At 52.8% G+C, this 230,686-nt stretch carries 195 protein-coding genes and 3 pseudogenes (1 of these 198 only partly in view); 118 read left to right on the top strand and 80 right to left on the bottom strand.

What is annotated here, in order from left to right; genetic code table 11:
• The 4 genes in view from atpA to KKH3_RS20040 are tightly spaced (at most 52 nt apart) and all read left to right on the top strand, a layout consistent with a single transcriptional unit that may run on beyond the window.
• On the top strand, positions 1–620 hold the 3' end of the coding sequence (gene atpA / locus KKH3_RS20055; protein ID WP_005976551.1) for a F0F1 ATP synthase subunit alpha. It extends 922 nt beyond the left edge of the window; only the last 620 of its 1,542 coding nucleotides appear in the window; the start codon falls outside the window, past its left edge; the stop codon is at positions 618–620.
• Positions 621–672: 52 nt separating this feature from the next.
• Positions 673–1,536, top strand: a complete 864-nt coding sequence (atpG, locus tag KKH3_RS20050; protein WP_010681464.1) for a F0F1 ATP synthase subunit gamma — start codon at positions 673–675, stop codon at positions 1,534–1,536.
• 47 nt (positions 1,537–1,583) lie between these two features.
• A complete protein-coding gene (gene atpD / locus KKH3_RS20045) occupies positions 1,584–2,966 on the top strand; it encodes a F0F1 ATP synthase subunit beta (RefSeq protein WP_039363751.1) in 1,383 nt (460 codons plus the stop codon).
• A 19-nt stretch (positions 2,967–2,985) separates the two neighbouring features.
• Positions 2,986–3,405, top strand: coding sequence for a F0F1 ATP synthase subunit epsilon (locus KKH3_RS20040; protein ID WP_039363748.1), 420 nt, complete (start codon positions 2,986–2,988; stop codon positions 3,403–3,405).
• A gap of 412 nt (positions 3,406–3,817) precedes the next feature.
• Here the strand turns inward: KKH3_RS20040 and pelX are convergent, their stop codons facing one another.
• Complete coding sequence (gene pelX, locus KKH3_RS20035) at positions 3,818–6,052, bottom strand: pectate disaccharide-lyase PelX (RefSeq protein WP_039363745.1); 2,235 nt, start codon at positions 6,050–6,052, stop codon at positions 3,818–3,820.
• Between the two features lie 324 nt (positions 6,053–6,376).
• Between pelX and glmU the strand changes: the two genes are divergently transcribed.
• The 8 genes from glmU (at position 6,377) to phoU (ending at position 16,150) form a co-directional block, all read left to right on the top strand.
• Entirely contained in the window at positions 6,377–7,747 is a 1,371-nt protein-coding gene (gene glmU / locus KKH3_RS20030) for a bifunctional UDP-N-acetylglucosamine diphosphorylase/glucosamine-1-phosphate N-acetyltransferase GlmU (RefSeq protein ID WP_039363742.1), read from the top strand.
• A 183-nt stretch (positions 7,748–7,930) separates the two neighbouring features.
• Entirely contained in the window at positions 7,931–9,763 is a 1,833-nt protein-coding gene (gene glmS / locus KKH3_RS20025; RefSeq protein WP_039363738.1) for a glutamine--fructose-6-phosphate transaminase (isomerizing), read from the top strand.
• A gap of 162 nt (positions 9,764–9,925) precedes the next feature.
• Positions 9,926–11,353 carry a DUF4026 domain-containing protein gene (locus tag KKH3_RS20020; protein WP_039363735.1) on the top strand — a complete coding sequence of 476 codons (1,428 nt, stop codon included), beginning with the start codon at positions 9,926–9,928 and terminating at the stop codon, positions 11,351–11,353.
• Positions 11,354–11,563: 210 nt separating this feature from the next.
• The gene (pstS, locus tag KKH3_RS20015) at positions 11,564–12,604 is read left to right on the top strand and encodes a phosphate ABC transporter substrate-binding protein PstS (protein WP_039363732.1); all 1,041 of its coding nucleotides are present in this window, start codon (positions 11,564–11,566) and stop codon (positions 12,602–12,604) included.
• Positions 12,605–12,701: 97 nt separating this feature from the next.
• Positions 12,702–13,661, top strand: a complete 960-nt coding sequence (gene pstC, locus KKH3_RS20010) for a phosphate ABC transporter permease PstC (protein WP_039363729.1) — start codon at positions 12,702–12,704, stop codon at positions 13,659–13,661.
• Entirely contained in the window at positions 13,661–14,548 is an 888-nt protein-coding gene (gene pstA / locus KKH3_RS20005) for a phosphate ABC transporter permease PstA (protein WP_039363726.1), read from the top strand. Before pstC ends, pstA begins: the two co-directional genes overlap by 1 nt.
• A gap of 86 nt (positions 14,549–14,634) precedes the next feature.
• Positions 14,635–15,408 carry a phosphate ABC transporter ATP-binding protein PstB gene (pstB, locus tag KKH3_RS20000; protein ID WP_010681437.1) on the top strand — a complete coding sequence of 258 codons (774 nt, stop codon included), beginning with the start codon at positions 14,635–14,637 and terminating at the stop codon, positions 15,406–15,408.
• A 13-nt stretch (positions 15,409–15,421) separates the two neighbouring features.
• Entirely contained in the window at positions 15,422–16,150 is a 729-nt protein-coding gene (phoU, locus tag KKH3_RS19995) for a phosphate signaling complex protein PhoU (RefSeq protein ID WP_010681436.1), read from the top strand.
• Positions 16,151–16,185: 35 nt separating this feature from the next.
• Here phoU and KKH3_RS19990 read toward each other — a convergent pair whose 3' ends face one another.
• Positions 16,186–16,752 (bottom strand): helix-turn-helix domain-containing protein, encoded by a 567-nt coding sequence (locus tag KKH3_RS19990; RefSeq protein ID WP_039363724.1) that lies wholly within the window; start codon positions 16,750–16,752, stop codon positions 16,186–16,188.
• 91 nt (positions 16,753–16,843) lie between these two features.
• On the opposite strand from KKH3_RS19990, the gene KKH3_RS19985 reads away from it, so the two are divergent.
• From KKH3_RS19985 to KKH3_RS19970, 4 genes are all read left to right on the top strand, one after another.
• Entirely contained in the window at positions 16,844–18,028 is a 1,185-nt protein-coding gene (locus KKH3_RS19985; protein WP_039363721.1) for a benzoate/H(+) symporter BenE family transporter, read from the top strand.
• A gap of 124 nt (positions 18,029–18,152) precedes the next feature.
• Positions 18,153–18,989: an ABC transporter substrate-binding protein gene (locus tag KKH3_RS19980; RefSeq protein ID WP_039363717.1), complete on the top strand. Its 837-nt coding sequence runs from the start codon at positions 18,153–18,155 to the stop codon at positions 18,987–18,989.
• A gap of 94 nt (positions 18,990–19,083) precedes the next feature.
• A complete protein-coding gene (locus KKH3_RS19975) occupies positions 19,084–19,827 on the top strand; it encodes an amino acid ABC transporter permease (RefSeq protein WP_039363714.1) in 744 nt (247 codons plus the stop codon).
• Between the two features lies 1 nt (position 19,828).
• On the top strand, positions 19,829–20,557 hold the full coding sequence (locus KKH3_RS19970) for an amino acid ABC transporter permease (protein WP_039363712.1): 729 nt from the start codon (positions 19,829–19,831) through the stop codon (positions 20,555–20,557).
• A 133-nt stretch (positions 20,558–20,690) separates the two neighbouring features.
• Here KKH3_RS19970 and yieH read toward each other — a convergent pair whose 3' ends face one another.
• The gene (yieH, locus tag KKH3_RS19965) at positions 20,691–21,356 is read right to left on the bottom strand and encodes a 6-phosphogluconate phosphatase (protein WP_039363708.1); all 666 of its coding nucleotides are present in this window, start codon (positions 21,354–21,356) and stop codon (positions 20,691–20,693) included.
• A gap of 563 nt (positions 21,357–21,919) precedes the next feature.
• Between yieH and KKH3_RS19960 the strand changes: the two genes are divergently transcribed.
• Positions 21,920–23,257 (top strand): NCS2 family permease, encoded by a 1,338-nt coding sequence (locus KKH3_RS19960; RefSeq protein WP_010681427.1) that lies wholly within the window; start codon positions 21,920–21,922, stop codon positions 23,255–23,257.
• A 55-nt stretch (positions 23,258–23,312) separates the two neighbouring features.
• Here the strand turns inward: KKH3_RS19960 and KKH3_RS19955 are convergent, their stop codons facing one another.
• The 3 genes from KKH3_RS19955 to aegA all read right to left on the bottom strand — a co-directional run bounded on the left by KKH3_RS19955 (position 23,313) and on the right by aegA (position 26,790).
• Entirely contained in the window at positions 23,313–24,056 is a 744-nt protein-coding gene (locus KKH3_RS19955; RefSeq protein WP_039363705.1) for a 4'-phosphopantetheinyl transferase family protein, read from the bottom strand.
• A 191-nt stretch (positions 24,057–24,247) separates the two neighbouring features.
• On the bottom strand, positions 24,248–24,769 hold the full coding sequence (locus KKH3_RS19950) for a 4Fe-4S dicluster domain-containing protein (RefSeq protein ID WP_039363701.1): 522 nt from the start codon (positions 24,767–24,769) through the stop codon (positions 24,248–24,250).
• A complete protein-coding gene (gene aegA / locus KKH3_RS19945; protein ID WP_039363698.1) occupies positions 24,766–26,790 on the bottom strand; it encodes a formate-dependent uric acid utilization protein AegA in 2,025 nt (674 codons plus the stop codon). The genes KKH3_RS19950 and aegA overlap by 4 nt, the downstream gene beginning before the upstream one ends.
• Positions 26,791–27,206: 416 nt before the next feature.
• Between aegA and KKH3_RS19940 the strand changes: the two genes are divergently transcribed.
• The 3 genes from KKH3_RS19940 to KKH3_RS19930 are packed head-to-tail and all read left to right on the top strand — an operon-like array spanning position 27,207 to position 28,912.
• Complete coding sequence (locus tag KKH3_RS19940) at positions 27,207–27,878, top strand: CsgG/HfaB family protein (protein WP_039363695.1); 672 nt, start codon at positions 27,207–27,209, stop codon at positions 27,876–27,878.
• A gap of 18 nt (positions 27,879–27,896) precedes the next feature.
• Positions 27,897–28,256, top strand: a complete 360-nt coding sequence (locus KKH3_RS19935; protein WP_039363692.1) for a DUF4810 domain-containing protein — start codon at positions 27,897–27,899, stop codon at positions 28,254–28,256.
• Entirely contained in the window at positions 28,253–28,912 is a 660-nt protein-coding gene (locus KKH3_RS19930) for a DUF799 domain-containing protein (RefSeq protein WP_039363689.1), read from the top strand. Before KKH3_RS19935 ends, KKH3_RS19930 begins: the two co-directional genes overlap by 4 nt.
• A gap of 86 nt (positions 28,913–28,998) precedes the next feature.
• Here the strand turns inward: KKH3_RS19930 and KKH3_RS19925 are convergent, their stop codons facing one another.
• On the bottom strand, positions 28,999–30,501 hold the full coding sequence (locus tag KKH3_RS19925; RefSeq protein ID WP_039363685.1) for an MFS transporter: 1,503 nt from the start codon (positions 30,499–30,501) through the stop codon (positions 28,999–29,001).
• Positions 30,502–30,604: 103 nt separating this feature from the next.
• Here KKH3_RS19925 and KKH3_RS19920 point away from each other — a divergent pair, with 103 nt between their 5' ends.
• Positions 30,605–31,159: a TetR/AcrR family transcriptional regulator gene (locus KKH3_RS19920; RefSeq protein ID WP_039363682.1), complete on the top strand. Its 555-nt coding sequence runs from the start codon at positions 30,605–30,607 to the stop codon at positions 31,157–31,159.
• A 34-nt stretch (positions 31,160–31,193) separates the two neighbouring features.
• Here the strand turns inward: KKH3_RS19920 and KKH3_RS19915 are convergent, their stop codons facing one another.
• Positions 31,194–31,604 carry a winged helix-turn-helix transcriptional regulator gene (locus KKH3_RS19915; RefSeq protein WP_039363679.1) on the bottom strand — a complete coding sequence of 137 codons (411 nt, stop codon included), beginning with the start codon at positions 31,602–31,604 and terminating at the stop codon, positions 31,194–31,196.
• 86 nt (positions 31,605–31,690) lie between these two features.
• Here KKH3_RS19915 and KKH3_RS19910 point away from each other — a divergent pair, with 86 nt between their 5' ends.
• The 7 genes from KKH3_RS19910 to KKH3_RS19885 all read left to right on the top strand — a co-directional run bounded on the left by KKH3_RS19910 (position 31,691) and on the right by KKH3_RS19885 (position 41,390).
• The gene (locus KKH3_RS19910; RefSeq protein WP_039363677.1) at positions 31,691–32,545 is read left to right on the top strand and encodes an SDR family oxidoreductase; all 855 of its coding nucleotides are present in this window, start codon (positions 31,691–31,693) and stop codon (positions 32,543–32,545) included.
• 510 nt (positions 32,546–33,055) lie between these two features.
• Positions 33,056–33,601: a type II toxin-antitoxin system RelB/DinJ family antitoxin gene (locus KKH3_RS19905; protein ID WP_226301596.1), complete on the top strand. Its 546-nt coding sequence runs from the start codon at positions 33,056–33,058 to the stop codon at positions 33,599–33,601.
• Positions 33,602–33,670: 69 nt separating this feature from the next.
• Positions 33,671–35,653 carry a type I restriction-modification system subunit M gene (locus KKH3_RS19900; protein ID WP_039363674.1) on the top strand — a complete coding sequence of 661 codons (1,983 nt, stop codon included), beginning with the start codon at positions 33,671–33,673 and terminating at the stop codon, positions 35,651–35,653.
• On the top strand, positions 35,650–36,957 hold the full coding sequence (locus KKH3_RS19895) for a restriction endonuclease subunit S (protein ID WP_052201398.1): 1,308 nt from the start codon (positions 35,650–35,652) through the stop codon (positions 36,955–36,957). The genes KKH3_RS19900 and KKH3_RS19895 overlap by 4 nt, the downstream gene beginning before the upstream one ends.
• Entirely contained in the window at positions 36,957–40,202 is a 3,246-nt protein-coding gene (locus KKH3_RS19890) for a type I restriction endonuclease subunit R (RefSeq protein ID WP_039363671.1), read from the top strand. Before KKH3_RS19895 ends, KKH3_RS19890 begins: the two co-directional genes overlap by 1 nt.
• A gap of 20 nt (positions 40,203–40,222) precedes the next feature.
• Complete coding sequence (locus KKH3_RS22540; protein WP_268807943.1) at positions 40,223–40,354, top strand: hypothetical protein; 132 nt, start codon at positions 40,223–40,225, stop codon at positions 40,352–40,354.
• A 10-nt stretch (positions 40,355–40,364) separates the two neighbouring features.
• Positions 40,365–41,390 (top strand): virulence RhuM family protein, encoded by a 1,026-nt coding sequence (locus KKH3_RS19885; RefSeq protein WP_039363668.1) that lies wholly within the window; start codon positions 40,365–40,367, stop codon positions 41,388–41,390.
• 210 nt (positions 41,391–41,600) lie between these two features.
• On the opposite strand, the gene mnmE is transcribed toward KKH3_RS19885, so the two are convergent.
• The 5 genes from mnmE to rpmH form a co-directional block, all read right to left on the bottom strand.
• Positions 41,601–42,965, bottom strand: coding sequence for a tRNA uridine-5-carboxymethylaminomethyl(34) synthesis GTPase MnmE (gene mnmE / locus KKH3_RS19880; protein ID WP_039363665.1), 1,365 nt, complete (start codon positions 42,963–42,965; stop codon positions 41,601–41,603).
• A gap of 129 nt (positions 42,966–43,094) precedes the next feature.
• Positions 43,095–44,729, bottom strand: a complete 1,635-nt coding sequence (gene yidC, locus KKH3_RS19875; RefSeq protein WP_039363662.1) for a membrane protein insertase YidC — start codon at positions 44,727–44,729, stop codon at positions 43,095–43,097.
• Positions 44,730–44,731: 2 nt separating this feature from the next.
• On the bottom strand, positions 44,732–44,989 hold the full coding sequence (gene yidD, locus KKH3_RS22010; protein WP_010281237.1) for a membrane protein insertion efficiency factor YidD: 258 nt from the start codon (positions 44,987–44,989) through the stop codon (positions 44,732–44,734).
• Complete coding sequence (gene rnpA, locus KKH3_RS22005) at positions 44,953–45,312, bottom strand: ribonuclease P protein component (protein ID WP_010281235.1); 360 nt, start codon at positions 45,310–45,312, stop codon at positions 44,953–44,955. The genes yidD and rnpA overlap by 37 nt, the downstream gene beginning before the upstream one ends.
• An 18-nt stretch (positions 45,313–45,330) precedes the next feature.
• A complete protein-coding gene (rpmH, locus tag KKH3_RS22000) occupies positions 45,331–45,471 on the bottom strand; it encodes a 50S ribosomal protein L34 (protein WP_005976668.1) in 141 nt (46 codons plus the stop codon).
• Between the two features lie 666 nt (positions 45,472–46,137).
• Between rpmH and dnaA the strand changes: the two genes are divergently transcribed.
• From dnaA to gyrB, 4 genes are read left to right on the top strand one after another with little or no spacing between them, the layout of a single operon-like run.
• Positions 46,138–47,535 carry a chromosomal replication initiator protein DnaA gene (gene dnaA, locus KKH3_RS19865; protein WP_039363659.1) on the top strand — a complete coding sequence of 466 codons (1,398 nt, stop codon included), beginning with the start codon at positions 46,138–46,140 and terminating at the stop codon, positions 47,533–47,535.
• A 4-nt stretch (positions 47,536–47,539) separates the two neighbouring features.
• Positions 47,540–48,640 (top strand): DNA polymerase III subunit beta, encoded by a 1,101-nt coding sequence (dnaN, locus tag KKH3_RS19860; protein ID WP_005976672.1) that lies wholly within the window; start codon positions 47,540–47,542, stop codon positions 48,638–48,640.
• Between the two features lie 49 nt (positions 48,641–48,689).
• On the top strand, positions 48,690–49,775 hold the full coding sequence (gene recF / locus KKH3_RS19855) for a DNA replication/repair protein RecF (protein ID WP_039363656.1): 1,086 nt from the start codon (positions 48,690–48,692) through the stop codon (positions 49,773–49,775).
• Positions 49,776–49,793: 18 nt separating this feature from the next.
• Positions 49,794–52,211: a DNA topoisomerase (ATP-hydrolyzing) subunit B gene (gyrB, locus tag KKH3_RS19850; protein ID WP_039363652.1), complete on the top strand. Its 2,418-nt coding sequence runs from the start codon at positions 49,794–49,796 to the stop codon at positions 52,209–52,211.
• Positions 52,212–52,351: 140 nt separating this feature from the next.
• Here gyrB and KKH3_RS19845 read toward each other — a convergent pair whose 3' ends face one another.
• Positions 52,352–53,542 carry an MFS transporter gene (locus KKH3_RS19845; RefSeq protein ID WP_039363649.1) on the bottom strand — a complete coding sequence of 397 codons (1,191 nt, stop codon included), beginning with the start codon at positions 53,540–53,542 and terminating at the stop codon, positions 52,352–52,354.
• A 162-nt stretch (positions 53,543–53,704) separates the two neighbouring features.
• Between KKH3_RS19845 and KKH3_RS19840 the strand changes: the two genes are divergently transcribed.
• Positions 53,705–54,073 (top strand): GFA family protein, encoded by a 369-nt coding sequence (locus KKH3_RS19840; protein ID WP_039363647.1) that lies wholly within the window; start codon positions 53,705–53,707, stop codon positions 54,071–54,073.
• A gap of 49 nt (positions 54,074–54,122) precedes the next feature.
• Here the strand turns inward: KKH3_RS19840 and KKH3_RS19835 are convergent, their stop codons facing one another.
• Positions 54,123–56,126 carry a methyl-accepting chemotaxis protein gene (locus KKH3_RS19835; RefSeq protein ID WP_039363644.1) on the bottom strand — a complete coding sequence of 668 codons (2,004 nt, stop codon included), beginning with the start codon at positions 56,124–56,126 and terminating at the stop codon, positions 54,123–54,125.
• Positions 56,127–56,375: 249 nt separating this feature from the next.
• Positions 56,376–57,389, bottom strand: a complete 1,014-nt coding sequence (locus KKH3_RS19830; protein ID WP_039363641.1) for a LacI family DNA-binding transcriptional regulator — start codon at positions 57,387–57,389, stop codon at positions 56,376–56,378.
• A 211-nt stretch (positions 57,390–57,600) separates the two neighbouring features.
• Here KKH3_RS19830 and KKH3_RS19825 point away from each other — a divergent pair, with 211 nt between their 5' ends.
• From KKH3_RS19825 to tnpA (KKH3_RS19800), 6 genes are all read left to right on the top strand, one after another.
• Entirely contained in the window at positions 57,601–57,906 is a 306-nt protein-coding gene (locus tag KKH3_RS19825; protein ID WP_039363638.1) for a PTS sugar transporter subunit IIB, read from the top strand.
• 16 nt (positions 57,907–57,922) lie between these two features.
• A complete protein-coding gene (locus KKH3_RS19820; RefSeq protein ID WP_039363635.1) occupies positions 57,923–59,236 on the top strand; it encodes a PTS sugar transporter subunit IIC in 1,314 nt (437 codons plus the stop codon).
• A complete protein-coding gene (locus tag KKH3_RS19815) occupies positions 59,226–59,567 on the top strand; it encodes a PTS lactose/cellobiose transporter subunit IIA (protein ID WP_039363628.1) in 342 nt (113 codons plus the stop codon). Before KKH3_RS19820 ends, KKH3_RS19815 begins: the two co-directional genes overlap by 11 nt.
• Before the next feature lie 26 nt (positions 59,568–59,593).
• Positions 59,594–61,036 carry a 6-phospho-beta-glucosidase gene (locus KKH3_RS19810; protein WP_039363624.1) on the top strand — a complete coding sequence of 481 codons (1,443 nt, stop codon included), beginning with the start codon at positions 59,594–59,596 and terminating at the stop codon, positions 61,034–61,036.
• Between the two features lie 513 nt (positions 61,037–61,549).
• Complete coding sequence (gene yidA / locus KKH3_RS19805; protein ID WP_039363621.1) at positions 61,550–62,365, top strand: sugar-phosphatase; 816 nt, start codon at positions 61,550–61,552, stop codon at positions 62,363–62,365.
• A 167-nt stretch (positions 62,366–62,532) separates the two neighbouring features.
• Positions 62,533–62,970 carry an IS200/IS605 family transposase gene (gene tnpA, locus KKH3_RS19800; RefSeq protein ID WP_039281630.1) on the top strand — a complete coding sequence of 146 codons (438 nt, stop codon included), beginning with the start codon at positions 62,533–62,535 and terminating at the stop codon, positions 62,968–62,970.
• A 163-nt stretch (positions 62,971–63,133) separates the two neighbouring features.
• On the opposite strand, the gene KKH3_RS19795 is transcribed toward tnpA (KKH3_RS19800), so the two are convergent.
• The gene (locus KKH3_RS19795) at positions 63,134–64,030 is read right to left on the bottom strand and encodes a LysR substrate-binding domain-containing protein (protein ID WP_039363618.1); all 897 of its coding nucleotides are present in this window, start codon (positions 64,028–64,030) and stop codon (positions 63,134–63,136) included.
• Between the two features lie 142 nt (positions 64,031–64,172).
• On the opposite strand from KKH3_RS19795, the gene KKH3_RS19790 reads away from it, so the two are divergent.
• The 7 genes from KKH3_RS19790 (at position 64,173) to KKH3_RS19760 (ending at position 72,455) form a co-directional block, all read left to right on the top strand.
• Positions 64,173–65,723 (top strand): ABC transporter substrate-binding protein, encoded by a 1,551-nt coding sequence (locus KKH3_RS19790; protein ID WP_039363615.1) that lies wholly within the window; start codon positions 64,173–64,175, stop codon positions 65,721–65,723.
• A gap of 71 nt (positions 65,724–65,794) precedes the next feature.
• Complete coding sequence (locus KKH3_RS19785) at positions 65,795–66,679, top strand: dihydrodipicolinate synthase family protein (RefSeq protein ID WP_039363611.1); 885 nt, start codon at positions 65,795–65,797, stop codon at positions 66,677–66,679.
• Between the two features lie 101 nt (positions 66,680–66,780).
• On the top strand, positions 66,781–67,734 hold the full coding sequence (locus tag KKH3_RS19780) for a nucleoside hydrolase (protein WP_039363608.1): 954 nt from the start codon (positions 66,781–66,783) through the stop codon (positions 67,732–67,734).
• 1 nt (position 67,735) lies between these two features.
• Complete coding sequence (locus tag KKH3_RS19775) at positions 67,736–68,725, top strand: nucleoside hydrolase (RefSeq protein WP_039363604.1); 990 nt, start codon at positions 67,736–67,738, stop codon at positions 68,723–68,725.
• Positions 68,725–69,702 carry an ABC transporter permease gene (locus KKH3_RS19770; RefSeq protein WP_039363602.1) on the top strand — a complete coding sequence of 326 codons (978 nt, stop codon included), beginning with the start codon at positions 68,725–68,727 and terminating at the stop codon, positions 69,700–69,702. Before KKH3_RS19775 ends, KKH3_RS19770 begins: the two co-directional genes overlap by 1 nt.
• Complete coding sequence (locus tag KKH3_RS19765; RefSeq protein WP_039363600.1) at positions 69,699–70,607, top strand: ABC transporter permease; 909 nt, start codon at positions 69,699–69,701, stop codon at positions 70,605–70,607. The genes KKH3_RS19770 and KKH3_RS19765 overlap by 4 nt, the downstream gene beginning before the upstream one ends.
• A gap of 39 nt (positions 70,608–70,646) precedes the next feature.
• A complete protein-coding gene (locus KKH3_RS19760) occupies positions 70,647–72,455 on the top strand; it encodes an ABC transporter ATP-binding protein (RefSeq protein ID WP_039363598.1) in 1,809 nt (602 codons plus the stop codon).
• A 75-nt stretch (positions 72,456–72,530) separates the two neighbouring features.
• On the opposite strand, the gene bhsA (KKH3_RS19755) is transcribed toward KKH3_RS19760, so the two are convergent.
• Positions 72,531–72,788 carry a multiple stress resistance protein BhsA gene (gene bhsA / locus KKH3_RS19755; RefSeq protein ID WP_039363595.1) on the bottom strand — a complete coding sequence of 86 codons (258 nt, stop codon included), beginning with the start codon at positions 72,786–72,788 and terminating at the stop codon, positions 72,531–72,533.
• Between the two features lie 253 nt (positions 72,789–73,041).
• Positions 73,042–74,031: an AraC-like ligand-binding domain-containing protein gene (locus tag KKH3_RS19750; protein ID WP_234991543.1), complete on the bottom strand. Its 990-nt coding sequence runs from the start codon at positions 74,029–74,031 to the stop codon at positions 73,042–73,044.
• A 107-nt stretch (positions 74,032–74,138) separates the two neighbouring features.
• On the opposite strand from KKH3_RS19750, the gene KKH3_RS19745 reads away from it, so the two are divergent.
• Both KKH3_RS19745 and KKH3_RS19740 read left to right on the top strand, forming a co-directional pair.
• On the top strand, positions 74,139–75,137 hold the full coding sequence (locus KKH3_RS19745; RefSeq protein WP_200802240.1) for a carbon-nitrogen hydrolase family protein: 999 nt from the start codon (positions 74,139–74,141) through the stop codon (positions 75,135–75,137).
• 57 nt (positions 75,138–75,194) lie between these two features.
• Complete coding sequence (locus KKH3_RS19740; RefSeq protein WP_039363592.1) at positions 75,195–76,070, top strand: transporter; 876 nt, start codon at positions 75,195–75,197, stop codon at positions 76,068–76,070.
• A gap of 90 nt (positions 76,071–76,160) precedes the next feature.
• On the opposite strand, the gene ssuB is transcribed toward KKH3_RS19740, so the two are convergent.
• The 4 genes from ssuB to KKH3_RS19720 are packed head-to-tail and all read right to left on the bottom strand — an operon-like array spanning position 76,161 to position 79,983.
• Positions 76,161–76,976 (bottom strand): aliphatic sulfonates ABC transporter ATP-binding protein, encoded by an 816-nt coding sequence (gene ssuB / locus KKH3_RS19735; protein WP_052201397.1) that lies wholly within the window; start codon positions 76,974–76,976, stop codon positions 76,161–76,163.
• The gene (gene ssuC / locus KKH3_RS19730) at positions 76,973–77,767 is read right to left on the bottom strand and encodes an aliphatic sulfonate ABC transporter permease SsuC (RefSeq protein WP_039363590.1); all 795 of its coding nucleotides are present in this window, start codon (positions 77,765–77,767) and stop codon (positions 76,973–76,975) included. Before ssuC ends, ssuB begins: the two co-directional genes overlap by 4 nt.
• A gap of 10 nt (positions 77,768–77,777) precedes the next feature.
• On the bottom strand, positions 77,778–78,920 hold the full coding sequence (ssuD, locus tag KKH3_RS19725) for an FMNH2-dependent alkanesulfonate monooxygenase (protein WP_039363589.1): 1,143 nt from the start codon (positions 78,918–78,920) through the stop codon (positions 77,778–77,780).
• A 40-nt stretch (positions 78,921–78,960) separates the two neighbouring features.
• Positions 78,961–79,983 carry a sulfonate ABC transporter substrate-binding protein gene (locus tag KKH3_RS19720; protein WP_039363588.1) on the bottom strand — a complete coding sequence of 341 codons (1,023 nt, stop codon included), beginning with the start codon at positions 79,981–79,983 and terminating at the stop codon, positions 78,961–78,963.
• Positions 79,984–80,429: 446 nt separating this feature from the next.
• Between KKH3_RS19720 and KKH3_RS19715 the strand changes: the two genes are divergently transcribed.
• The 3 genes from KKH3_RS19715 to KKH3_RS19705 are packed head-to-tail and all read left to right on the top strand — an operon-like array spanning position 80,430 to position 83,495.
• Positions 80,430–80,753: a PTS sugar transporter subunit IIB gene (locus KKH3_RS19715; protein WP_072034577.1), complete on the top strand. Its 324-nt coding sequence runs from the start codon at positions 80,430–80,432 to the stop codon at positions 80,751–80,753.
• Positions 80,750–82,072, top strand: a complete 1,323-nt coding sequence (locus tag KKH3_RS19710) for a PTS sugar transporter subunit IIC (RefSeq protein ID WP_039363586.1) — start codon at positions 80,750–80,752, stop codon at positions 82,070–82,072. The genes KKH3_RS19715 and KKH3_RS19710 overlap by 4 nt, the downstream gene beginning before the upstream one ends.
• Positions 82,073–82,097: 25 nt before the next feature.
• On the top strand, positions 82,098–83,495 hold the full coding sequence (locus tag KKH3_RS19705; protein WP_039363585.1) for a glycoside hydrolase family 1 protein: 1,398 nt from the start codon (positions 82,098–82,100) through the stop codon (positions 83,493–83,495).
• A gap of 143 nt (positions 83,496–83,638) precedes the next feature.
• On the opposite strand, the gene bhsA (KKH3_RS19700) is transcribed toward KKH3_RS19705, so the two are convergent.
• Entirely contained in the window at positions 83,639–83,896 is a 258-nt protein-coding gene (gene bhsA, locus KKH3_RS19700) for a multiple stress resistance protein BhsA (RefSeq protein ID WP_039363584.1), read from the bottom strand.
• A 235-nt stretch (positions 83,897–84,131) separates the two neighbouring features.
• On the opposite strand from bhsA (KKH3_RS19700), the gene KKH3_RS19695 reads away from it, so the two are divergent.
• Complete coding sequence (locus tag KKH3_RS19695) at positions 84,132–85,412, top strand: YidR family protein (protein ID WP_181939674.1); 1,281 nt, start codon at positions 84,132–84,134, stop codon at positions 85,410–85,412.
• A 34-nt stretch (positions 85,413–85,446) separates the two neighbouring features.
• Here KKH3_RS19695 and KKH3_RS19690 read toward each other — a convergent pair whose 3' ends face one another.
• The gene (locus KKH3_RS19690; RefSeq protein WP_039363581.1) at positions 85,447–85,806 is read right to left on the bottom strand and encodes a YceK/YidQ family lipoprotein; all 360 of its coding nucleotides are present in this window, start codon (positions 85,804–85,806) and stop codon (positions 85,447–85,449) included.
• A gap of 386 nt (positions 85,807–86,192) precedes the next feature.
• Here KKH3_RS19690 and ibpA point away from each other — a divergent pair, with 386 nt between their 5' ends.
• The 7 genes from ibpA to KKH3_RS19655 all read left to right on the top strand — a co-directional run bounded on the left by ibpA (position 86,193) and on the right by KKH3_RS19655 (position 94,651).
• Positions 86,193–86,606 carry a small heat shock chaperone IbpA gene (gene ibpA, locus KKH3_RS19685; RefSeq protein WP_005976748.1) on the top strand — a complete coding sequence of 138 codons (414 nt, stop codon included), beginning with the start codon at positions 86,193–86,195 and terminating at the stop codon, positions 86,604–86,606.
• 155 nt (positions 86,607–86,761) lie between these two features.
• Positions 86,762–87,214 (top strand): small heat shock chaperone IbpB, encoded by a 453-nt coding sequence (ibpB, locus tag KKH3_RS19680; protein WP_039363580.1) that lies wholly within the window; start codon positions 86,762–86,764, stop codon positions 87,212–87,214.
• A gap of 264 nt (positions 87,215–87,478) precedes the next feature.
• Complete coding sequence (locus KKH3_RS19675) at positions 87,479–89,137, top strand: putative transporter (RefSeq protein WP_039363578.1); 1,659 nt, start codon at positions 87,479–87,481, stop codon at positions 89,135–89,137.
• 571 nt (positions 89,138–89,708) lie between these two features.
• Entirely contained in the window at positions 89,709–91,121 is a 1,413-nt protein-coding gene (locus tag KKH3_RS19670) for an anion permease (RefSeq protein WP_039363577.1), read from the top strand.
• A 189-nt stretch (positions 91,122–91,310) separates the two neighbouring features.
• Positions 91,311–92,939 carry a sensor histidine kinase gene (locus KKH3_RS19665; RefSeq protein ID WP_039363576.1) on the top strand — a complete coding sequence of 543 codons (1,629 nt, stop codon included), beginning with the start codon at positions 91,311–91,313 and terminating at the stop codon, positions 92,937–92,939.
• On the top strand, positions 92,932–93,654 hold the full coding sequence (dcuR, locus tag KKH3_RS19660) for a two-component system response regulator DcuR (RefSeq protein WP_010281107.1): 723 nt from the start codon (positions 92,932–92,934) through the stop codon (positions 93,652–93,654). Before KKH3_RS19665 ends, dcuR begins: the two co-directional genes overlap by 8 nt.
• Positions 93,655–93,757: 103 nt before the next feature.
• Positions 93,758–94,651, top strand: a complete 894-nt coding sequence (locus KKH3_RS19655) for a hypothetical protein (RefSeq protein WP_039363575.1) — start codon at positions 93,758–93,760, stop codon at positions 94,649–94,651.
• Positions 94,652–95,036: 385 nt separating this feature from the next.
• Here KKH3_RS19655 and KKH3_RS19645 read toward each other — a convergent pair whose 3' ends face one another.
• The gene (locus KKH3_RS19645) at positions 95,037–96,380 is read right to left on the bottom strand and encodes a 2-hydroxycarboxylate transporter family protein (protein ID WP_039363571.1); all 1,344 of its coding nucleotides are present in this window, start codon (positions 96,378–96,380) and stop codon (positions 95,037–95,039) included.
• Positions 96,381–97,816: 1,436 nt separating this feature from the next.
• Between KKH3_RS19645 and dppA the strand changes: the two genes are divergently transcribed.
• The 5 genes from dppA (at position 97,817) to dppF (ending at position 103,594) form a co-directional block, all read left to right on the top strand.
• Complete coding sequence (gene dppA / locus KKH3_RS19640; protein ID WP_039363569.1) at positions 97,817–99,424, top strand: dipeptide ABC transporter periplasmic-binding protein DppA; 1,608 nt, start codon at positions 97,817–97,819, stop codon at positions 99,422–99,424.
• Between the two features lie 233 nt (positions 99,425–99,657).
• Positions 99,658–100,677, top strand: a complete 1,020-nt coding sequence (gene dppB, locus KKH3_RS19635; protein ID WP_039363568.1) for a dipeptide ABC transporter permease DppB — start codon at positions 99,658–99,660, stop codon at positions 100,675–100,677.
• Between the two features lie 13 nt (positions 100,678–100,690).
• Positions 100,691–101,593: a dipeptide ABC transporter permease DppC gene (gene dppC / locus KKH3_RS19630; protein WP_039363567.1), complete on the top strand. Its 903-nt coding sequence runs from the start codon at positions 100,691–100,693 to the stop codon at positions 101,591–101,593.
• Positions 101,594–101,606: 13 nt separating this feature from the next.
• On the top strand, positions 101,607–102,587 hold the full coding sequence (gene dppD / locus KKH3_RS19625; RefSeq protein ID WP_039363566.1) for a dipeptide ABC transporter ATP-binding protein: 981 nt from the start codon (positions 101,607–101,609) through the stop codon (positions 102,585–102,587).
• Positions 102,584–103,594: a dipeptide ABC transporter ATP-binding subunit DppF gene (gene dppF / locus KKH3_RS19620; protein WP_039363565.1), complete on the top strand. Its 1,011-nt coding sequence runs from the start codon at positions 102,584–102,586 to the stop codon at positions 103,592–103,594. Before dppD ends, dppF begins: the two co-directional genes overlap by 4 nt.
• 983 nt (positions 103,595–104,577) lie before the next feature.
• On the opposite strand, the gene KKH3_RS19610 is transcribed toward dppF, so the two are convergent.
• Together KKH3_RS19610 and KKH3_RS22535 are read right to left on the bottom strand one after the other, a co-directional pair.
• Positions 104,578–104,994 (bottom strand): hypothetical protein, encoded by a 417-nt coding sequence (locus KKH3_RS19610; protein WP_039363563.1) that lies wholly within the window; start codon positions 104,992–104,994, stop codon positions 104,578–104,580.
• 17 nt (positions 104,995–105,011) lie between these two features.
• Positions 105,012–105,797, bottom strand: a pseudogene (locus KKH3_RS22535) (RHS repeat-associated core domain-containing protein); the annotation flags it as partial.
• Between KKH3_RS22535 and KKH3_RS19600 the strand changes: the two are divergent.
• Positions 105,762–106,091 (top strand): SymE family type I addiction module toxin, encoded by a 330-nt coding sequence (locus KKH3_RS19600; protein ID WP_052201396.1) that lies wholly within the window; start codon positions 105,762–105,764, stop codon positions 106,089–106,091. The pseudogene KKH3_RS22535 and the gene KKH3_RS19600 overlap by 36 nt on opposite strands.
• A gap of 76 nt (positions 106,092–106,167) precedes the next feature.
• Here KKH3_RS19600 and KKH3_RS19595 read toward each other — a convergent pair whose 3' ends face one another.
• The gene (locus KKH3_RS19595) at positions 106,168–106,461 is read right to left on the bottom strand and encodes a hypothetical protein (protein WP_039363555.1); all 294 of its coding nucleotides are present in this window, start codon (positions 106,459–106,461) and stop codon (positions 106,168–106,170) included.
• 344 nt (positions 106,462–106,805) lie between these two features.
• Positions 106,806–108,130 (bottom strand): annotated as a pseudogene (locus tag KKH3_RS19590) (RHS repeat-associated core domain-containing protein); the annotation flags it as partial.
• 54 nt (positions 108,131–108,184) lie between these two features.
• On the opposite strand from KKH3_RS19590, the pseudogene KKH3_RS22575 reads away from it, so the two are divergent.
• The 3 genes and pseudogenes from KKH3_RS22575 to KKH3_RS19580 form a co-directional block, all read left to right on the top strand.
• Positions 108,185–108,277: pseudogene (locus KKH3_RS22575) on the top strand (SymE family type I addiction module toxin); the annotation flags it as partial.
• Positions 108,260–108,604, top strand: coding sequence for a helix-turn-helix domain-containing protein (locus KKH3_RS19585; RefSeq protein ID WP_039363553.1), 345 nt, complete (start codon positions 108,260–108,262; stop codon positions 108,602–108,604). The pseudogene KKH3_RS22575 and the gene KKH3_RS19585, both read left to right, overlap by 18 nt.
• Positions 108,605–108,677: 73 nt before the next feature.
• The gene (locus KKH3_RS19580) at positions 108,678–108,902 is read left to right on the top strand and encodes a SymE family type I addiction module toxin (protein WP_039364371.1); all 225 of its coding nucleotides are present in this window, start codon (positions 108,678–108,680) and stop codon (positions 108,900–108,902) included.
• Positions 108,903–108,969: 67 nt separating this feature from the next.
• On the opposite strand, the gene KKH3_RS19575 is transcribed toward KKH3_RS19580, so the two are convergent.
• The 6 genes from KKH3_RS19575 to KKH3_RS19550 all read right to left on the bottom strand — a co-directional run bounded on the left by KKH3_RS19575 (position 108,970) and on the right by KKH3_RS19550 (position 118,553).
• Positions 108,970–109,500 (bottom strand): SMI1/KNR4 family protein, encoded by a 531-nt coding sequence (locus tag KKH3_RS19575; RefSeq protein ID WP_039363550.1) that lies wholly within the window; start codon positions 109,498–109,500, stop codon positions 108,970–108,972.
• Between the two features lie 3 nt (positions 109,501–109,503).
• Entirely contained in the window at positions 109,504–113,859 is a 4,356-nt protein-coding gene (locus KKH3_RS19570; protein ID WP_072034574.1) for a DNA/RNA non-specific endonuclease, read from the bottom strand.
• A gap of 11 nt (positions 113,860–113,870) precedes the next feature.
• Entirely contained in the window at positions 113,871–114,278 is a 408-nt protein-coding gene (locus KKH3_RS19565) for a DUF1795 domain-containing protein (RefSeq protein ID WP_039363549.1), read from the bottom strand.
• 8 nt (positions 114,279–114,286) lie between these two features.
• Positions 114,287–116,140, bottom strand: a complete 1,854-nt coding sequence (locus tag KKH3_RS19560) for a type VI secretion system Vgr family protein (protein WP_039363548.1) — start codon at positions 116,138–116,140, stop codon at positions 114,287–114,289.
• Between the two features lie 90 nt (positions 116,141–116,230).
• Positions 116,231–116,749, bottom strand: a complete 519-nt coding sequence (locus KKH3_RS19555) for an Hcp family type VI secretion system effector (RefSeq protein WP_039363547.1) — start codon at positions 116,747–116,749, stop codon at positions 116,231–116,233.
• A gap of 553 nt (positions 116,750–117,302) precedes the next feature.
• Complete coding sequence (locus KKH3_RS19550; RefSeq protein ID WP_039363546.1) at positions 117,303–118,553, bottom strand: valine--pyruvate transaminase; 1,251 nt, start codon at positions 118,551–118,553, stop codon at positions 117,303–117,305.
• Between the two features lie 392 nt (positions 118,554–118,945).
• On the opposite strand from KKH3_RS19550, the gene KKH3_RS19545 reads away from it, so the two are divergent.
• From KKH3_RS19545 to ggt, 3 genes are all read left to right on the top strand, one after another.
• Entirely contained in the window at positions 118,946–120,154 is a 1,209-nt protein-coding gene (locus KKH3_RS19545) for an aldose 1-epimerase family protein (protein ID WP_039363545.1), read from the top strand.
• Between the two features lie 162 nt (positions 120,155–120,316).
• Positions 120,317–121,228 (top strand): EamA family transporter, encoded by a 912-nt coding sequence (locus KKH3_RS19540; protein ID WP_039363544.1) that lies wholly within the window; start codon positions 120,317–120,319, stop codon positions 121,226–121,228.
• A gap of 211 nt (positions 121,229–121,439) precedes the next feature.
• Positions 121,440–123,233 (top strand): gamma-glutamyltransferase, encoded by a 1,794-nt coding sequence (gene ggt / locus KKH3_RS19535; protein WP_052201393.1) that lies wholly within the window; start codon positions 121,440–121,442, stop codon positions 123,231–123,233.
• An 86-nt stretch (positions 123,234–123,319) separates the two neighbouring features.
• Here ggt and KKH3_RS19530 read toward each other — a convergent pair whose 3' ends face one another.
• Both KKH3_RS19530 and eat read right to left on the bottom strand, forming a co-directional pair.
• Complete coding sequence (locus tag KKH3_RS19530; protein ID WP_039363543.1) at positions 123,320–124,663, bottom strand: aspartate aminotransferase family protein; 1,344 nt, start codon at positions 124,661–124,663, stop codon at positions 123,320–123,322.
• A gap of 33 nt (positions 124,664–124,696) precedes the next feature.
• The gene (gene eat, locus KKH3_RS19525; RefSeq protein ID WP_039364365.1) at positions 124,697–126,058 is read right to left on the bottom strand and encodes an ethanolamine permease; all 1,362 of its coding nucleotides are present in this window, start codon (positions 126,056–126,058) and stop codon (positions 124,697–124,699) included.
• A 257-nt stretch (positions 126,059–126,315) separates the two neighbouring features.
• Here eat and KKH3_RS19520 point away from each other — a divergent pair, with 257 nt between their 5' ends.
• Both KKH3_RS19520 and qhpR read left to right on the top strand, forming a co-directional pair.
• A complete protein-coding gene (locus KKH3_RS19520) occupies positions 126,316–127,323 on the top strand; it encodes a phosphotransferase enzyme family protein (RefSeq protein WP_039364363.1) in 1,008 nt (335 codons plus the stop codon).
• A gap of 158 nt (positions 127,324–127,481) precedes the next feature.
• Positions 127,482–128,540, top strand: coding sequence for an AraC-like transcriptional regulator QhpR (gene qhpR / locus KKH3_RS19515; RefSeq protein WP_039363541.1), 1,059 nt, complete (start codon positions 127,482–127,484; stop codon positions 128,538–128,540).
• A 75-nt stretch (positions 128,541–128,615) separates the two neighbouring features.
• On the opposite strand, the gene KKH3_RS19510 is transcribed toward qhpR, so the two are convergent.
• The 7 genes from KKH3_RS19510 to bcsR form a co-directional block, all read right to left on the bottom strand.
• Entirely contained in the window at positions 128,616–130,010 is a 1,395-nt protein-coding gene (locus tag KKH3_RS19510; protein WP_139338659.1) for a beta-propeller fold lactonase family protein, read from the bottom strand.
• 227 nt (positions 130,011–130,237) lie between these two features.
• Positions 130,238–134,833, bottom strand: coding sequence for a cellulose synthase complex outer membrane protein BcsC (bcsC, locus tag KKH3_RS19505; RefSeq protein WP_072034573.1), 4,596 nt, complete (start codon positions 134,831–134,833; stop codon positions 130,238–130,240).
• Positions 134,815–135,930, bottom strand: a complete 1,116-nt coding sequence (gene bcsZ, locus KKH3_RS19500; protein ID WP_039363537.1) for a cellulose synthase complex periplasmic endoglucanase BcsZ — start codon at positions 135,928–135,930, stop codon at positions 134,815–134,817. The genes bcsC and bcsZ overlap by 19 nt, the downstream gene beginning before the upstream one ends.
• Positions 135,931–135,936: 6 nt before the next feature.
• Positions 135,937–138,267 (bottom strand): cellulose biosynthesis cyclic di-GMP-binding regulatory protein BcsB, encoded by a 2,331-nt coding sequence (gene bcsB, locus KKH3_RS19495; RefSeq protein WP_039363535.1) that lies wholly within the window; start codon positions 138,265–138,267, stop codon positions 135,937–135,939.
• Positions 138,268–138,341: 74 nt separating this feature from the next.
• Positions 138,342–141,041: a UDP-forming cellulose synthase catalytic subunit gene (gene bcsA / locus KKH3_RS19490; RefSeq protein ID WP_039363529.1), complete on the bottom strand. Its 2,700-nt coding sequence runs from the start codon at positions 141,039–141,041 to the stop codon at positions 138,342–138,344.
• On the bottom strand, positions 141,038–141,775 hold the full coding sequence (gene bcsQ, locus KKH3_RS19485; RefSeq protein WP_039363527.1) for a cellulose biosynthesis protein BcsQ: 738 nt from the start codon (positions 141,773–141,775) through the stop codon (positions 141,038–141,040). Before bcsQ ends, bcsA begins: the two co-directional genes overlap by 4 nt.
• Before the next feature lie 2 nt (positions 141,776–141,777).
• Positions 141,778–141,987 (bottom strand): cellulose biosynthesis protein BcsR, encoded by a 210-nt coding sequence (gene bcsR / locus KKH3_RS19480; protein ID WP_039363526.1) that lies wholly within the window; start codon positions 141,985–141,987, stop codon positions 141,778–141,780.
• 296 nt (positions 141,988–142,283) lie between these two features.
• On the opposite strand from bcsR, the gene bcsE reads away from it, so the two are divergent.
• From bcsE to KKH3_RS22360, 8 genes are all read left to right on the top strand, one after another.
• Positions 142,284–143,873, top strand: a complete 1,590-nt coding sequence (bcsE, locus tag KKH3_RS19475) for a cellulose biosynthesis protein BcsE (protein WP_039363524.1) — start codon at positions 142,284–142,286, stop codon at positions 143,871–143,873.
• Positions 143,873–144,091 carry a cellulose biosynthesis protein BcsF gene (gene bcsF, locus KKH3_RS19470; RefSeq protein WP_039363522.1) on the top strand — a complete coding sequence of 73 codons (219 nt, stop codon included), beginning with the start codon at positions 143,873–143,875 and terminating at the stop codon, positions 144,089–144,091. Before bcsE ends, bcsF begins: the two co-directional genes overlap by 1 nt.
• 1 nt (position 144,092) lies before the next feature.
• Positions 144,093–145,748 carry a cellulose biosynthesis protein BcsG gene (gene bcsG / locus KKH3_RS19465; RefSeq protein WP_039363520.1) on the top strand — a complete coding sequence of 552 codons (1,656 nt, stop codon included), beginning with the start codon at positions 144,093–144,095 and terminating at the stop codon, positions 145,746–145,748.
• Positions 145,749–146,116: 368 nt separating this feature from the next.
• Positions 146,117–147,268 (top strand): diguanylate cyclase, encoded by a 1,152-nt coding sequence (locus KKH3_RS19460; protein WP_052201392.1) that lies wholly within the window; start codon positions 146,117–146,119, stop codon positions 147,266–147,268.
• 319 nt (positions 147,269–147,587) lie between these two features.
• On the top strand, positions 147,588–148,880 hold the full coding sequence (locus KKH3_RS19455) for a dicarboxylate/amino acid:cation symporter (RefSeq protein ID WP_010301199.1): 1,293 nt from the start codon (positions 147,588–147,590) through the stop codon (positions 148,878–148,880).
• Positions 148,881–149,238: 358 nt separating this feature from the next.
• Complete coding sequence (locus KKH3_RS19450) at positions 149,239–150,729, top strand: M16 family metallopeptidase (protein ID WP_039363510.1); 1,491 nt, start codon at positions 149,239–149,241, stop codon at positions 150,727–150,729.
• A 530-nt stretch (positions 150,730–151,259) separates the two neighbouring features.
• Entirely contained in the window at positions 151,260–152,840 is a 1,581-nt protein-coding gene (locus tag KKH3_RS19445) for a methyl-accepting chemotaxis protein (RefSeq protein ID WP_039363508.1), read from the top strand.
• A gap of 326 nt (positions 152,841–153,166) precedes the next feature.
• Positions 153,167–153,319 carry a hypothetical protein gene (locus tag KKH3_RS22360; RefSeq protein WP_167371731.1) on the top strand — a complete coding sequence of 51 codons (153 nt, stop codon included), beginning with the start codon at positions 153,167–153,169 and terminating at the stop codon, positions 153,317–153,319.
• A gap of 96 nt (positions 153,320–153,415) precedes the next feature.
• Here the strand turns inward: KKH3_RS22360 and kdgK are convergent, their stop codons facing one another.
• A complete protein-coding gene (kdgK, locus tag KKH3_RS19440; RefSeq protein WP_039363505.1) occupies positions 153,416–154,348 on the bottom strand; it encodes a 2-dehydro-3-deoxygluconokinase in 933 nt (310 codons plus the stop codon).
• A 147-nt stretch (positions 154,349–154,495) separates the two neighbouring features.
• Complete coding sequence (yhjD, locus tag KKH3_RS19435; RefSeq protein ID WP_039363503.1) at positions 154,496–155,512, bottom strand: inner membrane protein YhjD; 1,017 nt, start codon at positions 155,510–155,512, stop codon at positions 154,496–154,498.
• Positions 155,513–155,650: 138 nt separating this feature from the next.
• On the opposite strand from yhjD, the gene KKH3_RS19430 reads away from it, so the two are divergent.
• A complete protein-coding gene (locus tag KKH3_RS19430) occupies positions 155,651–156,847 on the top strand; it encodes an MFS transporter (protein ID WP_039363501.1) in 1,197 nt (398 codons plus the stop codon).
• A gap of 217 nt (positions 156,848–157,064) precedes the next feature.
• On the opposite strand, the gene KKH3_RS19425 is transcribed toward KKH3_RS19430, so the two are convergent.
• Both KKH3_RS19425 and KKH3_RS19420 read right to left on the bottom strand, forming a co-directional pair.
• Positions 157,065–157,631 carry a DcrB family lipoprotein gene (locus KKH3_RS19425; RefSeq protein ID WP_039363500.1) on the bottom strand — a complete coding sequence of 189 codons (567 nt, stop codon included), beginning with the start codon at positions 157,629–157,631 and terminating at the stop codon, positions 157,065–157,067.
• Positions 157,632–157,817: 186 nt separating this feature from the next.
• Positions 157,818–158,495, bottom strand: coding sequence for a 7-cyano-7-deazaguanine/7-aminomethyl-7-deazaguanine transporter (locus KKH3_RS19420; protein ID WP_039363497.1), 678 nt, complete (start codon positions 158,493–158,495; stop codon positions 157,818–157,820).
• A 216-nt stretch (positions 158,496–158,711) separates the two neighbouring features.
• On the opposite strand from KKH3_RS19420, the gene tusA reads away from it, so the two are divergent.
• Complete coding sequence (tusA, locus tag KKH3_RS19415) at positions 158,712–158,957, top strand: sulfurtransferase TusA (RefSeq protein ID WP_039363495.1); 246 nt, start codon at positions 158,712–158,714, stop codon at positions 158,955–158,957.
• Between the two features lie 59 nt (positions 158,958–159,016).
• Here the strand turns inward: tusA and KKH3_RS19410 are convergent, their stop codons facing one another.
• Both KKH3_RS19410 and KKH3_RS19405 read right to left on the bottom strand, forming a co-directional pair.
• Complete coding sequence (locus KKH3_RS19410) at positions 159,017–161,374, bottom strand: zinc/cadmium/mercury/lead-transporting ATPase (RefSeq protein WP_039363493.1); 2,358 nt, start codon at positions 161,372–161,374, stop codon at positions 159,017–159,019.
• Positions 161,375–161,465: 91 nt separating this feature from the next.
• On the bottom strand, positions 161,466–162,095 hold the full coding sequence (locus KKH3_RS19405; RefSeq protein WP_039363491.1) for a lysoplasmalogenase: 630 nt from the start codon (positions 162,093–162,095) through the stop codon (positions 161,466–161,468).
• A gap of 193 nt (positions 162,096–162,288) precedes the next feature.
• Between KKH3_RS19405 and KKH3_RS19400 the strand changes: the two genes are divergently transcribed.
• Together KKH3_RS19400 and KKH3_RS19395 are read left to right on the top strand one after the other, a co-directional pair.
• The gene (locus tag KKH3_RS19400) at positions 162,289–162,609 is read left to right on the top strand and encodes a DUF1820 family protein (protein ID WP_010306578.1); all 321 of its coding nucleotides are present in this window, start codon (positions 162,289–162,291) and stop codon (positions 162,607–162,609) included.
• Positions 162,609–162,968: a DUF2500 domain-containing protein gene (locus KKH3_RS19395; protein ID WP_039363488.1), complete on the top strand. Its 360-nt coding sequence runs from the start codon at positions 162,609–162,611 to the stop codon at positions 162,966–162,968. The genes KKH3_RS19400 and KKH3_RS19395 overlap by 1 nt, the downstream gene beginning before the upstream one ends.
• Before the next feature lie 3 nt (positions 162,969–162,971).
• On the opposite strand, the gene KKH3_RS19390 is transcribed toward KKH3_RS19395, so the two are convergent.
• Together KKH3_RS19390 and rsmD are read right to left on the bottom strand one after the other, a co-directional pair.
• On the bottom strand, positions 162,972–163,247 hold the full coding sequence (locus KKH3_RS19390; RefSeq protein ID WP_167371732.1) for a DUF1145 family protein: 276 nt from the start codon (positions 163,245–163,247) through the stop codon (positions 162,972–162,974).
• A gap of 29 nt (positions 163,248–163,276) precedes the next feature.
• A complete protein-coding gene (rsmD, locus tag KKH3_RS19385) occupies positions 163,277–163,852 on the bottom strand; it encodes a 16S rRNA (guanine(966)-N(2))-methyltransferase (protein ID WP_039363484.1) in 576 nt (191 codons plus the stop codon).
• A 349-nt stretch (positions 163,853–164,201) separates the two neighbouring features.
• On the opposite strand from rsmD, the gene ftsY reads away from it, so the two are divergent.
• The 4 genes from ftsY (at position 164,202) to rpoH (ending at position 168,497) form a co-directional block, all read left to right on the top strand.
• On the top strand, positions 164,202–165,683 hold the full coding sequence (gene ftsY, locus KKH3_RS19380; RefSeq protein ID WP_039363481.1) for a signal recognition particle-docking protein FtsY: 1,482 nt from the start codon (positions 164,202–164,204) through the stop codon (positions 165,681–165,683).
• A 5-nt stretch (positions 165,684–165,688) separates the two neighbouring features.
• A complete protein-coding gene (ftsE, locus tag KKH3_RS19375; RefSeq protein WP_012772843.1) occupies positions 165,689–166,360 on the top strand; it encodes a cell division ATP-binding protein FtsE in 672 nt (223 codons plus the stop codon).
• Positions 166,350–167,318 (top strand): permease-like cell division protein FtsX, encoded by a 969-nt coding sequence (ftsX, locus tag KKH3_RS19370; RefSeq protein WP_039363478.1) that lies wholly within the window; start codon positions 166,350–166,352, stop codon positions 167,316–167,318. Before ftsE ends, ftsX begins: the two co-directional genes overlap by 11 nt.
• A 321-nt stretch (positions 167,319–167,639) precedes the next feature.
• Positions 167,640–168,497 carry an RNA polymerase sigma factor RpoH gene (gene rpoH, locus KKH3_RS19365; RefSeq protein ID WP_010306553.1) on the top strand — a complete coding sequence of 286 codons (858 nt, stop codon included), beginning with the start codon at positions 167,640–167,642 and terminating at the stop codon, positions 168,495–168,497.
• Positions 168,498–168,561: 64 nt separating this feature from the next.
• Here the strand turns inward: rpoH and panM are convergent, their stop codons facing one another.
• Positions 168,562–169,008 (bottom strand): aspartate 1-decarboxylase autocleavage activator PanM, encoded by a 447-nt coding sequence (gene panM, locus KKH3_RS19360; RefSeq protein ID WP_039363476.1) that lies wholly within the window; start codon positions 169,006–169,008, stop codon positions 168,562–168,564.
• Positions 169,009–169,412: 404 nt separating this feature from the next.
• Here panM and KKH3_RS19355 point away from each other — a divergent pair, with 404 nt between their 5' ends.
• The 6 genes from KKH3_RS19355 (at position 169,413) to KKH3_RS19330 (ending at position 175,653) form a co-directional block, all read left to right on the top strand.
• Positions 169,413–170,525 carry a branched-chain amino acid ABC transporter substrate-binding protein gene (locus KKH3_RS19355; RefSeq protein ID WP_039363475.1) on the top strand — a complete coding sequence of 371 codons (1,113 nt, stop codon included), beginning with the start codon at positions 169,413–169,415 and terminating at the stop codon, positions 170,523–170,525.
• Positions 170,526–170,672: 147 nt separating this feature from the next.
• Positions 170,673–171,599, top strand: coding sequence for a high-affinity branched-chain amino acid ABC transporter permease LivH (gene livH, locus KKH3_RS19350; RefSeq protein WP_010306541.1), 927 nt, complete (start codon positions 170,673–170,675; stop codon positions 171,597–171,599).
• On the top strand, positions 171,596–172,870 hold the full coding sequence (locus KKH3_RS19345; RefSeq protein ID WP_010306537.1) for a high-affinity branched-chain amino acid ABC transporter permease LivM: 1,275 nt from the start codon (positions 171,596–171,598) through the stop codon (positions 172,868–172,870). Before livH ends, KKH3_RS19345 begins: the two co-directional genes overlap by 4 nt.
• Positions 172,867–173,637 carry a high-affinity branched-chain amino acid ABC transporter ATP-binding protein LivG gene (livG, locus tag KKH3_RS19340; protein ID WP_039363472.1) on the top strand — a complete coding sequence of 257 codons (771 nt, stop codon included), beginning with the start codon at positions 172,867–172,869 and terminating at the stop codon, positions 173,635–173,637. Before KKH3_RS19345 ends, livG begins: the two co-directional genes overlap by 4 nt.
• A gap of 5 nt (positions 173,638–173,642) precedes the next feature.
• Positions 173,643–174,344 (top strand): high-affinity branched-chain amino acid ABC transporter ATP-binding protein LivF, encoded by a 702-nt coding sequence (livF, locus tag KKH3_RS19335; protein WP_039363470.1) that lies wholly within the window; start codon positions 173,643–173,645, stop codon positions 174,342–174,344.
• Between the two features lie 118 nt (positions 174,345–174,462).
• The gene (locus KKH3_RS19330) at positions 174,463–175,653 is read left to right on the top strand and encodes an aminotransferase-like domain-containing protein (RefSeq protein WP_039363468.1); all 1,191 of its coding nucleotides are present in this window, start codon (positions 174,463–174,465) and stop codon (positions 175,651–175,653) included.
• A 90-nt stretch (positions 175,654–175,743) separates the two neighbouring features.
• Here KKH3_RS19330 and KKH3_RS19325 read toward each other — a convergent pair whose 3' ends face one another.
• From KKH3_RS19325 to ltnD, 7 genes are all read right to left on the bottom strand, one after another.
• A complete protein-coding gene (locus KKH3_RS19325; RefSeq protein ID WP_039363466.1) occupies positions 175,744–177,426 on the bottom strand; it encodes a methyl-accepting chemotaxis protein in 1,683 nt (560 codons plus the stop codon).
• Between the two features lie 347 nt (positions 177,427–177,773).
• Complete coding sequence (locus KKH3_RS19320) at positions 177,774–179,438, bottom strand: methyl-accepting chemotaxis protein (RefSeq protein ID WP_039363464.1); 1,665 nt, start codon at positions 179,436–179,438, stop codon at positions 177,774–177,776.
• 365 nt (positions 179,439–179,803) lie between these two features.
• Positions 179,804–181,162 carry a GntP family transporter gene (locus KKH3_RS19315; protein ID WP_039363462.1) on the bottom strand — a complete coding sequence of 453 codons (1,359 nt, stop codon included), beginning with the start codon at positions 181,160–181,162 and terminating at the stop codon, positions 179,804–179,806.
• Between the two features lie 179 nt (positions 181,163–181,341).
• Entirely contained in the window at positions 181,342–182,124 is a 783-nt protein-coding gene (gene otnI / locus KKH3_RS19310; protein ID WP_039363459.1) for a 2-oxo-tetronate isomerase, read from the bottom strand.
• 33 nt (positions 182,125–182,157) lie between these two features.
• Complete coding sequence (otnC, locus tag KKH3_RS19305) at positions 182,158–182,814, bottom strand: 3-oxo-tetronate 4-phosphate decarboxylase (protein WP_039363457.1); 657 nt, start codon at positions 182,812–182,814, stop codon at positions 182,158–182,160.
• A complete protein-coding gene (gene otnK / locus KKH3_RS19300; protein WP_039363452.1) occupies positions 182,811–184,076 on the bottom strand; it encodes a 3-oxo-tetronate kinase in 1,266 nt (421 codons plus the stop codon). Before otnK ends, otnC begins: the two co-directional genes overlap by 4 nt.
• Positions 184,073–184,987, bottom strand: a complete 915-nt coding sequence (gene ltnD, locus KKH3_RS19295) for an L-threonate dehydrogenase (protein ID WP_039363450.1) — start codon at positions 184,985–184,987, stop codon at positions 184,073–184,075. Before ltnD ends, otnK begins: the two co-directional genes overlap by 4 nt.
• 322 nt (positions 184,988–185,309) lie before the next feature.
• Here ltnD and ygbI point away from each other — a divergent pair, with 322 nt between their 5' ends.
• Positions 185,310–186,071, top strand: coding sequence for a DNA-binding transcriptional repressor YgbI (gene ygbI, locus KKH3_RS19290; RefSeq protein WP_039364358.1), 762 nt, complete (start codon positions 185,310–185,312; stop codon positions 186,069–186,071).
• 84 nt (positions 186,072–186,155) lie between these two features.
• On the opposite strand, the gene KKH3_RS19285 is transcribed toward ygbI, so the two are convergent.
• Positions 186,156–187,913, bottom strand: coding sequence for an ABC transporter ATP-binding protein (locus tag KKH3_RS19285; RefSeq protein ID WP_039364357.1), 1,758 nt, complete (start codon positions 187,911–187,913; stop codon positions 186,156–186,158).
• Positions 187,914–188,148: 235 nt separating this feature from the next.
• Positions 188,149–188,940, bottom strand: a complete 792-nt coding sequence (locus KKH3_RS19280; RefSeq protein WP_039363446.1) for a Fic family protein — start codon at positions 188,938–188,940, stop codon at positions 188,149–188,151.
• 318 nt (positions 188,941–189,258) lie between these two features.
• On the opposite strand from KKH3_RS19280, the gene KKH3_RS19275 reads away from it, so the two are divergent.
• Positions 189,259–189,537 (top strand): type II toxin-antitoxin system TacA family antitoxin, encoded by a 279-nt coding sequence (locus tag KKH3_RS19275; protein WP_039363441.1) that lies wholly within the window; start codon positions 189,259–189,261, stop codon positions 189,535–189,537.
• Between the two features lie 75 nt (positions 189,538–189,612).
• On the opposite strand, the gene KKH3_RS19270 is transcribed toward KKH3_RS19275, so the two are convergent.
• Together KKH3_RS19270 and KKH3_RS19265 are read right to left on the bottom strand one after the other, a co-directional pair.
• Positions 189,613–189,906 carry a type II toxin-antitoxin system RelE/ParE family toxin gene (locus tag KKH3_RS19270; RefSeq protein ID WP_039363439.1) on the bottom strand — a complete coding sequence of 98 codons (294 nt, stop codon included), beginning with the start codon at positions 189,904–189,906 and terminating at the stop codon, positions 189,613–189,615.
• Positions 189,899–190,141 carry a type II toxin-antitoxin system ParD family antitoxin gene (locus tag KKH3_RS19265; protein WP_012772867.1) on the bottom strand — a complete coding sequence of 81 codons (243 nt, stop codon included), beginning with the start codon at positions 190,139–190,141 and terminating at the stop codon, positions 189,899–189,901. Before KKH3_RS19265 ends, KKH3_RS19270 begins: the two co-directional genes overlap by 8 nt.
• 196 nt (positions 190,142–190,337) lie before the next feature.
• On the opposite strand from KKH3_RS19265, the gene ugpB reads away from it, so the two are divergent.
• The 6 genes from ugpB (at position 190,338) to KKH3_RS19235 (ending at position 196,486) form a co-directional block, all read left to right on the top strand.
• Complete coding sequence (gene ugpB, locus KKH3_RS19260; RefSeq protein WP_039363437.1) at positions 190,338–191,672, top strand: sn-glycerol-3-phosphate ABC transporter substrate-binding protein UgpB; 1,335 nt, start codon at positions 190,338–190,340, stop codon at positions 191,670–191,672.
• A gap of 72 nt (positions 191,673–191,744) precedes the next feature.
• A complete protein-coding gene (ugpA, locus tag KKH3_RS19255) occupies positions 191,745–192,632 on the top strand; it encodes a sn-glycerol-3-phosphate ABC transporter permease UgpA (protein ID WP_039363434.1) in 888 nt (295 codons plus the stop codon).
• Entirely contained in the window at positions 192,629–193,474 is an 846-nt protein-coding gene (gene ugpE, locus KKH3_RS19250) for a sn-glycerol-3-phosphate ABC transporter permease UgpE (RefSeq protein ID WP_039363431.1), read from the top strand. The genes ugpA and ugpE overlap by 4 nt, the downstream gene beginning before the upstream one ends.
• Before the next feature lie 25 nt (positions 193,475–193,499).
• The gene (locus tag KKH3_RS19245; RefSeq protein ID WP_039363427.1) at positions 193,500–194,573 is read left to right on the top strand and encodes a sn-glycerol-3-phosphate import ATP-binding protein UgpC; all 1,074 of its coding nucleotides are present in this window, start codon (positions 193,500–193,502) and stop codon (positions 194,571–194,573) included.
• Entirely contained in the window at positions 194,573–195,322 is a 750-nt protein-coding gene (ugpQ, locus tag KKH3_RS19240) for a glycerophosphodiester phosphodiesterase (protein WP_039363424.1), read from the top strand. The genes KKH3_RS19245 and ugpQ overlap by 1 nt, the downstream gene beginning before the upstream one ends.
• A 207-nt stretch (positions 195,323–195,529) precedes the next feature.
• Positions 195,530–196,486: an AEC family transporter gene (locus KKH3_RS19235; protein ID WP_039363421.1), complete on the top strand. Its 957-nt coding sequence runs from the start codon at positions 195,530–195,532 to the stop codon at positions 196,484–196,486.
• A 13-nt stretch (positions 196,487–196,499) separates the two neighbouring features.
• Here the strand turns inward: KKH3_RS19235 and KKH3_RS19230 are convergent, their stop codons facing one another.
• The gene (locus KKH3_RS19230) at positions 196,500–196,796 is read right to left on the bottom strand and encodes a hypothetical protein (RefSeq protein WP_039363420.1); all 297 of its coding nucleotides are present in this window, start codon (positions 196,794–196,796) and stop codon (positions 196,500–196,502) included.
• A 205-nt stretch (positions 196,797–197,001) separates the two neighbouring features.
• On the opposite strand from KKH3_RS19230, the gene KKH3_RS19225 reads away from it, so the two are divergent.
• Positions 197,002–197,466: a tRNA (cytidine(34)-2'-O)-methyltransferase gene (locus KKH3_RS19225; protein ID WP_039363418.1), complete on the top strand. Its 465-nt coding sequence runs from the start codon at positions 197,002–197,004 to the stop codon at positions 197,464–197,466.
• Between the two features lie 10 nt (positions 197,467–197,476).
• Here the strand turns inward: KKH3_RS19225 and KKH3_RS19220 are convergent, their stop codons facing one another.
• The 4 genes from KKH3_RS19220 to cpxR form a co-directional block, all read right to left on the bottom strand.
• On the bottom strand, positions 197,477–198,265 hold the full coding sequence (locus KKH3_RS19220) for a DUF3142 domain-containing protein (protein ID WP_039363416.1): 789 nt from the start codon (positions 198,263–198,265) through the stop codon (positions 197,477–197,479).
• The gene (locus tag KKH3_RS19215) at positions 198,235–200,409 is read right to left on the bottom strand and encodes a PA5441 family protein (protein WP_039363414.1); all 2,175 of its coding nucleotides are present in this window, start codon (positions 200,407–200,409) and stop codon (positions 198,235–198,237) included. The genes KKH3_RS19220 and KKH3_RS19215 overlap by 31 nt, the downstream gene beginning before the upstream one ends.
• Positions 200,410–200,597: 188 nt before the next feature.
• On the bottom strand, positions 200,598–201,968 hold the full coding sequence (gene cpxA, locus KKH3_RS19210) for an envelope stress sensor histidine kinase CpxA (RefSeq protein WP_039363412.1): 1,371 nt from the start codon (positions 201,966–201,968) through the stop codon (positions 200,598–200,600).
• The gene (gene cpxR, locus KKH3_RS19205; RefSeq protein WP_010281574.1) at positions 201,965–202,663 is read right to left on the bottom strand and encodes an envelope stress response regulator transcription factor CpxR; all 699 of its coding nucleotides are present in this window, start codon (positions 202,661–202,663) and stop codon (positions 201,965–201,967) included. Before cpxR ends, cpxA begins: the two co-directional genes overlap by 4 nt.
• Before the next feature lie 153 nt (positions 202,664–202,816).
• Between cpxR and cpxP the strand changes: the two genes are divergently transcribed.
• The 5 genes from cpxP (at position 202,817) to KKH3_RS19180 (ending at position 208,642) form a co-directional block, all read left to right on the top strand.
• The gene (cpxP, locus tag KKH3_RS19200) at positions 202,817–203,326 is read left to right on the top strand and encodes a cell-envelope stress modulator CpxP (protein ID WP_039363410.1); all 510 of its coding nucleotides are present in this window, start codon (positions 202,817–202,819) and stop codon (positions 203,324–203,326) included.
• A gap of 390 nt (positions 203,327–203,716) precedes the next feature.
• Complete coding sequence (locus KKH3_RS19195) at positions 203,717–204,904, top strand: sugar transporter (RefSeq protein ID WP_039364355.1); 1,188 nt, start codon at positions 203,717–203,719, stop codon at positions 204,902–204,904.
• Between the two features lie 205 nt (positions 204,905–205,109).
• A complete protein-coding gene (gene fieF, locus KKH3_RS19190) occupies positions 205,110–206,012 on the top strand; it encodes a CDF family cation-efflux transporter FieF (RefSeq protein ID WP_039363408.1) in 903 nt (300 codons plus the stop codon).
• Positions 206,013–206,218: 206 nt separating this feature from the next.
• Positions 206,219–207,181 (top strand): 6-phosphofructokinase, encoded by a 963-nt coding sequence (pfkA, locus tag KKH3_RS19185; protein WP_010306854.1) that lies wholly within the window; start codon positions 206,219–206,221, stop codon positions 207,179–207,181.
• Positions 207,182–207,712: 531 nt separating this feature from the next.
• Positions 207,713–208,642 carry a LysR family transcriptional regulator gene (locus KKH3_RS19180; protein WP_039363405.1) on the top strand — a complete coding sequence of 310 codons (930 nt, stop codon included), beginning with the start codon at positions 207,713–207,715 and terminating at the stop codon, positions 208,640–208,642.
• On the opposite strand, the gene KKH3_RS19175 is transcribed toward KKH3_RS19180, so the two are convergent.
• The 4 genes from KKH3_RS19175 to KKH3_RS19160 form a co-directional block, all read right to left on the bottom strand.
• Positions 208,629–209,357, bottom strand: coding sequence for a DUF6250 domain-containing protein (locus KKH3_RS19175; protein ID WP_039363400.1), 729 nt, complete (start codon positions 209,355–209,357; stop codon positions 208,629–208,631). The genes KKH3_RS19180 and KKH3_RS19175 overlap by 14 nt on opposite strands.
• A complete protein-coding gene (locus KKH3_RS19170; RefSeq protein ID WP_039363397.1) occupies positions 209,357–212,140 on the bottom strand; it encodes an exo-rhamnogalacturonan lyase family protein in 2,784 nt (927 codons plus the stop codon). Before KKH3_RS19170 ends, KKH3_RS19175 begins: the two co-directional genes overlap by 1 nt.
• Before the next feature lie 4 nt (positions 212,141–212,144).
• The gene (locus KKH3_RS19165; protein WP_039363395.1) at positions 212,145–214,415 is read right to left on the bottom strand and encodes a TonB-dependent receptor; all 2,271 of its coding nucleotides are present in this window, start codon (positions 214,413–214,415) and stop codon (positions 212,145–212,147) included.
• Between the two features lie 86 nt (positions 214,416–214,501).
• The gene (locus KKH3_RS19160) at positions 214,502–215,509 is read right to left on the bottom strand and encodes an ABC transporter substrate-binding protein (RefSeq protein ID WP_039363392.1); all 1,008 of its coding nucleotides are present in this window, start codon (positions 215,507–215,509) and stop codon (positions 214,502–214,504) included.
• A gap of 457 nt (positions 215,510–215,966) precedes the next feature.
• On the opposite strand from KKH3_RS19160, the gene KKH3_RS19155 reads away from it, so the two are divergent.
• From KKH3_RS19155 to tnpA (KKH3_RS19120), 8 genes are all read left to right on the top strand, one after another.
• Complete coding sequence (locus KKH3_RS19155; protein WP_039363389.1) at positions 215,967–216,830, top strand: energy transducer TonB; 864 nt, start codon at positions 215,967–215,969, stop codon at positions 216,828–216,830.
• A 10-nt stretch (positions 216,831–216,840) separates the two neighbouring features.
• Complete coding sequence (locus KKH3_RS19150) at positions 216,841–217,557, top strand: MotA/TolQ/ExbB proton channel family protein (RefSeq protein ID WP_039363386.1); 717 nt, start codon at positions 216,841–216,843, stop codon at positions 217,555–217,557.
• A 1-nt stretch (position 217,558) separates the two neighbouring features.
• A complete protein-coding gene (locus KKH3_RS19145) occupies positions 217,559–217,960 on the top strand; it encodes an ExbD/TolR family protein (RefSeq protein WP_039363383.1) in 402 nt (133 codons plus the stop codon).
• A 21-nt stretch (positions 217,961–217,981) separates the two neighbouring features.
• Positions 217,982–219,589, top strand: a complete 1,608-nt coding sequence (locus tag KKH3_RS19140) for an ABC transporter permease (protein WP_039363380.1) — start codon at positions 217,982–217,984, stop codon at positions 219,587–219,589.
• A gap of 17 nt (positions 219,590–219,606) precedes the next feature.
• Positions 219,607–220,365 (top strand): ABC transporter ATP-binding protein, encoded by a 759-nt coding sequence (locus KKH3_RS19135; protein ID WP_039363377.1) that lies wholly within the window; start codon positions 219,607–219,609, stop codon positions 220,363–220,365.
• Between the two features lie 521 nt (positions 220,366–220,886).
• On the top strand, positions 220,887–221,771 hold the full coding sequence (aguB, locus tag KKH3_RS19130; protein WP_039363374.1) for an N-carbamoylputrescine amidase: 885 nt from the start codon (positions 220,887–220,889) through the stop codon (positions 221,769–221,771).
• A gap of 3 nt (positions 221,772–221,774) precedes the next feature.
• Positions 221,775–222,878: an agmatine deiminase gene (gene aguA, locus KKH3_RS19125; protein ID WP_039363371.1), complete on the top strand. Its 1,104-nt coding sequence runs from the start codon at positions 221,775–221,777 to the stop codon at positions 222,876–222,878.
• Positions 222,879–223,097: 219 nt separating this feature from the next.
• Positions 223,098–223,535 carry an IS200/IS605 family transposase gene (tnpA, locus tag KKH3_RS19120; protein ID WP_039281630.1) on the top strand — a complete coding sequence of 146 codons (438 nt, stop codon included), beginning with the start codon at positions 223,098–223,100 and terminating at the stop codon, positions 223,533–223,535.
• A 101-nt stretch (positions 223,536–223,636) separates the two neighbouring features.
• Here tnpA (KKH3_RS19120) and tpiA read toward each other — a convergent pair whose 3' ends face one another.
• Positions 223,637–224,404, bottom strand: coding sequence for a triose-phosphate isomerase (tpiA, locus tag KKH3_RS19115; protein WP_039363369.1), 768 nt, complete (start codon positions 224,402–224,404; stop codon positions 223,637–223,639).
• 165 nt (positions 224,405–224,569) lie between these two features.
• Positions 224,570–225,169 (bottom strand): YiiQ family protein, encoded by a 600-nt coding sequence (locus KKH3_RS19110; RefSeq protein WP_039363366.1) that lies wholly within the window; start codon positions 225,167–225,169, stop codon positions 224,570–224,572.
• 219 nt (positions 225,170–225,388) lie between these two features.
• On the opposite strand from KKH3_RS19110, the gene KKH3_RS19105 reads away from it, so the two are divergent.
• Complete coding sequence (locus KKH3_RS19105; RefSeq protein ID WP_039363363.1) at positions 225,389–225,811, top strand: DUF805 domain-containing protein; 423 nt, start codon at positions 225,389–225,391, stop codon at positions 225,809–225,811.
• 18 nt (positions 225,812–225,829) lie between these two features.
• Here KKH3_RS19105 and fpr read toward each other — a convergent pair whose 3' ends face one another.
• The 4 genes from fpr to KKH3_RS19085 form a co-directional block, all read right to left on the bottom strand.
• The gene (fpr, locus tag KKH3_RS19100) at positions 225,830–226,576 is read right to left on the bottom strand and encodes a ferredoxin--NADP(+) reductase (protein WP_039363360.1); all 747 of its coding nucleotides are present in this window, start codon (positions 226,574–226,576) and stop codon (positions 225,830–225,832) included.
• Positions 226,577–226,694: 118 nt separating this feature from the next.
• A complete protein-coding gene (gene glpX, locus KKH3_RS19095) occupies positions 226,695–227,705 on the bottom strand; it encodes a class II fructose-bisphosphatase (protein WP_039363358.1) in 1,011 nt (336 codons plus the stop codon).
• 135 nt (positions 227,706–227,840) lie between these two features.
• Positions 227,841–229,352 carry a glycerol kinase GlpK gene (gene glpK / locus KKH3_RS19090; RefSeq protein ID WP_039363355.1) on the bottom strand — a complete coding sequence of 504 codons (1,512 nt, stop codon included), beginning with the start codon at positions 229,350–229,352 and terminating at the stop codon, positions 227,841–227,843.
• Positions 229,353–229,405: 53 nt separating this feature from the next.
• The gene (locus tag KKH3_RS19085; protein ID WP_039363351.1) at positions 229,406–230,245 is read right to left on the bottom strand and encodes an MIP/aquaporin family protein; all 840 of its coding nucleotides are present in this window, start codon (positions 230,243–230,245) and stop codon (positions 229,406–229,408) included.
• Positions 230,246–230,686: the final 441 nt, after the last annotated feature.

Genomic DNA, 230,686 nt, shown 5'->3' with positions numbered 1-230,686 from the left:
ACGTTGAAGCATTCACCAAGGGTGAAGTGAAAGGGAAAACCGGTTCGTTGACTGCTCTGCCGATCATCGAAACGCAAGCGGGTGACGTTTCTGCGTTCGTTCCGACCAACGTAATTTCTATTACCGATGGTCAGATCTTCCTGGAATCCAACCTGTTTAACGCCGGTATTCGTCCTGCGGTTAACCCAGGGATCTCCGTATCCCGTGTGGGTGGTGCAGCACAGACCAAGATCATGAAGAAACTGTCTGGTGGTATTCGTACCGCACTGGCACAGTATCGTGAACTGGCAGCGTTCTCTCAGTTCGCTTCCGATCTTGATGATGCAACCCGTAAGCAGTTGAGCCACGGTCAGAAAGTGACCGAGCTGTTGAAGCAGAAACAGTATGCGCCGATGTCTGTCGCACAACAGTCTCTGGTTCTGTTTGCGGCGGAACGTGGTTATCTGGAAGATGTTGAGCTGTCGAAAGTCGGTAGCTTCGAAGCGGCACTGTTGGCTTATGCTGACCGTGAGCATGGCGAACTTCTGCAACAAATCGACCAGACTGGCGCTTATAACGATGAGATCGAGGGCAAGTTTAAAGGCATCCTCGATACTTTTAAGGCAACCCAGTCCTGGTAACGCCCGGTGGCCTGCTGTAAAGCAGGCCGCAAGGCTTTGAGGAGAAGCAAAGATGGCCGGCGCAAAAGAGATACGTAGTAAGATCGCAAGCGTCCAAAATACGCAGAAGATCACCAAAGCAATGGAAATGGTCGCCGCTTCCAAAATGCGTAAATCGCAGGATCGTATGGCGGCCAGCCGTCCTTATGCGGAAACCATACGCAATGTGATTGGTCACCTTGCGTTAGGAAATCTGGAATATAAACACCCGTACCTGGAAGAACGCGATGTTAAGCGTGTTGGGTATTTGGTGGTGTCTACTGACCGTGGCCTGTGTGGTGGTTTGAACATTAACCTGTTCAAGAAACTACTGGCTGATATGAAATCCTGGAGCGACAAAGGCGTTGAAACTGATTTAGCGCTGATTGGTTCCAAAGCGGTTTCTTTCTTCGGTTCGGTAGGCGGAAACATTGTTGCTCAGGTTACCGGTATGGGGGACAACCCTTCCGTATCAGAATTGATCGGACCGGTTAAAGTTATGCTGCAAGCCTACGACGAAGGTCGTCTGGACAAGCTGTATATCGTCAGCAACAAGTTTATCAATACCATGTCTCAGGAACCGCTTGTTGTTCAAGTGTTACCGTTACCGCCTTCGGATGACAGTGAGTTGAAGAAGAAAGCCTGGGATTACCTGTATGAACCCGATCCTAAGTCGCTGCTGGATACCCTGCTGCGCCGTTATGTAGAATCTCAGGTTTATCAGGGCGTCGTAGAAAATCTGGCTAGTGAGCAGGCCGCGCGAATGGTTGCGATGAAAGCCGCGACCGATAACGGCGGTAGCCTGATCAAAGAGCTTCAGTTGGTATACAACAAAGCTCGTCAGGCCAGCATTACTCAGGAACTCACCGAAATCGTCGGGGGAGCCTCCGCGGTTTAAAGCAGGTTTACGAATTACGTATTGTCGAATTACGTAGAGGATTCAAGATGGCTACTGGAAAGATTATCCAGGTAATCGGCGCCGTGGTGGACGTCGAGTTCCCGCAAGATGCCGTACCGAAGGTGTACGATGCGCTTGAGGTAGAGAACGGCGCTGAGAAACTGGTGCTGGAAGTGCAGCAGCAGTTGGGCGGCGGCATTGTTCGTTGTATCGCAATGGGTTCTTCTGACGGCCTGCGTCGCGGGTTGAACGTGAATAACCTGGACCACCCGATCGAAGTGCCGGTAGGTAAAGCAACGCTGGGTCGTATCATGAACGTATTGGGCGATCCAATCGACATGAAAGGCGAAATCGGCGAAGAAGAGCGTTGGGCTATCCACCGTTCAGCTCCTAGCTATGAAGAGCTGTCAAACTCACAGGAACTGCTGGAAACCGGTATCAAGGTTATCGACCTGATGTGTCCGTTTGCCAAGGGCGGTAAAGTGGGTCTGTTCGGTGGTGCGGGCGTAGGTAAAACCGTAAACATGATGGAGCTGATCCGTAACATCGCGATCGAGCACTCCGGTTACTCCGTGTTTGCAGGCGTTGGTGAGCGTACCCGTGAAGGTAACGACTTCTACCACGAAATGACCGACTCCAACGTAATCGATAAAGTATCACTGGTGTATGGCCAGATGAACGAGCCACCGGGTAACCGTCTGCGCGTTGCGTTGACCGGCCTGACCATGGCGGAAAAATTCCGTGATGAAGGCCGTGACGTCCTGCTGTTCGTCGATAACATCTACCGTTATACCCTGGCCGGTACGGAAGTCTCTGCACTGCTGGGTCGTATGCCTTCTGCGGTAGGTTATCAGCCGACGCTGGCGGAAGAGATGGGCGTTCTGCAAGAACGTATCACCTCAACCAAAACCGGTTCTATCACCTCCGTTCAGGCCGTTTACGTTCCTGCGGATGACTTGACTGACCCGTCACCAGCCACCACCTTTGCTCACTTGGATGCAACTGTGGTACTGAGCCGTCAGATTGCTTCTCTGGGTATCTACCCGGCCGTTGACCCGCTGGATTCCACCAGCCGTCAGTTGGATCCGCTGGTTGTTGGTCAGGAACACTATGATGTTGCCCGTGGCGTGCAGTCTATTCTGCAACGTTATCAGGAACTGAAAGACATCATCGCGATTCTGGGTATGGACGAGCTGTCTGAAGAAGACAAGCTGGTCGTATCCCGTGCGCGTAAGATTCAGCGCTTCCTGTCTCAGCCGTTCTTCGTAGCGGAAGTATTTACCGGTTCTCCGGGCAAATACGTTTCTCTGAAAGACACTATCCGTGGCTTTAAAGGGATTATGGAAGGCGAATACGACCACCTGCCAGAGCAGGCGTTCTATATGGTTGGTTCCATTGAAGAAGTCGTGGAAAAAGCCAAGAAACTGTAACGCCTTGTAGGAGGGTGACATGGCTATGACTTACCATCTGGATGTCGTGAGTGCAGAACAGCAAATGTTCTCCGGTCTGGTGCAGAAGATCCAGGTAACGGGGAGCGAAGGCGAACTGGGTATTTATCCGGGACATGCCCCTCTGCTTACTGCCATTAAGCCTGGTATGGTTCGTATCGTTAAGCAGCACGGTGAGGAAGAATATATTTATCTTTCTGGTGGCATCCTTGAGGTGCAGCCAAACATAGTCACCGTACTGTCTGATACCGCTATCCGTGGGCAGGATCTGGATGAAGCACGTGCGCTGGAAGCGAAACGCAAGGCCGAAGATCATATCCGCAATTCGCATGGCGATGTGGATTATGCTCAGGCTTCCGCAGAGCTGACTAAAGCGATTGCGAAGCTGCGTGTTATCGAGCTGACCAGAAAAGCGATGTAACAGATAAGCTTGCAATAATTGAAGGCCAGTCAGTTCACACTGACTGGCCTTTTTGTATTTAAGGTTGTGCCCCTTCCCTGCCTTCACAGATTCGCCTCTTAGTGACATTTTTATGCAGACTAAGAGACGGTTTCGTGCGCGATAATCCCGTTATTTTCATGCTACTCCGTAGCACGCGCCCGACGCAGGGACGCTCAGTCGCCGCCGCCCTGCGAACCCAGGCTTCCGGCTAAATTATGCCGCTACGCGGTGCCATCGGCGTTCATGATCACTCTTCGAGCCGTCAGTGACGCGTTCCCGACGCGGCACTGACTTTCTCGGCATCCATGCCGCTCACTCGGTGCTCATGATCACCGCTGTATAATTTTTTACGCCGGATAACGGCAAAATCTGTGATGCTTTCTGCACAGACTTATTTTTTCTTCAGGAAATCGCCAAGTACCAGATTGCCTTTGGCATCACGCGTAAACGTTTCAGGAACGGTAACGGATACGAAGTTATTTACCGCGATTTCCTTACCTTGTGCGTTCACTGAACGATCACCTTTGATGAAATAGTTGGTGTTATCGATACTGCCGACAACCGCATCATCATATTTACCCGCTTTGGTTTTCAGCGAAATGTTATGCTTGAAGACACCTTGTTTTTCCGCGCCAGAGTAAGGGCTTGGACGGAAAATAAAGTTAAAGCGTTCGTTATCTAACGCGATGTTATCTTCAACGATCAATGCGCCAGGGTTGAAGTTGTCAGTGAAACCATCAAGTTTGTTACCCACAGCAATGCTGTGTTTAACCTGATGCGCCACTGGCTGGCCTTCACCACCCATTTTGAAGCCGTTGCTGGTGTTGTTCATGGCAATTGAATTCTCGATCACCACAACGCCATTTGCGCCGTCTTCAATTTTGTTAAACAGGTCGAAACCGTCATCGATGTTGTTGTGCGAGAACGCACCGCGGATCACGTTGCCTTCACCCACACGCATTTTCACCGCGAAACCGTCGGCGTTAATTTTGCCTGGATCCTGATTGCTGTGAGATTCTGAATTCAGAATCAGGTTATGGCTAGCCCACAGTGGTCTACCTACATCGGCCGTTGAGGTCACCTGAATACCGGTATCGTCAGCGTGGTGCGCCAGAACGCGTTCGATGGTGTTATAGCTTCCCTCGATACGGAACGGTTTCTCTGTGATTTCAATCCCTTTGACATGCCAGTGGCTGGCTTTCAGTTGCAGGCCATGAATGACGGCTTTATTGCCGACGGCAAACAGGTTCTTGACGGTTTTTGGCTGGCCGCTGGCACTGACAGGGATTTCAGCCGCGCTGTAATCGCCATCGTTGAGCCAGATAGTACCACCAGCAGGCAGAGCGGCGACGGCACTGGCTAAATCGATAGGTGCATTTTTACTGCCGTCATTGCTGGCTGTGCCTTGTGGCGAAACATACAGATTTTTGGCGTCTGCGTAAGCCACTCTTTCAACCTTGAATGTGCTCTCTTTTACCGCTTTATCATCCCCTTCTGCGGGCTGGTAAGCTATCTTGAACTCAGCACCGTTACCGGCAATTTTCGCGGGCAGAGATAAGGTTTCTCCCGCTTTAACCGGTTTGGTATCACCCAGTTGCTGACCGTTTTGCGACACCGCGATCGTGCCATCGTAATTGGCTCTGGCCTGAACCACATAGTGTTCGCTGGTGGTTTTAGGTGACGACATCACCTGGAGCAAAGGATCATAAGCCTTGGCTTTAAATTCCGGTGAGGCTTTGGTTTGCGCTGGCGTCGTGGTCAACTGTGCATTGCTGACGGTGATTTTGGCGTTACGGGAGGCAAAGAAACCGACGTAGTAGTGGTCTTTATCCAGCTTGGTGACGACGTCTGCGCCTTTGACTTCTTTTGATACCCAGTTATCTGTGCCTTTCGGCGCGTAAGAGGTAATAAAGCCGTCGTTGGTGCGTTCCAGTTTCAGGCGGAACGTCGGTGTTTGCTCCAGATTAACGTTTTCCTGATAGCTGGTTTTGGTAATTTTCGCGCCCGCATTTCCCCACGGTTGCGTGACGCCATTACGCAAAATCGCCTGTAGTTTGATTTCGGTATGAGACTTTTTATCCTGCGTCATGATGGCGTTCATCACCATGTTGGATGCCGCAGGGAATTCTTCATACCCTTCTTTCAGCGGTTCCTGACGCGGTACGCCGATAATATCGCGTACCAGAATCCCTGCTCCTTCCTGAGCCGCAGGCTTGGCGCCGTTTTCTGGCCCAAACTGCTCTACGGTAATATCAGACTGAAGCGTAAAATTCACATTCGCAGGCAGCTGCGTATAGAAGAACGTCAGACCGTCATGGGTGTTGGCAATCTTTCCGCCACGACTCTCGATCGTGATGGGGGCGGATAAATCAGCGTTATCCCCCGGCGCTAATTTCTTGCCGTTAATGGTGACGTCGTTAACACCAATTTTTTCCGGCAGAACGTTGGATGAAAAGTTTACGTCTGTTGATTGACCAAAGGCGATGCCGTGCCAGACAGGCGTTGATTCTGTCGCAGCGTGTGTACTAAAGCTAAAGAGTAATGCATTCGTCAACGCGACGGCTGCGAGGCGTGAAGAACGGTGTTTCCGTAATGAATCACATTTTTGTGAAGAACAACGTTTCATTGTATCTCCTTCGTTATTGAATTATTTGCCCGCGTATATTGCTATAAATGAAACGCTGTTTCTTTTGGGTGTGTCACAAATGGAAATACTTAAAAACAAAGTCTGTTTTTTATGAAACCACGTGTCATTTCTGTTGAGGTTGATAGCACGATATCCGTTTCTTCTCCTCAAGAACGTTCATCGTTTTGAGCGCGATTTTCAGAAAAAACTCACCAAAAAGTATCCGCGTTATGCATGAGTTTCTGTAAACTCTGGTTATTCATGCCGTAACAGGCTAGCCATTTTATTTTTGCGGAGCTGTGGTTCCGTACTGTCAGGATACTTATGTCAAATAGTGCGATGAGTGTGGTGATCCTTGCTGCGGGTAAAGGAACCCGTATGTATTCCGACCTTCCCAAGGTGTTGCATCAACTGGCGGGTAAGCCAATGGTTCAGCACGTTATTGATGCTGCAATGACGACAGGCGCACAGCACGTTCATCTGGTATACGGCCACGGCGGTGATTTGCTAAAACGTGAATTGGCCGATCCGGCGTTGAACTGGGTATTGCAGGCGGAACAGTTGGGAACCGGGCATGCGATGCAGCAAGCTGCGCCTCATTTTGCTGATGATGAAGATATCTTGATGTTGTATGGCGATGTGCCGCTGATTTCATCGCAAACGCTGGGGCGTTTACGTGAAGCTAAGCCGCAAGACGGTATCGGCCTGTTGACGGTGAAGCTGGACGATCCGACGGGCTATGGGCGAATTGTGCGTGAAAAGGGCGCGGTGGTTGGGATCGTCGAACACAAAGATGCCAGCGAAGAACAGCGCCAGATTAACGAGATCAATACCGGCATTCTGATTGCGAACGGCAAAGATCTGAAGCGTTGGTTAAGCCAGTTGAATAACAACAACGCACAGGGTGAATTTTATATCACCGATATTATTGCGATGGCCGCGGAAGAAGGTCAGCGTGTTGAAGCGGTTCATCCCGATCGCTTGAGTGAGGTTGAAGGCGTCAATAATCGTCTGCAATTATCGGCGCTGGAGCGGGTTTATCAGCGTGAACAGGCGGATAAGCTGCTACTGGCTGGTGTTATGCTGCTCGATCCGGCACGATTTGATCTGCGTGGCGAACTGACTCATGGTCGCGATGTGGTGATTGATATCAATGTGGTCGTGGAAGGCAATGTTAAGCTAGGCAACCGGGTGAAAATCGGTGCTGGCTGCGTAATCAAAAATTGCATCATTGGCGACGACAGCGAGATCAGCCCTTACTCCGTGTTGGAAGACGCCGTGTTAGAAGCAGAGTGTACCGTTGGCCCGTTTGCCCGTTTGCGTCCAGGCGCAGAATTGGCTGAGGGCGTGCATGTCGGCAACTTTGTTGAACTGAAAAAAGTGCGGCTGGGTAAAGGATCAAAAGCGGGTCATCTCAGCTATTTGGGTGATGCGGATATCGGTTCCGGTGTTAATATTGGTGCAGGAACGATCACCTGTAATTATGACGGCGCAAATAAGCACAAAACGATTATTGGTGACGATGTCTTTGTTGGTTCGGATAGTCAGCTGGTAGCGCCCGTTAGCATTGCCAGCGGCGTGACTATCGGTGCGGGAACGACGGTGACGCGCGACGTGGCAGAGAATGAACTGGTGGTCGGTCGCGTCAAACAACGTCATATTTCCGGCTGGCAACGTCCGGTGAAAAAGCAATAATAGCGGTGCCTCCGCATGCGGCGGAGGCCGTTTTGTCCTGTGCTTTGGCTGAATCCAGAGTGCAGAACAAAACATAATAATCCCCAACTCTCTACAAGGCTCGGGGAACCCGGAAAAACCGGAACAATCAGGTCAAAGACATCCCAGGTGACACAATATGTCACTTTTATAGGAATACCATCGATGTGTGGAATTGTAGGCGCTGTTGCGCAACGTGATGTTGCTGAAATTTTGTTGGAAGGTTTACGCCGTCTTGAGTACCGCGGCTATGACTCTGCGGGGCTGGCGGTTGTTGACAGCGAAGGACATGTCGCTCGTTTACGTCGTCTGGGTAAAGTGCAGGTGCTTTCTCAGGCAGCCGAAGAGCATGAACTGCACGGCGGTACGGGTATTGCCCATACTCGCTGGGCAACGCACGGTGAACCTTCTGAAGAGAACGCACACCCGCATGTTTCTGAACATATCACTATCGTCCATAACGGCATTATCGAAAACCACGAGCCGCTGCGTGAACTGATGATCGGTCGTGGCTACCGTTTCGTTTCTGAAACCGATACGGAAGTGGTTGCCCATCTGGTGCATTTTGAACAGCAGCAGAATGGCGGAACGTTGGTTGAAATCGTTAAGCGTGTAATCCCACAGCTGCGCGGTGCGTATGGCATGGTGGTGTTGGATAACCGCGATCCAAGCGTACTGGTCGCCGCGCGTTCTGGTAGCCCGCTGGTGATTGGCCGTGGTGTCGGTGAAAACTTCATTGCCTCCGATCAGCTGGCGCTGCTGCCTGTGACTCGCCGCTTCATGTTCCTGGAAGAAGGCGACATCGCGGAAATCACCCGTCGTGACGTGCGCGTGTTTGATAAATCCGGCCAGCTTGCTACACGCGAAGAAATTGAATCAAAAGTGAATTACGATGCGGGTGATAAAGGCGCGTATCGTCACTACATGCAGAAAGAGATCTACGAACAGCCGATGGCAATTAAGAACACCCTTGAAGGGCGTTTCAGCCACGGTGAGATCAATCTTTCTGAGTTAGGCCCGAAAGCGGATGAACTGCTGGCGAAGGTTGAACACGTTCAGATTATTGCCTGCGGTACGTCCTACAACTCCGGTATGGTTTCCCGTTACTGGTTTGAAGCGTTGGCGGGGATTCCGTGCGACGTGGAGATTGCTTCCGAATTCCGCTACCGCAAGCCTGCGGTGCGTAAGAACAGCCTGATGATTACCCTGTCTCAGTCTGGTGAAACGGCAGATACGCTGGCGGCACTGCGTTTGTCCAAAGAGCTGGGCTATCTGGGTTCGCTGGCCATTTGTAACGTTGCCGGTTCTTCGCTGGTACGTGAATCCGATCTGGCGCTGATGACTAAAGCGGGCGTTGAAATTGGCGTGGCTTCGACCAAAGCTTTCACTACCCAGCTTACCGTTCTGCTGATGCTGGTGGCGCGTGTTGGCCGTCTGCGTGGTATGGATGCGCAAATTGAGCATGATATCGTTCATGGTTTGCAGGCGCTACCCGCGCGTATTGAGCAGATGCTGTCGCAGGACAAGCTTATCGAATCTCTGGCAGAAGGTTTCTCTGACAAGCACCATGCGTTGTTCCTTGGTCGTGGAGATCAGTACCCGATCGCGATGGAAGGGGCGCTGAAGCTGAAAGAGATCTCTTACATCCATGCGGAAGCCTATGCGGCAGGCGAGCTGAAACACGGCCCGCTGGCGCTGATTGATGCGGATATGCCGGTTGTTGTCGTGGCACCTAACAACGAGCTGTTGGAGAAATTGAAATCCAACATCGAAGAAGTTCGGGCCCGCGGCGGCGAGCTGTATGTCTTCGCTGACGAAGATGCCGGTTTCACCAGCAGCGAAAATATGAAGATTATTCCACTGCCGCATATCGAAGAAGTGATTGCGCCAATCTTCTATACGGTGCCGTTGCAGTTGCTGTCTTATCACGTCGCGTTGATTAAAGGTACGGATGTCGATCAGCCACGTAACCTAGCGAAATCCGTCACGGTAGAGTAAGTTTAAAAATGAAGGTAAATAGCGATTGTGTTATTTACCTTCATTTATTTTTTATATTCCAGCTCGTTTTTTATCCGCATTTTTTCATCCCATCGCACTCTCATCATCAAAATTTATTGGGTATATTGGTTTACCCATATTGAATATTGATTCGTTCTTAGTATGAATAACAAACAGCAATACCTCGATATCGCCGAAGGAAAGGGTGAAAAAGCGCCTTCAACGATGGTGGCTTTCTCCTCACGAGAGATGAACTATCCACTGTTGGAAAGCTTGTTAGAGGCGCAGTCATTTTTCACCGATGGCGAAATAAGTTATACCGAGCAGGAACAGGGCGGCTTTTTTTATACCTGCCGTCATCACGATCGCGAGCTGACCTTTTATCTTGAGGTATCGGAGCGCGATCCTGAGAATCAGATCACGCCGATGCATTCAACCGATCCGATCCCCCCTGAACTGCTGGCGCAGGCTAATGCGGCAACGCAGGAGGTGATGGTTGAGTGTTTTTTTGGGCAAAATCCGCTGGAAGATTACGTTCATCAGCTCCGCTTATTAAGCGCCGTGGTGCCGGATTTTCTATTGGGCATTGATATGTCTGCCGCGGGTAACGTGTTTACCCGTGAATGGTTGGATTTTCAACTGGGAGATGATGTCCTGCCGGAAATCGAATCGCTGTATACCATTCATGCCGTGTACGACACCGAGAACGATCCGCCAACCACATTCTGGTTTCACTCGCATGGTCTGGCGCGATGCGGCCTGACGGAAGCGGAATTGGTCATTCCTGAGACGCTGAATTCGTATTATGGCATCCCGGATTTATTCAGAAGCTTTGTTAATAATGCCATTCAGAATCAGCGTATTACCTTTAATGAGCCGATTCTGTGCGGGCAAACGGACAGCGGTTATGAATATCTGGTGGCACTGCCGTTTGAAGAAGGGTTGCGCCATGTGAACCACTCCACGCCGATTGACCAACTGCGGCCTCTGGAAGAGATGCGTTACGATCTGGAAGGAACACCGGAAGGGGTGTTTCTGGGCGATCGCGCCGACAGAGATGACGTGCATCAGTCGCCTTCCTGTATGCTGTTTCGTACCAACGAAGAAAATCCGGTACTGCAAACGTTCTTTAAAGGGTTTGATGAGCAGAACGCCATCATGTTCTGGCGTACCAGTACGGAAACGGCAGAAATGTCGCGTAAGGCACAACTGCGCTGGCGTTATTTCGTCAACATGTTCAAAAACTACCATGTGAGTGACGAACCGGCTAAGTCAGGTTTTCTAGCCAGGCTTCTCAAGAAAGCCCCTAAGCCTGTCGAAAGTGAATGGCGCTTTATGGTGAAGTTTGGCATCCCTCATGGCCAAGACGGGGAAGAGCGTGAGCACATGTGGTTTATACCCGAAAAAATCAACGATACGACCGTTACGGGAGTATTAATCAATCATCCGTTCTGTGTTGAGGATATGCAGGAAGGCGGCGTGTATTCTATTGATATATCGTGGGTAACCGACTGGGCGATTTATTATCAGGGCGACAGTTATAAGCCTGATACGATTTACAAACTGCTGAGTCATAGCCAGACTCATTGAGTCTTCCTTTTTGCCAGTCAGAACCTGCGTTCTGGCTGGTTCTCCCTGAATTTCCTCGCTTATCGCGCCTTGTCATAAAACTGTCATATTACGTACATTTTACTGTCACCAAATTGTCCTATTTTTCCTCCTGCGAACTACACTCTGATTTGATAACTCTGATTGATAACGACTCTACGTCGACACGTCGAGTATCCCACAGGAGGGATTATGAAACTGATGCGTACCACTCTTGCCAGTGTTGTTGCGGCAACCTTTTCTCTGACGGCGTTTTCTGCTTTTGCTGCTACTAACCTCACCGGTGCCGGTGCGACATTCCCAGCGCCTGTTTATGCTAAATGGGCTGACTCCTATCAAAAAGAAACCGGCAATAAAGTTAACTATCAAGGCATCGGTTCTTCTGGCGGTGTAAAACAGATTATCGCGAAAACGGTAGATTTCGGTGCGTCTGACGCGCCTCTGGCTGACGACAAATTAGCACAGGATGGTTTATTCCAGTTCCCAACCGTTATCGGTGGCGTGGTACTGGCGGTGAACGTTCCTGGTATCAAGTCTGGCGAACTGACGCTGGATGGTAAAACTCTGGGTGATATCTACCTGGGTAAAATCAAAAAATGGAACGACCCAGCAATCACTAAACTGAACCCGAATGCCAAACTGCCGGATCAGGATATCGCTGTAGTTCGTCGTGCTGACGGTTCTGGTACGTCTTTCGTGTTCACCAGCTACTTGGCAAAAGTGAACCCAGAATGGAAAGAGAAGATTGGTGCAGGTTCTACTGTGAACTGGCCAACCGGTCTGGGCGGTAAAGGTAACGATGGTATCGCGGCGTTCGTACAACGTCTGCCAGGTTCTATCGGTTACGTAGAATACGCGTATGCCAAGCAAAACAACCTGGCTTACACCAAACTGATTTCTGCCGACGGCAAAGCGGTTAGCCCGACTGGCGCAAGTTTCAGCAACGCGGCTAAAGAGATCGACTGGAGCAAATCCTTCGCTCAGGATCTGACTAACCAGAAAGGCGCTGATGCATGGCCGATCACCTCAACCACGTTCATCCTGGTTCAAACCAAACAGGAAAAACCTGAGCAGGGCGCTGAAGTGTTGAAATTCTTTGACTGGGCGTTCAATAAAGGCGGCGAGCAAGCTGAAGCGCTGGATTACGCTACGCTGCCAAAAGAAGTGGTTGAGCAAATCCGTGCTGCCTGGAAAACCCAGGTAAAAGACAGCAGCGGTAAAGCACTGTACTAATTATTGTATCGACACGTCGTATCGGGGCGGAGAGGTGATAGCAACCTCTCTGCCTTCAATAGCTTATCAAATGTAGTTAAAACGAGAAGAGAGACGTATGGCGGAGTACAAGCCAACTATCAAAGCCCCGGGAAAATATGGCGATATCCTCTTCAGCACGCTGGTAAAACTGGCGGCGCTGGTCACGTTACTGCTCTTGGGCGGCATCATTGTTTCCCTGATTTTGGCGTCCTGGCCTAGCATCGAGAAGTTCGGTTTTGCCTTCTTGTGGACGAAAGAGTGGGATGCGCCCGCAGAGCAGTTTGGTGCACTGGTTCCGATTTACGGCACCATCGTTACCTCGCTGATTGCACTGATTATTGCGATTCCGATTAGCTTCGGGATTGCGTTGTTTCTGACAGAACTGGCACCCGCCTGGTTGAAGCGTCCGCTTGGCGTGGCGATTGAATTGCTGGCGGCCATTCCGAGTATTGTTTACGGCATGTGGGGGTTGTTCATTTTCGCTCCGCTGTTTGCCAAATACTTCCAACAACCGGTAGGCAACGTCCTGTCCGGTATTCCTATTGTTGGCTCACTGTTCTCCGGTCCGGCGTTCGGGATCGGTATTCTGGCGGCTGGCGTCATTCTGGCCATCATGATTATCCCGTACATTGCGGCGGTGATGCGTGACGTCTTCGAGCAAACGCCGGTGATGATGAAAGAGTCTGCCTACGGTATTGGCTGTACGACGTGGGAAGTCATCTGGCGCATTGTGTTGCCTTACACCAAAAATGGCGTGATCGGCGGGGTGATGTTGGGATTGGGGCGCGCGTTGGGTGAAACCATGGCGGTCACCTTTATCATCGGTAACACCTACCAGCTCGACAGCGCGTCGCTGTATATGCCAGGCAACAGTATTACCTCTGCGCTGGCAAACGAATTTGCCGAAGCGGAATCCGGCCTGCACACGGCGGCGCTGATGGAGCTGGGGCTGATTCTGTTTGTGATTACCTTTATTGTTCTGGCATGTTCAAAGCTGATGGTGATGCGTCTGGCTAAAAATGAGGGGGCGCGCTAATGGCTACATTAGGCATAGAGCAAGAAGCCGAACTGGCACGCTCGCGGCGTAAAATGCAGGCCTGGCGTCGCCAGAAAAACCGCATTGCGCTGTTCTTATCCATGTCCACGATGGCATTTGGCCTGTTCTGGCTGATCTGGATCCTGTTTTCGACCGTGACTCGCGGCGTGGATGGCATGTCGCTGGCGTTGTTTACGGAGATGACGCCGCCACCGAATACGGAAGGTGGTGGGTTGGCGAATGCCATCGTCGGGAGCGGATTGTTGATCCTGTGGGCGACGCTGCTGGGTACGCCGCTGGGGATTATGGCGGGCATCTATCTGGCGGAATACGGTCGTAAATCCTGGATCGCCGAAGTGATTCGTTTCATCAACGACATTCTGCTGTCAGCACCGTCGATTGTCGTGGGGCTGTTTGTCTACACGCTGGTGGTGGCAAAGATGCAGCACTTCTCCGGCTGGGCGGGGGTGATTGCGCTGGCGCTGTTGCAGGTGCCGATTGTGATTCGTACCACCGAGAACATGCTAAAACTGGTGCCGGATAGCCTGCGTGAAGCGGCCTATGCGCTCGGTACGCCGAAATGGAAAATGATTTCTGCGATTACGCTGAAGGCATCGGTATCGGGCATCATCACCGGGGTACTGCTGGCTATTGCACGTATCGCCGGGGAAACGGCGCCGCTTTTGTTTACGTCACTGTCGAATCAGTTCTGGAGCACGGATCTGATGCATCCGATTGCTAACCTGCCGGTCACCATCTTTAAGTTTGCCATGAGCCCGTTTGTGGAGTGGCAACAGCTGGCCTGGGCGGGTGTACTGCTGATTACGATGTGCGTACTGCTGCTGAATATTCTGGCGCGCGTTATTTTCTCTGCTAAGAAGCACTAATTCGCTAAGAAAGCGTCGTTTTCTGAGAAACATTAAATAAATTCAAGGCGCTGCCAGGCAGTGCCAGGAAAAAGAGAGAAGTCTTGATGAGTATGGCTACTGAGACATCCAACAAAATCCAGGTACGCGATCTGAATTTCTATTACGGAAAATTCCATGCGTTGAAAAACATTACGCTGGATATTGCCGCGAATCAGGTTACCGCGTTTATCGGTCCGTCCGGCTGTGGTAAATCCACGCTGCTGCGTACGCTAAATAAAATGTATCAGCTCTACCCTGAGCAGCGTGCCGAAGGCGATATCCTGCTGGATGGCAATAACATCCTGACAGATAAGCAAGATATTGCGCTGCTACGCGCCAAGGTCGGCATGGTGTTCCAGAAGCCGACGCCGTTCCCAATGTCGATTTACGACAACATTGCGTTTGGTGTGCGTCTGTTTGAAAAGCTGTCTCGTGCCGATATGGATGAACGCGTTCAGTGGGCGCTGACCAAAGCCGCGCTGTGGCAAGAGACGAAAGATAAGCTGCATCAGAGTGGCTATAGCCTGTCCGGTGGTCAACAGCAGCGTTTATGTATTGCGCGTGGCATCGCGATTCGCCCAGATGTCTTGCTGCTGGATGAGCCCTGTTCTGCGCTTGATCCGATTTCTACCGGCCGCATTGAAGAACTGATCTCCGAGCTGAAAAAAGACTACACCGTGGTCATCGTGACGCACAATATGCAGCAGGCAGCACGTTGTTCAGATCATACGGCGTTTATGTATTTGGGTGAGCTGATTGAGTTCAGCGATACTGATACCCTGTTTACTGCTCCACGGCAGAAACAGACTGAAGATTACATCACCGGCCGTTACGGTTGATTAGGAAAGCATCATGGATAATCTGAATCTGAACAAACACATTTCCGGTCAGTTTAACGCCGAACTGGAACACATCCGCACGCAGGTCCTGACCATGGGCGGGCTGGTGGAGCAACAGCTGAGTGACGCGATTACCGCGATGCATAATCAGGATGCGGAGCTGGCTCAGCAGGTTATTGAAGGCGACGCCAAAGTTAACCTGATGGAAGTGGCGATTGATGAGGCCTGCGTACGTATTATTGCGAAGCGTCAGCCTACCGCCAGCGATTTGCGTCTGGTGATGGCGATCATCAAAACTATCTCCGAACTGGAACGCATCGGTGACGTAGCGGATAAAATCTGTCGCACCGCGCTGGAGAAGTTCTCCCATCAGCATCAGCCGCTGCTGGTGAGTCTGGAGTCATTAGGGCGCCACACCGTGCAGATGCTGCATGACGTGCTGGATGCGTTTGCCCGTATGGATCTGGATGAGGCGATTCGTATTTATCGCGAAGACAAAAAAGTGGATAAAGAGTACGAAGGGATTGTGCGTCAACTGATGACCCACATGATGGAAGATCCTCGCACTATCCCAAGCGTACTGACGGCGTTGTTCTGTGCTCGTTCTATCGAGCGTATCGGTGACCGTTGCCAGAACATCTGCGAATTTATCTTCTATTTCGTCAAAGGTCAGGATTTCCGTCATCTGGGTGGCGATGCGCTCGAAAAGCTGCTGGCGCAGAAAGATAAAGCGGAAGAGTAAGCTCGTTCTAACGCTGACGCCCTGCTTGCAGGGCGTTATTTTTTATCAGGATAGTGAATCAGATCGTGGAAGCGCGCTGTGGTATCGGTAGGGTTGTGGTAGCGGTGTTCCCTGTCGGCGGCAAAGCGCAAAGCGTCACCAGCGGACAACACATGCGTCTGTCCATCAACGGTGATTTCCAGTTGTCCTTCCAGCACAATAATATGCTCGATCACCCCGTTTTCATGCGCCGATGAGGTGCTGCTGGCACCTGATGCCAGCTCAATAACCAACATATCAAAACGTAGTTTTTCGTCGAAGGGAAAGAGTGGTGCAACGTGCATTCCTGCTTCGTTTTCCCTGAATGACGATCCCGCCCCTGAGCGATAAGTCACGTCTTCATCCGCGAGCGTCGGTTCAATAAAGCTTGAGAACGCGACATTCATGCCGGTCGCAATTTTCCACAGCGTGGCAACTGTCGGGCTGGATTCGCCCCGCTCGATCTGGCCTAGCATCGCTTTGCTCACAGCCGTCTCTTCTGCCGCGCGCGTGAGGCTCCAGCCTTTCTCTTGTCTTAACGTTTTCAACGTATTGCCAATACGGCGGGTTAGCTCATCAGACATCAGTACTGGCTCCTGCTTGTGCGTTATAGCGCACACTGCTATGTTAACGCTTTCTGTGCGTTATAACGCACGATAAGAGTGAAGGTATACCATGCCTGCGTCATTTGCGCTAAAAGATGTCACTTTTTCGACCCTCATCGCTGGCTTCGTTGCGGTGCTGGTGGGCTACACCAGCTCGGCCGCCATCATTTTTCAGGCAGCGGAAGCGGCGGGTGCCAGTGCGGTGCAGATCGGCGGCTGGTTAAGCATGCTGGGGATTGCCCAAGGGCTGGCGTCTATTAGCCTGTCGCTGTATTACCGTGCGCCGATACTGGCGGCCTGGTCAACGCCGGGGGCGGCGCTGCTGGTCACCAGCCTGCCGGGCACCTCGATCAATGAGGCGATCGGCGTGTTCCTGTTCGCCTCTGCGCTTATCTTTATCTGTGGGATCACCGGCCTCTTTGCCCGCCTGATGAATGTGATACCACAGGCTATTTCTGCTGCGATGCTGGCGGGGATTTTGCTGCGCTTTGGGGCGGATGCTTTTCTTTCCCTGCAACAGGATTTCTGGCTGGCTTTTGCGATGTGCGTAACCTATTTGCTCAGCCGTCGGCTGTTACCGCGCTTTGCGATTGTACTGACGCTGCTGGCTGGCCTGCTGCTCGCCTTATTTCGCGGACAAATTGTGGTTTCTGATTCTCCGCTGGTGTTCACCGTACCGGAATTTATTACGCCGCATTTTTCATGGGCGTCTCTGCTGGGCGTCGGCGTTCCGTTTTTCATTGTCACGATGGCGTCGCAGAACGCACCGGGTGTTGCCACGCTGAAAGCCGCGGGCTATCAGGTTCCTATATCACCGCTGATTGCCATTACCGCATTAATTGCGCTGGTTTTGACGCCGTTCGGAGGTTTCTCCGTCTGTATCGCCGCGATTACCGCCGCGATCTGTATGGGGCCGGATGTGCACCCCGATCCGAAGAAACGCTATCTTGCCGCCGTCGCAGCCGGTGGATTTTATCTGCTGGCAGGCGTTTTTGGCGGATCGATCGGGCAGCTTTTCACGGCGCTACCGCAGCCGCTGATCCACGCTATCGCCGGTTTAGCGCTGCTCAGCACCATTTCAGGCAGCCTGTACCGCGCTTTGCTGGATGAAAAACAGCGTGATGCTGCGGTGGTCACCTTCCTGATTACCGCCTCTGGGCTGACACTGTGGGGAATCGGCGCAGCGTTTTGGGGACTGATTGGGGGGATGATGACCTGGTTTATTCTGTCAGCATACGCTGACAAGGCGCGTTGAATCAGGATAATCTGCCAGAATACCGAAGTAACATAAGGTTATATTATAGCTATTTATGTTATTTCCCGCGTTTTCGCCCTGCTGATAGCCTGCTGTTAATACACCAATAATTAAGGGGCAGGGAATGAAAAAGCAGATTTTGACAGTGACTTTATTGGCCGGGTTGGCTTCCGTTTCTGGTGCTGCACAGGCAGATAAATTAGATGATATTCAGAAGGCGGGTGTGGTGAAAATTGCCGTCTTCGACAGTAATCCGCCGTTTGGCTATGTCGATCCGCAAAGCAAAAAGCTAGTGGGTTATGACGTGGATATCGCTGAGGCAATTGGTAAGGCGCTGGGCGTAAAGGTTGAGCTGCGGGCGACTAACCCCGCTAACCGTATTCCGTTGTTAAGTTCGCAGAAAGTCGATCTGATCGCTGCGAACTTCACCATTACCGATGAGCGCGCCAAGCAGGTTAACTTTAGTATTCCTTATTTCGCTACCGGACAAAAATTCATCGCCCGTAAAGGTGTGCTGAAAACGCCGGAAGACATCAAAACGCTGCGCATCGGCGCGGATAAAGGCACCGTGCAGGAAATTACCCTGCGCGAGCATTACCCGACAGCCAAAGTGATTTCCTACGACGACACGCCGCTGGCCTTTGCTGCGCTGCGTAACGGCAACGTTCAGGCCATCACGCAGGATGATGCCAAACTGGTCGGCCTGCTGGCTAACGTGCCTGATGCACAGAAGGCTGAGTTTGAAATCTCTCCGTTCAGCATTACCAAAGAGTATCAGGGCGTTGGGATTCCGAAGGGCGAAGAGCGTCTGACGGCGAAAATTAACGACACGCTGATTAGCCTGGAAAAACAGGGTGAAGCGAAGACCATCTACGATCGCTGGTTCGGGCCGAGCACGAAATCATCCCAGCCGCGCGGCGATTTCACCTTTGCCCCATTGGATCAACAACCTAAATCCTGATAGCTGACGCTTTTAGTGCGATGATTTCAGCCCTCTGCATGCAGAGGGCATTTCTATTTGTATCTCGTAATAATGACAAAGAGAGATAAAACGCATGGATACGGCGCTGCAATCGCTTGAGTCGTGGCTGTTGGCTCCTCAATACCTCATCTGGCTGTGGCACGGTTTCCTGATCACGCTAGGTCTTTCCCTGAGTACGATCGTTCTGTCTACGGTGCTGGGTTTTCTGCTGGCCGCCGCCAGAGATAGCCCGATTCGTGTGCTGAGCGGCGTCGTTGTCGCTTACAGCTCATTATTTCGTAATACGCCGCTGCTGGTGCAGCTGTTTTTCTGGTATTTCGGTGCCGGGCAGCTTTTTCCCTCAGAGATGATGCAATGGCTGAACACCCCGCATGCTATTTCGCTGCTGGGGACGACGTTAGCGTGGCCTTCTTTTGAGTTTTTGGCGGGATTGGCAGGGTTGACGCTCTACTCCAGCGCGTTTATTGCGGAGGAGATCCGCTCCGGTATTCGCGGCGTAGCGCGTGGGCAGAAGTACGCCGCGCATGCTCTGGGGTTAACCGGTTGGCAATCCATGCGCTATGTGGTGCTGCCGCAGGCGCTAAAAATCGCCCTGCCGCCATTACTTGGGCAGTACATGAATATCGTTAAGAACTCGTCGCTGACGATGGCGATTGGCGTCGCTGAACTGTCTTACGCGTCGCGTCAGGTGGAGACGGAAACCTTGCGCACGTTTCAGGCGTTTGGCGTAGCGACGGTGTTGTACATCGTGATTATTGCGGTGATGGAAGGTTGGGGCATGTGGCGTCAGCAGCGTAGTCTGGCGGAGAGGCACTAAGATGGATTTTACCGTTATCACCGATAACATCGACTATTTGATGTGGGGTACGTTCCCGGATGGTCCGCTGGGTGGCGCGGCGCTGACGCTGGTGATGAGCCTGCTGGCAGGTGTCGCATCTGCCATATTGGGTACGATTTTAGGCGTGGCGCTGGCGATGTCCCGAGGCGTGTGGAGCGCACTGTTGGCGATGGTGCTAGGGTTCTTCCGTGCGATTCCTGTCATCATGCTGATTTTCTGGACGTACTTTCTGTTGCCGATCGTTTTTGGCGTCGATATCCCTGAAATTACTACCGTGGTTTGTGCGCTGGCGCTGATCGCCTCGGCGTATCTGGCGCATGGCGTGAAGGCCGGTATTGTCGCCATCGGGCGCGGCCAGTGGCAGGCTGGACTCTCGTTGGGATTAAGCCGCTGGCAGGTGTTATGGCAGATAGTGCTGCCGCAGGCATTGCGGATGATGGTGCCTTCCTTCATTAACCAATGGATTTCCCTGATTAAAGATACCTCACTGGCCTACATTGTTGGCGTCGGCGAGCTGACGTTTCTTGCTACGCAGGTCAATAACCGCAGCATGGTCTATCCGATGGAAGTTTTCCTGTTTGTCGCGCTGGTCTACTTTGTGTTTTGTCTGTCGCTGGAGCTGCTGGCGAACGGGGTTAATGCTCGTTTTAGCCAGCAGGAAAAACAGCCGAAACGCCGTTTGCTGTGGTGGTGGAATAAGCCAGCCTGAGACAAATACGGGTCACTTAAGCCCATTATTAGGGGAAACACAGGGGGAGGTTCCCGTAGGGAGGCCTCACCCCTGTGGTCGCCCTGTGTATCTCGATGCTAAAACGATCGGCATTAAGTCTGAAAGTCTGCTACTACGCAGTGATATTCCAGCCTTTTTCGCGCCAGATTTGCGGCAGTTCGCGCATATCGTCGAACATCGTGACCAGCGGGTGATGGATCGGCTGGTTATGGGGATCGGCACAGTAATAGAACACAGGAATACCTGCCGCAATACCGGCCTGTACGCCAGCGGCGGAATCTTCAACCAGAATGCAGTGTTCGATGGGAAGCTGTAACTGCTCGGCAGCGTGATACAGCACCGCGGGGTCGGGTTTCCATTTTTTTAGATCGTAGCCGCTGTAGAGATGGTCGCCAAACAGATCGAGCATCTGCGTCAGGCCGAGCGAATGGTGCATCTTGCTGACCGGACCGTTGGACACCACGGCCATCGGGACAGTAATAGACTGCACTAACTCACGTGCGCCCTCGATAGGTTGCAGGGATTCATCGAACAGACGTTTCACCTCTTGCCGGAAATGACGCTCCGCATCTTCTACCGACACGGTTAAGCCATGCTGCTGGCTGATGCGGGCAATAATCTCGTACAGCTTCACGCCCTTGTAGGTTTTTATCACCTCCTCCAGCGATAAGTTCACCCCATACGGGATGAAGATATTCACATAAGCCTGGCAACACAGCACTTCGCTATCAACCAGCGTGCCATCACAGTCGAAGAAGACGCATTCAATACGGGGCATGACCAATCCTTATCGATGAAATAAAAGCAGATACACTAATGCTGGCTGTTTAAGAACCGAGATACACGGAGCGACCACGGTGCGAGGCTTCCCTGCGGGACCCTCATCCCCGTGTTTCTCCTAATAATGGGCTTAAGTGAGCAGCATTAAGCGGATAACCCTACTTTAACCAATTGGCCCGATATTGCGACCTATACTCGTCATACTTCAAGTTGCATGTGCGTTGGCTGCGTTCATTCACCCGAATCACTTACCTAAGTAAGCTCATCGGGATTCTTTCTCTTGCCGCGTTACGATGCTCATTTCTGAGCATCGCCCTAAAGGGCTAACGCTTCGCGTTGTTCAAAACGTTAACGTTTTGTCCTGAAACTCGAATTATTTAGAGTATATAAATCATTTTTAGCGCTATCTTGCGTAAAATCAGGGGGATTTAACCGAGAGAAAACGATGTCGTTAATAGGTTCTTCTTATTCGATGAAAAAAAACGTGGGATCAACGTAAAAACTCAGAGTTTTGTTATAGGATACCCGACGACAGTTATTCCCTTCTTTGGATTGTTACTCATGAATAAATCACAACCCGGTCTTGCTACCGAGCAGGGCTTGCTGGAGCGCGTGTTTAAACTTAAACAACACGGCACGACAGCACGTACGGAAACGATTGCCGGTTTCACGACGTTTTTGACGATGGTCTACATCGTTTTTGTTAACCCGCAGATTCTGGGTGTGGCGGGGATGGATACCAAAGCGGTCTTTGTGACCACCTGCCTGATTGCCGCATTCGGCAGTATTTTAATGGGGCTGCTGGCTAACCTGCCTGTGGCGCTGGCTCCGGCAATGGGGCTGAATGCGTTTTTCGCTTTTGTCGTCGTCGGCGCGATGGGGCTGCCATGGCAGGTTGCGATGGGGGCTATTTTCTGGGGCGCAATCGGTTTCCTGTTGCTGACCATCTTCCAGATTCGTTATTGGATGATCGCCAATATCCCGCTCAGCCTGCGTTTGGGTATCGCTAGCGGTATCGGCCTGTTCATTGCCATGATGGGGCTGAAAAACGCCGGTATTATCGTTCCTAACCCTGAAACGCTAGTGACGATTGGTAACCTGACGTCACACAGCGTGCTGCTGGGGGCTCTGGGCTTTTTCATTATTGTGGCGCTGGCTTCACGTAATATCCACGCCGCGGTACTGATCTCCATCGTGGTGACCACCTCAATTGGCCTGTTGCTGGGCGATGTGACGTATTCTGGCGTGTTCTCGATGCCGCCGAGCGTCATGTCGGTGGTGGGTCAGGTTGATCTGGCTGGGGCGTTGAACCTCGGGATGTCCGGCATTATTTTCTCCTTCATGCTGGTTAACCTGTTTGACTCCTCCGGTACGCTGATTGGCGTGACGGATAAAGCCGGTCTGGTGGATGCTCGCGGTAAGTTCCCGCGTATGAAGCAGGCGCTGTATGTTGATAGCGTTAGCTCTGTGGCCGGTTCATTTATCGGGACATCCTCCGTTACTGCGTATATTGAAAGCTCCTCTGGCGTATCCGTAGGTGGACGTACCGGCCTGACCGCCGTCATCGTGGGTCTGTTGTTCCTGTTGGTGATCTTCCTGTCGCCGCTGGCGGGGATGGTGCCTGCCTATGCGGCCGCGGGCGCACTGATTTACGTCGGCGTATTGATGACATCCAGCCTGGCGCGCGTGAAGTGGGATGATCTGACGGAAGCCGTACCTGCCTTTATTACCGCGGTGATGATGCCGTTCAGCTTCTCGATTACTGAAGGGATCGCGCTGGGCTTCATTTCTTACTGTGTGATGAAGCTGGCGACGGGGCGCTGGCGTGAAATCAGCCCTTGTGTGGTCGTGGTTGCGCTGCTGTTCCTGCTGAAAATTGTGTTTATCGACGGGCATTAATGTATCCGTGGCTCCGGGGTTTTCCCGGAGCCTCAGCCTGTGACAAGGCGGCTGGCTACTGTGAGGCGGTAGTGGTGGCTTTTTCTATCGTATGGCTGGTTAATTTCATATAGCGTAAAGACTGGCGCTGCTGTTGTAATATTTCCCCCGACTTTCTCATGCCTGATGCTGATGTGTATTTCCACATGATCAATCGGTTAAGTGTGGGGATATGGGCGCAGGCCCAGGCAAGATAATCATCAACATCACTCATCACTTCTACGGCGGGGGTGCAGGTTGAACGCAGCCTGCCAGAGGCGGGGTGGAGTTTCAGGTTATTGGGAGGGTGACTGTTCATGCCAGGGATCTTCATCAATGACTGGCGGATGGTGCATAGCTGTGTTGCTGCTTCCAGCGGATCGCGTTGCGCGTCGATCCACGCCTGTTCGGCCTGTGTCTGCGCCTGCATCTGTGGGACAACCTGATTCGTTGGCCTGACATGAACGATTTCGATATCCATACCGACGCTGCCTTCTTCGCTCAGGAGGATGGCGATAGTATTGCCTGCATAGCCGATGCTGAAGTCGGGCATATTGGGATCGGCAAAGTAAGGGCGCCCTTCAGGGGACACCAGTAGCGTGGGCAACAGCGGATAGCCGAAAAAATAGAACATCATCTCAGCTAGCAACGCTCGACTTTTCAGATAGCGCTCGCGGCGTTTGGCTGAAAAACCCTGTGTTGATGAGATGAGCCTATCGGGCAGTCTTTGTAAGTCAGGAAGCGCTTCCGTGCTTGTCCACCTGACAAAATGGCAGGTCATTGTTCACTCCGTGATCGTGATAAAAGATGGGAACCTATCAGGCATTACCAATGCATATTATCAGACTAATATGTGATCTAAAGAAAAATCGATGGATAAATCGGCGATAATTATCAATTAGGCACAACGAATTTCCTGCGTCGTGTATTTTGTGGCGATCCTTCCCTGTCCGCCATCTTTCAGTCTCTGTTTTAATGGCTCTGCCACCCCAGAGCGGAACGCCGCTGTTTTTCCAACGTCTGCTTGCGCAACTCATCTGCTGTCACTAATCGCAGTGCCGATGTCGGGCACACGCTGACGCAAGAAGGGCTCTGTGCGACATCCACGCACAAATCGCATTTGTGAACTTCGCTTTGCGTGACGTGGACTTCTCCCTCGTCATTCGATGCTTTCGTCACCACATTGATAGCCCCGAAGGGACAGGCGACGACGCAGCTTTTGCAGCCGATGCAGCGAGACTGAATAACCTGAATGCTGTCCCGATCGCGCACCAGCGCATCATTCGGGCACACGCTGGAACAGGGCGCATTCTCACATTGGCGGCACAGAACGGGGACGCTGACGCTAGCGCTTTTGACGACCTTCAGGCGGGGAAAGAAGTGAGAAGGCCGCAGTTGTGCACTTTGGCCACCGCTATGGGCTACGGCGCAGGCGATCTCACAGGTCCTACAGCCGATACATTTTTCTGCTTCAGCGATAACAAACTGATTCATGAGCGGAGCTCCTCGCGGGTTGCGTGCATTTCGGGGCGCTGCGGGTGTGCGGGAATGGCACCCGTGACGGCGGTCAGCCCCATCGTCGCAATCATTCCCAATGCGGCTTTGCGCCCGTCGGCAATCGCGGTCACGACCAGATCGGCACCGCGTACGGCATCGCCACCAGCAAAAATACGCGGATGATTCGTCTGGCAAGGTATCTGGTTCTCAAGCGGGGCGGTGATGTACCCCCAGTTATCCAGAGCAACGTCGGCGTCTTCCAGCCACGGCATGTTGTGTGACTGAAAACCAAAGGCGGTTATCACGGCTTCCGCGGGCTGCACGAATTCTGAACCAGGAATAGGGCGTGGGCGACGACGGCCACTGGCGTCTGGTTCGCCCAGTTCAGTGCGAACCAGGCTAATACCGCATACTTCGCCCTGCGCATTCAGGCAGATTTTCTGTGGCTGAACGTTAAACATGAACTCTACGCCTTCTTCGCGGGAGTTTTTCACCTCTTTTTTCGAGCCTGGCATGTTGGCTTCATCACGACGATAGGCGCAGGTGACAGAGACCGCACCCTGCCGAACGGACGTACGCAGGCAGTCCATTGCGGTATCCCCACCGCCGAGCACCACGACGCGTTTGCCTGCCATTGAGATATATGGCTCATCGTCTAATTCGGGTAACCCCATGACGTGTTTGGTATTGGCGATCAGGAACGGAAGTGCATCGAAGACGCCGGGAGCCTCTTCATTATCAATGTTGGCCTTCATGGAGCGGTAGGTGCCCACACCGAGGAAAACGGTGTCATAGTCGTCCAGCAGTTGGGCCAGAGAAACATCTTTCCCCACTTCGGTATTCAGCCGGAATTCGATTCCCATGGCGCTGAACACGTCGCGACGATGGATTAGGACGTCTTTATCCAGCTTGAACGACGGAATCCCGAACGTGAGCAGCCCACCAATTTCCGGGTGACGGTCGAACACCACGGCCTGCACACCGTTGCGAGCCAGCACATCGGCACAGGCTAATCCTGCTGGGCCCGCCCCGACGATTGCCGCGCGTTTTCCGCTGGGAACGACGCGCGTCATATCGGGCGACCAGCCCATCGCCATCGCGGTGTCGGTAATGTAGCGCTCAACGTTACCGATGGTAATGGCACCGTATTCCTTGCCCAGCGTACAGGCTCCTTCGCATAACCGATCCTGCGGGCACACTCGACCACAGATTTCCGGCAGACTGCTGGTTTGGTGCGACAGCTCGACGGCTTCAATAATCCGCCCTTGTTTCGCCAGACTCAGGAGTTCGGGAATATTGTTATGCAGCGGGCAGGTCCACTCGCAGATCGCGCGTTTGCCGCAAGAGAGACAGCGGTCGGCCTGATCTTCCGTCTGCTGCGCAGAGAAGCCATGATAGATTTCATCAAACGTGGCGGTTCTCTGGGTCAACGGTTTTTTCTCAGCATCTCGGCGCGGCCAGTTTTTTCTTTTGCTGAGCGGATTGGTCGACAGCGCTTTCAGTACGGGGGGTTCACGTTGCCAGTGGGCGGATGAACGCAGCGCCATTTCCTGCTGTTTCTCCTGACGGCGAGCTGCTAACGTTTGCTCGCTAACGAGCTGCAAGGCTTGAGTCGGACAGGCTTCTACGCACGCTTGCCCTTCTGGACGGTCGGCGCAGAGATCGCATTTATGGGCGATAGTGCTGTTGTCTACAGGGCTTGTCACCATGGACATCGCGCCGAACGGGCAAGCCAGTACACAGCTTTTGCAGCCGATGCACTTTTCCTGAACGAGCTGAATACTATTCTCTTTTCTGATCAAGGCCTGCGTTGGGCACACGCTGGCGCAGGGGGCATCTTCACAGTGACGGCAGGTTACGGCAGCCCGCAGCGTTGGCGTATTGAATGCCTTGATTCTGGGCTGAAACACCGTTGCACTATCTGGATAGCGCTCGTCATTGTGTGAAATGACACAGGCGATTTCACATGCATGGCACCCCATACAATCTTGAGTACTGGCAATAACAAATCGGTTCATGACCTTTTCCCACTCTGGATCCCTCGATCGTGGCCTTTATCCTAATAGCTGGATAACACTCTGACCTTGATATAGAGCAGGTAAAAAGTCGGTTAATGTTAAATATCTTGTAGGTTGCTAATGAAATTATTTAATCGTTTCAGTGGGTTGTAATGTTATACGAAAGTAATGGTCTGGTTGTCTATAACCTTGTTTTTTGTCTGGTTTACAGTGGTTTATCTCGCGTAAAAACTCTGGTTTTCGTTATTTTTGATGAAATAACTCGTTACTTTTCCTTACGCGCCTCATAATGTCGATCGCTATTTACATGCAGCAAAACAGTGTTGCTGCTAAATAACGTGTTTATGGCATTTTCATTATGAATCAATAACAGGGCTTTGCTCCGGGTTAATGGATTGTCACTAAGGGATAGTGTTATGAATAAAAAAGTCGTTCTTTGTTCTGTCTTCATGTCTGCTGCGTTATTGAGCGGATGTGCCACAGAGTCTTCTCGTACCGTAGAAGCTCAGAAAGTCACTTCTTACAGTACGCCTTATCAGGGTGTTCGCAGCCCGATTTCCGTCGGAAAATTTGAAAACCGCTCTAACTATATGAACGGTATTTTTTCTGATGGCGTTGACCGCTTAGGTAATCAATCCAAGACCATTCTTGTTAGCCATCTTCAGCAGAGTGGGCGCTTTAACGTGTTGGATCGCACCAACATGGAAGAGCTGAAAGCAGAAGCGGGTATCAAAGGACAAACGCAGACGCTGAAAGGCGCTAGCTATGTTGTTACCGGCGATGTGACCGAGTTTGGCCGCAAAGAAGTGGGTGACCATCAGCTGTGGGGCATCCTGGGTCGCGGCAAAACACAGGTTGCTTACGCAAAAACCACGTTGAATGTGGTTAACGTGCAAACGTCTGAAGTGGTGTATTCCGTACAGGGTGCGGGCGAGTACACGTTGTCCAACCGTGAAATTATCGGTTTCGGCGGTACGGCCAGCTATGACTCTACGCTGAACGGTAAAGTGCTGGATTTGGCTATTCGTGAGGCCGTCAATAATCTGGTTGCGGGAATTGAAAGCGGTGCCTGGCGCCCAGCTAACTAAGGGAATAGGAATATAACTATGTTATCTCATAAGAAAATTGTCCTGCTTCTCGCAGCGGCAGTGTTGGCTGGCTGTGCGTCCCAGCCAAAAACGATTTACAGCTGGGACAAGTATCAGCCGGCTCTTTACGATTACTATCAACAAGATAAAGTCGGTCCAGAGCAGCAGATTCTTGCTCTGAATGAATCGATAGAGAAAGCGAAAGCTGCAAACAAACCTGTCCCGCCGGGACTCTATGCTCAACTTGGGTTGCTGTACGCCAACACTGGCCGTGATAGTGAAGCTCGCCAACAGTTTGAAACTGAAAAAGCGAAATTCCCGGAATCAGCACCTTTCATGGACTTCCTGTTGAGTAAAAATAAAGGGAGCATTAAATGAATCGTTTCTTAGGATTATGTGGTCTGGTTTTTGCGCTGGTGCTGACTGGTTGTGCTAAACCCGTTCCTTATGATTACACGGCATTTAAGCAGAGCAAGCCTAAGTCCATTTTGGTATTGCCACCGGTTAACCATTCTCCAGATGTGAAAGCGAGCTATAGCCTGCTTTCTCAGGTCACGTATCCGCTGGCGGAATCGGGTTATTACGTCTTGCCTGTCGCTGTAGTGGACGAAACGTTCAAACAGAATGGTCTGTCGACCGCAGCGGATATTCATGCGCTGAGTACAGCGAAGCTGCACCAAATCTTTGGTGCTGATGCCGCACTGTATTTGGACGTAAAAGAATACGGCACGTCATACATCGTGATTAGCAGCGAAACCCGCGTTTCTGCGGATGCACGTCTGGTTGATCTGCGTACCGGAAAACTGCTGTGGAGCGGAAGTGCAACAGCGTCCAGCAACGAGCAGCAATCAAATTCTAACGGCGGCATCATCGGTGCTTTGGTGCAGGCTGCGGTGAGCCAGATTGCGGACACGATCTCTGACAAAGGCCACGATATTGCTGGTGTGACTAGCGCGCGCCTGCTGGCGGCGGGTCATCCACGCGGTATGCTGTACGGGCCTCGTTCGCTGCAATACGGTAAAGAAACCTACTGAGTTGCGCTGTAGTAGGTCGCTAAATCATCAACGCCGTTCGTTATTGAACGGCGTTTTTTATCGTTTTAACCGATGAGCTTGCGGCGCTATGCATCAGTGGCCTGATCGCGGTGTTGTTTATTATGGCGCGTTGTCCAGACGAAGGCCGAGGTCAACATCAGGATTAGCGTTGCGGCCGCCAGCACAATGGAAAACCCAGAATCAAAGGCGGAATGGGCTTGTGTGATAAGAATGCGCTGCATGTTTTCCGGTAAGGATTCGGCAAAAATTAACGCTTCATCCAGGCTGTCATACGCGGTGTCCGGTGCGGCAAACCCGGCGGGCAGCATAAACGTTGCAGAATAAGCGAAAGACAGCAAACTGCCCATCAGCGTTACGCCCGTCGCGCCCCCTAATTCATAAGACACTTCTTCGATTGACGCAGCCATACCCGCTTTTGACGCTGGAGCAACCTGCATAATAGTGCTGGATGCGGCCGTCATGGTGGAGCCCACGCCTGCGCCAATCACCATCAGGCTGATGACTTGTATGATGATGGGGGCATTGTGCAGCAGCAGATAGCTTCCCATTCCGAGCCCCGAAACCAACAGGCCAGCGGCTAGCATTGTTCCGCTATTCACGCGCGGCAGTATCTTTCCGGTTAATGGGCCTGAGATAAAGGACGCTAGCGATAGCGGTAAAATGAACAAGCCGGCTTGTAGCGGAGACAGCCCGACGACTAACTGCAATCGCTGAGTGAAAGCCAGCTCCATTCCGATCAAGGCGGCGGCGGCTACGATAGCGGCGGCAACGGCCGCACTGAAAGGCCGCAGGCGGAAGAGAGAGAAATCGACCAGGGGATGCTTGCTGTTACGCTGACGCCGAACGAACAGAGTTATGAACGCTACGCCGACAAGCAGAGCGATTAGTGCATCTTCATAAGACGGAACCCGCTTGCCCAGCTCTTTTATCGCATAGGTTACACCAATCAAACCCACCATAATTAATAGAGAACCGATGAGGTCCCAGCGGTGAGAAGCGTTGCCCGGCCGGTGTGGAATCACGGTGATTCCCATGATGAGCGCGAGCAAAACGACTGGTACGTTAATGAGGAAAACCGATCCCCACCAGAAGTACTCAAGCAGTATCCCGCCCATCACAGGGCCAAACGCTGCACCGCCGGATGCCACCGCAGCCCAGATACCGATCGCCAGTGAGCGTTCCCGTTCATCAGTAAATGTCAGACGAATAATCGACAGTGTGGCGGGCATCATCATAGCCGCACCGACCGCCAGCAACGCGCGAGCGGCGATAAGCATATTGGGTGTGGGCGAATAAGCAGCAAACAATGACGCCGCACCAAAGACCAGTAGCCCGGAAATAAATAGAGGTTTATGGCCCAATTTATCACCTAGCGTGCCCATCCCGAGCAGCAAACCGGAAGCAACCAACGCGTAGATATTAACGATCCACAGCTTGTCTGATGCCGAGGCGTGCAGGTCGTGAGTCAGTGTTGGGAGTGCGGTGTACAGCACCGTCATGTCGATCACAATCAGGAACAGGGCGCTGGAAACAATGGCCAGGATCAGCCACTTCTTTGGTGATTGCATAGCAAGATCTCTACCTTGAGCTTCTATTTTTCATCTGTTGGATAGCGTTCTGATGATATAGAATTGATTTTTAAATACAAACGTATTTTAAATTGGAGGAAATATGGGGCGTCATAAGAGCGTTAATCGTGCATGCGTATTGGATGCGGCGGAGCAGATTGTCCGTACGCAGGGAACGGCTGCGCTGACGATCGATGCCGTCGCTAAAGCTGCGGGCGTGACAAAAGGCGGTATTCAGTCGAGCTTCGGTACGAAAGACGAGCTGATTCACGCGATGTATCAGCGTTGGGAAGATGAGTTTGATGAGATGGCCGCCGTGTGCATCGGTAAGGATGATAGTCGGGAAGCCAGAGTGCGTGCGCATGTCGACATCACTTATCGGACTGATGTGGCAGAAGGCGATCGAGCTGCGGGCATGATGGCCTCGCTGTTGAATATGCCTGAGCACCTTGCTAGATCACAGGCGTGGTATGACAGTCAGTTGGCCGGTCTTGATCTGAATTCCCAAGAAGGGCGAGATGCTCGGCTAGCGTTTCTGGCATCCGAAGGGGCATTCCTGCTGCGCTATTTTGGCTTTATGGCGGTCGATGACGAGACCTGGAAAGCCATTTTCTCTGATATTTCCCGCCTGCTACCTGAGCGCACGGTTTCTTCCTGAGTAAGCCCGTCTGTCCATGAAGCACATTAGTTGATTATGGTTTGATGGATGATTGAGCGCTGGACTGCTGCGCTGCCAGAATGTCGTCCAGATTCCCTTCGACCCATATCGCCAGCTCTTTTACCCGCTCACCAACCTCTTTGCCTAATGGCGTCAGGCTGTATTCAACATGTGGTGGAACAACCGGATAGGCTGTTCGCAGGACAAAACCGTCACTTTCCAGCCATTGCAGGGTTTGCGCCAGCATGCGCTCGCTCACGCCACCAATCCGTCGACGCAACTGGCTGAAGCGATGCGTATCATCAAGTAATGCGATCAAAATCAGCACCCCCCAGCGACTGGTAACGTGGTTAAGTATCTGGCGAGAAGGGCATTTCTCAGCAAATACATCACCAGTTGGCAGAATAGGTGGTAATAAATTTGCGGGTGTTTTGGATTGACTCACTATACTTACCTTTATGTATGTACTTACTTAAAATTAGCTTTGCCGATATTATGCCAGCCACTACCCATTAATAAAAGGAGCTTGAGATGATTGCGATTACTGGTGCATCTGGCCAACTGGGCCGTTTGGTTATCAAACAACTGTTAGAGAAGGTTCCGGCGAACAATATCGTGGCGCTGGTGCGTGATGTGAATAAAGTTACCGATCTGTCGGCGCTTGGCGTGCAGGTGAAAGCGGCGGATTACAATCAACCTGAGGCGCTGGCTTCTGCTCTGCAAGGTGTGGATAAAGTACTGCTGATCTCTTCTAGCGAGGTCGGTCAGCGTGCCGCGCAACACCGCAATGTCATAGAGGCGGCGGTGAAAGCCGGAGTTAAGCTGGTCGCGTACACCAGCCTGTTACACGCGGATAAATCGCCTCTGGCGCTGGCGGCAGAGCATCAGGAGACAGAAGCGCTTCTGAAAGCCTCTGGCTTACCGCATGTCCTGCTGCGCAACGGTTGGTATACCGAAAACTACGCGGCTAGCATCCCTGCGGCGCTGGAACACGGTGTATTTATCGGTAGCGCAGGCGAGGGGAAAATTACCTCAGCAACGCGCGAAGATTTCGCTGCCGCTGCGGTTGCGGTGCTGACGCAGGAAGGACAGGCTGGCAAGGTTTACGAACTGGCTGGTGATGAGCCTTATACGCTGACAGAACTGGCGGCAGAGATTAGTAAGCAGTCTGGTAAAAATATCGGCTATCAAAACCTGTCTGAAGCGGAGTTCACCGCCGCGCTGGTTTCTGCCGGGCTACCCGATGTCTTTGCGCAGATTATTGCGGATTCAGACACTGGCGCATCCAAAGGCGGTCTGTTTGATGATGGCAAGCAACTGAGCCGCCTGATTGGTCGCCCAACCACGCCGTTGTCAGTCGTCGTGAAAGCGACGCTGAAAAAGTAACAAGAATAAAATGTAACGTGTTAACAATCGGTCCGGAGATCATTCTGGGCCGATTGCTTTTTGTGCGGCGGATGGAACCGTGAGGATGTCGGTAGAGGCTAAAATCTAGATGGCCTCTGCATTGGTGCAATAACAGAAATGGCGCAATAACTGAAAATGGGCGTTTCGTCGCACGGAAACTCCCATTTTATACCGTCAGGAATCGTAATCCCGAAACCGGGCAACCATCGCAAGTAAATTACTAAGGTCTTAATACCGCATTAAATAAGGATGCTTGCCAGATTTACAGAGAAAAAGCTGCGGCGGTAATGGCAGGCATCATACGTCACATCGATCCCCGTAAGCGGGGTTATACTGAAGCACTTTTGTTTTGCGGTAGGCTTGGTCAGGATGATTGACCACTTATGGATAGAGATAATCGATTAAGTCTTCTTTCTCTCTGATTTAATTTAAATGATTGTATTTTTAAGTTATATATTTTCGTGCTAGCCGTTAAAAAGCAAACCCTATATGATACAAAAATTACAATTTGTAGGTTTTGTAAATCATATGCAAGCAACCAAGATAGACTCTCAACTACTTGAAAAAGCTACGAGCATCTTCGCTGAATTGGGCTTACCGATTGAGCAGGCCATCAACGTATTTTTAGCAAAGTCCGTTCAGGCCAAAGGCTTTCCATTTTCTGTTGCCCTTGAAAATGAAGCACAGGCACGGGAAGCTGCACAAACGCAACACAATATCAGCAACACCGAGATCACTGAAGCGATCCAATACTTGGTTGAACATGCTCTGCCACTAAGTGAAATAGAAAACCTCACGCAGCTAACCTATTGTCGCAACACCTTTGGGTTGTCATTCCCCGTGCTCAAACTCGCTAAATCACCACGGCCAGAAGACATTCGTAGTGCGGCCAAAGATGCCAAAGAACGAAACCGCTATTCCACCACCCGAGTGGCCCAGCGAGACCAAAAAACCTACGTTATTTGCACCCAATGGACCGACAGACACCGTAGCGCATTTTGCCGTTGGCAAGCCATTTTTAGCCGTGACATCTAGCTAACTCGCAAGATGAACATCAAACAATAAACTGATTTTTAACGATTTAACTTTATTTAGGCAGTATCAATGAACTTACAAGACAAAGAACAAAGCGCCAAACTCTCCAGTGCCATTTGGCGTATAGCAGACGACCTATGGGGTGATTTCAAACACACCGACTTTGCACGCATTATCCTGCCATTTTTACTCCTACGTCGTATTGAATGCGTGTTGGAGCCAACCCGCGGAGAAGTGCGCAAATTCTATTTGGCTGAGAAGCAATCCGGTATTGATCTAGGCTTGGTTTTGCCAGAGGTGGCGGGGTTCGCTTTTTATAACACCAGTGAGTACAGCCTCGAATCCTTAGGTGCATCAGACACCGGCGACAACCTAGACCACTACATCAGCCAGTTCAGCAAAAACGTACGTACCATCTTTGATGAGTTCAAATTTGGGCAAACCATTGAAGACTTAGAAAAAGCGAAGTTGCTCTATCGTATGGTGAGCCACTTTGCCAATCTCGATCTGTATCCTGATGTGGTGTCAGATCGCGTATTGTCGGATGCCTATGAAGAGTTGATTTTCAAATTTGCAAGCTCGGTCAATGAAAAGGCGGGGGAATTTATGACCCCGCGCGATGCCGTTCGCCTTGCCACCAAACTGGTGCTGGCGGCGGATGAAGATATCTTTAGTGAAAAGGGTATGATCCGTACCATCTACGATCCGACCTGCGGCACCGGCGGTTTCCTTTCCGATGCTATCAGCCAAATAGAAGAGATGGGCAGCAGCGCCAAAGTTGTGCCTTTTGGTCAAGAGCTCGATCCTGCTACGCATGCCATGGCGCTGACCAACATGATGATCCGAGGCTTTGATGCCAACAACATCAAACAAGGCAACACACTATCCGATGATCAGTTACGTGCCGATAAATTCCACTATGGCCTTGCCAACCCGCCATTTGGTATTAAGTGGGAAAAAGCCAAAAAAGAAGTTGAGCGTGAGCACAAGCAGCTCAAATACGCAGGGCGTTTTGGCCCAGGCTTGCCAAGCATCTCTGATGGCTCCATGCTGTTTTTGCTGCACTTGGTATCAAAAATGGAAACGCCTGAAAACGGTGGTGGCCGCGTCGGTATCGTGCTCTCGGGCTCGCCGCTGTTTAACGGTGATGCAGGCTCAGGCCCATCAGAAATACGCCGCTGGCTGTTACAAGAAGACTTGGTAGAAGCGATTGTTGCGCTGCCAACCGATATGTTCTTCAACACTGGCATTGGCACCTACATCTGGATTTTGTCTAACCACAAAGAACCAAGACGCAAGAATCAGGTGCAACTGATTAACTTGGCAGACATCTGGACACCCATGCGTAAATCGCAAGGAAGTAAGCGTAAATATCTGAGTGACGAACAAATTGACGATATTGTCCGTGCATATGATGACTTTGAAGCCAGTGATAACTGTAAGATCTTCCACGCTACCGATTTTGCCTATCGTAAAGTCACCATTCAGCGCCCACTACGCGCTAAGTTAGACATCACCGCTGCGGGGATTGCGGCGTTTCAGCAACAAGATATGTTTAAAAAACTCAAACCAGAGCAACAAGCGGCGTGGGTACAATGCCTCACCGGTAACCTTGGCTTACAGTCTTATGAGTGGGCGCGTTTGGCGGTTAAGAAGAATAACAATAAGGGTGATTTTGGTAAGTGCCCAAAAGCACTGGCTATGGCTTTAACCACGCACTTTGTAAAAGTGGATCCACAATTTGAGCCAGCGTTGGATGAAAAAGGCCAAGTGATTGCCGATCCGCAACTAAAAGACACTGAAAGCGTACCTTTTGATCGTGATGTTGAGGACTACTTTGCGCAAGAAGTGTTGCCACATGTACCAGATGCCTTTATTGATCACTCGGTGCGTGATGAAAAAGACGGCGAAGTGGGCATTGTCGGCTATGAGATTAACTTTAACCGCTATTTCTACCAGTATGTGCCGCCGCGTGAGCTGGGTGTGATTGATGCAGAACTTAAGTCATGTGAAGCGCGTATTCAGGCATTGCTTAATGAGGTGGCGGAATGATGCATCCGTACACGGAGTATCAGCAAAGTGATATTAGTTGGTTAGGCAAGGTTCCTAAGCATTGGACTAAGAAAAAATTCAAGTACCTACTCAACGAAAAAACGAAGATACAAAATCTAGAACTGCCTTGTGGTTCTATTAGTTTTGGGCACGTCGTGTTCAAAGATTCAGAACGTTTAAGCGAGGATACAAAGGCTGCATACCAAGAGGTATTGTCTGGAGAGTTTCTCATCAACCCTCTGAATCTGAACTATGACTTGAAGAGTTTGCGAACAGCGTTGGCAGATATCGACGTTATCGTTAGCTCAGGTTATATCGTCCTCAAATCGTTAGATGTTGTTGATAAAGCCTACCTCAGATGGTTGCTTTATCTGTTTGATGTGCGCCATATGAAAACATTGGGCGCAGGGATCAGACAAACCATTTCTTTCAAGGATATCGCAGATTGTGCTGTTTACATCCCAAGCGATTCGGAACAAAAAGCCATAGCCACATTCCTCAATCGTGAAACCCAGCGAATCGACAGTCTGATCGAAGAAAAGCTGAACTTTATCAAGCTGCTTAAAGAAAAACGCAAAGCACTGATTAGCCATGTGGTGACTAAAGGGCTTAACCCCAATGTGGAGATGCAGGATTCTGGCATCGAGTGGATTGGGCAAGTGCCGAATCATTGGGTAGTGAAAAAAATTAAATATGACGTACTTGGAATAGAACAAGGCTGGAGCCCTCAATGTGAAAGCACACCAGTACCGGACGATCAAACTTGGGGAGTAGTTAAAGTTGGCTGTGTAAATCGTGGCATTTTTAATCCGGAACAGAACAAAAAACTGCCAGAAGAACTGGAGCCAAAAAAAGAGCACACCATCAAAAAAGGTGATTTACTCGTTTCAAGAGCAAATGCTAAAGAGTGGGTAGGGAGTGCTGCTGTTCCTGATCGTGATTACAATAATCTGCTGCTATGCGACAAAATTTATCGAATCAAATTAGACCTAGAGAAAGCTGACCCAGAATTTTTTGCCTACTATCTAGCTTCTGATCAAGCACGAGAACAAATAGAAATTGACGCTACTGGCACCAGTAGTTCTATGTTAAATATCGGACAAGGCACCATTTTAAACATGCCTATACCTGTTCCAGAGCTTCCGGAACAACAATCTATAGTGCAAGGTTTAAAGAATAAAACCAGTCAAATCGATCGTTTGGTGCTTGAGGTTTTAGGTTCTATAGAACTACTCAAAGAACACCGAACATCACTGATCAGCGCAGCAGTCACAGGGAAAATCGACGTCAGGGAGGCGGTGTAATGGCAGCACATCATGAAGTGCATTTTGAACAATATATTACCGAGCAGTTGGTTAACAATGGTTGGAAAGAGGGCCATTCCAGCCATTATGACCAGCAGCGCGCTATTTATCCGGAAGATGTCATTACCTGGGTGCAAGCCACCCAGCCCGATGCATGGCATAAGCTGAATAAACTGCATGGTTTGAATGCCAAGCAGGTGCTGTTGGAGCGTTTGGAAAAAGCCCTCTCTTCTCACAAAGCAGGCAGTAAAACAGGTGGCACCATTAATGTGTTGCGTAAAGGCTTTACCATTGCCGGTTGCGGCACTATTGCCATGGGCCAACGCAAACCCGAAGATGCGCGTAATGAAGAGCGTATTGCTCGTTATGAACACAATATTTTGCGCGTGGTGCGCCAACTGAAATACTGCCCAACCCGCGAGTGGGAAATTGACTTAGTATTCTTTATCAACGGCCTACCCGTCGCCACCGCAGAGTTGAAAACCGACTTCACCCAGTCGATTGAATCGGCTATTGCGCAATACAAAGAGGATCGTCTGCCCGTCGACCCCAAGACCAAACGCAAAGAACCACTGTTAACCTTTAAGCGCGGCGCAGTCGTGCACTTTGCCATGTCTGACACAGAAATTGCCATGGCGACCAAACTGGCGGGCGAAAACACCTATTTCCTGCCCTTTAACAAAGGTCATGACGGCTCTACCTCTGATTTACCCGTGCATATCAATTTGCCTGGTAAAGATGGCGAATACCCAGTCAGCTATTTCTGGCAAGAGGTCGCCCAAAAAGATAACTGGCTGCGTATTTTCTACAGCTTTGTCTATGTCGAAACCAAAGACGTTGCCGACAGCAATGGCAAAGTTGAGCGCAAAGAAACGCAGATTTTCCCGCGTTACCATCAGTTAGCCGCAGTCAACAAGATGATTAACGATGCCCGCCAGAACGGCGCGGGCATGCAGTATTTGTGTGAACACAGTGCCGGTTCAGGCAAAACCTCTACCATCGCCTGGACTGCCCATGATTTGATTTGCTTGCGTAGCCCAGAGGGTAAAGCGATCTTCAAGTCAGTGATCATTGTGACCGACCGCACCGTGCTTGATGCGCAGTTGCAAGATGCCGTGCAGCAGCTCGATCATCAATATGGGGTGATCAAGGCAATTGACCGTGAAAAGAGCAGCGAGTCGAAATCAAAGCAGCTCACTGAAGCGCTGCTAACAGGTACGCCGATCATTGTGGTGACGATTCAAACCTTCCCGTATGCGTTAGAGGCGATTCTGACCAATCAATCTTTGGCGCAAAGTAACTTCGCGGTGATCATTGATGAGGCGCACACCTCACAAACTGGCTCTACCGCCAAAGGTTTACGCGCTGCGCTTACGCTAAACCTTAGCCCTCAAGAGTTGGAGCAAATGAGTATTGAGGAGCTCCTAACTAAGGTGCAAGAAGCCCGTGCCATGCCCAAGAACGTCTCACACTTTGCTTTCACAGCTACACCAAAGCACAGTACCAAGATGTTGTTTGGTCGCCCGAAAGATCCTAGTCAGCCAGTGTCAGATGATAATCTTCCAGATTCCTTTGTCCTTTATTCTCAGCGTCAGGCGATTGATGAGGGCTTTATTCTCGATGTACTGGAGAATTACACCCACTACGATACGGCCTACAAAATTGGTGAGAATAATCTGGATGAGAAGCGGGTAGACAGCAAGCAAGCCCGTCGCGCACTGGCGCGTTGGATGTCACTGCATCCAACCACGGTCAGCCAAAAAGTTGAATTCATTATTGAACACTTCAAAGCCAATATCGCCCACCTGCTGGAAGGTGAAGCTAAAGCTATGGTGGTCACATCAGGCAGACCGCAGGCGGTGAAATACAAGCTCGCCTTTGATAAGTACATTAAAAAGCGTGGTATCGAGGGTATTCAAGCCTTGGTTGCCTTCTCGGGCAAAGTACCCGGTAAAGATTTGGGTGATGAAGACAGCCAAGACCTGCTAGGCATTGATTTCGATAAAGAGTACACCGAATACAACTTAAACCCAGACACGCACGGGGCTGACCTGCGCCATGAGTTTGAGAAAACCGAATATCGCGTCATGTTGGTCGCTAACAAATTCCAAACGGGCTTTAACCAACCAAAACTGGTTGCGATGTATTTGGATAAGAAAATATCAGATGTGGACGCGGTACAAACGCTGTCTCGCCTAAACCGCACGTACCCAGGCAAAGACACAACCTACGTGATTGATTTTGCAAATGATCCACAAACCATTCTCGACGCGTTTAAAAAGTACGACAAAGGTGCGCAGCTCAACGAAGTGCAAGATGTGAACGTCATCTATGACATCAAAGAAATTCTTGATGAGCAAGGCATCTATAACAGCCATGATTTAGAGCTATTTAAGCAAGCGCGGGGTAAGTCGATTCTCGGACAAGCACCAGACAAAAAGTCACACGCCCACAAGAAGCTACTTGCCGCAACGCAACGCCCTACCGATATATTTAACGTTAAGCTAAAAGAGCTGGTTGATGCCGCAAATCACTGGGATCAGCAGTACAACAAAGCACACTTGGCTGGTGATGAAAAAGCGGCGAATTATGCAGAATCACAGCGAAGCGAGTTCACTAAGCAGCGCGAAGCACTGATGCGTTTTAAGTCGGATTTAGCTCGATTTGTGAAGCATTACAGCTACATGGCGCAGTTGATTGAGTTTGGCGATCCAGAACTGGAAAACTTTGCCGCGTTTGCCCATTTGCTTTCACGTCGATTGAAAGGCGTGACACCAGAAAACATTGATCTCAGCGCACTGGTGTTAGAGAAGTTCAAAATCAAGTACAGCAAAGATCCGTTGCCTGAAGCGGTTAGTCAGGCACTTGAACCTATTCGGCCCAATTACAACGACCCAACAGATCGTGAACAGGCATTTCTTGCCGATATTATTCGCCGCCTCAATGAATTGTTTGGCGATATCGGTGACGAACCTGGTCGTCGTAACTTCGCTAATGGCACCATTACGCGTGTTACCCAAAATCCAATTGTGGTTGAGCAGGTGGAAAAGCATGAGAAGTCGATAGCCCTCAAAGGTGACTTACCGCAAGCCGTGAAGCAAGCGGTTGTGCAGGCTCTGCTGAAAGAAGGTGATATCGCTCGAACGCTGCTCAAAGACCAACAAGTTATGGCGAGTTATGTTGAGCTGATTTTTGACATGATGAAGCAGAGTGCGGCTGATCCACTGAATAACCAACATGGCTAAAGATTTAACAGAGTCTTTGAATGACAGACCAAAAAGCGGAGCAACACCTCGTATTGAGTGGTGTTCAGTTTAATGGCGATGCGGTGTTCACTAAGCAACAAGGCATGATTGGCTCTGTAACAGCTATGGGGCAAAAATGGCAAACGCAATAAGGTTAATTGAATGACAGATAACATCCCACTAGCCCCTCAAGGTGAGTTTGTTCTTTTCACCAGTGCTGATGGGCAAACCCGTGTTGAGTGTCGCTTTGAGTCCGATACGTTATGGCTTTCTCAGGCCATGATCGGTGAGTTATATGGAAAAGCGAAAGCGACCATTAGCGAACATATAAAAAATATTTTTGCTGAAGGTGAATTGGACGAAAATTCAGTTGTTCGGTTATACCGAACAACTGCGACAGATGGGAAATCATACAATGTCCAATACTTTAGCCTGCCATTGGTATTAGCGGTGGGGTATCGCGTCCGTTCAAGCCGCGGTACTCAGTTCCGCCAGTGGGCAACGCAAACCTTACAAGAGTACCTGATTAAAGGATTCGTTATGGATGACGAGCGCCTGAAAAATCCGCCCGTTGGTCATTCTGCGGTGCCAGATTATTTTGATGACTTGCTGGAGCGGATCCGCGATATCCGCGCCAGTGAGCGTCGCGTTTATCTGAGAGTCAAAGAAATCTTTACCATGGCTGCCGATTACGAGCCATCCAACCAAGAAACCAACCGCTTCTTTCAAACTATCCAGAATAAGCTGCATTATGCCTGTACGCATATGACCGCGGCTGAGCTTATCGCCAGCCGTGTAGATGCCAGCAAACCGGATATGGGCCTGACCAGCTATAAAGGCGATGAAGTCCGCAAAACCGACGTCACTGTTGCCAAGAACTATCTGCGTGAAGATGAAATCAAAGAGCTCAACCGCATCGTCAATATGTGGCTCGATTTTGCTGAAGACCAAGCCTTACGTCGCAAGCAGGTGTTCTTACAGGACTGGAACGATAAACTTGACCAGTTCTTAAGTTTTAATGATCGGGACGTTTTAAATGGAGCAGGGAAAATCTCCAAAAAAGAGGCAGATGACAAAGCGAAATTGGCGTTTGATCGCTTTGCAGCACAGCGCCGTCGTTTAAAAGAAGCCGAAGGCGCACGGGCCAATATTGCAGCACTCAAGGCCATTCTCAAAAAAGACAAATAGCCGCTACATCAACGCGAGTGTTCCAGGATATGGATGGCCAGGTTGTTTATCTTGAATAGCATTCTCATACTCGATCTTACCCATGTCACGTGGACACAAAAATCTCTGGTTCTCAGTAGGAGCTCATTGCTGTCAATGGAACAAAAAATCTCGCATAACAATCAGCTATGCGAGATCAGCGGAAGTGAATGGACGCTTACGAACTCAGCGTCACTTCCCAATACAAAAACTCGAAAAAATACGCCCCAGCAGGTCGTCAGAGGTGAATTCCCCCGTGATTTCACTCAAAGCTTGCTGTGCCAGTCGCAGTTCTTCCGCCAGTAGTTCCCCCGCATAGGCGCTGACCAGCTGTTCTTTACCCTGAATCAGATGTTGTGCTGCCAGTTCCAATGCTTGCAGGTGGCGACGTCGAGCCAGAAAACCGCCTTCGGTATTGCTGGTGAATCCCATGCTTTGCTTGAGATGGTCGCGTAGAGTATCGATACCTTCACCTGTACGGGCGGACAGTCGAATAAGTGAGTGAGTATTCACATCTTCGATGCCGAGCGTTTCGCCAGTCACGTCAGCCTTGTTGCGTACTACGGTAATCGGTAGCGTTTTTGGCAGGCGCGCCATAAATTCAGGCCAGATTTGCTCAGGCTCAGTCGCCTGCGTGGTGGTGCCGTCTACCATGAACAGCACGCGATCGGCCTGCTCGATCTCCTGCCAGGCGCGCTCAATACCAATACGCTCGACTTCGTCGCTGGCATCGCGCAGCCCGGCGGTGTCGATGATATGCAGCGGCATGCCGTCGATATGGATGTGCTCACGTAATACGTCGCGTGTCGTTCCCGCGATATCCGTCACAATGGCGGCTTCGCGACCGGCTAACGCATTGAGTAAGCTGGATTTACCGGCATTAGGACGACCCGCAATCACAACCTTCATCCCTTCACGCAGCAGGCTACCCTGATGCGCTTCGGCTCTGACGGCGTCCAGATCGGCCATCACGCTATTGAGCTGCGCTTCAATTTTGCCATCGGAGAGAAAGTCGATCTCTTCGTCTGGGAAGTCGATAGCAGCCTCGACGTAGATTCGCAGGTGAGTAAGTGCTTCCACTAACTGATTTATACGGGTGGAGAATACGCCTTGCAGAGAGTTCAGCGCTGAGCGAGCAGCCTGTTCCGAGCTGGCATCAATCAGATCGGCGATGGCCTCTGCTTGCGCGAGATCGAGTTTGTCGTTCAGAAAGGCGCGTTCAGAGAATTCACCGGGACGTGCAATCCGCACATTTGATAGCGTCAGGATACGTTGCAGGAGCAAATCAAGAATAACCGGACCGCCGTGACCCTGAAGCTCCAGCACGTCTTCACCGGTAAAGGAGTTCGGGCCGGGAAACCAGAGGGCGATACCTTGATCGAGCGTGGTGCCGTTGGCATCACGGAACGGCAGATAATCGGCGTGGCGAGGCTTTGGGAGTTTACCCAGAACGACATGCGCGACTTCGGCGGCCGCCTGTCCTGAAATGCGTAAAATACCTACGCCTCCGCGTCCCGGTGGCGTGGCTTGGGCGACGATGGTGTCGGTATTACTCATGATGTTCTCTCTGCATTGAGGCCTGTCTGGCAGGCTATTTTACGTATCGTTGGCTGATAAAACAGCCATTAAAAAAATAAGGCGGTCAATGACCGCCTTACGCTTTCTATCGGTTAGCCATCAACCAGATTATTTTTTCTCGCGGCTATGCAAGCCACGTTTTTCCAGACCGCGGTAGATCAACTGCTGCTGGAGAATGGTAACCAGGTTGCTGACGATGTAGTACATCACCAGACCTGACGGGAACCACAGGAAGAAGACCGTAAAGATGACCGGCATGTAGGTCATGATCTTCTGCTGCATTGGGTCGGTCACGGTGGTTGGTGACATCTTCTGGATGAAGAACATCGTCACGCCCATCAGGATCGGCAGAATGTAGTACGGGTCTTGTGCGGACAGATCATGAATCCACAGCGCGAACGGCGCGTGACGCAGTTCAACGGAGCCCATCAGCATGTAATACAGCGCCAGGAAGATTGGCATCTGAATCAGCAGCGGGAAGCAGCCGCCCAGCGGGTTCACTTTCTCTGACTTGTACAGCGCCATCATTTCCTGACTCATGCGCTGTTTGTCATCACCAATACGCTCGCGCATAGCCTGCAATTTAGGTTGCAGTAAGCGCATTTTCGCCATTGAGGTGTATTGCGCTTTCGTCAGCGGATACATGATACCGCGCACGATAAAGGTAATGGCAATGATGGAGAAGCCCCAGTTGCCGATGAAGCTATGCAGGAATTTCAGCAGCTTAAACAGTGGCTGAGAAATGAACCACAGCCAGCCGTAATCTACGGTCAGATCCAGATGCGGTGCGACAGCAGCCATCTTGTCCTGAATTTCCGGGCCGACCCACAGGGTGGTTTTCAGATCCTGTTGGCTACCTGCGGCAACCACAACCGGAGCAGATTTGAAACCAATCGCGGCCTGACCGTTACCCAGCTTGCTGGTATAGAAGGTGTTAGCACCTGCTGTCGTCGGAATCCACGCGGTTGCGAAGTACTGTTGCAGCATCGCCACCCAGCCGCCGTTGGTGGTGATGTTCAGGTTTTCGTCCATGTCGCTGAAGCTGTACTTTTTGTACTTGTCTTCACTGGAAGAGAACGCCGCGCCACGATAAGTGTGCAGCGCAAAATTGCTGCTGCCGGTATCGCGGTGCTTAGGTAATTCGATAGATTGCTTTAACTGACCGAACAACGTGAGTTCCAGAGGCTGAGCGCTGGTGTTGTTGACGCTATAGTCAACGTTCAGTGCATAGTCGCCACGTTTCAGAACAAACGTTTTGGTGTAGGTCACACCGTCAGCCGCGGTGTAGGTCATCGGGATACGCAGTTCGCTCTGACCTTCCGCCAGCTCGAAGCTATCTTGCGTGGTGGTAAACAGTGGACGCGAGCCGTTAGCCGGGTTGTCTGGGCCGTTTTTGCCGGTCAAACCGCTCTGAGCCTGATAGACAAACTCGGATGTAGTTTCCAGCAGGTGAAAAGGTTTATCTGAACCCAATGTATCCGGGTAAGCCAGCAGATGCGCTTGCTCGATGTCGCCGCCACGCGTGTTGATTGTCAGCGACAGCACATCAGTTTTCACTGTGATCAGTTTGCCTTGACCGCTGGCTGGTACGCCCTGGTTGGTTGCATCACCGGTCACTGCGTTCGTCGCCTGCTGTATGGCCTGCGTGGTTGCTGGCGGATTTTTATCCGTCTCCCAAGCCTGCCAAAGCATAAAGGTTACGAATAGCAGAGCGATGAGAAGAAGATTGCGTTGCGAATCCATCGTTAATGTTCTCTGTTATTGTCGGTTTTTGGCGGTACGGGATCATCACCACCAGGGTTCAAAGGATGGCATTTTAATACGCGTTTAAGCGTCAACCAACAGCCTTTTATCATGCCGAACCTGCGTATTGCTTCAATACCGTATTGCGAGCACGTTGGCCGGAACCGACAATGCGGTCCGAGCAACGGGCTAATAACGAGTTGATAACCGCGTATCAACCCGATCAGGAGTCGGGAGCCAAACGACAATGCCGACGCCATAGTTTTTCCAATGCTTCCGTCAGGGTACGGTTATCCAGTTCAGACACCCCTTTTTTCACGAGCACCACAAAGTCCATTGAAGGCAATGAGTGTTGGTGCAGGCGAAAGCTTTCGCGCGTCAGGCGTTTAATCCGATTGCGTTCATGAGCACGTTTTACATGCTTTTTGGCGACGGTAAGACCGATGCGGGGATGCCCCAGCGAGTTCAGGCGGCCGAGAATGGTGATGTGCGGCGTGCCAGCCCGTTGCGGTTGCTGGAAGACGAAAGTGAAATGACTGGGAGTTAACAAACGTAACTCCCTGGGAAATGCTAGCTTAACCACTCGGTGGGTTAGCTTTTATTACTTAGAAACAGACAGACGAGTACGGCCTTTCGCACGACGGCGGGCCAGAACTTGACGACCATTTTTGGTGGCCATACGAGCACGGAAACCATGGCTACGGTTACGCTTCAATACGGACGGTTGGAAAGTGCGTTTCATGGCGATTTCTACCTAAACTTGGAAAATTATAACTTCACAGTAAACGCGTTTGGCTGTTCGGCGTGAAAATGACCGACGCCTCAATCGCATATCACAGCTATATAACGGAAAGAGGCAGGATTGTAATAATTGTACAGTCCTGAGTCAATTAACATCACACTTAACACGCCAGCCATTCCGATTATTTTTGGAATTTCTGCCTGCCAGAGCACAGAAAAGGCGTAGACGCGCGGGCAGGGAATTATACGGACTCTATTATAAAGCGCAAGGATCCTCCAACGATCTGTCCCGCAAGATCATGATCGATGTCACCGTAACGATCGTGCCCCCGAGGGTATGCTTGGGAGCGCTTCGCATCAGGAGGATAAAATGTGTGCTAGCCGCCCCTCTGCCGTGTTGCGGGGTGTTGCGATAAGAATAGCCTGTGGATAAAAAGGATCGAAACTGTGCAGAAGGGGAAGATCTCTTCGGCGGATTAGGTTATGATCCGCGGTTCCGTTAGCGATCCTTTTGACGGGATCGTCGGAGTAAACCGCCACGCTATGTGGTGTGTCTGAATTGTGAATGAAACAATCGTGGATGACGCAGGCGCCAAAAAATCATGAGTTACATAAATAACGTCTTATTCTTTTCTTTTTGATCGTTCTTGTTCGAGTGGAGTCCGCCGTGTCACTTTCGCTTTGGCAGCAGTGTCTTGCCCGTTTGCAGGATGAGTTACCTGCCACAGAATTCAGTATGTGGATACGCCCGTTGCAGGCGGAGCTGAGTGATAACACTCTGGCGCTCTATGCCCCCAATCGCTTTGTGCTGGATTGGGTTCGCGATAAATACTTAAACAATATCAATGTCCTGCTGAATGATTTTTGCGGGATGGATGCTCCTTTACTGCGTTTTGAAGTGGGGAGCAAACCGTTGGTTCAGACGGTAAGCCAGCCTGCGCAATCGCACCACAATCCTGTCAGCGTTGCGCGGCAACAGCCGGTGCGTACGGCACCGGTACGGCCAAGCTGGGATAACTCGCCTGTACAGGCAGAACATACCTATCGTTCGAATGTGAATCCCAAGCATACGTTTGATAACTTCGTTGAGGGTAAATCGAACCAGCTCGCTCGTGCCGCGGCGCGTCAGGTGGCCGACAACCCCGGCGGTGCCTATAACCCATTGTTTCTTTATGGCGGCACCGGCCTGGGTAAAACGCACTTATTGCACGCGGTGGGGAATGGCATTATTGCCCGCAAGCCCAATGCGAAAGTGGTTTACATGCACTCCGAGCGTTTCGTGCAGGATATGGTTAAAGCGTTGCAGAACAATGCGATTGAAGAATTCAAACGCTACTACCGTTCTGTTGATGCGTTGCTGATCGATGATATCCAGTTCTTTGCTAATAAAGAGCGTTCGCAGGAAGAGTTCTTTCATACCTTCAATGCGTTGCTGGAAGGCAACCAGCAAATCATCCTGACATCTGACCGCTACCCGAAAGAGATCAACGGCGTAGAAGATCGCCTGAAATCCCGCTTCGGCTGGGGATTAACTGTCGCGATTGAACCGCCAGAGCTGGAAACCCGCGTGGCGATTCTCATGAAGAAAGCGGATGAAAACGACATTCGTCTACCGGGCGAAGTGGCGTTCTTTATTGCTAAACGCCTGCGTTCTAACGTGCGCGAGCTGGAAGGCGCACTGAACCGCGTTATCGCGAATGCCAATTTTACTGGCCGCTCGATCACTATTGATTTTGTGCGTGAGGCGTTGCGCGATCTGCTGGCGTTGCAGGAAAAACTGGTTACTATCGACAATATTCAAAAGACGGTGGCGGAATACTATAAAATCAAGGTAGCCGACCTGCTGTCTAAACGTCGTTCCCGCTCGGTGGCGCGTCCGCGCCAGATGGCGATGGCGTTGGCGAAAGAACTGACGAATCACAGCCTGCCGGAAATTGGCGATGCCTTTGGCGGGCGTGACCATACGACGGTGTTGCATGCCTGCCGCAAGATTGAGCAGTTGCGTGAAGAAAGCCACGACATCAAAGAAGATTTTTCCAATTTAATCAGAACTCTATCGTCATAACACTATGAAATTTATTGTTGAACGCGAACGTCTGTTAAAGCCATTACAACAGGTCAGCAGCCCGCTGGGCGGCCGACCGACTTTACCGATTCTGGGCAACCTGCTGATTCAGGTGACGGAAGGTGCGCTGTCGCTGACCGGTACGGATCTGGAAATGGAGATGGTGGCGAAGGTTGCACTGACGCAGCCGCATGAGCCGGGTGCCACGACCGTCCCTGCCCGCAAACTGTTTGATATTTGCCGGGGTCTGCCGGAAGGCGCGGAAATCACGATTATGCTGGATGGCGATCGCATGCTGGTGCGCTCTGGCCGCAGTCGTTTCTCGCTGTCCACGCTGCCCGCAGCGGATTTCCCTAATCTGGACGACTGGCAGAGCGAGGTTGAGTTCTCTCTGCCGCAGGCGACGATGAAGCGTTTGATTGAAGCGACACAGTTTTCGATGGCGCATCAGGATGTCCGCTACTACCTCAACGGCATGTTGTTTGAAACCGAAGGCGAAGAGCTGCGTACGGTCGCGACCGATGGTCACCGTTTGGCGGTGTGCTCCATGCCGGTTGGGCAATCCTTACCCTCACATTCGGTGATCGTACCGCGTAAAGGTGTGATGGAGTTGGTGCGTCTGCTGGATGGTGGTGATACCCCGCTGCAACTGCAAATCGGCAGCAACAACATTCGCGCGCATGTCGGCGACTTCATTTTCACGTCGAAGCTGGTCGATGGTCGTTTCCCTGATTATCGCCGCGTATTACCGAAGAACCCGGATAAAACGCTGGAAGCCAGCTGCGATCTGCTCAAGCAGGCTTTCTCCCGTGCGGCGATCTTATCAAATGAAAAATTCCGCGGTGTTCGTCTACATCTGATTCAGAATCAGCTCAAAATTACGGCTAACAACCCGGAGCAGGAAGAAGCTGAAGAGATTTTGGATGTGCAATATGACGGCACCGAGATGGAAATCGGCTTCAACGTTAGCTACGTACTGGATGTGCTAAACGCGCTGAAGTGCGAAGGGGTACGTTTACTGCTGACTGATTCCGTTTCCAGCGTGCAGATCGAAGATAGCGCCAGCCGAGCGGCGGCCTATGTCGTTATGCCAATGCGGTTGTAGAATTATTGGGCAAGTTTACTTGCCCTTTCATTATTAAGATAACTGCAACATGGCTCTCACTCGTCTTCTCATCAAAGATTTCCGTAACATCGAGGCGGCCGATTTGGCGCTGGTTCCCGGCTTTAATTTTTTGGTCGGTGCCAACGGCAGCGGTAAAACCAGCGTGCTGGAAGCGATTTATACGCTGGGGCACGGGCGGGCGTTTCGTAGCATCCAGGCGGGGCGCGTCATTCGTCACGATCAGCCGGAATTTGTACTGCATGGCCGTATTGACGGTACTGAAACGGAGCGATCCGTTGGTTTAAGCAAAAACCGTCAGGGCGACAGCAAGGTACGGATTGACGGCAGCGACGGTCATAAAGTCGCTGAGCTGGCGCAACTGCTACCGATACAGCTGATTACCCCGGAAGGGTTCACCCTGCTCAACGGCGGTCCGAAATTTCGCCGTGCCTTTCTCGACTGGGGCTGCTTCCATAATGAGCCCGGCTTTTTCGCGGCCTGGAGCAATATGAAGCGTTTGTTGCGCCAGCGTAATGCGGCACTGCGTCAGGTGAGTCACTATGGGCAGCTCAGAGCCTGGGATCAGGAGCTGGTGCCGCTGGCGGAACGCCTCAGCGAATGGCGTGCGCAATACGCTGAGGCGATTGCCAATGATATCGCCACGACCTGTACGCAATTTTTGCCTGAATTTTCTCTCAGTTTCTCTTTCCAGCGCGGCTGGGATAAAGAAAGTGAGTATGCTGAACTGCTGGAACGGCAGTTCGACCGCGACCGTATGTTGGGTTATACGGCGCTGGGGCCGCATAAAGCCGATTTCCGCATCCGCGCCAGCGGCGTGGCAGTCGAGGATATGCTGTCCCGTGGCCAGCTCAAGCTGCTGATGTGTGCGCTGAGGCTGGCTCAGGGTGAATTTCTCACCCGTCAGAACGGACTGCGCTGTCTGTATCTGATCGATGATTTTGCTTCCGAACTGGATAGTACCCGCCGCCGTTTGCTGGCTGAACGGTTAAAAGCCACCCATGCACAGGTTTTTGTCAGCGCAGTCAGCGCTGAACAGATAGAGGACATGGTTGGTGAAAAGGGCAAGATGTTCCGCGTAGAACAGGGTAAAATAACGGTTCAATCACAGGACTAAAATGAGCGAGAAACGTTGATGTCGAATTCTTATGACTCCTCAAGTATCAAGGTATTGAAAGGGCTGGATGCGGTACGTAAACGCCCAGGTATGTATATCGGCGATACGGATGACGGTACCGGCCTGCATCACATGGTATTCGAGGTTGTGGACAACGCTATCGACGAAGCACTCGCTGGCTATTGTAAAGACATTATCATCACTATCCATGCTGATAACTCGGTATCGGTGCAGGATGATGGCCGTGGTATTCCGACCGGCATTCATGAAGAAGAAGGGATCTCCGCGGCTGAAGTGATCATGACCGTGCTGCACGCGGGCGGAAAGTTTGATGATAACTCGTATAAAGTCTCCGGCGGCCTGCACGGCGTAGGGGTTTCCGTGGTTAACGCCCTGTCAGAAAAACTGACGCTGGTTATTCACCGCGATGGGAAACTTCACGAGCAGACCTATAAACACGGTGTGGCGCAAGCACCGCTGGCGGTGACGGGTGACACCAACAGAACCGGTACGACGGTGCGCTTCTGGCCGAGCCACGAGACGTTCACCAACGTGGTGGAATTCGAGTATGAGATTCTGGCCAAGCGCCTGCGCGAGCTGTCGTTCCTGAACTCCGGTGTCTCTATTCGCCTGATTGACGAGCGTGAGAAAGATAAAGCGGATCATTACCATTATGACGGCGGTATCAAGGCGTTCGTTGATTACCTGAACCGTAACAAGACGCCAATTCACCCGAACGTGTTTTACTTTTCGACGGTGAAAGACGACATCGGCGTGGAAATCGCGTTGCAGTGGAACGATGGTTTCCAGGAAAACATTTACTGCTTTACCAACAACATTCCACAGCGCGACGGTGGTACGCACCTGGCCGGTTTCCGTGCTGCGATGACCCGTACGCTAAATACTTACATGGATAAAGAAGGCTACAGCAAGAAAGCCAAAGTCAGCGCGACCGGTGACGATGCGCGTGAAGGGCTGATTGCTGTGGTTTCTGTGAAAGTGCCGGATCCGAAGTTCTCCTCGCAGACTAAAGACAAGCTGGTTTCTTCCGAAGTGAAAACCGCTGTTGAATCCCTGATGAACGAGAAGCTGGTGGATTACCTGATGGAAAACCCGTCAGACGCCAAAATCGTGGTCGGTAAGATTATTGATGCCGCCCGTGCCCGTGAAGCGGCACGTAAAGCGCGTGATATGACGCGTCGTAAAGGTGCGCTCGATCTGGCTGGCTTGCCGGGCAAACTGGCGGACTGTCAGGAACGCGACCCGGCGCTGTCTGAACTGTACTTAGTGGAAGGGGACTCTGCGGGCGGCTCTGCTAAACAGGGGCGTAACCGTAAGAATCAGGCGATTCTGCCGCTGAAGGGTAAAATCCTGAACGTTGAGAAAGCCCGTTTTGACAAGATGCTTTCCTCGCAGGAAGTCGCGACGCTGATCACCGCGCTGGGCTGCGGCATTGGCCGTGATGAATACAACCCGGACAAGCTGCGCTATCACAACATCATCATCATGACCGATGCTGACGTGGATGGTTCGCACATCCGTACCCTGCTGTTGACCTTCTTCTATCGTCAACTGCCTGAAATTGTTGAGCGTGGCCACGTGTATATTGCACAGCCGCCGCTCTACAAGGTGAAAAAAGGCAAGCAGGAACAGTACATCAAAGATGATGAAGCGATGGATCAGTACCAGATCGCACTGGCGCTGGATGGCGCGACGCTGCACACCAATGCACAGGCTCCTGCGCTGGCGGGTGAACCGCTGGAGAAGCTGGTTTCTGAACATTACGCCGTACAGAAGATGATTGGCCGTATGGAACGTCGTTTCCCGCGTGCGTTGTTGAACCGTCTGATTTATCAATCGACGCTGTCCGAAGCCGATTTGGGCGAGCGTGAAAACGTGCAGGCGTGGGCGGAATCGCTGGTTAGCAACCTGAACGAAAATGAATTGCATGGCAGCACATACAGCTTTGTCATTCACCACGATGAAGAACGTGGCGTATTTGAGCCAGCGCTGCGCGTGCGTACGCACGGTGTGGATACCGATTATCCGCTGGGTGCAGGCTTCGTGGCGGGTAGTGAGTACCGCAAATTGAATCAGCTGGGTGAAAAACTGCGTGGCCTGATCGAAGAAGATGCGTACATCGAGCGTGGTGAACGCCGTCAGCCGGTTGCCAGCTTCGAGCAGGCGCTGGAGTGGTTGGTGAAAGAGTCCCGCCGTGGTTTGACCGTACAGCGTTATAAAGGTCTGGGTGAAATGAACCCGGATCAGCTGTGGGAAACCACGATGGATCCGACCAGCCGCCGCATGCTGCGCGTGACGGTGAAAGACGCCATTGCTGCCGATGAGCTGTTCACAACGCTGATGGGCGATGCCGTTGAACCGCGTCGTGCGTTTATTGAAGAGAACGCCCTGAAAGCGATGAATATCGATATCTGATTCGTTCTACGTAGTTATCGTTATCTAAGCCAGCTCCCTACGGAGCTGGCTTTTTTTATGGCGAACTTCCTGTCCGCCACCCTTTGGGCCGTCGCAAGCGACGTTGAAAAACGTTCCCTACGTTTTTTTATATCTTTTTATCAGGCTAATGCACGTCGTTTGGCGCTGCGCATTTCCTGTAGCAGGGTGATGAAAGACGTGATCAGCATGAAGATAACGGCAGACCAGAAAATAGCGTGAGGGTGACCGTGATCCAGCAGCCAGCCGAACAGCACCGGCCCGGCGGCACCACCAATGTTGAAGCCGGTAGAGACAATCCCAAACACTCGTCCTTCCGCTCCCGGCGGTGAGGCGGCGCGCACCAGCATATCCCGTGAAGGGGCAATCATGCCGGAGAGAAAACCAGCGGCGGCCAGCAACGGCACGAGCACAATGGTGGGTAAAGAATACAGAGCAACGATACTGACCAGCACGGCGGTGACGGCCAGCGCCGCTGTTGCCACCAGCCCGTGTCGCTTGGTTTTATCCGCCAGTGAACCGCCAGCCAGTACGCCGAAGGCGCTGGCGAACAGGAATGCGGTAAGCGCCACGTTAGCCTGTGAAAGCGACAGATCGTAGCCTGTGACTAACGCGGTAACCGAGAAGTTCTGGATCGAGCCCGTACTTAAATTTAGCAGCAAGAATAGAATCAGCAGTGACAGAATCGGCAGCGTGAAAACGGGGGCGCGCGATTTGCCCGGCTGAGTGCCTGTTGCCGCCGCGGGTTTCACCCGACTGGGTTCATCGCGATCCGTCAAAAGCAGCGGTATCGTCAGTAAGCCGAGGGCGCCAGAGACGATGAATGCGCTACTGATGCCGGAAAAGGCAGCGACAGACAGCAAAATACCGGGCGCAATCGCGGTGCCCAGAAAGCCGGAAAACGTGTGCACCGAGAACGCGCGTCCCATACGTTTCTCATCAATTCCGCGCGACAGTAAGGCGTAATCCGCCGGATGGTAAACCGCGTTTGCTACCCCAGCGAGCCCCATCGCGGCGACCAGCCAAACGTAGCTGCCTGAGAAACCGAGCGAGAGAAAACAGAGGCTCCCGAGTGTGATCCCTGCGGTTAACGTACGGCGCGCACCGATGCGATCCACCATAAAACCAATCGGCGTCTGCACGCAGGCGGAGACAATGTTGAATACGCTGAGTGCAAACCCCAGTTCGACAAAGCTGATATCACGCTGGGCTGACAGCAGCGGAATGAGCGCAGGCAGCACCATCATATGGAAATGACTCACCAGATGCGCTGATGAGATTTGCGCCAGTAGCGGTAATTTTATGAATTTCATATATATTTGCAGCTTACAGGTCTGTCGGTTTTATTATTGGGAGAGCTGGCGCGGGAACAGGGCGTCACTCTCTGGTAAAGGGATCATAAGGTTAGCATATTACTTACATCATCTATGGCGAATATTGATACCAGCCTTTTCGGCAGGATAGGAGAGAACAACATGACGACCAAATCGTATTTGGGTGGATGTTTATGTGGTCAGATTCGGTTCAGGGCAACGGGCGAACCGGGCAATCCGCATGCCTGCTCATGTATCTATTGTCAGCAGCATTCTGGTGCACCAACGCTGCTGTGGGTTGAGTTTCCCCGAGCAGCCGTTGAGTGGATTGGCGAAGGTGGAGAGCCCGCGCGCTACCGTTCGTCTGATTATTCCAGCCGGGCTTTTTGCCCACACTGTGGCAGCACGCTAGGGGCGATTGATGATGACCCCACCATTGCACTAACGATTGGAAATTTTGATGAGAAAAATAGCCCAGAGTTGAAGCCAGCGTCACATTCGTTCGAGGATTGCTGTCCACGCTGGGAATAACGCACGGGCCGTTTCCGGCCCGTGCGGGAGAGTTGGTGAAGAGTGGTGATTACGAGAGCTTAAATACCAGCACCGTTTGCGCGAGTTGTCTGGCTTGTTCTTCCAGCGACGCGGCTGCCGCCGTGGCTTCCTGTACCAGCGCGGCGTTCTGCTGGGTAACGCCGTCCATCTCGTGAACCGCCTGCGTTACTTGGCTGATCCCGCGCGATTGTTCATCCGATGCTGAGACAATCTCGTCCATGATGTCTTTTACCGACGTGACGGCACTCAGCATTTCCTGCATGGTCTCACCGGCGTTCTGAACCAGCGTAACGCCGCTATCGACACGGCTGGCGGACTCCGTAATCAGCGCGGTGATGTCTTTTACGGCACTGGCGCTACGCTGCGCGAGGTTACGCACCTCGTTGGCAACAACGGCAAAACCGCGCCCTTGTTCGCCCGCTCTGGCGGCTTCCACCGCCGCGTTGAGTGCCAGAATATTGGTCTGGAACGCGATGCCGTTGATGATGCTGGTAATGTCGGCAATCTTCTTCGAACTGTCGTCGATTTCACTCATAATGTGGACAACCTGACCGACTATCTTGTCACCTTTCTGAGCGATCTGCGCGGCATTCTGCGCCAGCGTTGTGGCGTTATGGGCATTATCCGCATTCTGTTTCACCGTTGCTGTAATCTGTTCCATGCTGGCAGCGGTTTCTTCCAGAGCAGCCGCCTGTTGCTCGGTGCGGGAAGCCAGATCGGTGTTGCCTGCTGCAATTTCCGTCGCACCGTGGCTGACAGATTCGCTGGTGCTAATTAGCTGCTCGGCGATATCTCTCAACTGCGTCTGCATGGCGTTCATGGCGTAAAAAATACTGCTGTCGTCCTTCGGTTGCACGGGGATGGTCTGTGTTAAATCCCCTTGTGCCACGGACAGAGCGATCTGTGCGGCCTGAGCGGGCTCACCACCGATAGGGCGCACGACCTTGCGGTTAAAGATGATGCCCAGCACACCGGAAACCACCACGATGCTCAGTATCATAAGCAGCAGGCTCACGTTGCGCTGCTGCACCGTTTCCGCCATCACCACATTGACGGGGGCGGACAGGCCGAGCATCCAGGGCGTACCGGTATTGCCGATGGTGACTGGCACATACACGTTAAACGCCGGCGTGTTCAGCACGGCATTGTCACGTTCGATCTGATAAGACTGACCTGTGGTCACATGCTCAAGCAGCGTTGGGTCGTTTTCAATTTTCTTAGTTATCCGAGCTTTGTCAGGATGAGAAATGTAGGAACCGGTGTGGGACAGCAACTGGGCGTAGCCCGTGCCTTCATAGGGTTTTATATTGTTGGTAAGCTGTTGCAGCGTATCCAACGAAAAGTCCGCGGTGACGGAGCCGTAAAATTTGTTGTTGATAATGATGGGCACGGCAATGGACGTCAGCAGGACATCGACACCGTTGTAAGGGTAGCTATACGGTTCCAGAATCACCTCTTTCTGGAGTTTCTTCGGCAGCAGATAGTAGTCGCCGCTGCCGGGCGTTTCATAATCCAACAGAGTATGCAGAGCAACGTTGCCTGCGGTATCGCGGTCGACATAACGGACGAAGCGACCTTGCGGATCCTGATCAGGTTGACCGATGTACTCTCTATCTTTGCCGTCAAACGCATCGGGCTCCCACGCCAGCGACATCGAAAGGAAATCGGGATGGCTCTTCAGCGCGTTTTTCAGCAGCGTCTCAGCGGTTTTTCGGTCGGCGTTACCTGCTTCTTGCAGGCTGACAACGCTCTGCACCAGATTACGTGCCGCATGGAGTGCGACATCCAGCTTTTGCTGAATCAGATAGCTGTTGGTATATGCCGTTTGCTCAAGATACTGCTGTGCAATGGTTTTTTGCTGCTGGCTAGATTGCCAGATCAGCAGACCGATAGTGAGAATAAAACCGAGTGCGATGGTGGTGACGCCTGCCAGGAGCATCAGCATCCGTGTGCTGAGCTTTCTTTTTAACGTGGTTGGTGAGGCGTGGATGGATGGGTTGCTGTGGTTAACCGGTAACAGTGTTGTAGACATATGCGTAATATCCCCTGGGATATAAGCGCCCGTAGGCACCTTTTTTTCATAAAATAATCAATCGATTGTCTTCCTTTCTGTTTTGGGTCATTCCCTTGCGCGACTCGTCATTATTTGTGATGTAAGTCACAAATAAATTATCGGCGAGAAACAATATCTCTTTAGGCTGTTCACGAAAATGTCACAAATCAGCGTGGTACGTAAATCGAGTTAGCAGTGAGGCATGACACCTCACCGTGTGAGCGAGGATTAGGCTGCGGGGCCTTTGCTGACGGAATCGCGGATAATTAATTCGCCCTTGAAGGCGGGGGCAGGCACGACGGTTTCACCCTCCAGCCAGCACAGCAGTTTCTCAAGGGTATAGTTGATCATCTCGGCGACGGGTACATGCACGGTAGTGAGCGGCGGGTAGAACCATGATGCCATCGGTAAATCATCGAACCCCAGTAGCGAGACATCCTGTGGAATGGCGAGGCCGTGTTCGCGCAGCGCTTTGGCCGCGCCAATCGCCATATCGTCATTGCTGGCGACCAATGCGCTGAAGGTGACGGTTCGTTGAAGCAGGGTTTTTGCTGCCGTATAACCGCTGTCATGGGTCCAGTCGCCTGGTACAACCAGCCTGTCATTATAGGGAACCCCGTTTTCTTCCAGCGCTAGCCGGTAGCCCGCCAGTCGGCTTGTACCTGTGGGGGAGTTCGCCGATCCGCAGACAAATGCGATATCACGGTGTCCCTGTGCAATCAGGTAATTGACGGCATCATGGCAGTGCTGCTGGTGATCGGCGCAGATGCCGTTATCACCGTGCTGATGCAGTGTGCGGTTCACGACCATAATCGGCTGATCATGTTGTTCAATAATCTCTTCCAATTCATCCGTGGAGAGAAAACGCGGATAGATAATGACGGCATCGCAGCGTAAATCGAGCAGAAACTGGATCGCTTCTCGCTCTTCTTCGGCACTGTGCTTGCCATCCGCCATGATGAGCTGCCGCCCATATTTTTCCGTCATGGTCGCCGTTTGGAACAGCAGTTCGCTGAAATAGGGGCCGCTGTACAGCGTATTGGTCACAACCAAACCAATAATCTGCGATTTGCTCGTGGCGAGCTGGCGCGCCAGCAGGTTGGGCCGGTAGCCAATCTCTTCAATCGCCCGGAATACCCGATCCCGCGTGGTTTTACTGACATAGTTATTCCCTGTCAGCACGCGTGATACGGTGGCTTTGGACACACCGGCTTTTTTCGCTACATCGAGCATGGTTACCATTGTACTTTCCCGTTTTCCTGTACTGCCTTATGTCGTCATTATAGGGAAAAACCCTCCTTTTTTATCACCAATAACGAGTGTAGGGATAAAAATATTCCCCGATTGCGCTATTTATGATCGCCTTCAAAAAACAGTAAAAACAATATGAAACCGGTTGCATATTATTTTTCGTCTTGCTTGAATAATAAAAAAACGGACGGTGAGGTGCAGTATGAATAAGATTTTACTCTGTTGCGCAGCAGGAATGTCTACCAGCATGCTGGTACAGCGGATGGAAAAGGTCGCCGAGCAAAAAGCGATCGCTGTTGAGATAAAAGCCGTGGGTTTTGAAGAGTTTAATGAGCTAATTGATGAATATGATTGCTGCCTCCTGGGGCCTCAAATCAAGTATAAATTGCCTGAATTCAAAGCAATAGCCGATGAAAAGGAGAAGCCGATCGCGGTCATTAATATGGTTGATTACGGCATGATGAATGGGGAAAAAGTTCTCTCCGATGCTCTGGCGATGATTGCGTAATATAACGGAGAGAATAATGAGTAAATTAACCGAGTCATTATTCAGCCTTATCGAAAATCGTATTAGCCCAATTGCGGCAAAACTTTCCAGCCAGCGTCATGTTGTGGCAATTAAAGATGGCTTCATTGCCTCTATGCCCTTTTTAATTGTCGGCTCTTTTATGATGTTATTCGCCCATCCGCCTTTTAGCCCGAAGAGTGAATGGGCTTTTGCGCAGTGGTGGTTGGGGATGGTTGAACGCCACGGCGAACAAATCATGATGCCCTACAATATGACGATGGGCATTATGGCGGTGTATATCACCAGCGCCATCGCTTATAACCTGGCGCTGAGCTATAAAATGAACGGCTTTATGGCTGCCAGTCTGGCACTGATGTCGTTTATGGTGGTAGCCGCGCCACAAATCGATAAAAGCCTGCCGGTCGGGTCGTTGGGCGGCGAGGGGATTTTCACCGCGATTATGGTGGCAATCTATTCGACGGAGCTGATGCATTTTTTGCAAAAGCGCAATATTGGTATCCGCCTGCCGGAACAGGTGCCGCCGAAAATCCGCCAGTCTTTCGATCTGCTGATCCCGATTCTTGCCATCTTTCTTACGCTTTTCCCGCTTAGCCTGTTTATGCAAAGCCATTTCGGCATGCTGTTACCGCAGGCGATTATGGCCGTCTTCGCGCCGATTATCTCGGCATCTGACTCGCTCCCTGCCATTCTGATTGCGGTGCTGCTCTGCCACCTGCTGTGGTTTGCCGGGATTCACGGCGCCGTTATCGTCGGCGGCATTTTGCAGGCATTCTGGCTGACCAATTTAGGAATCAATCAGGAAGCGTTTAACGCGGGAGCACCGATCACCAAAATCTTTATTGAACCCTTCTGGCAGTTCTTCATTACGGTGGGCGGCTCGGGAGCGACTATGGGACTGGTCTTTCTCTATCTGCGTAGCCGTTCTGCTCACCTGCGCTCCATCGGCAAGCTGGCTGTGGTGCCGAGTATGTTCAACATCAACGAACCGGTGATTTTTGGTTCACCCGTGGTGATGAACCCGCTGCTGTTTATTCCGTTTATTACCGCGCCGTTGGTGAACGCCATCCTCGCTTATATCGCGTTAAAAACTGATTTGGTGCATCGCGTGATTTCCCTTGCGCCCTGGACAACGCCGGGCCCGATTGGCGCCGCCTGGTCTACGGGATGGGACTGGCGGGCGGTGGTGCTGGTGGGGGTATTGATTGTTGTCTCATCCTTAATCTATTACCCCTTCTTCAAAATGTATGAACGTCAGCTGCTCGCACAAGAAGTGGGTACAGCGGAGGAGGCAGTGAGTGATGCTCGATGAAACCACAGTAATGGAACTGATTATCTACGCGGGAGAGGCGCGCTCAAGCTCGATGGAGGCGCTGAGTGCCGCCAGAAAATACGACTGGGACAAGGCTGAGGAACTGCTGAACACGGCTTCCGTTGCGGCGCGCAAAGCCCATCAAATCCAGACGGCCTTGATTGGCGCCGATGAGGGCAGCGGAAAAATCCCGGTCAACCTGATTCTGGTTCACGCGCAAGATCACCTGATGAACGCGATGCTATGCCGTGAATTGGTTGAGGAACTGATTCAACTGCATCGGGAAATCTCTGCCCTGAAACAATCAGTCAACGACATCGTTTGTAAATGAACAATCTGAAATGAGAAGGAAATAAAATGTCTGTTCAACAATTACCGAAAGACTTTCTGTGGGGCGGCGCGGTAGCGGCGCATCAAGTTGAAGGTGGTTGGGATCAAGGCGGCAAAGGCATTAGCATTTGTGATGTCCTGTCCGGCGGTGCCCACGGCGTTGACCGTGTGATTACCGATGGCGTACAACCTGGTGTCAGTTATCCAAACCATCAGGCGGTGGAATTCTATTCCCACTATAAACAGGATATCGCCCTGTTCGCTGAAATGGGCTTCAAATGCTTTCGCACCTCGATTGCCTGGACGCGTATTTTCCCTAATGGGGATGAGCTGGAGCCGAATGAAGCCGGTCTGCAATTCTATGACGACCTGTTCGATGAGCTACTGAAATACAACATTGAACCCGTGATTACGCTGTCTCACTTCGAGATGCCACATCATCTGGTTAAGCAGTACGGCGGCTGGTTGAACCGTAAAGTGGTGGATTTTTTTGTTCGCTACAGCGAAGTGGTCATGAAGCGTTATCAGTCCAAAGTGAAATACTGGATGACCTTCAATGAGATCAACAACCAGCGTAACTGGCAGTATCCGCTGTTTGGCTACTGCTGTTCCGGCGTGATTTTTACCGATCACGATAAGCCAGAGCAGGCGATGTACCAAACGCTGCACCACCAGTTTGTCGCCAGTGCGAAAGTGGTGAAGCTGGGTCATGACATTAACCCGAACTTCAAAATTGGCTGCATGCTGGCGCTGGTGCCGATCTATCCGTGGTCATGCCATCCAGATGACGTGATGTTTGCCCAGGAAGCGATGCGCGAACGCCACCTGTTCGGTGATGTGCAACTGCGTGGTTACTATCCGTCCTACATCCTGAAAGAGTGGGCGCGCAAAGGCTATCAGATTGCTATGCAGCCGGAAGATGAACAGACGCTGCGCGAAGGCTGCACGGATTATCTGGGCTTCAGCTACTACATGAGCAGTGCGGTGCAACTGGCGGCGAAAGGCCAGAAAAAGGAAGATGCGATTACGGGCTTTGACGGCGGCGTGAAGAACCCGCATGTGAAGGCATCGGAATGGGGCTGGCAGATCGACCCGGTTGGACTGCGTTATACGCTGAACAGCTTCTACGAGCGTTATCAGAAACCAATGTTCATCGTTGAAAACGGCTTTGGCGCGGTAGACAAGGCGGAAGCTGATGGCAGCATTAACGACGATTACCGCATCGAATACCTCAAAGCGCATATCGATCAGATGAAGAAAGCTGTCGTGGAAGACGGCGTGGAACTGATGGGCTATACCCCGTGGGGCTGCATCGACTGTGTGTCGTTTACGACTGGTCAGTACAACAAGCGCTATGGTTTTATCTACGTGGATAAACACGATGATGGCACTGGCACCTTCAAGCGCTCGAAGAAAAAGAGCTTTGATTGGTACAAGAAAGTGATCGCCAGCAACGGCGCCGAGCTATAACGGTGTCGAACGTAGACCATAGAGCCGTGCTTAACCGCACGGCTTTTTCTTGTCCGTGTTAATCTCTTCCCCAAGATGAGCGCTTAGACACAAATCATGTAGTGTGCAAGCGGGGTTGCTGTCATCCCCAGCGTAAGAAATTATGCTGAGGAGATAGCAGGCTTAGGATGAGCCGCATGGACGCGGCTCAAGCTTGCGCCACGTCTGGAGCGTGTCGCAAGCGGTCCGTTAAGCCTGATGCCGACGAAGGTATCGCGTAGCGACATAATTTAGCGGGTAGCCGGGTTCATAGGGGGCTGGCGCTTGAGCCCCCTATGTCGGGCGCGTGCTATAAAGTGGCATGAGAAGGATGGCATTGTGGCGCACGAAATAGCTCCGCGTTTGCAGAGGTAGCCTTCTGGAAGAGGGGGCGTTTTGTACTGTCATACGCCTGTCACCCTGCCGTATTTCACTAACGACTTCATCGCTGAATCGCGTTAGCATGAAAACAGATAACTTGATGCTGGAAAAACTATGTCTGTAAAACTGATCGCTATTGATATGGACGGGACGCTGCTGACGCCCCAAAATCAAATTTCACCTGCGGTAAAAGCCGCGATTGCCGCCGCCAGAGAGAAAGGTGTGCAGGTTGTGCTGGCTACCGGTCGCCCTTACATTGGTGTCGAGCGCTACCTGATGGAGCTGGATTTGCAGCAGGAAGGCTGTTACTGCATCACCAATAACGGTGCGTTGGTGCAGCGTACTGTCAACGGTGACTGTGTGGCGCAAACGGCGCTGAGCTTCGACGACTATCTCTATTTCGAAGCAATGGCCTGCAAATTGGGTGTCCATTTCCACGCGCTGGACTTCAATTTTGTCTATACCGCCAATAAAGACATCAGCCCCTACACCATTCATGAATCCCACCTGACCGGGATGCCGTTGAAGTATCGCGCGGTTGAGGAAATGGATCGTAGCCTGACGTTCCCGAAAGTGATGATGATTGATGAACCCGAGATATTGGATCGCGCCATCAGCCAGTTGCCACCGGAAGCCTTTGAACGCTATACCATCATGAAAAGCGCTGAATACTATCTGGAAATTCTGGATAAGCGCGTTAACAAAGGTGAAGGCGTGAAGATGTTGGCGGAGCACCTCGGCATTCCACGCGAAAGCGTCATGACGCTGGGCGATCAGCAGAACGATCTGGCGATGATTCGCTATGCGGGTATCGGCGTCGCGATGGGCAATGCCATCGACGAAGTGAAAGAAGCCAGCCAGTTCGTCACCAAAACCAACATGGAAGACGGCGTCGCCTACGCGATTGAGAAATTTGTGCTGAATGCCTGATTAGAGAAATATAAATCGGAATAGCCATCAACGATGGCTATTTTTATTGTCAGCCTTAAACCACCTCCTCGGGAGGTGGTGATTGTCCCTGTGAGGCTATAGCCTGAAGGAAGCCCATGCCAGAAAATTCCAGCTTACTCACCACAAGTAAGAAGGAAATCACTGACATGAGCAGTTATAGAAGTTCAGCACATGTGTTTTGGCGTTGCAAATACCACTTGGTTTGGACCCCAAAATATCGCTACAAGATTTTAACGGGCACAGTAGGGAAAGAGCTTTACCGTTCGATTTACATACTTTGCAATATGAAAGATTGCGAGATATTGGAACTAAATGTTCAACCAGACCATGTTCATCTTGTCGTGATGGTTCCACCGAAACTCTCAATTTCAACGCTAATGGGCGTCCTGAAAGGGCGCACGGCAATTCGTCTCTACAATAAATTCCCGCATATAAGAAAGAAACTGTGGGGCAATCACTTTTGGGCTAGAGGATACTTTGCGGACACGGTGGGAGTGAACGAAGAAATTATCAGACGTTACGTGAGGCATCAGGATAAGAAAGACCAAGAATACGAACAGCAAATGGAGTTATTGCAGGATTAAAACGGACAAGGCCCCCTTCTAGGGGGCCCCACTTAAAGCCACCTCTTCAAGAGGTGGATTTTTACTTAAAATAATAACCGTGCTATTTATTTTAAATAAATCAATTCCCCAATCGTCATTATTCAATAAATACATTAATAAAAATAACGACTTTGGCTAAAAATTATTTCAACGCCAGACTATCAGTTATTTTTTCTTTCATAACCTGAGTGATGTGATTAACCACCTGGCTGCGGGGAATTTGGGGAGGATAAACCGCGCAATACGCCATTTTTATATTGGGATTAAAAGGCTTAACGATAACCGGAGAAGGGCTGTTCAGGGCAGTAATAAAATCGACCACGCCGATGCCGACGTTTCTTGAAGCCAGTACGCAGCAGTTAGCCATCGAGGTTTCGATGGGGTTATGCAGATAGATTTGCTCTTTTCTGGTGGCGATATCGAGCTGCGCCCGCAGTGGCGTGGTTCTTCCCGGCAAAATAGCGCGCGTTCCAGCCAGATCGGCAAGCGTAACTTCATCCGCCGTGGCAAGGGGGTGACCCACCGCTAACACCGCGACAGCACTGGCGTCAGCCAGCGGTTCGGCTTCGAGCCCTTTGATGCCCGGCTGGCCAAAAATAAAGCCGACGTCGTAGTGGTTTTCAGAAATGGCCTTCGTAATATGGCTGCTGCTTTCGATGTCTAGAAACAGGGAAAGATCGGGGTATTTCTTGAGTAAGGTTGGGAGAACCTGATCTGAACAAAGAAACGAAAGTGCCTGCACGGCGGCGATGCGCAGCACGCTGCCCTTGGCGTGGCGAATTTCATCCGCAATCATCCCGATGTGATCCAACCCCAGATAAAGACGCTCAACTTCCCGATACAGCTTCATCGCCTCTGCGCGGGGAATCAGGCCGCGCCCGTCTCTATCGAACAACTTAAGATTCAGTGCGTCTTCAAAGTCCTTAATCAGTCGGCTGACGGCTGGCTGGGTGATGTACATCATGTTGGCGGCAGCGGTGATGCCTCCGGTGAGGATGACTTTATGAAAGGCTTCAACCTGGCGGGGATTGATACGCATGTTCGTCACCTTAAAACATAACATTTGGTTATCAATTTAACACAAAATGCAATTTTTCATTATCCAATCTAGCGCATAGACTCACAATCATAAGATTTAATACACTTCATCAGTACTCAATCATGGAATAGAGGATTAGTGAATGAAGAAATCGACTCTGGCGTTATTGTTTACCGTTTTATTTTCATCTTCACCTTTGGTTTATAGCGCCGACTTGAATATCGGTTTGGCTTCCTCCACCACTTCAATGGATCCGCAGTTTTATGTGAGTGGGGCGAATAGCGCAATGGCGCGCAATATTTTTGACGGTTTGGTTGTACAGGATGAAAAACAGCAGATTGCACCTGCCCTGGCAACCAGTTGGAAAGTGATTGACGACAAGACGTGGGAGTTTGTATTGCGTCCTGGCGTTAAGTTTCACGACGGCAGTGATTTTACGGCTAAAGATGTGATTGCCAGCATTAAACGTATTGCGCTGGCATCGAAAAACAGCCCTAGCTCTTACGCACCTTACGTCAGCGACATTGCTGAAGTAATAGAAGTTAATCCACTAACGGTGCGGATTAAGACAAAAGAGGCTTCGCCGCTGCTGCTGAATAATTTAAGTCGGATTTCCATTTTACCGGCCCGACTTGAAAACGTCCCGACGGAAACGTTGAATTCAGGAAAAGATGTGATTGGTACAGGGCCATTCAAATTTGTTTCCTGGGTGCCGGACGACCGGGTAGTCCTTAGTCGTAATGATGATTACTGGGGAGGAAAAGCAGAGTGGGACAACGTAACTGTCCGTGTATTTAAAAACAGTAGTGCACGAGTAGCAGCCGTATTATCCGGTGATGTGGACATGATTGAAAACGTTCCAACAGCCGACAGCAGTAATATTAAAAAAAATCAGCAGTTAAAAACGATTTCAACACCAGGGAATCGTGTTATTTACCTTCACATGGACCAGCAGCGAGAGGAATCACCGTTCGCCAAAGGTCCTGATGGTAAAAACCCATTACTAAAAAAAGAAGTACGCCAGGCGATGTCTTTAGCTATTAATCGTCAGGCAATCGTCGACCGTGTGATGGAGGGGCAGGCTGTTGTTGCCTCTCAGCTTGTACCGAAGGGGTATCCTGGGTATTCCGCTTCCATTCCTGCGCCGGTTTATAATCCGGAGAAAGCCAAACAGGAGCTGGCGGCGGCGGGTTACCCCGACGGCTTCACGCTGACCTTCCACGCGTCGAACGATCGTTATCCTAATGATTCTAAAATTGCTCAGGCCATTGGCCAAATGTTCACACGTGCCGGTATCAAAACCGAGGTTGTTACGATGCCCGGCAGTGTGTACTTCTCACGTGCGTCCCGTCTCGAATTCAGTTTGATTATGGGCGGGGCCGCGATTGAAACCGGGGAAGCTTCTGGAGTATTGGGGCCATTGCTAGAAACCTTTGGCCCCAATGCAGGACAGGGGAATCGTGGTCGCTATTCCAATACTGTCTTTGATAAAACGCTGAACGAAGCGCGTGTCACGCTGGATGAACCCAAACGTGATGCACTGCTGGCTGAGGCGATGAACATTGGCATGAACGAACTGGGGGTGATTCCGGTGATGTTCCTGTCCAATACCTGGGCGATGAAAAAGCAGTATACCTATGTGGGTCGTTCCGATGCCTACACGCTGCCATACTTCGTCCGTTCCGCGAAATAGTCACCTGTCATTTATGATTCAATTAAGGGGTGAGTATTCACCCCTTATCTATCCGTAACAAGGAGAACGGAGTGAATACATTTAGCGGTGTTTTTCCCTATCTGGTGTCACCCGTCAGGCCTGATGGCCAGGTTGATAAGCCTGTTCTGGCACAGCTCACTGAACATCTGATTCAATGCGGTGTACATGGCGTCGTGCCGTTAGGCAGCACCGGCGAGTTTGCCTACCTCTCTGCGGCTCAGCGTCTGGATGTTGTCAAAACGGTGATCGACACGACGGCGGGCCGTGTACCGGTTATCGCGGGTGTCGCGTCGACAACGATTCAGGATGCTGTTGAGCAAACGAAACGCTACGTCGAGCTGGGTGCGGATGGCATTCTTGCGGTGCTGGAAGCGTATTTCCCGCTGAAAGACGAGGGCGTCGAACAGTATTTCCGCGCCATTGCCGAAGCCGCACAGGGCAAACCTGTGGTGCTCTACACCAACCCTCAGTTCCAGCGTTCCGATTTGAGTCTGCCCGTCATCGAACGCCTCAGTCATGTCAGTAATATTAACTATATCAAAGACGCCTCAACCAATACCGGGCGCTTACTTTCCATTATCGAACGTACCCGTGGCCGGATGGAGGTTTTCTCTGCGTCTGCGCATATTCCCGCCTGCGTCATGCTGATTGGCGGCGTGGGCTGGATGGCTGGCCCGGCGTGTATCGTTCCCAAACAGAGTATTGCTTTGTACGAAGCCGCCCGTGCGGGTGACTGGCACAGAGCCATGGAACTTCAGCGCCCGCTGTGGCGCATCAATGAAATCTTTGCCCGTTATTCTATTGCTGGCTGTATTAAAACGGCGCTGCAATTGCAGGGGTTTGCGGTAGGCGACCCGTTGCCACCTCAGCAACCGTTGGATGAAAAGGCGCGTAAGGAGATCGCTGACGTTTTGGCGTCTGTCGATTCCCTCTGATAAACACACATGTATTATTTTTCACGCTGTAAAGGTGTGGGGTTTTCTGCACCTTGATGTTTTGCAGTACCTATTAAAAAGAGAAAAGGAATCATCGAAGGATGAGCGCGTTACCTATTATTATTGATTGTGATCCGGGGATAGATGACGCGATTGCGTTATTAAGTGCATTTGTGGCACCAGAGTTGGATATTCGCGGTATTTGTACCGTGTGCGGTAACCAGCCGTTGGAAAAGACGGTACGTAATGCGTTGCAAATTGTTGAACTAGGTCAGCGAACGGATATCCCTGTCTTCGCCGGTTGTCATCGGCCGCTGCTGCGTGACCCTATTCATGGTCAGTTTCACGGCGAAAGTGGGTTGGGTCAGACGGTGTTGCCTGCGCCGCAAAAACAGGCCGAAGCACAGCATGCGGTGAATTTTATTATCGAACAGTGTCGGCAGGCGAGCGCTGACGGCACGCCGATCACGCTGTGTACGTTAGGGCCGTTAACCAACGTGGCAACGGCGCTGCGTATGGCGCCTGAGATTGCTGACGGGATTGCGCGCATTGTGATGATGGGGGGCGCATACCGCGAAGCGGGCAACCGCAGCCTGACATCTGAATTCAATATGATTGCCGATCCGCAGGCCGCCAAGGTGGTGTTTGATTCATCGATTGCCCTCGTTGCTCTCCCGCTGGATGTGACGCATCAGGTGATTTTGACGCCAGAATTAGTGGCACGTTTTATTGCATTATCTGGACGCATTTCTGCGCCGTTAGGTGAAATGATGGCGTTTTGGGATCGCAATGACATCCGTCGCTATGGCTCACGCGGCGGCCCGCTACACGATCCGTTGGTCATCGCCTGGGTTCTGGCTCCGCACTGTTTCACAACGGAAAAAGCCAGTGTTTATATCGAGCAAGAAAGCGAACTGTGCATGGGGCAGACCGTTGCCGACTGGTACGGAAAAACCGAACGTGAGCCGAATGTGGATGTGGTGACGGGGGTGGATGCCAAACAGGTTGTCGAACTGTTTGCTGACCTATTGAGCCGCTACAGAGAGGATGTCTGACATGGTTCGAGAACGCATTATTATTGATACCGATCCCGGCGTTGACGATGCCATAGCCATCTGGCTGGCATTGGCTTCGCCTGAACTGGACGTACTCGGGATCACTGTTGTGGCCGGTAATGTACCGCTTGCCGCCACGCTGCCGAATGCGTGCAACGTGGTGGGTGTGACGGGCAGAACCGACGTGCCGATTTTTGCTGGTGCTTCACGCCCGCTCATCCGCGATCAGGTTTTCGGTAAATACGCGCAGATAGGTAAGTTTTCCTCTGAATGGGTGCCAGAAGGCACGCTGTCGCCGGAAGAGGAACACGCCGTCGATTTTCTGGTGCGGATGACGCGTCAGGCGGCGGCGGACAATAACCCGATCACCATTTGTTCACTCGGTCCGATGACCAATCTGGCGTTGGCGCTATGCTTTCATCCTGATGTCGCTCGCGGTATTAAACAGATTGTCTCCATGAGCTGTGCCTTTACCGCGATGGGGAATCGCGTACCGTGGGCAGATTTTAACGTCTATGCCGATCCACATGCCGCGGAAATCGTTTTTTCTTCCGGCGTTCCCATTGTCATCATGCCGCTGGATATGACCTTCCAGGCTTTGATTCAGACAGAACAGATTGATGATATCGCACGCAGCGGCGGTGCGCCGGGTAAGGCGATGGCAGCGCTGCTGCGTATGTTTGACCGTAGCGAGGTGGAACGCTTTGGCCGTGAAGGTGGACCGATTCATGATGCAACCGTCATTGCGTGGCTGTTGCAGCCAGCGTTGTTCAAATCAAAACGTGCTCGCGTCGGGGTAGAGGTTTCTGGTAAGACCGCGGGTTACGCATTCGCCGATTTTTATCACAAACTGGGTGAGCCAGAGAATGCGCTGGTCATGCGGGACATCGACGAACAAGGCTTTCTTGAGCTGATTGCCGAGCGCCTGCGCCACTATTCTTCAGAAGACCTCAATGGTTCTGAAGAACCAAACGGTTCCGGGGGGCGTTAATGATAGCCTACCTGCTGAGCCGAATCGGACAAACGCTGCTGACGCTGGCTGTTATGTCGGTGCTGGTGTTTGTGGGTGTGTACATGGTCGGTAATCCGGTCGATATGTTGTTGAGTGCGACCGCCACGCCAGCAGAGCGGCTGGCGGTGATTCAGTCCTTTGGCCTGGATAAGCCCGTCTGGGAACAGTATGGGCTATTTGTCTGGAACGCCTTGCAGGGCGACATGGGCAACTCTTTTATCTTTAACCAACCCGCGCTGACGCTCATTTTTCAGCGCATGCCCGCCACGCTCGAACTGGCGATGGTGGCGTTCGTGATGGCGCTGGTTATCGGTATTCCGCTGGGGATTTATGCTGGCCTGAAGCCAGACAGCGCGGTATCCAAATCCATCATGACCTTTTCCATCCTCGGCTTTAGCCTGCCCACGTTCTGGATCGGGCTGGTGATGATCATGCTGTTCAGCGTGAAGCTCGGCTGGCTGCCGTCCTCTGGCCGGGGCGATACTCACGATCTCTTCGGTATTCCATTCAGTTTTCTGACCCGCGATGGTCTCGAACACCTGCTTTTACCCGCGTTTAACCTTGCGCTGTTTAAAATCTCGCTGGTTATCCGCCTAATGCGTGCGGGCGTGATGGAGTGTCTGCAACAGGATTATGTGCAGTTTGCCCGCGCGAAAGGGCTGTCAGAAACCCGTATCGTACTGGTTCATGTGCTGCGCAACACGCTGATTCCACTGATTACCGTGCTGGGGCTGGAGCTAGGGTCGCTGATCGCGTTCGCCGTGGTCACGGAAACCATTTATGCCTGGCCGGGCATGGGCAAGCTGATTATCGATTCGATCGCTGTGCTCGACCGTCCGGTTATCCTGGCTTATCTGATGATTACCGTCGTGATGTTCAGCGTGATTAACCTGCTGGTCGATTTGCTGTATGTGCTGGTCGATCCGCGCGTGCGGTTGGGAGGGGACAAGGGATGACAGGGAATACGATACACCAGCCCACTGCCGTGCAAAAAACCGCCCATCCGGTGATGCGCGTTATGATGGCGCTGTTCAACGATCGGCTGGCGTTGTGCGGGATGATCATGCTGGCGATTTTTGTGCTGCTGGCGTTGCTTGCTCCTCTTTTGTCACCGCAGAATCCCTACGATCTGATGCAGCTCGACATCATGGATGGCCGACTCGCTCCGGGGGCGCAGAGCATGGCGGGCATGACCTATTGGCTGGGGACGGACGATCAGGGGCGCGATCTGTTTAGCGCGATTTTATACGGTACCCGCATCAGCCTGATGGTGGGCTTCTCCAGCGCGGTGTTTGCGCTGCTGATTGGTGCCTCGCTGGGGCTGATTAGCGCCTACGTCGGTGGAAAAACGGATGCCACGATCATGCGTATCGTCGATATCCAGCTTAGCTTCCCGCCGATCCTGATTGCGTTGATCCTGCTGGCGGTGTTGGGGCAAGGGGTCGATAAGATCATTATGGCGTTGGTGGTGACGCAGTGGGCTTACTACGCGCGCACGATTCGCGGTTCAGCGCTGGTGGAACGTCGCCGTAGCTACGTGGATGCGGCGCGCAGCATGGCGCTATCCAACCGCCGTATTCTGTTTCGCCATATTTTACCGAACTGTCTGGCACCGCTGATCGTCGTGGCGACGATGCGTATTGCCTACGCCATCATGTTGGAGGCGACGCTCTCGTTTCTGGGGATCGGCCTGCCTGTAACGGAACCGTCGCTGGGGCTGCTGATCGCTAACGGTTTTGAGTACCTGATGTCGGGCGACTACTGGATCAGCTTCTTTCCGGGGCTGACGCTGTTGCTGCTGATTGTAGCGATCAATCTGGTGGGGGATGCGCTACGCGACATCCTCAATCCACGGAATTAATCTGTGGGAACGCCCATAGGAATAAGGGGTAACGAACACATGACAGCGCCGATTATGTCCGTTTCGCATCTGACCACCGCCTTTCAGGTGAACGGCGAGTGGATGAACGTGGTGCGGGATTTGTCCTTCACGATTGGTGAGAAAGAGACGGTCGCCGTAGTGGGGGAATCCGGTTCAGGAAAAAGTGTGATGGCGAAATCCATTATGCGCTTGCTGCCACCCGGTCAAAGCCGGATTGAGGGGCAAATTCAGTTCGGCGATACCGAACTGCTGTCGCTCCCCAATAAAGCGATGCAGGATGTGCGTGGCAACCGCATTGGCATGATTTTTCAGGAGCCGATGACCAGCCTGAATCCGGTTTTGCCGATTGGCTACCAGATTACGGAAGTACTGCGTCGCCATCGCGGCATGGGGAAAGCTGAAGCGCGTGCTGAAGCGGTGCGCCTGCTGGAAAAAGTCCGCATTCCGGCGGCGAAATCACGGTTGAATGAGTACCCGCAAAGTTTCTCCGGCGGGATGCGCCAGCGCGTGGTGATCGCGATTGCGCTGGCCTGCCACCCGAAACTGTTGATTGCCGACGAACCGACGACGGCGCTGGACGTCACCATTCAGGCGCAAATTCTGACGCTGATAAAAACCCTTCAGGAAGAAGAAGGGATGTCGGTGCTGTTTATCACCCACGACATGGGCGTGGTGGCGGAAGTCTCCGATCGCACGCTGGTGATGTATCAGGGCGAAATGGTGGAAAACGCCGTCACGCGGGAAATCTTCCACCATCCGCAACAGCCCTATACCCGCATGCTGCTGTCCGCCGTGCCCAAGCTCGGCTCGATGTCCGGCAGCGCATGGCCGCAGCGCTTCCCGCTGATCGATCTCAAGACGGGCGAGCGCCAACCTGTGCCGGAGGCGGTGAATACCGTGTCGGGTGAAGAACCCGTGCTGACGGTCAAAAATCTGGTCACCCGATTTGATATCCGATCAGGGTTTTTCCGTCGGTTGTCCGGGCGAGTTCACGCGGTGGAGAATGTTTCGTTCGATCTCTGGCCGGGAGAAACGCTCGCGCTGGTTGGGGAGTCGGGCTGTGGGAAATCCACTACCGGTCGGTCGATTATCCGCCTCAACGACGCCGTCAGCGGCGACATTCAACTGCTGGGGAAAAATATCCTCACGGCGGATAAGCGTGAGCTGACGGATTCGCGGCGGCAGATTCAGATGGTGTTTCAGGATCCGTATGAAAGCCTGAATCCGCGCATGCGGATAGGGGAAGCTATCGCCGAACCGATGCTGCTGCACGGTCTGGCGACCCGACAGAATGTGAATGCAAGAGTGAGCGCGTTGCTGGAACAGGTGGGGTTATCCGGCGATATGGCCTCGCGTTTCCCGCATCAGTTCTCCGGCGGGCAACGTCAGCGCGTGTGTATTGCGCGTGCGCTGGCGCTGGAGCCGAAAGTGATTATTGCCGATGAATCGGTGTCGGCGCTGGATGTGTCCGTCAAGGCGCAGGTGATCAACCTGATGCTGGATCTCCAGCAGAAGCTGGGGCTGTCATTCCTGTTTATCTCGCACGATATGGCGGTGGTCGAGCGCATCAGCCACCGCGTAGCGGTGATGTATCTCGGCGAAATCGTGGAGATAGGGCCACGTTCGGCGATCTTCGACAATCCGCAGCATGATTACACCCGACGTCTGATTTCAGCCGTGCCCGTGCCTGACCCAGACACCCGTCCGGTGCGTAATATCACCAATGATGAATTGCGCAGCCCGATGCGCGCACCTGATTTCCATCCTCCTGCACGTCGCTATAAGCAGGTTGGCGAAGGGCATTTTGTCTTAGAGCAGTCAGCGTAACACGGAATATAAAAACGGACTTTCCTCTTGAGTGAGGAAAGTCCGTTTAATTTTTTGATTGTCTATCAGCAGCCATTATTTGTAGATAACGGCGCTGCCGCGCAGTTGGTTATCACCGGTAGCAGAGGTGATAGTGAAGGCGCTGGCACCGGCTTTTTCTGCTTTCTGAGCCAACTGCGCTTGCAGTGAATCCAGGTTACGAGCGGTTGCGCTGACGACACCCACTTTTTCCAGCCCTTGAGCCTGTTGTGAAGACACCAGGTCCGCGGCGAAAGCACCAAAAGACAGGGTAGAAAGTACGACAGCAGCGGCGAAGAATTTTACGTTTTTCATGTGATGTATCCTATTCAATGTTGTTTGGAGTGAAAGGTCATTTCCTTTCGATGAAGAGGATATTACGCCGATGCTTCGAGAAGGGAAAACGGAGTGTTTTGAGAATATCTGTCAATATTTTTGATGGTAAATTGGTGCGCCGTTAGGGTGTTGAGCACATCAACAATCTGGCCGTAGCAGGTGGTCATTTTCCTGACGAGCAGGCCTATATTCAACGCTGGCCTGGGCCAGCACTCAGCCGCTGCACTGCCGGTTAAGCATCACCAGATTGGTGTCGATATTCCGTTGGTGAGCAACCGAATTTCTTTTTGAATGCGCGGGAAAAATACGGCATGTCGGTGAATCCAGAATGCCAGGCTATCTGGCCGATGGGAGCCGCTGAATGAAGCGGTGACCGCAGCGCTTCCGCCGATTTCTCCAGTCGTTGGTCAAGCACATATCTTCCAAAAGACGTGCCATCATGGTGTAACAGCATGTTCAGATAGCGCGCTGAGATACCAAATGATTCAGCAATAGTGGCCGCTGATAGCGTGGTATCCGAAAGGTGCTGGTCGATCATGATTTTAATCTGGAACAGTAAACCCTGATGTGTCCTGCCAGATCTTTTGGCGCCGGATTCGTCGGAGATAATGACGGCCAGGAGTTCAAGGAACTGACCGTATAAGACGGAAGCATGCTGGCATGTCATATCCTCTGGCTGCGTCATCAGATTGTTCAATAGCATCTGAAGAAAAGGCATCAATGCATGCTGCTTACCAAACGCATGTGCAACAAGATGCTCTGTTTTTCCCAGCCTTAGCCCCAAATGCTCAGTGGGGATTTGCACCACATGTTGCCGCGTTTCACTATGAAGGTGCAATTCGTAAGGGAAGCGAGTGTCGTAAAGTCCGAACTCCCCTTGCCCGAGACAAGCATGATTCCCCGCCTGAAGTACGGATGTTTTTCCGTGGCTGATAAAGCTCAACAACACCAGATTGTCAGCATGGTTACTAGCCCCTTTGCGGCATCTGATGACGTCCTGAGCACTGCAACTGACTTCTGATAGCCTCAAGTCTCCCCATAGCCCAGATCTGATCAATCCACGCCGTTCACTGCCGGAAAACGTACTTTCCAGCGGAACGAATGTGCGGCTGATGGCATGACGCCAGTAATCTCCACGTTCGGCATACGAAATATCAGCGGTGTTATAAGTATCCATGTCAGCATCCTCAGGACTGATTAAGTCGTTCGATGCAAATTTCAAACCAGTTCCTTCCCAGACAAGCATCCCTTCCTTCTTGTCATAACGTCGCCCGTGCCGGAGACGGTATATCTGTTACCCGCAGTGTTATTTCACCAGGAGACAGAAACATGATGAATAAACCTATTACCGTGGCCTGCGTACAGGCAGCACCGGTCTTTATGGATCTCGACGGCACAGTAGATAAAACCATTAAGCTGATTGGTGAGGCCGCACAGAAAGGCGCAGACCTGATTGCTTTTCCAGAAACCTGGATACCCGGCTACCCGTGGTTTCTGTGGTTAAATTCACCCGCCGCGAATATGCCTCTGGTTTATGCGTACCATCAGCACTCTTTGGTCTTGGACAGTATCCAAGCCCGACGTATTGCGGATGCAGCGAAGCAAAATAATATCGTTGTGGCGCTGGGTTTTAGTGAGCGTGACCATGGCAGCCTCTATATTTCACAGTGGATTATCGGCAGTGACGGGGAAACCATTGGTACCCGTCGGAAACTCAAAGCCACACACGTGGAGCGTACGCTATTCGGAGAAAGTGATGGTTCGTCGCTGACAACCTGGGAGACTCCGCTGGGCAACATCGGGGCGCTGTGCTGCTGGGAACACCTTCAGCCGCTTTCTCGTTATGCCATGTATTCGCAGCATGAAGAGATCCACATCGCCGCCTGGCCAAGCTTTAGCCTCTACACCAGCGCAACGGCAGCATTGGGTCCAGAGGTCAATACCGCTGCTTCGCGCCTGTATGCCGCAGAAGGGCAGTGTTTCGTGATTGCGCCTTGCGCGGTGGTCTCTGCCGAGATGGTGGCGTTCCTTTGCCCGGACGAGGAGCGCAAAGCACTACTTAGCGCTGGAGGCGGACACGCCCGCATTTATGGTCCAGATGGACGAGATCTCGTCGCTCCGCTCGGTGAGGATGAAGAGGGGTTGCTCATTGCTGAACTGGATCCTGCTGCCATTACCTTTGCCAAATTAGCCGCCGATCCGGTAGGCCACTATTCACGTCCAGACGTCACTCGGCTTCTTTTCAATCCTTCGGCTAATACGCCTGTAGTGAAAAAGGAGTCATTCCCAGAGACACTCAGTGAACCGCTTACCGAAGAGGAAGAATAGACATGGAATCTGCCATCCAGAAACGGGGCTTTTGCGGCAGAACAACGGGGAATCTTCATGAAAAAAATATATGGTAGTACCGGATTTCTTTTCGCCGCGTCTCTCTGCGTGCCGGCCCACGCGCTTGAGTTCTCACCCGGGGACTATGAAATGTTGCCGGCAGATAAAAACCTGGCGTTGGCTTATTTTCAGTATGCTCACAGCGATGCGTTTTTCTCGCAGGATAAAAAAGTCGCTGGCGATTATCGATTACGGACAGAAGCCACGCTGCTGCGCTTTATTCATGGATTTCGCCCAACGGAAGATATCAGTATCGAGCCGCAAATGATTATTCCGTTTGCCAAGGCGGATGCGATGGGGGATGCGAGTTCACTCGGAAACGCTTCCGGTATGGGAGATATTGTTCTGGGGGTGCCTTTCAAGTTCAGGGTGAATAACTCAGGCGCGGATATTCTTGCTCTGGCACCGTTTATTTATGCTCCAACCGGAGCCTACGATAATGAACAAGCGATAAATATTGGCGAAAATCGCTGGCGTTATTTATTGCAGGGGGTGTGGATCCATCATTTCTCCGATTCCTGGGCTTTTGATACCGGAGTGGATGTCTCCTGGACGACGGCAAATGGTGAATTCGGAGCAAATAAAACCACGCTCAAGCAAAGTCCACGCTATGAATATCAGGCGTATCTTCGCTATAACCTGACACCAGCCACCCAGTTTGGGGTCGGCGGCGGATGGATAACGGGAGCGGAGAGCCGTATTAATGGCGTGAGTCAGGATGACCGGCTCGACAGTACTTATGTCCGTCTCTCTGCGTCTCATTTCATTACGCCTGGCGTTCAGCTTCAGCTATCAGGTGGTCGGGATCTTTCCGTCGAACAGGGATTCAAACAGGATACCAACCTCAGTCTGAGGCTTGGCTTTCTTTTCTGACATTAACCCAATGAGATACATAGCGATTCAGCCGCTGGGTATCTCATATTATTGAATCATGCTGACTTATTTTCACGAGAGCGCCCAGCGCTAGGATGACCTCGCTATCGCTGGCGGAGTGACAGAAAGTGATGTGGTTGGCGGGGTGAGAACGCGTTCCAGGACATTCGCTTCCAGTTCCGCCAGCTTTGCCGAACCGCGACGCCGTGGTCGGGGTAAATCGACCGTGATATCCAACCCTACGCGACCTTCTTCGATCAGAATCACGCGGTCGGCCAGCGCAATGGCTTCGGAGACATCGTGTGTGACCAGCAACACGGTGAACCCATGTTGGAGCCACAGATTTTCGATCAGGCTTTGCATCTCGATACGGGTCAAGGCATCCAGCGCCCCTAGCGGTTCATCCAGCAGCAGTAAGCGTGGATGATGAATGAGCGCACGCGCCAGCGCGACGCGCTGTTTCTGACCACCGGACAGTGCCGCCGGCCAGTCGCTCGCGCGATCCGCCAGCCCGACAGCAGCCAGCGCGTCCTGCGCTTTCTCCCGCCAGTTGCCGCGCAGCCCCAATCCGACATTATCGATTACCTTTTTCCACGGCAGCAGGCGCGCTTCCTGAAACATCAGCCGCGTGTCGTCTTTCGCGCTGCTGAGCGGCGCGGTGCCGGTCAGCAGTTCGCCGCTGCTGGCGGCTTCCAGCCCGGCAAGCAGGCGCAGCAGGGTGCTTTTGCCGCAGCCGCTGCGGCCGACGATGGCCACAAACTGCCCGGAAGGAATGCGCAACTGCACGTCATTCAGCACGGTGCGGTGGCCGTAGTGCTTGGTGATGGCGTCGAGCGTCAGCGGCGTCCCTTTGGTGAGCGGCGACGGTGAATGAGAGTGCGTTGCAGAATCGGTAACAGCGGTCATGATGCGTCCCCCGATGAGGTTTGATAAGCCGGATTCCAGCGCAGCCAAATGCGCTCCAGCCCCTGCGCGCTGATATCGGCCAGCTTGCCGAGCAGGGCGTAAAGGATGATGGCGACCACCACCACGTCTGTTTGCAGAAATTCGCGGGCGTTCATGGCGAGGTAGCCGATGCCGGAGTTGGCAGAAATGGTTTCCGCGACGATGAGCGTTAGCCACATAAAGCCCAGCGCAAAACGAATACCGACCATGATAGATGGCAGCGCACCGGGCAGCACCACCTGAGAGAACAGGCTAATACCGGAAAGGCCATAACTACGCGCCATTTCCAGCAGACCGCGATCGATGTTTTTAATGCCGTGATAGGTGTTGAGATAAACCGGGAACAGCGTACCCAGCGCGACCAGAAAGATCTTGGCCGCCTCATCAATGCCGAACCACAGGATCACCAGCGGAATGAGTGCCAGATGAGGCACGTTGCGGATCATCTGCACCGAACTGTCCAGCAGGCGCTCGCCCCAGCGTGACAGCCCGGTGATAAAACCAAGCACCAATCCGATACTGCCGCCGATAGCAAACCCGATCAGGGCGCGCCAACCGCTGATAGCCAGATGCTGCCAGAGCTCGCCGTTAGCGATGAGCGACCACCCTGCGGTGATCACTGAACTGGGCGCAGGCAGAATTCGGTTAGATAGCCAGCCGAACTCGACGGAGACCTGCCACGCGACCAGTAGCGTCACGGGGAGCAGGAAAGGCGCAAACCGCTGTGCCAGTGAAGAGAGCGTTCTTGCCATGATCGGTTCCTCAGCTTTGCGAAACGTTGCGCGGCACATAACGATTTGCCACCACTTCTCCCGCATTGCTCACCGCATGCAGAGGCGTGGGCTGCTGTGCCAGATCGAGGTGCGGGAACAGCAGTTCGCCCACGCGATACGCCTCTTCCAGATGTGGATAGCCGGACAGAATAAAGGTATCAATCCCGAGATCGGCGTATTCCTGAATGCGTTCGGCCACCGTCGGGCCATCGCCAACCAGCGCGGTACCCGCGCCGCCGCGCACCAGACCGATGCCTGCCCACAGATTCGGGCTGATCTCCAGCTTGTCCTTTTTGCCGCCGTGCAGGGCGGCCATGCGCTGCTGACCGACAGAATCGAAACGCGCGAGCGCCGCCTGTGCGTCGGCGATGGTTTTTTCATCCAGATGGGAAATCAGCCGATCGGCAGCTTGCCAGGCCTCTTCAGTGGTTTCCCGCACGATGACGTGCAGGCGAATACCGAAGCGAACCTCACGACCTTGCGCCGCCGCTTTGGCGCGGACTTCCGCCAACTTTTCTTTAACTTGCTCAGGCGGTTCACCCCATGTCAGGTAGAGATCGACCTGCTCTGCCGCCAGATTCTGCGCGGCCTCAGAGGAACCACCAAAGTAGAGCGGTGGACGCGGCTGCTGAACGGGCGGATAAAGCAGTTTGGCGTCTTTGACCTGAATATGTTTGCCTGCGAAATCGACGGTTTCACCTTCCAGTAGTCTGCGCCAGATATGAGTGAATTCCGCCGAGGCTTCGTAGCGTTCTTCATGGCTGAGGAACAGCCCTTCGGCGGCCAACTCTTCCGGGTCGCCGCCAGTCACCAGATTGAACAGCGCCCGACCGTTCGACAGCCTGTCCAGCGTCGCGGCCTGACGTGCGGCGATGGTGGGGGAAATCACACCGGGGCGCAGGGCGACGAGAAATTTTAGCCGCTGCGTCACTGGAATGAGCGAGGCTGCAACGAGCCAGGAATCCTCGCAGGAGCGACCTGTCGGCAGCAGTACGCCGCCGAATCCTTGCCGCTCAGCGGCCTGTGCCACCTGTTGCAGGTAGCTGTAGTCAACATGACGTGCGCCCTCAGTGCTACCAAGATAGCGACCGTCTCCGTGGGTGGGCAGAAACCAGAATACGTTAAGACTCATGGTGTTAACTCCTTGAACAATCTTGTTTGGGATAAGCGGGTTAGTTCGCTTTGGGACGCCAGACGCGCTCTGCGATATTGACCTTCACTGGCACCAGCCGATTTTCATAAAACAGGTCGGCGGTGGATTGCTGTGCCTGTATCGTGGCGGCATCCAGCGGTTCGACAGTGGTCGGTGGGCGATGATCGAGCGCCGTTTCAATCACTTTTTCCGGCAGTCCTACCGCGTTTGCCAGCAGTGTGACGCTTTGCGCCCGGTCGCTGATCGTTAAGGCATCCGCCTTGGTCAGCACGTCCAGCACCTGACGAATAAAGGTGCCGTGCGCCTCGGTGTAAGGACGGCCAGCCAGATAGAAGGAACCGGTTTTGCCCAGCCCGCTGCTGTCAACCAGTACGCGGACGCCGCCTTCCAACAGCGCGGCGGAATAGTAGGGATCCCAAATTGCCCATGCATCGACGTTGCCTTGCTGGAAGGCGGCGCGGGCGTCAGCAGGGGTCAGGTAGGTCGGTTTGATATCGGTAAATTTCAGCCCGTCGCGTTGCAGCGCTCGCAGCAGCGTGTTGTGCGCACTGGAGCCTTTCTGGAAGGCGACCTTACGACCTTTTAGGTCGGAAACAGTTTTCACCGGGCTGTCTTCCCGCACCAGAATCACTTCGGCTTCGGGCTTCGGCGGTTCCACGCCGACATACAGCAGGTCAGCGCCGGCGGCCTGCGCAAAAATAGGCGGGATATCGCCGGTACCGCCCAGATCGATGCTGCCAACATTAAGCGCTTCCAGCATCTGCGGCCCGGCAGGGAATTCAATCCAGCTGATTTTGGTGTTGGGGAACTGCTTTTCCAGCAGTTGGTGCGATTTTGCCAGCACCAGACTGACCGAGCCTTTCTGGTAGCCGACGCGTAATTGCGTCGGGACGCTGTCCTGCGCATGAGCGGCGGACATGAGCAGCACGGCACCGGTGGCCAGAATGGTGGGGAGCTGGCGCAGCCGCGCCGTCACGTTGTTCCATAATGACGCGCTTTCTCCACGCCCTTCCGTGACCGATTGTTTCATCATCAATGACATGCTTGTGGTCTCTCCCTTATAACTAAAAATTAAAATACACCGAGAAAATGAAACATCAGGTGATAAACATAACAGGTGGAGGGCGGGCTTTTTAAATCTCAATTTGTCGTTTTTATAGCCAAAAGTAGAAAATGCCTGAAATCAGCACACTTAGCGTTATAAGCACAGCAATAGTGGGTTTTATCTGTCCTTCACGTCTGAAATACGTTTTCCATGACCTGCCTCACATTGTTTCCGGCAATGTCTACTATTTCGTGAACCTATTCTCATATCTTGTTTTTTTTCATGGAAAACGGTTTCCATTGTGTTTCCATGAAAGGGTTTCTAATGCATATATCCAATGGCCGTGTTGATTCACGATGCTTTATTGATGACGTTTTTTTATTCATAACGCTTTTTATTCGTAACGCTTTTTATTCATAACGTAATGCGACGGGGTATTGAAAATGAAAAGGATCATGCTTTGTTGTTCCGCTGGGATGTCTACCAGCCTTTTAATGAGAAAGATGAAGGAGGCGGCCAGCTCACGTGGTCTGGACGTTGAGATTGCCGCCTACGCCGCCCATGAATTTGATGAACAGGTCGGGAAGTATGACATTGTGCTGCTGGGGCCACAGGTGAAATATATGCTGGCGTCCTTTCAGGAGAAAGCCGCGGGAAAAGGCGTGCCCGTAGCAGCGATAGACATGATGGATTACGGTATGCAGCGCGGTGACAACGTGCTGGATTTCGCCTTTTCACTGATCGAAAAATCAGGACAACCGCTATGAGTGGCCTCTATCAGTCGATGGTGAATATCATCGAGCAAAAAATTACCCCGCTGGCGGGTGTGGTGGGACAACAGCGTCACATCATCGCGATTCGTGATGGTTTTATCGCCGCGCTGCCTTTCATGATCATCGGTTCGTTTATGCTGGTGTTCATTTTCCCGCCGTTTGCGCCGGATACCACGCTGGGATTTGCCCGCGCGTGGCTCGATTTTTCCGTTGCCTACCGTGAACAGCTGATGCTGCCGTACTACCTCAGTATGGGGGTCATGACCTTCTTTATCTCGGTGGGGATTGGGGCCAGCCTCGGCAAGCATTACAAGCTGGATCCGATCATGACCGGCCTGCTGGCGCTGATGGCATTCTTGCTGGTGGCGGCGCCTTATCACGAGAAGCAAATTTCCACCCAGTACTTCTCTGGGGAAGGGATTTTTACCGCGATTCTGACCGCGATTTATGCGGGTGAGGTGTATGCCTGGCTGAAGAAACGTAACATCACAATTCGCCTGCCGAAAGAGGTGCCGACTGGCGTGGCGCGTTCGTTTGAAATCCTCATTCCGGTGCTGGTCATCGTCGCGACGCTGCATCCGTTTAATCTGTTCATCCAGTCTGCGACCGGCATGATTATCCCGGAAGCCATCATGCACCTGCTGGCACCGCTGATTTCGGCGTCGGATTCGCTGCCTGCGATTCTGATTTCGGTATTTATTTGCCAGATTTTGTGGTTTGCCGGGATTCACGGCGCGCTGATCGTTACCGGGATTATGAACCCGTTCTGGATGACCAACCTGGCACTGAATCAGGCTGCGCTTTCGGCGGGAGCGCCGCTGCCGCATATTTATTTGCAGGGCTTCTGGGATCACTACCTGCTGATCGGCGGGGTCGGTTCCACGCTGCCGCTGGCCTTTTTGCTGCTGCGTAGTCGCGCCGTTCATCTGCGTACGATTGGCCGTATGGGCGTAGTGCCGAGCTTTTTCAACATCAACGAACCGATTCTGTTTGGCGCGCCGATCATCATGAATCCGCTGCTGTTCCTGCCGTTTATTTTCGTGCCGATGGTCAATGCTGTCATTGCCTATACGGCGACGAAGCTCGGCTGGATCGCGCAGGTGGTTTCCCTGACTCCGTGGACGACGCCTGCACCGATTGGCGCATCATGGGCGGCGAACTGGGCGTTTAGCCCAGTGATCATGTGTTTGCTCTGCATGGTGATGTCGGCCGCGATGTATTACCCGTTCCTGAAAGTCTATGAGCGCACGTTGCTCAAACAGGAGCAGGAGAAACAACAGCAGGCCGCAGGCGAAGCCAGCGCCAGCGTATAAACACGAGTGAAGCAGAGAGGAACGTATGCACGATCATCTTCAGAACGATTTTCGCTTTCCCGCGAATTTTTGGTGGGGCAGCGCCAGTTCGGCACCGCAAACGGAAGGCGAAAGCCTCAACGATGGTAAAAGCGCCACCGTGTGGGACGAATGGTTTGCCACGCAGCCCGGCCGTTTTCACCAGCAGGTTGGGCCGGCGGATACTTCCACGTTTTATCAGCACTGGCGTGAAGATATCGCGTTGCTGAAGACGCTGAATCACAACACGTTCCGAACGTCGATCTCCTGGGCGCGGCTGATTCCTGATGGCGTCGGTGAGCCGAATCCGCAGGCGGTCGCGTTTTATAATCAGATCATTGATGAAATGCTGGCGCAGGGCATCACGCCGTTTATCAATCTGTTCCATTTTGATATGCCGATGGTGATGCAACGGATGGGCGGCTGGGAAAACCGGGCGGTGGCGGCGGCCTATGCAGGCTATGCAGCGACCTGCTTCCGCCTGTTTGGTGACAGAGTAAAGCACTGGTTTACGTTCAATGAACCCGTGGTGCCGGTCGAAGGCGGGTATCTGTATGATTTCCACTACCCGAACGTGGTGGATTTCAAACGAGCTGCCACGGTGGCGTACCACACCATGCTGGCGCACGCGCTGGCGGTGAGGGCGTATCGCGAGCAGTCTCAGGGCGGGGAAATTGGCATTATCCTCAACCTGACGCCTTCCTACCCGCGATCGCAGCATCCGGCGGATGTCAAAGCCGCCAACATTGCCGATCTGATGTTTAACCGCAGTTTCCTTGATCCTGCGCTGAGGGGCGAATATCCGCAGGAACTGGTCGATCTGCTACATCAATACGGCCAACTGCCGAGCTGTCAGCCTAACGATCGGGCGCTGCTGGCCGATGGGATTGTCGATCTGCTGGGCATTAACTATTACCAGCCGCGCCGTATTCAGTGCCGCGACAGTCTGGTCAACCCTGATAGCCCGTTTATGCCCGAGTGGTTCTTCTCCAGCTATGACATGCCGGGACGCAAAATGAATCCCTATCGCGGTTGGGAAATTTATGAACCGGGCATCTATGACATCCTGACCAACCTGCGGGTGAATTACGGCAATCCGCGCTGCTTTATTTCGGAAAACGGCATGGGGGTGGAGAATGAACAACGTTTCGATGCCAACGGCCAGATTCAGGATGATTACCGCATCGATTTTGTCCGCGATCACCTGAAATTTGTACACAAAGGTATCGCGGAAGGCAGTAACTGCCTCGGCTACCATATGTGGACGTTTATCGATAACTGGTCGTGGTCGAATGCCTATAAAAACCGCTATGGTTTCGTGCAACTGGATTTGGCGACGCAAAAACGCACGGTGAAGAAAAGCGGGGAATGGTTCGCGGCGATAGCGGCCGAAAATGGTTTCTGAGGACAAGGTTTTTTGAAGACAAGCGCGCATAAAAAAACCGGCTTGCCCTGATGAGGAGGCAAGCCGGAAAGAGGGTAATACGTGATGTCTTGCAGGTGTTTCTATGATGACTTATCGGGATAAAAACTCTGGGTAAACAACGATTAGTTGAAGATTACCGCAGAGCCACGCAGCTGATCGTTACCGGTCGCAGACGTGATGGTATAAGCTTTAGCGCCTGCTTTTTCTGCTTTCGCCGCGAGCTTAGCCTGTAGTGAGCTAAGGTCTTTAGCCGTAGCGGTAACGACGCCTGCTTTTTCCAGGTTCTGAGCCTGTGAAGGTGACACATATTCAGCAGCAGAAGCACCGAAAGTCATGGTAGCGAGAACAACAGCAGCAGCGATGGTTTTTACGTTTTTCATGATGTCTTATCCTTTTCTGTTTGATAGGTGAAAGGGGGCTGCCCTTTCGATATGAAGAATGTTACGCCGATGCTAATGAATTAAAAAACGGATGTTATTGAGGTATTCTTTCTATTTTTTTGAATGACAATTATGATTGTTTTTTGTTTTTTTTAAATAAAAAACAATATGTTATACATAAAACTGAGTTTTATTTACAAAACACTGACTGATATTGAATAAGTGGGGTGATGGCTTGTCTGATGAGGTTCAACTAACATTTAATGCTGTAGGTCATCAACTTACTAACATTAATTGCTGGTCATGCGATGGAATGTGGCTGGTTTATGATGTAAGACCTTATGGATCTTCATTCACAGGACTGACCATTGAACGAATACACCTGAAAAGTCTGAAGACCGAGGTGATTTACCGTGCGACGGCGGGGGCGCATGTGGGCGTGGTGACCTGTAGCCCGCAGGAGCCGCTGCGCTATGTCTTTATCCACGGGCCGGAAAATCCAGACGGCGAGTGGCAGTATGACTTTCACCATCGTCGCGGAACGATAGTGGCGGATCGCCAGCGCGATGAGGCCATCACGCTCGATGCCTTCTCTATTACGCCGCCTTATCAGGCCGGCGCGCTGCGTGGTGGTACGCATGTCCACGTCTTCAGCCCGGATGCCAGCCGCCTGAGCTTTACCTATAACGACCACGTACTGCATGAGTGCGATCCGGCACTGAACTTGCGCAACGTGGGTGTCGCCGTGCCGCTACAGGGCGTTGTGGTTGAGAAAAGCCATCCTCGTGAATATGACGGCAGCCACTATTGTGTGCTGGTCAGCAAAACGACGCCGCAGCCGCAGCCCGGTAGTGATGAAATCAATCGCGCCTATGAAGAAGGCTGGGTGGGGGCTTCGGGCTATATCCGGCAAGATGGCTCGCGCCAACGCTGGGCGCTAGCGTTTATCGGCGATACGCGTGCGGCGGACGGGACAACGGTGCCAGAGATCTTTATCGTCGATTTGCCGGACGCGCTGGAAGAGTACGCCACAACAGGCGATGCGCCACTGATGGGCACGGCAACGTCAATGCCTGCACCACCTGCGAGTGTGCAGCAGCGACGTTTAACCTTTACGCACTCGCGCCGTTATCCTGGTTTGGTCAATCAGCCGCGCCACTGGCTACGTGCCTCGCCCGACGGCAGTGAGATTGCGTTTCTGATGCGGGATGAGGCAGGTGTGGTGCAGCTGTGGACGCTTTCCCCGAATGGCGGTGAACCAAGACAGGTAACGCGCACGGAACACGGCGTACAGTCTGCCTTTAACTGGCACCCGGACGGACATTCTCTGGCATTTGTGTGTGATAACAGCATCATGCTGTGTGATGCGGAAAGTGGTGAGCTTATTCGGCTGACGGCGCGGACGGACAGTGCACCGAGTGCGGATGCCGTGGTCTTTTCCCCTGATGGGGAGCACATTGCGTATATGCGGGAGATTGACGGTTTTAATCAGCTTTTCGTCGTCGCAACGGCGTAGCGGGTTTCGCTGGTTTATGGCGAGAGTGGTGCTATCACAGCTGATTATGCGGTGTGGTGGCGAGCTGTGAACTGGCGGTCTGGCTTTGTTCTTCGCTGTGCGAAATACGTTCGCGTGTCGACAATTTGTTCTTATCGCTGCTGCCCGCGCGGTAGTAGTCGTAGGGTAGCAATAGCGTGTCAGCGACCGCCGAGAACGGCAGGTCGATCGCGACCAGCGGCATCATGGCCCAACTGGTCTCGTCGTCACGCAGCATATCCACATTGGCGCGCGTGCCGGAATAGTATCCCTGATCGCTTCCGGTATGCGTCATCACGCTGGAGCAACCGCTGGTTGCCACCGCACCGCTACCAGTAATGATGAAAGAGAACAACGCACTTTTCAGTAAGGTCATATTCCTGTCCATTAAGAACCGCTGCCAGAGCGGGTCAAAGCTTAATACTGGTCACTTAAGTCCGTTTTTAGGGGAAACACAGGGGGAGGTTCCCGCAGGACGCCTCACTTCTGTGGTCGCCCCGTGTATCTCAATGCTTAAACGATCGGTATGAGGTCAAAGCCTGCCTATCTTGAGTGTATGTGATAACGCCCACTGTGTGAGTGAATATTGCATGAAACCCAGAGATTTTTCTTTTTTGCCTCTTGAAAGTCTGAAGGGGGTCACCATATTGATGGTAAGCCGGAAGGAAAATGATATGCCGTCAGGGTATCTGTTCCGGCTGTGAGCCTGTCCTTAGGGAAGGTAAAAAATAAATCCTCGCTGCATGTTTAGGAGGCTGTTTTATGCGTAACCCCGATTTTTCCCCACTGTATCGTTCTGCTATTGGTTTTGATCGCCTGTTCAACCTATTAGAAACCGGCCAGACCCAGAGTAACGGCGGCTACCCTCCCTACAACGTCGAGCTGGTTGACGAGAACCAATACCGCATCGCGATTGCCGTAGCCGGCTTTGCCGAGCAGGAACTGGACATCACCGCACACGACAACTTATTGATTGTAAAAGGTGCCCACGCCGGTGAGCAGGTTGCCCGCAACTACCTGTATCAGGGGATTGCCGAGCGCAACTTTGAACGTAAATTCCAACTGGCCGAACATATTCAGGTAAAAGGCGCCAATCTGGAAAATGGGCTGCTGTATATCGATCTCGAACGTATCGTGCCGGAAGCGATGAAGCCGCGCCGGATTGAAATTAAGTAAATCACTATCAAATCGATTGCGCATTGCCTGAAACGGCAATGCCGTAAATGAACGCCTCGTCTGCCGAATGGGGACGACGCCAGCTATTGAACGTGGCTGGCATAAGGTACGCCCGCATGGGCATCTTAATCTCGCTTCTTAGAAGGAGTTATATTATGCGTAACTACGACTTATCACCTTTACTGCGTCAGTGGATCGGTTTCGACAAATTAGCCAGCTCAATGCAAGGCAGTCAGGAACCGGTTGATTTTCCTCCGTATAACATCGAGAAGAAAGACGACAACCACTACCGCATCACGCTGGCGCTGGCAGGGTTCCGACAGAGCGATCTGGATATCGAAGTAGAAGGCCCGCGCCTGACTGTGAAAGGTTCTCCGGCACCGACTCAGAAAGCCGTGGAATATCTGCATCAGGGGTTGGTGTTTAAACCTTTCACGCTGAGCTTTACGCTGGCAGAACACCTGCATGTGTCCGATGCACATTTTGAAAATGGCCTACTGCATATCGATCTGGTGCGTGACGTGCCGGAAGCCTTGCAGCCTCAGCGTATCGCCATCGGCGGTGGTCGTCCGGCCTTGAACCAGCAGTCTGCTGACGACGCGTCATAACGCGACATCCGCATCATTCGTTTGATGATTTCCCCGCGCTCGTATCATTACGGGCGCGGTTTTGTGTTGCCCACCACGTTTCCTACCCCGGCATTCTGCCAGAATTAAAATATACTCGTCATACTTCAAGTTGCATGTGCGTTGGCTGGTCAAATTCGTTCCAGATGAATGTGTCCGTCTCTTACCGCCTGCACGCCACTCGAGTTATTTAGGGTATAGCGGCAGTGGCATTTCCCAATAAAAACGTCCGCAAAGGATAGGGGTATGAGTGATATCGCACTTACCGTGAGTATGCTGGCGCTGGTGGCGGTTCTGGGGTTATGGATCGGTAACTGGCGGATTTACGGCGTTGGTTTAGGGATTGGCGGGGTTCTGTTCGGTGGGATCATCGTCGGTCATGTTGCCCATCAGTACCAGATTCAATTGAATGATGACATGTTGCACGTCATTCAGGAGTTCGGTCTGATCCTGTTTGTCTATACCATTGGTATTCAGGTCGGGCCGGGTTTCTTTTCCTCCCTGCGGGTATCTGGCCTGCGCCTCAATGCGTTTGCTCTGCTGACGGTGTTTCTCGGCAGTGTGGTGACCGTCCTGCTGCACAAACTGCTCAATATTCCTTTGCCTATTATTCTCGGTATTTTTTCCGGCGCGGTGACCAACACGCCTTCGCTCGGTGCGGGTCAGCAGATTTTGACCGATCTCGGTTCAAGTTCAGCATTGGTGAACCAGATGGGAACGGGCTACGCGATGGCGTATCCGCTGGGGATTTGCGGCATTTTACTAGTGATGTGGCTGATGCGCGTCCTGTTTCGCGTGGCGGTAGAGAACGAAGCAAAGCAGTTTGAGGTCAGCAACGGTCTGCATCACGAGCAGCTTCACACGATAAATGTGTCGGTGACGAATACCAATCTGCAAGGGTTGGCGATTCAGGATGTGCCGATTCTGAACCGCGACACCATCGTCTGCTCCCGCCTGAAACGCGGCGATGAGCTGATGGTGCCATCACCGCAGACGCTGATCCAACTGGGCGACTACCTGCATCTGGTTGGTGCGAAAAGCGATCTGGAGCAAGCGAGGTTGGTCATCGGTAATGAAGTGGAAACGTCGCTTTCGACGCGGGGCACCGATCTCCACGTGGAACGTGTCGTGGTGACAAATGAGAAAGTGCTGGGACGCAAGATTCGCGAACTCAATCTGAAGCAAAACTACGACGTCGTAATTTCGCGCTTGAATCGCGCGGGTGTCGAGCTGGTCGCCAGTAATCAGGCCAGCCTGCAATTTGGCGATATTCTGAATCTGGTGGGGCGGAAAACGGCGATTGATGCCGTTGCGGATATCGTGGGGAATGCGCAGCAAAAGCTTCAGCAGGTACAGATGCTGCCCGTCTTTATCGGCATCGGGCTAGGCGTACTGCTGGGTTCAGTGCCGCTGATGATTCCCGGCTTTCCCGTTGCGCTGCGGCTCGGACTGGCTGGCGGGCCGCTGGTGGTGGCGCTGGTGCTGGGACGCATCGGCGGGATCGGTAAACTTCACTGGTTTATGCCGCCCAGTGCTAACCTGGCGCTGCGTGAACTCGGCATTGTGTTGTTCTTATCGGTTGTGGGGCTGAAATCTGGCGGCGACTTCGTCGATACGTTATTAAACGGCGATGGAATGTGGTGGATTGGCTATGGCGCGCTGATTACCATTGTGCCGCTGCTGCTGGTTGGCATACTGGCGCGAACGCTGGGTAAGATGAACTATCTGACGCTGTGCGGCATGCTGGCGGGTTCCATGACCGATCCACCTGCGTTGGCATTTGCCAATGGGCTTCACCCGACCAGCGGTGCGGCGGCGCTGTCTTATGCAACGGTTTATCCGCTGGCGATGTTTATGCGAATTATGTCGCCGCAGCTGTTAGCTGTACTGTTCCTCACGCTCTAAATGTTATCAGCTGGATAAAAAATACTATTTTCTCGCCGAATAATGGCGACTTATTTCTTTATTTTTGAATAAAGGAATACCTGAGTAAATAAATAAGGAATGGATAACTGACTGTCTGGAAAAGGATTATATTACCACTATTAGGTATAAGGTTTTTTTATCACTGCTTTGTCGTTAACTTCGTTAATTTTATGTTCTTTAAATGTCAATTATTATTGAATATTAAGGGTTTTTTATAGGGAAATAAAAACCGTGGTAGTTTCTTAAATAAATTAATGAACCCCTTTAGTAACTAAAGTTACGCTATTTTATAGGCGCATTATAATACTATCTCTTCATTAATCACTTGATTTGATTAGACGAGAGAAGCAACTTCGAACCCTTGTTTTCTCGTCTTTTTTTCCGCAGATGATTCCTGTTGCGTTGTTTTCAGCAGGGTGACGAAGGAAGAATAACGAAATACCCACTCCTCCGCACGGGACATCCGTCGTGAATATCTCCTGAATCATTCGAGCACGGCTCGAAGTATGAGGGGAATACAGAATCCGTTTTAATGAAGAGTGGTGTTCTTATGTCTGCGAATAACAGCAGGTTGATAAAGCTTCTAGTTATCCTTTGTATCGCCGGTGGATTATGGTTATTGCCGGTTCCTGATGGGGTTAAACCCGATGCCTGGCATCTGATGGCGATTTTCATTGCCACCGTTGTCGGTCTGATTCTCTCTCCTTACCCGCTTGGCGCAATGGCGATGTTCAGCCTGACCACGGTCGCCATATTGGGATTATTATCCATTAAAGAGGTACTGGCGGGTTTTAGCGATCCCACTATCTGGATGATCGCCTGTGCCTTCTTTATCTCTCGCGGTTTTATCAAAACCGGCTTTGGCCGACGCATTGGTCTGCTGTTCATCAGTAAGCTGGGGAATAGCTCTCTCGGTCTGGCGTATGGTCTGGTGTTTACCGACCTGCTATTTGCTCCGGCCATGCCTTCTACGTCTGCACGCTGCGGTGGGATCATCACGCCGCTGTTCCGTTCTATTGCCGAAGCCTACGACTCCACGCCGGAAAAAGGCACGCAGCGTCGCATTGGTGCGTTCCTGGTACAGTCCATTTTCCAGTGTAACGCCGTGACTTCTGCGATGTTTATGACCTCCATGGCGGGTAACCCAATGGTGGCGAAACTGGCTTCCCAGTTCGGTATTCACATCAGTTGGACGGATTGGGCGCTGGCGACACTGCTGCCGGGCTTCCTGTCTTTGGCGCTGATTCCTTACCTGATCTACCGTTTCTACCCGCCTGAACTGAAGAAAACCTCAGAAATGCGTGCGATCGCCGTCGAAAGACTGCGTGAAATGGGCAAAATGACCCGCGATGAGTGGGTGGTGCTGGGCGTGTTCCTGGGTCTGGTGACCTTCTGGGTGCTGGGTTCCACGCTGAATATCGACGCGACGCTGACCGCACTGGCGGGCCTGAGCGTGCTGTTGCTTAGCCGTGCGCTGACCTGGGACGACGTGGTCAGTGAGAAAGAAGCCTGGCACACCGTGGTATGGTTTGCCGTATTGATGACACTGGCGGGTCAGCTCAACAAAATGGGCCTGATTGCCTGGCTGGGCGGATTGGCCGGTAATGCGGTAAGCGGGATGCACTGGCTGCCGATGTTGGGTCTGCTGCTGCTGGTGTACTACTACAGCCACTACCTGATGGCGAGCGCGATTGCTCACATCAGTGCCATGTATGCGATTTTCGTCTCTATCGCACTGGCTGCCGGTGCACCGCCGATGCTGACCGTACTGGTGTTCGGTATCTTCAGTAACCTGTTTATGTCCACGACCCACTACTCAAGTGGCCCGGCTCCGATTTTGTTCGGCACAGGCTATATGCCGCTGGGGACCTGGTGGAAAATCGGTTTCCTGGTCAGTCTGGTCATCATCCCTATCTGGTTGGGTGTTGGCGGAATGTGGTGGAAACTGCTCGGTTTCTGGTAAAAGTGCAGATACGCACTGGCTTTCCTGATGCGGTACATTCCTGACGCGAATATACCGCAACGTTAAGTCTGATCTCCCTTCTTTAAGCCTACGCCCTGTCCTTGTGACGGGGCGTATGCATCACGGCACGCGAAACGCGACGAAACAGTATAAGATAACGGTGTGATGATGGTGGTTTCGGAGAGTGACATGGGCAAGAAAAAGGCACCGCTAAAGCTGGGAACATCGGTGTTTCTGATGGTGTCAGTTGTGCTTGGCGCGGTGTTGCTGGTGGTCTATTCCTTGCTGTTTTTTCGCATTAATCAGCTTTCAGAAGATCATCTGCGAGAAAAAGCCTTTGCGATTGCTCGCACATTTGCCGCTTCTCCCGTGGTTATTGATGAACTGAAAGGGATTGGCCGACCTGAGGAAGTGCAGATTGCTGCGGAGACGATTCGTCAGCGTAATCAGTTGCTCTTCGTCACCGTTACGGACATGGATACGGTGCGCCATAGCCACCCGGAACCGGAAAGGATTGGTGAGCATTTTGCCGGTCGGGATATCTACCCGGCGCTGTTGGGCATGGAAAATACCTCCATCAATCGAGGTACGCTCGATCCCGCGCTACGGGTCTTTACGCCGGTTTTCGACAGTAATCATAAGCAGGTTGGCGTTGTTGCGCTCGGGATTGCTTTAACCAGCGTGCAGAAGGTGATCAGCGATAACCGCTGGATGATTCCCTGGACGCTATTGGCGGGGGCGCTGGTCGGCTGGCTGGGCACGTTGATTCTGGTGAAAGTGCTCAAGCGCATTATGCTGGGATTCGAGCCGTTTGAGATCTCGAACCTGTTTGAACAGCGTAACGCGATGCTCAAACACATCAAAGAAGGCGTTATCGCGGTCGATCAGCATGGTCGGATTACCGTCATCAATGATGAGGCGCGACGGCTTTTCCGGCAAAATAATCCACAGGGCGGTGAAACACCGGTTTTGAAGCCAGCCGAACGCGTCAGCGACCAGTGGCTTGAACATCTACACCTGAAACAGGTACTGGAGAGCGGTACGCCACGACGCGATGAAGAGATTAACTTTAACGGTCATCTGCTGCTGACTAACACCGTTCCGGTTTTCGTGAAGGGCGATATTATCGGCGCGATTGCGACGTTCCGTGATAAAACGGAGATTAGCCAGCTGCTGCAACGGTTGAGTGGCATGTCCTACTATGCGGATGCGCTGCGTGCGCAGTCGCACGAGTTTATGAATAAGCTGCACGTCATCCTGGGGATGCTGCACTTAAAATATTACTCGCAGCTGGAAGATTATATCCTGAAGACCGCCAATAATTATCAGGCGGAAATTGGTTCGATTATTCGTAAAGTGAAATCGCCAGTGATTGCCGGCTTCCTGTTGGGTAAAATCAACCGCGCACGCGATCTCGGCATTACGCTCTCCATCAGCGAGGAGAGCCTGCTGCCGGATACCGATGATGTCGATGCTACGAATGAGTTGATTACCGTATTGGGTAATCTGATTGAGAATGCGATGGACGCGATTGATAGTCAGGAAAATTGCGAAATCAGCGTGAGCTTCCATCATCAGAATGGCCGCCTTCACTGTACCGTGGGGGATGACGGCCCCGGTATTTCGCCGGAGAGTCAGGCGCGCATTTATGAACAGGGATTCTCTACCAAAGGCAGCGGGCGCGGTATTGGCCTGTACCTGACCAAACAGAGTCTGGAGAAGATTGGCGGCACCATCGAGTTTGAATCAGAACCTGAGGTGTACACCCAGTTTTTCGTTACTATTCCTTATCAAGCAAGGCTGTTTGACCATGATTAATGTACTGATTGTTGATGACGATGCCATGGTTGCAGAGCTTAACAAATCTTATCTGAACCAGGTTTCTGGATTTAGCTGCTATGCGACGGTTCCCACGTTGCAGCAGGCGCGAAACCTGCTGATGCAACCTGACTCGGAAATCGATTTGGTACTGCTGGATATTTATATGCAGCAGGATAATGGACTGGATCTGCTGCCGACTATCCGTGAGTTCAGTGAAAAAACGGACGTCATTATCATCTCGTCTGCCAGCGATGTGTATACCATCAAAAAAGCGCTGCACTACGGCGTTGTGGATTACCTGATTAAGCCTTTCCAGTTTTCGCGTTTCGAACAGGCGCTGACCGCCTATCGCGAAGAGGCGAACTTGTTCAAGCACCGTGATTTTGTTGGGCAGTCGGATATCGATAACCTGATTCGCCGTACCAGCAGCAGCACGGTCAGTGAACGTAAGAAATTGCCGAAAGGGCTGACCAGCCTGACGTTGCGTACCGTCTGTGAGTGGATTGAAGGCAATCAGGGCATCGAGTTCTCTACTGAGATGCTGGCGAATGCGATTGGTATCTCCCGCGTCTCCTGCCGTAAATACCTGATCTATCTGTCCGATACCGGTATCCTGACCACCAACATCCTGTACGGCTCTACCGGCCGACCGGTTTATCTGTATCGCCTGTTGCCGGAAAAACAGGACTCGTTGCGCCAATACTGCGAATAAAACGCGGCGAATAAGGTAAATAAAAACAGAAACAAGGCGGGAGCGATCCCGCCTTGTGCTTATACACCATTCAGTGACGATGAAACCAAATGGAGTTGGTTGAGTGGAACACAATAAATTTATGCAGTACGGCCGCGGGTTAGGGCTGTGGCGGAATCCACGGGAAAATATTAAGCCCGAACCAACAAATTACTTTAGGGATGACCCTATTTACCTCACGCCCTCAAAAGGGGAGTGGGTTAATCAAATTCAAGAGTGCAAAAAAGAAAATAACCCGTTAGAGAACGGTGTATTTATCTGGACAGAAATTAAGGGGACAGGCCACACCTTTGTTTCAGTGCATGAGGGTAATACTGCTTTTGTGTTCACTTATGGTCGATTCGGTAGACGGTCTGGTGTTGCCGGGGCTGTGGGTGATGGCATCTTAAATTTTTTGCGATTTGACGATGCCAGGACATATTACCGAGAAGAGCTGTACAAGATGGAAGCGAAGGCATTCGTCATTACAGATGCAGATCCTACGATTGCCCGATTGTACTTTGAAAAGCTATGGCGCTCAGGTGGCAAGGTGAAAGAAACCATCAAGATGGGGGAAGGCACTAAAAGAAACGGTCGAACAATCGATCAATATGATGTTACAGGCGTGAACTGTACAACCCATGCAACAAAAGGCGTGAAGATTGCGGGATCACAGGTATTTGAGGGAGGATATACGATTAACTCTCAGATACAGATTAATTACGAAGAAGATTTCGCCGTTCCGGTATCGCTACAGCGATATTTAGAGCGAAAAAGCACTGAGTCATCGATGCTTGTTGTTGATATGACCAGTGAATTTAGAAAGCAGTACCCGAATACCGATAACTACACATCGATAAGCGAAGATACTGCGTTAAGAGTCGTCTCCGAGGTTGTTTCTGGTATAGGTAAAATTTCACCTTATTCTGGTGGTACTATCGGTGGGTTATTGGATGGGGCACACGATGTTAACAAGTAAATGCAAGACGTTTATTCGATGGTTGAGTATTTGCCTTGTCTCTTTTTGTTATTTGATAAGCATTGCTCTTTTTTCTTTTGGACATGTTCAAGACAAGGAAAGAATGGCTTTTTTATCTGATAAAACAGTGTCAGTTGAATACCATTTTGCGATACTGGCTGATATGAGAGAGTCTATGGATTCCATGTATTCAGCCACACTAATTGGTTTCCCAATTAGTGTGATCCTTATTCTGATCATTTTCAAAAAGGTTAGGTAGTTGCGGTAAGCTAAACCGTTACCAATGGCTGCTGCTGGAAAAGCAGGACTCTCTGCGCCAATACTGTGAATAAAAACGCCACGGCAATCACCGTGGCGTTTTTATTAGTGGGGAAGCGTGGTCGGATTAGACAACCCAGCCCAGCAGCAGCGTGGCGGCGATGACGGTAGACGCGCCGCCGATACGGGTAGCGATCTGTGCGAATGGCATCAGAGACATACGGTTAGAAGCAGACAAAATCGCGACGTCACCTGTTCCGCCCAGCCCGCTGTGGCACGTGGTCACGATGGAAGCCTCAATCGGGTACATGTTCAGGTAAGGCGCGATCAGGAAGCTCACCAGCGCCATGGACAGTACCACAGAGCCACACACGATGACGTAACCTACAGAGAATACCGCGACGACGCTCTCCAGTGGGATATACAACATGCCCAGCCCGATCATCAGTGGCCATACCAGAGAACTGGATACGAACTTGTAAACGCTGTGCGCACCGGTTTCCATGACGGCAGGAATCACGCGACCATATTTGCAGAACACGGCGATCAGAATCATCAACACCGGGCCAGGGATGTGTACCAGTTTTTCAAACAGACCGCCGACGATGAAGAAGGCGCAAATCATCAACAATCCGCCGCCCATCAGGTGAAAATCGACCGGTTTTGGTGCTTCGTTTACGGCAAACATCGCGTTGTCTTCATCGCTGCGAACCAGACGGCCTTCACCGTTCAGATCTTTGCGGCGCATACCCAGACGGGACAGCACGCCAGCACACAGAATTGCAAAGATGTTGCCGACGACGGCTGCGGGTGCTAACTGAGCCACATAAACGTCCGGGCTTTGTCCCAGAATGGCAGAATAGGCGAGGGATAATGGCAGGATGCCTTCGCCAATACCGCCACCGATGATTGGCACGATAATGAAGAAGAAGGTGTGATAGAAACTGTAGCCGCACAGTTTACCGACCAGAAGACCAGTCGCCAGCGCCGTTGCGGTACCGATGACCAGTGGGACGAACATACGAACCATCCCCTGAATCAGGATCTTACGGTTCATACCCAGGATACTGCCGACCACCAGACAGGCGATGACGAAATATAGGAAATTAGCCTCTTTCATCAACAGGTGGACTGTTTTCATGGTGTTGTCATTGAATAAATTAAAATACACCATCACAGAAGGCACCATCAGGCATAGAATCGCCGGGCCGCCGATATCTTTGAACACGGGAATGTTGCTGCCAATATGTGCCAGTAAAAAACCCATTGTCATGATGACGGCGAAACCGCCAATCATATTTTTCGGCAAATATCCTTCGTAGGCAGCGATAGCGACAATGGCGGCAATCGCTATAAAAAGTGCAATGGGAACGGAGCCGATTTTCTTTTTAAAAAACCCTCCGATAAACGATGTCTGTGTTTCCAGAGCGAGATCGTTCTCACATAAAATATCAGTTTCAATTTTTTTCATTATATTCACCCTGCTAGGACAGTTGGTACAGAAAGAAATTACATCCCCGCTGCGTAATGTCGTTGCGATATTGATAGTGCATCGTTATCGACGAATCTTATTGGCTTTTTTCTCGCCGACATCAGTGCGATTATCGAGCGTTGCTAATGCCAATGACAGCGGGATGTTTATTATCAAAAGGCAGAAAAATACGTTTTTTGTTTTTTTATCAGTTAGTAACAAAAAGATAAGGAATAGTTGATGTTATTTAACAATGAATCACGTTGGAGAGTAATCTAGCATGAGGGAATGTTAAAAATAATACGTTAATTACGTATTTGTGAACTTATCAGCAACTCCATTTTAAATAACTTATATCGTTTTTTTGTAATTAAAATAATTCATTGGGGAGTGCGGGGAATAAAAAATCTCGGCGAGATAAGCAACAAAGTGAAAAATACCACGTTGTTGGAATAAGTAAATAGCGTGTTTTCATTTTAGTGAAAATATTTATTTAACTAAAATAGCCGATTTATTATTGAGCAATATCACAGTTCCTTGGGCTAGTGCCTTAGCGCCGATGCTGTGAACGGAATGTGATCTTTATCTCGTTTTATTCCCCTTTATCTATCTGGCAGGCGTTACCCAATGTATGGGGTACGCAAATCTCGTCTTTCACAACACGGCGATGTGTGTTTTCGACCAGCCTAAGAGAGGAACGCCGTGTTTTTGTGCCGCATAGAGTTTTTTTATGTAGCGTAGATAGTCGTTAATCTACTTATGGCTAAAGGGTAAATATCAGAATTTCTTATTATCCGTCAGGATTTTCACCTGCCGTTAACGTTTTTAACAAAAAATAGTGCTCAAATCTTGGACATGTAAGACCAGATGACTATAGTTTTTTTAATGGTGATAATTTCTTTATGTCCGCAATGTATCAGTTTCTATTGCTGTTTTTTCGTCAAAAAACAGAGAATATGCCTTCCTTGAAGTGAGGAATTTGTATTTTCTCTTTTAAGAAAATGTAAGGAAATTTTGTAAATCCTTACAGCTTATATTGACGTCACCGCCATCTGTTGAGAAATTGAGGGCGTCATAGGGATATAAGGAGGAAAGCAGCGGCTTGTCTGAATGATTCTACGTCTTCATCCAGCATCCGTGAGCGGGTTGTGGCGCGTCAAAGTATACGTTGTAGTTATTATGACTCTATCCAACAGCGTGACGGCCATCGGTTTCGGTAACCACCTTTCTTCTCCCTCATTATTTTAATTTTGCCTTCGGGCGACAGGGTACAGACCACAGTTCGTAAAAATACAGGTCTGGCCAACCATACCCAATTGATTTCGAGATGCAGGACGGAATACCAGCGTTGTTAATTTCCGTGTTTTAGCGACGCATATGCAGCTTGGAGTATGGCGGGTATAGCACACAACATCATCCACAATGGAGCACAAGTAATGGAAAAATCCCTCGTTAGATCAAGGGTGTTGAAGTTCGGCCTTGGCTTGCTCGCCATGTCCGTCGCCGCAGGCGTTCAGGCAAAAACGCTGGTTTACTGCTCAGAAGGCTCCCCGGAAGGTTTTAACCCACAGCTGTTCACCTCCGGCACAACGTTTGATGCCAGCTCTATTCCTATTTATAACCGTTTGGTGGAGTTTAAAGACGGCACCACGGACACTAGCCCGGGTCTGGCTGAAAAATGGGATATTAGCGAAGACGGTAAAACCTATACTTTCCATCTACGCAAAGGCGTGAAATGGCAAGACAGCAAGGATTTCAAACCGTCTCGTGAATTCAATGCCGATGACGTGATTTTCTCCTTCATGCGTCAGCAGGATGCCAACCATCCGTACCATAAAGTGTCTGGCGGCAGCTATGAATACTATCAAGGTATGGGTATGCCGGAGCTGGTCAGCAAAATCGAAAAAGTCGACGATTACACCGTCCGCTTTGTGCTGAACCGCCCTGAAGCGCCGTTCCTGGCAAACCTGGCGATGGACTTCGCTTCTATCATGTCAGCGGAATACGCGGATAAGATGCTGAAAGCGGGTACGCCAGAGAAGATTGACCTGAATCCAATCGGTACAGGCCCGTTCCAGCTCCAGCAGTACCAGAAAGATTCCCGCATTCTGTACAAAGCCTTTGAAGGTTTCTGGGGTACCAAGCCGGGCGTTGACCGTCTGGTCTTCTCCATCACGCCAGATGCTTCCGTACGTTACGCCAAGCTGCAAAAAGACGAATGCCAGATCATGCCGTATCCAAATCCGGCCGATCTCGCCCGCATGAAAGAAGACAAAAACATCACGTTGATGGAACAGCCTGGTCTGAACGTCGGCTACCTGTCTTACAACGTTGAGAAAAAACCGCTGGATAACGTCAAGATTCGCCAGGCGCTGAACTATGCGGTGAACAAGTCTGCCATCATCGATGCGGTCTATCAGGGTGCTGGCCAAGCTGCAACCAACCTGATCCCGCCGACCATGTGGGGCTACAACAAAGACGTTAAAGACTACAGCTACGATCCTGAGAAAGCGAAAGCCCTGCTGAAAGAAGCAGGCATGGCTGACGGCTTCGCTATCGACCTGTGGGCAATGCCAGTACAGCGTCCGTACAACCCGAACGCCCGTCGTATGGCGGAAATGATTCAGTCCGACTGGGCGAAAGTGGGTGTGAAAGCCAAGATCGTCACCTACGAGTGGGGCGAGTATCTGAAGCGTGCGAAAGACGGCGAGCACCAGACCGTGCTGATGGGCTGGACGGGCGACAATGGGGATCCAGATAACTTCTTCGCGACCTTGTTCAGCTGCGACGCAGCTAAAAATGGCTCCAACTATTCCAAGTGGTGCTACAAGCCGTTTGAAGATTTGATCCAACCGGCGCGTGCCATTTCCGATCACGAAAAACGTATTGAGCTGTACAAACAAGCACAGGTTGTGATGCACGATCAGGCTCCGGCACTGATTGTCGCGCACTCCACCGTGTATGAGCCAGTGCGTAAAAACGTGAAAGGCTATGTAGTTCAGCCGCGTGGCGTGCATAGCTTCAACAACGTGACGTTGGATTAAGTCAGCCACTCAATTTTCACGGACATTAAAAACCCCGACCTTGCGGTTTCTCATTAGAGGAGCCGTGGAGGCGGGGTTTCTTGCCCGTTACGTTTTTATGGCAGACTTCCTGCCCGTCATCCGGCGGGCCGTCGCACACGACGTTTAAAATCGTTCCTGACGATTTTTTAGCTGTGAGCAATGATAAGCCTGATGGCCAATGAGCCAACGGGCATAAATAGAGAGTTCGGGATATGTTGCAGTTCATACTCCGGCGTTTGGGGCTCGTTATCCCAACGTTTATTGGTATCACCCTATTGACCTTCGCATTCGTGCACATGATTCCGGGCGACCCGGTGATGATCATGGCGGGGGAGCGGGGGATTTCCGCCGAGCGCCATGCGCAATTGCTGGCAGAAATGGGGCTGGACAAGCCCCTTTGGCAGCAATACATCCACTATATTGGCGGTGTGTTGCAGGGCGATCTGGGGATCTCCCTCAAAAGCCGCATCCCCGTGTGGGAAGAGTTCGTACCTCGCTTCAAAGCGACGTTGGAACTGGGTATCTGCGCGATGCTGTTTGCTATCGCGGTTGGGATCCCGGTTGGCGTGTTGGCTGCGGTCAAACGTGGTTCTATTTTCGATCATACCTCTGTTGGCCTGGCGCTGACGGGCTACTCCATGCCTATCTTCTGGTGGGGCATGATGCTGATTATGCTCGTTTCCGTTCAGCTCAATCTGACGCCCGTTTCGGGACGTATCAGCGACACGATTTTCCTCGATGACAGTATGCCGCTGACCGGCTTTATGCTGATCGATACCCTGTTCTGGGGCGAGGAAGGCGATTTTATCGACGCGGTTGAACATATGATCCTGCCTGCCATCGTGCTGGGCACCATTCCACTGGCGGTGATAGTGCGTATGACGCGCTCTGCGATGTTGGAAGTGCTGGGTGAGGACTATATCCGCACCGCCCGTGCTAAAGGGCTGAGCCGTCTGCGTGTGATTATCGTGCACGCGTTGCGTAATGCGATGCTGCCGGTGGTAACAGTGATTGGTTTGCAGGTCGGCACCATGCTGGCTGGGGCGATCCTGACGGAAACCATTTTCTCCTGGCCGGGGCTGGGACGGTGGTTGATCGATGCGTTGCAGCGTCGTGACTATCCGGTGGTTCAGGGCGGCGTACTGCTGGTGGCAACCATGATTATTCTGGTGAACCTGCTGGTCGATGTGCTCTACGGTGTGGTTAACCCACGCATCCGTCACAAGAAATAAGGGGAAGGCTAAGATGACACACGTCACTGAACCTGTTGTAAACAGCGCACCGAAGCCGATGACCCCGCTACAGGAATTCTGGCACTATTTTAAACGTAACAAAGGGGCGGTCGTTGGCATGGTGTATGTCGTGCTGATGCTGATTATCGCCATTGGTGCCAACGTACTGGCACCGCATGCGCCTGCGGAGCAGTTCCGCGATGCGCTGCTTCGTCCGCCGGTCTGGCAAGAGGGCGGAAGCTGGCAGTTTATTCTGGGAACGGACGATGTCGGACGTGATGTCCTGTCCCGTCTGATGTACGGCGCACGCCTGTCGCTGCTGGTTGGCTGTCTGGTCGTCGCACTGTCGCTGGTGCTGGGGGTGATCTTCGGTCTGTTGGCCGGATATTTCGGCGGCGTGGTCGATGCGCTCATCATGCGTATCGTCGATATCATGCTGGCACTGCCGAGCCTGCTGCTGGCGCTGGTGCTGGTCGCCGTCTTCGGGCCTTCGATTGTGAACGCCTCGCTGGCGCTGACCTTCGTGGCATTGCCGCACTATGTCCGTTTGACCCGTGCGGCGGTACTGGTGGAAGTCAATCGCGATTACGTCACCGCTTCACGCGTGGCGGGAGCGAGTTCGGCACGCCAAATGTTCGTCAACATTCTTCCGAACTGCCTGGCTCCGCTGATTGTGCAGGCTTCTCTCGGCTTTTCTAACGCCATTCTCGATATGGCTGCTTTGGGTTTCCTCGGTATGGGCGCACAGCCGCCAACGCCAGAGTGGGGCACCATGCTGTCGGACGTTTTGCAATTTGCGCAAAGCGCCTGGTGGGTGGTGACGTTCCCCGGTCTGGCAATCTTACTGACGGTATTGGCGTTTAACCTGATGGGGGACGGCTTGCGTGATGCTCTCGACCCCAAACTCAAGCAGTAGTCGAGGTAGAGAGATGGCGTTGCTCAATGTAGATAAATTGTCGGTTCACTTTGGTGATGAGGATCTGCCGTTCCGTGCAGTCGATCGTATCAGCTACCAGGTTGAACAAGGTCAGGTCGTCGGTATCGTCGGGGAATCCGGCTCCGGTAAATCCGTCAGCTCGCTGGCGATTATGGGACTGATTGATTACCCCGGCAAAGTGATGGCCGACAAGCTGGAATTTAACCAGCGTGATTTAACAAAAATTTCTGAGAAAGAACGGCGTAATCTGGTGGGCTCTGAAGTCGCGATGATTTTTCAGGATCCGATGACCAGCCTGAACCCGTGCTACACCGTGGGCTACCAGATTATGGAAGCCATCAAGGTGCATCAGGGCGGTAACCGCAAAACCCGTCGTCAGCGTGCGGTTGACCTGCTGACGCTGGTTGGGATTCCCGATCCGGGTTCGCGTCTTGACGTGTATCCGCACCAGCTTTCCGGCGGGATGAGCCAGCGCGTGATGATCGCGATGGCGATTGCCTGTCGGCCGAAGCTGCTGATTGCCGATGAACCAACCACGGCGCTGGACGTGACCATTCAGGCGCAGATCATCGAGCTGCTGCTCGAATTGCAGCAGCGTGAAAACATGGCGCTGATCCTGATTACGCACGATTTGGCGCTGGTGGCTGAAGCGGCACACCACATCATTGTGATGTATGCCGGACAGGTCGTGGAATCAGGCAAAGCGGCGGATATTTTCCGCGCACCGCGTCATCCGTATACCCAGGCGCTGCTACGCGCGTTACCGGAGTTTGCGGCGGATAAATCCCGACTGGCATCGTTGCCGGGTGTGGTACCGGGTAAATATGACCGCCCGAACGGCTGTCTACTCAACCCGCGTTGCCCCTATGCACAGGGCCGCTGCCGTCAGGAAGAACCTGCACTGCGCGATATTCCTGGTCGTCAGGTGAAATGTCATACACCGCTGGATGATGCGGGGAGGCCAACCCTATGAGTGAACTGAACGCAACATCGCAGTCGTATTTGCTGCATGCGATTGATTTGAAAAAACACTACCCGGTGAAAAAGGGCTTTTTCGCGCCAGAGCGGATGGTGAAAGCGTTGGACGGCGTTTCCTTTACGCTGGAGCGTGGTAAGACGCTAGCGGTGGTAGGAGAATCTGGCTGTGGAAAGTCCACGCTGGGTCGCCTGCTGACGATGATTGAAACCCCATCGGATGGTGAACTGTACTATCAGGGGCAGGATCTGCTGAAGCACGATCCGCAAGCGCAGAAACTGCGTCGGCAGAAGATCCAGATCGTTTTCCAGAATCCTTATGGATCGCTCAATCCACGTAAGAAAGTCGGCCAGATCCTGGAGGAACCGCTCCAGATCAACACTGAGCTGTCAAAAGCTGAGCGTCGTGAAAAAGCGCTGGCGATGATGGCGAAAGTGGGGTTGAAAACGGAGCATTATGATCGCTACCCGCATATGTTCTCCGGCGGCCAACGCCAGCGTATCGCTATCGCTCGTGGGTTGATGCTGGACCCTGACGTGGTGATTGCCGACGAACCTGTTTCGGCGCTAGACGTGTCGGTTCGCGCACAGGTGCTGAATCTGATGATGGACTTGCAGCAGGATCTGGGGCTGTCTTACGTCTTCATCTCGCACGATCTGTCCGTTGTCGAACATATCGCTGATGAAGTGATGGTGATGTATCTGGGGCGCTGTGTGGAGAAGGGCAGTAAAGACGCCATTTTCAATAATCCGCGCCACCCGTATACGCAGGCGTTACTTTCCGCGACGCCGCGCCTGAATCCGGATTTACGCCGCGAGCGCATCAAGCTGACAGGTGAGCTACCTAGCCCACTGAATCCACCACCGGGCTGTGCGTTCAATGCCCGCTGTCAGCGCTGCTTCAGCACCTGCACCCAGTTCCAGCCACAGCTGAAAACCTACGGTGAGCAGCAGGTCGCCTGCTTCGCTGTCGATCAGGATGAACAGGGCACCGCTGTCGCCTAGTTTGTCTTTAATGCCCCACGCCGCTTTACCGGGGCGTGGGGGCTTTGGATTTTTTGCCCAACCCGTTGAGCGCGGGAGACTGGTGATTGAGACGGAGATGAATCTCTGACGTCGCACATCACGGAATAACAGCAGATAAAATAAATCCGGAAGCATCGTTAGGATCGCTTCCGGATTTTTTATTTATAAATTATTATCAATAGACATCAAGTATATTTTCGCTTTTACTGAAAAAAGTAAATTATTTCCAATGAAAAAATATCCTACTAACTCATTATTCTGATTAATCTCTCCATAGACACCAAGATGAAGTTCAGTGCCATTAAGATAATTAGATAAACCAGAGTTTTGCCAGTGCAATAAAAGAAGTATAAAATTTTAAAGTAAAAGTTAGCTATTCTATACCCAGCATTATTATAAACTTCATCAGGCATGTCTGACTCGTTGCATTTTAGGTGACTGTTAATTTCTTTTTCTCGGCTATCGATACCTAAAAAATGTACACTCAAATAGTTTCCTAAATAAAATGCTGGTTCAGCTACACTTTCTATAACTTATGGAAATTCAATATTTTTTAGTGAAAAATTCATTTAACCAACCTTCTCGCGCAGATATTACCGCGAGATTCTTATTGATCTCAACTATTCTTTGGCCTGTTTTAGGATGAATAAAATAGCTAGCAGGTAATTGATATTTATGCAAAAATATACTTATCAAATCACCAGAAACGTCATAGACACTTCGTCCTCGAATATAGTCAGGCGCATCAAGATAATAATCTTCGATGATTTTATCGAGGAATGAATTGATAGCGTAACTTTACTGCATATTTTAGTGGCTAGGAATCATTGCAAGAAAATTTAGTGTACATGATGGGTTTCTTCAATGCACTAATCTCATCTTGTGTGGCAGTTATACTTTTTACATTTTCTGACACCGAAAATTTGGAAGATCCAAAGAGGATCTTCCTGCTATGAATACTCTTACATATCGCTCAGTATTTCGTCAAGCCAACTACTATTTGGCCGCTCACAAGTTACATGGCCGCCGAAGCGAAGTGTATCATTAGATTTTACTTTACCTTTATATTCAAAATCAGGCAAAGCAAAAAGATAGCTTATCTTATCAACATTTTTCTTCTCCAAAAGGAGAGATACTTTTGATGTTATAAAATCAAATCCCTCTTCAAGATTTATATTTTTTTTTCTAGATAAGTTACCTAGTTCTCCTTGTTCTTTTCCATACCATATAATAATTGCATGGTCGTAGTCTATGAGTCTGTTTTTTAAATGAAAATCTCTTTCAAATTTACATTCATTATCATTGATAGAAAAGTTATCCATGATAGCTTCATAATTCGTCGAAACAGAATACCAAATAGCGTATTTTTCCTTACTCATTATCTTAACACCTATAATTAAAATGGAAGATCAAATAGACCAAATGGAAGCCGTTTACTAGACCATTTTCTCACAGCATTTAGATAACTATTTATATCCGTGGCTTTACCAGCAATTTTAATAAGTTCACTGTGGGCTAATGACGACTGGGTCGTAACACCACCGCTATGTGGCAGAGTATGCGTCCCCATAACACCAAGATCGTCCAAGAACTTAACCTGGCCAGTCGGTGTTCTCCACTTCATATAGTCGTTAAACGAAACACCCATTTGTTTAAATTTGTCAGCTTGAGAGACAGGTAACCATTCATGAAACCCCCCGCCTTTTGAACCACCGGCTTTACGAAGTCGATCCATGATATTTTCTTTAAACTTTGGATTACTCCATGCTTTCATGAATTGCTTCTGTGTCGAGTTATTCCAGAAGTTCTCAAATCCTGCTTTTCCTCTTCCCCATCCTTTTAGGTACTTACTGCATCCCGCTAACCCTAATGGATCTATTAATTCATTGGGATTCTGTACATACCCGTAGTTACTCTCTCCCCCCAACACCCCTATCGGGTCAGGCGAGACATAACATCCACCGGCTGGGTCGTAGTACCGAAAACGGTTATAACATAGCCCGCTTTCGGTGTCACGGTACTGTCCGGCAAAGGCAAGGCCCGGGTCGGCAGGGTCTTCCGCGGAGCTTGGCCACTGCCCCCAGAGGGTGCTTTTCGGTGCCTGCCAGCACAGGGTGCCGTCGGGCTGGTACAGGGCCTGAGGTTCATCGTTCTGGCTGCTGGTGACAAAATCGGTTTCCCATTTAAAATCTCTCAGGCCGAACGCTTTACCCGTGTGGGCTATCGACCCATCAAGGGCAACCACGACACCCCGGCTATCAACATCGCTGGGCAATGGCTGAAGGAAGCCGGGTTCAGTACCGGGCAACCGCTCAGGCTTCGCATCATGCCCGGCTGCATTGTGATTACTACACAGGATATCCGCGCACTCTGGCAAGACCTGCAAGCCCTCAGCATTGCGCCGTTCGATGAATACGCCGTTACCTGCTGGCTTAAGCGCTTTCCCGGTAGGCTGGATGTGGTGGGGGATAATTAGTCAGTAAACAACCGCAACTGAGCAGCAGATAATAAAAAGCCGGAAGGATCGTTGAGATCGCTTCCGGCTTGTTTCATTAGTCACCACTAACTCTGATATAGATTATTTTTTTACTTAGCAACGATTTTATTTTTTCTATTTTTATTTCTTCCAATGAATTATTTTCACAGACTTCAATAAATTCATTTATAAACAAAATAGCATCGTCACCCTTAAATAAACAGTCGGTGCGATAATAATCTTTTATTTTCCTTAGTTGTTTAAAACTACTCCATCTTGTTGAATTAGAAAATATTGAAGAATGTAAAGATTCACTAATGTCAAGATTAAATATCTCATCGTCAAATTTTATTTGAAAATCCAAAGACATACCTTCCCTTACAATATTAAGTCAGTTATTTTTACATCCCTGAATACACTTTGTGGGAATGCAGTAACCAAATCACCATTAGATTCAACAACAACCCTAACCTTTGTCAAAGCCTCGCCTTCAGGTGTTCGCCCGACAGTTCTTGGCAATGTTTTTTCATAAACAAGCCTAGACCCATCCCGCGTAATTCGGTCAGGATTACGGAATACATTTCTTACCGTTGATTTCCATTCAGCATTTCCTATCGTCCATTTACTTTTATGGTCCCAGCCAATTTTATTACCCACATGTCGATCCTTAACGTGCTGTACTCCATCACGCGTTAAATTGACTTTAGATGGCAATGGACATTTAGCGAGACCTAGCGGGTCGATCCAACTAATAGGATTAGGTGCGTAAGCGTAATTATTTTCCCCCCCCAACACCCCTATCGGGTCCGGCGAGACATAACATCCACCGGCTGGGTCGTAGTACCGAAAACGGTTATAACATAGCCCGCTTTCGGTGTCACGGTACTGTCCGGCAAAGGCAAGGCCCGGGTCGGCAGGGTCTTCCGCGGAGCCTGGGCGCTGCCCCCAGAGGGTGCTTTTCGGTGCCTGCCAGCGCAGGGTGCCGTCGGGCCGGTACAGGGCCTGAGGTTCACCGTTCTGGCTGCTGGTGACAAAATCGATTTCCCAGCGTCCGTCAGTATTCTGCCGCTGCTGAACCAGCAACTCCCAGCCGTTGTGTACCCAGTGGCGGCGGGCAACGCGTTCACCGTTGCGATAATGCCGCACCTCGGCTATCTGGTCGCCGTCCCACAGGTAGCGGATATCATCCTGCGTCTGCTCACAGCGTTTGCCGGTACGTCGTCCGAACGGGTCGTAGCGGTAGAACCAGCGTTCGCCCGTCGGGGTGTCAACGACTCTGAGCTGGTTACGGCTGTCCCAGCGGTAGTGCCAGACTTGAGGACGGTAGCCCGGCTGAACCACCTGCTTGCGTATCAGCCGTCCGGCTTTGTCGTACTGATAGTGAGTATTGTCGTGCTGAGTCAGCCTGCCCGCCTGCCATTCGGTGAGTCGGGCGGTATCCTGCGGCAGGCCGTTGCGGGTATAGCGATAGGCTTCGTCAGTTTCGACCGCGCGGCCTGCGCCACCGCTCAGGACGGACAGCACGCGCCCGGTGGCGTCCAGACGATAGCCTCGGGTTTCACGGTTATGGCGAACGCCAGCCAGATTGCCCACGCCGTCGTACAGGTATTCTCTTGTCTGTGTGGCATGCAGGCGACCATCCTGCTGCTGACCGCTCATCTCGCGCGTCAGCCAGCCCATCACGTCATATTCGCGGTGCTGGGCGAACGCCCCGCCTGAACGGGAAGATTCCCGTCCGGTGCGGTTTCTTTGATGAGCAGCCCGCGTCCGTCATACAGGAAGTGGCGGATTTCGCCTTCGGCATTGCGGATGGCGATGCAGTTGCCGTCTTCGTCATAGCTGTAGTGGGTGTCGGTGCCCGCCATATCCCGTTCGCGGATAACCCGCGCGTCGGCATCCAGCCACCATTGCCAGCGGCTACCATCCGGGGCGATAACGGCGACCAACTGCTGGCTCTCTTTGTCGTACTCGTAACGCCAAGTGCGATCTTGTGCATCCGTCCGCGAGGTGAGCAGGTCAAAGGAGCCGTAGCTCTGGCGCGACTTAAGTGTAAATAAAACAACTAAAATATAACGTTAATACACGGTGAGATACTCCCGCAGAATGGCAGACCAAACTCGCCGTCAGCGATTAACCTTAAAGGCCGCTGGCTGGAGGTGTTGGGCTTTATGACCGGGATGCAGATCACGGGTTTGACACAACAAAGCCTCTCTGACGCCACCGGTATCCATGTACAACAGATTAAACGCTACGAAGCCGGTAGCTTACAGCCTACCGCCGAGGCCTTAAAGAAGCTCACCATTGTGCTGCATGTTTCATCTGATTTTCTGCTGTTTGAACCCGGTGAATGTGAGCCGGAAGATGATTTGAAGCTGAGGTTTGAAGCCGTCGCTGCCATGCCTGCTGAAGAGCAGGAAGTGGCTAAAGCCGTGCTGGATGCGATGATTGTGAAGAATCAGGTTTCCCAGACTATGGCACGAGTGACGAAGCCGATGGGCAAAGAGAAGGATTAAAACGAACGCGACGCGGATGTGTTACGAGCACACCCACGCCGCTCACCACAAGCAACTAAACGAGGTAGTTACTATGGCTAAGGCACATTCTAAGTCAGACGTCACCGTTAATAAAGCAACCAAAACAGCACGTTACTACACGGTGGGATACGCCCCGCAAAACGGCAGGCCCAACCCGCCGTCAGCGATTAACCTTAAAGGCCGCTGGCTGGAAGAATCAGGGTTTATGACCGGGATGCCGATAATGGTGACTGTGGAGCGGGGAAGGATACTGATTGAGACGGAGATTAATCTCTGACCCCGCACGGAATAAACAACAGGTAAAATAAAGCCGGAAGGATCGTGGGATCGCTTCCGGCTTATTTCTAATATTTCTCAAAAATGATATTATCAGGAGGGAAGTTATTAGGTAACGAATCTGGTTTTATTTTTTTTAATAACACACCAGACAATAAAGATGTTATGTTTTCATCAAAATATTCTATATCAGGTGATCTAGACGCAACTATTGCCGTTCCCCATGCATCACTATTTTTTAGATCGGAAACAACCCAAAAAATATAATCACCATTATCCGTTACACCTATTGGTAAAAGTCCGTTTTTTTCCGGATAAAGGTTATATTTAAAATAGTCTGGATCTTCATTATTAAGGTAATCAAAGTCTTCAATAATTAATTTTTTTTGCTCAAAAAAATTAAGATCATTATTTTGAGTAAATGGACTAAATATCGCAATAAAATTAGCAATTCGTCCCGTACCATAGCTACTGATAAACTCAACATAGTCATTAGGAAATGTAATGCCTTCATCTATAGAAGGCCAAGCATCACCGCTACCAGACTCATTGGGAGAAACCGGTGGGACTAAAATACTATCTAATTTAGGCATGGTCATGATTTACATTCCTGGAGGATTAAGAAGAGTAACGCTTTCAAAGAAGCCGCCACTACCTTGAGCATTCATTGTTATACCCGCTGGTATTCTAGAAGGACCTTTATAGATAGGCGTTACCGATACATCAACTATTTCCCCTCGTTCTAACGCTTTTCTTATACGTCCTTCGATACTGCTCATATCTGGGGTATTCACTGGACGATGTTGAATAGTAACCAAATTACGCACATCATCGCCCGAACCGCCCAATTGCCGCCCCAACAAATGTCCACGAGCACGATTAGAACCTGCTCCTGTAATAAATCCAGGTGGCTGGATAGCAGGATTAGCGTGCGTACCTGTATTTATATAGCTTGAATCTAAGCGAGCTTTTACACCAGTTGGGCGACCTAGGTGATCTAGTTCACCGTATCGTATATTACAGCCAGCCAACCCAAACGGATCGATCCATGTAAGCGGATTCTGTACATACCCGTAATTGTTATCACCCCCCAACACCCCTATCGGGTCAGGCGAGACATAACATCCACCGGCAGGGTCGTAGTACCGAAAACGGTTATAACATAGCCCGCTTTCTGTGTCACGGTACTGTCCGGCAAAGGCAAGGCCCGGGTCGGCAGGGTCTTCAGCAGAGCCTGGTCGCTGCCCCCAGAGGGTGCTTTTCGGTGCCTGCCAGCGTAGGGTGCCGTCGGGTCGGTACAGGGCCTGAGGTTCACCGTTCTGGCTGCTGGTGACAAAATCGGTTTCCCAGCGTCCGTGGTTATTCTGCCGCTGCTGAACCAGCAACTCCCAGCCGTTGTGTACCCAGTGGCGGCGGGCAACGCGTTCACCGTTGCGATAATGCCGCACCTCGGCTATCTGGTCGCCGTCCCACAGGTAGCGGATATCATCCAGCGTCTGCTCACAGCGTTTGCTGGTGCGCCGCCCGAACGGGTCGTAGCGGTAGAACCAGCGTTCGCCCGCCGGGGTGTCGACAACCCGGAGCTGGTTACGGCTGTCCCAGCGGTAGTGCCAGACCTGGGGGCGATAGCCTGGCTGCACCACCTGCTTGCGTATCAGCCGTCCGGCTTTGTCGTACTGATAGTGAGTATCGTCGTGCTGAGTCAGCCTGCCCGCCTGCCATTCGGTGAGTCGGGAGGTATCCTGCGGCAGGCCGTTGCGGGTATAGCGATAGGCTTCGTCAGTTTCGACTGCGCGGCCTGCGCCACCGCTCAGGACGGACAGCACGCGCCCGGTGGCGTCCAGACGATAGCCTCGGGTTTCACGGTTATGGCGAACGCCAGCCAGATTGCCCACGCCGTCGTACAGGTATTCCCTTGTCTGTGTGGCATGCAGACGACCATCCTGCTGCTGACCGCTCATCTCGCGCGTCAGCCAGCCCATCACGTCATATTCCCGGTGCTGGGCGAACGCCCCGCCTGAACGGGAAGATTCCCGTCCGGCGGCATCATGGGCAAGGGTGAGCTCCGCGCCGTCCGGCAACTGCACCTGTTGCAGTTCACCCGCGGCGCTGTAAGCAAAGGTGCTGATCAGGGCATCATCGCTCTGGTCTTCCCAGGCCAGCGTGCGTGCCACAGTGCGTGCGGTATCATCAAACTGCCGGGTAAGCAGGGTGCCGTTCAGCCACTCCCGCACCACCCGGTCACGGAGGTCATACTCCAGTTGGATATGACTGGTTGCGGAGGTGACTTCGACTAGCCTGCCTGCGGCGTCATAGCGATAATGAAGGGTATCGTCCGGTGCGGTTTCTTTGATGAGCAGCCCGCGTCCGTCATACAGGAAGTGGCGGATTTCGCCTTCGGCATTGCGGATGGCGATGCAGTTGCCGTCTTCGTCATAGCTGTAGTGGGTGTCGGTGCCCGCCATATCCCGTTCGCGGATAACCCGCGCGTCGGCATCCAGCCACCATTGCCAGCGACTGCCGTCCGGGGCGATAACGGCGACCAACTGCTGGCTCTCTTTGTCGTACTCGTAACGCCAGGTGCGATCTTGTGCATCCGTCCGCGAGGTGAGCAGGTCAAAGGAGCCGTAGCTCTGGCGCCACAGTGCCCCGTTGCCGTCCACATAGCTCAGCAGATTGTTATGCTTGTCGTACTGACGCTTTTCCTCTTTCTCATCGGGGCGTATCAGTTGCTCCGGCAGTTTCCAGCTCGCACGGCGATAGCCCAGCCGGTATTGCGCGCCGTCCGGCCGCTGCCACTGCACGACTCTGTCCTGCTGGTCATAGCGCAACTGCTGGGTACGCCCCAGCGCATCGCTGGCACTTAGCAACCGTTGGCGGTGATCGTAACGCAGCCGTGCCTGAACCTCGCCCGCCTGATCGCTCACCTGCGTCAGAAGGCCGTGGCGGTTCCAGGTAAATCGTACTTCGCGGGTATCCGGCCCCGTGAGTTTCTCCGGATTGCCAGCCTCATCGAACGCCCATTGCCAGATGCGCCCCAGCGGATCGGTGATACCGCATAACCGCTGCGCGTCGTCGTAGTCATAGGCCCAGGCATGACCGCTGCCGTCGGTGAATGCGCTCACCAGTCCACTGTCGTCCAGATAGGTGAACTCAATCACCCGGCCTGCTGGGGAAATCTCACGCAGCAGGTTGCCGTGGTCGTCGTAATCGTAGCGGGTGACGTGCCCTAACGGGGATTTTTCCCAGCTCATCAGGTGCAGGTGATTGAAGCCAAATTCGCTGCGCTGACCTAATCCGTCGGTCATGACTACGCGATCGTCGAGATACTCAAAATGCGCGGTCAGATAGCCGTCGGCACAGGTGGTGTAGATGCAACGACCCTGATGATCATAGTCGTAACTCGCCCAGGTCTGGTCGTTGTCATGCCAGCGCGTGAGTCGGTTTTCTTTGTCGTAGTCGTAGAGCAGATGATAGGCATGGGCAGCATCGGCCTCGACCAGTCGGCCCTGTTCATCCTGCCGGTATTCAGCCAGCAGGGTTTTCTGCCCGGTATCAATACTCTGTATCTGGTGCAGATACTCGCCTCGCCACACCAGCAGCAGTTCGATACCATCACTGTGGCGTACCTTGCGCAGATAGCCTTTTGGATCGCGGATCAGGGTAATGCGGTTGTCGTGCGGGTCATGTATCGAAGACAGAAGTAGCCGATCGCCCTGAGGCACATCGAATTCACGCCAGGTGAGGCTGTCACGATCCCATAGGCTAAAGCCCTTTGCCCGCCGGTACAGAGTAAAAGCGGGATAGAGCGGACAAAATACCGACTGCACATCCTGATGGAAGGTGAAATCGATGTCGTATCCCTGCGCCAGTGTGATGACGACGTGGGTATTCAGGCCATCGCGGCTGACCTGTGCCGTTTCGCTCCAGGTGTCATACCAGCCGTGTCCCAGCAGGCCGTCATGGGTAGCGGTGGAGCGGTAAGTGCGTTCAAAGAGCAGAGGGAGAGTTTGCCCAAGCTCAATATCCTGACGCATCTCGATCACATCCCCGCTGGGAATGTAGACCGGATCTTTTAGAAAACCCCGGGTCGCTTCCTTAAAGCGTGCCAAACCTTTGTTATTTTTAAATCCTTTGCTGGCACATCGAACCGCTCTCCGTAGCCCTACTGCTGTTCTCAACGCACCCATGCGGATGCCTTTGAGCACCGCGGTGGGACCACGTGTAAACAGCTTGCCGAGTCCTTTGAACATGCCCCGGCTGGGCGGAACCAGAAACTCTACCGCGATCAGTAGCGCTTTTTCCCACCAACTGAATTCGTCACTAATCTCCAGACAGGTTTGCTGACCGGATCCAAAAAAGACGGTGGATGCTCCTTCCTTGATGGTGGCGCCACAGACGGTTTTATCGTCGATACGTGCGGCCGGTGATCCATTGACGTAGACAGTTTCACTTCCTTGCGCAATCAACTGAGGCGAGTTGTGTTTGGTACAGGCGACCGTGTCAACTTCAGCGCGGGAAATCTTCTGCTTCTCCGCAAACACCGTATCTGAGCCTGAAGAAACCGGCCCAAACGGCGGGGATCCGCTGTCTACCATGGCGGAAACTTTGCTGGAGACGCTACTAATTAACCCCCCCAGCAGGCTGACGGCACCAAATCCCACCGCCAGTTTGACTGCCCCGACAACCAGTGCCGCCCCCATGCCACCCGTTCCGACAACGGCGACGGCAATGGCTCCTGCGACTGCCGCAGCGGCGGCAAAGGCTACCGCTGCCACAACCGCTCCTGCGATCGCTCCAGCCAGCGCGCCGAGAAAGCTTTTGTGCTTGATGGTTTTGCCCGGTGATGTCGGGGGTTTTCCCTGGCCCGGTTGAGGACGACCAGCAGGCGGCGTCGGGCCTTTGCCTGCGTGCATGGCACCGACGCGGGCAACACGGTTCAGAATGTCACTCAGCATGATGACTCCTTTCAGGTGGCAGCTTTAAATGTCTCGACCACCGCCAGCATTGCTGTCTTCTGCTCCGCACTGAGCTCGCCTGCTACGGTTACGGTAAACGTCATCAATAACTCACCGCGCACCTGCATCACGACAACCTGATGCATCGGCCCTTCCGGCGACCGCCAGGTATATTCCAGGCCGTGTGCGGGTTGCCCATCCAGCGTCAATGTCCAAATGCCGCGCTCTTCATACCCTTTCAGGTGTGCTGCAAACTGGCCTAACGTCTGCTGATAAACCGTCTCTGCTGTCAGACCGAAGTCAATTGGGGTACGGTTGACAACCAAATTGATGGCATCTCCCGGCAGAACAAAAACATGGAGTGATTCATCACGCCAATCAGCGGGGATAGCCAGCGTCCCTTCATTCATCTGATACATAGTCATCCTTAATTCAAATCGATACGGGTGCCGTTCAGCGTCAGGTTATTCCCGACGATCTCAATATCCCCGCTGTGCTTGATTGAGATATAGCCCGCACCCGTACCAATCTGAATGCTGCCATCTTCGGCGTGGATAAAGATATCGTTGGTTACCCTTAGCGTTTCGTTGTCTTCCACGACGGTGCTCCGGTTTTTCTTCACCACCACCGTTTGCTCCCCCTGGATCTCGGTAATCTGATCGGCAATGACGGAAACCGTTTGGTTCTGCTGCACGACGACCGTCTGATCGCGGCCAATGTTTTCGTTGTGATCCACATTCACCGATGTACTGCGGTTATTCAGCACCACGGTGTTCATGTCTTTCTGAGCATGGATAAACACTTCTTCCTGACCGGCCTGATCCTCAAAGCGCAGTTCGTTGAACCCTGCGCCTTTGTGGGTTGATGTGCGGATTGAGGTGCGCGTCTTGTTAGCAGGAAGCGGGTAGGGCGATGGATTGGTGGCGTGAAAGGTTCTGCCCGTCACGATCGGTTGGTCTGGGTCGCCTTCGAGGAAACTCACAATGACTTCATGGCCTATGCGTGGGATGGCGATCAGGCCGTATTGACCACCGGCCCAACCTTGGCTGACGCGAACCCAGCAGGAGCTCTGGTCATCGCTCGCGCCGTAGCGGTCCCACGGGAATTGTAATTTTACCCGGCCGTATTGGTCGCAGTAGATCTCTTCACCCGCCGGGCCGACGACGGTGGCGATTTGTGGACCGTCTACCATCGGCTTGTACGGCAGATCAGCACGCCAGGTGGTGCTGGCCTTCACGACCTCGAAGCTGTTGCTGTAGGTGGTCGGTTCGCCGCCGCTTTCTTCTTCCAGCGCCTGCGGCTGCTGCCCGCTGTGGGTGATGGCAACCAGTTGCCAGGCGATATTGAGTGCCAGATTGGGGTGTTCGGTTAAGGTAAAACTGCTGCCCGGCATCAGTTCAGCAGCATTGGATTCGCCCGATCCGGTCATCGCCCCCGCTCGCAGCGCGTCCAGTCGATAGCCGGTAAATGCCTTGCCGCTTGGATCTTGTTTAAAACGGCCGGGGTAGTCGAAGTGCTGATAGCTTTCGCGCTGGTGTTCCAGTTCACCGCTTATCTTCTGGTGCAGCAGGCCATAAGCTGGCGTCTTGAAGCTGTAATCCTTTAGCGCCACCTCGGCAGTACTCACCGCCTCGGCATAGCGGAAACGGTGGACGTATGCGCCTTCACTCAGCCCCTGTGTCGCCAGGTTGAAAAACAGCTCAGGTCCTTTTGCCAACGCGCCTGCATCGTCGGCAAAGACGACACGGTGTTTGCCTTCCTCAAACTCATGGAAGAAGAATAGGCCTTCTTCGGCGGCCAGTCGGGTAATAAAGGCTAAATCGCTTTCACGGTACTGCACGCAGTATTCTCGCACCGCGTGTTCGTTACGCAGCGCAAAGGCATAGTCGGTGATTCCTGCTTCTTCTAGCAGTGCGCCGATAATTGCCTCTGGCTTCTGTGCCTGAAAGATGCGGGCGTTGGTGCGTAGCCCCAAACGCCACAGCGCCGGACGGATTTCCGCCTGATAACGCGTGCGGCGAAAGCCGGTGTCACCCTGTGCGAACGCGCTGACAATACCGCTCACTCGTCTTTGGAGTTCGCCTTCGTACCACACCAGGAGTTCGCAGGGCTGGTCGAGAACAGCACCAAAATCGATCCCCGGTAAGGGGCTGGCCAGATTCAGCGACAGGGCAAACGGCTGGTTAAGCGCCTCGCTGAGCTGAAAATCCACTACGGAAAAGGTTGATGCAGGCAATGCGCCGACCTTAACGGTGAACTGTAATCCTGTACTGTTTGCCATCCGTCCTCCTGATGCTGTCATCCACACTCAGGCATGGCGTGGGCCATGGCTCAATGCAGAAAACCCGGGCATGCCCGGGTTAAATAGCTATTACGCTTCGACCGGCGCACGCCAGTCATCGGAACCAGAAGTCCCGGCAACGGTGTGTTCCCAGTCGATTTTGCGGTAGGCCAGTGACACTTCAATCAGTTGGGTGTAGTCCAGCTTCGCGGGATCCTGGCAGTGTGGCATCTGGCAGTTAACGTCAACGATGGTGGCATCGGTCAGGATGGTAGAGAAGAAGTGCTCTTGCTTACCTTCAACCGACGTGCGGTACCATTTCAAGGTCACGGTCGGCAGCATTTCACCAGACGCCAGGGCGTTGTACATCAGCGGAACGGCTTTGTTCAGCGCGACGGTGAATTTGAACGGTTTGTGCACACGTTGGCCGGACGGCTGACCAGACTGTGGGTCAGTTGGTACGGTGACGATGTGTTTGAATTCCTGTACCAGCATTTCGTCTTCGTGGCCTTCCACATAGATGTTGCCGACAGAATCAGAAGTGAAAGCACCCGCGGTAATGTTGCCCTGAGTTTTACCTTCGATGCTGATATAGCATGGAGTTGGCATAGTCTTGCTCCTTGTTGTTGAACGAAATGAATTGTTAAACGGGGTTAGTACTTCGCCGTTCACATAGCAATTCATGTGCCATATTTTATGTATTTGTTTTATAGGGTAATTTTACTAATTCAAATTTTTACTAAGCAAAATCTGAGCAAGAAGTTGCGCAGACTTCGCGAATCGTTTGCAAAAATTGCGCAAAAAGTGATTTACACCAGAAAGTGAGCAAAAAGTTGCGCAGAATGCGCAGTTATTCTGAAAGTTTTAGTTAGTGTTAAGAGATTGCCGTCTTATTGGAATGAATTAACGATTAATTAGGAGTAAATGACTGTTATTACCGATTAAAAATGCAAAAAATAATTTTGATTATTATCGTTAGTCGCCTGATGTTGTGGAGGCGATGAGATGACAAAAAGTAGGTAAATAAGAGATAGGATCTGGCGCTGGCTTGGTATTGCCACCGCGCGTTGTGGGAAGCGGACGGCAAAATAAAAACGGTGGGGCAAGTGTGCCTGTACCCCAACCGTATTTCGTTTAATGACGCGTCTATTTTTGTGGCGAATTAGCCTTCCTGCATCGCTTTTTCCACTTCTTCCGCCAGAATCGCAATACCGCGTTCGATTTTTTCCGGCTCCGGCACATAATTCATGCGCATGCACTGGTGAGCGTGCGGCCAGTTCTGATCTAAGCCGGGGAAGAAATAGTGACCCGGCACCATGAGGACGCCGCGTTTTTTCAGGCGCTGGTACAGAATTTCTGTCGTGATAGGCAGATCCTTAAACCACAGCCACAGGAAGATCGCACCTTCCGGCTTATGAATCAGGCACTGTTCGGGTGATAGATAGCGGCGAATGATCGCGATGGTTTCCGTTACACGCTGCTGGTAGAACGGGCGGACGACGTCGTTAGATAAGCGCAGCAGATCGCCACGCTGAATCATCTCATGTGCCAGTGCCGGGCCGATTGCCCCCGGAGACAGGCTAATGATGCCGTTCATGTTGCCGATGGCGGAAATCACCTTTTCATCTGCAATGACGATACCGCAGCGTGAGCCAGGTAGACCTAGCTTGGACAGGCTCATACACAGGATGATGTTCGGGTTCCACAGCGGCGTCGCATCGCTGAAGATGATGCCGGGGAAAGGCACACCATAGGCGTTATCAATCAGCAGGGGAATGTTGTGCTGCTGCGCCAGAATATCCAGACGCATCAGCTCATCGTCGGTCAGCACGTTACCGGTTGGATTGGTCGGGCGAGATACGCAAACCAGCCCGATATCCTCAGTAATCGACAAGTTATCGAAATCGACGTGATATTTAAATTGCCCTTCGGGCAACAGCTCGATCTGAGGGCGAACGGAGACGAACATGTTGTCATCCAGCCCGGAATCCGAATAGCCGATATATTCTGGTGCCAGCGGGAACAGCACCTTTTTCAGGCTGCCATCGCTGTGGCGACCGGCAAACAGATTAAATAAGTAGAAAAACGCACTCTGGCTGCCATTTGTTAGTGCAATGTTCTGTGGTCCAATCTGCCAGCCTAATTCATTACTCAGCAGTTCGGCCAATGCATTAAGCAGTGTGTCCTTACCTTGCGGGCCGTCGTAGTTGCATAGCGCTTCCGTTAATTTCCCTTGTTCCAGCATATCCTGACACAGCTGTTTGAAGTAGCTATCCATCTCTGGGATGTGTGCCGGATTGCCGCCCCCCAGCATGATTGCGCCTGGCGTACGCAGCCCTTCGTTCAGATCGTCCATTAACTGAGTGATGCCAGCGTGGCGCGTGAATTTCTTGCCGAAAAGAGAAAAGTTCATAGTTTATTTATCAGTGGTCGTACACAGGTTAGCGGCAACCATAGCGCTTGCGCTGATAGGGTGCAATGTGGTGAAAAAACAGTCCGGTAATTTTTTATCTCGTTAAATTTGTATAATTTGGCATAAATTGCTGATGAACTCGTTGTCGGGAAAAAGGGGGTAGACAGCATGATTTATTTTGCTGAAACGATGTCAGCTTTTACCGATCAACATCTCAATAATTCTGTAAATATAGATGCCATTCATAATGAATTAGTGATGCTAATCGAATAAATAACGCAACAATGCCGAATTTTTTCATCTGGTGATAGTTATCACATTCTGACCATCCGCTGATTTGTAGTCTTTAGCTCGCATTAGCTAAAACAATTCAGCAAAAAGGGATGGTTAACATGAAAAAATTACTGGCTATAGGCATTACACTGGCGCTGACATCATGGCAACTCTCGGCGCAGACGTTTGTGCTGACAGATGCTGAAGGCAGTGTCGAAAAGGGAAACTGGCAAATTGGCAGTGATGCCCTGAAGATCAAAAATCAGCCTTTCAGCATTGAGCAAAAAGTCCTGCACGGCGGCCGTCAGGAAGGCAGTAAAGTGATCACGATTACCAGTCAGAACGGCCTGAAAATTGCCCTTAGCCCGACGCGAGGGATGAACTTGCTGCATGTAACAGGCAAAAACATCCGTCTAGGGTGGGATTCGCCGGTTGATGAGGTCGTAAACCCGAATACCATCAATCTGGAAAGCCGTAATGGATTGGGCTGGCTGGAAGGTTTCAATGAGATGATGGTGCGCTGCGGCTTCGAATGGACGGGTCACCCGGTCGTCAGCGATGGCATGATCTATACCTTGCATGGCCGTGCGGGCAACACACCTGCTTCAAAAGTGGTGGTGGAGGTCAGCGATACAGCGCCGCATACCATTACGGTACGGGGACTGCTCAAGGAAAACAGCTTCAAGAAGTCGAATCTGGAAACCTGGACTGAGCTGCGTTACGTCCCCGGCAGCGAGTCGTTTACCGTGCACGATGTGCTGACGAACAAAGCCGACTACCCGCGAGACTATCAAATTATCTACCACAGCAATTTCGGCACGCCGATTCTGGAAGAGGGTGCGCGTTTCATCGCACCAGTAAAAGAGATTTCTCCGTTCAATGACCACGCCAAAGCCGGTCTGGCAACCTGGCAAACCTATAAAGGGCCAACCAAAGACTTTGATGAAATGGTGTTTAACATTACGCCGTATACGGATGCACAGGGCAAAACGCTGGCGGCGCTGGTGAACAAGGCGGGAGATAAAGGCGTGTCGATCGCCTTTGATACCCATCAACTGCCGCTGCTGACGCTGTGGAAAAACACAGATACGGAGAAACAGGGTTACGTGACGGGCATCGAACCCGGTACTAACTACGCCTACCCGGTGACGATAGAGCGTGAACAAGGGCGGGTTAAAAAACTCCAACCCGGCCAGAGCACCACGTTTGAGCTGACGTACAGTCTGCTGAGTAGCGCTGACGCGGTACAGAAAACAGAACAGAAAGTGAAAGCCATTCAGGGCGATAATAAAATCACGCTGACGGAAAAACCCATCGCCGTCGAGTAATCGCTATCTTGCCGACTACGAATTCGGGTGGTCGGCTACCCCACATTATGGTCACGCTTAATCACTGTCACGTAACGTCATAATTATCTTTTCTTATCCGTTTTTTCATTTTGCGCGTACCTTGGGAAAGGTATTTGTTACGAATGTGATCAGGGGATAAGAATGTCGTTGAAAGATGCGCTGCTCGCGCTTTGTGTTGTGGTGTTATGGGGTGTGAACTTTGTGGTGATTAAAGTCGGGCTGAACGATATGCCGCCTTTTTTACTGGCGGGGCTACGTTTTTCGCTGGTGGCGCTCCCGGCTATTTTCTTTGTTCCTTTTCCGCGTATTCCCCTGAAATGGTTGCTCGCCTATGGCATGACAATCAGCTTCGGTCAGTTTGGCTTTCTGTTTCTCGCTATCAAGCTGGGCATGCCCGCGGGGATTGCTTCGCTGGTGTTGCAGGCTCAGGCTTTTTTTACGCTGCTGGTTGGCGCGGTTTTGCTGTCGGAAAAGCTGCGCTGGAATCACGTTGTCGGGATTCTGGTGGCGGCGCTAGGGATGGTGGTGCTGGCAGAAGGTCGTACGTCGTTGCAACTGTCATCGGGTATGACCGCCACCACGCTGCTGCTGACGCTGGCCGCGGCACTGTCATGGGCGTTGGGTAACATCACCAATAAAATCATCATGAGTAAAAACAGCGATGTACGCATCATGTCGCTAGTGGTGTGGGGTGCATTGGTGCCTGTCGTGCCATTTTTCATCAGTTCCTGGCTGTTCGAAGGTGTGGACGTGATTGTCCATAGTTTAACGACCATCCAACTGCCGACGATCTTGTCGTTGGTTTATCTGGCATTTGCGGCAACCATCATCGGTTATGGGATTTGGGGCAGCCTGCTGGCGCGTTATGAAACCTGGCGTGTGGCGCCCTTGTCACTGCTGGTGCCGGTGGTTGGATTGGTCAGTGCCGCCGTCTTTCTTGGGGAATCCCTCTCGCTATTACAGATTGTGGGTGCGGTACTGATTATGGTCGGCCTGCTGGTGAATGTGTTTGGTGCGCGGCTGCGTTTATGGCGACCCGTGCGGCAGCTGTGAGCCTTATGTTCCACAATGGGGCGTATTTATCGTGCAGTGTCGCAAAGATAAGCGGCTATTTTCGCAATTTCTCATGCCTTTTCTACGCTTCTTACTGCTGCTGGTGAATCCGCTAAGCTGTTGCCGTTTATTGGCGCGGACTTTGCAAGTTGGCTTCGCAAGAGAGTAGAGATACAGCAGCCAGTGAAATCAATGGGATAAAGGGGTCTTCATGAGGATAAGAAATACAATATTGGGAAGTACGGCATCGGGGAAATGGCTGTTGTCACTGAGTGTGGCGACGCTGCTGGTGAGTGGAACGGTACAGGCAGCGTCGGCTCCTGCGGTGGAAGCGAAAAACGGCATGGTGGTCAGCTCGCAGTATCTGGCTTCACAGATTGGCGTCGATATCATGAAGATGGGCGGGAATGCGATTGATGCTGCCGTGGCCGTGGGCTATGCACAGGCGGTGGTGAACCCCTGTTGTGGCAATATCGGCGGCGGTGGGTTTATGACGCTGCATCTGGCCGATGGAAAAGACACCTTTATCAATTTCCGTGAAACCGCACCAGCGGCGGCCAGCGCCGACATGTATCTGAACGCTGATGGGAGCGTGAAAAAAGACGCGAGCCTGTACGGCTATCTGGCCGCTGGCGTACCGGGAACGGTGCTGGGGCTGGATACCGCACTGCAAAAATACGGCAAATTGACGCGCGAGCAGGTGATGGCACCGGCGATTAAACTGGCGCGTGAAGGCTTTGAGCTTACGCGGGCAGACACCGATATTCTGGACACCACCGTCAAGCGCTTCAAAGCCGATCCTGAGGCGGCGCGCATTTTCCTGCGTCCTGACGGTAGTGCGTTACAGCCCGGCGATAAGCTGGTGCAAACCGATCTGGCGAATACGCTGGCGGCGATCGCCGCTAAAGGACCGGATGCCTTCTATAAGGGTACGATCCCACAGACGGTGGAGAAAGCGGCGAAGCAGGGCGGCGGAATGCTGACAGCGGCTGATTTTGCCAATTACCGCATTACCGAAACGGCACCGATAACCTGTAACTATCGCGGTTATCAATTTGTCTCTTCGCCACCGCCCAGCTCCGGTGGCGTCACGATGTGTGAAATCCTCAATATTGTCGAAGGTTACGACATTAAATCGACAGGCTTTAACTCGGCGGCCACCGTGCATGTGCTGACGGAAGCGATGCGTCACGCTTACATGGATCGCAATACCTACCTCGGCGACCCGGCGTTTGTGAGCAACCCCGTCGAGCGCCTGTTGAGCAAGGATTACGCTGCTGAAATTCGCAAACAAATCGAACCGGAGAACGCGACGCCGTCCAAAAACGTACAGCCGGGGATCGGTCCGCACGAGCGACCAGAAACGACGCACTACTCCATCGTGGATAATCAGGGCAATGCGGTGTCCACCACGTATACCGTCAACGGACGTTTTGGTTCGGTGGTGATTGCGCCGGGTACGGGCTTTTTCCTCAACAACGAAATGGATGATTTTACCGTTAAAGTGGGCGAGAAAAACTTGTACGGTTTGGTGCAAGGGGAGCGTAATTCGATCGCCCCCGGTAAGCGCCCACTTTCGTCCATGAGCCCGTCGCTGGTGACGAAAGACGGTAAAGTGTTCATGGTGCTCGGTTCACCCGGTGGTTCGCGCATTATCACCATCACGCTGCAAACGGCGCTGAATATTATTGACCACGGCATGGCGCCGCAGGAAGCGGTGGACGCACCACGTATCCATCATCAGTGGCTACCGGATGAGGTGTATTATGAACAGCGTGGGCTATCTGCCGATACGCTGAACCTGCTGAAGCAGCGCGGCTACAAGATGGTGGAACAGACGCCTTGGGGCGCAGCGGAGCTGATTCTGGTCGGTTTACCGGGCGCAGCGGGCGTCACGCCAGCGGATTCAGGCAATGACTCGGCAGTATCCGGCAAAGTGCGTGAAGGTTACCTGTACGGTGCAAATGATATCCGCCGCCCGGCCGGGGCAGCGATAGGGTATTAATGTAAATGAGCTTCAGGAGCCTGCTTCGGTAGGCTCCTGAGTTTTTCAGTTCATGCCATTACCTGTTAAATAGCTCGGATGCGAAATCAAGTGTGCGTCAGCGCCCCCAGGCAGTCATCCAGCGCGCCGACCAGCCAGTCGATATCTTGCGTCTGGAATGCCAGCGGCGGACGCAGTTTAAGCACGTTGCCATAAGGACCCGCCACGGACGTCAGTACACCACAGTCGCGTAGCGCTTCTGTCAGATTCAGTGCCAGCGTTTTATCCGGTGTTTTGTTCTCTCTGTCACTCACCAGCTCAAACCCGATGAATAACCCCGCACCGCGTACGTTGCCTACACAGGCGTATTTGTCTTGTAAGGTAGTCAGCTCCGCCAGGAGTTGTGCGCCTACGATGCGGCTGTGTTCCTGAAGCTGTTCATCATGGATCACTTTCAGTACCGCCTGTGCGGCGGCCATTGCGACTGGATTCCCGCCAAACGTGTTGAAGTAGGGGATTTGATCGCTAAAAGCGGCGAGCACCTCGCTCTTCGCTAGCAGACCGGAAACCGGAATACCATTGCCCATGGGTTTGCCGGTGGTGATGATGTCTGGCACCACGTCATGCCGCGCGAAGCCCCAGAAGCTATCACCGGTGCGTGCAAAACCGGGCTGCACTTCATCGGCGATGAAAATGCCGCCGTTGCGGTGGACGACATCAATAACGGGACGCAAAAAACCGCGTGGATTTGGGTGAACGCCATCGGAAGAAAAAATGGAATCAGCAAGAAACGCGGCAAATGTGATGCCGTGCGCCGCCATATCGTCGATCTGTCTCTGGATTTCATTCGCGAACCATATGCCCAGATCCGGTGTATTGACCCGATAGGTATCCGGTGGAGGGACCAGCCGCGTGGTCGCCGCCAGCGGCTGACCACTGCCCAATGCGGGTGACACACCTGAGGTCAGATCGCTGGTGCCGTGGTAGGCTTCACGAGTGACGATAACCCCAGTGCCGCCGCTCCAGGCGCGCGCCACGCGGATCGCCAGGTCGTTGGCTTCCGAACCGGTGCACATATACATGGCTCGGTTGATGGCGACGGGTGCGGTAGCAAGGAGTTGCTCCGAATAGTCCAGAATACGTTCATGCAGATAGCGGGTATGGGTGTTCAGCATCGTCATTTGTTGATGAACGGCATCGATCACTGCCGGGTGGCAGTGGCCGATGCTGGCGACGTTGTTATACACGTCGAGGTATTTTTTGCCGTCAGCGTCCCAGAGATATTGCCCTTCGCCGCGCACCAGATGAACCGGTTTACGGTAGAACAGCCGATAGGACTCGCCCAAGACCCGACTGCGTTTGTCGGTTAGCGTACGGATATCTGCGTTGAGTGCATCGGCATGCTCGGCGCGAAAACTGTTGGTATCCATGATGGTAGAACGCGTTGCCATAATCACTCCCGTTATAAAATGTGTTTTTCAGTGCTATTTGGCATCGGCGATAAGCGGTTCGAGTAGCGTTTCCCGACGGGTTTTAGTGGTCAGGAAATAGAGGTAGCCGAGTAGCATAAAGGTACAAAATATTGCGCCGATCATCGGGTTGAACCAGAGCATGGCTATCAGGCAGATGATGGCACAGACGAGGGCGAATGCAGGAACAATCGGGTAGCCGGGCGCGCGATAGCTGCGTGCCATATCGGGTGCGCTACGGCGCAGGCGGAACAGGCTGAGCATGCTCATGATGTACATGACGATGGCACCAAAAACCGCCATGGTTATCATGGCCGCCGTCAGGTTCATGCCCTGTAGGTTAATCCCGTCACAGAAAATAGCGGTAATCCCGATTGCGCCGCCAGCCAGAATGGCGCGGTGCGGTGTGTGAAAGCGGGACAGTTTGGCAAGCCCCGGTGGCAGATAGCCGGCACGCGCCAATGCGAAGAACTGGCGTGAGTAACCCAGAATAATGCCGTGGAAGCTGGCGATCAGGCCGAACAGGCCAATCCATACCAGCATGTGCATCCAGTTGGAGTTTTCGCCGACGATTATTTTCATCGCCTGTGGCAAGGGATCGTTGAGATCGGAGAGCTGACGCCAGTCGCCTACGCCACCGGCCATGAGCATCACACCAATCGCCAGCACTACCAGCGTCAGAATACCGCTCACATAGGCACGCGGGATGGTACGTTTGGGATCTTTAGCCTCTTCCGCCGCCATTGCTGCGCCTTCGATAGCGAGGAAAAACCAGATAGCGAACGGTATTGCCGCGAACATACCGGAAATCGCGCCGGGTGAAAATTCATTCTGTCCTGCCCAGCCGTGTGCCACGAAGTTGCTCAGGCTGAAGCCCGGTGCGACCACGCCCATGAATACCAGGAGTTCTATCACCGCCAGCAGCGTCACCACCAGCTCAAACATGGCTGCCAGCTTCACGCCAAGGATGTTCAGGCTCATGAAGATCAGGTACGCACCAACGGCCGCGAATTTGGGATTTAGTTCGGGATATTGCACGTTCAGATATGCGCCAATCGCCATCGAAATAGCCGGTGGGGCGAAAACAAATTCAATCAGCGTGGCCATGCCAGCAATCAACCCGCCCAGATCGCCAAACGCGAGTCGGCTGTAGGCAAAAGGGCCGCCCGCATGCGGGATCGCCGTGGTGAGTTCGGTAAAGCTAAAAATGAAACAGGTGTACATGGCGGCGATGAACAGTGTGGTGATCAAAAAACCCAACGTACCCGCAACGCCCCAACCATAGCTCCAGCCAAAATATTCACCAGAAATTACCAGTCCTACCGCAATGCCCCACAAATGCAGGGTGCCCAGTGTGGGCTTTAATTTGCTCGTCATCACATTATCCCCGTCAGTCTGCTCATGATTATTGGGGGCCGATACGGCAACCCCATTGGCTTGTGCAGCGATAATGCCCACGCTTTTCGCTTGAAAACTTGACGCTGGCGTACTGAATGCTGCGCGCTGAAGTCAACTTTTGTTGGTGACATCGCTCATGTGCTTTCTGGAGTCAAACAGGGGTTCTGGTGCGTCAAGTTTCTATGGGCGGCACACGCCATGCTGAGCGCTCATTGACTCGCGTCGGAGTGGTAACCATGAGTGCTAAACAATACGACACCTTAAGTAACGCAGAAATTACGGCGCTGGCGCATCGGGCGCTTGGCTATTATCCGGCAGCGTTGCAAGGGGATGTGCGGCTACTGTGCCGCTCGGAAAATGCGACGTTTCTTGTCTCGTCGGCAGGTAAGCGTTATGCCCTGCGGTTACACCGCAGCCATTATCATCAGAAAGCGGAGATTGAAAGCGAGTTACTGTGGCTGGACGCACTGCGTGAGACGGGGATTGTCGTTCCGGAAGCGCTACGCGATGCGACTGGGGAGCGCGTGCAGTCGCTAAGTCTTTCTGATGGTTCCTGTCGCTATGCCGTGCTGTTCCACTGGATTGACGGCGATATGCCGACCACCAGCGTCGATCCGCGTGCGTTTCGGCAACTGGGCGAAATCACCGCCCGTCTGCACCAGCACAGCCGTCACTGGCAAAAACCTGACGGTTTCCGGCGTATTGTCTGGGATCATCATACGATGGTGAGTGCGCAGAGCCACTGGGGGAACTGGCGCGATGCGCCAAATTTGTCGGTTGGCGAACACGATATTGTCGAAGAGGCGATTGCGCGTATGGGGGCAGAGATGGCGGCCTTTGGCAAAGCGCCGCATCGCTATGGGCTGATTCATGCTGACCTGCGCCTGACCAATCTGCTTTTGCATCGCGGCGAAACGCGAGTGATCGATTTTGACGACTGCGGTATGGGGTGGTATCTGCACGATTTGGCCGCAGCGATTAGTTTTGTGGAGCACCATCCGCGTGCGGCGGAGTGGGTTGAAAACTGGCTATGTGGCTACGAACGTGTGGCTCACGTCAGCGATGAGGAGCTGGCGTTGTTGCCGACGCTGCTGATCCAACGGCGTATCCAGCTTACCGCGTGGGTGGGATCACATGCAGAAACGGAAATGGCGCAAAGCCTCGGCTCTGACTGGGCAAAGCACAGTGTACGTCTGTGTCATCGTTATCTGGAAACCAGTGATTTGCCGATTGGTGTGGTCTGAATGCACCACGGACGGGCAGCTTGTGCCACTTTAATGCCCGTCCGCTTTAATGGGATCTTTATAACTCTTTGATTTCACGGTAGTACGGACTGGTATGAAACTTGCTGATCGTTTTATTGCCCGTTGGCGGGCAGAGTGATACGGCGAGGTGACAGGCAATGGAAAACGTGACGTACTCTTCGGCGCTGAATGCGGCGTTCTCCTGCAACCGCGGTGTTTTGGCGGCGGCGGCAACCGGGCTCGGCGACTTTATTCACGATAACGGCGGTGATGCCGATCGTATCTTCGGCATCAGCGGTGTCGATCCCGAGCAACTCGCCAGTCCGACGCTCAGTTTGGGGCTGGTGAACTACTGTCGAGTGATGGAGGAAGCCGCGCGTAACTCGGGTGTTGATAATTTCGGTTTACACTACGGTAAGCAGTTTAAACCGCAGTCATTAGGCCTGATCGGTTATATCGGTTTATGTTCGGACACGCTGGAGCAGGCGCTGCACAACGTGGTGAAGGCATTTCCCTGCCATCAACACGATACGCTGACGCGCATGGTGGATAAAGGCGACTGCTGGCGGCTGGACTATCAGGTGCGGCACGGCGCCATTTTACATCGCCGTCAGGATGCCGAACTGACGCTCGGCATGTTTCTGAACCTGATTCGCCACGTTCTGGGCAGGCATTGGGCGCCACGCGAAGTACATTTTGAGCATCCGCGTCCTGAAATGTGGCATGAGCACTGTAAGGTGTTCGACGCACCGGTTTATTTCGATCAACCCTACAATTCCCTGCTGATTCCCAAACATCAGTTGGTTCGTACCATGCCGGAACGTGATATGACGCTGCTGTTGGTGATGCAAGATGCCATTCGCCGCCTGAACGAGACATCGCCACAGCAAAGTATTGTCGATCAGGTACGTACGCAGGTTCATCTGTTATTGATGCAGAAAGAGCCGACGCTGGAAGAGGTGGCAGAAAAAGTGGGGTTATCTAGTTGGTCGCTTCAGCGCCGCCTGCGGGAGGAAGGGCTGAGTTTTTCACTGTTGGTAGACAAGCTGCGTTGTGAAATGGCGACGCACTATCTCCAACAGAAACAACTGCCGATTTCGGAAATGGCGCTGTTGCTCGGTTATTCCGAAGTGAGCGCCTTTTCCCGGGCATTCCGTCGCTGGTTTGGCATCAGCCCTCGTCAGTGGCGTAAAGGCGGGAGCGTTAAGTTATCCTGAGCTCGTTATTTACGTATCATATTCGTCACCCTTTCCTGTTAAGTCATACGGCTTCAGGACATTGATTGCTTAGCGCTATTCAGATATTGGGGCGATAGAGATTTCCTGAAAGGTAAAAGAACGCCAGTTTGCGACGAATACTGATTGATCATTAGGATTTCGGGAAATATCTCTGGGAAACTCTCCGCTGGTGATTTTTTTAAGCAATTCAGGTTGTTCTCTTTTACTCACGTCAAAAATAGAAATATTCGGTATTGCCGGGTTGCCATTTTCATCTACGCCATCGAATCGATTAGAGTTAGAAACAGCTAGATAACGATCTTCGGAAAAGGAAGATATACCAACGGGAGCCGTTCCGCCGGAGGACGCCGAATAAAGATAAGCGTTATTAGGATCATTGCGCAAACGTGTGGCATCAAAGGCATGAATTTTATTATCTGTACGAGCGGTAGACCATATGGTCTTACTATCATTGCTGACTGCAATACGAACAACGCCGCAACCCGCAGCTACTTTAGCTTGAATAACGTTATTAAGAACTCTGTTCCCATTACCAGGGTTAGTCTCGGCCTTCTGTAAAAGAGTTTCTACGTCTACAATCGAAATCGAACCACTAAAGCTGTTTCCGCACTGCTTTGCGACTTCAAGATGATCCAGGCCTGCAAAATCTCTATATTGATATTCAGGTGAGACTTGGCTTGGTATATAGAGAGTTTTTCCATCAGGTGAAATATTAAGTCCAGCAATCGCATTCTGTTCCGGTCTTATATATCCTAGCCTTTGGGCAGAAATTCTGCCATCAGGCTCTCTTTGGTAAGAAACGATCGCCACGTCGCCCAATCCGTAATAACCGGGAAACTCACCATATTCATCGGCAATAAAAAAGTGCCTATTGTCATTTCCTGAAACGACGGCGATAGACCCTGGTCTATCGCGCCGGTTCGTATATCCAGTATTAAGATCGACATAATATGACGTTATCTGTCCCTGTATCATACTGGATACATCCAGTAATACGACACCTTCCCGTACTGCAACAGACAAAACAGATTCATCTTTAGATAGCGCCATACCGAACGCTTTCGTGAGTGCCGTGTCAGCTGAATTTATTGCAAGATAATGTTCAACTTTCCACTCACCTTGTCTCTTTTTTAAAACAGCGATTGCAGCAGATGGCGATGAGGTTATGCCTTCTATGACTGCATCAGAAATCGATGCAAAGGCGTAGCTTTGGTCGCTAAGTGTGACGACGTTAAATACGTTGGAAAGAAATATTTCTGATGTTTTAGAAATGAATTCAGGGGTGTTTTCTTCACTTTCTGATGATATAGGTAGTGAGCTAATTATGTTTTCCATACTCGTTTTTTCTTTTTCGAATGCATAAGTAGCCGTTATAGAAAAAGCAAGTGCGAGTAAAAAACCGTAAGTCATGGTTATAGGCATTTTTTTTATCTCAATAGTGTATGTCATATTGAATAATAGATTATGAAATAGGGAAATAAATTGTTAATAATTTTTATATAAAGAGAGTGATAAAAATAAATATGTCTTCATCATGTTGTGTATCTTTAATCCGTCATGCAGAAATAAATGGCTAAAAATATTGATGTTGTTCCCGTAACTAAAATTATGTTGTGTTTAGGCGATTCAAGTGTGTTTTAAGAGTATCGACATCTCATTGCTTGTTAATGCCTATGCTACTTAAAGTCCGCGTACGGTGTAAGCGGCTGCGGTGGGCTGTCGAGATCGCCCTGCCAGCCGGAGGCGGAGTAGCGCACATAGATCAGGCCGTGGCTGGGGGTGTAGTCCTTCGCTTGCTGAATGTCGATACCGACACCCAGCGTCCAGTGTGAGCTGAGGCGGCGTTCGACGACGGCACGCGCCGTGTAACCGAAGCCGGAACTGCTGCTGCCTGTTTCGATAGCGTCTCTGTCGGTTAATGCGGCGCTGCCAAGCAGGCCGACTAGCGGATAGCGCCGCTGATCTTTCGTGGAGGAACGTGACCACGACAGCGATCCGCCGAGTTCCCACGACCAGTTTTCCGTCCGCTGCCGATAGTTCACCGGTACACCCAGCGAGAGGTATTGCTGTGGGCTGTAGTAGCCGCCTTGACCGAGCGAGTAACCGCTTAAATCCTTCTGATAACGCCACCACATGCTGTTGAGGCCGACCGTGACGCGTCGGTTATCCTCGTTAATCAGCTTGTAGTAATAACCTGCCATGGCGCGGGCGCGGTCATTATCGGCCACGTTCTTACCGGTGATCTGGTGGACGCTGAAATCACTCCAAACGCCGTGCGCTTCGCCCCGATCGTAGCTCAGCCCGAGGCTGACGCCTGTGGCACGCACGCCGCCCCAGGTCATGCCCGTTCCCGGATCTTTGGTGCCGCCGAAGGCGAGTAATGAGCTGGATATTGGGCGGCGCGATGCCGTCGCCGTCCAGCCGATTTGCCGCCAGTCACCGCTGTAGCTTGCGCCGCCGACGATGTCGACGACATCAAAGCCAAGCGGCGTGGTACCGATATCCGCTGACCAGCGATCGTTCTTCCAGCCTGCGGCGACGCTGGTGCCGGTGGCTTTCTGCGATTTGCCGTCGAAGCAGTCCTGCGTGGCACAGGTGCCGAAGGTTTCCCGATAGGCACCGTTGCTGTCCGCTGAGAAGGTGCCGGCATTCATCTGTACGGTATCGGTGCGGAAGAAGGCGCGGCCGTCATACAGCGGCATGTCTATCTGCAACAGGGTATTGTGGGCGCTCAGATCGGAAATCCCGCCTGTCCCGCTCGAACCCGAGTAATCGTGGTCAAGGGTGACGGTAATATCCTGCTTGCGGTACAGGTCTGCGGCATCGGCACGGATGCCGCGTTGCAGCCAGTCGTCCCCTGCCTGATTGCGCGTTAGCCGGGTGTAATCATCGTCGCTTTGTGGCAGCGTGGGGGTAATGCCGCTGGCAACCATTGCCTGTTTGTAGTCCTGCTGCGCTTGCTCAGGTTGGGACTGCTGCTGTTCAACGCGTGCCGCATCGCGGTAAACCAGCGCTGTCGTTTGATTGATAGTAGTCTGGCCGACAGGCTCTTTCTGCGCCTCGATTTTTAGCTGACGGAAAAGAGCCGCCGATTTTTGCGGATCCCCGACCGCTTGCCAGGCGTTGGCGACGCGCCGCTGCGTGTTGAGGGTATCCGCGGCCTGTACTGGGAGCTGGTTCAGACGTTGACGCGCGTCATCTTGCTGACCCTGTGCGATAAACGCCTCGATTTCCCCCAGTTGTGCATCGGGGTTCTGTGGTTCCCGCGAGCGGATGCGCTGATAATCCGCCAGCGCGGTAGCGTATTCACCTCGCGCCAGCGCCCAGTCTGCCAGCAGGAGATCGATGCGGGTGTCAGCCGGTTGCTGACGGAGGAAAGCGATAGCGGCGGATTCGTCACCCGCGTCGCGTATCGCTTCCGCTTTAGCTAACGTGGTTTGCATCGTCAAACGTTGGGATAAGTCGCGCATATCGTCGCTCCACTGTGCTGTGGGAAGCGTGTTCAGGTGAGCGAGTGCTTGCTCATCGCGATTGGTGGACGACAGATAAAGTGAATAAACGTAATTTTTTTCCGCGTTGGTTAGGGGAATAGACGTCGCACGCTGTACCACACTGTCCGCCTGCTGCGTTTGTCCCAACTGGCGCAGCGTCTGAGCATAGCGATAGGCCAGCCACACATCGTTCGGATCCTGCTGGTTCGCCTGACGATACTTCTCCTCCGCCTGCGCCCACTGCTGTTGTTCTGAAAGTCTGTCCGCCTGCTGTTTCAGGATATCGAGCCGCAGTGCGGCAAGCGGCTCTCGCATCGCATTCTGCTGGCTGGGTGACAGGCTGTTGAGGTAAGCGAGTGCTTTCTCCGGCGACTGCCGCTGATAAATGCCGACCAGGCCGCGCAAGGCGTTGTCATTGCCGGGTTCAAGGCGCAAGGCCTGCTGATAGAACGGCTGGGCGGCGGCATCATTCTTACTGGCAACGGCGACATCACCCAGACCAATTAGCGCATAGGCGTTGGTGTTATCCATCTGGCGCGCCTGCTGATATTTCTGCCGCGCCAGCGGTAGGTTGTTCGCTTTTAGCGCGTTGTCGCCTTCCGCAATCGTGTTCCAATATTGCGTGCTTTGGATGAGCCCTTCCCATTTACCGCTGTTGAGGCGATCAGTATCCGCCTGCAATGCTTTCTGAAACTGTGTCAGCGCTTTTGCGCGATCGCCTGCGCGCAGGTAAACCAGACCCACTGCGCCGATCAGCTCAGGATCGTTTGGCGTGGCGGTCAGCGCTTTATTCAGTTCATTGATCGTGGCGCTATTGCCGCCGCCGCTGTCCACCTGTGCGAGACTGTGGAGCCGCGCCTGATAGGTCGGATCGGCCATCATTCCCTGCTGGCGGTTGAGCTCTTTGCGTGCAGTTTCTGCCTGTTCACCGTCTTTGAATACGGTCAGGAAGCGGTTGAGTTCCGCTACACTCTGCGACGTGACGGGCATTCGGCCAATGATTTCCAGCCATAGCGATGCGGCCTGACTGCGTCCGACAGGATCATTAGAAAGTTGTTCCAATAAAGGGTAAGCCCGCTCATTGAGGTTTTGGCTAAAGTACAAGCGTGATAACACCATGCGCAGCGGAACGTTATCCGGGTAAATCTGATCCAGCGCTTCCAGTTGCTTAATCGCGACCGTTTCCTGATTCGGCAAGCGAGAGACCAGACGCCAATACTCAACGGCGAGATCGAGCGTTGGCGGCTCACCGTGAAAGAGCGCATCGTACTGTGCTTTGGATTCTGGGTAACGTCCGGCGGTAGACAGTAAACGCGCCTGTTGTAACTGTTGACGCGCGGTTTCCTGCGTCAGCGCCAGTGTCATTTCTGCCTGACGATAGAAAGCCGAGTCGGGCGCCACAGTCTTCAGCCTTTCCAACTGCTGGCGCGCCTGCGCCTGATCGCCTTGACGCAGTACCAGCCGTAATTTGGCGGCAATAACCTCGGGGTTATCTGGGTCGATAAGTTCCAGACGATAGAGCGACTGGCGGACAAGATCGTCTTTGTTACTGGCTTCTCCCAGGCGCACCTGTTCCATCAGAAACTGCTCTGGCGATGCGGTTTCTGCGCTGTATGCCTGCGGCGCAGTCACCAGCAATAACGGGAGAAGGCGCAGCCAGTTCAGCGCCAGATTGTTGGCTTTCAATGCATTGTCACCTTTCGCAATGGTGGTCCAGTCTTGCGTATTTTGGATGAGTCCTTCCCATCTGCCGCTGTGCAGACGGCTCATATCCACCTGTAATGCCTTCTGAAACTGTTCCAGCGCTTTTTTTCGATCGCCTTCGCGCAGATAAACCAGAGCCACCGCGCCGATCAGTTCCGGTGTATTGGGCGTGGCAGACAGCGCTTTATTCAGTTCATTGAGTATGGTGCTGTCGCCACCGCCGCTTCCAACCTGTGCCAGACTACGGAGGCGTGCCTGATAGGTCGCGTCAGCTAACATTTTTTGCTGGCGGTTGAGCGCTTTGCGCGCGGTTTCTGCCTGTTTTCCTTCATTAAATAGGGTCAGAAAGCGATTTAACTCTGCCACGCTCTGCGGCGTGACGGGCATTCGCTGAATGATTGCCAGCCATAGCGACGCAGCCTGACTGCGTCCAACGGGAGCGTTAGCCAGCTGTTTCAGCAAAGGATAGGTCTGCTCATTACTATCCTGAGTAAAGAGCAAGTATGATAACGCCAGGCGCAGCGGAACGTTGTCAGGGTAAACCTGATCCAGCGCGCTCAGTTGCTTAATTGCGGTCGATGCCTGATTTGGTAAATAGGAAACCATGCGCCAATACTCCACGGCGAGATCGAGCGTTGGCGGCTCGCCGTGAAAGAGTGCGTCGTATTCCACTTTGGCTTCCGCGTAGCGTCCGGCGGTAGATAGCGAGCGTGCCTTCTGTAGCTGCTGGCGCATCTCTTCCTGCGTCAGTGCCAGTATCATGCTTGCATGGCGATAGGCAGTGGAATCGGGTGCCAGCGTTTTCAGTTTCTCCAACAGCTGACGAGCCTGCGTCTGATCGCCCTGACGCATCGACAGCCGTAATTTGGCGGCTATCACTTCAGGGTTATTTGGAGCGATAAGTTCCAGTCGAAAGAGCGACTGACGCACGAGTTCGTCTTTGTTGCTGGCTTCTCCCAGACGTACCTGTTCCATCAGAAATTGCTCTGGTGGCGCGGTATCCTCGCTGTATGCCTGCGGTGCAGCAACCAGCAATAACGGGAGGACACGCAGCCAGTTTAAGGTGTTGTTGTGCATTGGCTGCCCCGGGACGGTAAAAGTTGGCCTTGTGACGTGAAGCGGTAGCGCTTTTGATCCCATCCCTGACCAAAGAGCGTCAGAGAGGCAGAGAAATAGGCATCGTCACCCGGTGGATTGTCGGCGAGCCGCTGGCGCTGGACGGCCAGCGCATTCGATTGACGGGATAGCATCGGAAGCAGTGAAGCGGAAAAGCCTACCGATCCCTGTCCGGTAACAGTGCCTGTCGCGGTATCCGCTTTTTCAGGCGGTCGCCCTTGCTGGATCGTCTGCTGAATCATCGGCTGAAACTGTTTGAGCAAGTCGGTTTTCCCTTTGCTGCTGTTGGCCATCATCCCCGCCCACAGATAGACGCGGATGGCGTCATAGCTGCCGACATTGGGTTTGGTGGTATCGGGCTGCCAGCCTTTGCCTTTTTGCCAGATGACCCAGTCAGGCGAGAACCCTTTTGGCGCGGTTTCTAACAGCAGGCGCTGTGTGGTGCGCTGCATCGCTTTCCACTTCTCATCCAGCGGAGCAAATCGAGCCAGCAGCTGTGGTGGAAGATAGCTGGGGTTCAAGCGCCAGCTGTCTTTCTCTACGAAACCCACTTTGCCGGGTAACAGCATCACGCCCAGCCCCGGAATGTTAACCACCTCTTCCTTGGCGATGCGTGCGAGCAATGCGGTGCCCAGCGTTTGATAGCGTGCTTCTTTCCACAGCCGACCGGCTTCAAGCAGGCTATAGGCAATCCACAGGTCGGCATCGGAAGCGGAATTCGGATCCAGCACTGTCCAGTGTTTATCGGGGCTTTCTCCCCATAACCAGGCGGGCAGGTTAGTGCGTAAATCGCCCGCGGACAGGTTGTTTTCCGTCCATTGCAGCAGCCGATCAAACATCACGCGATCGTTGGCGACCAGCGCAAAGAACATGGCGTAGCTTTGCCCTTCGGACGTGGTGATTTTATTGGGTGTTGAGGTATCAATCACCCGTCCTTCCGCGCTGATGTAATGCTGCTTGTACTGCTCCCAGGCTGGCCAATCGCAGCTCGCGGCGGTGGCCAGGGAAGCCCATAGCCACAGCAGCGTGGGGATCAGGTAGCGCAGCCCGTGCGGCATGGTGCGTTAGTCCCTTTCATCCGGCGATAGGCGGCGGCGACTGAAGAATTTCAGACTACGCCATAGCAGCCAGGCGACAATAATGACGGTGACGGTGGACATAATAGCCAGCCAGACGGGATGCTGCGCCAAGGCGTGCCAGATACGTTCCCACCACGGCAGGTGGCCGACGTAGTAAACGTCACCGACGCGCAGATTATTGATGCCCGATTCACGGATGACGGAAACGGAACCGAACAGTGAGGCTCTTTTTTCGCTGTCGATCAGCGTGTTATTGAGTAGCGTATAGCCCTGCGGGCTATCGGCGAGTAGCGCGACGACGCTACGCTGGTCGTGATACGGGGACTGGAAGCCGATAATCGCCGACATTGGGCCGTCACCGCTGACGGTGGCCTTGCTGTCTGGCGTCGCGTCAGATTCGGGCGCATCCATGTCCAGAACAGCAGTCTGGCGTATCGGCTGCTTAATCCAGCTTTGCGTTTGCTCGACCAGCAGGTTGATTTTGCTGCTGTCGTGCAGCTCCGGCGGGATAGCGCCGATCATCAAAATATCGCTGTCCTGCTTATCTATCTGCGTCCAGTCATCGCTGAGTTGTACCGCCAGCGCCGGGTAGCCGGTTTGCGCCCCAATGTTGCCGATGGCATTCAGCAGCGCGCTGACCTGAGCCGGTTGTGGTTGTTTGTTCACCAGCACCAGCGTTTGTGACAGGTCAGCCAGTCGGCTGAACGGGTAGCCGGCATTGGCGAAGGCGCGCAGATCCGGCATCGCCATAAAGTGGCGATAGCCAGAGAAATTAATGGTCGAATTGCTGTCGATGACGGCGTGATTGACGACCGGCGTATAGGTTTCACAGCGGTCGGCGGTGCCGCTGGAAAGCAGCGTGGTGTAATTGAAATCAAAGCGCAACTGGTTGGTGGTACCCAGTTTCAGCGCCGGAATGGACAGACTCTTGTCGGAATCCCATAGCCCCTGCGTGAGCGGTAGGCGCATCAACAGGGAATTCTGGTCCTGTTCTGGTACCAGCGAGAAGGCCTGTACGAACTGGTTGTTCAGGTTGATGCTCAGGCGCGATCCGTCCTGAATTTGCGGCGCCGTGTAACGATATTTCAGGCGCATATCGATGCCCTGACTGCGAACCATAAACAGATCAGGCGGCAGGTTCATGGTCAGTGAAATCGGTCGAGGCACGATACCGTCGGTTTGCAGCTGTTCATTATATTGCTGTAGTTCGGCGAAGGTCATCGGGCGATCGGTGCGCACCCAGTTTGGTGCATCATACGGCTGCCGTGGGGCGAGTTGTTCGACCTTATCGATCGTGACGCTTTGCCCACGGAATAGCGCGTTCCCCTGTGCGATGCCCTGCACGGCGGTAAGCAGTTCATTATCATCACGCCCCTGCACCAGCAGTAGTTTAATGTGAGGATCGTTGGGGTGGCTGATGATAGACACCGTTGGTCCGTTCACGGCGGGGGAGTCACGCAGGAAATCCGGCCGCTTATCGTTGGTGGCGAACACAATACCGTGACTCGTTGGCAACTGGTTGAAGAGGGCAGGGAAAGACTGCCCACGCCATTGTGCTTTGCTGCCAAACCAGGAGGCGAGCACCGCGGCGGCACGCTGCTGCACCAGATCCGGCTGGCCGGCAAAGACGATGGGTAGCGTTAGCGGGCGGGTATCGCGGCTGTCAAAAAACGGCGCAGGGAACGGCGACAGATCGTTTTTCAGCGTCAGCTTCTGGAATTGCAGATTGAGCGCGCTGGCTTTGCTGACATCCAGCCACAGGCTGGTGCTGGCCGGGTTTTCACAGATGTTCTGATAATGGCCGACGAACACCAACTGCATGCGGTTAAAGTCCGTGATGTAGCGCGGATCGATAGGAATGCGCACGCGGTTGGATTTCCCCATCTGCTCTTTGCTAATCGTGGTGACGCCCATGAGCTCATTGTTCAGGTAAACCTTGATATGCGACTCGGTGGGGATCAGCGCCGGTGACGGGGTAAATTCGAGGTCGAGTGAAGCCTGTGTGACGACTTCGTCGCTGCGAACGCCAAACTCAATCTGTCCGTCGGGATTAATGCCGCGTAGCGCAAAGGTGCCCGGCGCAGGCGCAATTTGCGCAAATGGCATCACCACATTGCGTACGGCGGCGTTGGCCGGCGGCTGCACCAGCGGGATCGCAGGCATGCTCGTCGTCGCGGGTGTTGCGTTGGCAGCATTGGCAGGCGGCTGGGCCACGCCCCCTTCGGCGGGTGTTTGTGCGTTCGGCGTGGTGACAGCCTGAGATAATGAGCTGACGCCTAAAGCCAATGCGGTGAACCAGATTATTTTTTTCGTCATCGTGTCATCATCAATGTTAAGGGGCTTTCTCGTTGTCGGGAGAAAGACCGTTGATCACGGCCTGTGAATGGCAATTAAGCCACTGTCTTTTCTGTAAACAGGTTCTCTTGTGCAAATCGCGTTTCATGGGCAGACGGTGTCTTGCCCTGATGTCTGATGTTTTCCGGCAGCGCAGCGCCTGACTGGCCTGTTAGGGTGCGTTTCCCCACATAGCGCGGGATGAATGACACAACCCACACCACGATGTTGAGGAAGGCCAGAATAATGTTGCGTATGACGGGCGGCGCGTAATCGGCCAGACGTAAGTAGCCGCGAAAGCCGAGAGCCAGCACATCAACCAGACTTTCGACCGGTTTATCCTGCGGGAAGCTGTCTTGCCAGAGCGCCCAGGTGTCGGCGCGGGCAAACGTACATTGAATGAAATCAATATGCTGGCGAATGGTCAGGTTGGTCATGCGCAGGCCAATTTTGTTGTCGAACGCGCGGGTGACGCTGAACGGGAAGGCGTATTCCTGCTGGCCGCGTTTTAACAACAGCGAGACGCTGTCCCCGACCTGAACAATGCCAGATTCACGCGCTTCAACGCCGACACCGCCATCGGAATAGTCACGCAGCACGCAGGGGAACAGATGACCGTCGGGGCGCAGAATCGCGGCGGACATCGACATTTCCACCCGGTGTGCCTGACGCACCTGCTTCGCTTCTACGGCAACCGCGACGGCTCCGCCTAAAATGGTCATGTTGTACATGACCCAGAGCAGGCTGATGAGCACCGTCATGATCTCTTCCGGCGGCCCGTAAATCAGTCGCCAGCCTGCATATACCACTCCGGCGATGTTCAGCAGCACCAGCACCAGGTAAGGCCGCGTAATGACCCAGTCGACATGCTGTTCTTCAACCAGCCCACCTTTGGCCGTCACGTTGAATTTGCCTTTGTGGGGGTTAAACAGCGCTACGGTGGTGGGTCGAGCGATGTACCACGCCAGCACAGTTTCATAAATCTCACTCCAGAAAGAGTGACGGTAGCGACCCTGAATGCGTGAGTTGGTCAGGCTAGCGTGCACCATATGCGGCAACACGTAGAGCGCGATGGCCAGCGCTGGGGCGAAAATGATATAGGCGTGTAGCAGCAGAAAGGCCAGCGGCGCGGTCAGGAAGATCAGTCGGGGAATACCAGACAGAAAGTGCATCATGGCATTGGCATAACACAGTCGCTGCCCGAGCTTCAGCCCTTTGCCGAACAGGGGATTATCCAACCGGAAGATTTGCACCATCCCGCGCGCCCAGCGAATACGCTGCCCAATGTGGGCTGAGAGGCTCTCTGTCGCTAATCCTGCGGCCTGCGGAATGCGGATATATGCCGAGCTGTAACCACGACGATGCAGGCGCAGCGAGGTGTGGGCATCCTCCGTTACCGTTTCGACCGCAATGCCGCCGATCTCATCCAGTGGTTTACGTCGCAGGATGGCGCAGGAACCGCAGAAGAACGTGGCGTCCCACATGTCGTTGCCGTCCTGAACCAGACCATAAAACAGCGTGCCTTCATTGGGGGTGCGGCGGAAGCGCCCCAGATTGCGTTCGAACGGGTCGGGCGAGAAGAAATGGTGCGGCGTTTGTAGCATCGCCAGCTTTTTGTCTTTGAAGAACCAGCCCATAGTTAATTGCAGGAAGGAACGGGTAGGGACGTGGTCGCAGTCAAAAATGGCGACGAACTCGCCTTGCGCCTGTTTCAGGGCGTTGTTGATGTTCCCGGCTTTGGCATGTTCGTGCGTGACGCGGGCGATGTAATGGACGCCGACTTCTTTTGCGAAGGCTTTAAATTCGGCGCGCCCGCCGTCATCCAGAATATAGATGTTGAGCTTATCTTTAGGCCAGTCGATGCCCAGCGCGGCATACACCGTCGGTTTCACAACGCTCAGTGGTTCATTGTAGGTTGGGATCATGAGATCGACGGTCGGCCAGGTTTTGCTGTCTTCCGGCAGTGAAACCGGGTGGCGGTTCAACGGCCAGATCGTCTGGAAATAGCCAAGAACCAATACGACCCAGGCATAGGTTTCCGCCGCCAGCAACAGCAGGCCACAGATCAGGCTCAGCGGATCGTCCCAGTTCAGCGTTTCGGTATAGCGCCACCACAGATAACGGCAGGAGACAGTGAAAGAAAGGGCAATCATCATGAGCGTCGGCATGCGTCCCGGCATGTTGCGAACGAGCATGGCGATCCCCCACAGCAGGGTCATAAAAATAAACTGAGACAGCAAATCAAACGGCTGCGTGATGCACAGCAACGCCAGCGCTGCGCACAGCAGGCTCAGCGCTACCGTCACCAGCGTCTGGAGGCGGCTCATCTTGGCAGGACTAGACTCACTGTCATCGCGATCGTCAGTATTGGCGTGGCTAAAGCGGGTAAACAGCCCTTGCAGCGCGTTCATGTAGCGTTGCCGCCAGCGCGGTAGCGCGGAGAAGACATTGCGGCGGGATGTCGGCAACTGGCCGTTTTTGATGGTTAGCAGCCAAATACCCTGCGTCAGATAGCGAAGAATATCGGCCGGGCGCGGGCGTTGAGGCGAAATGTGTGGGAACCAGTAGGTTCGCTGCGCGCGAATCTGTTGCCAGCCCTCAGACTCCAGCCGCAGGAAGATCCAGCCGAGTATCGCAAACAGCGTGGCGAGAAATGCCGCCAAGGCGGAGGCACCCTGCTGGCGATAGCTGCGGTAGCGCTGCTGTATCGCCTGTCTGGCGGGCGGAACGAGGAATATGCGCAGGATTCTACTCATACGCCACTTTCCTTAACGTGAATCAGGCACCAGTTTGCCAGCGTCATGATCTCTTCCGCTGCCACACTGTCCGGGCGGCATTCGCCCAGCGGTTGTTTCAGCATCAGCGATTCTGCCAAGGCTTCGTCACGGTGTACTACCAGCGGCAGCAGGTGTGACAGCGTGTGCAGCCAGAGCTGGTGTAAATCCTGCTGGAGTGTGCTGAGCGTAGAAAATTGATTAACCAGAAAATGGCACTGACGTGGCAACGCCTGCTGATGTAAGCGTGAATGGCAATTGGCATCTGCCACAACCACCTGAAACACGGTATTCGCGGTGGCTAACGCCTGCCGCGTGAGCGGGCTGTTGTCCGCCGGTACATCGATCAGTATCCAGCGATGACGACCCGCCGCGTTGAGCTGCGCGAGATTGTTTTGCCAGGTCGCGGGGCGCTGCTGGTAATGTTGTTGAAGCGTCGCGACTTCCTGCGCATTCAGGCGACCAAACGGCAGAAAATCCAGTCCGGGGAGATACCGCATGGCACCGGTTTGCCACGGCGCACCGTCGGCTTCCGCCCGCGCCCAGCCGCGGCGTTGTTCAAACGGCATAGTAAAGTTAATGCGCAGTAAATTGTCCGGCGAGAAATCAATCACCAGTACGGACTCGCCCAACTGTTGGAAAGCCCATCCCAGTGCGGCGGCGATCGAAGTGGTGCCTACGCCTCCGCGAATTCCCTGCAATGCAATAACAGGCATCGTCAGTCGCTCCCGGCTGGTTCTTTTAATTCATCCAGTAGCGGCCAGCGAGCCATCATTTGGCTCAGACGCGCTTGGCGGGCGATATCGATATAGTTTATTTCAGGTAAAGAGAAAGCCTGGCTGAGAACCCGTAGGTCATCATCAGTTCTTGCATCCTCCGTTAAATCGGTGCGTGCGCTGGCATTTATACGATTCGGTTCGTTATTCATTCCATGCCTCTGAAATAGGCTATCCAGTATCATTGACATCGATAAAGGGAAACATCTGAATGGCAGATGAAGGTTTACGCCTTTGCTGTCTTTTATATGTACTCAGGTGTGCTAATTAACTATAGCAATGAATTCACTATTGCAATGTGAATAGCCAAAAATAGTAATGAGGTGATTTATCAAAGGAGAGGAATAATTCATAGCGGACAGTTGTGATCCCGTAAGGGGCTGCTAGAGTTTATTTTGACTGTATATTTAAGGTGGAATGCCGCCATTAACGGAAAAGAAATCAGTCTATGAAGCAGAACTTTTCATTAGGTATTCATCACTTATGGGGTGAGTTGGATACGCTCCAGCAGGCTGGCTTTTATTGGGTGAATATTGACCGACAGGTTGATGCCACATTATTTTGCCAACAAATCATGCACAGCCAAAATAACGACGCGAGAGTGGCGTTAATAGGCTGTGGGGAAAGATCTGATCCTCTTCTGACGGCATTGTTTACGACAGAAAGTAATACTGCCAAAACAAAGCAATTGTCTTGCTACGTATTGCCGGAAAATAAAGCCGCATTGCTGAATTTAACCGATGATTTAATGCGTGCATTGCGCCCCAAAAACCGTCTGTTGGTGCTTTATGCCCCGGCCAGCCTATGGCGGGATATTTCGCCGGAAAGGCTCCAGCGTTGGGTGGATGACACGGCGGTATGGCTGCATCAACGCCAGTGTACGCTGGTCGTTATCAGCCACAGCAGCGGCGTAACCCGCTTGAGGAATATGCTGATTTCTCAACATCGTGGGCTCTACGGTTTGGCTAGCCTGCAATGGCAACAGGATCGCGCGCAGTATCTGGTGTCATGGTGGGCAACGGAAAGAGGCGTGCGGGCGAATAGGGTGCAGATGCTGCAATCCGACAGTGACGGGTGGCACATGCTGAAGGAAGAGGAGCCCATCCTCACGCCGTCTCTGGATGATGATGGACTGTTCCTGATGGAAAAGAGCGTGATGGAAGGTGCCCCTGCGCTGTCAGAAAACTGGCAGCTACTGGACGATAACGCCATTTTGGTACAAACCGGTATGCTGACGCATGCGGCTACCCTCGTTTTTGCGCTCAATCAAACCAGTCAGGTAGATACGCTGGTCAAACAGGTTCATAGCCTGCGTCGGCAGCGCGGTGAACTACTGAAGATTGTGGTGCGAGAAATGAAGCCTTGTCTGCGCGCCAGCGACGAGCGTCTGCTATTGGCCTGTGGCGCGAATATTATTGTCTCGCATTCAGAACCGCTATCCCGTTTCCTGACGCGGGTTGAAAGCGTGCAGGGGCAGCGCTTTACCAAGCATGTTCCTGTCGATGTCGACGTCTTGCTGACTACCATGCGGCCGTTGCAGATTAAGGGCTACCAGCCTCCTGAGACATTTCGGCAGTCTGTGCAGATGTTGATTGATAGCACGCTGATGCCAGAAGGCAGCAAGGGCGTGCTGGTCGCATTGCGCCCGGTGCCGGGCGTGCGGGCGGCGCAGGCGTTGACGCTGTGCACGCTGCGACGCTTTGGTGATGTCGTCACGATCGCACAGGGGCGCCTGTTTTTGTTCCTGTCCAACTGCCGTCTGAATGAGCTCGATATCGCGCTGAAATCTATTTTCCGTCTGCCGGTGGATGAAGCGTTTAGCAATCGGATTGTCTGGTCACAAGACCTACAGATTCTGGCAGAAGTTAAATCGATGATGAAGGACGATACGCTGGAGCAAGAGCAGCAGATTAACGATTATGTCCACTTGCAGCAGGCCGAGCGGACACCGCGTAGCCAGACGCCACGACGTGAACCTATTGCTATTAATTTACTAGAACCCGATTTACTGGCTCGTGCACCGGGAGAAACGTCGTGATGAACCTGATTGATATCGTTCAACTGGTGTTATTAAGCGCAGTCATCTTCTTTACGCTTGGTTATCTGGCGCACCGTGTGATTCCCCACTGGCTTCAGTACTGGAAAAACAGGCTATTGTCGCCGCGCTACCTGAAGCCTGCGAGTGTCTGGATACGCAGTGCTTCTTCAACAAAGACGGTCTCAACCCAGCCGACTTCAGCAGAGACTAAAAAATAAAATGGACGACAAATCACGTAAGCAGCAACCGCATACGCAACAACAGCAGAATATCTGGCGCTACTGGCGTGGGCTCGGTGCCTGGAATGTGTATTTCTTGCTGAAATTTGCCCTGTTGTGGTTTGGCTACCTGAATTTTCACCCGCTGCTTAATCTGGTCTTTCTGGCGTTTTTGCTGTTCCCGATCCCCAACGTTACACTGCACCGCTGGCGGCATATTATTGCGATTCCGCTCGGTATCGGGCTTTTTTACCACGATACCTGGCTGCCCGGCATCAACAGTATCCTCAGTCAGGGATCGCAGGTTGCCGGCTTTAGCACAGGCTACTTGTTGGAGCTGTTCAATCGCTTTATTAACTGGCAAATGGTCGGTGCGGCGGCGGTCATTATCGTGGCCTATCTGTTCTTCGCGCAGTGGATTCGTATTACGGTGTTTACTGTGGCGGCGCTGGCGTGGTTAAACATCGTCAATCTGGCGGGGCCTGCTGTGTCGCTGATGCCTGCGGCATCGACGGCTTCCTCCGCAGCAGCGTCTCCAGCGGGGGGAGATGCCGCGTTGCCCGAAGCGACATTACCCCCAACGAACGCGAACCTGACGGCTTATCTGAACCAGTTTTATACGCGAGAAAAAGCGCGAACCACGACGTTCCCTACCGCGTTACCGCAGGATGCACAGCCTTTTGACCTGCTGATTATCAATATCTGTTCGCTGTCGTGGTCGGATCTGGAAGCGGTGCAGTTGGAAAACCATCCGCTGTGGAAGAAGTTCGATATCCTGTTCCGTGAGTTTAACTCTGCCACTGCGTATAGCGGGCCTGCATCCATTCGCTTGCTGCGCGCAAGCTGCGGCCAGCAGTCCCACACCGATTTGTATCAGCCAGTGAACCAGCAATGTTACCTGTTCAGTAATCTGGTGAAGCTGGGCTTTGAAGAGCAACTGATGCTCGACCATTCCGGCGTCTTTGGGAACTACCTGCGTGAGGTGCGTGAAGAGGGAGATATTCAGATCCCGATGCTGTCGCAGGAGGGCATCAGTCACCAGATTACGTCGTTCGACGGCGAGCCAATTTATAACGATCTGGAGCTGTTAAATCGCTGGTTGGGCGAACGGGGTAAAGCGACGACGACGCGTAACGCGACCTTCTTTAACCTGATTCCGCTCCATGACGGTAACCGTTTTGTGGGAAGCAATCAGTCGGCAGACTATGCACCACGCGCGAAAACTCTGTTTGACCAACTGGATGCGTTTTTTGACGAGTTGCAAAAATCCGGCCGTAAAGTCATGGTCATTGTGGTGCCGGAGCACGGCGCGGCGCTGGCTGGGGATAAAATGCAAATGTCCGGGCTGCGCGATATTCCTAGCCCGAGCATCACGCATATTCCTGTCGGTGTGAAACTGTTTGGCCTACAGGCGCCGCATCAGGGTGACGCGCTGGAGATTACGTCTCCGAGCAGCTATCTGGCGATTTCAGAACTGGTGGCTCGACTGGTCGACGGCAAAGTGTTCACCGCGCCTGCTGTCGACTGGCAAACGCTGACGAACGCACTGCCGCAAACGGAAGCGATCTCGGAAAATGAGAACGCTATCGTGATGCAATATCAGGGAAAACCATACATTCGCCTGAACGGCGGAGACTGGGTACCTTATCCGCAATAACGTTATCCCATCATTTTATCGGGCAGGTGAGAATCCTGCCCGATTTCCCTGTCTGCTCTACGCATAGCCGTGCTGGCTTATGCAGCGGATATCCCCTATTCTGAGGCCGCGTTATCGCTGCTGCCGAGGGTAGCCTAGGATTAAGATGAAATCCCCGAAACACCAGCAGAAAACAGCGTTAAGGCGGCGATAAGCTGCCTTATACTATTTGCCTCGTGTAAATCGTGTCGCCGTGTGTAACGCGTGCGCGTTTTTCGCGTTTTGTATTGCTCACCTGTTTGTGGTTTGGTGGGCCAGGTATTCAGGTCTGCATAAAAGGTTGACGGAGAAAGCGCTTGCGGCTCAGACGTTCATTAACGATTAAACAGATGACAGCCGTGTCAGCCGTGGCACTGGTGACGATCAGCCTGTTCATCGTCATACAGCTCTTTCACTTCGTTCATCAGCGCCGTGAAGATTATGCCAAGCAGTTGGAGAGCATCGCGTATTCCGTGCGTCAACCGCTGACAGATGCGGTGTTACAAGGGGAAGTGCAGCGGGCGGGCAATATTCTGGATAGCCTGTTGCCAGTTGCTTTTCTGAGCCGGGCAGATGTGCTGCTGCCGGATGATTTCCAGACGCTACACGCGAATTTCCCGAAAGAGCGTCCCGTGCCAGACTGGATCGCTCGGGTTTTTAAGCTGCCGATCCGCATCTCTATTCCGCTCTATTCGCCGCCGCAGACGCAGTATTCGGCTCCGCTGGCGCATCTGGTGTTGCAGGCGGATTCCTACCGGATGTATCAATTTATCGTCAGTACCTTTTCAACCATGCTGGCGACGTACCTGCTGCTGGCGTTGATTATGTCGATCGCCATTACCTGGTGCATTAACCGCCTGCTGATACATCCGCTGCGGGGGATTATTGTCGAGTTACAGCATCTACCGCCGGACGACATGCTCCACCGTCAACTTACGCTGCCGCCCTGGCATCAGGACGATGAGCTGGGCGCGCTGGTGCGCAGCTATAACCGCAATCAACAACTGCTGGCGCAGTCGCTTTCTGCCGGAACGGAAGGGGCGGGGTTGCCGGATAACGCGCACTTCATGCGACGTCTTGAACAGCGTCTGGCTGACGCAACACCGTTCAGTCTGCTGGTTTTCGGGCTTGATTCGTCCGCCAGCAAGCAGGGCAAGGTAGACACGCTGGCAAAGCAGCTCTGCGCGGCGATTGAAGAACAAAACGAGTCAGGGCTAGTCTATCTGGCGCGTCTCGACTGTGATGAGTTCGCTATCATCGGGAAGCCGCTGCAATCCGCCGGACAGGCGCAAGATTGGGCGCAAAACGTGATGCTGGCGATTAATTCACCCTTTTTACCTGCGGATTCAGAGCCTGCGCGGGCTGTCAGCGTCGGTATCCTCACCATGACCGATCCTCGACCCGAGGAGGCGGCGCTGCTTTTATCCCAGGCACGTTTTGCTATGCAGTTGGCACGACGCGATAAAAAATGCGGAATTCACCATCTCACGGTGCCTTCCTGAACATTCACAGGTAACGCAAATGTTACTTTTTATAGGTGGGTTTCCTGAAAGGTGAATTCCCCGTATGGCGGGGGTTTGAGGGCTTTCCAAAGCAATCGCTCTGCCGGAAAAACGTGCATCTGTTACAAGTAAATTGCACGAATGTTTCTTTATAATTCCTGCTGACGTGATTCAGCTCTTGTTTTTAACCTGTCGTTCACAAACTAAACTTATAAAACATTCTCAGCTTGTTATTGCAATGTTACTTTTCGGCGCAATCACAGGCGGCATTTTCGTACCCTATTCCCCTCCTGTGTTTTCCCCACCATAGGACGTATGTATGAAAACATCAATTTTTAAAAGTCTTTATTTTCAAGTTCTTGCCGCCATTACAATAGGGATACTGTTGGGGCATTTCTACCCCCAGCTTGGTGAGCAAATGAAGCCGCTGGGCGATGGGTTTGTTAAATTAATTAAAATGATTATTGCGCCGGTTATCTTCTGTACGGTAGTCACCGGTATCGCAGGCATGGAAAGTATGAAGTCGGTCGGTCGTACTGGTGCGGTCGCCCTGCTGTATTTTGAAATAGTCAGTACAATTGCGCTGATTATCGGCCTGGTCGTGGTCAACGTGGTGCAACCTGGCGTGGGCATGAACATCGATCCAAGTACGCTTGATGCGTCTGCGGTGGCGGTTTATACCCAACAGGCTTCGCAACAGGGTCTGATTCCGTTCCTGATGGATGTGATTCCAGCGAGCGTGGTCGGTGCGTTTGCCAGCGGTAATATCTTGCAGGTTCTGCTGTTTGCTGTGATGTTTGGCTTTGCGTTGCACCGCTTAGGGCCAAAAGGCAAAGTGATTTTTGACGTGATCGACAGCTTCTCCAAGGTCATTTTCGGCGTCATTAACATGATCATGAAACTGGCTCCGCTGGGTGCGTTCGGTGCTATGGCCTTCACCATCGGTAAATATGGTGTCGGTACGCTGATACAGCTGGGACAGCTGATCGCTTGCTTCTACATCACCTGTGTGCTGTTCGTGTTCCTAGTTCTGGGCAGTATTGCCAGAGCGACAGGCTTCAGCATCTTCAAATTCATTCGCTATATCCGTGAAGAACTGCTGATCGTACTGGGCACATCTTCTTCTGAATCCGTGCTGCCACGTATGCTGGAGAAAATGGAGAAGGTCGGTTGTAAAAAATCTGTCGTGGGTCTGGTGATCCCTACCGGTTACTCGTTCAACCTTGATGGCACCTCCATCTATCTGACGATGGCGGCGGTATTTATCGCTCAGGCGACCAACAGCCACATGGATATCTGGCATCAGATTACGCTGCTGGTGGTACTGCTGCTGTCCTCTAAAGGCGCAGCGGGCGTGACGGGAAGTGGTTTCATCGTGCTGGCGGCAACGCTGTCTGCCGTAGGCCACCTGCCAGTTGCTGGTCTGGCGCTGATTCTGGGTATTGACCGCTTCATGTCAGAAGCCCGCGCGCTGACCAACCTGATTGGTAACGGTGTGGCGACCATCGTGGTAGCGAAATACTGCCGCGAGCTGGACGAGAAGAAACTGGATGCTGAACTGTCTGGCACCAACAAGAACGATAACGCAGCCACACCAACTGCGCAGTCATAATTCCGGTTGTAGTTATCATTTCAACATAGTTTTTTAAATCAGTTCCCCACGGCGTTAACGCTCCGTGGGGAATTTTTTTGTCTACCACATGTTTAACCAAACCGTTGCTCCCTCCTTTCTTACCCGGCATGAAAAGTAAAAATATTGTTAAATATGACTATTTTTACCTTTTTTGCAGATTATTTCGTCTTCTGGAGTGACATAGACAAAAGCGCGCGGTCTAAGGGAATGGTACACTTCGCGTCTTTAATTTTTTCCGTGATATATCCACGAGAGTGTGCGGTGGCAGACGCAAGGCCACCATAATGATCAACAATAACCACATTATTATGTTGGATAGCTATGAGTAGGGGTTCACATGCAGGGCACCAAAAAGGCGCTTTTCGTTGGTGGTTTGTTGCTGGCCGCAGTCAGCAGCAGCGTGCAGGCTGAAGCACTACAGCCCGATCCTGCCTGGCAGCAGGGTAAGCTTGATAATGGTTTTACCTGGCAGTTATTGACCACACCACAGCGCCCCGGCGATCGGGTTGAGCTGCGTCTGGTTGTTAATGCCGGGTCACTTCTGGAAAACGCTCAGCAGGTAGGTTTTGCCCATTTTCTTCCCCGTCTGGCCTTAGCGCCTGGCGATAAGCTGTCCGCCGCTCAGCGACCTTCCATGTGGATGCGGGACGCTAACAGCTCACGCGTTCTACCTCCGGTCATTGTCTCGTACGACTACACGTCATATAACCTGAGTTTGCCGAATAATCGCCCCGAATTGCTGAAAGAAGCGCTTACGTGGCTGGCGGAAAGTGCAGGGCAGATGACGTTCGACGAAAAAAACCTACAGGCTGCGTTGAAGGTACCCGATCAGGTGGAAACCTTTCCGGTTAACCCACAAGATCCGAGCTGGCGCTATCGCCTGAAAGGCTCACCCCTGCTGGCGCACGATCCTGCTCAGGACGTCAAACCGCCGTTGAATGGCGAGCAGCTCCAGCAGTTTTATAAAACCTGGTACACGCCAGATGCGATGACGCTCTACATCGTCGGTCATGTGGATAACCGCAGCGTGAGCGAGCAGATCGGGAAAGTCTTCTCCCCGTTGGCAGGAAAACGTGAAGCGCCAGCGCCGTTGCCGACATTAAGCCCGCTACCGCAGCAGGCGATCAGCCTGATGAATAACAACGTCCAGCAGGATACGTTGTCGCTCATGTGGGATGCCCCGTGGCATCCGATTCGTGAATCGCAGGCGCTGGTTCGCTACTGGCTGGGTGATATGACGCGGGAGGCGATGTTCTGGCACCTGCAACAGGCGCTGGAGAAGAGCTCACTGAAGAGCAACAACCTCCGCTTCGACTGCAATGTGTTTTATACCCGTTCTCAATGCGCGATTCATATGGATGTACCGAATAGCGAGGGCGTTGAGCCGGGCGTGACGTTTATGGCGCGTGAGTTGGCGACGCTGCGTGAAAAAGGGCTGACACAGCAAGAGTTTGATGCGCTGATTGCGCGTAAGACGGATGAGCTGAACAAGCTGTTTGCCACCTATGCGCGTACCAGCACGGACATCCTGATGGATCAGCGCCTGCGCTCCCAGCAGAATGGCGTTGTGGATATTGCTCCCGAGCAGTATCAGAAGCTGCGCCAGACCTACCTGTCTGCGTTGACGCTTGATATGTTGAATCAGGAGCTGCACCAGCAGCTGGCACAGGATACGACGCTGATGTTGATCCAACAGCCAGGTGAACCGGAAGCGAATATGAAGGCGTTGCAGGAAATCTACGACCAGATTATGACGCCAACTGCCGAACCGGCTGCCAGCGCTGCGACAGTGGCACCTGAAGCTGAAAAATCGCCTGTCGGGCAGTAAGGCTGTCGCTTTTTGGCATCAGGTGATCGCGTTAAGCCGCAAACTCATCGGTAAGGCAGTCCTGTGCCACACCTTATGAGCCATCATCTTAAGGCCGCGATGCTTATGGATTTGTCCGCAATTTAACGCCAGCGTAATAACGAATGTAGGATTGAGATTCCGGGGGAGATCGCTGTATGGGGTTTCCTTCGGAAGCTCAGATCGTGCTTCCCTCTACGTTCACGTTTAAGTGAACAGTATGCAGCGCAAGATTCGCTTTTTTACCTTCCCGTTCCATTTATGCCTCATTGATCAAATTACTTTCATTGCTATTAATATACGACATTGATAATTTAATTTAGATGTTAATGTTTGGTTACAATTCCTGCATAATATTTTTACTATCATTATACCTTTCGCATTCAAGCGCGCTCAGTTAATGGTCGATATTCTTCATGAACGAAAATGGGACTAATTTCGTCATATTGCAGACCATGCCGTAAGGCCGTCTGTGTTTACAACGTCAGGCGATGACAATCTGAGAGCAATCTATGAATAGGTGGAGTGTTAAGAAAAAATTAGCAACAATGATAGCGGCAATTATTATCTCTTTTATGATACTGGCTGCGTTTTTGCTTTCCCGTCAGGCTGATACCACAACAGAATTACAAAGCTTGTATGAAAAAGACTATCAGGCGGCATCGATCATCGGCCAGATTGACGGCCTTCTCACCCGTGTCGACATCAATATCCTCCGTATGATCGCGATTGGCGATCCAGCCTCGATCGCTACCTGGAAAAGCCAAAACACTGAGAATTTCACCAAGGTCGAAACTCTGCTCAATACGCTTAAACCCATTATTGATAGCAGTATGACGTCATCTTTTGATGGGTTACTGTCATCGTATACGTTGATGCGTAAAGGGATGGAACATCAGGTACAAGCTGTTGAATCTGGCGATATGAAAAATGCCAGCGAAATTAATAAAAATGAAGTTAAAGCCAATGCGGATCAAACATTTGGCGCATTGTTCACCCTGAAAAAAGCACAGGATGAATTAGCCAACGCCAAGGTAACGGAACAGCAGAATATTGATATGACCACGCGTATCATCTCGTTACTCGCGGTTATTGTGGTTGCTCTGGCATCGATTTTACTGGGTGCAGTGATTCTGCGCAGCCTGCTTCGTCAGTTGGGCGGAGAACCGCTGGTGGCCTCACAGGTGGTCAACCTGATGGCGCAGGGCGATCTTTCTCGTCCGATTTCCGTCAAGGATAACGACCAGGTAAGCCTACTTGCACAATTGAAAGAGATGCAAGCGTCTCTATCAGGGATCGTCACCAGTGTACGCAGTAATGCTGAAAGTCTGGCGACGGCCAGTATCCAAATCTCTCAGGGCAATCAGGATCTGAGTCAACGCACAGAAGAACAAGCCAGCGCACTGCAACAAACCTCCGCCACAATGGAGCAGTTAGGCTCCACGGTCAGCAATAACGCCGAAAATGCCCGTCAGGCCAACCAGTTGGCATCTGGTGCATCAACATTGGCAGCGGAAGGCGGGCAGATGGTCGAACGCGTGATAGAAACCATGAAAGGTATCAACAGCAGTTCGAAAAAGATCTCGGACATCATCAATGTCATTGACAGCATTGCCTTCCAGACCAATATCCTGGCGCTGAACGCTGCGGTAGAAGCCGCACGTGCAGGTGAGCAAGGGCGTGGCTTTGCCGTTGTCGCCTCCGAAGTGCGTAATTTGGCGCAACGTAGCGCTAATGCGGCGAAAGAGATCAGCGAACTTATCACCAACAGCGTCGGGCAGGTTGAGCAAGGTAGCCAACTGGTGGATGAGGCAGGCGAAACCATGACACGAATTATGACCGCGATTAATCAAGTGACGGATATCGTGTCCGAAATCAGTGCCTCCAGCCAGGAGCAAAGCTCAGGAGTGAAACAGGTTGGGCAGGCCATAACCCAGATCGATAGTGTGACTCAGCAAAACGCTGCCTTGGTGGAAGAAAGTGCCGCCGCTGCGGAAAATCTGAAAGAACAAGCTCAGCAACTCGTACAGGCCGTCGCCGTATTTCAGGTCACACCAATGGTGAATCAACCCCACTTATATCTGGGGAGATAATCGCCGCCGAATAGGGTGAGGAAGACATTGTTTCAGCACGCTAACGGCTTATCAGTTAAAGAGTGAGATTTCGGGGGAGATAACGGTGTGAGATCTCCCTACGGAACCTTATCTCCGTGTTTCCCCTTGAGCTTGTGCTTGAATGAATGGAGTTATTCCGGTGAGCGGAAAGACTTGTGTAGGGGAAAATACGGGATATCGTCAGGAGAGCGTTAGATAGTGTAACTCTTTATTTATAAATGGATTTTAAGGAAAAATCTCGTTGTTACTGCTTTGCACCGCTTCTATTATCCTTCGTGTTTCATCAATGCACCGAGGGATAAAATATGAGTCGTACTCTTAAAGCGGCGGGGGTGATCGCGCTGATCACTATGTTGAGTGGTTGTCTGTTCCCTCCTCCGGGCGGCGGCGGCGGCGGTGGTGGCGGTCCACGCGGCGGTTTCCAGGAACAACCGATGAACCCGCCGGGAGCGCGTTAAGTCGCAAACTCATCGGTAAGGCAGATTTCTACCATACCGATGAGCCATCATCTAAGGCCGCAGTAGCGGCCTTTCCATTGATCTGATGCACGGCGTTCATGCTGGCATCGCGCCAAGCGGGATAATCGCGCCACGGTATTGAATGACCGTGCTGGCCGTCAGGTGACCACGCTGTGCTGCTTCCTGCGTGCTACCGCCATTCAGACGTACTGCCAGATAACCTGCGCTGAAAGAGTCGCCTGCGGCGGTGGTATCGACCACTTTCTCTTTTGATAATTTGATTGCGGGAACATCAACCAGTTCTTGCCCACGTTCTGACACGATGCAGGAATCGGCACCGCGTTTGATGACCACTTCGCTAACGCCCAAACCGTGCGTCCGATCCAGCACGACTTCCAGCGGCTTCGTACCCCAGAGCATGTCTTCGTCATCCAGTGTCAGGAATGCGATATCGGTACAGGACAGGATGTCGGTGTAGGCCTGCTGCGTTTCTTCCTTGCTCTGCCATAGACGTGGGCGATAGTTGTTATCAAAAATCACCTTACCGCCGTTGGCACGGCAGGCGCGCAGCAGGGCGAGGAGGCGCTGACGGCTTTCGGCGTTCAGAATCGCCAGACTGATGCCGCTCAGATAAAGATAGTCAAAGTGTGCCAGTGATTGACCGATTTTTTCTGCTTCCGGGCTGTCCAGCCAGTAGCGGGCAGCGGCATCATTACGCCAATAGTAGAACGTACGCTCACCGCTATCGTCGGTTTCAATGAAGTATAAACCGGGCAGTTTGTTGTCCAGTCGCTGAATCAGGTCGGTTTTTACCTTTTCTTTTTGCCAGGCGGCAACCATCTCGGTACTGAAGCTATCGGTGCCTAGCGCCGTCACGTAATGCACGCCCAGCTTATCGGCATTTACCTGACGGGCAATATAAACGGCCGTGTTCAGCGTATCGCCGCCAAATCCACGGTTAAGATCCGTGCCCTTCTGCGACAGTTCGATCATGCACTCGCCGATTACGGCAATGTTAGTAGTTGTCATCACTCTTGGCCTGTTTGAAAAAGCTGGGTATAAAAACGCGGAAATTAACGTCAGTCTCAACATTACGTGAGACTGAGTCAATAGTCTTGAAACGATGTTTTATTTTTTCATGACGCAGATCGGAAAACCAGGGCTTTCACGCTGCTTTTAGCGATCGGAGGACGGTTCTTTCTCCTGCTCATTCTGATCTGCCGAGGTGTCGCCTTTATAGTTCGCCGTTGCGATCCAGGCGGCGCAGAAGAGCGTCAGACGAGCGAAGAAATAGAAGAACGCCATCAGGCCAATGACCGAACCGAACGCGGCACCGGAAGGCGAGCTGGCCAGTTTAGGCAGTGCGACGGTCATCGCGAATTTGATGATTTCAAAGCCCACAGCGGCGATCAGCGTGCCGCGAAAGAGCGCTTTGCGTTTGGGCTTATGGCGCGGTAAAACGAAAAATATCCATAGAAATAACAGATAGTTGGCGAAGATGGAGATTGATAGAGCAATCAGCGTCAACGGGGGACGCAGCCATTCGATGCCATCTAGCCCCAGCGCGGTCACAATCATGTTTTGCGCGGTGCCGGCAACGGAGGTCAGGAAAAGTGTAATAATGAGCGCAATGACCAGACCGGTCAGAGACAGGAAATCCCGCGTGTACTGAAAGTAAATCTTCTCTTCATCTTTCGGGTTGCGTTCCCACACGTCGCGCGACTGGGCGCGAATCGCCTCACGCAGGTTTCCCATCCAACTGACGCCGGAATAGAGTGCGATCAGCAAACCGGTAATCCCGACGGTAGTACGCTGCTGAACGGCGGTGTTGACGGTACTTTTCAGCGTATTAGCCAGATTAGGATCGCTGATACTGTTGACGATGCGGTTAATCAGCCCTGTTAGCAGATCGGGGTTGGAGGCCAGCACGAACCCCACGGCGGCAAAAGACACCATGAGAATTGGGATCAGCGACAGAAAGGAAAAGTAGGTAATCGCCGCGCCAAACTGGTTCCCCATGCGATCGTTGAAACGTTCGCCCGCGCGGATCAGGTGCGCGATGCTGGGAATCGCCTGAATCCGTGCGGCCAGACGTTTGCTTTTGCCCAGAAATGAGAGGGATCTCTGCGGTGATTTGTCCCCTTCTGGGGTTGACGATGTTGACTGACGATCCGGGTCTACCGGTACAGGCATTGCGTTTCTCCTGTGTTCAGGATTAGTTTATAGAAAGACAGGGTATTAGTTTGATTATAACCAACAATATAAGAATGTGACTTTTCGATGTTTTTTTGTACGTATGTCATACACGGGCGCTAAGCGAGCGAATTTTCCATGCCAACACCTTCCCCATCCGAACCGGCGCTGAGCGGTCTGCGCCTTAACCTGCGCATCGTTTCGATTGTGGCGTTCAACTTCGCCAGCTATCTGAATATTGGCCTGCCGTTGGCGGTGCTGCCGGGATATGTGCACGATCATCTTGGCTATAGCGCATTCTGGGCTGGTCTGGTGATTAGCCTGCAATACTTCTCCACGTTAGTGAGCCGCCCGCATGCAGGTCGCAGCGCTGATGAAAAAGGGCCGAAGAAAATCGTCGTCTGGGGGCTGGCTGGCGTGATGCTGAGCGGGGTGTGTTATCTGCTGGCCGCCTTTAGCGACGCCTCGCCTGCGATTACACTGCTGTTACTGTGTCTCGGACGTATTGTGCTCGGCGCGGGACAGAGCTTTGCCGGTACTGGCGCAACGCTATGGGGCGTCGGCGTGGTCGGTTCCCGACATATTGGGCGTGTGATTTCATGGAACGGCATTGCGACTTACGGCGCGATGGCGATTGGCGCACCGCTCGGCGTCTGGCTCAACCATATCGGTGGGCTAAAACTGCTTTCCGTGTGCATTATCCTCATTGCGGCTGTGGCGATAGTTCTCGCGCTGCCGCGCCCCGCGGTGCAGGTCGCACCGGGGAAAAAGATTCCCTTCCGCGAAGTGCTGGGGAAAGTCTGGGTTTACGGCATTATTTTGGCGATCGCCTCTGCGGGTTTTGGTGTGATCGCCACCTTCATTACGCTGTTTTATGCCGATCGGAATTGGGAAGGTGCGGCACTGACGCTGACCATTTTCAGTTGTGCCTTTGTCGGCGCACGGCTGGTGTTTCCTAACAGTATTCAGCGATTTGGCGGATTGCGCGTGGCGATCGCGTGCTTTGTGGTTGAGATCGTGGGGTTGCTGCTGGTCTGGGGGGCGACGCAGCCGCTGATGGCGGAAGTCGGTGCGTTCCTTGCGGGAGCGGGTTTCTCTCTGGTGTTCCCGGCATTAGGTGTTGTCGCCGTCAAAGCGGTATCACCGCAGAATCAGGGCAGTGCGCTGGCAACCTATACGATATTTCTCGACTTGTCGCTGGGCATCGTCGGGCCGGTGGCGGGCGTGCTGATGGCCTATACTGGCATCGCCTCTATTTATCTGGCGGCGGCGCTGTTAGGGCTATGCGGTCTGGCACTGACATGGCGATTGGCTCAGCGGATCGCGAGCGTCTAGAGAATAGCAATGCGGGCCGTAGACAACCCTAATACACGAAATGAATACGGTGATAATGGAATAGAAGAGTAAAGCGTCCGCGCCAGGGATGGCGCGGCTCGGGCGTACACGGATGTATTTACCGCGTCTTTACGATCTATCCATTATCACCGCTCTGCGTACTTTGCTATATCCTTTGAATAGCCACCTCGGTGGCTACTTCCGACGATAACGCCGATTATTTCAGCTTCAGGGTGTGGATAATGCCTTCTGCTTCGCTCTGCGCCTGTTGCTGATTGCTGGCTGGCAGTGTGATCTGCAAGGTCAGCAGTTGGTTTTCCACTTTACCCAGCACGACAGAGGAATAAGCCTGCTGTCCGCTGCTGGTGATAATGCTGTCGAGCTGTTGCAGTTTCTTGCCGTCAACGTCGATGGTTTTGTTGGTGACGACCTGAAGATTGGCGTCACGCGTGCGTTGCTGGTCTTCCAGACGCTGTGCCAGCACGGTCAACTCTTCTGTGGTGTTGTCGCCCAGAATCACGATGACCGCTTTCTGCCCATTATCATTGGCGTAAACGTGCATGTTGTTCGCCTGTGTACCGACTTTACCGCTTTGATCGCGCATATCGGCTGGCAGGGTAAACGCCACCTTGCCCTCCATTAACTCAATATTCTGGCTCGCGGTAGCTTCTGCGGCAGGTTTATCTTGTGCCCCCGCTTTTGCAGCGTCATCCGTTTTGCCATCACAGGCAGCAAGCAGGCCGACAAGCAAGCCGACACCGAGGTATTTGATTACATTCGACATGGGATCCCTTTCTCTCGTTTTTGAAACCGATAATCGTTTTAAACAGGTAATAACAGTATGGCACCCTATTCAGATAGCAAAAACAAGCATTTTGTTGTTGCAATCCGTTGTTGTTGCCTGCGTTATTTTTACAAAACGATAAGTGACTTCAGGAGAAAGGCGGCGTAAATAGCCGCCCGATTGGCATTAATGGTGGCTGCTGATAGAACGGTAGTCGGCCGAGTCTTTCTGCTCGCTTAGACGTTTAAGCACCATGTTCAGCATGACACCGTACATCGGCAGAAAGAACGCCAGGCTGATCAGCAGTTTGAAGGCATAATCCACCATCGCGATTTCAACCCAGTTTGCCGCCATAAAGGCATCAGTGCTGTGGTAAAACGCAATGAAGAAAAAGGCCAGCGTATCGCTGAAATTACCAAACACGGTTGATACGGCCGGAGCGACCCACCACGCACGTTTTTGGCGCAGACGGTTGAAAACGTGAACATCCAGAATCTGACCGAGAACATAAGCCATGAAGCTGGCGCAGGCGATACGTGCCACGACGATATTCACCTGGCTTAACGCCTCGAATGATTGCCACGATCCCTGATAAAACAGGCAGGAAACCAGATAGGAAATCACCAGAGCTGGCACCATCACGGTTAGAATGATACGACGCGCCAGCGGCGCACCGAAAATCCGTACCGTTAGGTCAGTGGCCAGAAAAATAAAGGGAAAGGTAAATGCCCCCCAGGTGGTATGAAAACCGAAAATCAATACCGGGAGCTGGACCAGATAATTACTCGACGTAATGATCAGGACATGGAACAACGATAGCCAGATCAGCGCCGTAAGCCGCTGCTGGGGAGTAAAACGATACATAATGTGACCTTTTTGGTTATTGGGGTTAGGGAACCCAAGAGATAACGTGCAGATTTATGCTGCAACGCGGCGGCATAATACGCAATTGCTTTGCTAATGCAATGTGTTTTGCCAGGAAAGTATGGTTGTTTTATGCGCAAACGTTGTCGTCGCTTGCGTCGAGAAATCCTCAGCGTAAACTAAGGCGGTTTTTTGATTCCTGCACTGAGAACGTTGATGACCGATCCTTTTACCAACCCGGATAAAACCCTTGATGCGCAGGGGCTGCGTTGCCCTGAGCCTGTGATGATGGTGCGTAAGACGGTACGCCAGATGGAAACCGGGCAAACGCTGCTGATTATTGCCGACGATCCAGCCACCACCCGCGACATTCCCGGTTTTTGCGTGTTCATGGATCATGAGCTTCTGGCGCAAGAGACTGAGCAAGTTCCCTATCGGTATCTGCTGCGTAAAGGCCAATAATACTCGTCATACTTCAAGCCGCAGGTGCGCGGCGTTGCGCCGCGCACCGTAGACCTCGTTTAGTCCTGTTTTCTCAATAGCCGTAGCGCGTTGGCGGTGACCAACGCGGTTGCGCCGGAATCCGCCAGCACGGCGAGCCACAGTCCGGTAATACCCAGAATACTGGTGACCAGAAAGACCGCTTTCAGCCCCAGCGCGATGGCAATGTTCTGACGAATATTATGCTGCGTTGCCCGCGACAGGCTAATCATGGCAGCCAGCCCGGTTAGACGACTGTGCGTTAAGGCTGCATCGGCCGTTTCCAGCGCCACATCGGTACCGCTTCCCATCGCAATCCCGATGGTTGCGGCTTTCATTGCCGGTGCGTCGTTGATGCCATCACCCACCATCGCGACAGGATGCTGCTTGCTCAATTCGCTGACTGCCGTAATCTTATCGGCAGGGAGCAGGCTGGCGCGATAATCGATGCCTAATGTTGCCGCAATGGCTGCTGCCGCGCGGGGATTATCGCCCGTGAGCATGACGCCACGAATCCCTAACTGCTGCAAAGCATCCAGCGCTTCACGCGCATCGTGGCGTAGCGTGTCGCTCAGCGCCAGCACGCCGAGCAGGTTATCGTCCTCTTGCACCACCACGACGGTTTTCCCTTCGTTCTCCAGCGCATCAATCCGTTGCAACCATCTGGCATCAAGCAAGCCGGGCGCGACGCGAGTCGGTGCGCTGACCTGAATCCGCTTGCCGCCAATCGTGCCTTCCACGCCGACACCCGCCAGCGCTTTGCGATTTTCCGCCATTGGCAGAAACGTGCTGCTGGATCGCGCATGCTGGACGATCGCTTTGGCAAGCGGATGGTGCGAACCGGACTCCACGGCGGCGGTGCGCGTCAGCAGTGCCGTTGCGCTCACGCCCTCGGCGGGCAATACGTCCGTCACCTGCGGTTTGCCTTCCGTCAGCGTGCCTGTTTTATCGAACGCGATAGTCTTGATGCTGCCCAGCGATTCCAGCGCCGCGCCGCCTTTAATCAGCGCCCCACGGCGCGTTGCAGCGGCCAGCCCGGACGTAATCGCCGCAGGCGTTGAGATCACCAGCGCACACGGACAGCCGATTAACAACAGCGTCAGGCCGCGATAAATCCACTCTTGCCACGGTTGAGCCAGCAGTAGCGGCGGCACCAGAATCACCAGCAGCGACAGCAGCATGATGGCTGGCGTGTAGTAGCGGCTGAACTTATCGAGGAAGCGCTCTATCGGCGCACGGCGCTCTTCCGCTTCTTCTATCAGTTGCAGAATGCGGTCAATCGCGCTGTTGCCCGGTTGCGACACCACGCGTAGCTGCACGACCCGATCGACACACAGGCTGCCGGCGGCAATTTTTTCACCCGGCGTACGCTCAACGGGAACCGATTCACCGGTCAGCGCGCTTTCATCAAAGCTGGCGTCGCTATTCAAAAGCTCCGCATCGGCGGGGAGCCGCCCACCGGGCGCGACTTCAATCACATCGCCGGGAACCAGACTGGCGACAGGAACGAGGCGTCGCTGCCCATTGCTGACGACCGTGGCATCTTCGGGAAGCAGCGCCATCAGTGCCGTTACGCCTCGTCGTGCGCGGTTTGCCGCGTAAGACTCCAGATATTCACCCAGCATAAACAGCAGCAGGATGACGGTGGCTTCGGTGGTGGCACCAATCAAGAGCGCCCCAATGGAAGCCACGCTCATCAGCGTTTCAATCGCGAAAGGGGTACCCGTGCGAATGAGCTGCGCCGTTTTTTTGAGGATCGGGATCAGCCCGACAATTGTGGTCGCGATAAACGCGATCTGCCCGCCGCGCTCGCTGAGCAGGGAAAGTCCCCAGCTTGCAGCAGCCAGCAAAGTGAAAAGTATTAAGAAACCATATTCATGCACGAAACGACGTACGGTCGACGTATCGGATGGTGTGAGGGGGAGTGCAGTGTCCTGCAAGGTGAAGCCCGCTTGCTGAACGGCATGTTGAACCTGAAGTCGAATATCGGTGTTGGCATCAACAACCAGTTTTTCGGTGGCGAACAGCACTTTGGCCTGTTCAATTCCGGTGAGATTCTTTACGGCATTTTCGATTTTACGTGCGCAGCTGGGACAATCCATCCCGCTGATTTTCCAGCTAAAACGCTGGTCGGATCGGGGCCTGTCGCTGTCTCCGCCGTCGGGGTCATCTGAATCCGCGCTACCGCCGCTGTCCGACGAATGCTGCTCTGTGCCACAGGCGCTCTGTACTACGGCGTCAGACGTGTGTTTGGTTGAACAGCAACTGTGATCGGCGTGGTTTGAATGTGGCGTGTGCTCGTTGCAGCAGCTTTTGGTGTTACGGTGCGGCGCGTGATGAACGCCGCTATTGCAGCAGGCTGATTTCTCAGCGCTGTGGTTATGCTGATGAGAGTGCATCTCTTCCTCCTGTGTTAGTGATAGCGATTCTCATAAAGAACTGTACAACGCCGCATAATACGGCGCCAGCATTTCAGTTATGTCATCAACCTTAAAAATAGAGGGAGCGAACAATCAGGAAATGGCCGCCAAAATAGCCCGCTGCCACAATCGCCTGGTGGGCGCGGAACGGAAAACGGTAATGGTGAATCAGCCAGGCCGCATGGGCGATAAACAGTAGTACGGTGCCCGTCAGCAGGGAGAAATTCGCGTTTGTCCCCAGCGCAAAATAGCGCTCGCCAGCAATCCAGACCATCAGCGTCGTCATGATGATAAATGCGCAGGCAGGCCAGCGCTGTGTGTCCAATCGCCCCCAGATAGTGGCGATCAGGATCGCAGCCAGAATAACGAGCGTTAATGCCAGCGGCCAGAAGAACGTGAGCGCCATTTGCCCAGTAAAAAGGCTAATGGTGTACAGCAGGTGGGAGAGAAAATAGGCACCAAATGCGTAAAGCAGGCGCTGAGTCGGCAGCAACAGCAGGGTGTCTGCGACCAGCGTTGCCAGCAGCCCCAGCACAATCAGATAGCCCGGTACACCAAGTAGCGGCGTCTGCCAGGCCAGCGCCAGCAGCAATAGCATTGTGACCGGTTTGAATAACCAACGCTGCCACGTTGGACCACGGTAGCTGGCGTCTACATACAACCAACCAGAAAAAAGCACAGCAATAAATGACCAAAGCATAGCGTGTCCTTTTTGTGTTTTTGTTTGTGTCAGGATAAAAATAAACGGTTCTTTATTCAGTGTAGGGGATTGTGAGGAAGTTAAACAACATAGGGGCGAGACGGATGCGCCTTCTGTGAGCTTCATGTTATGTTGTCGCCTGTTTTTATTGTAGATGGGCGCCGTGAAGTCTCTGAAGGGAGCATTGTGTTGAATGAGTAATGAATCCGCACTTTATCGTATTCAATTTATAAATAACGGTAAGAATTATCAGCTTTACGTGCGTGAGTTGGTGCAGAGCAGCCTGTTCGGTTTTATTGAAATTGCCGACTTCGTGTTTGATAGCCAGTCTACGGTGTTGGTTGACCCGTCAACCGAGAAACTGAAAACGGAATTCTCCGGTGTTAGCCGCAGTTTCATCCCTCTACAGGCGATCATTCGCATTGATGCCGTGACGGAAAAAGGCAGCGCACGCATTTCTGATTTAGGCGATAACGTTGCCGCGTTCCCTTATCTTCCCGGCAAGAAACCCTGATGAATGATTTCCCCTGGCTTTTGGTTCTGGCCGTTGGCGCTATTTTGCTGCTGGCGACGCGGCAGTATCGACGCCAGCGCCAGCGGGAAGCGCAGAATGACGCGGCTCCGCTGCGTATTGTGGCCGCTGAGGTGAAACACAAACGCGAATTTCCCCGCAGTCGTCGGCGTGCGCGTGAGTATCAGGGGATGGCCGTCGAGGACATGCTTTATGAGGCCACGTTCAGGCCGATGACTGGTGGCGCGCCTATCACGCTGCGCCTTAAATATGCGGATTATCACCAGCTTGATACCGGTATGCAGGGGTCGTTGCAGCTAAAGGGCACGCGCTTTATGCGCTTTGTGCCCCAGCAGAGGTAGCGGTTACGGCTTCGGTGGCTTAGGCTGCTTTTTCTGCCACGCCAGCAGTTCGAACACGCCAAAAAGGAAAATGCGTGCCTGAAGTCCACGGCTCAGTGCGGGACTGTCTTTCGGCTGGCTGGATTTTAACAGCAGCAGTTGGAAACCATGCATCAGGATCATGAACACCATCGCCACGGTCATGAAGATATTCAACGGCTTGGGAAACGGCTGAATGAGGTTAAGCAACAGAAATCCCCACACGCCCAGCATCAATAATCTGCCAAGGTTAATCAAAATCATCTCTTACCCTTACGTCGCTGCGAAGATCACTGACGGATGTATAAACGGTAGGCGACCTGGCCCGCAATTTTCTCACGGTGCAGTTGCCAATTCTCCGGGATGGTCAGTTGCGCATTTTCCGCCTCTGTTTCCACGTAAATCCACGCGTCTGGTGCCAGCCACCCTTGTTGTTCCATCAGGGCAAGCGTGCTGTTCAGCAGTTCCTTACGAAACGGCGGATCGAGAAACACAACGTCAAACGGCGTACCCGGCTTCGCCAGCCAGCTCAGGGCATCAGTATTGACCACCTCGGCGTTTTCCGCCCGAAGCAGTGCCAGATTCTGCGTTAATTGCTGGGCGACTGCACGCTCCATCTCCAATAATGTGGCGTGCGCAGCATAACGAGATAAGGCTTCCAGACCGAGCGCGCCGCTGCCAGCAAAACAGTCCAGACAGCGAGCCTGTTGAATGACGGGAGCCAGCCAGTTAAACAGCGTTTCCCGCACGCGATCGGTAGTGGGACGTAAACCGGGGCTATCAGGAACCGGAAGTTTTCTGCCGCGCCATTGACCACCGATGATTCGGATTTGTCCGGCGGCTGACGATGCATTTTTTTTAGCCATAGCTCACAGGGTTATTGTTGTGCCGCATCATCATGGTATGGATGCGGGCAGGAAATTTCTGGCGCTATTCTAGCGGCGGTTACGTGTAGAGGGAATGTTAAGATGGACGTTAAAGTGCTTAAGCCAAAACTTTGTGCTGTCCGCGGGCTTTCGATAACGCGCGGTGTTTGACACACTTCGTTACGGACAGTGCCTTTCGTTACGAAGATTGTCGGCAGCGTGGAGAATTGTCTGCCATTGCTCCCGTTGGCTGCGTGTTGCTGTCGGCAGGAAAGTGTTAAACTTGTTGTTTAAATATGATTTTCATTGATTGATTCGCTGCGGTGAGCAGCGTGGAGCGCGATCGCACATGTCAAAAGAAAAGAAGCGCGGTTTTTTTTCCTGGCTGGGATTAGGGAAACAGGAAGAAAAACAACAAGAGCAACCGCAAGAGCAGCCGGTCGTTGAAGAACAGCCGTCAGCGGCGGAGTCAGATACTGCAACATCGACTCAGCAGACCGTTGAACACGCGCCGGAATCGGAACTGACGGAAGCGCCTGTTGTTCTGGAAACGCCTGTCGTTGAAGAACAGATAAAGGTTGAAGCGGAAGCATTGACCCAACCGGTCGCCGAGCGTGAGGCTACCGCAGCGGCAGAGGCGTCAACCCTTGTCGTCCCAGAAGCCAGCGCTTCTGAATCTATTGTTTCTGAACCAACAGTATCGGGCCCCATTATTTCTGAAACAGACGATCGTGACACGATCGATCATGACACTCTCGATCACGATGTTGTCGATCCGATCGCACAGGCTGAGATCGCCGAAAGCTCGACGGTAGCCGAGGCAGAACCGGATGTCGCGGTGCCAGAAGAACAGGAAAATGAGCAGCCGGATGAAATTCCAGTCGCTGCGCAAGAGCAAGAACGCCCAACGAAAGAAGGTTTCTTTGCTCGCCTGAAGCGTAGTCTGGTAAAAACGCGCCAGAATCTCGGTTCCGGATTTATCGGATTGTTTCGCGGTAAGAAAATCGATGACGATCTGTTTGATGAACTGGAAGAACAACTGCTGATTGCCGATGTCGGGGTTGAGACGACCCGTAAGATCATCACCAGCCTGACAGAGCACGCTAGCCGCCGCCAACTGAAAGATGCTGATACGCTTTTTGTTAAGCTGAAAGAAGAAATGGCGGAGATTCTTGCTAAGGTGGACGCTCCGCTGAATATCGAAGGCAAAACGCCGTATGTCATTCTGATGGTTGGCGTTAATGGTGTGGGTAAAACCACTACCATCGGGAAAATGGCACGTCAGTTCCAGGCACAGGGCAAGTCCGTAATGCTGGCGGCGGGGGATACCTTCCGTGCGGCGGCGGTCGAACAGCTTCAGGTCTGGGGACAGCGTAATAACGTGGCCGTCGTGGCGCAGCATACGGGTGCGGATTCAGCATCGGTGATTTTCGATGCGATTCAGGCAGCGAAAGCGCGTGGCGTTGATGTCCTGATCGCGGATACCGCCGGGCGCTTGCAGAATAAAGCGCACCTGATGGAAGAGCTGAAAAAGATTGTGCGCGTGATGAAGAAGCTGGACGAAGACGCGCCGCATGAAGTGATGCTGACGTTGGATGCGAGTACCGGGCAGAACGCGGTGAGCCAGGCCAAACTGTTTAATGAAGCGGTTGGGCTGACGGGGATTACCTTAACTAAGCTGGACGGTACCGCGAAAGGCGGGGTGATTTTTGCCATTGCCGACCAGTTCGCTATTCCTATCCGCTATATTGGGGTAGGTGAAGGTATTGAAGATTTACGGCCATTCAAGGCCGACGATTTTATTGAGGCACTTTTTGCCCGAGAGGATTAAAACGGATGATTCGTTTTGAACAGGTCAGTAAAGCTTACCTCGGTGGGCGTCAGGCATTGCAAGGGGTGGATTTCCATCTGCGCCCCGCGGAAATGGCGTTCCTGACTGGCCATTCCGGCGCAGGGAAAAGTACTCTGCTGAAGCTGATTTGTGGCATTGAACGTCCCAGCGCAGGTCAGATTTTGTTTGGCGGCCACAATATCAGCCGCCTGAAAAAACGCGAAGTCCCGTTCCTTCGACGCCAGATCGGCATGATCTTCCAGGATCACCATCTGCTGATGGAGCGCACGGTCTATGACAACGTTGCGATGCCGCTCATTATCGCGGGCGCCAGTAGTGAGGATATCCGTCGTCGGGTATCCGCCGCGCTGGACAAGGTCGGCCTGCTGGATAAAGCGAAAAATTATCCTATCCAGCTGTCCGGCGGTGAGCAGCAGCGCGTGGGTATTGCGCGTGCGGTGGTGAACAAACCCGCCGTGTTGCTGGCAGATGAACCGACCGGCAACCTTGACGAGGCGCTGTCAGAAGGCATTTTGCGCCTGTTTGAAGAATTCAATCGCGTCGGCGTCACCGTCCTGATGGCGACGCATGATACCGGGCTTATCGCCCGCCGTAATTACCGTGTGCTGACGCTGTCGGATGGCCGCATGGTGGGAGGAAACCACGATGGCGAATAACGTCCGTAATGCGAAAAAGCCTGTCGCAAAAGCGAAAGCGCTGCGCGGCGGCTGGCAGGAACAGTGGCGTTATGCCTGGACCAATACGCTGGCGGATATGCTGCGCCAGCCACTGGCGACATTTCTGACCGTGATGGTCATTGCTATCTCGCTGGCGTTGCCCAGCATCTGCTATCTGGTCTGGAAGAATGTCAGTCAGGCTGCCACGCAGTGGTACCCTTCGCCGCAACTGACGGTATATCTGGATAAATCGCTGGATGACAACGCGGCGCAGGCGGTTATCACGCAGCTTCAATCTGAAGACGGCGTCGATAAAGTCAATTATCTGTCGCGTAATGAAGCGATGGGAGAGTTCCGCAACTGGTCCGGTTTTGGCGGCGCGCTGGATATGTTGGAAGAGAACCCGTTGCCGGCGGTGGCAATTATTACGCCGAAAATGAGCTTTCAGGATTCCAATACGCTAACAACGCTGCGTGACCGTGTGGCCGCGACGCAGGGCGTCGATGAAGTACGGATGGACGATAGCTGGTTTGCTCGGCTGGTGGCGTTGACCAATCTGGTTGGGCAAATTTCCGCGACGATTGGTGTCCTGATGGTGATTGCCGTCTTTTTGGTGATCGGCAACAGCGTGCGCCTGAGTATTTTCAGCCGCCGTGAAACCATCAACGTGATGAAGCTGATTGGTGCGACGGACGGCTTTATTCTGCGCCCGTTCCTGAATGGCGGGGCGGCGATGGGGCTGGGTGGCGCGGTACTGTCGCTGATTTTATCGCAAGCGCTGGTCTGGAAGCTGGATGCGGTGGTGGCACAGGTTGCCGCTGTGTTTGGTACCACGTTTGCCGTCAAAGGATTGAGCTGGGATGAATCCCTGCTGCTGTTGCTCATTGCCGGCATGATTGGCTGGTTGGCGGCCTGGCTGGCAACCGTGCAACATTTACGTCGTTTTACACCACAGTAAGCGTTTTCTGGTATAATTATCCCCTGTAATTCAGTCCGTATTGCAGGGGAAATTTCCTCAGCGACATCTCTTTTTTGTTCTTCCCGCTGTGTTTTCCCCTCGGTGTAGCGTGTGTGAGTGACTCGTTTTTCTCTAGCTTGATCTCTGGCATGAGGTGAATAAAATGATAGGAACTTGCGAGCAAAATCACAGTCTGAATAGACAGATTTTAGGATTCAAATAAATCAGCCGCGTTTTGCCATTTTCGCGCAAAACGCGGCGGCGAAGCAGTGCTAAGATAGTCGACTGCAATATGACGAGTAGAGCAACTGAGAGGGTTGAATGACCAAAGATATGCAAACTTTCACCTTAGTTCCCCAGGGCAGTCTGGAAGGGTATATTCGTGCCGCCAATGCCTATCCAATGCTGACGGCGGAGGAAGAGCGGGCGCTGGCTGAACGGCTGCATTATCAGGGCGATCTGGATGCGGCTAAGCACCTGATTCTGTCACACCTGCGTTTTGTTATTCACGTTGCCCGTAACTATTCCGGCTACGGCCTGCCGCAGGCGGACCTGATTCAGGAAGGGAATATCGGCCTGATGAAGGCGGTACGTCGCTTTAACCCTGAAGTTGGCGTGCGTCTGGTTTCTTTTGCTGTGCATTGGATCAAAGCCGAAATTCATGAGTACGTGCTGCGTAACTGGCGTATTGTGAAAGTCGCGACCACCAAAGCACAGCGTAAGTTGTTCTTTAACCTGCGTAAGTCGAAAACGCGCCTCGGTTGGTTTAATCAGGACGAGGTCGAACTGGTGGCGCGTGAACTGGGCGTGACCAGCAAAGACGTGCGCGAGATGGAATCCCGCATGGCGGCGCAGGACATGACGTTCGATCCGACGCCGGAAGAAGATTCTCACGACGGCAAGGCGATGTCGCCGATGCTTTACCTACAGGATAAATCGTCTGATTTTGCCGATGGCATTGAAGAAGATAACTGGGAAACGCATGCGGCCGATAAGCTCACCTACGCGTTGGAAGGGTTGGATGAACGTAGCCAGCATATCATTCGCGCGCGCTGGCTGGATGATGACAACAAATCCACCTTGCAGGAGCTGGCCGATAAGTACGGCGTTTCTGCAGAACGCGTGCGTCAGTTAGAAAAGAATGCGATGAAAAAACTGCGAGCGGCGATAGAAGCCTAATCGCTTTTATCATCTCTTTCTGTCGCGACCGGGTAATGCCCGGTCGTTTTGTTTTTGTCTGCTGTCAGGCCGGCTTATCTGAATTGATTTGGTCAAGGATCAGCGGTTCTTTTCTGCGAATATAGCGCCAGCCGCCGGATACTGGTGAGAAGCCGCAGGACACCATAAACCGCGCCAGCACTTCCTCTTTGATCGCTGCATGATTAGCCGTAGCCAGCCACCACTCGTTGACCTCAGGAAGCTGACGACTCGCTTCATCAATCAAGAGTTTCCCGACGCCCCGCCGCCGCGTGACTTCTCGCACCATCAAATCGCTCAGTTCCGCATAATCCCCTGCAATTTCGACCAGCATTCCTCCAAGTAACCGATCGTTAAAACGGGCGGCAAAGAGTCGTCGAGTTGGTTTGAGTCCTGCTTCTAATAAATCAATGTTTTGATGTGGCCAGATTTTTGCCAGATCAATTTTATCCTGAGGGCTGAATTGGGTGAGGCATTCAACGGTGAGTTTCATTTTTATCGGCACTCCATCATATGAGTGAAGAATAATGTAGGTGTTTTGTAGTGGATCAGTTGTGTAATTTGATCGTTATGGTTAATAGGGCAAATGTTTTTATCATTCTTTGTTTTTCGAGTAATCCATCAACAATTAATGCACAAAGTAGAATATCTGACTATATATAAATTGAATGCTGGTTTTTGCATCTGGCATTTTGTGCTGTTTGCTCCGCTTGTTTCTGACAGTGTGAGTTGATTTGCAGCATAATATTCCTGTTTAATAATATGAAAAATAAAGCCTTATTAGAAATCATTACTAATAATAACCTAAGCCTTTCTTACTTATAAGGAAATAGCGGGTTATGGCAGACAGCGGTCAGGTTTTCGGCAATATCCATAATGACAGATGGGGTAAAAAGAATGAAATTCAGTAAAGGTAAAGTATTGCTGATGGGTTGTATGGCTGCGGCGTTGAGTCACGCGGTCAGCGCTGCCGATATTAAGGTTGCCGTTGTTGGCGCGATGTCTGGCCCTGTCGCACAGTATGGCGATATGGAATTCATTGGCGCACGTCAGGCTATTGAAGACATTAACGCAAAAGGCGGCGTAAACGGTAACAAGTTGGTTGGCGTTGAATATGATGACGCGTGCGACCCTAAGCAGGCGGTTGCCGTCGCGAACAAAGTCATCAATGACGGTATCCGTTATGTGATTGGCCATCTGTGTTCCTCCTCAACGCAGCCTGCGTCTGATATCTATGAAGAAGAAGGCGTGATCATGATTACGCCTGCGGCAACCAACGCCGACTTAACCACGCGCGGCTACAAAATGGTGCTGCGCACAACGGGGCTGGATTCCGATCAGGGGCCAACCTCAGCGAAATATATTGTCGAAACCCTCAAACCGCAGCGTATCGCCGTGGTTCATGACAAGCAGCAATATGGTGAAGGCCTGGCCCGCTCTGTTCAGGATAGCCTGAAAAAAGCGGGTGCGAATGTTGTGCTGTTTGAAGGTGTGACGGCGGGTGATAAAGATTTCTCCACGCTGGTTGCGCGTCTGAAGAAAGAGAACGTCGATTTCGTGTATTTCGGTGGCTACTACCCGGAAATGGGGCAGATTCTGCGCCAATCGCGTCAGGCTGGTATGACGACCAAGTTTATGGGGCCGGAAGGCGTGGGTAACTCGTCGCTGTCCAACATCGCAGGCGATGCCTCTGAAGGCATGCTGGTGACGCTGCCGAAGCGTTACGATCAGGTTCCTGCTAACCAACCGATTGTCGATGCACTGAAAGCCAAGAAACTGGATCCAACCGGTCCATTTGTCTGGACGACCTACGCCGCACTACAATCGCTGACCACGGCGATGACGCGTACGGGTAGCGATGAGCCGGAAAAACTGGTCGCGGATCTGAAAGCGAACCCCGTGGATACAGTAATGGGACCATTAAGCTGGGATGCAAAAGGCGACCTGAAAGGGTTTGAATTTGGCGTATTTGAGTGGCACAAAGATGGTACGTCCAGCGCAGTGAAATAATCACTATGCCATAGGCGGATAACGGATGAATTCGCCGTTGTCTGCCTTTTCGGCGTGGCGAGCATTCTCCGCCGTACCAATAATAATCCCTCAATACCGAAGCCCCCGTTGCCGCAAGGCGCGGGGGCAGCATTTAAGGTTTAAGGTATGTCCGAGCAGTTCCTTTACTTTTTTCAGCAGATGTTCAACGGTCTGACGTTGGGCAGCACCTATGCGCTGATCGCCATTGGCTACACCATGGTTTACGGCATTATCGGCATGATTAACTTCGCGCACGGCGAAGTGTATATGATCGGTAGCTATGTCTCCTTTATTGTGATTGCGGCCCTGATGATGATGGGCATTGATGCTGGCTGGCTCCTCATAGGTGTCGCCTTTATTGCCGCCGTGGTCATTTCCAGCGCCTACGGCTGGAGTATCGAACGGGTGGCCTACCGACCTGTTCGAACGTCAAAGCGCCTGATTGCGCTGATTTCTGCCATCGGGATGTCAATTTTCCTGCAAAACTACGTCAGCCTGAATCAGGGCTCGCGTGATGTTGCGCTGCCGAGTCTGGTGACTGGCCAATGGGTGCTGGGCGAAAGCAATGGCTTTGCCGCGACGATTAGCACCATGCAGTTGACCATCTGGATTGTTACGTTCCTCGCTATGCTGGCGCTGACGTTGTTCATTCGCTATTCCCGTATGGGGCGCGCCTGTCGCGCTTGCGCGGAAGACCTGAAAATGGCTAGCCTGTTAGGTATCAGCACCGATCGCGTGATCTCCCTGACCTTTGTCATCGGCGCACTCATGGCCGCCGTTGCCGGCGTGCTGTTGGGGCAATTCTACGGCGTCATCAACCCCTATATCGGCTTTATGGCCGGGATGAAAGCCTTTACGGCGGCGGTACTGGGCGGAATCGGCAGTATTCCTGGCGCCATGATTGGTGGGCTGATTTTAGGGGTAGCCGAAGCGCTGACGTCCGCTTACCTGAGCACGGAATACAAAGATGCGGTGTCGTTTGCGCTGCTGATTGTGGTGCTGTTGGTGATGCCAACCGGTATTCTGGGTCGCCCGGAGGTTGAGAAAGTATGAAACAGCTCAACCTGTTTAATGCGTTGGTTTCTGCGTTCATGTTGCTGGTGCTGGCCTCGTTCTTAATGGGCATGCAACTGGCGCTGGATGGCACTAAGTTGGTGGTGCGCGGTGCCGATGAAGTGCGCTGGTACTGGATTGGTGCGGGCTGCATCGTGGTGTTCTTCTTCCAGTTGATCCGCCCGTTCTTCCAGCAAAGCATCAAGAAATTTTCCGCCCCGTCACTGGTGCTGCCGAGCTTTGATGGCAGTACGCCGCGGCAGAAGGTATTGGCTGCGGCATTGATTATCGCCGCTATCGCCTGGCCGTTTCTGGTATCGCGCGGTACGGTGGATATTGCTACGCTCACGCTGATTTACGTGATGCTGGGTCTGGGTTTGAACGTGGTGGTTGGTCTGTCCGGTCTGCTGGTATTGGGCTACGGCGGGTTTTACGCCATTGGCGCGTACACTTATGCGCTGCTGAATCACTATTACGGCTTGGGTTTTTGGGAAAGTTTACCGTTGGCAGGTATGGTGGCGGCGTTGTCCGGCTTCCTGCTGGGGTTCCCAGTGCTGCGTTTGCGCGGCGACTATCTGGCGATTGTGACGCTCGGGTTCGGCGAAATTGTCCGTATCCTGCTGCTGAATAATACCGAAATTACCGGTGGCCCGAACGGCATCAGTCAGATCCCTAAACCGACCTTCTTTGGTCTGGAATTTGGCCGTAGTGCGCGCGATGGCGGTTGGGATACGTTCCATAACTTCTTCGGTCTGCAATATGACCCCAGCGATCGCGTCATCTTCCTATATCTGGTCGCGCTGTTGTTGGTGGTGTTAACCCTGTTTGTGATTAACCGTCTGCTGCGTATGCCGTTAGGACGTGCCTGGGAAGCGCTGCGCGATGATGAAATCGCCTGCCGTTCTCTGGGGCTGAGCCCAACGCGCATCAAGCTGACCGCGTTTACCATCAGCGCCGCGTTCGCGGGTTTTGCCGGTACGCTGTTTGCCGCGCGTCAGGGCTTCGTCAGCCCGGAATCGTTCACGTTTGCTGAATCTGCCTTTGTGCTGGCTATCGTTGTGCTGGGTGGCATGGGCTCGCAGTTTGCTGTCATTCTTGCTGCAATCTTGCTGGTGGTGTCTCGTGAACTGATGCGCGATCTGAATGAATACAGCATGCTGTTGCTGGGTGCGTTGATGGTTCTGATGATGATTTGGCGTCCGCAAGGCCTGCTGCCGATGAAGCGTCCTGAGATGAAGTTGAAAGTCGCGAAGAAGGAAGAGCAAGCATGAGCACGCAGCCACTATTATCAGTCAGAGGTCTGATGATGCGTTTTGGCGGCCTGCTGGCGGTCAACAATGTTGAAATGGACATTCATGCGGGCGAAATCGTCTCGCTGATCGGCCCGAACGGGGCGGGGAAAACCACGGTCTTTAACTGCCTGACCGGTTTTTATCGCCCGAGCGGCGGCACCATCATGCTGCGCGATCGTCATCTGGAAGGGTTGCCTGGACAGGCCATTGCCCGCATGGGCGTGGTGCGTACATTCCAGCACGTTCGCCTGTTCCGTGAAATGACAGTGGTGGAGAACCTGCTGGTAGCGCAGCATCAGCACCTGAAAAGCGGCGTGTTTGCCGGGCTGTTGAAAACGCCGGGCTTTCGTCGGGCGGAAGCGGATGCACAGGAGCGCGCCGCGGTGTGGCTGGAACGTATCGGTCTGTTGGATTTAGCGAACCGTCAGGCGGGGAATCTGGCTTACGGGCAGCAGCGCCGTCTGGAGATCGCCCGCTGCATGGTGACGCGGCCTGAATTGCTGATGCTGGATGAGCCTGCGGCCGGTCTGAACCCGAAAGAAACTGACGAGTTAAATCAGCTGATTGCGGAACTGCGCGATAGCCATCAGGTGTCCATTTTGTTGATTGAACATGATATGAAACTGGTGATGGGAATTTCCGACCGGATTTATGTCGTCAATCAGGGAACGCCGCTGGCACAAGGCACCCCAGCTGAAATTCGTAACAACCCAGATGTCATTCGTGCCTATCTGGGTGAAGGATAACGTTTATGCTGTCATTACATCAGGTTTCGACCCACTACGGAAAAATTCAGGCGCTGCATCAGGTGAGCCTGCATATTAATCAGGGCGAGATTGTTACGCTGATCGGCGCGAACGGTGCCGGTAAAACCACGCTGCTGGGCACACTGTGCGGCGATCCGCGCGCGACGGAAGGCACTATCACGTTTGACGGCAAAGACATCACGAACTGGCAGACTGCGCAGATTATGCGTGAGGCTATCGCGATTGTGCCGGAAGGGCGTCGCGTCTTTTCCCGCATGACGGTAGAAGAAAATCTGGCGATGGGTGGTTTTTTTGCCGAACGCGATCAGTATCAGGAACGCATTGCACGCGTCTACGATCTGTTTCCGCGTCTGTATGAGCGACGCGCCCAGCGTTCTGGCACGATGTCCGGCGGTGAGCAGCAGATGCTGGCGATTGGCCGTGCGCTGATGAGTCAGCCGCGTTTACTGCTGCTGGACGAGCCGTCACTGGGTCTGGCACCGATCATCATCCTGCAAATCTTCGACACGATCCAGCAACTGCGTGAAGAGGGCATGACCATCTTCCTGGTAGAGCAAAACGCCAATCAGGCGTTGAAACTGGCAGACCGGGGTTATGTACTTGAAAACGGCCATGTCGTGTTGGAAGATACCGGAGCAGCATTGTTAGCTAATGAAGCGGTACGTTCGGCCTATCTGGGCGGATAATTAGTAGAGTCGATCTACCCGAAGTCATTCGAGTTGTGGAAAGCGTAGCTTGATGAATGACGGGAGAATCGCTATCGGGCTGGTTTACCAGCCTGTTTCGTAGAAGGGTTAAGAAGATATGGCCATTGAAGGGTTGTTAGCGCACCGCATCGCTCAGTTAAAAAGTTCTGCCATCCGTGAACTGCTGAAACACAGCAAGATGGAAAATATTATCTCGCTAGCTGGCGGGATTCCGTCAGATGCATTATTTGATTTCGAAGGGTTAAGCCAGGCCACGCAGTTAGCGATTACCGAACAGCCGAAAACGGCATTCCAGTATGGTTTAACCGAAGGCAGCAGCGTGTTGCGCGATCGCATTGCCGAGCTGTGTGCCGTACGCGGTGTAAAAACACGCGGTGACGATATCGTCGTGACGGCGGGTTCGCAGCAGGCGTTGGATCTGATCATGCGTTCAATGGTCGATCCGGGCGACGTGTTTGTCGTTGAACGCCCGACTTATCTGGCGGCGCTGCAAACGCTGGAACTGGCGCAGGCGCAGGTGATGTCGGTGTCATCTGATGCTGACGGCATGGTTGTTGATGAGCTGGAAGAGCTGTTGAAGAAACAGCGCATCAAAGGCGTTTATATCGTTCCGAACTTCGGTAACCCGAGCGGCGTTACGCTGAACTATGAACGTCGCCTGAAATTGATTCAACTGGCGGAGCGCTACGGTTTTGTCATTATCGAAGACGATCCCTATGGTGAGTTACGCTTCACCGAAGAGCGCAACCCGACGCTGTTCCAACTGGCGCAGGAGCAACTGGGTAGCACGGAATACGTGCTGTATACCTCTACGTTCTCGAAGGTGCTGGCACCGGGATTACGTCTCGGCTGGGCGATTCTGCCGGATTGGCTGTTGCACAAAGTGGCGATTATCAAACAGGCTGCTGACCTGCATGCCAGCGCGCTGTCGCAGACCGTCGCGGAATGCTATCTGGGGCTGGGACGTCTGGATACGCAGATCGAGAAAATCCGCCACGCCTATAAGCACAAAGGTGAACTGCTGGCACAACTGGTCGAGAAGGAACTGGGTGATGTGATCACCTTCAACCAGCCGAAGGGCGGGATGTTCCTGTGGGCCAAGTTCCGTCAGGACGATTTCAACACGACGGAATGGCTGAAGAAGACGCTGGATCAGGGCGTGGTCTTCGTGCCGGGCGAGTTCTTCTTCCCAGACAATATCGATTACTCAACGCTGCGTCTGTCTTTTGCGACGGCAACGGATGAGCAAATGCATGAAGCGGTGGCACGCCTGCGTCGGGCGCTGTAATCGCCGATAATGAACTGCCCGTTAATGTAAAAAAACCGCTGAAATATCAGCGGTTTTTCTTTATGAGCTTCGTATTACCAGGCTGAGCCTTTAAAACGTTTCCCAGTTCCGGTTATCGCTACCGGTGTTGTTTTTAGGGGTGGCGAGAGAGAGTTTTGCGCTGTCGGGTCTTTTCAACGCTGGGGCAAGGCGCTGTGACGATTCACCTTCAACGATGAAGACTTTCATCAGCTCGACCAAATGGGCAGCCTGATCGCTCAGGCTGTCGGCGGCAGATGCGGATTGCTCGACGAGTGCGGCGTTCTGCTGCGTAACCTGATCGAGTTGATTCACGGCATCATGAATCTGTGACACGCCGGATTCCTGTTCCTGTGTGGTGACACCAATTTCGTTAATCAGATCGGCAACGTGGCGCGCCTGACGAACCAACTCTTCAATCGTCGTTCCCGCATCGCTGACCAGCGCGGAGCCCGTCTCCACTTTCTCGACGCTGTGGCCGATCAGCTCTTTAATTTCTTTGGCTGCGGTGGCGGAGCGCTGTGCCAGTGAGCGAACTTCACCCGCTACGACGGCAAAGCCACGGCCTTGCTCACCGGCTCGGGCGGCTTCTACCGCCGCATTGAGCGCCAGAATGTTGGTTTGGAAGGCGATGCCGTCAATAACGCTGATGATGTCGCCAATTTTATGCGAACTGTCGGTAATTTCTTTCATGGTGACAACGATATTACCAACGGCTTCACCGCCTTTAGCCGCTGTATTGCTGGCGGCCTGCGCCAGCTGAGCGGCATTGCGCACGGTGTCTGAGTTCTGGCGTACGGTTTGGCTCATCTCTTCCATTGAAGCGGCGGTTTGTTGCAGGTTAGCGGCCTGTTCTTCCGTACGCTGGCTGAGGTCGGTACTGCCTGCGGCAATCTGGCTGGCACCGGTGGCGATAGATTCACTGCTCTCACGTACCTGTTCAACAATGCCGCTCAGGCTTTTACGCATGACGTTCATCGCGGCCAGCATGCTGTGGTTATCGCCGGGACGCAGAGCGATCGTGACAGCCAGATTTCCCTGCGCAATGGCCTGTGCAATCTGAGCGGCATAAACCACTTCTCCACCCAATAGCCCTTTAATCGTGCGAGTAATCAGCACGGAAACCAGAATACCGACCAGCACCGCAATCGTGGCGAAGATGATCAGCGTGTTACCGTCCGCGCGCGCTTCCTGCATGGCGCTTGTCGTCATGTCCTGCGTCCGCTTTTTCTGGAATTGCGCCATGCTATCCAACGCGGCGAAAACCGGTGCCTGCGTCACCTGCATTTCATTGACCATGATCTGCACGGCACGCGCTCTTTCTTCTGCGTTTTCGGACAAGCCGAGTTCAACCGCTTTATTCACGGCATTCCGATATGCTGGGCGAGCCTGCGTCAGACTTTCCAGCGAGTCGCGGGTTTCTGGTTCGGATAGGTGCTCATACAGTTTGGCCAGCGTTTCAGTATTGCGGGCAATTTGCTGATCGATCAGGCGCTTTTCTTCCTGAATACGATTCCTGTCATCGGTCAGGCCAATATTACGCACGGAACGTGCCACGGCATCAAAGCCGCTCTTGGCATCCTGTATCAGGATGAGGCTGGCCAGATTTTTTTCGGACAGCGATTCAATATCTTCACCCAGATCGACCAAATGGAAGCGCCCCAGAACGGCGACCATGAGACCGATGATGATGACAGAGGCGAAGCCGGTACCTAACATGGTGCCGAGCTTCATGTTTTTCAGCAGATTCTGCATATTCCTCAAATCCTTTTTTCTTTATTGGTAATACGTTGTTTGAAATAGGTCGGTCGAACTATTTCTATGGTGGTAGCGGAATTCAGGTTGCTAGAGAGATCCGCAGCGGGCAGAGATATTATTTAGTTAACTATTGTATAAGATTTTTTGTTTCAGCCAGTTAGAAAACACCGTGGTAAATGCGTGGTATTTGTTGGCATTAAAGGGAATGGCATTGAAAGGCATCAATATACGAAAGAAGGATAGTGGGCTAATTTTTCAGTTTACTTTAACAGTTACCGCGCGAAACCTATTTCGCTTTTCCCGCACCATTGTGATGCGGGAAAAGGATTCATCCATGACGGTAATTAAAACGATTCCCAATCCTGAGAATTATTTTTTACGCCGGGTTTGGCCGCCAACGCCAACGCCTGTGGCGCTCGAGGTGTGGCTTTTCGAACCGTTTGTGCCGGAGTGTTAGCCAGACGGAAAACACTCATCAGTTCGACCAGACGGCGTGCTTGTTCGCTCAGGCTATCGGCTGCTGTCGCCGATTCTTCAACGAGCGCCGCATTCTGCTGTGTCACCTCGTCTAACTGATTTACAGCGTCATTAACCTGAGAAATGCCCTGCGACTGTTCTCGGGTCGTTACACCGATCTCACTGAGTAATTCTGCGACACGGCGCACTTGTTCAACGATTTCGCTCATCGTTGTACCTGCTTCGTTGACAAGCAGTGAGCCCGTTTCGACTTTCTCTACGCTTTCTTCGATCAGCTCTTTGATCTCTTTCGCAGCGGAAGCGGAACGCTGCGCCAGTGAACGGACTTCCCCTGCGACAACGGCAAAGCCTCGCCCCTGTTCTCCTGCTCGCGCGGCTTCTACCGCCGCATTGAGTGCCAGAATATTGGTCTGGAAGGCAATGCCGTCGATAACACCGATGATATCGCCGATTTTATGTGAGCTTGAAGTGATGTCTTCCATTGTGGTGACGACATTATTGACGACATCACCACCTTTACTCGCTGTGACGCTTGCCGACTGCGCCAGCTCGGACGCCATATTTACCGTATCGGTGTTTTGTTTGATCGTGGTATTCATCTGTTCCATCGACGCTGCGGTCTGTTGCAGATTCGACGCTTGTTCTTCCGTGCGTTGGCTCAGATCGGTATTGCCGCTTGAGATTTGGGTCGCGCCGGTCGCGATGGATTCGCTGCTTTGTCGCACCTGATCGACCGTCTGGCTGAGGCTATCGCGCATGAGCGCCATTGCAGCCAATACGCTGCGGTTATCTCCGGGAACCAGAACGATGTCTAACGCCAGATTGCCTTGTGCGACCTGTTGTGCAATTTCAACGGCATAGGCGGGTTCACCGCCCAACTGATTCTTGATGCGGCGTGTAATCATCCAGGCAATAAGCGCTCCTAACAGTGCTGCCAATCCGGCAATAACCAACATCAGCGTGCCCGAATTGGTTGCCTGGCGATCGGACGTGTCTGCCGTTTCCACGGTTAAGTTTTTTTGAACGGCGATCATGTCGTCGAGTGCTTTAAATACCGCACCCTGCGTGTCGCGCATTTCGGTAAAAATCATTTTTCGCGCTTCTTCAGTTTGTCCCGAAAGACCCAAGGTAATGGCTTTATTCAGCGCTTCACGATAGGGGGGGCTGAGCGCCATCAAATTCTGAATGCGTTCACGCGCTTCGGGAGAAACGGCGCGAGTGTGTAGTGCTTCCAGCATTTTCAGGTTCTGCTGTAGCAATCCTTCGATGCGCTGCTGCTCTTGTTCCATCTCCTGACGGTTGTCCATTAGCGCAATGTTGCGTACTGAACGCGAGACAGTATTGACGTTGTCTTTGACATCCTGCATTTGCAGCAGATTGGTGATACGAACTTGTGACAACAATTGGATGTTGCTGCCGAGCTCAGACAACTGCATACGGCCAAATAGCGCCACAAGGCAGCCAATAATAATGACAAAGGTGAAACCCGTACCGAGCATCGTTCCCAGTTTCATATTTTTTAACATATTCATCGTATTCCTTGGTGGGTAAGTCTGTTTACAGAAAGAAATCTATTTTTTTCCACGAAAGCGTGTTGTGAAAATGTCTGTAAGGGTAGTTCGAAAAGAAGCAACCGGTGACTTTATCTCTGACTTAATTCTTCTGGCTGAGCATTTGATGTGCTAATGCAGAGCTGATCTATCACTATAAGGTGGTGAGGAAAAAAAAGAGGGTTGGATAAGCGGATAAAATGCTCACTAATCGCTAGATTGATAGTTGTTATTTATTGTATGTGATTTTTTGAGCGGAAATTGCTATTGATTGGTGGTTTTCAGGATGATCATGTTTTACCCCTGAGGGGAACCGCCAGCGATGATACGCGCTGGCGGTATTATGCTTAAAATGCCAGCCACAGTGCCCAGGTGAAGAGGAAGCCGGACAGCCCTAGGATAGTCGTCAGCACTGTCCAGGTGCGCAGGCCATCGGCGACGGACAGCCCCAGATACTTGGTGACGATCCAGAAACCGGAGTCATTGACGTGCGACAGACCCAGCCCGCCAAAGCAGGCAGAGAGCGTCACCAGCACGAGTTGCATCTGATTCAGACCGCTGACGGCTTCGCTCAGCAGGCCGCAGGTGGTGAGAATCGCAACGGTGGCCGACCCCTGCGAGGCGCGTAGCGCCAGCGACAGAATAAACGCGGCAGGCACCAGCGGCAGGTGAATGCTGGTCAGCGTATCCGCCAGCGCTTTACCAATGCCCGACTCCACCAGCACTTTACCGAACACGCCACCCGCACCGGTCACCATAATGACCATCGCGGCGGCAGGCATGGCATCGCCCATCACTCCACTGGCTTTCTCCAGCGACCAGCCGCGACGCAGGGCAATCAGCCAGAATGCTAATCCTAGCGCAATCAGCAGCGCCACGGCGGGAGAACCGACCAGCGACATCACGTTACGCACCGGATGTCCGGCAGGCAGAATGGTCGCGGACACGGTGCCGAGCATAATGATGGCGATAGGAATCGCAATGAGTGCGGCGATCAGCCCGGCAGAAGGGGCTGACACGGGAGCGGTGTTCGGCGTGGTGTCCTCCGGCTTTGCCAACTGCAACTGCTCTAGCACTTCGACGGAAAGTGCGTACTTGCGGCGGTTCATGGCTTTGGCAGCCCAGTAGCTGATGATGCCGACAGGAATCGACACCAGCAGACCAATGATGGTCAACCAGCCGATATCCGCATTCAACAGGCCAGCGGCAGCAACCGGGCCGGGGTGAGGCGGCAGCGCAACGTGCACTGTCAGCATGACGCCTGCGACGGGCAAACCGAATTTAATCGGGGAGACTTTCGCGACTTTTGCAAAGCCGTAAATAATCGGGGCGAGAATAATAAAGCCAACATCGAAAAAGACCGGAATACCCAGAATAAAGGCTGCGATGGTTAATGCCGCCACCATTAATCCCGGCCCCATTAATTGGGCAAAGCGGTGCGCTAAGGATTCCGCGCCGCCGGACACTTCGATCATTCTACCCAGCATGGCACCGAGGCCGATAATAATCGCCACCGAACCGAGAATACCGCCCATGCCGGAAGTAATCACTTTCATTACGTCGCCAGTGGGAATACCCGTAGCCAATGCAACGAGCAAGCTGACGACCAGCAGCGCGACAAAGGGCTGAATTTTAAATTTAATGACCATCAGTAGCAGGAGTAATACCCCGGCGATAGCGATGCAGAGTAAGAGCGAGGTGGCCATGTTCTTATCCTCATTGATCCCGTCTTTTCAATTCAGAGGCTGAAAAGGTAGTGGGTTATTGTTTTATTTGAAGAAAAGGGTGACCTGACTCCCGCACTGAAATAATGCGGGAATCTGACCTTTTCTCGTATTTTATAAATATTTCTCTGGTGTTTATTTGTTATAAAAAGAGCAATGATTTATTTATTCAGATAGGGTTTAGCCCATCCCAACCCGTCTTCGGTTTTACCGCGTGGGTTATATTCACAGCCAACCCAGCCGGAATAATTCACGCGATCCAACTCGGCAAAGATGAAAGGATAATTAATTTCTCCTTCATCGGGTTCATGACGGGCGGGCACCGAAGCAATTTGGATATGTCCGATGCGGCCGGCCAAATCGTGAATAATTTGCGTCAGGTTGCCATCGACAATTTGTGCGTGGAAGAAATCCAGCTGGATATAAACGTTCGGCCTGTCGATCAGATTGGCTAATTCCAGCGCCTGATACTGACTGGCGAACAGGTAATTCGGTTTCACCTTCGCGCTCAGCGCCTCAATCATGATGTTGATGCCGTGCGGCGCAAACGTATCGGCGGCATAGCGCAGGTTATCGATGAAGGTTTGCTGATAGGCCGCACGGTCTTCACCGGGGGGCACGACGCCGCCCATCACCAGCACCGAAGGGCAATTCAGCGCCAGCGCATATTCCAAGGCGTTATCGATATCCCGGCGGGCATCTTCAATACGGTCGGGCAGGGCAGACACGCCCCATTCGCCAGCGGCAATATTACCGGGTGCGGTATTGAACAACACTTGCTTCAGGCCATTCTCCCGCAGCTTTTCTGCCAGCAGCGGTGCCGGATATTCATAAGGAAATAGATACTCGACTGAGGTGAAACCCGCATCGGCAGCGGCTTTAAAGCGGTCGAGAAACGGGATGTCGGTAAACAGCATAGAAAGATTGGCAGCAAACTTAGGCATGGTTAACTCCATAGCGCAGTAAAACGTCGCTCATCAAGAGAGCTCGGTAATTTCGTCAGCGGTGAGGTAGCGAATTTTTCGATCACCGAGAATAAAAATCAGCTTGGCGGTTTCTTCCAGCTCTTCCATGTTGTCCGCCGCCGCACGCAGATCCTTACCGGTGACGACGGGGCCGTGGTTAGCCAACAAGAATGCTTTATAGCGTGAGGCCAGCTTCGCCAGATCCTCACCAAGCCGCGCATCGCCGGGACGGTAATAAGGGACGACGGGCACTTTACCGACCCGCATCACCACGTAAGGCGTGAACGGCTTGATGGCATCCTGCGTATCCAGCTCCTCCAGACACGAGAGCGCTGTCAGATAGGTGCTGTGCAGGTGAACGATTGCTTTGCATTCGGGATCGTTACGGTAAATCGACAGGTGAAAGCTCACCTCTTTCGACGGTTTATCCCCCGAGATCCACTCGCCACTCATGCTGACTTTGGACAGCCGCTCGGCATCCAGCTCGCCGAGGCAGGAGCCCGTCGGCGTTGCCAGCAGCGTGCCGTCATCCAGTAATAGTGAGAGATTGCCCGCGGAACCGGTGGCGTAGCCGCGTTGGAAAAAGGATGCACCCAGCTTGACCATTTCCGCACGCGCGCGCTGCTCGCTGTTCAGCGTCGCCTCTGCGCTTTGATGTTTTTCACTCATGCGGCACACTCCTTCTGGGCGCGGGCAAAGAAGTCTTCATCGCCGAAATTACCGGATTTCAACGCCAGCGAGAGCGGATGATTGGTAGAGCGCACCCACGGCACACCAGGGGAAATAGACGGCCCGATATGGAACGCCTGAATGCCCAGCGTCTGCACCACGATGCTGGAGGTTTCACCGCCCGCGATGATGAAGCGCTGGAAGCCATCTTGCTGAAGCTGGCGGGCAACGGCGGCAAACAGTTTCTCTACCGCCTGACTGCTGGCCTCTGCCCCCCAACGCTGCTGAATTTGCGCCAGTTCATCGGGTGATGAGGTGGCGTACAGCAACGGGGCGAGCACGTCGTCACGGTGTGCTTTCACCCAATCAACCAGTTCCTGCACGTAGGATTCATCGCCTTGCAGGCTACGGGCAACATCGATCGCGCGGCCTGCCGCTTGCTTCAGGTACTGAGCGACCTGCTTGTTGGTCATCACCGAACAAGAACCTGATAGCACGACGCCAGCGCCGGGCTGCGGTTTGCCAGCGTCGGTTGCAGAACCCGTTTGTGCCGCAGACTCTGCCCATTGGCGTGCCAGTCCAATGGCAAGGCCGGATCCACCGGTGACCAGCTTCATATCGCGTAGCGCTTCGCCCTGCGTGAGGAGATGCTGTTCGTTCAGCGTATCCAGCACCACATAGCGCACACCTTCTTCTTTCAACTGCGCCAGCCGTTGTTTGACGGCCTCCGCTCCCAGATCCATCACGGCATACGGCACTAATCCGCAACGCCCGGCAGCCTGCTGCTCCATCACGCGCATCAGGTTGCTGTCCGTCATCGGCGTGACCGGATGGTGGCGCATCCCGGATTCGGACAACAGCTGATCCATCACGAATAAATGCCCTTGATAGACAGTTCGGCCGTTTACCGGCAGTGCCGGAGAGATGATGGTCTGCGTTTCGCCAAGCTGTTCCAACAGCGCATCGGTCACTGGACCGATGTTGCCTTTCGCGGTGCTGTCGAAGGTGGAGCAATATTTAAAGTAGAACTGCTGGCAACCCTGCTGTTGCAGCCACGCCAGCGCCTTGAGGGAATCCGCCACCGCCTGCTCCGCCGGGCAAGAACGCGATTTCAGGCTAATGACCACAGCCTGCGTCTCAACCTTAAAATCGGACGGCGGCACACCGTTGAGCTGTACGGTCGGCAGCCCGTTGTTCACCAGAAAGCTGGCGATATCCGTGGCACCGGTAAAATCGTCTGCAATCACACCTAGCTTGATCATGGCGCCTCCTTCTTTTCCGGCAGCGTAATGCCGTTGAAAATCTTGATGACCGCGCTGTCGTCTTCTTTACCGAATCCGGCATTGCTAGCGGCAGTGAACATGTTGAACGCCGTAGAGGCCAACGGCAGCGGGAAATGGAGTGATTTGGCGGTGTCGGTAACCAATCCCAAATCTTTCACGAAGATATCAACGGCGGATTTTGGCGTGTAGTCGCCGTCTACCACGTGGCGCATACGGTTCTCAAACATCCAGGAATTTCCGGCGGCGTTGGTCACCACGTCGTACATGATATCCAGCGGAATGTCAGCGCGGGCAGCCAGTGCCATTGCTTCTGCCCCGGCGGCGATGTGTACGCCGGCCAATAGCTGATGGATAATTTTAACCGTCGCACCCAGTCCAATTTCTTCACCAATGCGGTAAACCTTGCCCGCTACGGCGTCGAGCACTGGCTTCAGTGTCTCAAACGCCAGATCGGAGCCGGATGCCATCACCGTCATGTCGCCTGCGGCGGCTTTCGCGGCACCGCCGGACACGGGCGCATCCAGCATGATGAGCTGATGCTCGGCCAGACGCTGTTCAATGTTTTTGGCATCCTGCGCGGAGATCGTGGAGGACACCATCACTACGGTGCCGGGCTTGAGCTTCGCCGCGACCTGCGGTTCACCAAACAAAATCCCGTTGACCTGTGCGGCGTTCACGACTAACAACACGACGGCATCCAGCTTGTCAGCGAAGGCATCAATACGCGTGTCAGCCTGCGCCGCACCCGCCTGACGTAATCTTTCCAGTGCCTGCGGGTTGATATCGACACCGTATGTCGTCAGGCCCGCGTTGATGCAGGATGCCGCAGCGCCAAAACCCATGGAACCCAGACCGATAACGGCGACAGCATAATCAGAAGTCTTTTTCATCGTAGTTACCTTGTTAAAATTAGTGATTTTTTGTTCTCTGGTGTTAAATATAAGGACTATCAGAACAAATTATGGTGATTTTTATCACATAAATTAACATTGAGATCGTGATGCTTCAGTGTGACGGAACCGAGCCAGGAAAATGATTTCCTCAATTGTCTTTATTTATCATGTGATTATTTCTTTTTTGACATTGAGCGATGATAAAGGTTGTCACGTCTGGCGTGGTTTATGACGTGAATTTATGATAATTATCGTCATCAAGCAGGGTGTTTCTCACAATATTTATCAAACCAGCGTAATCAAACAGGGAACGGACAGCGTGATTCCAGTAGAACGTCATCAACAGATTCTGGCGCTCATCGCCGAGCGCGGCGCAGTCAGTATTAACGAACTGACCGAACGGCTGGGCGTGTCGCACATGACGGTGCGGCGCGATGTGCAAAAGCTGGAGCAGGACGGCCTGTTGCTGAGCGTCTCCGGTGGCGTGCGCTCGCCTGAACGGCTGGCGATTGAGCCGTCGCATCAGGATAAATCGGTGATGTTCAGCCAGCAGAAAGAGGCGATTGGCAAGCTGGCGGCGCAGCATATCCCGTTCAATAGCTGCGTTTATCTGGATGCGGGCACCACGACGCTATCGCTGGCGCGCGAGCTGGCCGAACGTGACGATCTCCTGATTGTCACTAATGATTTTGCGATTGCCGCTTTTCTCATTGAGTCCAGCCAGTGCCGCATGATCCATACTGGCGGCACGTTGTGTCGGGAAAATCGTTCCTGTATCGGTGAGGCGGTGGCTCAGTCTCTGCGCAACCTGTTTATTGATATTGCATTTATCTCCGCCTCCTCATGGAGCCTGCGTGGACTGTCCACGCCGAATGAAGACAAAGTTGTGGTGAAACGCGCGGCGGTGGAAGCCAGCAGAAAACGCGTCCTGCTGTGCGACACCTCAAAATACGGCCGCATCGCCACCCACCTTGCCACGCCGCTCAATGTATTCGACAGCATCATCACCGACGACGGCCTTCCTGCCGCAGCCAAAGAAGCGCTAAGCAAAATGGGTGTTGAGGTGCTGGTGGCGGGATGAGGGGGAGGGGCTCGGGATTATGTTGTTCTGACAATGTCCCCGCCAGAATAGCACGCCGCCACGGGTCAGAATCGCCATATACCCTTATACCGCAGCGGCTTCTGCATCGGCAGCATTCTGCATCACAGAACGGATATAAGGGCACCGCTCCCGTAACACGGTTAGCCTCCCGCGGTCAGCCAGGCCTTCGCGGGAGAGAACAAGGATTTCATCGGAAAAATGGAATGTTGTATAGCGGTGGCTGATGCTGAGAATAATGGCTGTTGGAAAACGGCTTTTGATATTTTCTATCACCTTGATTTCATTTATCACATCCAGCGCTGAGGTGACCTCATCCAGAATAATAATATTCGGCTCGCGTAGGAAGAGTCGGGCGAGGGATAAGCGTTGCCGCTGCCCTCCTGACAGGGTTAATCCGCCGTCGCCGATAACCATATCGAGAATATCGGTTCCTTCATCATATTGAAGATCGTCCAGTCTCGCTAAGTTTAAAGCATCGATGAGCTGTGGATCGGACGCGCCGGGACAGGCGATTTGCAGATTAAATCGCAGGGTATCCATGAATATTCCGTCATTCTGCGAAACGTGGTAAAGCGTGCCGGCCAGATCTTCTGCTGTCATATTCCTGAGATCCCGGCCGTTGAGCCGTATACTTCCGGCTGTCGGGTTGATTTCACCGGCGATTAATTTGGCCAGTGTACTTTTCCCTGAGCCGCTGGTTCCCGTCAGCGTAATAAAACCAGGACCGGAGATGTTCAGGCTAAAATGCTCAACGGCGGGTGAGGTGGCACCCTGATAGTGAAATGTCACGTCGGAGAGCGTAAGCGCGACGGATTCTCCGGCCTGAGAACGTTCAGAAAAGATATGTTCCCGTGGCAGCCTGATGTCCTTAATGAAACCGTTAAGCGACTCTGTGGATTTCATGAGTGCTGTGTACATTGCCCCAATACTTTCCAGCGGTCCGGACAAAAGAATAATATAGGAGGATATCATTACAAAATGCCCCAGTGAAATTTGCTGATGGAGCGCCTGATAAAGTGAAAATAAAAAGGCCGCTCCAAAGAAAAGTACGTTCAGGCAGGATTCGGCAACCAGGAATTTCACATCCTCCCGTAGCAGGCTGGCGTGTTTGCCTTCAATGGTGTTTAATAATGCTTCATAGCGAGCAAACAGAAAAGGATAGGAATTACATGCTCTGGCGGCGCCGATGTTTTTAACACTATCGGTAATAACGCTATATTTTTTTACCGATGTGCCGTAAAAATCGTTATACAGCATAACGATCTGGCTATTAAATTTACCCTTGACTAAAAAATAGAGACCGAAGTAAATGCAGAATAATATTGCCACTACATAACTCTCGTGAAAAATAATAACGATAATACTGAAAGTTAATTGCAGCAACGGTGGGAGAAAATTATGTACGGTATTACGTAAAACCGTTGATAACTCATCAGATGCCTGATTCAGGCGCTGAGTGATATCGCCTGTGTTTTCATTCTCTTTTATTTTGTATCCGTGAAAAATATTTTTCAGATAGTGGTCGCTCAACATGATGACCAGTTTGTTTCTCAGTGAGATCATCATGATAATAATTATTGCGGAGGATAGCTTTCTTAGACACATCAGGACGATATAGCTGAGCGCCAGAGCCGACAGCGCGACGGAAAGATCTGAGCCAGGTTGTTCGATTACGCTGACCAGTTTGGCCATAATAACCGGCTGGAATGAAATGATGATGGTGGATAAGAATGAGGTTAACGCAATAAAAACAAACTGCCTCTTGATACTTTGTGATGCGATACCTCCGAAGTAGGAAACGATAAACGCAAATTTTTTCATGTTATTAACCCAATGATAAATTATGACGCGGGCCCACGTCATAGATATTTTATTTCATCAGAATACTGTGGATGAAACCCAATCTGAACTAAAATTAGTTTAATCCAAATATAGGATCAATTTTATCATCCTGAGTATCGGTCATTGTGGTGCTTTTAATTAGGATTAGATCTTTTTCGCTTAACATAATTATTCCTTTTCACTGAAAGTAAACTATAAAGTATGTAATGATATATCACATACTACTTAGTTCACTCCATCCAATGGCTAGGGAGAGGCAAGCACAATAAAAATGCACCGCGCTATCCCATTCAGAGAAAAGCATAGCTTCTCGCATGCTCAACACATATCCACTACGGGCTGCATGACATAGCTCCGTAAGAGGAATATAATTATTACTAGAACGCTCTAGAATAAGATTGAAAATGAACCGTGATAATCTTCCGTTACCATCAGCCAAAGGATGGATGCAAAGAATACTGACAGACGCGACAATAGCACAGAATAATGGATTTACCGTTTGATATGTTTTTATGAATTGACGTAGTTTACTTAATTCATTTATGACCATTGTTGCATTAATATACTCTGTGTAACTACCATCTGGTTCAGGTACTGTCCTGATGTTTTTTGTTCTAATTTTATTCCCCTGTGTTCTGAAATACCCACCAATAGACTCAATAAAGGATAAAAAACTTTCATCATTATATAAGAACGATCTGAGTTCACAGTTCTGATATTTATAAATATTGACTTCATCTATGCTATATTTTCTATCACTAGAAATAATTTTTTTATCTATATAGGAACTCAGGCGGTGCTGTAGAACATCCAGTTGATTATTATCAATGTGTTTATTAACATTCTCCAAGAATATCTCATAGCATCCATTTTTATTTTTTCCTAAGCGAAGTTTGAACATACCTTCTTGTATTTTTTGATGAGATTCTTCGCTAATATTATGAAGGGATGGATACAGGCACTGATGAACACGAATGATATTACCGTCGACAATATAATTTTCCATAGAAAATCCTTTTCTCTTTATTCATGACTCCTCATGTTCGTAATTTCTCATTATTGTATTTATTTTTCATGACTAAATAATGTATCTTTTGTGACCTCACTGCTTCTATATGATAATTCGTGATGATTGGGGGAACGATGTCAGAGACGTGTAGCATAGGAATCATCAACGATCCTAAAACCGTTATCGTTGATGTCATACGAAAATAGCCCTGATCTGAGCATTCAGTGCGTTTGAATGTATGGGTGATGTTCCGGTGTGTGGCATTTTGTACACTTCATGTAGGGTTGTAGAGAGATTCACTACACAGGCATGATGATGAAACCGGTAACTAAAGAGGCGCGAATCACTATTCGGGCCAAAGCCTCCCAGCGGGACTTGATCGATATGGCTGCAAACCTTGTGTCAAAATCACGTACCGATTTTATGCTTGAAGCCGCCTGTCGCGAGGCGCAGTACATTTTGTTTGATCAACGTTTGTTTATTCTGGACAACGAACAGTTTGACGAATTTTTGGCCGAGTTGGATGCACCTATCACCGCAGAGCGCCAGGCTCGCATTAACGAGCTGATGAGCCGCAAATCTCCATGGGAATAACAGCACCGGAGCCATTACTGATAATTGTTCTTGGTGGTATGCTATTGATTGAATACATCCTTATTTAGCCACTTTTTAAATATCAAAAAAGTGGCACATAGGTTCCATTTGCTGATGCAGGATTCGGATGATAAGAAGATCTTCTTCTCGTATGCGGTAGAAAATAGCGTGTTGCCTATGATCGAATCGGCGCACACCCTGGCTAATTTCAGGGTACTCTTGGCCTATATAAGGGGATTCTGTTAGCAGAATCAGCGTATTCTCTAGCGACTCTGTATAATTGTCAGCCTGACTGATGCCGTAGTTGATCAATGTGTACTCAAAGATGCCTGCGAAATCTTCTGCTGCAAGATTAGAGAGTTTATACATTCCGTTCGCGCTTCTTTTTTGCTGCAATTTCACGCAGCGTCAACGAACTTTCTCCACTTTGCTCCCCTGCATAAATCGCTTTTTTCAGAGCCTCTGTTTTGGATTCTTGTTGTTCAAGAAGACGAAGTGCTGACCTGATGACTTCACTGGTAGAACTATAGCGACCGCTATCTATTAATTTGGAGACAAAATCATCCAGTTGTTCGCCGATCGTAATACTTGTCGTTCTAGGCATAAAAACCTCCTGTGTTATCTATTAACACAAATGGTAGCACAGAACAGCCTACTTAGTAGCCAATAAGAAGACCTTCTCCCTCTGTCACTTTCCCGTCATCTTCCAGTTATTTTTCTGTCATACGCTCATGTCATGTTTACCTTCGCATAAAAAACGCCGTGATGATGGCGCATTTAATTGATTGCAGGAGACAGGCATGTTCAACAACACAATTCGTAAAACACATGCTATTCGCACCGCTGCGGCGTGTGTGGCATTCGCGCTGATGAGCGCCAGTGCGCAGGCCGCGACAGAAATTCCTTTCTGGCACTCCATGGAAGGCGAGTTAGGGAAAGAAGTGAATGCTCTGGCTGACCGTTTTAATCAAGCACACAGCGATGTAAAAATTGTGCCGGTCTACAAAGGCAATTACGAACAGAATCTGGCTGCGGGCATTGCGGCTTACCGCGCGGGGAATGCGCCTGCCATTTTGCAGGTTTATGAAGTGGGTACGGCTACCATGATGGCAAGTAAAGCCATCAAGCCCGTCTATGAAGTCTTCAAAGAGTCAGGCATTACTTTCGATGAGTCGGTGTTTGTGCCGACCGTCTCCGGTTATTACACCGATGCGAAGAGCGGCCACTTGCTGTCGCAGCCGTTTAATAGCTCCACGCCGGTGCTGTACTACAACAAAGATGCTTTCAAGAAGGCGGGTTTAGACCCTGAACAACCGCCGAAAACCTGGCAGCAGATGGCTGAGTACACCGCCAAACTGCGTGCGGCTGGGATGAAGTGCGGCTACGCCAGCGGCTGGCAGGGCTGGATTCAGATTGAAAACTTTAGCGCCTGGCACGGTCTGCCTGTTGCGACCAAGAACAATGGCTTTGACGGCACCGATGCGGTACTGGAATTCAACAAGCCAACGCAGGTCAAACACATCCAGCTGTTGCAGGACATGAACAAAAAGGGTGACTTTACCTATTTCGGGCGCAAGGATGAGCCGACTGAGAAGTTCTACAACGGCGATTGCGCCATCACCACGGCCTCTTCCGGTTCGCTGGCGAATATTCGCGAACACGCCAAGTTCAACTACGGCGTTGGCATGATGCCGTATGACGCCGATGCGAAAGGCGCACCGCAGAACGCCATTATCGGCGGAGCCAGCCTGTGGGTGATGGGCGGCAAAGATGCCGCGACCTACAAAGGCGTTGCTGAGTTTATGAAGTTCCTGGCTGAGCCGGAAAATGCTGCCGAATGGCACCAGAAAACCGGTTACCTGCCGATCACCACCGCGGCGTATGAGTTGACGCAGAAGCAGGGCTTCTACGAGAAAAACCCAGGTGCGGATATCGCCACGCGTCAGATGTTGAACAAGCCGCCGTTGCCGTTCACCAAAGGTCTGCGTTTGGGCAACATGCCGCAAATTCGTACCGTTGTGGATGAAGAATTAGAAAGCGTATGGACAGGTAAGAAGACGCCACAGCAGGCGTTGGATAGCGCGGTAGAACGCGGTAACGCGCTGCTGCGTCGCTTTGAGCAGTCGACGAAGTAATACGCTTCTGTTGAGTAATATCGGGCCGAAGGGAATCGGCCTGCTTCTTTTCTGTTTGCAATGAGTTACCGCATGACATCATCCCGCCCCGTTTTTCGTAGCAGCTGGTTGCCCTATGTGCTGGTGTTGCCCCAACTGCTGATTACCGTGATTTTCTTTATCTGGCCTGCTGGTCAGGCGCTGTGGTATTCGGTGCAGAATCTGGATCCGTTTGGGCTATCCAGCGAATTTGTCGGCATGGAAAACTTCAGACAGCTGTTCAATAACCCTTACTACCTCGATTCGTTTTACACCACGCTGATATTCAGCTTTCTGGTAGCCGGGTTTGGTATGTTGATCTCACTTTTTCTGGCTGCGCTGGTGGACTACGTGATCCGCGCCAGCCGCCTGTATCAGACATTGATCATCCTGCCCTATGCCGTGGCACCTGCCGTCGCTGCCGTACTGTGGATGTTTCTGTTTAACCCCGGACTGGGGCTGATTACCCATTTTCTCGGGCTGCTGGGCTACACGTGGAACCACGCGCAGCACAGCGGTCAGGCGATGTTTTTAGTCGTACTGGCGTCGGTCTGGAAGCAGATTAGCTATAACTTCCTGTTCTTCCTCGCGGCGCTGCAATCCATTCCCCGCTCACTGATGGAAGCGGGCGCGATCGATGGCGCAGGACCCGTGCGGCGCTTCTTCAATCTGGTGCTACCGATGATCTCGCCGGTGAGCTTCTTCCTGCTGGTCGTCAATCTGGTATACGCCTTTTTCGATACCTTCCCGATTATCGATGCCGCGACGGCCGGGGGGCCAGTGCAGTCGACGACCACGCTGATCTACAAAATTTATCGCGAGGGCTTCGCAGGGCTGGATCTGTCCAGTTCGGCGGCGCAGTCAGTGATTCTGATGCTGCTGGTTATCGGGCTGACTGTGATTCAGTTCCGTTTTGTTGAACGGAAGGTGAACTATCAATGATTGAGAATCGTCGTGGGTTAACTATTTTCAGCCACGCCATGCTGATCGTCGGCATTCTCGCCGTCTTGTTTCCGCTGTACGTAGGGTTTGTGGCTGCCACGCTGGATAATCAGGACGTCTTTCAGGCTCCGATGACGCTCATCCCCGGTTCCCACCTGTGGGAAAACCTGCGTTATATCTGGCTGCACGGTGCGGGCAACAACACTACGCCGTTCGGGCTGATGCTGCTTAACAGCTTCGTGATGGCGCTGGCGATCACGGTGGGCAAAATTACCGTATCGATCCTGTCCGCTTACGCCATCGTCTATTTCCGTTTTCCGCTGCGCAACCTGTTCTTCTGGATGATTTTCCTGACGCTGATGTTGCCGGTGGAAGTGCGTATTTTCCCCACGGTGGAAGTGATCGCGCGGCTGGACATGATGGACAGCTACACCGGTTTGACGTTGCCGCTGATGGCCTCGGCGACCGCCACTTTCCTGTTCCGCCAGTTCTTTATGACGCTGCCGGATGAATTGATGGAAGCGGCACGTATCGACGGTGCTAGCCCGATGCGCTTCTTCTTCGACATGGTGTTACCGCTGTCGAAGACCAATCTGGCCGCGCTGTTTGTGATCACGTTCATCTACGGCTGGAACCAGTACCTGTGGCCGCTGCTGATTGTCAGCGATGCCAACCTGGGCACTGCGGTCGCTGGGATTAAAAGCATGATCGCTTCCGGCGATGGCGCGACCCAGTGGAATCAGGTCATGGCGGCAATGCTGCTGACCATGCTGCCGCCGCTGCTGGTGGTGCTACTGATGCAGCGCTGGTTCGTTCGCGGTCTGGTCGACAGCGAAAAATAAATCAAGACGAATTTCGGAAACGCTTATGGCATGTTTAAAACTTCAGGCCGTCACCAAGTCGTACGATGGCAAAACACAGATTATCCAACCCATCGATCTGGACGTCGCGGACGGCGAGTTCGTGGTGATGGTGGGGCCATCGGGCTGCGGAAAATCGACGCTGCTGCGCATGGTAGCTGGCCTCGAACGCACCACCAGCGGCGATATCTACATTGATAACCAGCGGGTCACCGATCTGGAACCGAAAGATCGCGGCATTGCGATGGTGTTCCAGAACTATGCGCTTTATCCCCATATGAACGTGTTCGACAATATGGCGTACGGTCTGAAAATCCGTGGCTTCGGCAAGACGCAGATTCGTGAGCGCGTAGAAGATGCCGCGCGTATTCTGGAGTTGATGCCGCTGCTGCAACGTAAACCGCGTGAGCTATCGGGCGGCCAGCGTCAGCGTGTGGCGATGGGACGGGCGATTGTGCGCGAACCGGAGGTGTTCCTGTTCGACGAACCGTTGTCGAATCTGGACGCCAAACTGCGCGTACAAATGCGGCTGGAGTTACAGCAGTTGCATCAGCGCCTGAAAACCACCAGCTTGTACGTCACGCACGATCAGGTTGAGGCCATGACGCTGGCACAGCGCGTTATCGTTATGAACAAAGGTATCGCTGAGCAAATCGGCGCGCCGGCGGAGATTTATCGCCGTCCGGCATCGCTATTTGTGGCCAGCTTTATTGGCTCACCCGCTATGAACCTGTGGTCGGGTCGCATTAGTGATGACGGCTGTCGTTTTGAAATCGGTGAAAATATCGCGCTAGCATTGCCCGAACCGAAGCCACAGTGGCGCGGTAAAGCATTGACGCTGGGGGTTCGACCAGAGCATATTCAGCTGGCGACGCGTGAAAGCGGCGGAATTCCGTTGCAGATTTCAACACTCGAACTGTTGGGCGCGGACAATTTAGCGCATGGCAAGTGGGGCGGGCAGAACGTGATCGCGCGGCTCTCTTATGAGCATTGCCCCGCGATTGGCTCGACGCTCTGGCTGCATTTACCCACGTCATCATGGCACCTGTTTGATTCGCAAAGCGGATTACGGATGGAATAATGGAAACACTCTGGCCTTACCCGAGCATTGTCGCCCATCGCGGCGGCGGTTCACTGGCACCGGAAAACACGCTGGCGGCGATTGATGTCGGTGCCAGCCTCGGCCACAAGATGATCGAGTTTGACGCCAAGCTGTCGCAGGACGGCCAGGTTTTCCTCTTACACGACGATACGCTTGAGCGCACCAGCAATGGCTGGGGTATTGCCGGAGAACTACCGTGGGACAAGCTGGTCGGGCTGGATGTCGGCGGCTGGTACGGTCATCAATTTGTCGGTGAACGTCTGCCTTTGCTGTCGGAAGTGGCAAAACGCTGCGCGCAGTACGGTATGGCGGCCAATATCGAGATTAAACCGACCACCGGATATGAAACAGAAACCGGGCGGGTGATTGCGCTGGCGGCGCGCCAGCTGTGGGTCGATCATCCGGTTGCACCGCTGCTGTCATCGTTCTCTATCGATGCGCTGGAAGCGGCGCAGCAGGCTGTACCAGAACTGCCGCGTGGGCTGCTGCTGGACGAGTGGGAAGAGGGCTGGCTGGCGTTAACGCAGCGTCTGGGGTGTGTGTCCATTCATCTGAATCACAAGCTGCTGACGGCAGAACGCGTCGCGGCGCTGAAAGCTGCGGGTTTGCGCATTCTGGTTTATACCGTTAATCAACCCGATCGCGCGCAAACTTTGCTGGATTGGGGCGTTGACTGTATCTGTACTGACCGGATAGATTTAATTGGGGCTAACTTCGCGACCGGCTGAGGTCTGCTCATCGTCGAATGTCGATCGTTTAAGGATCGAGATACCGGGGCGACCACGGTGTGAGGCATCCCTGCGGGAACCTCATCACCGTGTTTCCCCTAAATCCATACTCATGATTAAGTGACCAGCATTCGCCTATTGCCGCATGATCTTTGCTTGCGGGGATTATCTTTCTGACTTGGTGCCGGTAATTAAGGAAGTGGCTTCATGCCTGCATTTATTGTTTCGCTTTGGCACCAGATCTTTCTGTCGTTACCCCTGTTTGTTCTTATCGCACTCGGTTATAGCCTGATTCGCTACGGTAAATGGCCGACCACCGTGACCGATGGCATGACGCGCTTTGTCTTCTCCGTCGCGATGCCCGCTATGCTGTTCCGCCTGATGTCGGATTTCTCCAAACGTCCGGTGGTGGATGCCCGGCTGCTGATCGCCTTTTTCGGCGGCTGCCTGCTGGTGTTTGTCTTAGGTCGTATCGTGGCGCGCAAAATCTTTCACCTTGATGGTGTTTCCGGCTCGCTGTTTGCGCTGAGTGGCATCTTCTCCAACAATGTGATGCTGGGGTTGCCGATTGCCACGCTGATGCTGGGCGAGGAGGCGATCCCGTCGGTCGCGCTGGTGGTCGTGTTTAACGGTCTTATTCTGTGGACGCTGGTGACGGTGTCGGTGGAATGGGCGCGTAACGGGGCGCTGTCGCTACAGGGCTTTACCAAAACGGCGCTGGGTGTGCTGAAGAACCCGCTGATCATCGGCATCCTGTCCGGGACGCTATTCAGCCTGACGGGATTGCCGCTGCCGTCGTATATCGATCAGCCTCTTGCCATGCTGGGACAGATTGCCGCGCCGCTGTCGCTGGTGGCGCTGGGGATGGGGCTGGCGGAATACCGCGTGCGTGATGGTTGGCAGATCAGCACAGCGATTTGCACAATTAAGTTGCTGGTACAGCCGCTGGTGATCTGGGGAATTGCTATCGCGCTCGGTCTGCCAGAAATGGAAACGCGTGCGGTCGTGCTGCTTGGGTCGATGGCGGTGGGCGTCAACGTCTATCTGATGTCGCGCCAGTTCGATGTGCTGGGCGGCCCGGTGGCATCAAGCCTACTGCTATCAACGGCGATGGCGGCCTTAACCACGCCGTTGATTCTGACGCTAATGGGTGTGCGGCTATAAGACCGCCGCAGCATCACGGATTTTGCTTAATTGGCGGTGGTGGCGTGGTTCTTTGTGACCGCTGTAAATCCTTCTGTAGCTGCTGCTGGCGCTGTTGCTGCAACTGCTGGTTGCGCTGCTGGAGCTGATTATTCAACTGCTGTTGCTGTAATTTCTGGCTTTGCTGCATATTCTGCTGCAATTGTTTTTGGCTGCTGATGCCGTTCTCAAACTGCTGTTGAGGCGTGGGCGCTTGCGTCGTATTGGCACTCGCCAGAAGCGGCAGGCCGAGCAGGGCAGCACAGGCCAATAATGTCTTTGGGTGTTTCATTTAACCTCCACACAAGCCTTCGGCCTGTCGATAAACTATTTGTGAAACGCAAATGGAATGCCTTTATCTGTAAGATCAAGTGTAATCGCTGCGGATGAAAACGTCGCGCAGAGTAATCCGTAATCCTGCGTGCACAGGTTTTGGGCTGCCCCGTGGTAATGCGTTATACTGCGGCGGAATTTTTCTTCGTGGTTGACGCTATCTCATGTTCCATATCGCGCTCTATGAGCCTCAAATTGCACCAAACACCGGCAATATTATCCGACTGGCTGCCAACAACGGCTGTACGCTTCATTTGATTGAACCACTGGGGTTTGATTTTGAAGAGAAAAAGCTGCGCCGTGCGGGACTGGATTATCACGATCTGGCGAACGTCAGCCGTCATAAGAACTATCAGGATTTTCTGGCGGCGGTTCCGGGTAAACGCATCTTCGCCTGTACCACCAAAGGCAGCCGCCCGTATGACCAACCGAGCTACCAGCCAGGTGATGTATTGCTGTTTGGATCGGAAACGTCCGGTCTGCCGGATGAGATTCGTAACGGCTTTGAGTCGGATTTCCGTATCCGCATCCCCATGCAGTCCAACAACCGTAGCTTGAATCTGTCGAATGCAGTGGCGATCATCAGCTATGAAGCCTGGCGGCAAAATGGCTTCGGCGGCTGCCTGTAGCGATTGCTTGCTACAGTCTGCCGGTGGCGGATTTTTTCAGGGGCGGATTCACCAGAAACACCACTTCCCCGCGATAATAGGGTGAAGTGGCAAGGCGCTGCTGCCACTGCGGTTCCCACTTGCCGTGTTGTACCAGCCCTACCCGGAAAGGCAGGGCTAGCTTCATCAGCGCGGGCAGGTAATCGGCGTAGTTGGTAATGGTGCTGCGCCCCTGATAGGTCTGCACCACCACTTCATCCAGCTTGCCCTGTAAGCGGTTCAACGCCGACACATCACCGGTTTTCGACCAGTCGAGCAGCCCGGTAATACTGAGCTGACAATCGTCGGGTAAACGCGTTCGCAATTGCGTCAGAAACGCGACATAGCCTGCCAACTGATAGCTTTTCGCGTCAAAGTCGATCTGAATCCCAACCACCTGATTACCGTGTCGTTGCCACTTTTCCCGTAATTTTAGTATCCGGTTCAGGTGGCGATCGGAAAGCTCCAGCGTGGTCATGCGGAAAGCCAGCCAGACGCGGTTAACGCGCAGCTGGCTGGGGGGAATTCCCTGACGCAGGAAAACGACCTTGCCCTGACGGCGCGCCACTTCTCCCTGATGCAGGTAAAGCGTTTGTGCCTGATGCAGAATCGTCTGGGGTCGCACCGCCGCCCACAGCCAGAAATCCTGATAGCGCGCCGCGTCGACGATGGATTGCGCTGACGGTGCAGGGTTAACGGAAGCGGCCTGCGTACAGAACGAGAGCAGGCTGGCCAATACGATTAACGGTGTTACCAGTAATACTCGAGCTTGTCTGCCCACTCGCTGCCTTTGTACTTGGTTTTCAATTGGGTAAACCAGGCTTTGCGCGTCGCTTTGCTGATGTCCTGTGGGCCACAGTCGTTATAGCCACTCGGCGCATAGCAATAGACCGCGCGATACAGGGAATATGTCTTGTCTTCCGGCGGGGCTTTCGGATCGGCAATCACCCGCATATAACCATCCAGACGGTTATATTCGGTACCGACGAACTGCGTTGGTGCGTTGGTGAGCCCGCTCAACATGTTGCCTTCGCCCCAGTCGAAGCCCACGCTGTTATTGGTGCGCAGGAAAAATTCGCCGAGGCAGTTAATCGCACGGGCGTCATTCGGGCGTTGATTCAGCGTCGTGACCACGTCATTCAGCGCTGGACATTGGTAGCCTTCTTCGGTGTCGCTGCCATCCCAGTCAAATGCCGTCAGATCTTCCTGATTCCAGCTTTGGTTTTCGCTGCTGACCAGCGGCGCGATGTCTTTTCGCAACTGAACATCTTTGAGATAGCTGGCGTAATCACCGTGGGTCAGCGACTTGGTTAACAGCGTATGCAGCGCGATAGCCCGTTCTTCATGGGTTTGCTGTGGTCCGGTTTGCTGGCGTAACAGCTCGGCGTTGGCGCTAACTTTCAGCACGGCAGAACGAAAACGCAGGTTTTTCACCGGACTATCGGCGGCAAAGATCCGCTCTGGATGACCCGCCTTGACCAGCGTTTCCGCCAGCGCCAGTTGCAGGAACTGATTTTGCGTGTATCCCGTATTGCGCATTAGCAATTGACGCCAGTGCGCTTCCGCCTCATCCCAGCGCTCCAGGCGCACCAGCGCCCGACCGCGTAAGACTTGCAGGCTGAAACGCACGGTATCGGTCAAATCGTTCGACTGTGTTGCAGGAACGCTGTTAACCACGGCGGCGTAATCTTTTTGATCATAAAACAGCTGTGCGGCCTGAAGGTAGCTAAACGCTTCCTGCATGTTGTCGTGCTCAAACAATGGTTTCTGCGCGGCCAACTCGTCAACGGATAAGGCGGGCAGTGCCAGCCAACCTTCATCGGAACGCAGGCGCTTGAGATCTTGCACCATCGTCAACGGCGCGCTTTCCGGTGCGCTGGTAAATTGTCGATTTTCCAGCAGTTTGTTGTCGATCTCATCGCTCAATTCAAGGAGGTCTTCAATGTCGGCGGTGTTGTTCAGCTCGTGTTGGTACGTTTTCGCCAGAGCATTCGTATCATTCATGATCCAGTATGCACGGCGGTACAGCCCGTTAGCGGACTCAATGTATTGCCCTTCGGGATACTGCTTCAGGTAATCATCAATATGCTGAACGGCCAACTGAGCGGCAGCCTTATCGGCTTTACTGGCATCAAACATGTTGTACTCATCTAGCGCGTTTTCCATGGCTTTATTGATCGCGACGCGAATCAACATATAGCGCGAAGTTTCCGCCACCCACGGCTGTGGTGAGGATACCAACGCCTGAAAACTGCTTTCCGCCTCATCAAAGTGACCCTGATAAAACGCCAGACTCGCGAACAGATAGTGCATCAGTACGCCGGCATGTCCCTCGTCCGGCAGACTGGCAAGACCTTCGTTCAGCGCCTCTTTGGTATACAGCGGGTTGAGGAGATTCACCCGCTGATGTGCCAGCAGTGTGCGTTGCTCATTGGTGAGCTGTTTGTCTGCCAACAGAACGTCAAAAAACGCTTCCAGCGTGGAGAGCGCGTTGGAAATATGCCGTCCTTCGTTGTCGTCAGGCGAAAACGTGGAGAGGGTGCCTTGAACGGACAAAGGAAGATTCAGTTGCTTCGCTTTGTTGAGCGTCGAGAGGTAAGGTGCATCAGCCGTGACATCTTCTCCCGCCTCTGACGTCTGAGGTGTTTCCGTAGCCGCAATCCCCATGACCCGATAGGCAGTGAAAGGATCGATACGTGAACGCGTTTGATCGGGTAAAGGATGGGGTAACGGAAGCGACATGTTGTGAAGACGGCTTTGCAGCAACATCAGGTTAGCACGCGTGTCATTGCCCGGCTGCAAATAGGGCAGCGCGGACACGCCACATTCCGAGTCGGAAAAGCCGCACACTCCATCGCTGGAACTGAATGCCTGACTGCTCATTAACGCGGTCAGTACGCCAGCCAGCAGCGTTACTCCTTTCATGGTTGGTATCCTTCATTCAACACGGATCTTGCCTGTTTCGGCATGAGTGGCGATTACTCTACGCAATTGCCTAAAAAACTCAATCCAGTATAACCGTGAGAAGATAAACAGAAAGTGACAGGTGCCCATGTCGGGCACCTGAGAGCGTTATAGAGGGAAACGTCGGCGGTGGGAAACTCTCGTCCGACTTAGCGTTGATGCAACGGCAGCCAGATGATCAGGCGTAATCCACCCAGCGGGCTGTCTTCTGCTTTTACCCAGCCTTTGTGCTGTGTAATGGCGGTTTCCACGATGGCGAGCCCTAAACCGCTGCCGCCGGATTCGCGGTCACGCGCTTCATCCGTACGGTAGAACGGGCGGAAAATCTGTTCGCGATCTTCCGGGCTTACGCCGGGGCCATCGTCATCCACTTTGATGGTGATGCCCTGATTATCCACTGAGAAGGCCACTTCGATGTGGTTGTGAGAATAACGCAGCGCGTTGCGCACGATATTTTCCAGCGCACTATCGAGCGAGGCTGGGTTGCCAAAAAGTGTCCACGGGCCCGGAGGATAGGGCACTTCCAGCGTTTTTCCCATTTGCTCGGCTTCAAAGGCGGCATCATCCAGCACGTTGCCCCACAGTTCATCGGCACGCAGGAACTCACGGGTCAGTTCGTTCTTGTGCTGATTGCGTGAGAGCACCAGCAGATCGTTAATCATGCTGTCGAGCCGCTGGGTTTCCGTCGCGATGCGGTTCAGCTCATTGCCTTCACCCTGACGCCGACGCAGCAGCGCTGTCGCCAACTGCAAGCGTGTCAGCGGTGTGCGCAGCTCATGGGAAATATCGGATAGCAGACGTTGCTGTGCGGTGACCATCCGCTCCAACGCGCTGACCATCTGATTAAAGCTGACGCCCGTTGCCTGAAACTCCTGTGGACCCGACTCCAGCTCAGGGTGCTGGCGTAAATTGCCTTTAGCGACTTCGTCGGCAGCATGTTTGAGCTTACGGGCGGGTTTTGCCAGACTCCAGGCGAGCCAGAGCAGCAGCGGTGAACTGATCAGCATGGTGAAGATGAGCAGTAGCAAAGGGCGGTCAAACAGCAGGCTGATGAAATCTGACTGCGGGCTGCTGGCGGGACGAATCAGGTAAAGCTGGTAGTTGTCGTCACCATCGCGGATCGCAAAGGGGCCAAGAAGCTCAATGCGGCCGTAATTTTTCTTTTGCGGATGATCGGCGTTATCCGACAGCCCGATAAAATTACGCACAATCGGGGTTTCATGCTTTTCTACGCCGAAGATCCGGCCTTCACTGGTGACCAGAAAAAGGCGCTGCCCTGGTGGAGCCCACTTTTCCAGCACCCAGAACAGCCGTAACCACCAACGCAGATCGTTGGCGGGCGTGTTGGCGAGGTCTGCTTCAATGTGCTGTTCCAACATGATGCCCTGCCGCTGCTCGTTTTCCAGCAAGGCGGTAAGCTGGCGCGAGTCCAGCTTGGGCACCATCAGAACCAGCATGAGTACCAGCGCCAGTGTTAACCAAAAAATGGCAAAAATACGAGCGGTCAAACTATTGATCATGCAGCCGATACCATCAGGTAGCCTCGCCCACGCAGCGTTTTAAACCAGGGCAGACCGTCCTTGCGCTCTGGCAACTTACGTCGCAGGTTCGAGATATGCATATCGATCGCGCGGTCAAACGGGGTTAGCCGTTTCCCCAGTACTTCCTGACTTAGATGCTCGCGGGAAACTACCTGTCCCAGCCGCTGTGCCAGCAGATAGAGCAGCGTAAACTCGGTGCCCGTCAGATCCAGCACGATATCGTCAAAGCTAGCTTCCTGTCGTCCGGGGTTCAGACGCAGGCCATCGACTTCCAGCGTTGGCGCGCTATTATCGCCTGCCTGCTGTTGATCGGTCCAATTGGAGCGGCGGAGAATCGCGCGGATCCGCGCCACCAGTTCTCGGTCGTTAAAGGGCTTCGGCAGGTAATCATCGGCACCCAGTTCCAGACCAAGAACGCGGTCCAGTTCGCTGCCGCGGGCGGTCAACATGATGACCGGTGTTTGGTGCTGCTGTCGTAGTTCTTTTAATGTATCGATACCGTTTTTCTTCGGCATCATCACGTCCAGTAATAACAGGTCAATCGTGTTATCTAATACCTGTAGCGCCTGCTCGCCGTCGTAGGCGACGACGACGTTAAAACCTTCCATTTCGAGCAATTCTTTTAGTAAAGCTGTCAGCTCTCTATCGTCATCAACCAGCAGAATTTTATTCATGTTTTCTCTACCTCCAAGGGCAAAATACGACATAGATTAGCGCTATTCCATGACTTTACGTAGTTTTACATCCTCTGACGCATGTTTGCAGCAAGATGCGTAGACTCCTGCTCATTGATTCACAAAATGACGTACCGCTCTGGAGAGTTATTGATGCAACAGTTCGCAACCTTATCTCTTGCTTCACTGCTTATGTTAGGCACGTTTACCGCCTTTGCAGCAGAAAATGGAGACATCCCGGCGAGCGGCTGGCATATCGATGATTCCGCCATAAAAGGCGCACCAGGCCAGCAAGGTATGTTCGATGGCGTTAGGCTGACTGAGCAACAGCGTCAGCAAATGCGTGATTTGATGCACCAGAGTCGTCAGGACAAACCGGCGTTTAATGCTGAAGATGTTAAAGCCATGCATAAGCTGGTGACGGCAGAAACGTTTGATGAAGCGGCGGTGCGAGCGCAGATAACCCGAATGATGAGCGTGCAGCTTGAGCGTCAGATTCAGATGACCCGAGTACGCAACCAAATGTATAACCTGCTGACGCCAGCGCAGAAAGAGATATTAGAGCTGAAGCATAAGCAACGCATGAAAGAGATGCAGCAGCAGATATCCATGTTTAACCAGATGGCCGCGCCGGCACCAGGTATGACAAGCAATCCCGAGTAGTAGCGCTAGTGTAGTAAGTAGTAAACGTAGTGCAGTCCGAGTAGTAATGTGTAGTAGGTACACACCCTGTTTTTCCTTGCCATAGACACCATCCCTGTCTTTTTGCCCTCCATGATGGAGGGTTTTTTTTGTCTAAAATTCGGCACGAAAAAGACAGCGTAAGGGAGTAGTAAAGAGTAGAATGTGAGCACCAAAAATGATGCTCATGAATGTTCCCTTACCTGTCTTCAGGCTTTTGGCTGACATTCTCATAAAAGCACGCTGAAATACCCTTGGCCGCTCGCCGATTACACGGCGATGTCATACTTTCCCTGTACCATTGCTTCATCGCGTTAGCCTCTGCCACGACAGGTGACGCATTCTTTTATTTTAACTTTTGATATCAATACCATGACCCGTTCTCCCCGTTCGACCGCCTGGTTACGCGTCGTCAGCCTTTCTCTGGCGGCCTTCATTTTTAACACCGCCGAATTTGCCCCTGTCGCGCTGTTGTCAGATATCGCTGCCAGCTTTTCCATGAGTGCGGCGCAGGTCGGGCTGATCATCACGATTTACGCCTGGGTGGTGGGGCTGATGTCGCTGCCCTGCATGCTGCTGTCCAGCGATATGGAGCGACGCAGCCTGCTGATCAAAATCTTTATCCTGTTCGCCGTCAGCAATGTGTTGTCCGGGCTGGCCTGGAATTATTGGGTGCTGGTGATCGCCCGTATCGGCGTAGCGCTGGCTCACGCGGTGTTTTGGTCGATTACGGCATCGCTGGTAGTGCGTTTGGCACCTGCGGACAAAAAAGCGCAGGCGCTGAGCCTGCTGGCGACCGGCACGGCGCTGGCGCTGGTACTAGGGTTACCGCTGGGACGCGTGGTCGGGCAGTATCTGGGCTGGCGTGTGACGTTTGTCCTGATTGGTCTGATCGCCGCGGCGATTATGCTGGGCCTGATGAGGCTGTTACCTGTGCTGCCGAGCAGCAATTCCGGTTCGTTGAAGAGCTTGCCTCTCCTGCTTAAACGCCCGGCGTTACTGTGCGTGTACGGCCTGACGGTGATGATCGTGACGGCGCATTTTACCGCCTACAGTTATATTGAGCCGTTTATCCAGAAAGTGGCGTTGTTAAGTGAGAATTTCACCACCATCCTGCTGCTGATTTTTGGTGGTGCCGGCATCATTGGCAGCATGTTGTTCAGCCGCTACAGCAGCAAATATCCGGCGGGCTTCCTGATTGTGTCGTTCGCGTTTCTGGCGGTGTGTTTGCTGTTATTGCTGCCGCTGTCATTCAGCGGCTGGAGCCTGTCGACGCTGTGTATCGTCTGGGGGATCGCGATTATGGCGTTGAGCCTGGGTATGCAGGTCAAGGTCTTGACGCTGGCATCAGATGCGACCGACGTGGCGATGGCGCTCTATTCTGGGATTTATAATATTGGGATCGGCGGCGGTGCGCTGCTGGGCAATCAGGTGATTGTCCATTTGGGGCTGCCCGACATCGGCTTCATCGGTGCGGCGATGGCGATACTGGCAACAGTGTGCTGTATTTTTACGTTTGTCCGCTATTCCCGTGTGTTAAAAACGTCATTAACGAGCTGAGTGCAGGCCATTATCAGGCTAATGCCGATCGTTTAAGCATTGAGATACACGGGGCGACCACAGGGGTGAGGCCTCCTGCGGGAACCTCGCCCTGTATTTCCCCTAATATCGGGCTTAAGTGACCAATATTAGGCCATTATCAGGCGGCTTTTTGTCTGTAAAGGTATCCGTTTCCTGTAAGGACATCATCTTACGTGAGGGCATCATGAATCCACACTATGCGCGTTTGGTGACACTGGCTGCCGTGAGCGCAACGGCCGTGGCGCTGGTGCTGTTCATAATAAAGGTGTTTGCCTGGTGGCACACTGGTTCGGTGAGTCTGCTGGCGTCGTTGGTTGATTCGCTGGTGGATATCGCTGCGTCGCTGGTGAACCTGCTGGTGGTGCGCTATTCGCTGCAACCGGCGGATACTGAGCATGCGTTCGGCCACGGTAAGGCAGAATCGCTGGCTGCGCTGGCGCAGAGTATGTTTATCTCCGGCTCCGCGCTGTTCCTGATCCTGACGGGGCTGCAACACTCGCTGGAACCGCAGGCGCTACGTGCGCCGGAAGTGGGCATGTGGGTGACGCTCATTGCGCTGGTGGCCACGCTGCTGCTGGTATCGTTCCAGCGCTGGGTGGTGAAGCGTACGCACAGTCAGGCGGTGCGTGCGGACATGCTACATTATCAGTCCGACCTGTTGATGAACGGTGCGATTCTGGTGGCGCTGGCGCTCAGTTGGAAAGGCATTATGCGCGCCGACTCCCTGTTTGCATTGGGTATTGGCGGCTATATTTTATATAGCGCGTTACGCATGGGGTATGACGCCGTGCAGTCGCTGTTGGATCGCGCACTGCCGGAGGACGAGCATCGCGCTATTGCTGAGGTGATTGTGAACTGGCCGGGTATTCGTGGCGCACATGCGTTGCGTACCCGACGTTCTGGTCCAACGCGCTTTATTCAACTGCATCTGGAAATGGATGACACCCTGCCGCTGGTTCAGGCACATCAAATCGCAGACGATCTGGAGCAGGCATTACGTGAACAGTTTCCGGGTGCTGATATTATTATCCATCAGGATCCAGTTTCTGCCGTGCCAGAAAATCAGCGTGGCAGATTGACGGCGTAGCCAGCCATGTTTCAGCATTTTATGTTAAAAACGTGATACGCCATGAAAATTTATGCACAATTTAGCCTGACCTGAATCAATTCAGCTTCGGGTGTTTGTTATAATATGCTAATAAAAGAACAAGGCGTTGCCGCCTGTTGCACGGCGGCGGTGAATTTACGATAGAAGAATCCTGCAAAATTACATCTACAAGTCCAGAGGTTGTCATGATTAGAAGAATCGGAGTGTTGACGAGCGGTGGCGATGCGCCAGGTATGAATGCGGCAATTCGTGGTGTGGTTCGTGCTGCGCTAACGGAAGGGCTGGAAGTTTACGGCATTTATGATGGTTATCAGGGCTTGTACGAAGATCGCATGGAGCAGTTGGATCGCTACAGCGTATCGGATGTGATTAACCGTGGCGGCACGTTTCTGGGTTCCGCGCGTTTCCCGCAGTTCCGTGATGAAGCGGTGCGTCAGGTTTGCGTAGAAAACATGAAGAAACGCGGTCTGGATGCGCTGGTTGTTATCGGCGGTGACGGTTCCTATATGGGTGCCAAGCGTCTGACCGAAATGGGTTTCCCTTGTATCGGCTTGCCCGGCACCATCGATAACGATGTTGCGGGTACGGACTACACCATCGGTTACTTTACCGCGCTGGAAACCGTGCTGGAAGCGATTGACCGCCTGCGCGACACCTCTTCTTCACACCAGCGTATTTCCATTGTTGAAGTCATGGGACGCCACTGTGGTGACCTGACGCTGGCGGCTGCGATTGCTGGCGGCTGTGAGTTCATTGTTCTGCCGGAAGTGCCATTCAGTCCGGAAGATCTGGTCTGCGAAATCAAAGCGGGCATTGAGAAAGGCAAGAAGCACGCGATTGTGGCTATCACCGAACTGGTGTGCGACGTCGATGAACTCGCGAAATACATTGAGAAAGAAACGGGACGCGAAACCCGTGCGACCGTACTCGGCCACATTCAGCGCGGCGGCTCGCCGGTTGCCTACGACCGTATTCTGGCCTCGCGCATGGGCGCCTACTCTATTGAGCTGCTACAGCAGGGCTACGGCGGCCGCTGTGTTGGTATCCAGAATGAGAAAATGGTGCACCACGACATCGTTGATGCCATTGAGAACATGAAGCGTCCTTTCAAAGGCGACTGGCTGGATACAGCGAAAAAATTATTCTAAGAAATCTGATCCTCCGTCTCTTCGTCCATTTTATGCGGACGCCGAGGCGGTTTCGTGCGCGGTAATGTCGTTATTTTCATGCTACCTCGTAGCACGCGCCCGACACGGGGCGGCTTAAGCGCCGCTCGCCCCGTGACCCCTTGGCTTTTGGCGCGAATTATGCCGCTACGCGGTGCCTTCGTCGGTATCTGGCTTAACGGACCGCTTGCGACACGTTTACTCGCCCCATAAATGAGGCTCGCCCTTCGGGCCAGCACGAGTGCTGTTCAAAAACGTCTCTGACGTTTTTGTCCGACGTGGCGCAAGCTTGAGCCGCGTCCCTGCGGCTCATCCTAAGCCCGCTATCTCCTCAGCATAATTTTTTACGCCGGATAACGGCAAAACTCGCGATGCCTCTGGATTGGCGTATAAGAGACCGCGCTGCATATATAACCGGTAAGAATATAAAAAGCGGTTTTATTATTTTTTCTGTACGATCAGACCTGCTAGCCTGCAAATTCTTTCCGTCCTGATGACACGCCGACTGCCGCTATGAATATCGATCTTCGCCAACTGCGCCACTTTATTGCCCTGATTGAGCATCGCAATTTTACGTCGGCGGCACAGGCGATGAAGCTTTCCCAATCTGCCTTCAGCCGCAGCATTCAGTCGCTGGAGCAGACCATCGGCACCCGCCTGATTGATCGCATGAACCAACTGGAGCCGACGCCGAAAGGGTTGGTGGTGCTGGAACACGCGCGTCGCCTGATTAATCAGACGCACGATCTGTTTAACGATATCCAGCAGTTTAATGAGAAAGAGGCGGGCGAAGTGAATTTTGGCTGTGGCCCGGCCCCCGCCGCCTGGCTTATGCCGCAGGTGATCGGGACGTTCTCCCGACATTACCCAAAGGTGCGGATGGTTTTTCGCGTCGATAATTGGCAGGCGCTAGGCCATCGGTTGATGGCCGAAGAGCTGGATTTCATTGTGGCGGATATGCGCAACTTTGAATTCGATACCCGCTATCGGGTTCAGCCGCTGAGCCAGCACCGCTGGGGATTTTGCTGCCGTAGCGGGCATCCATTGGCGGCGCAGGAAGAAATAACCGTCGAGCAATTTTTTTCCTACCCGCTGGCGGCAACGATACGCCCTCCCAACCTCCACCGTGCGCTGGTACAGCTGAGCGGCAAACTGGATATTCGCACCAGCATTGAGTGTGAAAATGGCTACAGTCTGCTGGACGTGGTACGCCATTCGGATGCCATCGGGACGACCAATCATTTCAACGAGCCCGATCGGCACGGTATTCACATGTTGAAGATTGCTGGTCTGGACGATAATACCGACGAATTTTATACCCATTACGGCATTATTTATCTGGCAGACGCCCGCCTATCGCTGCTGGCACGCAAGCTGATTGAAACTTTTGTGCAGGTCGACAGCGACCTGCACGGTACACCAGTGGCGCTTACAGCGGAGTGATGCTGAATTCGCTGATTTCCTGACGCGAAAATACCGTCCGAAAGCCGAAATACCCCGGAGCGGGCGTGCTCGGATAGCTGGCATGAAAATAGAGCACATCGTCGACCCAAAAACGGGTTTCCCGCCGATCCACTTCAATCACGATGCGATAGCGATGATTCGGTCGCAGCAGATGTGCGGCATCGGTGTACTCACCGAGCAGCAGACGCTCGCCGTGACCGTCGTAATAACGAAAGCGCGTAGTGCTGTTCCAGTTGCCGCCCATACCGACATAGTACAGATTCAGGCTGTCATATTCGTTGAGCTTGCCGTACCGGGTAAAAAGGTTCGAATGATGCAGGTCACGCGCGGCCCAGAACTGGTTGAGGTCGGACACGCGGTCGTAGGGACGATCGGCGACCAGAATCTCACGCGTGAAGGCGATGCGATAAGTGCCTGAGAGCGGCGCATCCAGCCAGAGCGTTAGCCCGGCGGCGCTTTCCAACGTCAGGCGCTCAGGCGTGGTCTGGATCGCCGTGCGGTCAGGGTCCTCCTGCTCCACCTGCCAGCGTAGCGGCTGACCCGTTGAATCCGTGGACCAGATAAACGTTGAACGGTGTGGCGAATCGATAATCTCATGCGTGCTGCCTGCCTGCGGTGACAGGAGGAGCGTGTTTTCAGTACAGCTTGGGTCAGTCATGGTGATGTCCTGTAGCGTGCCGCCGGGTGGCGGCATTAAGAAGAGGGAATGTCGTCCAGCAAGGCCAGCAGGGCGATGGCTGTTAATCCCCATTGGGCGACGGCGTTGGTCGCCAGATTGGCGGCTGTGGTGCTGCCGGAATGTTTATCGATGGTGGAATCAATCAGCGCCTCATTGATAGGGTAAAGCACGGTGGGGGGCGTTAAGCGCCGCTGTTCGAGCGTCGGATGGGCGATACCACCGCTGCCCGCGGTAAATTCTGCCCAGGCGCGCTGCGCTAGCGTGCGATCGTTTAAGCGTCGTGCGGCAAAGGCGGTCAGTCGGGCATGTCCCTGAGCCAGATTGAGCTTTTTCACCGTCTTACCCACGACTGCGCTTAACGCGGCGGGGTCGTTATACAGCCGACAGTAGTCAAGCCATGCACGAGTAAAGGCAGGGTCGGGCAGCGCTTCAATCAGCTCACTACAGATTTCTGTCAGGCCAAAAACCGCACTCAAATGTGAAATTTCCACCTGATCCGGAGGTGCCAGTTCGATACGGCCCGTATCGGGGTCGATAGCCGATCCGCCGGTGAAAAAGCCGTGCGGCTGGGCGGCAATGGTTTGCATACTGGTCAGCAGGCGTTCACGTATTGCTGGATCGCCGTGCCGCTCCCAGGCGGTTAGCCAGGCTGCGGCTACCGCGCCCCAGTCTGTCCCGAAACTCAAGCTGACATGATGCGGATCGGCGGGCGATGTCTGCCCAATCTTGCGGCCGGGCAGCACGGTGCCGAGCGTACGCAGTGCCTCGATCTGTTCGTCCATCAGGTCACCGATACGTTCATCAGCGGTGAGATAGTAGAGAAAGCGGCGGTTGGCGACGGTAGAAATGCGCAATTGCTTGGCGCTGTCGCCCCAGTGGCGGACATTGTGCCGCGACCCCAGCGGACTAAATTGCCCTAAGTGGTGTACGTCAACTTCGCCCGTGTGGCGCGTCATGGCTTCTGCCATACGAAATGCCTCGGCGCGTCCGCTGTGCAGGAAGTAATACCAGAGCCACAGATCGGTGCTGAGTTCCGAGTTGTCCCACGCATAGCCGCCCACATCGTAGCGCCAGACGTGACGGTCGCTGTCATAGGTATGCATGACATCGCCGAAATCCCAGAAGCCGTACCATTTACGCTGTTCGACTTCCTGCTGGTAGATATCGAAATACGCATCTAGCTGTTTCTCCAGCCTGATGCGGCCGGGCGTGGTGGCAGAGGAAGAGGCGGGTGCCCACAGCGGACCAAACGCCTGTGCGCGGTGTAGATCCTGTGCGTCCGCGACCAGCAGTGGCGGTTGCTGCATGCGCCGCGCTCGATTCACCAGATTTTCCGCATCAGGCGTCGCGGGCAGTACATCGATAAACAGTTCGCTGGTGCGTGCCACGCCGACCGCCGAACCGAAGCCCGGCTCGTAATCTTCATAGGTGATCGCCAGCCCTTCACGCTGTTTTTCATGGGTATCCTGGCCTAAGCCGTCATGATAAAAGCGCATATCCATCGGTTCTGCCCACGGCGACCATAGCCAGAGCGTGACGGTCGCTACGTCGGTGTGAGCATTGTCGATTTCCAGACTAGCCGGATAGCTCTGCCAGAAATTTCGCAGGCCGAATGCCACGCCGCCAGTTGGCGTGCCCAGATAGCCAACGCCTGCCGCCCGGTCGCCCGTTGCAGAAAGCAGCCAGCCCTGTCCGGTAGCGGTGCGTTTGTGTATCTGGAAGCCGTCGGGATGGTGCTGCGTCAGGCGGTAGCTGCCAAACGCGGGAATGTAATCCAGCCGTTTCCCGACCTCCGGCGAAAAATCCGCGATCGGTGGTGTAGCTTGCCCGGCCAGTTGTGCCGCGATCACCGCCGTGCCGGGATCGCGACGTAGCCCACTCAGACCACGTACCGCTTCACGAAAGAGTCCACCCTGATCCGAAACGAAGCGTACGTGGCGATCGTGCAGTTCCCCCTGTAGCGGAACGTCAAACGCTAGCCCAAGTCCTTTCAGGCTGATAAGGTCGTCGTCATTGTCATAGATCAGGGTATGTATGACGCGCAGCGAGTCGGTGTTCGCATAGCTATACAGCCGGATAATAAAGGGGATGTGTGCCACCCCCTGTTGTTGCGCGTGGTGCGTACCGCGTATCGCAATCACCGCCCGCTGTGGCCCGCTTTGTTCCACCGTGACGGTGTCGATCACGCCCTGATAGGCATCCTGCGTCAGCGTGCTATCCACCTCCGCACCGCGCTGCATGCGCAACACCAGCCTGCCGTTGGTTAACGCCAGCCGATTATCCCGCCAGATTTCTTCGATCAGGCGAGAGCCTGATCGTGGAATCACGCAGCGAATGCGGCCGGTATCCACCGTCCAGCCGTGGTCATGCTCGCTGACCATCCCGGAACCCGATGATGGCTCCTCTGCTTTGGCTGTTGGCCGCAGCGTTAGCCCGTCTTCCGGCGGGATCTCGCCACCTAACGCATGCGCCGACCATTTAATCGAGCCGTCCGGCCAGCGAGCCAGCGGCCAGCTTTGCAGGTCATAAGCTCGCTGTTGCGCATCATGCAGTTGGAAACCACTGTCGTTGCGTACCGCCCCCTGAGGCCAGGGAACGCCCCAGGTTACGCCGGTGAAGGCGAGAGGCCGCTGCCCGTCTAGCCAGTGCAGGCCGACCTGCGGTGCCGATTCGCCAGCATAGGCAGAGGCTGGGGCCAGCGGCGTGGCGGCGTGCGCAGAGCTCCAGAACGGTGCCGACAGCGCCAGCAGCGTGCTGTCGCGCAGGAAACGTCGGCGTGAGTAAGTCATCTTGTCCATGACATTAGCCCTTGAAATCGTAGCCAACTGATATGCCGACCATGCGCGGTTCACCAATCACGCCCGTTGTGGCGCTGGAGCCTCTGACCGAGCGGTAGTAGTTTTTATCCAGCGCGTTTTTCACCCACAGCGACACGTTCCAACGGTTGTCGCCTTGCTTGCCGCTCAGCCCGCTAGACAGGTTCAGGACGCCGTACGATGGAATACGGTTGGATTCGGAATCGTCGAGCGTGCCATAGGCCCAGCTCCGCCATGACCATTGACCGGAAACCGAGGCTTGCAGGTTATTTGGCGTATCCCACTGATAACGTACGCGCGTGTTGTAGCTCAGCGTGGGGGATTTAAAGACGCGCTTTCCAGACATATCGCACGAGACGGCGGAGATTTCTGCCGGGCAGCGGGCGTTCGGGAAATTCAGGTAGCGGGCATCCAGAACCGTACCGGCCAGACTGATGCTCAGGCCGTCAACGGGGCGCAGCGTTAATTGCGTTTCGCCGCCGCGCGAGCGGAATTTCCCTGCGTTAATCAGATAGCTGGTATCCGTTTCTTCGTCATAGGCGTTGTTCTGGAAATCTTCGACGACGCTCCAGAACAGCGCGGTATTCCATTCCACTTTGCGCTGTAGCCAGTGAGTTTTGACGCCTAGCTCTGCCGAACGGGTTTTTTCTGGATCGACATACAGCGAATCGATGCCTAGCTGTCTTGCTGCACCAGCCGACACGTTCAGGCCGCCGGATTTTTCCCCGTAGCCCAGCGTGACGTACGGTGTGACATTCGGTGCCGCGAACCAGTTCAGACTGATGGAGCCAGAAGGCAGGTGGTTGGTTTGCGAGAGTGGGCCTGAATCAAAGGTGGCGCGATTTTTTCGCTGGAATGTCCCCTCTTTTTTCTCATAGGTCTGACGCAGGCCGACAATGACATCGAGTTTATCGGCGGCATGCCAGGTCCCGCGGCCATAGACGGAATAGACGGTGTCATCCAGCGTGCCGAAGCGCTGAACGTTAATGCCCTGATAACCATTGCCGACCCACGTCCTCACGCGGTTGTCGTTGTAGTAGCGGCTGTTTGCCTCGGTATCGAGGTTTTCTCCCCAGTAATCGACGCCCAGTGAATAATCGAAGGTATTGCCTTTGGGTGAATCAAGCCAAAAACTTTGCGACCAGACGCGATCGCGTACGTCAGCACCGCTATCGCGATAGAGCGGGATATTCCAGTTATCCGCCGTGCTAGGCAGCACGCGGAAATAGCGCAGTGACGACAGGGAGTTGAGGCTATAGCCGCTCTTCAGCTTCCAGTTGGCCTCTATCGAGCCACCGCCTTGTGCAACGCGAATCACGTTCTCGTCATCCATCGCGACCTGACGGCCACCAACGACCTTCAGGCCGGTTTGTGCTGCACGATTACGAAAATCGTCGGTTGCGCTCACCAGCACGGAGACCGGACGCTGGGTAGAATCGCTATAGTCGCCAGTGATTCTGAGGCTAAAGCTGTCATTGGGCTGATAAAGCAGCTGGCCGCGCACGCCGTTATTAGTACTGCCTCCCAGCTTATGGCCGTTTTCGATATTTGTGACGTTCCCCCCGCGCTCCGTGCGCGACAGGTTGATACGTCCTGCCCAGTGGTCGCTGAGTGGCCCGGATGCCATCAGTTTGGATTGCAGATAGCCACGTTGTCCGAACGATTGCTCCAGTGAATATTCAGGCGTAAAGGTCGGCTTACGGGTGCGAATATCAATCGCGCCGCCAGTGGTATTAAAGCCATAGGCTGCGCCCTGCGGGCCTTTCAACACGCGGGTGCTGTCGATATCCAGCAAATCATTAGAGATGACGCCGGGGCGGGACAAGTAAACACCATCGACAAACAGACCCACGCTGCCCGGCATACCGATGTTGGTGCCGCTCTCGCCGCCGTCGCCAATCCCGCGAATGGTCACCGTGGTGTCCATCACATCGACGGTATCGACATCCAGCCCTGTCACCAGTTGCGACAGTTCTTCAAAGCGGTAGATCCGCTCTTCTTCGAGCGTTTTGCCATCGATCACCGAAGCCAGCGTGGTCGGCGGCTGAACGGGCACACGCTGAGCGTTAACTTTCACGCGTTTCAACTGGACGGGGGCGGTGGTTGCCGTCTCGGTACGGGGAGTATTATCCGCGGCGATCTGCGGGTCAGCTGCCCGCGCTATCGCGGGCAGCGTTAAGACGCAGCTCATTAAAATGCCTGACGTTATGTTGCGCTGGTGTTTTTTTAAATACTGTTGGTGTCTTTTAAAATACATGGCTTCTTCCGAATGTCGTCAATAGGCTGCCGATTGCCGTGAAATTCACGGCAATACGTGGGCTATAATTTTTTGGGGGGTATAAATTACTGTGTGGCTTTCAGATAAGAATCATCCAGCCATTTATCGACATCAAAAGGCTGCCGAATAAGGCGTGATTCATAGGCCAGTTTTACCGCACGTTTTAATTTATCCACATAGGCGGTATCTAATTCGGGTGAAAGACGCTCAGATAATGGCGGTAAGGTATCCCATTCGACGCGTAATATATTTTCCGGGTAGCCTGACTGGGTGGCTAAGAGTCGAATAAATTCATCTTTATTTTTAGCATCGCTGGCCCAGTTTGCTGCTTCGCGCTGGACTTTAACTAAGCGCCGCAGAATATCCTCGTTGCCTTTGGCAAATTTCTCATCCACCAGCAGGAAGCCGCTGAGTTGGCCTGCGCCGCCCAGGTCACGGCTCGACAGCGGAATATCCGCCAGCCCTTTATCCCGCAGCGAAAGCGTATTGCTGCCGCCCCAGGTGGCGTCAATTTGCCCGGCGGCTAACGCCGCACTGGCTGCCGCGAAATCGAGATTGATCAGCTTCACGTCAGAAGGTTTCAGACCCTGTGAATCGAGCGCGCTAACGAAAGACAGCTCGCCTGCTGTTCCGCGAAAGATCCCAATACGTTTGCCTTTCAGATCGGGTATTTTCTCAATGCCGGAGCCTTTCGCCACCGCCAGATAGTGATTGATGCCGCGTGATGCGACGGCGATTACTCGGGTATCCAGACCGCGAGAACGGCCGATAATGCTGGCTAAATCACCCAGATAGGCCACGTCAACCTGATGGTTACCAAATGCTTCGTTAATGACGGGGCCAGCGCCTTTAATGAACGTCCAGCGCACGCTAATCCCATCTTTGCCGAACTCGCGCTCCAGCAGCTTCTGGCTGTGGATGACGTCAAGCAGGCCGCCGCCGCTGGGTTTTGTGCCTGCACCAATATCCGGCGCGGCAATACGAATTTCAGTGATAGCCGATGCGATGCCTGACCAGGCCATACCCATTGCCAATAAGCCGGTCACTAACCATTTTCGTCCTGATGTTGTCATGTTTCGTCCGCCAGTAATGAGGTGTTTGAATGTGAGCGTGTGAATATCAATGTTGTTATTGCGCCGATTTAGCACGGCGTCATATCGTTGCAGAACCACATTTAAAGGCTTGGCAATAAACTGACTAATACAAAAAAAGCATTATTATTTTTAGTAAATCGCTAAATCAGCATTCATCGCTTATTTCATCGTTATGCAGCGAACGAAAAAAAACTATTCCAACTATGCATTAGCCTAGCGGGACTTATTGCCTTTAGTTTGTCGTTAAACAATGGACGCGATTATCTTTCCGATGAAATAGATAATTAAATGAATATCGATATACAGATACATACGTTGACTTTATTAAGCGCTCGGGAAGAATCGATTATTCCACCGCTATTTCAGGTCATCTATCCATGACGCCTGCAATTTGAAGTATGACGGGTATAAATAAACACGGTCAGGAGCACTTACCATGACGGAATTACTCTATGCGGGAGCGGCGTCAGGATCCCGGTCTTATTCACCGGAGCCGACTCCGCACGCCAGCCGGGTGAGCGGCGTCGTGCAGCCGCGCTTGCCGACGTTGAATACGACGGTTTCGTCTCGACCGGAACGCTGGCTGGCAGTGATAGCGACGTTGCTATTGCACGCGGCGGTGCTGGCGTTATTCAACAGTACATCGACACCGCCCGTTACGGTGCCTGCCCGGCCACAGCCTGTCAGCGTCGAGCTGGTTGCGGCTGCTGCTGAACCGGTGCTGCAAGCCCAGCCTGTCGAACCTGAACCTATTGAGCCTGACGTCATAACGCCACCGCCGGAACTCGCTCCGCCTCCTGTCGACAAGCCGGTGGATAACAACGCGCTGGTGCCGCCAGTGCCGGAGAAAAAAGAACCTGAGAAAAAGCCTCAACCCGTGCCGAAAAAGGTTGCGGTGAAAAAGAACCCGCCCGCGCCGACGCCGAAACCTCAGGCGGAAGCCGCATCGGCAACGGCCCCGATAACACCTGCTCCGGTGGCGCAAAAGGCCGTCGCACAGCCCGTTGATGCGCCGTTGACGCCGCCGCTCGCGAATGCTGATTACCTGCACAATCCCGCACCGTCTTATCCCGACGTGGCGATTAGCCGTGGTTATGAAGGCACCGTGCTGCTGAACGTGCAGGTGCGTGCCGACGGCAAGGTGCAAACCATTCGGATCCATCAATCAAGCGGTTATCCCTCGCTGGACGATGCCGCCAGAGACACGGTGCGGCGCTGGTCTTTCGTTCCGGCGCGCCGTGGCAGTCAGTCGGTTAGCGGCTGGGTGGTGGTTCCCGTCGATTTTTCGCTAAATTCATGAGGTATTGGTTATGACGCTCGGACACATTGAACTCTTTTCTGCGGAAGGCGCGGTGATCTTGTTGCTGCTGCTGTTTTCTCTCGTCACCTGGGGGCTGGGGCTATTGAAATTCGTCCAATACGGGCGGGCGCAGCGGCGCGACCGACGTTTTCGCGCCGCCTTCTGGCAGCAGGATGACGTCAGTCAGACGCCAGAAACCAGTGCAAAACAGCCCGGTTCACTGGCCAATTTGGCGCTGGCTGCCATCAAAGCACCGGAGCGGATTAGTGGGCAGCTTGCGCTGAATAGTCATCTGCCCGATCGGGTTGAGCGGGCGCTGCAACAGCAGATTCAGCGTGAACGCCGTTCGCTGGAAAGCGGGCTGGCGGTTCTGGCCAGTATCGGCAGCACGTCGCCGTTTATCGGCCTGTTTGGCACCGTCTGGGGGATTATGGCGGCGTTGCAGGAGATTGGGCTTTCGGGTTCTGCCAGTCTCGACACCGTTGCGGGGCCGATTGGCAATGCGTTGATTGCCACCGGAATTGGGATCGCCGTCGCGGTTCCTGCGGTGCTGATCTACAACTACTTTTTGCGCCGCCTCAAGTTGGCCGTCGCAGATATGGACGACTTTGCCCATGACGTTTACAGCGTGATGCAGGCGAACGATTTTCATGTCAGCACGTTTCATACCAGCGCGGAGCCATCGGCCACCGCTTTCTCCGTGAAGAACCTGAGAGAGGTGGTCTGATATGGCATTTACCTCGCGTAATGATGAAAACGTCATGAGTGAAATGAATATCACGCCGCTCGTGGATGTCATGCTAGTGCTGCTGGTGGTGTTTATTGTTACTGCACCGATGTTGACCAATGCCATTCCGATTCAGCTCCCGAAAACGTCGGCGGTGGCACCGGCCGATCGCGCCGATCCGGTGGTGATCAGCATTGATGGCGAGCAGCGTGTGTTCATCAATAAAGAGAATCTGGCACGCGAACAACTGGTGCCGCGCTTGCAACAGGCTAAAGCGAGTAACGCGGATCTGGTGGTGCAGGTGCAGGCGGACAAAGAGGCGAATTACGGCGAGGTTGCCGCGCTGCTGGCCGATGTCGAGCAGGCGGGGATTACCCGCCTATCCCTGCTAACGCAAAAATAACGTAGCCGGATACCGACGATCATGATGCCTAAATACCCGTTGCGGATACGCTCCGCCCCCGATGTTTTGCTGACCGCCACGCTATCGGCGGGATATTCCGCATTGGTCATGTCATTGATCGTGTCGCTCGTCGTGCCGCTGCTGGTGCTCGCTGGCTGGTGGCTGGCCAGTCGCCACGGATGGATGTCTGAACAGATTCTGCCTTCGCCGCTGGCCGTCATCGATAGCGCGCGGGCTTTTATCCCCGAAGAGCTGATTCACCAGTTGCCTATCAGCCTGATACGGCTGGTGATTGGTTTTAGCGGTGGGATCGCGCTGGGTCTGGTGCTCGGCAGCCTGTTCGGTCTGAATCGACGGCTGAATGCGCTGTTTATGCCGCTCTTCACTGTCATCGCGCAGATCCCGACGCTGGCTTGGATCCCGCTTTTGATGCTGTCGCTGGGTATTGGCGAAGCACTGAAACTGGTGGTGCTGGTGAAATCGGTAACGGTGCCAGTAACGCTTTATACCTGCGCGGGTATCCAACAGACACCGCAAAAGTTGCATGAAATGGCGCGTAGCCTGCGTTTACCCCCCACCGCCTTCCTGCGTTATCTGATTCTGCCTGCGATGCTGCCTTATGTGATGACGGGCATTCGGTTGGCGTTTTCTACCGGATGGGTCGCCTTGATTGCGGTCGAGTTGCTCGCATCCAGCGAAGGGCTGGGCTATCTGCTGGTGCAAAGCCGCCAGCTGTTCATGCTCGACCTGGTGTTTGTCTGCATTTTGATTATTGGAATACTGGGCTTTGCCGGAGAACGCGTGCTGTTGAAGCTGGAACGTCGCTGGATCCACTGGCCTGCGCCGGTGTTGGGGCGCGATAGCCTGAGCACTGCGTTGCCGAGCCTGTCGCTGACGCCGTGGTTAGCGCCAGTGGTACTGGCTGCGCTGTGGCAGGTTAGCAGCGTACACGAGTGGATTAATGTGGCTTTTCTTCCCTCACCAAGCAGCGTGATAGACGCACTGTGGACGGGGTTGGCTCAGGGCGCGCTGTTGGCCGATCTCCAGGCCAGCCTGTTGCGTGCGCTACAAGGCTTTATGTTGGGAAGTGCGATCGGCGTGCTGGTCGGTGCATTGCTCGGCGGCTGGCGTATCGCCGACAGGCTGTTTAATCCGGCGCTGTCCGCGCTGCGCTGTGTGGCGCTATTTGCCTGGCTGCCGCTGATCACGGCCTGGTTTGGTTTAGGAGAGAGCGCCAAAATCGTCTTTATCGCCGTGGCGGCGTTTTTCCCTGTGATGCTGGCAACCCGTCAGGGGATTGCCCAGCTTCCGCCTGCGCTATGGGAAGTGGCGCAGGTTCTGCGTCTGACGCCAGTGCAGACGCTGCGCACGCTGATACTGCCCAGCGTCTTGCCACCGCTGTTTTCCGGTCTACGGCTGGCGCTGATGCATGCGTGGACGGGCGCGATTGGCGCAGAATACTTTATGCCGTCGGGCGAGGGGCTGGGCGGCATGATGATTCGTGCCCAGCAGTTGCTTGAGTCTGACCGCATCATGGCGGGCGTGGTGCTGATTGCCGCAGTGGCCGCGCTATTTTCCCGATTGATTACCTTGTCTGAACGGCGGCTGACCCGCTGGCGCTTTGCGTGACCGTTAACGGAGAATCTATGTCCCTGCATTTTCAGCACATTACCAAACATTTTACCGTCAACGGCGCACCGCTGACGGTGTTACAGGATATCGATCTGTCGCTGCATGCCGGTGAACTGGTTGCGGTCATCGGTGCCAGCGGCTGTGGTAAATCGACGCTGCTGCGTTTGGCGGCCGGAATTGATACCACGGAACGTGGGCGCATTCTGATTGGCGATCGACCTGTGCGCGGTATTCCCGACGATGTCAGTCTGGTGTTTCAGGAGCCACGCCTGTTTCCGTGGCTCACCGTGACGGACAATATTCGCCTCGGTATGCTCAACCTCGCGCTTTCTCCTGCGGAAGTGACGCGCCGTATTGCACACTATCTCCAGATGATGGGGCTGGAAGGCTTTGCCGACGCGTGGCCGCATCAGCTGTCGGGCGGAATGGCACAGCGTGTGGCGATCGCTCGTGGGCTGGTATCGACGCCGCGCATTCTCTTGCTGGATGAACCTTTCGGCGCGCTGGATGCGCTGACTAAACAGCAGTTGCAGGAACGTCTGGCAGAGATTCGCCAGCAAACGGATTTGACGATTCTGCTGGTGACGCACGATGTGGAAGAGGCCGTTTTTCTGGCGGATAGAGTGGTGGTGATGTCGCCCCGACCCGGCCGGATTAGCGCGATTCTACCTGTGACGCTGACCTATCCTCGCGACCGCACCAGCCCAACGCTATTGGAGCAGCGGCAAGCGGTCAGTCAGGCTTTACATCAGGCGGATGCTGTTGCGGCCTGATGCTGCTACCTACCGCTTTCTTCTCAATCTTGATCATCGATAGAAACCGCCGTGAAAAGGCGGTTTTTCTTTTCTGCCCGTCACGCGAGATCATGCATTTTCAGCATAGTGAAGTGCTGTGATTAACTGGCATAATGCGCATGTCATTTTCGGTCAATACCTTAACAGGATATTCCTATTGGGTATGCGCAGGTGTGTTGGCCTATACTCGTCATACTTCAAGTTGCATGTACGTTGGCTGCGTTCACTCACCCGAATCACTTACTTGAGTAAGCTCATCGGGATGAAATGAGAGACATCCTGTCTCTCACCGGAGGCCAGCCTTTGGCTGGTCAAATTCGTTCCCGACGAATTTGTCCTTCTCTTGCCGCCTGCCTGAAACTTGAATTATTTAGAGTAGACACTCGTTAAGACCGCGCTGGTTAGCGCCGATACATAATCGTGATCGAGAGAAACACTTATTTGCCGATACTCGCCGGTGAGAAAGGGCGGGTATATATCGTTATTACTGAGGTTTTCGCATGAAAAAAGTTACCGTTGCCGCAACACAAATGGCGTGTTCTTGGGATCTGCCGAAGAATATTGAAAACGCCGAAAAACTGGTGCGACAAGCGCATGCAAAAGGCGCACAGGTGATCCTGATTCAGGAACTGTTTGCCGCACCGTATTTCTGTATCGATCAGAGCCCGGAGCACTATGCGCTGGCGCAGGAGCTGGAAACCAGCCCGCTGATTAAGCATTTTTCCGCACTGGCGGCGGAGCTGAACGTGGTGTTGCCGTTGAGCTTCTTTGAGCGTGCCAATAACGCCTATTACAACTCGCTAGTGATGATTGACGCGGACGGCGCCGTGCTGGACGTTTATCGCAAAACGCATATTCCGAATGGTCCGGCGTATCAGGAGAAGCAATTCTTCATTCCGGGCGATACTGGTTTTAAAGTCTGGCAGACGCGCTACGCAAAAATCGGCGTGGGCATTTGCTGGGATCAGTGGTTCCCAGAAACTGCACGCAGCCTGGCATTGCAGGGCGCAGAGCTGATTTTCTATCCGACCGCGATTGGTTCTGAACCCGCTTACCCAGACATCGACAGCCAGCCGCACTGGACCCGCGTTCAGCAAGGTCACGCCGCCGCGAATCTGGTGCCGGTAATCGCATCCAACCGTATCGGTACAGAAGCCAGCAAATACATCGACGGTCTGGAAATGACGTTCTACGGCTCGTCCTTCATTGCCGACCAAACGGGTGCGCTGCTGGCACAGGCCAATAAGACGGACGAAGCGATTCTGGTGCATGAATTTGATTTGGAAGCCATTGCAGCACAGCGTGCGTCATGGGGTCTGTTCCGCGACCGTCGTCCGGAAATGTACGGCACGATTGCCACCTCTGACGGCAAGACCTGGAGATAAGTGATGTCACAGTTAGCGACTCCTCAGCTCACCACGCCGCAACAGGATGGCTTTACGATGCCCGCCGAATGGGCACCGCATGATGCCGTGTGGATGATTTGGCCGTATCGTACCGACAACTGGCGCGAACAGGGCGTTCCGGCGCAGAAAACGTTCGCGCGCGTGGCGGAAGCCATCGCCCAGAACACGCCGGTTATCATGGGCGTGCCTGCACGCTACATGGCGGATGCGCAACAAGTGATGCCGGTGAACGTCACGCTGGTGGAAATGGAAAGCGACGACGCCTGGATGCGCGACACCGGGCCAACCATCGTGCTGAATCAGGCGGGTGAGCGTCGGGGTATCGACTGGCAGTTCAACGCCTGGGGCGGCGAACTGGGCGGTCTGTATGAAGACTGGCGTCAGGATGAGAAAGTGGCGGCACAGGTGCTGGACTATCATCAGGCTGCTCGTTATGCCGCACCGCTGATTTTGGAAGGCGGCTCGATCCATGTCGATGGTGAAGGCACCTTGCTGACCACGGCGGAATGCTTGCTCAATCCGAACCGTAACCCGCATTTGAGTAAAGCGGAAATCGAACAGCTAATGCGTGATTACCTCAGCATTTCGACGGTTATCTGGCTGGAAGAGGGCGTGTACAACGACGAAACCGACGGGCATATCGATAACATGTGTTGTTTCGTGCGCCCCGGTGAAGTGGCGCTGCACTGGACGGATGACGAAAACGATCCGCAGTATGCACGCTCCGTCGCCGCCTATGAAGTGCTGTCGGCAGCGCGGGATGCACAAGGTCGTGAGCTAAAAATCTGGAAATTGCCTGCCCCTGGCCCGCTCTATGCAACCAAAGAGGAAGCGCTTGGCGTGGAGAGTGGCGATGCGGTTGAACGCCTTGCCGGTTCGCGTCTGGCGGGTTCTTATGTGAATTTCTTGATCAGTAACCAGCAAATCATTTTCCCGCTGCTGGATGAGAAGACGGATGACGTTGCACGCGATCTGCTGCAACAGATGTTCCCCGGCTACGTGATTAGCGGCGTGCCTGCGCGGGAAATCCTGCTGGGTGGGGGAAATATTCACTGCATTACTCAGCAAATCCCTGCGGCGAAGTAAGCGTTGCGCGGTTAGCCGACTGCTGAAAAGAAGAGGGCGAGTATTTTGCTCGCTATAAAAAAAGCCGGTTGGCGCGACAGCGTGAACCGGCTTTTTGATTGTCAGCCTTAAACCACCTCCTCGGGAGGTGGTGATTGTCCCTGTGAGGCTATAGCCTGAAGGAAGCCCATGCCAGAAAATTCCAGCTTACTCACCACAAGTAAGAAGGAAATCACTGACATGAGCAGTTATAGAAGTTCAGCACATGTGTTTTGGCGTTGCAAATACCACTTGGTTTGGACCCCAAAATATCGCTACAAGATTTTAACGGGCACAGTAGGGAAAGAGCTTTACCGTTCGATTTACATACTTTGCAATATGAAAGATTGCGAGATATTGGAACTAAATGTTCAACCAGACCATGTTCATCTTGTCGTGATGGTTCCACCGAAACTCTCAATTTCAACGCTAATGGGCGTCCTGAAAGGGCGCACGGCAATTCGTCTCTACAATAAATTCCCGCATATAAGAAAGAAACTGTGGGGCAATCACTTTTGGGCTAGAGGATACTTTGCGGACACGGTGGGAGTGAACGAAGAAATTATCAGACGTTACGTGAGGCATCAGGATAAGAAAGACCAAGAATACGAACAGCAAATGGAGTTATTGCAGGATTAAAACGGACAAGGCCCCCTTCTAGGGGGCCCCACTTAAAGCCACCTCTTCAAGAGGTGGATTTTTACTAGACGAACCTTCGTCCGTCCGTTTTCGATAAACGCTTAGCCGCGTTTCGCGTCGGCTGCTGCTTTCACGATGACAGCAAAGGCGTCAGCTTTCAGTGAAGCACCGCCAACCAGCGCGCCGTCGATGTCCGGCTGGGTGAACAGCTCTGCCGCATTCGCCGCATTCACTGAACCGCCGTACTGGATGATCACTTGTTCAGCAACGGCAGCATCTTGCTTGGCAATGTGGTCACGGATAAATTTGTGAACAGCTTGTGCTTGCGCAGGGGTGGCGGATTTACCCGTACCGATAGCCCATACGGGTTCGTAGGCAACAACGGTGTTTTCAAATGCTTTCGCGCCCAGCGTATTCAGCACGGCGTCCAGCTGACGTGCACAGACGGCTTCCGTCTGACCCGCTTCGTTTTCTGCTTCAGTTTCGCCAATGCACAGCACCGGAATCAGGCCCGCGTCTTTCAGCACGCCAAATTTCTTCGCAATGAATTCATCGCTTTCTTTGTGGTAGGTGCGGCGCTCAGAGTGGCCGATGATAATGTATTTCGCACCGATGTCTTTCAGCATCTCGGCAGAGGTTTCGCCAGTGAAAGCACCGGAAAGGTTTACGTCTACGTTCTGCGCGCCCAGCGCAATGCGGCTGCCTGCCAGTTGGTGATTAGCCTGATCGAGATAGAGAGCAGGTGGTGCAATCGCTACGCCACAGCCGTCAACGGTGCTGAGCTCTTTACGCAGACCCGCGATCAGTTCGTTGACCATGTGAGTGCTGCCGTTCAGCTTCCAGTTACCCATAACTAATGGATGTCGCATCTTTTTTCCTCCAGCCGGAATCGCGAATGAGTCAATATGTTAATAAATCAAGGTGTTAATGAATCTACGCATAAATTTTACTGCCGTCAGGCAATATGATCTGCCCACAGTATAGAGACGAAATGTGATCGTGGCTCTGTTTTTCGTCATGAATTACCGCGTTGATCACGGTTCAGATAGCGTTAGCTTAATCGGTTCAACAGCAAAAGTTAGCCCTTTTTCACCCTCATCTGCAACCACATAACGTAAGGCCCCTTCCGTTTGCTGATAAAAGCGTTGTCCTTTGCCTTTTTCCAGCAGCCCGGTGACTTTTTTCACACTCTGTTCTTCCGTCAGTGACGGTGCGAACGTGCGCGCAAGCGCAGCCATGTAGTCGAGGGCTTGCTTACGACGCACTGCGGTTTCTTGTTCACTCTGCAACTGCGGTAGCCAGGTAATTTGCAGCGTTTTGATTTTCCCAGTGCCTTTCTCCAGTGCGGTTGAGGCATAGAGGTGGTCGTTGATCCGGCTGGCTGCGCGAGTCAACATGCTGGTGATATTACCGGTGTCGACAACCCGAAATTCACCGATCGGCAGCGTAGGGTTGCTCAGATTGTAGCGAGAACGGAACTGCGTGATGGTTTGATCGAAGGTGGGGGCACCAGCCAGCAGATACGGCGCATTGGCTGAAGGTTTGGGCGGGAATGTTGGATCGGCTCCCGCGTGAGTCTGGTACAGCACCAGTGATGATAGAACCAAAAGTGAAGCGATGCGTTTTCGTGTCATAGGGATTCGGGTCAGCCACTTCAAAAGATGTCCAGGCCGATAACGGCAGAATACGTTTGATTAAAGCGGCATTTGTACGTCGTTGTCAAAAAACAGTACGTGACTGTCAAAAATCGCGTAAAGGTTGCGGGTAAATACCGGGATTAAGGTAAAATCAGCTGGAACAAAAATACAGATTAATGTGGCTAGACAGGCCGACAATTCAGGACGTTATCGTTAATGACATTACAGCAGTGGTGCTTCTCGTTTAAAGGCCGAGTCGGTCGCCGTGATTTCTGGCTTTGGATGGCGATTTGGGTCGCATTGATGGCGGTGTTGTTTACGCTATCCGGCCAAAGCTGGCTGGATACGCAATCGACGGCGTTTGGTTTGGTGGTATTGCTGTGGCCGACGGCGGCGATTATGGTGAAACGGCTGCATGATCGTGATAAGAGCGGCTGGTGGGCGCTGTTGTTAGTGGTGGCGTGGATGTTGGCCTCGGGGAACTGGACGATGTTTTCGTCCGTCTGGCAGTGGGGCATTGGCCGCTTCTTGCCGATCCTGATTGTCGTGATGACGCTGCTAGACTGCGGTGTTTTTCTGGGCACAAAAGGGGAAAACCGGTTTGGAGCAGCGGCGGAGCCGTTTCGCTTCCGCCGCTAATTAACAACGCGTTGCCGTTTACCAATAGTTTTCGGCCGTCATATGACCGGGTCTGCGGCGCAGGTGTTTGGTCATTTGACGCTCTTCTTTCAGCAACAGCTGCGTATCACGCACCATCTGCGGGTTACCGCACAGCATGACGTGGCTGGTTGCTGCATCCATCGGCAAGCCCACAGCGGCTTCCAGCGTACCGTTGCTGATCAACGTAGGAATGCGGCCCGTCAGCGAGCCCGTTTCTTCTTCCCGGCTGACTACCGTTTGAATACGCAGTTGACCGTGGTAGCGCTGCTGTAATTGCTGCATCAGCGGCAGATAGCTCAGATCGCGTGAGAATCGGGCGGCGTGGACCAGCACGATGTTCTTAAAACGCTCCAAATCCTTGCCTTCCTGAAGAATCGACAGGTAAGGGCCAATGCCCGTGCCGGTTGCCAGCATCCACAGCGTTTCACAATCAGGCACTTCTTCCAGCACGAAAAAGCCGGCAGCTTCTTTGACGATCATGACGTCTGAACCGGGTTGCAGCGCATGCAGATGCGGGCTGAGTTTGCCTTCTGGTACCGTCACCAGATAGAACTCAAGGGTGGGATCGCTGGGCGCATTCACGTAGGAATACGCGCGTTGCACTTTCTCGCCATCAATCTCCAGCGCCAGTTTGCCATATTGCCCGGCAGTGAATGCATCGGCGGGCGCGTGAACCCGAATGCTAAACAGACTTTCTGTCCAGTTTTCCACCTGAATCACTTTGCCTGTCACCCATTCAGCCATACTTTCTTGCTCCTATTACTGGCGGTCAGATGCCGCTATTTGTGCATGTAAGTCGTGCATCTAAGATACGCCATTTATTAACAACTGTGAAACAATCAGTCAGTTGGGCAGTGTCCTGCTACAGCAGGAATTCGTGCAGCGTGCGATCCTTGCGATCCAGATAATGCGTCGATTTAATTCGACGGATCGTGCGGGATTTACCGCGGATCAGCAGCGTTTCTGTGGTGGCCATATTGCCTTTACGGGCGATCCCGTCCAGCAAATCACCTTTGGTGATGCCAGTCGCGGAGAAAATGACGTTGTCGTTGCGTGCCATGTCATCCAGCTTGAGGACGCCTCCAGCTTCGATGCCCATTTGTCGACAGCGTGCCAGCTCGTCTTCACCGATGCGACGGTTTTCAGCGCTATCGCCTTTGACTTCATGACGTGCCAATAAACGTCCTTGCATGTCACCGTCGAGTGCGCGGATAACGGCCGCAGAAATCACGCCTTCGGGGGCGCCGCCGATGCCGTACAGCACGTCAACTTCGCTGTCCGGCATGCAGGTGAGAATGGATGCGGCGACGTCGCCGTCTGGAATGGCGAACACTTTCACGCCCAACTGCTGCATTTCTGCGATGCAGGCATCATGGCGCGGTTTAGCCAGCGTTGTCACGGTTAACTGGCTGAGCGGCTTGCCCAACTTCAGTGCGACATTGCGCAGGTTGTCCGCCAGCGGCAGGTTGAGGTCAATCGATCCTTTCGCCTCTGGGCCGACGATCAGCTTTTCCATGTACATATCTGGCGCGTGCAGAAACGCGCCTTTTTCGCCGACGGCCAGTACAGCCAGCGCATTCGCCTGACCCATTGCCGTCATCCGCGTGCCTTCAATCGGATCGACGGCGATGTCTACGGCATCGCCCTGACCGGTACCGACCTGTTCACCGATGAACAGCATGGGCGCTTCGTCGATTTCCCCTTCGCCGATGACAATCTGACCGTTGATATTGACCTGATTCAGCATGATGCGCATCGCCTGTACGGCGGCATTGTCGGCAGCGTTCTTGTCGCCACGCCCTAACCACTTATAGCCTGCCAGCGCGGCTGCTTCGGTGACGCGTGAGAACTCAATAGCTAATTCACGTTTCATAAATACCTGTCTGTTGTCGATCGGGAAAAGAAAAGATATGGGCGGGGATTTTATCACAACGGGGGAGGGGCGGTTGAGCGAGATGAAAAAACGGGCGCGACAGGCGCGCCCGTTGTTGATGTATTCGTGGATGGGTTAGGCGTCGTGCTCTTCCCAGTTACGGGCACGGGCAACCGCTTTCTGCCAGCCGCTGTAGCGAACGTTGCGTTCTACCGTTTCGATGCTGGGGCGGAATTCACGCTCGATAGTCGCTTTACTCTTCACTTCATCCAGATCGTTCCAGAAGCCAGTAGCAAGGCCAGCGAGGAAAGCGGCACCCAACGCGGTGGACTCACGCACTTCTGGACGTTCCACGCGCGTACCGAGGATATCGGACTGGAACTGCATCAGGAAGTTGTTGGCGACCGCGCCACCGTCGACACGCAGCGCTTTCAGGCGCGTATCCGCATCCGCCTGCATAGCATCGAGTACGTCACGGGTCTGGAAAGCGATGGATTCCAGCGTGGCACGAATAATGTGGTTCGCATTCACGCCACGGGTCAGGCCGAAGATCGCGCCACGGGCATACGGGTCCCAATAAGGCGCGCCCAAGCCGGTGAAAGCGGGTACGACGTAGACGCCGTTGCTGTCCTTCACTTTTGTTGCAAAGTATTCGGAGTCCATTGAGTCGCCGATCAGTTTCAGCTCGTCACGTAGCCATTGGATGGATGCACCACCAACGAACACCGAGCCTTCCAGCGCGTAATTCACTTCGCCACGTGGGCCGCAGGCGATAGTGGTCAGCAGGCCGTGTTTGGACAGCACCGCCTCTTTACCGGTATTCATCAGCAGGAAGCAGCCCGTGCCGTAGGTGTTTTTCGCCATGCCAGGATTGACGCAAAGCTGGCCGTACAGCGCCGCCTGTTGGTCACCTGCGATACCCGCGATAGGAATACGCGTGCCGCCTTTACCGCCAATGTTGGTCTGGCCGTAGACTTCTGAAGAGGCACGGACTTCCGGCAGCATCTCGCGCGGGATATCCAGCGCTTCCAGCATGCGGGTATCCCACTCCAGCGTGTGAATATTAAACAACATGGTACGGGAGGCGTTGGTGTAATCCGTGACGTGAACACGCCCCTGCGTCATTTTCCAAATCAGCCAGGTATCAATCGTACCAAACAGCAGCTCGCCACGTTTGGCGCGTTCACGAGAGCCTTCAACGTGATCCAGAATCCACTTCACTTTGGTGCCGGAGAAGTAAGGGTCGACCACCAGCCCGGTGGTATTGCGAACATACTCTTCCAGACCGTCTTTCTTCAGCTTTTCGCAGATTTCAGCGGTACGACGACACTGCCAGACGATGGCGTTATAAATCGGCTTGCCGCTCTCTTTTTCCCATACGACGGTGGTTTCACGCTGGTTGGTGATACCAATGCCCGCGACTTCATCCGAGCTGATGTCGGCTTTAGCCAGCACTTCGACCAGCGTGGAGCTTTGCGATGCCCAAATCTCCATCGGGTCATGTTCTACCCAGCCTGCTTTGGGGTAGATCTGGGTGAATTCACGCTGCGAAACGCTAACGATATTGGCATCGTGATCCAGTACGATGGCGCGTGAGCTGGTTGTGCCCTGGTCGAGCGCGACAATGTATTTTTTTTCCGGGTTCATAAATCCAATCCTGTAATGATTAACCGTGAAATAGGATGGTCGTGGCGTTAAGTTTAACGGCTTTCACGACGCGTGGTAGCTTCTGCCTCGGCTTCGCAGACATCGCATGGCAGATTACGGCCAATGAGTGCGCGATAACCGAAGGCACCCAGACAGGCACCGATAATGGGGCCGAAGATAGGAACCAGAAAGTAAGGAATGTCGCGTGCGCCAGTAAAGGCCACGTTGCCCCAGCCTGCCAGGAAAGCAAACAGCTTAGGACCAAAATCACGTGCCGGGTTAAGGGCGAAGCCGGTCAGTGGCCCCATGGATGCACCGATGACGGCAATCAAAATACCGATCAGCAGGGGAGCGAGTGGCCCGCGTGGGATACCGTTACCATCATCGGTCAGCGCCAGAATTAGACACATCAGGATGGCGGTGATGACAGTCTCAACCAGCAGCGCCTGTATAACGGAAATGTGCGGATTCGGATAGGTTGAGAAAATGCCCGCGAGATCCAGGCTCTCCGTGCTACCACGAACCATATTGTTGGTTTGTTCAAAATCCACAAACAGATTGTGATACAGGCCGTAGACCAGTGCGGCGGCACAAAATGCCCCTGCAATCTGCGCCAGAATGTAAGGGACAACCTTACGCCCATCGAAGCAGGCAAACAGCCACAGTGCAATAGTGACGGCTGGGTTGAGGTGTGCACCAGAAATGGCGGCAGTCAGGTAGATTGCCATCGCAACCCCCAGACCCCAAATGATGCTGATCTCCCACTGTCCGAAGCTGGCTCCCGCCAGTTTCAGGGCGGCGACGCAGCCGACACCGAAGAAAATCAGCAGGCCAGTGCCGAGAAATTCGGCGATGCACTGGCCTTTTAGCGTTGAACGTTCTGCTTGGCTCATATTTTTTTCCTGCTGGGTAACGTACAGAGTGGTCAGTCTAAGGATACCGTCTTGAGGCATCCTCTGTTTTAAATGTATTTATGATGTGAATTTATCGTTAATGCTCGAAAACGAGAAATATCGAAATTAAAATGTGTGTTGCACGTCAAAAAAATGAGCGTATTCGCTTATAAAATGACTTGCGGTGGTTTTTTGCCCAAGGTTGATAGTAACGCTCAGGTTAAATTTATTAACACAATAGCTGGCATGGGTAAGCGAACAGAGGGACTTTCAGTTTGCGCCGCTCGTTTTTCCGTTTGTACTGCCTGTTTTTCAGTTTCTACTGATAGTGTTACGTAAGAAAAGCTGCCACACTCGCGTAGTGGGGGATGTGCGCTAGACAGGTGGCGGTTGGCTACATACAATTTCGCTATGGTCTGTCTTGTCAGCCGTCCCATGGTC

This window comes from Pectobacterium actinidiae (assembly GCF_000803315.1).
In the GTDB taxonomy this organism is placed as follows: Bacteria; Pseudomonadota; Gammaproteobacteria; order Enterobacterales; family Enterobacteriaceae; genus Pectobacterium; species Pectobacterium actinidiae.
This window is presented reverse-complemented; position numbering and strand designations above follow the sequence as displayed.

Coding starts and splice junctions, on each gene's coding strand:
- atpG (WP_010681464.1), top strand. CDS start 673: ATGGCCGGCGCAAAAGAGATACGTAGTAAGATCGCAAGCGTCCAAAAT.
- atpD (WP_039363751.1), top strand. CDS start 1,584: ATGGCTACTGGAAAGATTATCCAGGTAATCGGCGCCGTGGTGGACGTC.
- KKH3_RS20040 (WP_039363748.1), top strand. CDS start 2,986: ATGGCTATGACTTACCATCTGGATGTCGTGAGTGCAGAACAGCAAATG.
- pelX (WP_039363745.1), bottom strand. CDS start 6,052: ATGAAACGTTGTTCTTCACAAAAATGTGATTCATTACGGAAACACCGT.
- glmU (WP_039363742.1), top strand. CDS start 6,377: ATGTCAAATAGTGCGATGAGTGTGGTGATCCTTGCTGCGGGTAAAGGA.
- glmS (WP_039363738.1), top strand. CDS start 7,931: ATGTGTGGAATTGTAGGCGCTGTTGCGCAACGTGATGTTGCTGAAATT.
- KKH3_RS20020 (WP_039363735.1), top strand. CDS start 9,926: ATGAATAACAAACAGCAATACCTCGATATCGCCGAAGGAAAGGGTGAA.
- pstS (WP_039363732.1), top strand. CDS start 11,564: ATGAAACTGATGCGTACCACTCTTGCCAGTGTTGTTGCGGCAACCTTT.
- pstC (WP_039363729.1), top strand. CDS start 12,702: ATGGCGGAGTACAAGCCAACTATCAAAGCCCCGGGAAAATATGGCGAT.
- pstA (WP_039363726.1), top strand. CDS start 13,661: ATGGCTACATTAGGCATAGAGCAAGAAGCCGAACTGGCACGCTCGCGG.
- pstB (WP_010681437.1), top strand. CDS start 14,635: ATGAGTATGGCTACTGAGACATCCAACAAAATCCAGGTACGCGATCTG.
- phoU (WP_010681436.1), top strand. CDS start 15,422: ATGGATAATCTGAATCTGAACAAACACATTTCCGGTCAGTTTAACGCC.
- KKH3_RS19990 (WP_039363724.1), bottom strand. CDS start 16,752: ATGTCTGATGAGCTAACCCGCCGTATTGGCAATACGTTGAAAACGTTA.
- KKH3_RS19985 (WP_039363721.1), top strand. CDS start 16,844: ATGCCTGCGTCATTTGCGCTAAAAGATGTCACTTTTTCGACCCTCATC.
- KKH3_RS19980 (WP_039363717.1), top strand. CDS start 18,153: ATGAAAAAGCAGATTTTGACAGTGACTTTATTGGCCGGGTTGGCTTCC.
- KKH3_RS19975 (WP_039363714.1), top strand. CDS start 19,084: ATGGATACGGCGCTGCAATCGCTTGAGTCGTGGCTGTTGGCTCCTCAA.
- KKH3_RS19970 (WP_039363712.1), top strand. CDS start 19,829: ATGGATTTTACCGTTATCACCGATAACATCGACTATTTGATGTGGGGT.
- yieH (WP_039363708.1), bottom strand. CDS start 21,356: ATGCCCCGTATTGAATGCGTCTTCTTCGACTGTGATGGCACGCTGGTT.
- KKH3_RS19960 (WP_010681427.1), top strand. CDS start 21,920: ATGAATAAATCACAACCCGGTCTTGCTACCGAGCAGGGCTTGCTGGAG.
- KKH3_RS19955 (WP_039363705.1), bottom strand. CDS start 24,056: ATGACCTGCCATTTTGTCAGGTGGACAAGCACGGAAGCGCTTCCTGAC.
- KKH3_RS19950 (WP_039363701.1), bottom strand. CDS start 24,769: ATGAATCAGTTTGTTATCGCTGAAGCAGAAAAATGTATCGGCTGTAGG.
- aegA (WP_039363698.1), bottom strand. CDS start 26,790: ATGAACCGATTTGTTATTGCCAGTACTCAAGATTGTATGGGGTGCCAT.
- KKH3_RS19940 (WP_039363695.1), top strand. CDS start 27,207: ATGAATAAAAAAGTCGTTCTTTGTTCTGTCTTCATGTCTGCTGCGTTA.
- KKH3_RS19935 (WP_039363692.1), top strand. CDS start 27,897: ATGTTATCTCATAAGAAAATTGTCCTGCTTCTCGCAGCGGCAGTGTTG.
- KKH3_RS19930 (WP_039363689.1), top strand. CDS start 28,253: ATGAATCGTTTCTTAGGATTATGTGGTCTGGTTTTTGCGCTGGTGCTG.
- KKH3_RS19925 (WP_039363685.1), bottom strand. CDS start 30,501: ATGCAATCACCAAAGAAGTGGCTGATCCTGGCCATTGTTTCCAGCGCC.
- KKH3_RS19920 (WP_039363682.1), top strand. CDS start 30,605: ATGGGGCGTCATAAGAGCGTTAATCGTGCATGCGTATTGGATGCGGCG.
- KKH3_RS19910 (WP_039363677.1), top strand. CDS start 31,691: ATGATTGCGATTACTGGTGCATCTGGCCAACTGGGCCGTTTGGTTATC.
- KKH3_RS19905 (WP_226301596.1), top strand. CDS start 33,056: ATGATACAAAAATTACAATTTGTAGGTTTTGTAAATCATATGCAAGCA.
- KKH3_RS19900 (WP_039363674.1), top strand. CDS start 33,671: ATGAACTTACAAGACAAAGAACAAAGCGCCAAACTCTCCAGTGCCATT.
- KKH3_RS19895 (WP_052201398.1), top strand. CDS start 35,650: ATGATGCATCCGTACACGGAGTATCAGCAAAGTGATATTAGTTGGTTA.
- KKH3_RS19890 (WP_039363671.1), top strand. CDS start 36,957: ATGGCAGCACATCATGAAGTGCATTTTGAACAATATATTACCGAGCAG.
- KKH3_RS22540 (WP_268807943.1), top strand. CDS start 40,223: ATGACAGACCAAAAAGCGGAGCAACACCTCGTATTGAGTGGTGTTCAG.
- KKH3_RS19885 (WP_039363668.1), top strand. CDS start 40,365: ATGACAGATAACATCCCACTAGCCCCTCAAGGTGAGTTTGTTCTTTTC.
- mnmE (WP_039363665.1), bottom strand. CDS start 42,965: ATGAGTAATACCGACACCATCGTCGCCCAAGCCACGCCACCGGGACGC.
- yidC (WP_039363662.1), bottom strand. CDS start 44,729: ATGGATTCGCAACGCAATCTTCTTCTCATCGCTCTGCTATTCGTAACC.
- yidD (WP_010281237.1), bottom strand. CDS start 44,989: ATGGCGTCGGCATTGTCGTTTGGCTCCCGACTCCTGATCGGGTTGATA.
- rpmH (WP_005976668.1), bottom strand. CDS start 45,471: ATGAAACGCACTTTCCAACCGTCCGTATTGAAGCGTAACCGTAGCCAT.
- dnaN (WP_005976672.1), top strand. CDS start 47,540: ATGAAATTTATTGTTGAACGCGAACGTCTGTTAAAGCCATTACAACAG.
- recF (WP_039363656.1), top strand. CDS start 48,690: ATGGCTCTCACTCGTCTTCTCATCAAAGATTTCCGTAACATCGAGGCG.
- gyrB (WP_039363652.1), top strand. CDS start 49,794: ATGTCGAATTCTTATGACTCCTCAAGTATCAAGGTATTGAAAGGGCTG.
- KKH3_RS19845 (WP_039363649.1), bottom strand. CDS start 53,542: ATGAAATTCATAAAATTACCGCTACTGGCGCAAATCTCATCAGCGCAT.
- KKH3_RS19840 (WP_039363647.1), top strand. CDS start 53,705: ATGACGACCAAATCGTATTTGGGTGGATGTTTATGTGGTCAGATTCGG.
- KKH3_RS19835 (WP_039363644.1), bottom strand. CDS start 56,126: ATGTCTACAACACTGTTACCGGTTAACCACAGCAACCCATCCATCCAC.
- KKH3_RS19830 (WP_039363641.1), bottom strand. CDS start 57,389: ATGGTAACCATGCTCGATGTAGCGAAAAAAGCCGGTGTGTCCAAAGCC.
- KKH3_RS19825 (WP_039363638.1), top strand. CDS start 57,601: ATGAATAAGATTTTACTCTGTTGCGCAGCAGGAATGTCTACCAGCATG.
- KKH3_RS19820 (WP_039363635.1), top strand. CDS start 57,923: ATGAGTAAATTAACCGAGTCATTATTCAGCCTTATCGAAAATCGTATT.
- KKH3_RS19815 (WP_039363628.1), top strand. CDS start 59,226: ATGCTCGATGAAACCACAGTAATGGAACTGATTATCTACGCGGGAGAG.
- KKH3_RS19810 (WP_039363624.1), top strand. CDS start 59,594: ATGTCTGTTCAACAATTACCGAAAGACTTTCTGTGGGGCGGCGCGGTA.
- yidA (WP_039363621.1), top strand. CDS start 61,550: ATGTCTGTAAAACTGATCGCTATTGATATGGACGGGACGCTGCTGACG.
- tnpA (WP_039281630.1), top strand. CDS start 62,533: ATGAGCAGTTATAGAAGTTCAGCACATGTGTTTTGGCGTTGCAAATAC.
- KKH3_RS19795 (WP_039363618.1), bottom strand. CDS start 64,030: ATGCGTATCAATCCCCGCCAGGTTGAAGCCTTTCATAAAGTCATCCTC.
- KKH3_RS19790 (WP_039363615.1), top strand. CDS start 64,173: ATGAAGAAATCGACTCTGGCGTTATTGTTTACCGTTTTATTTTCATCT.
- KKH3_RS19780 (WP_039363608.1), top strand. CDS start 66,781: ATGAGCGCGTTACCTATTATTATTGATTGTGATCCGGGGATAGATGAC.
- KKH3_RS19775 (WP_039363604.1), top strand. CDS start 67,736: ATGGTTCGAGAACGCATTATTATTGATACCGATCCCGGCGTTGACGAT.
- KKH3_RS19770 (WP_039363602.1), top strand. CDS start 68,725: ATGATAGCCTACCTGCTGAGCCGAATCGGACAAACGCTGCTGACGCTG.
- KKH3_RS19765 (WP_039363600.1), top strand. CDS start 69,699: ATGACAGGGAATACGATACACCAGCCCACTGCCGTGCAAAAAACCGCC.
- KKH3_RS19760 (WP_039363598.1), top strand. CDS start 70,647: ATGACAGCGCCGATTATGTCCGTTTCGCATCTGACCACCGCCTTTCAG.
- bhsA (WP_039363595.1), bottom strand. CDS start 72,788: ATGAAAAACGTAAAATTCTTCGCCGCTGCTGTCGTACTTTCTACCCTG.
- KKH3_RS19745 (WP_200802240.1), top strand. CDS start 74,139: ATGATGAATAAACCTATTACCGTGGCCTGCGTACAGGCAGCACCGGTC.
- KKH3_RS19740 (WP_039363592.1), top strand. CDS start 75,195: ATGAAAAAAATATATGGTAGTACCGGATTTCTTTTCGCCGCGTCTCTC.
- ssuB (WP_052201397.1), bottom strand. CDS start 76,976: ATGACCGCTGTTACCGATTCTGCAACGCACTCTCATTCACCGTCGCCG.
- ssuC (WP_039363590.1), bottom strand. CDS start 77,767: ATGGCAAGAACGCTCTCTTCACTGGCACAGCGGTTTGCGCCTTTCCTG.
- ssuD (WP_039363589.1), bottom strand. CDS start 78,920: ATGAGTCTTAACGTATTCTGGTTTCTGCCCACCCACGGAGACGGTCGC.
- KKH3_RS19720 (WP_039363588.1), bottom strand. CDS start 79,983: ATGTCATTGATGATGAAACAATCGGTCACGGAAGGGCGTGGAGAAAGC.
- KKH3_RS19715 (WP_072034577.1), top strand. CDS start 80,430: ATGAAAAGGATCATGCTTTGTTGTTCCGCTGGGATGTCTACCAGCCTT.
- KKH3_RS19710 (WP_039363586.1), top strand. CDS start 80,750: ATGAGTGGCCTCTATCAGTCGATGGTGAATATCATCGAGCAAAAAATT.
- KKH3_RS19705 (WP_039363585.1), top strand. CDS start 82,098: ATGCACGATCATCTTCAGAACGATTTTCGCTTTCCCGCGAATTTTTGG.
- bhsA (WP_039363584.1), bottom strand. CDS start 83,896: ATGAAAAACGTAAAAACCATCGCTGCTGCTGTTGTTCTCGCTACCATG.
- KKH3_RS19690 (WP_039363581.1), bottom strand. CDS start 85,806: ATGACCTTACTGAAAAGTGCGTTGTTCTCTTTCATCATTACTGGTAGC.
- ibpA (WP_005976748.1), top strand. CDS start 86,193: ATGCGTAACCCCGATTTTTCCCCACTGTATCGTTCTGCTATTGGTTTT.
- ibpB (WP_039363580.1), top strand. CDS start 86,762: ATGCGTAACTACGACTTATCACCTTTACTGCGTCAGTGGATCGGTTTC.
- KKH3_RS19675 (WP_039363578.1), top strand. CDS start 87,479: ATGAGTGATATCGCACTTACCGTGAGTATGCTGGCGCTGGTGGCGGTT.
- KKH3_RS19670 (WP_039363577.1), top strand. CDS start 89,709: ATGTCTGCGAATAACAGCAGGTTGATAAAGCTTCTAGTTATCCTTTGT.
- KKH3_RS19665 (WP_039363576.1), top strand. CDS start 91,311: ATGGGCAAGAAAAAGGCACCGCTAAAGCTGGGAACATCGGTGTTTCTG.
- dcuR (WP_010281107.1), top strand. CDS start 92,932: ATGATTAATGTACTGATTGTTGATGACGATGCCATGGTTGCAGAGCTT.
- KKH3_RS19645 (WP_039363571.1), bottom strand. CDS start 96,380: ATGAAAAAAATTGAAACTGATATTTTATGTGAGAACGATCTCGCTCTG.
- dppA (WP_039363569.1), top strand. CDS start 97,817: ATGGAAAAATCCCTCGTTAGATCAAGGGTGTTGAAGTTCGGCCTTGGC.
- dppB (WP_039363568.1), top strand. CDS start 99,658: ATGTTGCAGTTCATACTCCGGCGTTTGGGGCTCGTTATCCCAACGTTT.
- dppC (WP_039363567.1), top strand. CDS start 100,691: ATGACACACGTCACTGAACCTGTTGTAAACAGCGCACCGAAGCCGATG.
- dppD (WP_039363566.1), top strand. CDS start 101,607: ATGGCGTTGCTCAATGTAGATAAATTGTCGGTTCACTTTGGTGATGAG.
- dppF (WP_039363565.1), top strand. CDS start 102,584: ATGAGTGAACTGAACGCAACATCGCAGTCGTATTTGCTGCATGCGATT.
- KKH3_RS19610 (WP_039363563.1), bottom strand. CDS start 104,994: ATGAGTAAGGAAAAATACGCTATTTGGTATTCTGTTTCGACGAATTAT.
- KKH3_RS19595 (WP_039363555.1), bottom strand. CDS start 106,461: ATGTCTTTGGATTTTCAAATAAAATTTGACGATGAGATATTTAATCTT.
- KKH3_RS19585 (WP_039363553.1), top strand. CDS start 108,260: ATGACCGGGATGCAGATCACGGGTTTGACACAACAAAGCCTCTCTGAC.
- KKH3_RS19580 (WP_039364371.1), top strand. CDS start 108,678: ATGGCTAAGGCACATTCTAAGTCAGACGTCACCGTTAATAAAGCAACC.
- KKH3_RS19575 (WP_039363550.1), bottom strand. CDS start 109,500: ATGACCATGCCTAAATTAGATAGTATTTTAGTCCCACCGGTTTCTCCC.
- KKH3_RS19570 (WP_072034574.1), bottom strand. CDS start 113,859: ATGCTGAGTGACATTCTGAACCGTGTTGCCCGCGTCGGTGCCATGCAC.
- KKH3_RS19565 (WP_039363549.1), bottom strand. CDS start 114,278: ATGTATCAGATGAATGAAGGGACGCTGGCTATCCCCGCTGATTGGCGT.
- KKH3_RS19560 (WP_039363548.1), bottom strand. CDS start 116,140: ATGGCAAACAGTACAGGATTACAGTTCACCGTTAAGGTCGGCGCATTG.
- KKH3_RS19555 (WP_039363547.1), bottom strand. CDS start 116,749: ATGCCAACTCCATGCTATATCAGCATCGAAGGTAAAACTCAGGGCAAC.
- KKH3_RS19550 (WP_039363546.1), bottom strand. CDS start 118,553: ATGAACTTTTCTCTTTTCGGCAAGAAATTCACGCGCCACGCTGGCATC.
- KKH3_RS19545 (WP_039363545.1), top strand. CDS start 118,946: ATGAAAAAATTACTGGCTATAGGCATTACACTGGCGCTGACATCATGG.
- KKH3_RS19540 (WP_039363544.1), top strand. CDS start 120,317: ATGTCGTTGAAAGATGCGCTGCTCGCGCTTTGTGTTGTGGTGTTATGG.
- ggt (WP_052201393.1), top strand. CDS start 121,440: ATGAGGATAAGAAATACAATATTGGGAAGTACGGCATCGGGGAAATGG.
- KKH3_RS19530 (WP_039363543.1), bottom strand. CDS start 124,663: ATGGCAACGCGTTCTACCATCATGGATACCAACAGTTTTCGCGCCGAG.
- eat (WP_039364365.1), bottom strand. CDS start 126,058: ATGACGAGCAAATTAAAGCCCACACTGGGCACCCTGCATTTGTGGGGC.
- KKH3_RS19520 (WP_039364363.1), top strand. CDS start 126,316: ATGAGTGCTAAACAATACGACACCTTAAGTAACGCAGAAATTACGGCG.
- qhpR (WP_039363541.1), top strand. CDS start 127,482: ATGGAAAACGTGACGTACTCTTCGGCGCTGAATGCGGCGTTCTCCTGC.
- KKH3_RS19510 (WP_139338659.1), bottom strand. CDS start 130,010: ATGACATACACTATTGAGATAAAAAAAATGCCTATAACCATGACTTAC.
- bcsC (WP_072034573.1), bottom strand. CDS start 134,833: ATGCACAACAACACCTTAAACTGGCTGCGTGTCCTCCCGTTATTGCTG.
- bcsZ (WP_039363537.1), bottom strand. CDS start 135,930: ATGCCGCACGGGCTGCGCTACCTGATCCCCACGCTGCTGTGGCTATGG.
- bcsB (WP_039363535.1), bottom strand. CDS start 138,267: ATGACGAAAAAAATAATCTGGTTCACCGCATTGGCTTTAGGCGTCAGC.
- bcsA (WP_039363529.1), bottom strand. CDS start 141,041: ATGAGTAGAATCCTGCGCATATTCCTCGTTCCGCCCGCCAGACAGGCG.
- bcsQ (WP_039363527.1), bottom strand. CDS start 141,775: ATGCCTGTTATTGCATTGCAGGGAATTCGCGGAGGCGTAGGCACCACT.
- bcsR (WP_039363526.1), bottom strand. CDS start 141,987: ATGAATAACGAACCGAATCGTATAAATGCCAGCGCACGCACCGATTTA.
- bcsE (WP_039363524.1), top strand. CDS start 142,284: ATGAAGCAGAACTTTTCATTAGGTATTCATCACTTATGGGGTGAGTTG.
- bcsF (WP_039363522.1), top strand. CDS start 143,873: ATGAACCTGATTGATATCGTTCAACTGGTGTTATTAAGCGCAGTCATC.
- bcsG (WP_039363520.1), top strand. CDS start 144,093: ATGGACGACAAATCACGTAAGCAGCAACCGCATACGCAACAACAGCAG.
- KKH3_RS19460 (WP_052201392.1), top strand. CDS start 146,117: ATGACAGCCGTGTCAGCCGTGGCACTGGTGACGATCAGCCTGTTCATC.
- KKH3_RS19455 (WP_010301199.1), top strand. CDS start 147,588: ATGAAAACATCAATTTTTAAAAGTCTTTATTTTCAAGTTCTTGCCGCC.
- KKH3_RS19450 (WP_039363510.1), top strand. CDS start 149,239: ATGCAGGGCACCAAAAAGGCGCTTTTCGTTGGTGGTTTGTTGCTGGCC.
- KKH3_RS19445 (WP_039363508.1), top strand. CDS start 151,260: ATGAATAGGTGGAGTGTTAAGAAAAAATTAGCAACAATGATAGCGGCA.
- KKH3_RS22360 (WP_167371731.1), top strand. CDS start 153,167: ATGAGTCGTACTCTTAAAGCGGCGGGGGTGATCGCGCTGATCACTATG.
- kdgK (WP_039363505.1), bottom strand. CDS start 154,348: ATGACAACTACTAACATTGCCGTAATCGGCGAGTGCATGATCGAACTG.
- yhjD (WP_039363503.1), bottom strand. CDS start 155,512: ATGCCTGTACCGGTAGACCCGGATCGTCAGTCAACATCGTCAACCCCA.
- KKH3_RS19430 (WP_039363501.1), top strand. CDS start 155,651: ATGCCAACACCTTCCCCATCCGAACCGGCGCTGAGCGGTCTGCGCCTT.
- KKH3_RS19425 (WP_039363500.1), bottom strand. CDS start 157,631: ATGTCGAATGTAATCAAATACCTCGGTGTCGGCTTGCTTGTCGGCCTG.
- KKH3_RS19420 (WP_039363497.1), bottom strand. CDS start 158,495: ATGTATCGTTTTACTCCCCAGCAGCGGCTTACGGCGCTGATCTGGCTA.
- tusA (WP_039363495.1), top strand. CDS start 158,712: ATGACCGATCCTTTTACCAACCCGGATAAAACCCTTGATGCGCAGGGG.
- KKH3_RS19410 (WP_039363493.1), bottom strand. CDS start 161,374: ATGCACTCTCATCAGCATAACCACAGCGCTGAGAAATCAGCCTGCTGC.
- KKH3_RS19405 (WP_039363491.1), bottom strand. CDS start 162,095: ATGCTTTGGTCATTTATTGCTGTGCTTTTTTCTGGTTGGTTGTATGTA.
- KKH3_RS19400 (WP_010306578.1), top strand. CDS start 162,289: ATGAGTAATGAATCCGCACTTTATCGTATTCAATTTATAAATAACGGT.
- KKH3_RS19395 (WP_039363488.1), top strand. CDS start 162,609: ATGAATGATTTCCCCTGGCTTTTGGTTCTGGCCGTTGGCGCTATTTTG.
- rsmD (WP_039363484.1), bottom strand. CDS start 163,852: ATGGCTAAAAAAAATGCATCGTCAGCCGCCGGACAAATCCGAATCATC.
- ftsY (WP_039363481.1), top strand. CDS start 164,202: ATGTCAAAAGAAAAGAAGCGCGGTTTTTTTTCCTGGCTGGGATTAGGG.
- ftsE (WP_012772843.1), top strand. CDS start 165,689: ATGATTCGTTTTGAACAGGTCAGTAAAGCTTACCTCGGTGGGCGTCAG.
- ftsX (WP_039363478.1), top strand. CDS start 166,350: ATGGCGAATAACGTCCGTAATGCGAAAAAGCCTGTCGCAAAAGCGAAA.
- rpoH (WP_010306553.1), top strand. CDS start 167,640: ATGACCAAAGATATGCAAACTTTCACCTTAGTTCCCCAGGGCAGTCTG.
- panM (WP_039363476.1), bottom strand. CDS start 169,008: ATGAAACTCACCGTTGAATGCCTCACCCAATTCAGCCCTCAGGATAAA.
- KKH3_RS19355 (WP_039363475.1), top strand. CDS start 169,413: ATGAAATTCAGTAAAGGTAAAGTATTGCTGATGGGTTGTATGGCTGCG.
- livH (WP_010306541.1), top strand. CDS start 170,673: ATGTCCGAGCAGTTCCTTTACTTTTTTCAGCAGATGTTCAACGGTCTG.
- KKH3_RS19345 (WP_010306537.1), top strand. CDS start 171,596: ATGAAACAGCTCAACCTGTTTAATGCGTTGGTTTCTGCGTTCATGTTG.
- livG (WP_039363472.1), top strand. CDS start 172,867: ATGAGCACGCAGCCACTATTATCAGTCAGAGGTCTGATGATGCGTTTT.
- livF (WP_039363470.1), top strand. CDS start 173,643: ATGCTGTCATTACATCAGGTTTCGACCCACTACGGAAAAATTCAGGCG.
- KKH3_RS19330 (WP_039363468.1), top strand. CDS start 174,463: ATGGCCATTGAAGGGTTGTTAGCGCACCGCATCGCTCAGTTAAAAAGT.
- KKH3_RS19325 (WP_039363466.1), bottom strand. CDS start 177,426: ATGCAGAATCTGCTGAAAAACATGAAGCTCGGCACCATGTTAGGTACC.
- KKH3_RS19320 (WP_039363464.1), bottom strand. CDS start 179,438: ATGAATATGTTAAAAAATATGAAACTGGGAACGATGCTCGGTACGGGT.
- KKH3_RS19315 (WP_039363462.1), bottom strand. CDS start 181,162: ATGGCCACCTCGCTCTTACTCTGCATCGCTATCGCCGGGGTATTACTC.
- otnI (WP_039363459.1), bottom strand. CDS start 182,124: ATGCCTAAGTTTGCTGCCAATCTTTCTATGCTGTTTACCGACATCCCG.
- otnC (WP_039363457.1), bottom strand. CDS start 182,814: ATGAGTGAAAAACATCAAAGCGCAGAGGCGACGCTGAACAGCGAGCAG.
- otnK (WP_039363452.1), bottom strand. CDS start 184,076: ATGATCAAGCTAGGTGTGATTGCAGACGATTTTACCGGTGCCACGGAT.
- ltnD (WP_039363450.1), bottom strand. CDS start 184,987: ATGAAAAAGACTTCTGATTATGCTGTCGCCGTTATCGGTCTGGGTTCC.
- KKH3_RS19285 (WP_039364357.1), bottom strand. CDS start 187,913: ATGAAAAAATTTGCGTTTATCGTTTCCTACTTCGGAGGTATCGCATCA.
- KKH3_RS19280 (WP_039363446.1), bottom strand. CDS start 188,940: ATGGAAAATTATATTGTCGACGGTAATATCATTCGTGTTCATCAGTGC.
- KKH3_RS19275 (WP_039363441.1), top strand. CDS start 189,259: ATGAAACCGGTAACTAAAGAGGCGCGAATCACTATTCGGGCCAAAGCC.
- KKH3_RS19270 (WP_039363439.1), bottom strand. CDS start 189,906: ATGTATAAACTCTCTAATCTTGCAGCAGAAGATTTCGCAGGCATCTTT.
- KKH3_RS19265 (WP_012772867.1), bottom strand. CDS start 190,141: ATGCCTAGAACGACAAGTATTACGATCGGCGAACAACTGGATGATTTT.
- ugpB (WP_039363437.1), top strand. CDS start 190,338: ATGTTCAACAACACAATTCGTAAAACACATGCTATTCGCACCGCTGCG.
- ugpA (WP_039363434.1), top strand. CDS start 191,745: ATGACATCATCCCGCCCCGTTTTTCGTAGCAGCTGGTTGCCCTATGTG.
- ugpE (WP_039363431.1), top strand. CDS start 192,629: ATGATTGAGAATCGTCGTGGGTTAACTATTTTCAGCCACGCCATGCTG.
- KKH3_RS19245 (WP_039363427.1), top strand. CDS start 193,500: ATGGCATGTTTAAAACTTCAGGCCGTCACCAAGTCGTACGATGGCAAA.
- ugpQ (WP_039363424.1), top strand. CDS start 194,573: ATGGAAACACTCTGGCCTTACCCGAGCATTGTCGCCCATCGCGGCGGC.
- KKH3_RS19235 (WP_039363421.1), top strand. CDS start 195,530: ATGCCTGCATTTATTGTTTCGCTTTGGCACCAGATCTTTCTGTCGTTA.
- KKH3_RS19230 (WP_039363420.1), bottom strand. CDS start 196,796: ATGAAACACCCAAAGACATTATTGGCCTGTGCTGCCCTGCTCGGCCTG.
- KKH3_RS19225 (WP_039363418.1), top strand. CDS start 197,002: ATGTTCCATATCGCGCTCTATGAGCCTCAAATTGCACCAAACACCGGC.
- KKH3_RS19215 (WP_039363414.1), bottom strand. CDS start 200,409: ATGAAAGGAGTAACGCTGCTGGCTGGCGTACTGACCGCGTTAATGAGC.
- cpxA (WP_039363412.1), bottom strand. CDS start 201,968: ATGATCAATAGTTTGACCGCTCGTATTTTTGCCATTTTTTGGTTAACA.
- cpxR (WP_010281574.1), bottom strand. CDS start 202,663: ATGAATAAAATTCTGCTGGTTGATGACGATAGAGAGCTGACAGCTTTA.
- cpxP (WP_039363410.1), top strand. CDS start 202,817: ATGCAACAGTTCGCAACCTTATCTCTTGCTTCACTGCTTATGTTAGGC.
- KKH3_RS19195 (WP_039364355.1), top strand. CDS start 203,717: ATGACCCGTTCTCCCCGTTCGACCGCCTGGTTACGCGTCGTCAGCCTT.
- fieF (WP_039363408.1), top strand. CDS start 205,110: ATGAATCCACACTATGCGCGTTTGGTGACACTGGCTGCCGTGAGCGCA.
- pfkA (WP_010306854.1), top strand. CDS start 206,219: ATGATTAGAAGAATCGGAGTGTTGACGAGCGGTGGCGATGCGCCAGGT.
- KKH3_RS19180 (WP_039363405.1), top strand. CDS start 207,713: ATGAATATCGATCTTCGCCAACTGCGCCACTTTATTGCCCTGATTGAG.
- KKH3_RS19175 (WP_039363400.1), bottom strand. CDS start 209,357: ATGCCGCCACCCGGCGGCACGCTACAGGACATCACCATGACTGACCCA.
- KKH3_RS19170 (WP_039363397.1), bottom strand. CDS start 212,140: ATGGACAAGATGACTTACTCACGCCGACGTTTCCTGCGCGACAGCACG.
- KKH3_RS19165 (WP_039363395.1), bottom strand. CDS start 214,415: ATGTATTTTAAAAGACACCAACAGTATTTAAAAAAACACCAGCGCAAC.
- KKH3_RS19160 (WP_039363392.1), bottom strand. CDS start 215,509: ATGACAACATCAGGACGAAAATGGTTAGTGACCGGCTTATTGGCAATG.
- KKH3_RS19155 (WP_039363389.1), top strand. CDS start 215,967: ATGACGGAATTACTCTATGCGGGAGCGGCGTCAGGATCCCGGTCTTAT.
- KKH3_RS19150 (WP_039363386.1), top strand. CDS start 216,841: ATGACGCTCGGACACATTGAACTCTTTTCTGCGGAAGGCGCGGTGATC.
- KKH3_RS19145 (WP_039363383.1), top strand. CDS start 217,559: ATGGCATTTACCTCGCGTAATGATGAAAACGTCATGAGTGAAATGAAT.
- KKH3_RS19140 (WP_039363380.1), top strand. CDS start 217,982: ATGATGCCTAAATACCCGTTGCGGATACGCTCCGCCCCCGATGTTTTG.
- KKH3_RS19135 (WP_039363377.1), top strand. CDS start 219,607: ATGTCCCTGCATTTTCAGCACATTACCAAACATTTTACCGTCAACGGC.
- aguB (WP_039363374.1), top strand. CDS start 220,887: ATGAAAAAAGTTACCGTTGCCGCAACACAAATGGCGTGTTCTTGGGAT.
- aguA (WP_039363371.1), top strand. CDS start 221,775: ATGTCACAGTTAGCGACTCCTCAGCTCACCACGCCGCAACAGGATGGC.
- tnpA (WP_039281630.1), top strand. CDS start 223,098: ATGAGCAGTTATAGAAGTTCAGCACATGTGTTTTGGCGTTGCAAATAC.
- tpiA (WP_039363369.1), bottom strand. CDS start 224,404: ATGCGACATCCATTAGTTATGGGTAACTGGAAGCTGAACGGCAGCACT.
- KKH3_RS19110 (WP_039363366.1), bottom strand. CDS start 225,169: ATGACACGAAAACGCATCGCTTCACTTTTGGTTCTATCATCACTGGTG.
- KKH3_RS19105 (WP_039363363.1), top strand. CDS start 225,389: ATGACATTACAGCAGTGGTGCTTCTCGTTTAAAGGCCGAGTCGGTCGC.
- fpr (WP_039363360.1), bottom strand. CDS start 226,576: ATGGCTGAATGGGTGACAGGCAAAGTGATTCAGGTGGAAAACTGGACA.
- glpX (WP_039363358.1), bottom strand. CDS start 227,705: ATGAAACGTGAATTAGCTATTGAGTTCTCACGCGTCACCGAAGCAGCC.
- glpK (WP_039363355.1), bottom strand. CDS start 229,352: ATGAACCCGGAAAAAAAATACATTGTCGCGCTCGACCAGGGCACAACC.
- KKH3_RS19085 (WP_039363351.1), bottom strand. CDS start 230,245: ATGAGCCAAGCAGAACGTTCAACGCTAAAAGGCCAGTGCATCGCCGAA.